This is a genomic window from Luteibacter anthropi (assembly GCF_023699965.1).
In the GTDB taxonomy this organism is placed as follows: domain Bacteria; phylum Pseudomonadota; class Gammaproteobacteria; order Xanthomonadales; family Rhodanobacteraceae; genus Luteibacter; species Luteibacter anthropi.
Genome location: NZ_CP077072.1, coordinates 572,566 through 803,251 on the forward strand (window position 1 = coordinate 572,566; position 230,686 = coordinate 803,251).

Genomic DNA, 230,686 nt, shown 5'->3' on the forward strand with positions numbered 1-230,686 from the left:
CGGCGACTACGCCGGCGCGCCTTCGCGTGCCTCCGGCAGTGGCGACGACGACGGTTTCGAACCGCAGAACGCCGCACCGGAAAGCCTTCAGCAACACCTGGCGTGGCAGCTCAATCTGTCGCAGTTCACACCGCGCGATCACGCGATCGCCACGGCAATCATCCACGCGCTCGACGAAGACGGCTACCTGCGCGACGGTGTGGATGCCGTGCATGCGGCGTTGCCTGCCGAGTTAGGTGCCACCGCACAGGAAATCGAAGCAGTACGCCAGCGCGTGCAGCGTTTCGATCCCACCGGCATCGCCAGCCTCGATCTTCGCGACTGCCTGTTCTGTCAGCTTTCGCAGTTCGCCGACGACACGCCGCATCGCGATCTCGCCATGCGCATCGTCAACGACGAACTGGAACTGCTCGCACGCAACGACATCCCGAAGATCGCGCGCAAGTTCAAGGCGCCAGAAGACGAAGTAGCCGCCGCAGCAGCACTTATCCGCACGCTCGATCCACGCCCCGGTGCGGCGCTGGATGCCACGCCCGTGGAATACGTGGCACCCGATGTCTACGCACGACGCGAGAACGGTCGCTGGCAGGTCAGCCTCAATCCCGACGCGCAACCGCGCCTGGGTCTCAACCAGCATTACTGCGGTCTCATCGCCCGTGCACGCGGCGACGATGCCACATGGATGAAGGGCCAGTTGCAGGAAGCGCGCTGGTTGCTGAAGAGCCTGCAATCACGCGCCGAAACGCTGACCAAGGTGGCCGAAGCCATCGTTCGCCGGCAGAGTGCCTTCCTCGATTACGGCCCGGAAGCCATGCACCCGCTGGTGCTGCGCGAAGTGGCCGAGGAAGTAGGCATGCACGAGTCCACCATCTCGCGCGTCACCACGCGCAAGTACATGCACACACCGCGTGGCACGTTCGAACTGAAACACTTCTTCTCCAGCGGCGTGGCCACGGAGGATGGCGGCAGCGCGTCCGCCACGGCCATCCAGGCGATGCTGCGCAAACTCATCGGTGGGGAGGACCCACGCAAACCGTTGTCCGACCAGGCGCTCGCCGAAGAGCTTCACGGTCGCGGTATCCAGGTGGCCCGGCGTACGGTCGCCAAATACCGTGAAGCACTTCGCATACCCAGTTCAAGCGAACGCGTGCGCGCGGGTTGAACCGGCACGGGGAACCCCAACAGAGGTAATACGGTCTACCGAAAAGATGCATTCCGGGAATGACACACCGTCATTCCGATCTCGCCGCCGGCGAGGCGGCAACCTCAGCAAGAAGGAGGCGTCATGCAAATCCAGATCAGCGGCCAGCACATCCAGGTCACCCCCGCCCTCCGCGAACGCGTGGAGCAGCAAATCGGCCGCTTCGAACGCCTTTTCGACAACATCACCGGGTTAGACGTGGTGCTCTCCGTGGACAAGGCCGAGCACAAGGCCGGGGGCACCCTGCACTGCTCGGGAACCCGCCTGCACGCCGAGGGCCATGCCCGCCTCCAGGACGGCACCATCAGCGACCGCATGTATGCCGCCATCGACGAGATGGTGACCAAGCTCGCCGATCAGCTGAAAAAGCACAAGGAAAAGCTCAAGGACCACCATAACGCCGAGGGTCGGGAGGCCCGCGCGGCGGTGGAATGAGCCCAGACAGGTCCCCCCGGGCACCCCGGGCGGACCCGCACCACGCTTGATGGCACAATAGGCAGGCCGGCGCCCATGCGCCGGCTTCGTCTTCCTGATGGAACCTCAGCGTGGAACGGCTCACCGCCAGACAACTCTTCGACGGAGTACACGAGCGCATGGCGCTGCGCTGGGCCGCCGGCATGCGCGGCGAATCGCGCGTCCTGGAGCCCAACGCCAAGCAGAGCCGGCGCCCGTCGCTGGTCGGCTACCTGAACGTGATCTACCCCAACAAGGTGCAGATCATCGGTACCGAGGAGCTCAACTTCCTCGACGGTCTGGATTCCCGCCAGCGCTGGGAAGCCATCCACAAGATCGCCGCCTACCAGCCCGCCGCGCTCATCGTCACCAAGGACCAGTCCGTCCCAGCCGACCTGCGCGAGGTAGCCGAGGAAACCGACACCCCGCTGTGGCAGAGTACCAAGCGCGGCCATGAGCTGCTGACTTACCTGCAATACCACCTGGCCCGCACGCTCGCCCCCCGCATCACGCTGCACGGCGTGTTCCTTGAGGTGTTCTCCATCGGCGTGCTGATTACCGGCGAACCAGGCTCGGGCAAGAGCGAACTGGCGCTGGAACTGATCAGCCGTGGCCATCGCCTGGTGGCCGACGATGCCACCGAATTCACCCTGATCGCCCCGGACGTCATCGACGGCGCCTGTCCCGAACTGCTCCAGGACCTCCTGGAAGTGCGCGGCCTGGGCGTGCTGAACATCCGCGAGATGTTCGGCCACACGGCGGTCAAACCGTCCAAGTACCTTCGCCTGGTCATCCACCTGAAGCCGCTGCGCGACGGCGAGGAAACCGATGCCATGACCCGTCTCACCGGCGACGTCAGCCGGCGCAACGTGCTGGACGTGGACGTACCCAAGATCACCATCCCCGTCGCCCCCGGCCGCAACCTCGCGGTGCTGGTGGAGGCCGCCGTGCGCAATCACGTGCTCAAGAGCAAGGGCATCGACCCGGCGCAGACCTTCATCGACCGTCAGGCGCACCAGATGCGCCGATTCTCCCCGTGGTGACCGACGTGAGCGAGTCCGTGATGCAGCCCATCGTCGAGCCCGACGCCATCCACCTGGTGGTGCTCACCGGCATGTCCGGCGGCGGCAAGACCGTGGCCCTGCGCGCGCTGGAAGACCTGGAGTTCTACTGCGTCGACAACATGCCGGCCGAGCTGATTCCCCAGCTCGTGGCCGCCGTGAGCCAGGGCGAGCATGGGCCGCGCCGTCGCATCGCCGTGGGCGTGGACGTGCGCAACCGCCGCAGCGACCTCCAGCGCATGCCTCACGTGCTGTCGGAGCTGTCATCCATCGGCGTGCACGTGCACCTGATCTTCCTCGACAGCCGCGACGATGTGCTCATCAAGCGCTACTCGGAAACCCGGCGCCGCCACCCGCTGGCCGCCGAACGGCTGTCCCTGGCCGATTCCATCGCCGAGGAACGCCGCCTGCTGCGCCCGCTGGTGTCCATTGCCGAGAAGGTGATCGACTCCAGCGACCTCAACGTGCACCAGCTGCGCCGCCTGTTCGCCACGGGCTATGCGGCCGCCAGCGACGGCACCACGATCCTGTTCGAATCCTTCGCCTACCGGCGCGGCCTGCCGCTGGACGCCGATTTCGTCTTCGACGCCCGCTGCCTGCCCAACCCGCACTGGGACCCGCGCCTGCGGCCGTTCTCGGGCAAGGACCTGCCCGTGCGTGAATTCCTCGACGCCAATCCGCTGGTGGACGAGTACTATGTCGATGTCGCCCGGTGGCTCGATACATGGCTGCCGCGCTTCGAAGGAGACGACCGCAGCTACGTCACCGTGTCCATCGGGTGTACGGGCGGTCGCCACCGGTCGGTCTACCTGGTAGAGCGGCTGGCCCGGCATTTCCGTTCCGAACGCGGCAACGTACTGACTTTCCATCGCGAGCTAGAGTGACACCATGACCCATCCCCAGTTACAGCGAGCATCCGGGCGATGAGCGTCGGCGTCCTCCTCATGACCCATGAAGCGGTCGGCAAGGCGCTGATCTCGGCCGCCCACCACGTCATGCCCAAACTGCCTCTCACGGTCGATGCCGTCGAGGTGCCGCCCAGTGCCGATCCCGACGTGATGCGTGGCCTTACGGCCAAGCACGCCCGCGATCTGGACACGGGCGAAGGTGTGCTGGTGCTGGCCGACCTCTATGGCGCCACGCCCTGCAACATCGGCCTTTCCCTTGGCGAACTGGGGGTTCGCCTGCGCTGCGTGTCCGGGCTCAACCTGCCCATGCTGCTGCGCGTACTCAACTATTCGGAAAAATCGCTACCCGAACTGGCCGAGATCGCGGCCACCGGTGGTCGCGGGGGGATCTTCATCGATCATGCTTGAACAGGACATCACCGTATCCAACCGCCTGGGGCTGCATGCCCGGGCGTCCGCCAAGCTTGTCCAGCTCGTCTCCAGCTTCAAATCGACGGTGCACCTCATCAGCAAGGGACGCGAAGTCAACGCGCAGAGCATCATGGGCGTCATGATGCTGGCGGCGGGCCTCGGCACGCCGCTGACCATCCGGGCGGAAGGCCCGGATGCCGAAGCCGCCCTCGCTGCCGTGGTAAAGCTGTTCAACGACAAGTTCGACGAAGGCCAGTAACCATGCGACACGACATTTTCGAGAGGCCTGCATGAGACATGTGCTGACCGGTACGCAAGCCGCACGAGGCATGGCCCTCGGACGGGCGCGTCTGGTCCAGCCGAGCATCTTCGCGGTAGACACCCGGATGCTCGACGAGGCCGAAGTCGGCCCCGAAATCGAAAGGCTGCACAAGGCCCTCGATACCGCCCGCACCGAGCTGCACGAACTGCGCGGCAAGCTGCACGGCGCCCTCGCCCGCGAAGTGGGCGACTTCATCGACGCGCACAGCCTGCTGCTCGATGACGAGGAACTGCTTCGCGGCCTCGACGAACTGGTTTCCGTTGGCCATTACACCGCCAGCGCGGCCCTGAAGATGCAGCGCGATCGCCTCGCCGCCGTCTTCGACGCCATGAACGACCCCTACCTGAAGAGCCGCGGCGAAGACATCGACCAGGTCATCGGACGGGTCATGACGGCCCTGCAACAGCAGTCCAGTCGCGAAGAGCGCAAGATCGCCTCGCGCGTGGGCGAAATCGTGGTGAGCGATACGGTGGCACCCGCCGATCTTGCCAGCATGGCCGGACAGGGGCTGCTGGGCGTCATCGGCAGTGCCGGCAGCGTGTATTCGCACAGTGCGATTCTTGCGCGCAGCTTCAACCTGCCCATGCTGGTAGGCACGAAGGATGCCCTGGCCACGATCAACGACGACGACCTCGTGCTGATCGACGCCGAGAACGGCGAAGTCATCGTGCACCCCACGGCGCAGGATCTCACCCGTTACCGCCAGTGGCAGCGCCAGGCGGCGGCCGAAGGGCGGCGTCTCGCTGCGCTCGCCTCCGCGCCGACGCTTACCCGCGACGGTGCCCATATCCGTCTTTATGCCAACGCGGAAATGAGTAGCGATATTACGCTCGCCCGTGCGCGTGGCGCTGATGGCGTGGGCCTGTACCGTTCCGAATTCCTGTTCCTTCGCCAGCGCGGCCTGCCTTCCGAGGAAGAACAGTTCGTCGCCTATCGCGATCTCGTACTCGGCATGGGCGGCCAGCCGGTCACCATCCGCACGCTCGACCTCGGCGCCGACAAGGCCGATGCCGCGGGCCTCGCCATTCGTGGCGAAGACAACCCGGCACTGGGCGTGCGAGGCATCCGCCTGTCGCTGCGTTACGCGGATATCTTCAGCGTGCAGCTGCGTGCCATCCTGCGTGCAGCCTGTTATGGACCGGTGCGCGTGCTGATTCCCATGGTCACGCACGTGGGCGAACTGATCTCGGTACGCACCCTCATCAAGAAGGCGCGCGCCGAACTCGCCGAGCAAGGCCAGGAACTGCCCGAGCGCCTGGACATCGGTGCCATGATCGAAGTGCCCGCCGCCGCCATCGGCATCGGCCCCATCCTCGAAAAGGCCGACTTCCTCGCCATCGGCACGAACGACCTCGCGCAGTACGTGCTCGCTGCTGATCGCAACAACGACGCGCTTGAAGGCATCTACGACCCATTGCAGCCCGCGTTCCTGCGCCTCATCGCGCATGTGATCGCGGCCGGCCGTCGCGCAAAGAAGCCCGTCAGCCTCTGCGGCGAAATCGCAGGCGACACGCAATTCACCGCCCTGCTCCTGGCCATGGGCCTGGAAGAATTCAGCATGCACCCGGGCCAGCTGCTCCAGGTACGCGACCGCCTCGCGTCCCTCGACTGCCAGTCCCTGCGCCGCGCGGCCCCTGCACTATTTCGCTCGCACACTCGCGACGACGTGGAAGCCCGCCTGCTGGAAGTCATCCAACGCCAGACCGAATGCCCCACCCAACAAGCCATCCCCCTGTAGGAGCGCGCCTCGCGCGCGACCGGTTGGAATGGTGTCGCTCCGTAGTAAAGCGGTCCTTGTGGTGCGTCGCTTCGTAGGGAGGGCTCGCCTTCCGGCCTCGCACTCGGCGCGTGAGCGTGGCGGCGAACGAGGCGACGGGTGCGGCCCTTGGCGCTCCGGCCTGCGGTGTCCCTCGGGAAAGGAGGAGCCGCTGCGCGGCTCAGTGTCTTATGGCTTCGCCCCTTCGGGCCCGGGGAGCGGGCGGGGTTTCCTGACTCGGCCTCCGTGCCTCGGCAGGAAAGGCCGGCCATCCTGGCCGGCCCCGCTACGCGGCCTTTTCCGCCCACTCCCCTCACCTCCATCAAGTCGCGCCAAGGGCCGCCCCCGCCGCCTCTACCGATCTCACGGTGATCTTGTAGGAGCGCGCCTGCGCGCGACCGGTTGTCGCGAAAATTTTCATCATTTGCGATACCTCGGTCGCGCGCAAGGCGCGCTCCTACAGGGATACGGTGTCGTCAGGCGCATCGCTACCGCGACATCCCCCAAAGCCAGACCGCCCCCAGTGACGCACCCACTAACCCCGCACTCGCCGCTTCAAACACCATCCCCGGCCATACCTCCCGCGGCAGCAAACACCCATGCGCCGCCATATCCCCCACGGCAAACGACCCGGCGATAAACGCCACAAACGACAACACCGAAAATATCCGCGCCCCCGTCGCCAGCGAACACCTCTGGCCATAACTGCTCATGTAGACAAGCAGGTTCACCACCAGCAACACCAGCGCCACACCCACTTCCCACAGCCCCACGATCATTTCGCCCCTCCTAAGGCACGCACCTCGTCCCACATACGCCGCACGTTCGCCTGCCTGGTGCATTGCAGGCCCATGCGATACAGCACGTTGACGCCGGACATCGCCCTGGCGACGCACCGCTGATTCGGCAACTCGGTTTCCGCCATGTATTCGGTCAGCACCGACTGCATCGCCTCGGCATACGCCTGCCACGCGGTCGCGTCATTCATCAACGTATCCATGCTGGCCTCGACATTCAGGCCAAAGCTCCCCTCGCCGAGGACGCCTTCGTCTTTCGGATCACTCATCTCGTTGGTTTTCCCTAAAGCGCCGCCTTCCGAGCGGGGCACGCCAAGGGCCGTGCCCCTCATCGACTCGGGCGACGAGATCTCACGAGTCCCGCGTTTTGTCCGGTTTTCTCACGAGCAGGGCGCTACGCGCCGGGTAGGACGGCAGCGCCAGAAACAGTGAGGAATCAGGACGAACGCGGGCGTTAGCCGCGTCCTGACGAGCGTTTAGGACGTCCCTGGACCGTCCGGGACAGACGGTGGGTGTGAGAATGCCTTAAGATTTGGCACAGCCATAATCAACTCCTAAGCGGTTGGTTTGGTCAGCGGGCGGAGGTGTTGACGCACCTCCGTTCCGCGTCTTTCTCGATACGTCGAGCGATGGTTGTCTGCCGAGCCATCAACGAACGAGCAGACAACGCGCACACCGTAGCAAATTGCGGATGCGTTTGGGTATGGAAATATTCTCAAAAATCACCCCCGTCGTTCCTGCGCACGCAGGAACCCAGCGCCTCGGTTTGCCAGTAAGCGCGATGACGTTGCATCGGCTTTGGCGCCGATCGTTTCGATATCCATCCAGCGCCACGCAATCCCTGTAGGAGCGCGCCTTGCGCGCGACCGGATGCATCGAAACGATGAAGATGTTCGCGACAACCGGTCGCGCGCAGGCGCGCTCCTACACGACAGTAGTTACGCCAGGTTAGCCGTGAGGAGGCGCCGGTCGCATCGGCGATCCATCGTGCGACACCGCATCCCTGTAGGAGCGTGCTTGCGCGCGACCGGTGGTATCGAAACGATGATGGTGTTCGCGATAACCGGTCGCGCGCAGGCGCGCTCCTACACGACAGTAGTTACGCCAGGTTAGTCGTGAGGTGGCACCGGTCGCATCGGCGATCCATCTTGCGACACCGCATCCCTGTAAGAGCGTGCTTGCGCGCGACCGGTGATATCGAAACGATGATGGTGTTCGCGACAACCGGTCGCGCGCAGGCGCGCTCCTGCACGGCAGTAGCTACATCAGGTTAGTCGTGAGGTGGTGCCGGTCGCATCGGCGATCCATCGTGCGACACCGCATCCCTGTAGGAGCGTGCTTGCGCGCGACCGGTGGAATCGAAACGATGATGGTGTTCGCGATAACCGGTCGCGCGCAGGCGCGCTCCTACAACAAGCTGCCGCGACGTGTGGAGAGGCGGCGGGGGCGGCCCTTGGCGCGACTTGATGGAGGTGAGGGGAGCGGGCGGAAAAGGCCCGAAGGGGGCCGGCCAGGAAGGCCGGCCTTTTTCGCCGAGGCAGGAGCCGAGTCGAAAAACCCCGCCCGCTCCCCGGGCCCGAAGGGGCGAAGCCATAAGACACTGAGCCGCGCAGCGGCTCCTCCTTTCCCGAGGGACACCGCAGGCCGAAGCGCCAAGGGCCGCACCCGTCGCCTCGTTCGCCGCCACGCTCACGCGCCGAGCGCGAGGCCGACAGGCGAGCCCTCCCTACGAAGCGAACCCCACACAACTGCGCAACAACAAACCCCAATCACATGCAACAAAACCATTCAATGAGAAAAACGACCAACACACGACAGTGTGTCGCACATCACAAACTTGCCGAATAGCCACTAGTTTTTAGGACAAGTCCTAATAGTCAGATAAATCCCCTACCCCTAATCTTTTCCTCAAGCCGGCCCAGTCCGGCGACGTGGCAAGCCTTCGCTTGCCCGGGGAGGATCACCGCCATCACTGCATCTACGTCGCGCATTCATCGATGCGCAACGCGATGGCGTGCAACACAGACCAATGGAACGACGAGTGCGCGACATGCCTGTGACAAACGGGGCAAGGGACTGCTGCGGCCAAAAACCGTTCAGGCCGGTCCATTACAACGCTCTTACCCTGGCCATCGCCGCTGCCCTGCTGTCGGCTGCCAACCCTGTATGCGCAGCAGACGCTTCGGCAGCGCCGGGTGGAAGCGCCATTACGTTCAACAGTGCTTTCCTCATGGATGGCGACGAAGTGGATCTCTCACGGTATGCCGCCGGCAATCCTGTAGAGGCCGGGCCGAAGCAGTTGGATCTTGTCGTCAACGGCGTTGTGCTGGATCGGCGGGAGATCGTTTTCGTATCCACCGATGTTCCCGATCATGCAGCGCCCTGCCTCACGATCAACCTGCTCACCGTCGCAGGTGTCCGTGCGGACGTACTGGCGAACGCGCCCTCTGGTGAGGCCGCTTGCATCGACCTCAAGGCGCTCGTTCCGGATGCAACTGCCACCTACGACAGTCATGCACTTCGCCTCAGCCTCAGCCTTCCCCAGGCTGTGATGGCCAATGATCCGCGGGGCTATGTCGATCCTGTGCTCTGGAACTACGGCGAGACAGCGTCGTTTCTCGATTACACGCTGAATGCCCAACGGACACGCGGGAATACCAATGCCTATGCGAGCCTCATGGGCGGACTGAATCTCGGTGCCTGGCGGCTTCGTCATCGCGGATCGCTCCAGTACAGCACGCGCACCGACACGCATTACCAGTCGTTCACCAATTCACTGGAGCGTGATATTCCGGGCTGGCGAAGCCAGCTTCTGGTGGGACAGAGCTATACCAGTGGCCTGTTGTTTGATGGCGTGGGGTTCGTCGGCGCCCAGGTGGTCAGCGATGACCGCATGCTTCCCGATGCGCTGCGCGGCTATGCGCCCGTGGTTCGTGGCATGGCAACGACCGAGGCGCGTGTCACCATCCGCCAGAATGGCTATGTCCTCTATGAGGTAACCGTCGCTCCTGGCCCCTTCGAGATCAACGACCTCTACCCGACCAGCTATGGCGGCGACCTTGAGGTCACCGTTCACGAGGCCGATGGGCGCGAGCAGCGCTTCACCGTGAACTTTGCTGCCGTTCCCCAGGCACTGCGCGAAGGCGTGTCCCGTTTCAGTGTCACTGCTGGTCGCTTGCGCATGACGCAGTCCCGTGATGGCGACAAGCCCTTGTTCACCGAAGGAATCTGGGCGCATGGCATGAACAATTACCTGACCCTTATCGGCGGCGCGCAGCTCAGCAACGACTACCGCGCGGTACTGGCCGGTAGCGCCATCAATACGCGATGGGGTGCGTTCGGCGCCGACATGACCGTGGCGCGCGCAACCTTGCAACGCCGCCGAAGCCATAACGGCAGCAGCTTCCGCCTTAATTACCAGCGCAACTTCGCCGATGCGGGCACCAACTTCGGACTGGCGGCGTATCGCTACAGTACGGAAGGTTTTTACACGCTGGCGGAAACCACGCAGTCACGTGGCGGGGAAGATGTGGGCTATACGCTATCGCGTGCGAAACGGCGGTTTCAGTTCAACCTTTCGCAACGTATTGGCGACAGGTCATCGCTTTATGTCAGTGGCGGTCATGTCCGCTACTGGTCGAGCCGTGGCACGCAGACCGATTATCAGATCGGCTTCCAGAGCGCCGTTCGCACAGCGAGCTACAGCATCTCGGCAATGCGGACGCGGGATATCGTCGGCCGTAACGACAACAGCATCCAGTTCACCCTGAGCATGCCGCTGGGCGGAAGCAGCCGCGCACCCAGCCTCAGCACATCGTTGCAGCGCAGCCGCCGCGATACGAGTGCGCAGGCTTCGATCAACGGCACCGCCGGGGATCGCGGCAACCTGGGCTACAACATCGGTGCCTCGCAGACACGCGGCGACTCCGCTTCGTACTACGCCAGTGCGTCGTACACCAGCGCGCTGGCCCAGTGGAGCGCCATGATGGCCCGCTCGCAGGACGCCACTACGACGGCGATCGGTGCGTCCGGTGCCATCGTTGCCCACGGCGGCGGCATCAATCTCAGCCCGACCATCAGCGATGGCTTCGTGCTCGTGGAAGCCCGTGGCGCACGGGGTGCCTACGTGGGCCAGGGCGAGACCCGCGTTGCCCGGAACGGCTTCGCGGTCGTGCCGCAGGTTACGCCTTATCGCTGGAACAGCGTCAGCATCGATCCCCAGGGACTCTCGCACGACGTGGAGCTGTTGCAGACGAGCCAGCGGGTGGTTCCCACGGCCGGCGCGATGGTGAAGCTCACCTTTGCCACGAAGATCGATACCACCGTCTATATCCATGCCAGGGCACCGGATGGTCCCCTCGACATTCCCTTCGGTAGCGATGTACGCAACGAAGCCGGCGAACGGGTGGGCACGGTGGGCCAGGGCGGCATGATTCGCGTGCAGGGCGATCACAAGACGTTGGTGGTCGGTCAGGCCGATACCGAGCAGTGTCGCCTCGACTATGCCGTGCCGGAAACGTCCGACACCAGCGGCCTGCGCATGACAGAGGCTATCTGTCATCCCGGTCGCATCGAAAGGCCACCGGTACAGGCGGAGGCTTCCCTGTGAAGATCAAGATCACATCAGGTATCGCCGTTGCGGTGCTTCTTCAGACACTGTTCGTGGGTACTACAAGGGCAGACAGCCAGGTCAGCATCAGCGGCAAGGTGAGCCCCGGCACCTGCGAAGTCACCCGCCCCATCGTGGCATGGGATCCGATGTCCGCGGCCGACATCCGCGCACACGGCCGCATATCCCGCAGTACGAAGTTCTTCGATCTGGGTTTCAGTGGATGTGCTGGCGTGTCGTCGGCATCCATCACCTTCGGCTCCGTCAGTGACCGTGACCCCATCGAGAAGGACACGTTCCGTAACACCGCCGGCACGCCGGCACCGCACCTGTCGATCTGGATACAACGCACGGACACGTCGGGCAACTGTCCCGCGCATTACTCGACCTTTGTGCCCGGATCACCCTTCACATGGGCCATCGGCAGCGCAGACCAGGTCATGAAGCTATGCGCCACCTACTGGAACACCGGAAGCAACAACGTTACCGCTGGCGATGTCAGCGCAACCATCGCCGTCAGTGTTGCTTATCACTGATCCCCTCCCCCTGAACGAGGCATCCACATGAGGCGTCCCACAACTCATTCTCCTGCCAATGTCCATCGACGACTCCGGCGTATCTCCGTGATCGCGATGGTGATGTTCTGCGCGCTATGTCTTCCTGTCCCGGGTCTTGCGGACAGCCAGATCAACCTCAACGGAAAGATCACGGCTGGCACCTGCGTGGTCAATCACCCCGCCGTGATCTGGGATGAAATTTCAGCCGGCGACATCAAGGCGCATGGACGAGTGGCCGAGAGTGCCAGACTGTTCGATATCGAACTGAGCGGCTGCGCCGGCGTAGCCTCGGCAAAATTCACGTTCGGTTCGGCGTCGGACAACGATCCGGGGCAGACGGACACATTCCGCAACACCGCTACCTCACCGGCACCTCACCTGACGATCTGGTTGCAGCGTGCCAATGCCGCGGGCGCCTGCCCTACCAGTGGCTCGGTGCAGGCACCTGGCTCTACCCACTCCATGCTCATCACCGGACCCGACCAGACCCTGCCGATGTGCGCTACGTACTGGAACAAGGGCAACGACGATGTCACTGCCGGTGACGTCAGCGCCACGATCACCGTCGGCGTCACCTACAACTGAAATCCTTCCACGACCGAGACCGTTTCATGACGAAACATGCCCTGCTCACGATGACCGCCCTCGGCATCACCTTGCTCACCGCTCTGCCCACACAGGCCCAGAATGCAGCCACCATCACGCTCACGGGACGCGTGAAGGCCGGCACCTGCACACCAAGCAACCCAACGATAACGCTGCCAGAGATGTCGGCGAAAGACATGCTCACCAACGGACGCATAGCCGCCAGCAATACACCGCTGACACTCCAGCTCACAGGCTGCGCGGGCGTCACGCGCGCCGACCTTACGTTTGGCACCACGGCGGATCGCGATACCGACACCACCACTGTCTTCAAGAACAAGGCCACGGCCGCCGCACCGCATACGGCCATCTGGCTGGGGCACACGTCGTGTACCGTCACCGGCAATGACATCACGCCGGGAGCGACACGCGCCGTCACCGTGTCAAGTGCCAGCCAGTCGGTTCCGCTGTGTGCGGCTTACTTCAAGAAAAGCACCGGGTCGATCACCGCTGGCGACATCAGCACGACGTTCAACGTCAGCATCACCTACTTCTGACGGGTCGCCGCCATGCCGCATTTCCCCTGCCCGCTCATCCTGACCATGGCCTTGCTGATGCCATGGCCAGCGCTGGCCGATGGCTCGCTGACGTTCCAGGGCAAGGTGCGGGCAGGTACCTGCGATGTCCATGTCGACGACGCCGCGAAATCCGTGACGATGCCGTCGCTTCGCGCCGACGAGCTCACCTCGTTGAACGATGCCCCCGTACCGTCGAGCGAAACACCGTTCGAACTTCGTCTGGTGAATTGCCGTGGCGTGCGCAATGCGTACCTGCAGTTCTCCGGTACGACGACGGGACCGGCAGCCGCGCAGTATGCAAACACCGGTGATGCAAAAGGCGTCGCCTTGCATCTCATCGACGCGACGCGGCGCGATGTCCTCTCCGCGTCGGGTTTTCGCGTCAGCCTTCCGATTGCCGGCAGTGCCGTGACGTACGCCGCACTGGCGTACTACTTCCGCCTCGGCGTGGAGCAGGTACGCCAGGGCAGTGTCTCCAGTGCCGCCACGGTCATCGTTTCCTACGACTGATCCTCCACGACCGACGGCTTTCCGCCCGGGCGAAAGCCGTCGGACCCACACCACCCGGGCCCAACGCACCTCATCAACGCAAGGAACGTCACCTCATGCAGACCAAGCTCCTCCTTCTCGCCGCCTCGCTGGCTTTTGCGCCCACGTTCGCTACGGCAGGCACCGTGCAGTTCACCGGCGAGATCGTCGCGTCCACCTGCGATACCTCCTCCGGCGCCGACAACCTCACCGTCAACCTCACCCCGGTCGATGCCGGCGCCCTTTCCGCCGAAGGCCAGACCGCCGGTCACCATGTGCTGCCCATCAAGCTCACCTGCACCTCGGCGTCTGGCCGCAAGGTGGCGGTGAAGTTCACCAGCGCCAACTTTGCCGATCCGGTCACGGGTCACCTGAAGCCGGACACCACCAGCACGGCCACCAACGTGCAGCTGGCCATCTACAACACCGAAGGTGAAGTGCAGCAGTTCAACGCCGCGCCCACCGCCAGCTCGTGGAAGGACACGACCAACGGCGATATCGCGCTGGACCACACCGTGGCCTATTACGCCACCGGCCCGGCCGGCGAAGGCACGATCCGTGCCAACGCTACCTTCGACGTCGTCTACCAGTAAGCCATTCGCTACCGGCGGCCGCCTACCCCGGCCGCCGGTACGCGCTCCATCCCTTTCCCCGAGGTCAACCATGTTTCCACGGAAGATCCGCCTGCTGGCATGCGCCGGCCTGATCGCCACGTCCACGCTCATACCCGCTCATGCGGGCGTCGTCGTGGGCGGCACGCGAGTCGTCTTCAACGAAGGCAGCAAGGAGCAGACGATCCAGATCACCAACCAGGGCAAGGTACCCGCCATGGTGCAGAGCTGGATCGACGATGGCGATGCCAATGCGCGCCCTCGTACGATCCGCGTGCCATTCGTGCTCACGCCACCGCTGACACGACTGGAGCCCGGCCAGGGGCAGACCCTGCGCCTTACCTATCTGCCCATGCCCGACAAACCGATGGCGACCGATCGCGCGACGGTCTATTACCTCAATGTTCTGGAGATCCCACCTGCCCCGGAGGAATCCCAGGGAAAGAATACGCTTCAGCTGGCGGTACGCACGCGCATCAAGCTCTTTTTCCGACCCAAGGCCTTGCAAGGCGCGCCCAGGGATGCCGCATCCAGGCTTACCTGGCGCCTCGGTGGCGATGCGGAGCATCTCCACATCGATGTCACCAATCCCACAAGCTATTACGTTTCCATCAACGAAGCCAGCCTCCATGACGGCAGCGCAACGAAAGAGCCCGCCATGATTCCTCCGCATGCCAGTGTGCGCATGGAGGTCGGCACGGGAAAACCGGGGACGCGCGCCGATAGCGGCAAGGTCAGCTTCCAGTGGATTGATGACTACGGCGCCATGGTCGATGCCTCTGCAGTGTTGCATACACCATGATGACGATCCTTCACACCCAGCCCCTGGATTCTTTACGATCGCCCGGGACACGGCTCACATTCATTGCGCTATCGCCCTTGTTGTTTCTTGGTTTCTCCGGAACAACGCTTGCATGCACGGGCAATGCCGGAGGTGGAACGTATGGAAATACCATAAACGTTCCCATCGAGAAGAGAGAAGCGCCGTTGGGAAGCGCCCTCTCCAGCAGCGACTGGATGGTTACTGGTCGCGGTGGAAACTACTTCTCGGGGTGTGCCGCCAACGAACGGGTTGCAATCGCGATACGTATTACAGGACCGTTGACGTATGTAACCGATATTTCTTATGGCGGACGAATCTATTCTGCTTATCAAATGACACCTACGTCACCCCTGTATATTTTCCAGCATGTCACGGAAATCGGAGCGGGGGTCGGATCATCGCTGACGGAGACCCCGGTCAGGAACATCGACGAAACCATCAACGCCGGCGCTCTTCCACCGACTGGCAATACAGATACGCGAAGAGCCACGTATATGCGCTACCGCATTCTTGGCCGGGGAAGCCTCATGACTTCAACGTCACAACGAATCACCTTCCACATGAGTCCGGTGAGCTACCCATCGCTCGTACTCAGTCCAAGCAATAATCAAACAGTCAATATTCCGCTACCCACCTGCGCGTTCACTGATCAGGCTATCCGACTCGACGACATCGCTGCCACGACGCTCTCAGCACCAGGGCCGTCTGCCTATTCAAAACGCTTCGATATCTCGATGGATTGCAACCTTGCGGGAAAATCACTCAGGTTAAGCATGAGGGATGCGACCACGCCGGGAAATTCAAGCACGGAACTCGCACCCACGGCGGATTCCACCGCCCAGGGAGTCAGACTCCAGATCCTGCGCGGAAGTACACCCCTGGCCATGAATACGTCATGGATCATACCTTCGGTCAAAGGCAACATCACACTTGAATTGGCGGCCCGCTATTACAGGCTGGCTGGCGCTTTTCTTTCGGGAAGCATCGGGGGCAAGGCAACGTTGACGGTGGAATATCTCTGATCCGCCTGGACCGGGTCACTTCGGTTCGATTCGCCATGAACCATCGTCCAGGCCATGTTGAAGCCGGACCTTTGAACTACTCCGTGACGCCGGGTTACCGCTCGTGCGGGACCGACAGGCAGGGGACATCGTGCCGGTAGCAGCACCGGCGCGATGAAATGGCCCCGGCGCGTTGGGGAGCGCGACGGGCCATGGGACGTCGCTCCCGTGCGAGCGGTAACCCGGCGTCATGGAGACAACTGCCCCTGTAGGAGCGCGCCTTGCGCGCGACCGGGTATCGCGAGGTGTATCCATCGATATCGTTTCACCCGGTCGCGCGCAAGGCGCGCTCCTACAGGGAATAAAAAAGGCCGCGATTGCTCGCGGCCTTTTTATTACGCGTTTTCCTCTAGGCTTACGCCGCCTTCGACGCCTGCATCTTCTCAGCCTTGCGCACTACGGCGGCGCGCAGTTCTTCGCCATCGAAGTCGTCCACCGAGATAAACTCGGCCACGGCGTCACGCACGCGCTGGAGCAGCTCGCGCTCTGCCGCGTTGATGGCGCCGAGCTTCTCGGCCTCCACCAGCTGCTCGTTGTAGGTGTGGGCACGCAGCTGACCGCTCTTGAGCGCCTTGACGAACTTGCGCTCCACCGGCTCGGCGGCGATCACGTCGGGCAGGATCGCGTTCATGCGACCGACCGTGTTGTTGGCCGTGGGCGTGATGTACGACCAGGTCATCAGACGGTCGCGGGCTTCGCTGGGCGCCGTGATGAGCGCGGCGACGCGACGACCCAGGCGATCGGACGGCGGCACTTCGCGACGGCCCCACGGGAACACCAGGGCGCGCAGCAACCACGCCACCGGACGCACCGGGAAGTTGCGGATCACGCCGTCGAGCGCGTTCTGGATGCGCCACATGCACTCGTGGAACGCCCAGGCGAGCAGCGGGCGATCGGATTCCGGACGGCCGGTGTCTTCGTAGCGCTTGAGCATCGCGCTGGCGATGTAGAGGTACGAGAGCACGTCACCGAGGCGGGCCGAGAGCTTTTCCTTGAACTTCAGCTTGCCGCCCAGCACGCCCATCGAGACGTCGGCGCACAGCGCCAGCGCCGCCGAGTAGCGGTTGAGCTTGCGGTAGTAGCGACGGGTGTAGGCATCGCCGGCGGTGTCGCCGATCTTCGCCGCCGTGAGGCCCAGCACGAAGCTGCGCACCGCGTTGGAGAAGCCGAAACCGATGTGGCCGAACAGCACCTTGTCGAAGGTCTTCAGGCGCTCGCGATAATCGGCGATGCCGAGCGTCTGCATTTCCTTCAGCACGTATGGGTGGCAGCGGATGGCACCCTGGCCGAAGATCATGAGGCTGCGCGTCATGATGTTCGCGCCTTCCACCGTGATGGCGATGGGCACGCCCTGCCAGCCACGACCCATGTAGTTCTTCGGGCCGAGGATCACGCCCTTGCCGCCGTGCACGTCCATCGCGTCGGCCGCGATCTGACGCGACCATTCGGTGGCGTGGTACTTGGCGATGGCCGAGGGCACGGCCGGCTTCTCGCCACGGTCCACGGCAGCGGCCGTGGCACGCGACAGCGCCTGGGTGGCGTAGGTGAGGCCGCCGATGCGGGCCAGGGCTTCTTCCACGCCTTCGAAACGACCGATGGCCAGGCCGAACTGCTTGCGCATACGGGCGTAGGCACCGGTGGCGGCCACGGCCATGCGCGAGGCGCCGGTGGCGTTGGACGGCAGCGAGATGGCACGACCCACTGACAGGCACTCGACCAGCATGCGCCAGCCCTGGCCGGCCATGTGCGGGCCACCGATCAGCACGGACAGCGGAACGAACATGTCCTTGGCGTGGATCGGGCCGTTCTGAAACGGCGTGTTGAGCGGGAAGTGACGGCGACCGATCTGCAGCCCCGGGGTTTCGCGGGGCAGCAGGGCGAGCGTGATGCCCAGGTCGTCCTTGTCGCCCAGCAGCTTGTCCGGATCGTACATGCGGAAGGCGAGGCCCACGATGGTGGCGATGGGCGCCAGCGTGATGTAGCGCTTGTCGAAGGTGAGGCGGATGCCGACGGTTTCCTCGCCGTTCCACGTGCCCTTGCAGACGATGCCGAAATCAGGAATGGACGTGGCATCGGAGCCTGCGTACGGGCCGGTAAGCGCGAAGCAGGGAATCTCGCGGCCATCGGCCAGGCGCGGCAGGAAGTGGTTCTTCTGCTCGTCGCTGCCGTAGTGCATCAGCAGCTCGCCCGGTCCGAGCGAGTTGGGCACGGCCACGGTGGACGACAGCGTGGCGGACATGCTGGACAGCTTCTGCAACACGGCCGAGTGGGCCAGCGCCGAGAAACCGAGACCGCCGTAGCTCTTCGGGATGATCATGCCGAAGAACTTGTGCTTCTTCACGAAGTCCCAGATTTCCGGCGGCAGGTCGGCCAGCTCGTGGCTGATCTGCCAGTCGTCGACCATGGCGCACAGTTCTTCGACCGGGCCGTCGAGGAAGGCCTGCTCTTCCACCGATAGTTCCGGCTTCGGCTGCTTCAGCAGTTCGGACCAGTTCGGCTTGCCGGAGAACAGCTCGCCTTCGAAACCGACGGTGCCGGCTTCCAGCGCCGTCTGCTCCGTTTCGGAGAGCTTCGGCGTGACCTTGGCGAACATCGACAGCAGCGGTGCCGAGATCTTCTTTCGGCGGAAGTCGACCATCAGCAGCGGCACGGCCACGATCGCCAGCAGGATCAGCAGGACGATGGTGGTGATCGGGGCGCCGGCAAGGATGCCGACGACGAGCGTCGTCACCGCCGTGGCGATGGCCCACGTCTTAAGGGACGTGCGGTGGTAGGCACATGCACCGGAGGCGATGAGCGCCGCCAGCACAACCAGGATCGCAGACATGGGTGTCACCTCATTACGTTCGGCTCGATGCCGGGTTTACTACGAAAAGCGTCTCAGGAAAGTGTTTCGACGAACCGTGCTATCTCGCGGGTGAAGGCGTCGTTCGCGTCGCCGGCCACCATATGGGTGGCATCGGCCAGCGAGACATGACGCGCATGCGGCACCACGCGGAGGAATTCGTCGACGGTGTGGCTGGACACCACGTCGCTGCGCGCGCCAGAGAGCAGCAGCACCGGCACCTGGATGTTCGCCGCGGCGGCGAACAGGCGGGGCTGGTAGCGCTCGCTCTCGTGGACCACGCCGTCGAGCATGGCCGGGTCCCAGTGCCAGCGCAGGCGACCATCGTCGCCCTGGCGCAGCAGGGGCTTGAGCTGTTCTTCCGTCTTGCGTTCGCGACGATGCGGCAGGTAAGCCTCGATGGCCGAGGCCGCCTCGTCGTAGCTGGCAAAGCCATCAGGGTGGGCGCGCATGAAGCCGAGGATGCGCTCGACACCCTTCGTCTCCCAGCGCGGCGTGATATCCACGAGCACCAGGGCCGAGAACGGCGCGGCGTATTCCGGCTCACCGGCGGCCACCATGGCCAGCAGGCCACCCATGGAGGCGCCGATCAGCACGGGCTTGCGGCCCGCAGCGGGCGTGGCGTGCTTCGTGACGGCCAGGAGGTCGCCGACGAATTGTTCCATATGGTATTCGCCGTCGGCTGCCCAGGCGCTCTCGCCATGACCGCGCGCGTCGAAGGTGGTGGCGTCGTAGCCCTGGCCCGCCAGGGCACGGGCGCTGCCGTTCCAGGCGTGCCGGGTCTGGCCGAAGCCGTGCGCGAACACCAGCGCGGGCTCGCGCTCGCCGCGCCAGTGCTGGGTTGCCAGGGCGAGGCCGTCGTACGAGGCCAGGCGCTGCCGGGTGGAGGGGACGGTGGTCGGTTGGGCTACCATACGGCCGAGTATGTGGTTTGGGGCAGAACCCGTCAATACGCTCGCGTATGGACATGCAAGCCCCGCAAAGTCAAGGTCTTATGCAGCATGCCGGGGGTACCCCGGATTGCAAATGGCCCTGTCTCCGTTACCATGCGCCGATGAACGAAGGTGCCAAGAACGAACGCGTCCGTCTGTCCGCCGAAGACTGGGAAGACGGCGCCCTAGCCCTGATCGCCGAACAGGGCGTCGGCGCCCTTGCCGTCGAAGCGCTTGCGAGGCGCCTCGGCGTCACCAAGGGTAGCTTTTACTGGCATTTCCGCACCCGCGAGGCGCTGCTTCAGGCAGCGCTGGAACGCTGGGAAGAATACGGCGAACGCGAAGTGCTTGCCGAAATCGAGCGCATCCCCGATCCGCTGAAGCGCTTTCCGGAACTGTTCCGCCGCGTGGCGCACGAGCTGCAGCCCCACCGTGTCTATGCCGCCCTGCTGAAGGCACTGGACCATCCGCAGGTGGTGCCGGTGATGGCGCGCGTTTCGCAGCGGCGCATGGACTTCCTCACCCGCCTCTACGGCGAAGCCGGTCTCGAACCGGTGGCGGCGCTGCATCGCGCGCGCCTTACCTACGCGGCCTATGTGGGTTTCCTGCAACTCAACTTCACTCTGGGCCTGCCGCGCATCAGTCACGAAGAATTCGACGCCTACGTCGAACACATGATCGCCACGCTCACGCCCGCCAGGCCGCACGGCTGAAGCTGAATGCCCGGCGCGCGTTTTGCTGCGCCGTGCCTTGCCAATACCAGGAAGCGCAAACTACTGTCGCGCCTTGCGTTTACCTGGAGACCACAACGGATGCGTTCGCAAGGCAGTTCCCTGGAAGCCCTCAATCGATGGGTCGACGATGTCGCCCGCCTGACCGGAGCGGCTTCGGTCCTCTGGTGTGACGGCTCGGACCAGGAATACGCACGACTGGTAGCAACCATGCTCGAAAGCGGCGATTTGCTCCCGCTCAACGAGACCACCAACCCGCGCAGCTACCTGCACCGCTCGCATCCCTCGGATGTCGCGCGCGTCGAGCACCTCACCTTCGTCTGCACGCCGGAGCAGGACGACGCGGGCCCGAACAACCACTGGATGGCGCCGGCCGACGCCCACGCGAAGATGGATGCCCTCTTCGACGGCGCGATGCGTGGCCGCACGATGTACGTGATCCCGTATTGCATGGGCCCCATCGACTCGCCGCTGTCGCGTTGCGGTGTTGAGATCACAGACAGCCCTTACGTGGTCGCCAACATGAAGATCATGACCCGCATGGGCGCCCCTGCCCTGGCGCGCATCGAGCGCGAGGGCAGCTTCGTGAAGGGCCTGCATTCCACGGGTGATCTCGACCCGGATCGCCGCTTCATCATGCATTTCCCCGAAGAGCTCACCATCAAGTCGATCGGCTCGGGCTACGGCGGCAACGCCCTGCTGGGCAAGAAGTGCCATGCGCTGCGCATCGCCAGCCACCAGGCACGCCGCGAAGGCTGGCTGGCCGAGCACATGCTTATCGTGGGCATCGAGAATCCGAAGGGCGAAAAGCACTACATCGCCGCTGCGTTCCCGTCGGCCTGCGGCAAGACGAACCTCGCCATGCTCATCCCCACCGAGGGCTACCGCAAGGCGGGCTGGAAGGTCTGGACGGTCGGCGACGACATCTGCTGGATGACGCCGGGCAAGGACGGCCGCCTGTGGGCGATCAATCCGGAGGCCGGCTACTTCGGCGTGGCCCCGGGCACGGGTGCCAACACCAATCCCAGCGCGCTGGCCACGCTCGGCCACGATGCCATCTTCACCAACGTGGCCGTCACCGCCGACAACCGTCCGTGGTGGGAAGGCCTCGACGACGGCAAGCCGGTCACCGACTGGCAGGGTCGTCCCTACGATCCGGCCAACGGTCCGGCCGCGCATCCCAACTCTCGCTTCACCGTCAGTGCGAAGCAGTGCCCCAGCTGGGCGCCGGAATCGGAAGACGCCGCGGGCGTGCCAATCTCGGCCATCGTCTTCGGTGGTCGTCGTCCGTCGCTGGTGCCGCTGGTGTTCGAGTCGAAGGACTGGGCGCACGGCGTGCTGGTGGGCGCGGCGATGGGGTCGGAAACCACGGCTGCCGCCACCGGTGCCGTGGGCGTGCTGCGTCGTGATTCCATGGCGATGAAGCCGTTCTGCGGCTACAACTTCGCCGATTATTTCGCCCACTGGCTGTCGTTCGACAAGCCGGGCGCAAAGCTGCCGCGCATCTTCCACGTGAACTGGTTCCGCAAGGATGCCGATGGTCGTTTCATGTGGCCGGGCTATGGCGAGAACCTTCGCGTGCTCGACTGGATGATCCAGCGCGTGCAGGGGCTGGCCAGCGGGCACGACACTCCGATCGGCACGGTGCCGGCGCGTGGCGAGCTCAATACCGAGGGGCTGGCGATTCCGGCGACCACGGTCGATGAGCTGCTGCACGTGGATGTCGAGGGGTGGATCGAGGAGCTCAATGCCATCGGTACGTACCTTGATGGGTTCGGTGAGCGCATGCCCGAGCGGTTGAAGGTCGAGCGGGAGAAGGTGAGCAAGGCCCTGGAAGCGGCGCAGGATCAGCGGGCGGAACGGGTGGCCTGAGGTTCCGGCACCGCCGGTCGCGCGCGAGGCGCGCTCCTACAGGGGCGCGTCGGGTGGACTTTTCGCATTGCCGGTCGCGCGCGAGGCGCGCTCCTACACAAAAGCCGTGCCTGCGCGGCCGGGCCGAAGCGGCGTTTGTAGGAGCGCGCCTTGCGCGCGACCGGACGAATCGAAACACCCACACCGGCCCCTACCCCTCCGTTAGCCCCACTTCAACCCTCCCAGGCCCTCGTCCCGACGAAACCGCCCTGCGGTCCGACGAAGCGGCCGAAACATCCCCTTAAACCGTTTCTCCCCTGCCGGCATCCAAGCTGGCAAGATGAACGCCCTATGCCTCGCCGCCACTTCATTCATGCAGCCTGAGCTGCCCGCCGCGTCGACCGACGACGACATCGTGCGGGCCGCCGTGGCCGGCGATCGCAAGGCTTTCGAAACCCTGTACCGCAAGCATTCCGACCGCGTCTACGGCGCCATCCTGCGCCTGGCCGCCTTCGACCATGCCCGGGCGGAAGACCTCACCCAGGAAGCCTTCGTCCGCGCCTGGCAGAAGCTCGACGGCTTCCGCTTCGAGAGCGCCTTCGGTACCTGGGTCTACCGCCTGGCGGTGAACGTGGCGCTGATGTCCATACGCGCCCGCAACGCCGATCCGGTCAGCATCGTCGACGACGAACACCTGCCCGACATCGCCGACACCGACAATCCCGTGCGCGCCATCGAGCGCGCCGAACTGGAAAAGGCCATCGCGGCACTACCGCCGCGGGCCCGCGCCGTCCTCGTGCTGCACGACGTGGAAGGCTGGAAACACGAGGAAATCTCCATCGAGCTCGGTATGGCGGTGGGTTCCTCCAAAGCTCAGTTGCACCGTGCCCGCGGCCTGCTACGCCGCGCGCTGGGAGATACGCCATGAACGAACTCGACTACCTGCGCCAGATGCGCTCGCTCAACCGCCCGGTCGCGCCCCAACGCGACCTGTGGGCCGGTATCGAAGCGCGCCTCGACGAAGGCCGCCCCGCCGCTGCCGTCACCCCGCGACAGCGCCGGACCCGCCCCTGGCTGATGGCCGCCGCCATCGCCGGTGTCGCAGTCCTCGGAGGCGGCATCGGCCTGCATCTGGTAGCACCCACCTCCCTCGACGACATGGCCGTCGGCCCGGCATGGAAACCTGCCGACCCGCGACTGGCCGGTGCCGCGATCCAGCTCGATGCCACCCGCATGGAGCTCAACCAGGCGATGCGCGAGGCCCCCGACTCCGCCGCCCTGCAACGCCTGATGCTGCGCACCGAACGCCAGCGTGAGCGCCTGCGTAACTTCGACAAGCAAGCCGGCTAACAGAACAGGCAGGATTCCCCCATGAAAACCTTCTACATCGCCCCCCTGCTGCTGGCCTTGTCGATCGGCCAGGCCCTGGCTTCCACTCCCATCAACCTGTCGAAGGATATTCGCCCCAACGCGAAGATCAGCATCGACAACGCCAAGGGTGACGTCACCGTCACCGCCTGGGATCGCAACCAGATCCAGGTCACTGGCATGCTCGGCAACGGCGCCCGCCCGCTGGAACTCGACGGCGATGCGAACAGCATCGACATCCGCATCGAAGGCGGCGGCAGTGGCGACGGCAAGAAGTGGTTCAGCTGGGGCAACGACGCAGCCATGCAATCCACCACCCTCAACGTGCGCGTGCCCAAGGGCGTCAGCGTCGAGGTGAAGGTGGTCAGCGCCCCGGTGAGTATCGACGGCCTCGACGGCGGTAAAGTCGAAGTCGAATCGGTCAGTGGCCGTGTGCGTGCCAACGTGCGCTCACCCGACGTGCAGATGCAGACGGTGAGCGGCACCATCGACCTCGCCGGCCGTGCCGACAAGGCCGACCTGCAAACCGTCTCCGGCGACATCACCGCGCCGTCCGTCATCAGCAAGGTCGATGCGCAGACCGTCTCCGGTCGCATGACCATCGGTGGCGGCCCATGGAGCAGCGCCAACTTCAGCACGGTGTCGGGTGACACGCTGATCAACGGCGGCCCGTCCGCAGCCGGCAAGATCACCGTCGATGCCATGAGCGGCGACGTGCAGTTGCAGTTGCCGAACAATGCGTCCACGAAGCTCGAAGCCAGCACCTTCAGTGGCGACATCCGCACCGACTGGGGCAACCCGTCGCGCAACGACGATGGTCCGGGCAAGGAGCTGAAGGTAACCATCGGTGACGGTCGCGGGCTGGTGCACCTGGAGTCGTTCAGCGGCGACGTAAAGGTGCGCAAGGCCGGCAACTGACGTAAAACCCGCCTCTTAAGTAGGAGCGCGCCTTGCGCGCGACCGAGGTATCGCAAACGATGAAAATTTTCGCGACAACCGGTCGCGCGCAGGCGCGCTCCTACAAGATCACCGTGAGATCGGTAGAGGCGGCGGGGGCGGCCCTTGGCGCGACTTGATGGAGGTGAGGGGAGCGGGCGGAAAAGGCCCGAAGGGGGCCGGCCAGGAAGGCCGGCCTTTTTCGCCGAGGCAGGAGCCGAGTCGAAAAACCCCGCCCGCTCCCCGGGCCCGAAGGGGCGAAGCCATAAGACACTGAGCCGCGCAGCGGCTCCTCCTTTCCCGAGGGACACCGCAGGCCGGAGCGCCAAGGGCCGCCCCCGTCGCCTCTAAGCGACCACGCCTCACGCGCCGAGAGCGAGGCCGACAGGCGAGCCTTTCTACGGAGTGACGCACCACATGGGCTGCTTTACTACGGAGCGCAACGTTCCAACCGGTCGCGCGCGAGGCGCGCTCCTACAGGAGCAGGTCACAGAAAAGGCCGCGGATTCGCGGCCTTTTTTTGGATCTTAAAGATCCTGGTGGTACTGAACGTACGGCGTGCGTGACTGGTCGGGCTCGGTGAGCGTGGGCCCGCTGTTGGCCGGGCCATTGCCCGACGACCAGACATTCTGCGCACCCACCGACAGCTCACCCCGCCACGGCAGGCGGAAGGTGACGCCCAGGTCGATGGAGTTCCAGCGACGCTCCGGATTCAGGCCCGCACCCGGCTCCGGCTGCATGCTGCGACCGGTGATGGTGCCGTAGAGCGGACCACGGTCGATGCCGAAGCTCAGTGCCTTCTGGTCGACGGCACCGACACCGAGCAGGTTGCCCGGCAGCAGGCGGATGCGGCCGAAGCTGGCACCCACGTCGATACCACTGCGGCCGCCAAGATCGACACGGCCATGCGCGTTGAGCTCCGTGCTGGACGAGAGCGAACCGAACGGCAGGCCCGAGAGCGTGGACATGCTGGGCAGCACGCGCGGCAGGGCCGGGCTGTTGCCCGACGGCCGTGTGGAGCCCACGCCGACACCCACGCTATAGCCCGAACCCCGCCAGGTGGCACCCACTTCGCTGCCGACGATGCGCGGCGGCGCACCCGGCGACGTGCAGCGGTCGCCATGGGAGCTGGCGGAAGCGCCGCAGGATTCCGCGGAATTGATCCAGCCCTGGCCACTGATCGTGGCATGCGCCTGCACATCGGGGCCGAGGTCGTACTGCACGCCATTGGAGACGTACTGACCGGCACCCAGCGGACGCGGCGCCAGCGGATTGGTGGGGTCGGGACGGTCGTCGGAGCGGACCGAAAGAGCCCGGCCATCCGGCGAGCGCCAGAGGGGAACCGAGGAATTCTGGGGATCGGAGCTGCCTTCTGCCACGTCCGCAGCCACCGGCTCGGCATACAGGCGCTCGCCCGTGCCTTCCGGTGCCATGCCCACGCCACGGCCTGCCGCGATAAGCGGCACGAGCAGAAGCAATGCGGGCAAGGTTCGGCGCATGGAAACCATTGATCGGAAGCGGCTTGATGTCCCCCCGGACCCCGGCGCAAGCCGACGCCCGTGGTTGGGTCAGTGTAGCTCGTTTTACTTTTTACTAACACCCCGGGGAGGGCACCTTCAGGAATCAGGATAGCTGCCGTTTATGACCGTCCAGAGGGGTTGCAACGCTCAGGCGCAGGGCCCGTGAGACGGGTGAGGCCGGCCCGTCGCGCGACCGCCGCAACGCATATAGACTGAACCGACCACGACCGGGACCTACGTCAGGCGATGACTATCGCTCCATCCCAAAGCCACGCTTTGCAGACGGCCGGTTCCGGCGAGGTCGAGCCGTTGCATGACGCCGTCGAGCGCCTGTTGCGGGCCGCCGACGCCGAAGTCGTGCGTGGCGAATGCGAGGCCTTTGCCCGTTGCCTGCTGCCGGATGCCCGGGTGGACTGGCACGAGAGCATGCCCCCGGCCGGTGCCGGCGAGTCGGTGTTCGAGCTGGGCAACGACCCGCAGACCGACCGGACCCTGTTCCTGTCCATCCCCGAGCATGACGGCGGCACCTGGGCCGACATGATCGGCTGGCTGGGCCGCCTGGCCGGTGCCCGCCTGCGCCAGCTGGCGGAAACGGCCAACCTGTACGAGGCGATTTCCCGCCTGGCCCTGGCCGAGCGGCTGCAACGCGCGCTCTACGCCATCGCCGAGCAGGCGGGCGCCGAGCACAACATGCGCGACATGATGACGGCGCTGCACAGCATTGTCGGCAGTCTCATGTACGCCGAGAATTTCTTCATCGTGCTGTACGACGCCCAGAGCCGCACGGTGCGCTTTCCCTATTTCGTCGACTCGGTGGACGACGATCCGCCTGATCCGGAAACGATCCGCCCCATCGAGGCCATCGAGAACAGCCTGACCTGGCACGTGCTTCAGGGCGGCCGCCCCTTGATGGGCTCAAGCACCGACTTGGAACAGGAGCTGCCCGGCCCCAGCGTGCCGATCGGTCCGCCCAGCGACGACTGGCTCGGCGTACCCATGAAGCGCGGCGACGAAGTGGTGGGCGCCCTCGTGGTGCAGAGCTACCGCGACGACACCCGCTATACGCCCAACGACCGCGAGCTGCTCACCTATGTGGCGCAGCACGTGCAGACGGCACTGGAACGCCGCCAGGCACACGAGGAGCTGGAACGCCGGGTCACCACGCGTACGGCGGCCTTGCGCGAAGCCAACCGCGTGCTGCGCCAGCAGGTGCTGCAGCGCCAGCGAGGCGAGCGGTTGCAGGCCGCCCTGTTCCGCATTGCCGAGCTGGCGAACACCTCCGACAGCATCGAGAATTTCTACGCTGCCGTGCATCGCGTCATCGGTGGCCTGCTCTACGCGCGCAACTTCTATATCGCGCTGCTCTCCGAAGACCAGAACAAGCTGACCTTTCCCTATTCCGTCGACGAACTCGACGGTTCGCGCGAGCCGCGCGAACTGGGGCGCGGGCTGACCGAATACGTCTTGCGCAATGGCAAGGCCCTGCTGGCCGACCGTGCCGAGATCGACCGCCTCAACCGCGATCAGGTGCTCTCCACCACGGGCGCGCGGTCGCTGCACTGGCTGGGCGTGCCGTTGATCTGGAACGAAAAATCGATGGGCGTGCTCGCCGTACAGAGCTATTCGCCCGAGCACACCTATAGCGCGCGCGACCAGGAACTGCTGACCTTCGTCAGTTACCACATCGCCAATGCGCTGCAACGCAAATACACCACCGAATCGCTCAAGCAGGCCTATGCCAGCCTGGAGCGAAGGGTCACCGAACGCACGCGCGCGCTGGCACTGGCCAACCGTGACCTGCGCGAGCAGATCGCCGAGCGCGAACGCGTGGAGCGTCGCCTCAAGTACGAAACCCTGCACGATTCGCTCACCGGCCTGCCCAACCGCACCCTGCTGCTGCAACGCCTGGAGCAGGCTCTGAACCACTACCGGGAGAACCCGGGCGAGCTGTTCGCGGTGCTGTTCATCGACCTGGATCGCTTCAAGGTCATCAACGATTCCGTGGGCCATCTGGTGGGCGACGACCTGCTGTTCCAGGTCGGCGGTCGTGTGCGCGCCTGCCTGAAGACGCGCGATGTCGTGGCGCGCCTGGGTGGCGACGAATTCGCCGTGCTGGTAGAAGGCATCACCGATCCGCAGGCCGCCACGCATATCGCCGAGCGCATCATCGCCCAGTTGCAGACCCCATTCCGGCTGGGTGCGAAGGAGATCTTCACCTCGGCCTCCATCGGCATTGCGCTACCCACGCCGGATTACACGCGTCCGGAAGAACTGCTGCGTGACGCGGACTCCGCGATGTATCGCGCGAAAGACGAAGGCCGTCACCGCGCCGCCGTGTTCGACGACCGGCTGCGTCGTGAAGCGCTTTCACTGCTGGAACTGGAAGGCGACCTGCGCCGTGCGCTCACGCGTAACGAGTTCGTGCCGTTCTTCCAGCCCATCGTCGACCTGGAAAACCAGCGCGTGGTGGGCTACGAAGCCCTGCTGCGCTGGCGTCATCCGGAACGCGGTCTGCTACCGCCGGGCGAGTTCCTCGCCGTGGCCGAGGACACCGGCTGCGCCGAAGCCATCGACTGGCAGATCTTCCAGCAGGTGGCGCGGCAGACGCGCGCGCTCACGCGCGACGAAGGCTTCATCAGCATCAACGTGTCGGGCAGCCATTTCCGCTCGCCCGATCTTGATCAGAAGCTGCTCGACCTGCTGGCCCAGCACAAGGTGCCGGCCCGCTGCATCCGCGTTGAAGTGACCGAGCGTGCACTGCTGGAGAACCCGGCGCAGGTCAAGCGCATCCTCGAAAACCTGCGTGCGCATGGCGTGGGTATCGCGCTGGACGATTTCGGCACGGGGTATTCGTCACTGAGCTATCTGCATCAGTACCCGATCGAGACCCTGAAGATCGATCGCTCGTTCGTGACCGAACTGCCGGCCGAGGACAACGAGGCGCACAGCACGGCCGTGGTCCGCGCGATCCAGGCGCTGGCCAATTCGCTGCATATGCATGTGATTGCCGAGGGCATCGAAACGGAAACGCAGGTGAAGGCGCTGCGGCGGATCGGTTGCCGGTTCGGGCAGGGGTTTCTCTTCGCCCAGCCGGCGCCGGCGAGCAAGTGGCTTGGGGCGCCGTTGTCGTTGGATGCGTGAAAAGCGGGTATCGCCCCGGATCGGTCGCGCGCAAGGCGCGCTCCTACAAGGCAAACATGTAGGAGCGCGCCTGCGCGCGACCGATCCAGGGCGCCGTTGTGGAAACGATTCCGCACGCCACCCATCCAAGGCTCCCTCGTAGGAGCGCGCCTCGCGCGCGACCAGTCCAGGGCGTAGCTGTAAGAGCGCGCGACAGCCCGGCTACTGAAGCGTATGCGACACCGGCGGCGTATCGCCTTCGGTGAGCAATTGCCCTGCATCCACGCGGTCGAACAGGTACTTCGTGGCGCAGAACTCGCAGACGACTTCGATCTCGCCGTTGCGCTCTTCCAGTGTCGCTTCCACTTCCTCGCGTCCCAGGTTGCGCAGCATGCCCTCTACGCGCTCGCGCGAGCAGGTGCAGCCGAACGCCAGCGACTTCGGCTCGTAAAGAAGCACCGTCTCCTCGTGATAGAGCCGGTAAAGCAGGTCTTCCGGAAGCGTCTCCAGCATCTCTGCCGTGCCCAGTGTGGAGGTAAGCATGCCGATGCGCTCCCAGGCATCGGCATCCTCTTCGGCGGCGCTATGACCACCCTCACCCGGCACGGGCTGCAGCATCAGCCCCACGGCACGCTCGCCATCCGCCGCCAGCAGGATACGCGTGGGCAACTGCTCCGACCGGCTGAAGTAGCCTTCCAGCGCCTCGCCGATGTTCGCGCTGTCCGCGAGATCGACGATGCCCTGATAGCGGCCACGCTCGGCGCTGCCTACCGTGATCGCCAGCATTTCGTCATCCATGCTGGCCAGGTTCACGGCTTCGCCGAGCGCATCGGCATCGAAGCGGGCCAGGCCACGCAGGCGACCACGGTCGGTGCATTCGCTGAACAGCAGGCGCACCGCGCCCTGGCTCTTGAACTCCAGCGAGAGCGAACCATCGAACTTGATGTTGCCCGTGAGCAGCGCACTGGCGGCCACCGTCTGGCCCAGCGTGTCGCGCAGGGCCTCGGGATACTCGGCGCGCGAGGCGATCTCCCGCCAGCTGGCGCCAAGCCGCACGAATACGCCGCGCACGCCCGCCTTTTCAAGCATGAAGCGGTGCAGGACATCGTCGGTCAGGGATGTGTGGGGGGTCGTATCGCTCACGGTGCTCTCCTCATGATCCGACGGAAGATGGGGCCTGCGGGGGCCGGCGACAAGCCCGCTACCGCCGCGCCCCTATACTGCGCCATCCTCCCTTATCGTGTGCCCATGAGACCGAAGCCCCGCCGCCTGCTCCGCCTCGTCCTCCTGCTGGTTGCCTCCTGGCTGGCCCTGTCCGTGCTGGTGGTGTTCGTCCTGCGCTTCGTGCCGCCGTGGACCAGCTCGGTGATGCTCCAGGATCGCCTGACGGCCATGCTGGACGGCGACCATAGCTTTCAGTTCCGCCATCGATGGGTGCCTCGTGAATCCATCTCGCCTTACGTCGGCATCGCCATGGTCGCCGGCGAAGACCAGAAATTCCCCTTCCACCATGGCTTCGACGTGGACGCCATCCAGGATGCCATCGACGCCGCCGACGAGGGCAAGCGCCTGCGCGGCGCCAGCACCATCAGCCAGCAGGTGGCCAAGAACCTGTTCCTGTGGAACGGCCGCAGCTTCGTGCGCAAGGGACTCGAAGCCTGGTACACCGTGCTCATCGAAGCCCTGTGGCCCAAGAAGCGCATCCTCGAGGTCTACATGAACAGTGTAGAGCTGGGCGACGGCATCTACGGCGTGGGCGCCGCGAGCGAGGTCTACTTCCATACGACGCCCGATCGCCTCAATGCGACGCAGGCCGCGCGGCTCGCTGCCGTGCTGCCCAACCCGGAACGCTTCCGCGTGGATGCGCCCAGCGCCTACGTGCAACGCCGCGTCGCATGGATTCTCCAGCAGATGGGACAGCTCGGCGGCCCGGCCTACCTGGACCGCCCCGCGCCCGTCCGCGGCCGCGTGCGCTGACGCCTTCACCTGTCGCTTACTCCGCCTGTCGCGCACCGCGCTAGACTGGAACTCAACGCGGCGCTACGCCGTGCACAGCCAGCGGAGTCGAGCATGCAGCAGGTCAAGCATCTCCTGGAGGCCAAGGGCAAGGGCGTATTCGCCGTGGCTCCCGACGCGCCGGTGATCGACGCGATACGCATCATGGCCGAGAAGAATGTCGGTGCCCTGGTGGTCATCAAGGGCAGCGAACTGGTCGGTATCGTTTCCGAACGCGATTACGCTCGAAAAGTGATCCTGAAGGACCGTTCCTCGCGCGAGACGCCCGTGGCCGACATCATGACGGCGAGCGTCATCACCGTCGCCACGGACACCACGGTGGACGAGTGCATGCGCCTGTGTACCGACAGCCGCTTCCGCCACCTTCCCGTGGTCGACAAGGGTCGCGTGGTCGGCATGGTGTCCATCGGCGATCTGGTGAAGGCGGTGATTTCCGAGCAGAAGGAAACCATCAACCAGCTCGAAAGTTACATCACGAGCTAGCGTCGTCGTTTTCCGGCAAGAGGTCGGGCGAGGTGGCCGCGCGCCTTGCGACGAACGCGGCCACGCCGGCCAGCCCCGCGCAGATCAGGCCCAGCGTCGCCACCGTGGCGCCCATGCCACGCAGCGCTGTAAGCCCCGTGGTGACCAGCAGGTCGCCGAGGCGCCATACGGTGGTCTCCACGAAGTTCTTGCCCTTGTAGCGATCGTCACGCGGGATGCGCGTGTACAGCGCATCGCTGGCCGGTTTGGTCATGCCATAGGTCATGCCGCGCGTGCCGATCTGCACGATCGTCACCAGCGACACGGCCCACCCGAACAACGCCACATCCACCGGTCCGTGGATGGCCAGCGCCACCAGAAGCAGGAAGTTCACCACCGACGGCAGCACCATGGCCCAGACCGCGCCCAGCCCACGCAACAGCATGGGCGTGATGGTGAGCTGGAGCAGCGCGCCGAACAGGTTGATCGCAAGATCCAGCCGCGCGTAGAACGCCGTACGTCCGGCGATATCGATGTAGTGCGTCTTCGTGTAATCGGCCATCAAGGCGTAAGCCACGGTGCCCACGCCATCGCTGAGCAGCATCAGCAGGGTCATGTTGCGCAGGAACGGGCGCGCGATCACGGCCTTCACTCCATCGAGGATCGAGCCCCCGATGGGCGCGCCGCCACTGCGGTCGTTGGCGGTGGCCTTCGATGAGACGGCCAGCAGCAGTCCCAGGGCGAGCAGCAGGGTGAACGCGGAGACCAGCAGCAGCGGAGGCACGCCGATCTTCGCGACGAGCAGGGACGTCGCCAGCGGGCCGACCAGGGCACCGGCCATGCCACCGAAGGCAATGAAGGGGAAGACGAGCCGGGCCTGCATGCTCCGGTAGACGTCGGCCATGACGCTCCAGAACAGCGACACCACGAACAGGTTGAACACGCTGACCCAGACGAAGAACACCCGTCCCAGGTTCACCGCGCCGATGCGATCCTGTGCCGAAAACGCGGGCATGAAGGCCACGAGGCACACCGCGAAGAACACATAGCTGCCACCGAGCACACGACGCCGGGGAAACCGCGAGACCAGCCAGCCGAATACCGGTGTCAGCGCCAGCATCACCACGAACAGGATCGCGTAGAACACCGGCAGCGACGACGATCCCGCCGCGCCGATGAGCTGGTCGCGCACGGGACGAATCACGTAGTAGGAGGTCATCACGAAGAAGAAGGCGATGACCGAGAGCGCGAGGGTTATCCCATCGCCCAGGGCGGCGTGTCGACGAGCGTTCACGGGGAGGGCCGGCATGTCCGGTGGAGGCCGGCAAAGCCTAACACGCGTTCACGGCCACGAATGCGTTGTCGCGAGGCCGGAACTGGCAGACAATCGAGGCATCCAGGTATTGATGGCGCGCTCCTGCGCCGGGCTTTCGCGAGATAAGCATGTCGTCGTTTCGTTCCGTTTCCCTGCTCGCCTGCGCGCTGACCGCCACGCTGGCCACCTCCTTCGCCTTCGCTGCACCGCCTCCGCCGAAGCCTGCCGTCGTCAGCAACGACCCGCAGTATGTGAAGCTGCCGCCGGAGCGGGTGAAGGAAACCATCGAAAACTACAAGCGCTGGCTCGACGAGGCCGAGGCGCGCGACGCGGCGCCGGCCCTGGTCACGGCCATCGTGGTGGATGACAAGGTCGTCTACGAGCGTGCCTTCGGCTACGCCAACGCGAAAACGAAAGAACCTGCCACCCCGGAAACCGTATTCCGCCTGGCTTCGCTGTCGAAGGCCTTCGCCACTGGCGTCACCGCCGTGCTGGTGCGCGCGGGTTTCCTCAGCTGGGATACCAGGCTGGTCGACGTGATTCCCTACTTCAAGCTCAAGGACATGCAGGCGGCCCAGCAGGCCACCGTGCGCGACATCCTGGGCCAGCGCCTGGGCCTGCCGCGCAACACCTACGACGCGATGCTCGAAGCCGATGCGCCGTATGAGGAACTGGTCCGCAAGCTCGACGAGGTGGATCTCTCGTGCAAGGTCGGCGCCTGCTACGGCTACCAGAACGTGGCCTTCAGCATGATCGGCGACGTCATCTACGCGCAGACGGGCGATTACTACTTCCGCCAGGTCGAGCGCCGCATTTTCACCCCATTGGGCATGACCACCGCCAGCTACGGCCGCGATGCGCTGGAATCGAGCAAGAGCTGGGCACGTCCGCACCGCGGCGGCCCGCATAACTGGATTCCCTACGAACCCAACGACGCCTACTACCGTGTCGCTCCGGCAGCCGGTGTGAATGCCAGCCTGCGCGACATGGAGCAATGGCTGATCGCGCAGATGGGCGGACGTCCGGACGTCCTGCCCGCGCAGCTGCTGGAGGTGCTACACGCACCGGAAGTATCCACGCCGGGTGAGGAACGCTCGCTGCCCTGGCGTCGCTCGCGCGTCACCGATGCGCATTACGCCCTGGGCTGGCGCGTGTTCCGCTACGGCAACGAAGACCTGATCTACCACGCCGGTGCCGTGTCGGGTTACCGCACCATGATCGGCTTCTTCCCTAAGTACCACGCCGGCGTGGTCAGCATGTGGAACGGTGCGGGCCCGATGCCCGCCGGCCTGATGCCCATGGTGTTCGACAGCCTGCTCGGGCTGCCGCACGTGGACTGGGCCGGCGTGGAAGGCCCCGCACACCCCGCCGCACCGGCACCGAAGGCCAAGGCCAAGGCGACGACGAAGTCCAAGGCCGCGCCGACCAAGAAAGCCGCCCCCAAGAAGAAAAAGAAACCCTGACCCATTGTAGGAGCGCGCCTCGCGCGCGACCCGACAGGGCGACAACGACCAACAAAGCCTTGCGACGATCAGGCAGGAGACCCAACGGCCCGCCTGATGGTCGCAAGGCTTCTCCGTTCTATACGACATCCTGAGGATGTCGCGGACAAGGTCCGCTCCTACAACAGCACCGGCCGCTCAATCCCTGTAGGAGCGCGCCTCGCGCGCGACCTGCCGTCTATCGTCCCAGGTTGAACTGCAACCGACGGCGCAGGGTCACCACCATCGGCTCGCCGTTGCGCGTGGCTGGCTTGAACTCCCAGCGGCTGACGGCGTCGGTGGCCGAGCGGTCGAAGACGTGGCGCGGCTGAGAGTCGAGCACGGTGACATTGCTTACCGTGCCATCGGTGCCCACGGTCATCTCGATATCCACCCAGCCTTCCTGGTTCGCGCGCATGGCGGCCGTCGGGTAGCGCGGTTTGACCTGGTTGACGAGCACGGCATCGACGATCGCATCGCCCTCCGCAACCTTCGCCACGGCGGGCGTCTGTGCCGTCGCACGCGGAGCCTGCGGTTGCTGCTGGGCCACACGTGCCGCCTGGTCACGCGCTGCCTGCTGCTGGCGTGCCTCGGCGGCCTGCTCCGCCGCCTGTTGCTTCGCTGCCGCCGCGGCATTCTGCTGCGCGAGCTGCTGGGCCTTCTGGGCGTCGAGCGCCTGCTGCTGCTCGCGGTCGAGCGTCTTGCGCTGGGCGTCCAGCTTCGAGCGCAGGATCGTGAGCGTGTAGTTTTCCGGGTCGGCTTTTGCCAGCAGGTCGATCTCGCGCTGCGCCTCGTTGAAGTCGCGCTGGTTGATCGTCTGCTCGGTTGCCGCCGCGCCGTAGGAGAACGTTTCGCGCAAGGCATCCACGGCCACGGGGTTACCCGGCTGCTTCTGCAACGCCTTCATGTAGAACTCGAAGGCATTATTTCCTGCGGGCGCCACCAGGCGCTGTTCGTTGATGGCCGTGCGGGCCTCATTGAGGAGCTGATCGACGCTGAGCGCATCGACGTTGGCCAGGGGCGCATCGCGGTTGGCGGCAGGATGGGCGGCGGCCACCACCGTCGCCTCGTTGCCGGTGGCGTCGCGATACGGCTTGATGATGAGGAACCACGCGGCCACCGCCAGCGCCACGACGATGGCAAGCACGGCAAGGGTGACAGGCTGGATCGCGCCACGATCGTGACGGTGCAACGGAAGACGGTGACGAGGAACCATGGCGGTACGAACCTTTTCCGCAGGGACGCGCTCCCCCTGTAGGCAAGGCGGCGACCCCCCGGTCACCGCAGCGCGATACCGCTGAAAGGTAATCGTAACGGAGGTGTGAATCCAGCCCGGCGACCTAGGAGGTTTTCGGGGTGCGGCCTGGTTCGCGCTTTTCAAAAACGAAGAACCCCGGCATGGCCGGGGTCAAGTTTCGAAATACCTCTCCGCGCTGGGCACCGCGGAGAGGGAATTCGTAACGAGCTTTCTTATTAAAAGGTGACGCTTAGACCTTGGCGGCCTTGGCAGCACGCGGAGCGCGCGGAGCCTTGGCGGCCTTCGGTGCCTTGGCAACCTTGGCGGTACGGGTGGCGCGAACGACCTTGGCGCCGGCGGCCTTCTTGGCAGCGCGGGGCTTACGGGCGGTCTTGGTGGCGGTCTTCTTCGCTACGCGCTTGGTAGCGGCCTTCTTGGCGGTTGCCTTCTTGGCAACGCGCTTGACGGCGGCCTTCTTGCCCGCTGCCTTCTTGGCAACGCGCTTGGTGGCGGCCTTCTTGGCTACGCGCTTGGTGGCGGCCTTCTTGGCGGTTGCCTTCTTGGCAACGCGCTTGACGGCGGCCTTCTTGGCTACGCGCTTGGTGGCGGCCTTCTTGACGCCGGTCTTCTTGGCGACGCGCTTGGTGGCCGCCTTCTTGGCGGTACGCTTCTTGGCAGTGGCTTTCTTGGCAGTGGCCATAATTCGTCTCAGCTCCTCATCAGTTGGCAGTGGTTGCCCAGTAAAAGCATGGAGGAACGCTTCAACCAGCAGGTCGCTGTTTGTCGCGTGCCTCAAATTGTTCACCTGTCGGCGCGTACGTTCATCGGAAAGCAGTCGGAGCACATGCAGCGGAATCGAGACTGTGATCTTGCGAACCGATCCTGCTTTTGCACCGTGATCGACATACGGCCTGATGAATGTCTGTGTTTCCATTTCCGGGTTCCCCGTCAATTGACGCAAAAGCTATTCCTGAACATATCCGGTGTCAATAAATTTTGGCTCTAAATTGAAGGTCTTGCAGGTGCATATCCCTGCTGAGGTTTCCTTCCACCATGGCCTTCGGCGTCATTTGGAATCACGCCACCGGGTAATCCGGCATTGCACCGGCATGTCCTGATGCAAGCAATGCGATTCAAGAAATGCCTTAAATAATGATGTTTCCCGTTAATCACTGGAATAACGCAATGCGCTCTCAGCGCATGCCCGCGCATCCCTCGGCCGCTGCCAGGCGCCCCCCCGGAGGACCACTTCCGGGGGATGAACGGAATACGACTGACCGGGAAAAAAATTTCCCGGCGGATGCCCTTCCGGACAAAAAAATGCCGGTCGAGGGACGACCGGCATGGGGGTCGAGCGCGTTTACGCGATCAGTGGTCTTCGTTCTCGACCAGTTCGGCGTACTCGTCCGGACCGAGCAGTTCGTCGAGCTCGGCCTTGTCGCTGATCTTCACCTTGAAGATCCAGCCCTCGCCGAAGGCGTCTTCGTTGATGGTTTCAGGCGAGTCGGACAGCACGTTGTTCACCGCGATCACTTCACCGGACACCGGCGAGTAGATATCGGAAGCGGCCTTGACCGACTCGACCACAGCCGTGCCGTTACCGGCTTGCACGGAACTGCCCACTTCCGGCAATTCCACATACACAAGATCGCCAAGCTGTGCCTGAGCGTGGTCAGAGATGCCGACGGTGACGGTGCCGTCCTGTTCGACGCGCGCCCACTCGTGGGACTTCGCAAATTTCAGATCGCCGGGAATTTCGCTCATGGGGTGCTCCTCGATGTCTCGGTACGGGGCTGCGGTGATTGTGGCGGCCAATTGTACCGGTCTGGGCGTGACGGGAAAGCTGGCGCCGGATGGAAAGAGAGGGAGCGGCCACGCCACTCCCTCCTGACTACATATATATACGTGTGCGGATCAGATGCCGGCCATCGGCTGGCCGTCGCGGACGAAGGGGAACTTCACCACGCGCACCGGCACCTCGCGGCCGCGGATGTCCACGCGGACATCGCCCGGCTCGCCGGCCGGGATGCGGGCGAAGGCAATGGACTTGTTGAGCGTGGGCGCGAAGCCGCCGGACAAAATCTCGCCGTCGCCGTTGGCGGTGAGCACCTTCTGGCCGTGGCGCAGCACGCCCTTGTCGTCCATGACCAGGCCCACCATGACGCGCTTCACGCCGTCGGCCTTGTGCTGCTCGAGCGCGGCGCGGCCGATGAAGTCGCGACCTTCGTCGAGCGAGATCGTCCAGGCCAGCGCGGCTTCCCACGGGGAGACGGTTTCGTCCATGTCCTGGCCGTAGAGATTCATGCCGGCTTCCAGGCGCAGGGTGTCGCGCGCGCCGAGGCCGGCCGGGGCGACACCGGCATCCTTGAGCAGGTTCCACAGTTCGACCACGCGGGTGTTCGGCACGACCACTTCGAAACCGTCTTCACCGGTGTAGCCGGTGCGGGCCAGGAACAGCGGCATGCCATTCGGGCCTTCGGTTTCGATGGCGGCGAACTTGCCGAGCTTGCCGGCCTTCTCCTGGACATCGGCCGGCAACAGGCCGATCAGCTTCTCGCGGGCGTTCGGACCCTGCACGGCGATCATGCCGAATTCCGGACGCTCGCGGACCGACACGCCGAACGCGGCGGCCTGCTTTTCGATCCATGCGAGGTCCTTCACGCGCGTGGCGGCATTCACCACCAGGCGGAAGAAATCTTCGCGGAGGAAATAGACGATGAGGTCGTCGATGACCCCGCCTTCCTCGTTGAGCATGCAGGTGTACAGCGCCTTGCCCGACCTGGTGAGCTTGTCGACGTTGTTGGCGACGAGCTTGCGGAGGAAGTCGCGGGTCTTCTCGCCGGTGAGGTCGACCACGGTCATGTGCGACACGTCGAACATGCCGGCATCCTTGCGCACGGCGTGGTGTTCCTCGATCTGGGAGCCGTAGGCGATCGGCATGTCCCAGCCGCCGAAGTCGACCATGCGGGCGCCGAGCTCGCGGTGGGAGGCATTCAGTTCGGTCTTGTCGGTCATCGTCTTACCTTGAAGGGGATGGCGGGCGAAGCGGTCGACCATTATCGGGCCCTTGGGGCACAAGGCCAAGCGCGACCGCAACATCCAGTCCTGCTAGCCTTCCCTCATGACGACCCCATCCCTGCCCGGTTCGGTCTCCCTCACCCGCGATGCGGGCGGCGCCCGGCTGAGCCTGCGCGGCGACTGGACCCTGCCTCACTATGTCGACCTGCAGGGTCGCGCCAACGAACTGGCGGGCAGCATCGGCAGCGATGTCCATGTGGATATCCACGACCTCGGCGCCATGGATACCTCCGGCGCCTTCGTCATTGCCGAACTGCTAGGCAGCGCGCGCACCCAGACTCTGGCCCAGGACACCAGCCTCCCGGCGGCGCGACGCGCCCTGCTGAAGACGGTCGCCGATGCCATCGACACCTACTGCAAGGGAAGCAAGCCCGCCCGCGATGCCGGCTTCGTCGTGCTGCTGGAGCGGATCGGCAACGCCGTGGCCTCGTTCTGGAAACAGACGGCCAAGCTGCTGGGCTTCATCGGCGTGACCCTGCAGGGATTCGCATCCACGTGCTGGCGTCCGTCGCGCTGGAGGGTCACCTCGCTGGTGTCGCATATCGAGCAGACCGGCCTCGACGCCGTGCCGATCCTGGCACTGCTGTCCTTCATGGTCGGCGCGGTGGTCGCCTTCCTCGGTGCCACCGCGCTGGCCAGTTACGGCGCCAGCGTCTTCACGGTAGACCTCATCGGCTTCGCCTTCCTGCGCGAGTTCGGCGTGCTGCTCACGGCGATCCTGCTCGCTGGCCGCACGGCCAGCGCGTTCACCGCGCAGATCGGCTCGATGAAGGCCCGCGAGGAAATCGACGCCATCCGCACGCTGGGCCTCGATCCGGTGGAACTGCTGGTGCTGCCGCGCACGCTGGCCCTGCTGATTGCCCTGCCCCTGCTCACCTTCGTGGCGATGCTGGCCGGCATCGCGGGCGGTGCCGTGGTCTGCATGGCCACCCTGAAGATGTCGCTATCGATGTTCCTCACGATGTTCCAGGACGATATGTCGATCGCCCAGTTCCTGGTCGGCATGGCGAAGGCGCCCGTGTTCGCCTTCATGATCGCGGTGATCGGCTGCATGGAAGGCTTCAAGGTCTCCGGCAGTGCCCAGTCGGTGGGCGAGCACACCACCTCGGCCGTGGTGCAGTCGATCTTCGTGGTGATCCTGCTCGATGCCGTGGCCGCACTCTTCTATATGGAGATGGGCTGGTGAATGCACTTCCCGCCCAGTCACCGGCACAGGATGCCGTGATCCAGGTCCGCGGCCTGGTCAACCGGTTCGGCACGCAGACGGTGCATGAGGATCTGGATCTCGACGTGCGCTGCGGGGAGATCATCGGCATCGTCGGCGGCTCGGGCACGGGCAAGTCGGTACTGTTGCGCACCATCGTAGGCCTGGTACGTCCGGTGGCCGGCGAAGTGCGTGTCTTCGGGGAAGACCTGCTGGCCCTGCCGGAAGACCGGCGCTCGCTCGTAGAGCGTCGCTTCGGCGTGCTGTTCCAGAGTGGTGCGCTGTTCTCGTCGCTGACCGTCGCGGAGAACGTCGCCCTGCCGCTGGTCGAGCACGCGCGATTGCCTCGTCCGGATGCCCAGCGCCTGGCCGGCGTGAAACTTGCCCTTGCCGGCCTCCCGGTGGACGCCGGGCGCAAGTATCCCTCGCAGCTGTCCGGCGGCATGATCAAGCGTGCCGCGCTGGCCCGCGCGCTCGCGCTCGATCCGGAGATCCTTTTCCTGGACGAACCCACGGCGGGTCTCGATCCCATCAGCGCCGCCGCGTTCGACAGCCTCATCGTCACCCTGCGCGATGCGCTGGGTCTTACCGTGTTCCTGGTCACCCACGACCTGGACACCTTGTATTCCACCTGCGACCGCGTGGCGGTGCTGTCCCAGCGCCGCGTGCTCGCCGTGGGCCCCATCGACGAGGTGGCCCGCACCGACGATGCCTGGGTACAGGCGTACTTCAACGGACCGCGCGGTCGCGCGGCCACCTTCGCCGCCACGCAAGGCAAGGACTGACTCCATGGAAACCCGTGCCCATCACATCCTGATCGGCCTGTTCACGGTGATCGTTGTGATCGCCGGCCTGATCTTCGGCGTCTGGCTGGCCAAGGCGCACTCCGACCAGGAGTGGAACTACTACGACGTCGTCTTCAACGAGGCCGTCACCGGGCTCTCGCGCGGTGGCGCCGTGCAGTACAACGGCATCCGGCTCGGCGACGTGATGCAGCTGAAGCTCGACCCGGAAGATCCGCGTCGCGTGCTGGCGCGCATCCGCGTCACCGGCGACACGCCGCTGCGCCGTGATACCCACGCGAAGCTTGCCCTCACCGGTGTCACCGGCGTGGCGATCATCCAGCTTTCCGGCGGGTCACCCGGCAGCGCCTTGCTCGTAGGCCACGACGGCGAGGTGCCGGTCATCGTCGCCGATCCGTCGCCGCTGGCGCGATTGCTGTCCAACGGCGAAGACCTCATCACCAATATCAACCAGGCCGCCGCGCGGGCGAACCAGCTGCTGTCGAAAGACAACGTCCACCGCATCGAGCACATCCTCGATCACCTGGACCGCACCACGGGCGTCATTTCAGACGAGCGCGAAGACATCCGCACGCTGATCAAGCAGCTCGCCGTCACCACGAAGCAGGCCAACGACACCCTGGCCGAAAGCCAGAAACTCGTACACAACGCCAACGGCCTCGTCGAAGGCCAGGGCAAGGCCACACTGGAGAGCGCGCAGCGGGCGATGGCCTCGCTGGAGCGCTCCATGGGCTCGATCGACCGCCTGCTCAACGACAACAGCGACGCCATCAACGGAGGCGCCGCCAGCCTGGGCGAACTGGCACCGGCATTGCGCGAACTGCGCGACACGCTGGGCTCGCTGCGCTCGATCACCCGCCGCCTCGACGAAAACCCCAGCGGTTACCTGTTCGGCCGCGAAAAGACCCAGGAGTTCACCCCATGACCCGCGCCCGCCTCGCCCTGCCGCTGTTCGCCCTGCTGTCCGCGTGCTCGATCCTGCCGAAGCAGGAGGTGTCGAAGGTGTACACGTTGCCTGCCGCACCTGGCGCACGGCCTCAGGCTCCCGCCCCGGTAAGCTGGGCGCTGCGCGTCGCCTCGCCGAATGCCCCGCGTGTGCTCGACACCCCGCGTATCGCGGTCGTGCCGCAGGCCAACACCATCACTGTCTATGCCGGCGCACGCTGGAGCGACACCGGCCCGCATCTGTTCCGCGACCGTCTCGCGAATGCCTTGCGCGACACGGGGCGTATTCCCGCGCTGAGCACAGACGACGGAAACCTCGCCGCCGATTACGAACTGGGTGGTGGCTTGGCCGCGTTCCAGTCCGATTACGTGGACGGCAAGCCCGTGGTGACGATCCGCTACGACGCCGTCATCGCCGATACGCGCAAGCATCGCATCGTGGGCAGCCGGCGCTTCGAGGTCAGCGAACCGGTGGCCGGGAAGGAGGTGCCGCAGGTGGTCGAGGCTTTTGGCAGGGCCATGGACACGCTTTCCGGCGAAGTGGTCGACTGGACGTTCGCAACGGTCCCGACTACGCCCTTGTAGGAGCGCGCCTCGTGCGCGACCGCCCCGGCGGATCGATGTCAGATGAAGAGGCGTGCATCAACATGCGGACGGTAGAACGCTCGCCTGATCGTCGCAAGGCTTCATTCGCGAGGATGGATATTGAGGACGGTCGCGCGCGAGGCGCGCTCCTACAGAGGCGGTAGCGGCGTTTCGGTGGCTGGCGTGGGTTCGATCCAGCGGAAGGTCAGGTTGAGGCGTGGCGTCGCTATGCGTTTACGCACCGGCATGTCGTGCTTGTAGAGACGTTGTGTGCCGGCTCCCATGCGTAGAAGACTGCCGTGGGTAAGCTCTACTGCGACAGGATCGCCGCCTGCCCTCGCACGAAAGCGGAACGTGCGCTGCGCGCCGAGGCTGACGGATGCGATGACCGGCTCCGGCCCCAGTTCCTTTTCATCGTCGGCATGCCAGCCCATGTATTCACCGCCATGGCGGTACAGATTCGCCAGCACACTGTTGAAGCGCACGCCACAGGCCGCTTCTGCCCGCTCGCGCAATGCAAGCAGCGTCGGCGTCCAGGGCGAAGGCTCGAAGGTGTTGCCGGCATACCGGTAGCTCGCCCCCGGATCACCCAGCCACGCATTCAGGCGCGGCGCATCGACCCAGCGACCGAACATACGCAGGCGATGCACCTCCCATGGAATCTCGTCATGAAGCACAGCAAACAGCGCGTCGGCCTCGACGCGCTCAAGCCAGTCCGGCGCGAACGTGACGTCCGCGCCGGGCAGGCCGATGGCTTGCCAGGTGGTCAGGCAGGCTCCACCGGATAGGCCGGCTCGGCGTCGAGCGAAGATGCGCATACGGCCGCCAGCTCCAGCAGGCGCAGGTCCGAACCACGCGCACCGACCAGCTGCATGCCGATGGGCAATCCATTGGGCAGGAAACCCATGGGGATGCTGACTGACGGACAACCGGCGAGACTCGCAAAGCTGCACAGGTCGGCCTGCGAGGCAGGGGCCGGGCCGTCGAGCGGGAAGGCACCCTGCGGTGTCGTCGGCAACACCAGTACGTCCACCTGCGCGAACAGGCGACGCATCTTGAGGGTGGCGGCGTCGAGCACGAGATCGGCAGCCACGTAATCAGCGGCGGACTTGTTCGCCGCGAATTCCACCATCTGCCGGAAGCCCGCCGATACCGGATAGGCCTCGTCGGCCAGTTCGGCAGCGAAGGTATGAAGCATCTCTGCTTCCATCAGCAACAGGCCCGCCCGGCGGGTGCGGGCGAAATCCCAGTCGGAGAAATCGACCTGGCGACGCTCGCCGAGCTCCCCCTTCAGCTGGCCCAGCGCCGCGTTGAAGACATCGCACACATCCGTATCGACACCGACGGCCGCAAGGTCGGGCAGGAAACCGGTGCGCAGGTTGCCCGGCTCCCAGTCGGGCGGCGAGAAGGCGACGCGGCGGCGACGGGAGCGGGCGTCGTCAGCGTCGTAGCCGGCCAGGGTCTGCAACAGCACGGTGAGGTCGTCCACGCCCCGTGCCAGCAGGCCCACGGCATCCAGGCGGCGCGCGGCGGGCACCAGACCACGGGCGGAAATCTCACCATGGGTCGGTTTCAGGGCATAGACGCCGCAGTAGCTCGCCGGCACGCGGATCGAGCCAAGGCTGTCCGAGCCGATGGCGGCCACCGCCATGCCGGAGGCGACTGCCGCCGCCGCACCGCCCGACGAGCCGCCAGCGGTGTATCCATGACGATGCGGATTGTGCGTCGCGCCATGGAAAGGATTGTTCGTGGCAAGCCCCAGCGCCCCTTCGTCCATGTTGGTCTTGCCAAGCAGGACGGCGCCGGAGGCGCGCAGGCGCGCTACGACGTGGGCGTCTTCTTCAGGCACGACGCTGCGGCGCCGCATGCCGGCGCGGGTGGTGACACCGGCGACGTCGAAGTTGTCCTTGATGGCAATCGGCAGGCCGTCCAGGCGCCCGATGACGCCATCGCGGCGGCGGCGGTCCGCCGCGGCAGACTGTTCCTGGATCAGCGACACGCTGAAGTCGACGTAGGCATTGAGGCGGGGGTTCAGGCGCTCGATGGCGTCCTGATAGACATCGGCCAGGGCCTGGGGCTGGATCCGGCCAATGGCAAGCCAGTGCAGCGTCTGCAGCAGCGTGGCGCGGCGCATGTCGGTCTCGGCGACCGGTGGCATCGTGTTCATGGGATCTCCGTGTGCGCGTGAGACGATTATGAACGCGGTATGTGAAGAGCATGCAAGCCCCCGCAGCGCAGCATGAACCGTTTGAAACAGCCATTTGCCCCTCCGCCGGTGAAACCGGACAATGAGCGGTCATGCGGGCGCCGGGGAGGTGCCCGCCCTTCCCCGCCAGCCGAGTTTGAGTAAGCCAGCCATGAGCGAACGCGAAACCATGGAATACGACATCGTCGTCGTCGGTGCCGGACCCTCCGGCCTGGCGTTTGCGATTCGTACGAAACAGCTCAACCCGGACGTATCCGTCTGCGTCATCGAAAAGGCCTCCACGATCGGCGCGCAGATCCTGTCCGGCGCCGTGATCGAAACGGCGCCGCTCGATCGCCTGCTGCCGGAGTGGCGCAGCAATCCGCCGCCGGTCTGCGTGCCGGTGTCGACGGACGAGTTCTGGATCCTGCGCGACCACGCGAGCGGCTCGAAGCTGCCCGTGACCCCTCCGCAGATGAACAACCACGGCAACGTCATCGTGAGCCTGGGCGCCATGTGCGCATGGCTCGCACCGCAGGCCGAAGCGCTGGGCGTCGATGTCTTTCCGGGTTACGCCGCTGCCGAGGCACTGTTCGACGAGGCTGGCGCGGTCAACGGCGTGCGCATCGGCGACATGGGCATCGCGCGCGACGGTACGCACAAGCCCGGTTACACCGAGGGTATCGACATCCGCGCGAAGGTGACCGTGCTGGCCGAAGGCTGCCGCGGCCACATCAGCAAGACCCTGATCAAGAAATTCGACCTGGACAAGGACAGCGATCCGCAAACCTACGGCATCGGCATCAAGGAGCTGTGGCAGCTTCCGCCGGGCCGCGTTGAACCGGGCAAGGTGGTGCACACCACGGGCTGGCCGCTGGCCAGCGACACCTACGGCGGTAGCTTCCTCTATCACCTCGATCACGACCGCGTGGCGGTGGGCTTCGTCGTGGGTCTGGATTATCCCGATCCGGAGTTCTCGCCCTTCGAAGCGTTCCAGCAGTTCAAGCACCATGCAAACGTGAAGGGCCTGCTCGAAGGCGGCAACATCGTGTCGGCCGGCGCGCGCGCCATCGTCGAAGGCGGCTTCCAGTCACTGCCGAAGGTAGAAATGCCTGGCGCGGTCCTCGTCGGCGATTCGGCCGGCCTGGTCAACGTGCCCAAGATCAAGGGCACCCACCAGGCCATCGCCTCGGGCATGCTGGCTGCCGAGCATCTGGTCGCCTCGTCGCTGGACAGCAAGGGCTGGGACGCGAAGCTGCGCGGCTCGGCCGTGGTCGACGAGCTGAAGAAGGTCCGCAATATCCGCCCCGGCTTCAACAAGGGGCTGTGGTGGGGTCTCATCAATGCGGCATGGGAAACGGTCACTGGCGGCAAGTCGCCCTGGACCCTAAAGAATCACGCCGACTGGTCGTCTTTGCACAAGCTCGGCAAGCACGAGGCTCCAAAAAAGGATTACGTGGAGCGCACACTGGCACCGCGTGACCGTCTCGCCAGTGTTTACTTCGCCGCCACCGAGCACGACGAAGACCAGCCGGTTCACCTGAAGGTGGCCGACACCTCGATCTGCGTCGACCGGTGCACCACCGAGTACGGCAACCCCTGCCAGCGCTTCTGCCCGGCTGGCGTGTACGAGATCGTGCAGGACGAAGCGGGCAAGCGTCTGCAGATCAACTCGGCCAATTGTGTGCATTGCAAGACCTGCGACATCAAGGATCCCTACCAGATCATCACCTGGGTGACGCCGGAAGGCGGCTCGGGTCCGAATTACCAGAACCTGTGATGGATATCGGTTGGAAACTGCGCAAATTCGCCCACATCGCCGGGCGTATCAAGGCCAGCATCGCCATTCGAGGATGGCGAGGAACCCTGCGTCGCGGGTTCCTCGCCTACGGACGTACCGAGAAGGGGGCCATCACGGCCAACCTCCCGGTCCGCGAACCCAGTTCCGGTCATCCGCTACGTAGGATATTGGTCATCGACTCCGTTCCGCCTGATCCGTCAAGGGACTCCGGCTCAGAGCGCCTTTGCAGGATATTCGCCATTCTGAACCAGGACGGCTGGCAGATCGATTTCGTCGCCAACGACCGGAAAGCCACGACTGCCGATATACAGCGCCTGGCCATTCTCGGCGTGCGCCTCCACCAGGAGGCCATTCCTGGCTGGCTCGAGCGCGAGGGAGGAAGCCTGGACGCGATCATGCTATGCCGGCTGCCCATTGCGGATCATTACTTCGATCTTGTGCGCCACGCCGCACCCAACGCCATAATTTTGTTCGATACGGTGGATCTTCACTTCGTGCGGGAATCGCGAGCAGCCCGCTTGACGGGTACTCCAGCTCTCCTGCGCCAGGCCCGTCGCTCGCAGGAACGCGAGATCGCCATGGTGCGACGCTGCGATGTGACCCTCGTCGTCAGTATGGACGAGCTCCGGACACTGAGCCAGGAAGTGCCCAATGCCACGATCGAACTGGTAAGCAATATTCATGACGTGCACGGTCGATCCCAGGGGTTCGACGGACGTCGTGGTGCGATCTTCGTGGGGGGATTCGGTCACCCACCCAATGAAGACGCCGTCCGTTGGTTCGCCAACGAGATTCTTCCACGCATACGCGCCGTCGACCCCGGGTTTCCCTTGCATATCGCAGGAGACATAGACGCTTCGTCGCAGAAAGAACTGGAGAGCAAGGGCATCATCGTACACGGACGGGTTGCCGATTTATCCCCCCTGCACGCAAAGGCCCTGGTATCAATCGCACCCCTCCGGTTCGGCGCAGGCGTAAAGGGAAAGGTAAACCTTGCCATGAGCCACGGTCTTCCCGTGGTTGTCACCCGCATCGCGGCCGAAGGCATGCATCTGCGGCATGGCGTCGACGCATTGATTGCCGATTCGCCGGAAGATTTCGCTTCGGCCATCGTAGGTCTGGGCCACGACGAGATGACCTGGACCGGCTTGTCGAACGCAGCCATGGAAAGCGTCAAGCAGCATTTCTCCGCGGAAAATGCGCGGAGTGCGCTGCGCCGGGCTCTTGGCACAAGCCCATGAGCGCAGTCGCACGCAAGGTCATCCGGACCATTCTGGCCAGATTGTCCAGTCACCCCAAATTCAAACGTCGCCTGGTCGACCTAATCTATCGCATCCCATGGATGGATTCTCGCCTCCGCAACCTGGCGCATCGGGCAGCGCATCCCGAGGCCGTCCTCGATGTCCATCCCGACCAGATGCCCGAGGAGTCTCAGCGCTGCATGGCACGTATACGGGCAAGAACGCCGAAATGAAGATCGTCCTCGACATGCAGGGCATGCAGACCGACAGCTGTCACCGCGGAATCGGGCGCTATACCCGGGCTGCGTCGCTCGAACTCGTCAAGCAGGCCGCGGGTAGTAGCGACTACGAGGTGCAGCTGTTCTTCAATGCCGCATTGGACGGCATAGATGAGGCCGTGGCGGATTTTGCGGCCGAAGGGTCCGATCCTCATCGACGCACCTATGGTCCGGTTCGCGGGACATCGTTCGACAATCCGTCCAACGATGCCAGGCGACACGCTGCGGAGCGCATGCTCTCCCACGCGCTCGATGCTAGCGGAGCGGACGTCGTCTGGCTGACAAGCGTTATCGAAGGCCTGGCCGACGACGCCGTCGCTCCGGCCACGATATCAGGGCCTTTTACCGTCGCCACGCTGTACGACCTCATCCCTCTTCACGACCCGGAATATCTCGGCAAGTCGCGTGCACGAGACTGGTACATGCATCGCCTTGAAGCCCTGCGGAAGTGCGATCTCCTGCTCGCCATATCGGCCTGGGTACGCGACGACGCCGTGCAGCGACTCGGCATCGATCCCGCGCGCATAGCCGTTATCGGTGCGGGCGTGTCCCCGTCGTTCCGTCCGGAGCGGGCGACCGCGTCGGGCAACGACACGCTTGCAGGACTGGGAATCCAACGTCCATTCGTGCTTTACAACGGCGGCATGGAAAAGCGCAAAAACGTCGCCGCGCTTTTCCCAGCGTTCGCCGCACTCCCCCCCAACCTGAGAGACCGCTATCAATTGGTGGTGGTGGGGCGGATCGACGAGACCACCAGGAACCGCTTCAACAAGGCGATCAATGCCGCGGGACTGGGCGATGACCACGTCGTTTTTACAGGGTATGTCTGTGACGATGACCTGATTCTTCTCTATCAATCCTGCGAGTTGTTCGTGTTTCCCTCCGAACGCGAGGGTTTCGGCCTTCCCCCACTGGAAGCCATGGCATGTGGTGCCCCGGTCATCGCCAACAACGCGACCAGCGTTCCCGAGGTCGTGGGTAATCCGGAGGCCTTGTTCGATGGCGCGGATACAGCTTCCATCACCTCGGCGATGCGCCGAGTGCTTGAAGATACTGCCTGGGCAGCAGAGCTCCGGGAGACCGGCCTTCGACAGGCCGCCCATTTCAGTTGGGGCAAGGTGGTCAGCCGCGCCCTGGACGCTATCCGGCAGGCCATGAGCCCCCATGGCATCACGCGACGCCGCGACATCGTATCCTGGGCCGACGTTTCGCAACCATCGGATGTTCAGGCCCTAACGGCAGGCCAGATGCCGATCTATCGAATGAATGAAGCGAACGTGTCCCGGATGCTGCACTGCCTCCGTGACTGGCCGGGTTTGGTGGAATGGTCCGGTCCCCTCCCCTCTGCCCATGAGCCCGGTCCACTGGCCCGGTACCGGGCCCGTGGCTGGGACGCGGTTGCCACGCCAACCCTCGCAGGTTGGAGCCAGGTGCTGCAGGCTGAAGCCATCGCGTGGCGACAGGCCTCCGACGAGCCTTCACGCATTCAATGGGCCGGTACCCATGACTGCCACCCCGTGGTCCGGCAGCGAAACGCGGAAGACGACATCGGCAGGACCGTCGCCGCACACCTCGCCACCGAAGACCTGGCCCACATCGCCGACGGGCTGGAGCGAGCCACTCCGGCCACGGACCATCGCTGGCTCGTGGACGTGACCCACATCGCGCTCAAGGACCTTGGCACGGGAATCCAGCGGGTTGTGCGATCCATATTATCCCGCTGGCTGCGGATGCCACCCGCAGGCGTCCGCATCGAACCCATCATGTTCCGCGACGGGCGCTATCACCATGCTCACGCCTATGCCGCGAGGCTGCTTGACCTTCCGCTCCCCGAGGGACTGAACGAGAGCGTCGTCCAGGTCAAAGGGGACGAAACATTCGTCGGACTGGACTGGGCACTGGAGAGCCTTCCCTCCAGTGCAGCCCTATTGCGCACCTGGCGCCGTGCCGGGGTTCGTATTCACATCGTCGTCAACGACCTCCTCCCCGTCACCCTGCCGGCCGCATTCCACCCCCATACCTGCGAGGCCTTCACTCGCTGGTTGGCTCTGGTTGCGGAACTGGCCGATGCAGCGCATTGCATCTCCCGGAGCACGGCGGACGACCTGGAACACTGGCTCCAGGAGACGGGCACGAGGCACAGGCCCAAGCTACGGGTTTTTCCGCTGGGAGTGGAGCGGGTCGTCGATACATCCCCGGGACAACTCGACACCTCGCTATCAGAGGCCCTGGAAGCACGCCCGTCGTTCCTCATGGTGGGCACGCTTGAACCTCGCAAGGGCCATAGACAGGCGCTGGACGCGTTCGAGTTGTTGTGGGAGACCCACTCCGACATGAATCTGGTCATTGTGGGCAAGCGAGGCTGGCTGGTGACGGAGCTCATTCAGAAACTCGAACATCACCCGGAACTGGGAAAGCGCCTTTTCTGGCTCGAGCACTGCAAGGACAAGGAACTCCATGCCCTGTACGCCGCCAGTACGGCCTTGCTGGCGCCATCCCTCGGCGAGGGCTTCGGCTTGCCGGTCATCGAGGCTGCACAACGGGGCAAGCCGGTTATCGCCCGTGCATTGAAGGTCTTCCGCGAGGTGGCCGGCGATTACCCGTCCTATTTTGAGGGCACGTCAGCGGAATCGCTAGCCACTCACCTGGCTCGGTGGACCGCGGATCGTGCCGGAACCTCGCCGAATACCGAATGGCCCACGTGGGATGACGCCGCGTCGACGCTGGCTGCCCAGATAGCCGAAATACGCCTGGATTAACGCTGAACGTGGCCATTTAGGCCACGTCAGTCGCAAATACCTTGCGATTCCGCCATCCGTTATACTCGAAGGTCGATATGCCTACCCTGTCGGCGGACCTTCCGGTCCATTGTCTGCGAAAAGGTCATTAAATGAAGATTCTCGTTGGCTACAAGCGCGTGGTGGACTACAACGTCCGCATTCAAGTCAAGGCGGACGGCACCGGTGTCGTCACCGACGGAGTCAAGCTGTCGGCAAATCCCTTTGACGACATCGCTCTCGAAGAAGCGCTTCGATTGCGCGAAAAGGGAATCGCCACCGAAGTCGTCGTCGTGGGGATCGGACCGACGGATCTCACGGCACACCTGCGCAATGGCCTGGCAATGGGGGCAAATCGCGCCATCCACGTGCAAACCAGTGACGCTGTGTCTCCCCTGACTGCTGCGCGGATTTTCCTGAAGCTCGTCGAGAAGGAAACCCCGGAAATCATCATCCTCGGCAAGCAGGCCATCGATGACGATGCAAACCAGACCGGTCAGATGCTCGCAGCGCTCTGGGAGCGCCCGCAGGCGACCTTTGCCGGCAAGGTCGACGTCGCAGACGGAAAGGTCACCGTCACGCGCGAAGTAGACGCAGGCCTGGAAATCATCGAAGCCGATCTTCCCGTCGTCATCACCACCGATCTCCGCCTCAACGAACCGCGTTTCATCAAGCTGCCTGACATCATGAAGGCCAAGTCCAAGCCCATCGACGTCATCGAGCTGAGCTCACTGGGCGTGGAAGTCGCCGATCACCTCAAGGCAACACATTACGCCGCGCCGGCAAAGCGCAGCAAGGGCGTAATGGTGACCGATGCCGCCGAACTCGTCGCGACCCTCAAGCAGAAGGGCCTGCTGTAAGGCAGCCGAACAGGAGCAAAGAAGATGAGCAAGATCCTCGTTATCGCCGAGCACCTGGACGGCAAGCTGAATGCCTCCACCGCGCGCGCCGTCAGTGCCGCCGCAGCGGTGAAGGCCGATACCATCGACGTCCTCGTACTATCGGATGCGCCTGACGCCATCGCGACCGAAGCGTCGAAAATCCAGGACGTCAGCAAGGTACTGACTGTCGCCCGTGCGGAGAATGCTCACGCACTGGCTGCCGTCCTGGCACCACAGGTTGCGAAGATTGCCGCCGGTTACAGCCACGTATTCCTGCCTTCCACCACGTTCGGAAAAGACGTGGCGCCCCGGATTGCCGCCCTGCTCGGTGTCTCGCAGGTCAGCGATGTCATGGCGGTCGAGAACTCCCACACGTTCAAGCGCCCCATCTATGCAGGTAACGCCATCGTTACGGTGACCGTGGATCCCGGCTCCATCGTAGTGGCCACGATCCGCACGGCATCCTGGCCAGCCGCAGCTTCAACGGGTACTGCCCCCCAGGAAGCGCTTTCGCTCGATGTTGCGTTGCCCACTCACACGCGCTTCGTCAACCTCCAGCAAGGCAAGAGCGATCGTCCCGACCTGCAGGGGGCATCCAAGGTCGTCTCTGGTGGACGCGGCGTGGGGTCGAAGGAAAATTTCGAGGTCATCTACAAGTTCGCCGACAAGATCGGCGCGGCCGTGGGTGCCTCGCGTGCCGCTGTGGATGCCGGCTATGTACCCAATGAGATGCAGGTGGGACAGACCGGCAAGATCATCGCTCCCGAACTCTACATCGCCGTCGGGATCTCGGGCGCGATCCAGCACCTCACCGGGATCAAGGACGCAGGTACCATCGTGGCTATCAACAAGGATGGCGAGGCACCTATCTTCGAAATAGCCGACATTGGCCTGGTCGGCGATCTATTCAAGATCCTGCCTGAACTCGAAGCAGCGATCGGCTGATTCGCAACAACGGAAGCCGAAATGGCTTCCGCATTTCTATATTTTGGCCCGGAGAAATCCGGGCTAACCTGTATAAGGGGGTACGACATGGCCGTGACCGCGACCGGAAACGCGACGAAGCCCGGGGTTCCCCTGTGCGTAGATTTAGATGGCACCCTGATTCGCTCGGATCTGCTGATCGAGTCGGCGTTGCTACTAATTGCAAAGCAACCGCTTTACATCTTCGCCATGCTGGCATGGTTACTTCGTGGCAAGGCCCACCTCAAGCAGCGGATCGCGCAGCGAGTAACGCTCGATCCGTCGGCACTTCCCTATAACAAAGAACTGATTGCCTGGCTTGAAAAGGAGCGCGAGACGCGCCTCGTCATCCTTTGTACCGCCTCAGACAAGCATTTGGCCGAGCCGGTAGCCGCGTTCGCGGGCGCCTTTGATGAAGTGCTGGCAAGCGATGGACACGACAACCTCGCTGGTCGAAACAAGGCCGCGGCGCTCATCGAGCGTTTCGGTGATCGGCAGTTCGACTACGTAGGCAACGCAGCCGTCGACCTGGCCGTCTGGAAACATTCCCGTGAGGCCGTGGTGGTCGAGAAAGGCCACGCCCTTTCAAAGGCCGCCGCCAAAGTGACCACCGTGCAGCGACGGTTCGATGTCCCGGGAGGAGGCGCACGTACCTGGGGCAAGGCCCTTCGCCTGCATCAGTGGGTAAAGAACGTACTGGTATTCCTTCCCGTTCTTGCAGCCCATCGCGTGCTGGATTTTCCCGCCGTGATGAATAGCCTGCTGGCGTTCGTGTGTTTCGGTCTTTGTGCTTCCAGTGTGTACATAACAAACGACCTGCTCGATCTTCCTTCGGATCGCCAGCACCACCGCAAACGTTCTCGACCTTTCGCTGCAGGCACCCTTCCCGTGTCCAGCGGGCTTTTCGCGTCGGTGTTGCTGCTGGTCCTGGGGTTCGGCCTTTCGTTGTTCGCATCGCCTCTCTTTACGGCGGTGCTCCTTGGATACTACGTACTCACTACTGCGTATTCGTTCAAGCTCAAGCGCTTGATGATGCTTGACGTGGTGGTGCTTGCCACGCTGTATACCACACGAATTCTCGCTGGCACGGCCGCTATCGAAGCACGTCCATCTTTCTGGCTGCTCGCCTTCTCGATGTTCTTCTTCCTCAGCCTGGCGATGATCAAGCGGTACGTGGAACTGCTGAGCTTGCAGTCAAGCGGCAAGGTGAAGGCCAGCGGGCGAGGTTACGACGTGGACGACATTCCGCTCGTTCAGTCGCTCGGTGGTTCCAGCGGATATCTGGCCGTACTGGTTCTGGCGCTTTACATCGACAGCACTGCGAGCATGAAGCTCTACGCCCATCCCCACGTGCTCTGGGCGCTGTGCCCTCTGCTGCTGTACTGGATCAGCCGCATCTGGGCTGTTGCGCATCGCGGTACGATGCATGACGATCCGGTCGTTTTCGCCGTGCTCGATCGCACCAGCCAGGTGACCGGCCTGATCGCCGCCGCCATTATCGCGGCCGCCATCTGATGCCTACCCAAGGTGAATCCTGGGGCCGCTATTTTCATCCCCGCCAGCAGATCATTTCCCTGAATGATCGCTCCGCCCGTCTTCCCACCGTCGCAGGGACAGCGCTTCCTTATGGAAACGGGAGGAGCTACGGTGACAGCTGCCTGAATGATGGCGGGACGCTACTGCATACCCGCGGCATCGACAGGTTCATCGCGTTTGATCCGGCCACCGGTATCTTGACCTGCGAGGCAGGGGTCCTTTTTTCGGAAATATTGGACCTGGTCGTGTCACAAGGCTGGTTCCTGCCGGTGACGCCGGGCACCCGCTTTGTCACCGTGGGCGGGGCCATAGCCAACGACGTACACGGCAAGAATCATCATGCGGCAGGCACCATAGGACATCACGTCATCGAGTTGGAGTTGCTGCGAACCGATGGCGAGCGCCTCCGGTGTTCTTTGTCCGAACATGCGGACATGTTCAAGGCATCGATCGGAGGACTTGGGCTCACGGGCGTTATCGTCACGGCCACCCTCCAGCTGAAGAGGATCGCCAGTGCCTGGATGACGGGCGAGTCTGTCAAGTTCGGAAATCTGGACGAGTTCTTCGCTATATCGGAAGAGTCCGAGCGAGACTATGAGTACACCGTGGCGTGGATCGATTGTGCAAGGCGTGGTGCCGGTGCCGGCCGCGGGCTATTCAGTCGCGCCAATCACAGTCCAGCACGCTCGGGGAAGGTAGCTCACAGTCAGCGCCCTTTGGCCATGCCGGTGGTTCCTCCCGTTTCACTGGTCAACCCTGTCACCCTGCGCTTGTTCAACCAGCTCTATTACCATCGGCAGCGTCCAATCATGGCGCATGCGGTAAGGCACTACGAACCGTTTTTCTATCCATTGGACGGTATTCGCGACTGGAACCGAATGTATGGCCCTCGTGGCTTTCTCCAGTATCAGTGCGTCGTACCAGCCGCTGACGCGCCAAAGGTAATGACCGCACTCATCGGAGAAATTTCGAGGTCGGGCGCCGGATCCTTTCTTGCCGTGCTGAAACAGTTCGGCGACATCCCTTCATTGGGAATGATGTCCTTCCCCCGGAAAGGCACGACCCTGGCACTCGACTTCCCAAATACCGGTGCTGAGACGTTAGCGCTGCTGAACAGACTAGACGATCTGGTTGATGAAGCAAGCGGAGCCGTCTATCCGGCGAAGGACGCCCGCATGTCATCCCAACGTTTTCGCCGCTATTTTCCTCGCTGGAATGAATTCGAACAATTCCGGGATCCGGGATTATCGTCTAGCTTCTGGCAACGTGTCATGGAGTAAAAAATGCAACGAGTATTTATTATTGGCGCAACGTCGGCCATAGCGGAAAGCGTCGCCCGCTTGTATGCGGCAGACGGAAGCCGACTGTTCATCACTGGCCGCCAGCAGCAGCGCCTGCAAGCCATAGCATCCGATCTGCAAGTCAGGGGTGCGAGTGATGTCCACACAGCTGTTTTGGACGTCAACGACTACGCAGCCCATCTTCACGTACTCGACGCAGCCTGGGAAGCTCTGGGCGGTGTCGATGTCGTGCTTATGGCCCAAGGAACGTTGCCTGATCAACCGGAGTGCCAAGCATCCGTCGATACAGCATTGGCAGAATTCAGCACCAATGCCACCGCCACCATCGCGTTGGCAACCGCCATAGCACCGAGGATGGAACAGGCGGCCCGCGGAACGCTAGCCGTCATTTCCTCAGTAGCCGGCGACAGGGGGCGCGCGAGCAATTATCTCTACGGAGCGGCAAAGGCCGCCGTGAGCACCTTCCTAAGCGGCCTTGGTCAGCGCCTACAGGGCAGCGGAGTGCATGTATTGATCATCAAACCAGGATTCGTAGATACACCCATGACCCGGAAATTCAAGAAGGGCGTATTGTGGGCAACGCCAGATAAGGTCGCGGCCGATATCTTGAAGTCCATCGAGCGCAGGCGATCGGTCGTATACACGCCGTTCTTCTGGCATCCAATCATGGCCATCATCCGACACATTCCTGAATTCATCTTCCGAAGGATAAAGCTATAACGTGTTATGCGCACTCCATCGCTAATCGTTCGATACGTCATTTTCGCTGCGTTATCCATCGCCGTGAACCTTGGCGCACAACTTCTTGCAAAGCAAGTTTATGACGGCCCTTACGCCCTGCTCGTCGCCCTCATCGTCGGCACCGGTACGGGGCTGGTGACGAAGTACATCCTCGACAAGCGATATATCTTTGAATATCAGCCAACAAGCAGAAAAGACGACGCAAGGGCCTTCGGTCTTTACAGCGCCATGGGTATCGCAACGACCTGTATTTTCTGGGGCTTTGAAGCCTTGGCTCACTTTATCAAAGACAGCACGTTGAGCACTCTTATGGGAGGAGCCATAGGGCTTATCATTGGTTATGTAGTCAAGTACTTTCTTGACAAGCACTTTGTCTTCAAATCCAAATCCTGATCTCCATTCCATCAAAAATCGGCATGTAGTCCAAACATCATGCCCAGCATCGCGCGAGAGAAAGAATGACCACAGAAGGAAAAATCATAGGCCCCGACATCGCCCGACGGTCAGCCTTACTTTCTCCCAGCACCATTGGCGTCGCCATCGCCTTCATCCTGGGCCTCATACATGCCCTTATCTATCGCGCCTTCCAGCCAGATGACACCTTCATCTATCTGACGTATGTCAAGAATTTCGTTCTTGGAAATGGATTCACTTACAACGGTGAATTGGTCGAGGGGTACTCCGGGGCGCTGTGGACGTTTCTTGTGGGGATACTTTCGCTCACCCACGCTGACCCATTGACGATTTCGAAATTGATCGGATGGGCAAGCTACCTTGGCATCGGCGCGCTGCTACTGCTCGGCTCTAAGTACGCGCCGGACACCCGGCAGCTTCGCCTTCCCATGCTCCTGATACTGTTTGCTTTCCCGCCTCTCGCGCTCTGGGCATCCGGGGCCATGGAGACCGTACTTTTCACGCTAACGATTACGGCGGCAACACTTGTCTACTACGGTGGGCGCGTAGCAAAACCATCCAACAAGCTATTACTAGCAGCGGGCTTATTGTTTGGCTTGACCTCTCTTAGCCGTCCCGAGGGCTTCGCCTTAATTGGAATCGTCCCGGCGTTCGAAGTCGTTCTCCTTCTTGCTAAGCGAAAGGGGGTGGTGAAATCGCTAACGCTGGTTCTCACCCCTTACCTTGTCATCACCGGCAGCATGTTCCTTGTCCGCCATCATGTTTATGGGCTCTACTTTCCCGTCACCGTAGGTGCAAAAACAGGAAATCTGGCCTGGCAGATCCTACTTGGCAAGCACTACATCAAAAGCCTTTTTAGGGATTATCCATTACTGCTCCCCGCTCTGGTTGTTTCAGTTGTCTGCATCGTTACCAAGCGTAAGGCCGACTTCCTTCTGGCCATCCTGCTAGCGGGCCTCATCACGGGATATGTTGCTTTTTGCCTGCTTGTCGGCGGTGACTGGATGCTTGGATATCGTTTCCTGGTGCCGGTCATCCCTGCGTCGATCTTACTCATCACCCTGGGCTTCAGGAGGCTTCCCGCGTCGGGAGTTCTTTTGCTGATCCTTGCAGGCACCTTCGTCGTACCAACGACTCAACTTCGTTCCCAGGCGCTAGCACAGGCCCAATCGGACGAGGGGGATATAAAAATGGGGAAGTACATCGCCTCGTTGAACCTCCCAAAAACCACCCAACTTGCCGTTATTGATGCAGGTGCAATCGCTTACTACAGCGGCCTACCGACTATCGACATGATCGGCCTGAACAACGCGCATATAGCGATGCTTGAAGGGGGCTTTCTCCAGAAGTATGACAATGAATATGTACTCAAGGCGAAACCGGACATTGTCCAGTTCCACACCTTCGAGGCGAAGAACGGTTTCCGCTTGCCCACAGAAGCCTTCCGTGGATCGCTTGTGCTTTTTTTCCACCCAGAGTTCCAGCGATGGTACGAACTAGATACGAACAGCCCGGTCGCGCATCTATATAGGCGTCTACCACAGCCGAAAACATCCACATTCCTGGAGACGTACTATGATGCAAAACTTAGTGCCGCCATCCTCAACCCGAGTCAGATTCAACTTAACCTCGTAAAGACCGGTGCTGGAACCTGGGCGGCGCAAGCCGGGCCGGGCCAGGAAGCAGGCAAGGTTTACATCGACATCAAGATAATCGAGGACAACAGCAAGGTTGTTTATCAAGTCCTCACGCCACTCAAGGGGGATATGGCCACCGAAGACCAGGCCTCTTTGACTGTAGATCTGCCGAAACCACTGCTCGCGAACAATCACGCGTGGCGGTTAGTGGCATGCCCCACCCTGCTTGGTGTCAGCGACTTCCCTGCATGCAGCGAAAGCTATCTACTGGACATGTCGAATCCTGATTTGCCGCCAAGCAAATCGGAAGTGATTGCTTTCAATTCACCCAGCCTTCGTCTGACGGGCTGGTCCCTTCCCGAGGCCAGCCAGATATGGTCCTTGGGCAATTCGCCAACAATCGAAGCCGCCGTTGACACCCAGTGCAAGCGAGCCGACATCACATTGAACCTCTCAGCACTTGGCGTCCAGAGAGTCGGCGTTCACGGGATGGGCTCAGGTACCGTCACTAATACGACCCTGAAAGGCGAACAGTCGATAACGCTCAAGGACGACCTGATAAGCGATCGGCGCATCTTTGTGCAACTTGATTTGCCTGATGCACTTTCACCCGGTGCTGACCCGAGAAAAATGGGCGTCGCCTTGAAATCATTAACGGTCAAACCTGGAGACTGCCCGGAGTAGCGGACCTACTCCTGTCCGAGAGTGGTATTTGCCAAAAGAATGCAAAACAATCACATTCATTCAGAAAGCGCCCGATCCACATGATCAGGCGCTTTGCTTGCGGACCACAAATGTCTTTTCGAGCATTTGGCATGTCGTGATGTCCTGATTATTCATCCCTCCGATTCGAGAGATGAGAGATCACAGGGCAACCGCATAAGTGCCTGTCCCGAATTATGCACAATGAGAAAAAGCCAGGGCGTTGCGTCCCTGGCTTTTTATCAAGATTCCAACAATCCAGTAATCTGCTCGACTTTTTGCATCACCAGCTCAATATCTCCCTTGGATTCCACATTCAACCGAAGGAGAGGCTCAGTATTGGACGATCGAATATTGTAACGCCAGCTTCCGAAGTCGGCGCTCACGCCATCCGTAAAATCCAACACAGGACCAAAGCCGGCAAACACCTTCTGCACTCTATTGATCGCGGAAAGTGTGTCGTCGACTTTAAAGTTGATTTCGCCACTGCAAGGAAAGGCCGCTACCTGAGCACGAACCAACTCACCGAGCGTTGCTCCTGAACGGGAAACCAATTCGGCGATAAGCAACCAGGGAATCATTCCCGAATCGCAATAGGCAAAATCACGGAAATAGTGATGTGCACTCATTTCCCCACCGTAAATGGCGTTCTCGACCCGCATTCTCTCCTTGATGAAGGCATGTCCGGTCTTGCTTTGAACAGGAATCCCGCCAGCTTTTTGCACTACATCAATGGTGTTCCAGGTCAGTCGCGGATCGTGGATCACCTTCTCGCCAGGATTCCCGGCCAAAAGCTGCGTTGCCAGCAGCCCGACCAAGTAGTAGCCCTCAATGAAATGCCCTTCTTCATCGAAGAAGAAGCAACGATCAAAGTCACCATCCCAAGCCAGTCCGAAATCAGCTTTATTCCGACGAACGGCTTCAGCGGTAGCCGCGCGATTTTCCGGCAACAGCGGGTTGGGAATTCCATGAGGGAAAGTTCCATCCGGCTCGAAATGCACAGGAATCAGTTCGAACGGAAGGTGATCGCGCAAGAGTTCAATCACAGGTCCCGCGCAGCCATTGCCAGGGTTGACCACGATTCGCAGGGGCCGCAACCCCTTCGTATCGATATACCCCATGAGGTGGTCGATGTAGGCCTTTTTGGAATGCTCAGCGAACGTGCTGCCACGAACCGAAGCAACATTCTGGAAACTATTGGCTTCCACCGCCGCTTCGATCTGCCGAAGGCCCGTGTCACCGCTGATGGGACGAGCGCCCTCGCGAACGAGCTTCATACCGTTCCAGTCGAGCGGATTGTGACTCGCCGTGACCATGATTCCGCCAATGACATCGCGGTGGAAGGAATGGAAGTAGACTTCCTCCGTGCCACATAAACCAATATCGATGACGTCGCAGCCGGCATCCATCAGGCCATTGCCTAGCGCCTCGGCAAGTTCCGTACTTGAGAGGCGCACGTCATAACCTACGACGACCGAACCTTTTCCGACGGCGTCGGCGAATGCTCTGCCGATGCGATAGGCAATGTCGGCATTGAGTTCTTCTCCAAGCCGGCCACGAATATCGTAGGCCTTGAAACATTTCATAGCCACGTTTTGTTCCTAGTTTCGAGGGACTTACGCCTCTAGGAGGCGTACATCCACTGAAGGGTTTCACGCAGGGGAATGACATCCAGCGAGCCAATCAGGCCCGCAAGACGCTCGTTCGAGCCGGTGAGGCGAGCGACTTCATTCGCTCTGACGAAGGCAGGGTTTACCCTGACCTCAATCTCGTATCCCGCGATCTCCTGCATCATCCGTATGACGTCCATCAAGGAGTAGGACTGTCCGGAGCATAGATTGACCGGACCGTCCACATCTCCGAGTTCAACGAGTCGTCGATAAGCATTTGCGACGAAACGAACATCCTGAAAATCCCGCGCAACATTGATGTTGCCCAGTTCGATTGTCCGCTCGCCTCGCTTGAAATGGCTTACGATCTTCGGAAGAAGGAAGTTGCCGCTCTGGCCAACGCCCGTGTAATTGAAAGGTCTGGCCACGATCAACGGCAACCGATCCCTCCACAGCTGCGCCATGTACTCCATGGCCAGCTTACTGACGGCATAGTCGTTGGCCGGCGCGGGAGATACCGACTCGGTAAGCACCTCGTTTTCACTGTTGCCGTAGACGTTGGCACTGCTGGCTAGCAATACCGATCGTGGTCGCCGAGCTGACGCTGCCAGCGCCTCCAACAAGTTCCGTGTACCGAGAACATTGCTTCTGTAGATGTCCTCAGCATCACCATGGGCCACGAAGGCTATCGCGGCAAGGTGAACCACTACCTCGGGAGTAATCGACGCAACAGCGTCGATTACTTCCTGTCTGGAGCGTATGTCGACTGCATCAGTCCCGGTGGCGGTCCCGCGTGAAAGACCGACCACCGTATACCCTGCGCGCTCGAGCTCCGAGGTGACGTAACGCCCCGTGAAGCCACGCTGGCCTGTCACCAGTGCGACAGGCTTGAGGGAATCAGAATGAATGTCCACGCTCATTCCGCTTCAGGTCGGCTTCGACCATCATCCGACACAGCTCTTCAAGGCTCGTCTTGGGCTCCCAGCCAAGTTTTTCCTTGGCTTTCGAGAAGTCGCCGATCAGCAGATCGACCTCGGCAGGGCGATGGAACTTGGGATTGATGACGACCAGGGCGCGCCCCGTCTCTTTGCAAACGCCACGCTCACCCTCACCCTCACCGCGCCATTCGATTTCGATATCGACGGCCTTGAACGCCATGGTCACGAAATCACGAACGGTCTCGGTGCGATTGGTGGAAAGAACGAAGGTATCGGGCTCATCGGCCTGCAGCATGCGCCACATGCCCTCGACGTATTCCTTTGCAAAACCCCAGTCACGTTTAGCGTCGAGGTTGCCGAGCTCCAGCACGTCGACCTTGCCCAGTTTGATCTTCGCGACGGTATCGGTGATCTTGCGGGTGACGAACTCGCGGCCACGCAGGGGCGACTCGTGATTGAACAGGATACCGCTGGAGCCGAAGATGCCATACGACTCGCGGTAGTTCACCGTGATCCAGTGGGCATAGAGCTTGGCAACGCCATAGGGGCTGCGCGGATAGAAAGGAGTATCTTCTTTCTGCGGAACGGCCTGGACCTTACCGAACATTTCCGACGTCGACGCCTGGTAGAAGCGAATCTTCGGATCCACGATGCGGATGGCTTCGAGAAGATTCAGCGCACCGATGCCGGTAATTTCGGCCGTGAGCTTGGGCTGATCGAACGACACGCCAACAAAGCTTTGGGCTGCGAGATTGTAGACCTCGGTCGCACCGGTTTCCTGTAGCAAACGCACCGCCGAACCTAGGTCCGTGAGGTCGAACTCCACGAGATTAAGATTGGGCAGTCGATCAATGCCCAATTCCTCGATACGCCAGAAGTTCACCGAACTGGTACGGCGGTAGGTGCCGTAGACCTTGTATCCTTTCTGGAGCAAAAGCTCCGCCAGATAAGCGCCGTCCTGCCCCGAAATACCGGTGATAATCGCTGTTTTCATTAAAGCTATCCTGAATCCTGACCCGTTTAATTCCCAATGTACTACAGCTTGCCTGAAGTAGACCCGAGGACCCTGTAGACAAACTTTCCTGTCGCCGCCTCTATCAGACGCGACGTGCTGAGGGACCACGGCAGGATCGACACGCCGGACAGATCGGGCGCCCCGGAGGTATTAACCATACCGAGTGCCATTTCTATTTCCTGGGCGAGAGAATCCCCGTCATCCCCCGAGAAGTAGATAATACCAGTGCCGCCCACTTCCCGGAAAACAGGAAGATCGCGCGCGAGCACCGTGACACCCCGCATGGCGGCCTCGACGATCGGCAGGCCAAAGCCCTCCCCTCGGGAAGCCACGAGAACCAATTTGGCAAGCTTGTAGAGACGCTCCAGGACCTGGTCACTAGCCGACGGAAACCATACGACATCGTCGGAAACCTGAACGTCCTGGCGAAGCCGGTCCACGACATCCTCGACGCACCATCCCTGCTTGCCCACGATCACCAGACGGACATCCGTATGACGCTCGCGCAAACGAGCAAAGGCTTCGAGTGCCTGATCGTGCCCCTTGCGGGGCTCGATGGTGCCGACCATTAGCACGATATTACTTTGATTTTCAAGGCGTTGAATAATCTCCGCCTCGATATCAGTGATGCCTGACGATGGACGGCTAGCCTCCACGTCCGCGCCAAGATGGAACCACGAGAGCTCCAACGGGATGCTGCGCCTGCGATCCTCCACGTAAGCAGCAAATTCGTCGGCGACGGAACGGGATATGCAGATCACCCGATCCGCAAGTCGGGCGACTGCCTCATACCAAGGGGCCAATACGGCTGGCGCATTGGGAGGGAACCATTCCGGATGGACAACGGGAAGCAGGTCGTAAACGACAAAAGCCAGCTTTACACCATTTGCTCGCAGGGAAGACAACGCCTTCGTGGCGGCGGGAATACCCGTTGGCACCAGATCGAGGCCAAGGAAGACATCGTTTGCGCCGGCTTCGATCACATCATCGGGCAATCCCGTTTCCGGAATATCCATGAAGCGGCAGGTAAACGAGCGGGCATAGGCATACGCACCGCCCCCGGTCGTATACACCGGCTCAACACGCCAACCCGGCACGCCGTTGGCCAACAGTTCCCGCAGGACACTCCTGACCACGCGCTGGATACCGCTTCGCGCATCGGACTGAACCAGTTCCGATACGTCGACCAGCAACTGCGGCCGGGGCATGGCGGGCCCAAACAGCGGAGACAGGCCAATCGACAGACCGTCCAAATCGGCATCGATCGGAACGAACGCGTTACCCGTGGCAGTAAGGCGGGAGACAGCACGCTGCAGCATGCGACGTGAACTCTTCGCGTCCAGCGTCTCGATGGTGTCACGATACATGCTGGCAACGAGGGCTGGATCGTGTTGCTGGATCAAATAGTCGCGACCAGCTCTCCCAAGGAGCTTTCGCACCTTATCCGACATGACCAGCATGTTCATTGCCGCGACCAGGGACTCGATCGTGAACAGGTCGTCGATAATGATCGCCGACTCGGGGGGCAACTCCGCCATCGAGCCGTGGGCATTCACGATCGTTGGAATGCTCCAGGCAAAGCAATCAAGAACGGCCGCTGAGGTCTCCCCACGTGATTGACGACGCAACTGGACCGCAACGTCGGTCGCGGCCAACCATTTGCGGTAGATTGTCGCATCGACAAAGCCCGTGATCGAGAAGTTCGACACACCCAACTTGTCGAGGCGCTGCCGAAGCGAGTGTTCCCAGGCAGGATCCGCGGCGTGGCCAACGAAGACCAAATGACAATCGTCGCGATCGGCAAAACCAGCGATCCATGCTTCGACCAGCGAATCATTGCACTTGGCGGCACTGAGCATGCCGTAAGTTGCGACAATGAGCTTGTCATCGCGAACTCCCAGGGCTCGGCGCGCGGCTGCACGGTCGGCGGGGGGGTGCGCCTTTCGTAGCAGCGGCATCTGGATAACCGACTCCGCTATTTCAGGCCCAAACCACTGCGCTGCGAGCTCCTTGCTATGGCTGGAGTGCACGATAATGCCATCGGACCTGGACAAGACCCTCCAGTTACAGGGAAAAGCAAAGGCGGTGACATTCCGATCTATATTAGTCTTCAGTACATCGAGTGCACCGTATCCATGCCCCTCATACAACGCTTGCTGCCAAATACCTGGCCTCTGGCCAGTGTCCTGCAGAAAGTGATGCAGGTTTCCAAGGAAGAAATCGTGAAGTACTACGACACCCGGTACACGCTCGAGGACGTCGAACATGTGGCTATGGAATTCGGAATTACCGAAATGATACAAAACCCGGTCGAAGCGATCAGCGTTCTGTAAAAACCAGGACGTGGTCCGAATGGGCAACGCAAGCCCATCCAACTCGGGCACAGGAGCCCCGTCATCAATGATGAGTTCGATGTCGTAATGCGCCGTTAGCTCCGGAAGCAATTCGGCGCTGAAATCCGCAATCCCGGATCGCTGGGGAGGCAGGGGAGAAAGATACGCAAGCTTGGGGCGGGTCCAGCGGGGTTCGGCCAGGACGGGTTCATTCCGCTTACGCATCGCCACCGCATGCATGAGACCGGTCCAACCCGCGGAAGCCGTCCTGTCCCACGAGAACTCGCGGCTCCGCTCAAGGCCATTCCTTGCCACGTGCTCCCGTAGGGAGGCATCCGACAGCAACCTCAGAAGAGCATCGGTAATCGACTTCTTCTTGTATGGATCGAAGAACTGTCCGTTCGGTCCGACAACCTCCGGCAGGCTCGAAGACATGGCTACTGCGACCGGCGCTCCGACCGACATAGCCTCGAGCACAGGCAGCCCGAAACCCTCGTGCCACGAAGGAAAAACGAAAAGTTCGGTCATCGCATAAAGCGTGAGCAAGTCGTCGTCGGAGACATACCCAGTCAACACCAGGGCGCCCTTCTGTAAACCTGCAGACCGCCCAAGCTCCATGAGCCGCGCGGCCTCTCCACTCTCCACCTTGCACACAATTGCAAGCTGGTGCGTCTTGGCATAGGTGCCAGTGTCGGCAAACGCCTCGATCAGAAGATCGATATTCTTCCGATGATCGATCCCCCCGGTGTACATCACGAAAGGCTTATCAAGCCCCAGGCGCTGGCGAACACTCTGCTCTTCGGCCGCACTGAGCGCCTGTGGAAGGAACCGCGGGTCGACCGCGGAAGAAATATTTATGACACGAGACGAATCGAGGCCCGTAACTTCCATGACTTCCCGACGGGCGCTTTCGGATATCGCCAGCACGACGTCCACCTTCGCCAATCGCTCGATCTTGCGCAGGTACCATGCCTTCAGGCCTGCATCGCGAAGATAGATGTCCTGGTAAAGAAACGGAATGAGATCGTAGACAACGACGGCCGTGGCAACACGCGCTTCGGAAGACGGAAGCGCGCTGACGCAATCGTCGACCCATCCTTCGAAAAAGCTGGTAAGCAACACGCAATCGGGCGCGATGGACTCAATGACCGCATCCCGAATGACGCGCGCAGCATCGCCCCTCCAACGATTTGCCTCATCTATGGCACGACGAGGCGCCGGTGCATGCCAGGTATGGATGGCGGAGGGATCCATGTCGGCGAGCAGGCCCGACCGCAACTCCGCGGCAGACTCCGGCATGTCACCATTAAGTAGGAAGGACAACCGCCGACCTCGGGCAAGGCGGAGAATCCCTTCAACCAATGAGGTGGCATATCGGCCGATGCCTCGCGATCCGTGAACAAGGCTCTGGCATGCCTGCAGGTCCACTAGAACATGAGCAGAAAAATCTACTTTCATGATGTAACCCGATTCGAACTCGACTCAGTGAGCATCGCCCGAACCAGCCGAGCTCGCGCAGGCAGATGCATGGCATCCGTCGAAGACGATTCCGCCGACGAAATGCGTTCTTTGTGAACCACGTTTCTTACTTCGTGGCTGAGCGCAACACCAACGATCCGCCGCTTGAGACCAGGGCTGAATCGCAACGTCACCGCACCAATCTTCCGTAACAGGGGATTCTTGATCGACTCCCTGACCATCCTCACAAAAATAGGCTTGCGACTTACCGATACATTGATTTGGCGAACAGGTGCACTGGATCGATCCCGGCAAATGAGCCTGCGAATTTCGCGCGCCAGAACGCGAGGCGCCCGGGTGATGCGCCATGACCTGCTATGCAGCACGAGATCCAGCGTTGCCTCGGCGGCTCGCGCTCTTTCCGCGCTCTGGAGATAGGCCTCCTGCACATTGGCCGCGAAATTGAAGCGCGCATGCGCCTCGACCAAGGTCTTCTCAACCGCATCCATGCGCGCCATCAACATTTCAGGCATGTGCCTGGTTTCACGCAACCGATCATCGAGACCGCCACCAAGCACCTCCAGGCGCGACTCCAGCGAACGAGACAGCGCACCAAGCTGTCCTTCGAGATGCTCGTTGAGACGCAGGGCATCAATTCGCTTGCGGAACGCACCCAGATGCGAGGAGAACATTTCGGACAGGTCGTCCTGCCGTGCGTCGATCTTGTCGCGCACAAGGTCCATCTGCGCAATGACATTGTCAGTAATCGCACTGCCACGATCATCAAGGTGCTCAGAGATCGCATTCGTACGAGCATCGAGACGATCGCGAAGCGCAGTCATTCTGGCATCCATACCCTCACCCAACGCCGTAAGACGGGCTCCAAGCTTTTCCGCCGTAGAGGCTACCCGGGCATCAAGCTTCTGCTGGGTGACGCCGAGTCGCTCGGCGAAGCCTTTCCCAAGCTCGGCAGTTCGCTGCTCGACCATGGACTCCACGCCGTCGAAACGCCCATCCAGTCTAGCCGCAAGCTCCGCAAGCCCGGCTTCAAGGCGATCCCCCCAGGCACCCACCGCAGTGGACACCTCATTGCGAATCGCTCCCGGGAGCGTGTCCATCCTCGATCCCTGCGCTTCGACAGTATCCGCAAGGCGCGAAATGTCCTTCAGACCCGAAAGTTCCGAATTGGCCGCATCAAGCTGCTGTCGTACCCACCATTCCGCGTAGGGAATGAAGTCGTCGAAGAAATTAGGCGGTCGCTGAAAATACACCGACAGATCGGCATGTTCTTCGGCAAGATAAAACCGGTTGAGCCCATCGTCGTAAACGAAGCAGTATCCCTGCTCCAGCACGATTGGCTCCCAATCCTCGAAGGATGGCTCGCTGGAATTGGGTTTGGTCGCCTCGACCAGCAGTATCCATGGTCGATAACGCCGAAGGTCGATGCTGCGCAGCACCGCGCCTTCCGCGCCTTCAACGTCAACCTTTAGGAAGTGGACATCGGGTGCGGCATAAGCACCAAACACCTCGTTCAGCGTCTTTGCTTCGAGCTGTCGCTTTTCGACGTGCCAACCATCCTTGGCATGATTGGCCGCGTAATCCGCTCGAACCGTGGATAACCCCGTATCTTCCACATCGAATATCTCGATGGTGCCGGGAACATCAGAAATGGGAACCTGCAAATTGACGTCAAGGGGCCGGTCTGCGCAAACAAGCCGGAACCACCTTTCGATAGGCTCGATGTTGATACCACGCCATCCCTTCAGATGGAACGCCTTGGTGACCGATCCGTTGATCGGGTGCTGCGCGCCGACATCCACGTAGAAACCCTCCTTCACGCCGGCCAGGGCGCGGGAAAGCATCACGTCTTCGTAGTTCTGCGCATAGGAAATCATGCTCATGAGCGATTCACCTCGATCACGGGAGGGATCCACGCAACGCCTACGAACGGGGGCTTGTCGACGTTTGTCACCGAGAACATCAGCGCCAGGTCCCTCCATTCGAAATTGTTGACCAGGTGCGTATCGGTACTGACCAGAGCCGTCGAGATCGAATAATGACCAGGACCGAGGTTTACGGGAAAATCCACGCAATAGGAAATGACGTCGCCCTGGCGGACATCGGCAACCAATTGGCGGGTATGGAACGTGTTGGTACCGTAGACTTGCTGTCCCATACGGTCCTTGATCATGTACCCGAAAACGAGTTGAGGTACATCGCTGTTGGCCAACACGTCCACCCGGAGCCTGACGGGTTCGCCCACCGACACAAACTCAACGGCTTCATCGCCTGCATTTCGCAGCGAAATCCTTGAAACCACCACCTCTCCCGTACCGGAAACGGTCTGCACCCTGCCGTCGGCCTGCACCTCCGTCCGTATGCGGCTATTTTCCTTGTCCGCGATCATGGCATTGTAATAATCCATGATCGCTTCCGGCTCGCCATCCCGAATGATCCGGCCATGCTCGAGCAAGATCGCGCGGGTGCAGAGCGACTGTACGGCAGCCTTGTCATGCGACACGATGAGCAACGTGGTGCCCTGTTTCTGGAACTCGCGAATACGAGCGAAACTTTTGTGCTGGAAGTAGGTATCGCCGACGGAGAGGGCCTCGTCGACGATCAACACCTCCGGACGGAATGCCGTCGCCACACTAAAGGCCACTCGCATGGCCATGCCGCTGGAATACGTCCTGACAGGCTCATCGAAGTATGAGCCCACTTCCGCGAACGCCTCGATCTCCTCGATGACCGCATCGACCTGATCCCGACGGAACCCCATCAGGCCGGCCGAGTGATAGACGTTCTGTCGCCCGGAGAGATCTGGGTTGAAGCCCATGCCGAGTTCCAGAATGGCAGAGATGCGCCCGAAATGACGAACTTCACCTTCGTTCGCACGGGACGTACCGGTGATCACCTTAAGAAGCGTGCTTTTGCCTGCGCCATTCTCTCCTACGATGCCGACAGCCTCGCCCTCCATCACCGAGAAAGTGATGTCGCGAAGTACCCATTTTTCGTTCTGGGTATGCGTTTTGATCCCGAACCAACGGCCAAAGCGCGACCACTCGGATGAGTACTCGCGATAGGCCTTGCCTACGCGGACCAAGGAAAGCACTTCGCGGGTCATAGGACATCCACAAGTTCGGGGGAAGCCTTACGAAACACGTAAAGCGAGAAGCCAAGCAGGACGAAGCTTGCCGCTAGCAGGACGAACAGCGGCGTGAAGGGTGGAGCTTGCTGAAACAGCAGTACGTTCTGGTATCCCTGGACGACAGGTGTTACGGGATTGAAAATTGCCAGATGCTTGAACTGGGCAGGTAGGATATCCACCACGTAGACGATGGGAGTCATCCAGAACCACAACTGGAGGATGACATTCATCACCTGTCCAACGTCGCGAACGAAGACGTTGACGACACCAAGGATGAGTCCCAGAGCGACGCCGAAAACGAGCAGGACGGCGGTCAGCAGCGGAATCCACAAGGCCAGCAAGGTGATGGGCTGATGCGACACCAAGATCACCACCAAGGTAGCCAGTAGCAACAGGGCATGGTTGATCAGGGCCCCACCCACCATCACCACGGGAATGCAGATACGCGGGAAGGCAATTTTCTTCATCAACCCAGCGTTGTCGACGAACATGGTCAGGCTGCGCGCCATCACTTCCGTGAACAATGACCACGGAACCATGCCTGCGATGAGGTAGATTGCATAGGAAAACTGCCCGCCATGGCCCGGCGGCAACTTGGCCGATAGCAGTGCGGACAACACGATAGAGTAGATGGCTACCTGCGCCAGTGGTTGCAGGATCATCCACGAAGCGCCTAGCTTGCTCCTGCTGAAACGCGTGCGGAGGTCCGCCCTTATGGCTGACGTTATGAAGTTCCGATAACGCCAGAGAGCGAGTAAAAGCTGTTTCATTCGACGAAATTCCAGACAGCAGTAGCAGGCGACCTTACGATCGCTCGCGCCTCGTGATCCGATGGCTTACGCGAGTGCGTAAGCAAGCTCGGCTTGGAGATCCTCGACGTCTTCGACGCCGACAGAGAGACGAACGAGACCATCCACGATGCCCAGGCGCGCACGCGCCTCCGCAGGGATGGATGCATGCGTCATGATGGCCGGGCTCTCGATGAGTGACTCCACTCCTCCGAGCGATTCCGCCAGTGCAAACAAATGGCATCGCTCGAGGAACCGGCGCGCTCCCGCCTCGCCCCCCTTCACGACCATGGTGATGATTCCACCAGGTCCAGCCATCTGCCTCGTGGCAAGGTCGTGCTGCGGGTGGGACCGCAAACCGGGATAAATGACCCTCTCCACCGCAGGATGGCGATCAAGCCAATCGGCGAGCTGCGTAGCGGATTCGCAATGCGCCTTCATCCTCAAATGGAGGGTTTTCAGCCCACGCATCGCAAGGAAGGCATCGAACGGGCCGGCCACGGCACCGATGGAATTCTGAAGGAACCGCATCTGCTCGGTGAGATCGTCCGAGCGGGTGACCACAATACCCCCGACGATATCCGAATGCCCGTTCAGGTACTTGGTCGCCGAATGCAATACGACGTCTGCGCCATGTTCTATGGGGCGCTGCAACATTGGTGAGGCAAACGTATTGTCGACGACCAAGATCAATCCATGCTTGCGGGCAAACTCGCCCATGCAAGTCAGGTCAACCACCTTGAGCATGGGGTTGCTGGGCGTTTCCACCCAAAGCATCTTGGTCTCGGGACGCAAGGCGGCCTGAAGAGCAACATGATCGTTCAGGTCCACGAAACTGAACGACAGGGCGGCGGTCCGTCGGCGCACTCGCTCGAACAAGCGATAAGAGCCGCCGTAGAGGTCATCCATCGCAATGACATGGCTTCCCGCGTCGAGCAATTCCAAGGTGGTGCTCGCTGCAGCGAGACCTGAAGCGAAGGCAAAGCCTGCAACGCCACCCTCGAGACTAGCCACGCAACGCTCGTAGGCCATACGCGTGGGGTTCTGGGACCTGGAATACTCAAACCCCTGATGGACGCCAGGGCTTTCCTGAACGTAGGTAGACGTCGCATAAATCGGCGTCATGATGGCGCCAGTAGACGGGTCTGGCTCCTGGCCAGCATGGATGGCCCGTGTCCCTACCCCGAGAGTCATTGGAGTGTACTTCATTGATAATTCACGCGATAGTTGAAATTGGGGCCAAGCCGGCCGGCTCTGGGCACGACTGATTATCATAGCAGGGGCTTTGCCGAGGGTTAATGCCGCGAACATGAACTGACGTGGCTACGGCGCGTCTCAATCGGCTCGAGATTGATATATCTATGAATATGTGGCTGATACGCACGCGGCCATGGCATCATTCTCAAGTCAACCGCGCAGGATCAACGGCCCCGGCAATCGCCTGCCATGGATATAAGGACGACCGGAGCAAGGTGAGCCCATTTCCGAAGCACTGCTTCAGAAGGCCATTGCATCCCTGAAGGTCTCTGGACACCTGCACGGCATCAAGTGACAAACATAAACGACGATTAAGGAAACAGATCGCAATGCTCATTCCCCTCATCCTCAGTGGCGGAAGCGGTACGCGGCTTTGGCCCGTCTCGCGCAAGAACCTCCCCAAGCAGTTCTTGCCGCTCACCGGCCACGAAACCTTGTTCCAGCAAACACTTGCCCGGTCAACGAGGCTGACGGACGTGGGTGCCCCCATTGTGGTGGCCAGTGAAGATCATCGCTTTCTCGTCGCCGAACAGCTCCTTGAGTCCGGCATGCAGGATGCATCGATCCTGCTGGAGCCCACCGCAAGAAACACCGCGCCGGCCATCGCCCTCGGTGCCATGCATGCGCTCGGCAAGGATCCGGAAGCCTTGCTTCTCGTACTTCCCGCAGATCACCTGATCGGAGATACCACCAGCTTCGAAGACGCGGTCGCCCGCGCACTTCCCGTCGCCCGCGACGGATGGCTGGTAACCTTCGGCATCAACCCTGAACGTGCGGAAACGGGTTTCGGTTATATCAAACGCGGTACAGCCATCGACGAGAATGCGTTTGTTGTTGCGAGCTTCGTGGAGAAGCCCGATGCCACCAAGGCTCAGGAGTACATCGCAACCGGAGATTACAGTTGGAACTCCGGCATGTTCCTGCTCCGTGCCGCCACCTACCTGGAGCAACTCCAGCAGCACGCGCCCGAGATGCACCGCGCCGTCCATGAAGCGTACAAAACATCCACGGTCGACCTCGATTTTGTACGCATCGACAAAACTGCCTTCTCGGCGGTACCGGATAACTCCATCGACTATGCAGTGATGGAACACACCGATCGCGCGGCCGTTGTGCCCATCAGCTGCGAATGGAGCGACATCGGGTCCTGGGAGGCACTATGGCTGGCCGAAGGCAAGGACGAGGACGGAAATAGCAAACAGGGCGACGTACTCAACATCAACACGAAGAACTCGCTGATCCGCTCTCACGATCGGCACTTGGTCGCAACCGTGGGTCTGGACGATGTCGTTGTCGTGACTACGCCCGACGCGACGCTCGTTGCCCGACGCGATGCCTCCCAGGACGTAAAGAAGGTTGTCGACCAACTGAAGATGCGAGCACGTAGCGAGCACGAATTGCATCGCGTTGTTCGCCGGCCCTGGGGTAGTTACGACTCGCTCGAGGCCGGCGGTCGGTTCCAGGTAAAGCGCATTGTCGTCAAGCCAGGCGCAGCCCTGAGCTTACAAATGCACCATCACCGAGCTGAGCACTGGATCGTCGTCTCCGGCGTCGCCGAAGTCACCTGCGACGACAAGACATTCCTGCTTGCTGAAAACCAAAGCACGTATATCCCGTTGGGCAGCACCCATCGCCTGCGAAATCCGGGACGAGTAAACCTCGAGCTCATCGAAGTGCAGTCCGGAAGCTACCTGGGCGAAGATGACATCGTTCGATTCGAGGACGTGTACGGACGCTCCTGAACCCACACTGCCAGTCCGCCAGCCCAGGCTGGCGGACCATGCTACGCCCAATCCGCCCCGGACGCCCCTCCGATAAACGACCTCTTCAGAAAAACATGCAGACCTTGCTCGTAACCGGCGGTGCAGGATTCATTGGCGGCAACTATGTCCTTCGTGCCATCAAAAAAGGACTGCGCGTCGTCAATCTGGATAAATTGACCTACGCAGGAAATCTCGCCACCCTCAGTGACATCAAGGGACATGACCGGCACCATTTCGTTCAAGGTGATATTGGCGACCGCGAGCTCGTGTCCTCGTTACTCGACACATTCAAGCCAGACGCCGTCGTGAACTTCGCCGCTGAATCGCACGTTGATCGATCCATCGACAGCCCCAGCGCCTTCGTCGATACCAACGTCGTGGGCACGCTCGCTCTGCTGGAAGCATCTCGCGACTATTGGCGTTCACTGCAAGACGTCATGGCAAGAACATTCCGCTTTCTTCACGTATCGACCGATGAAGTCTACGGATCGCTGGCTTCGGAAGGCAGGTTTACCGAAACCACTGCCTACGCTCCCAATTCACCCTATGCCGCGTCCAAGGCTGCTTCCGATCATCTCGCCAGAGCGTTTCATCATACCTACGGACTGCCCGTACTGACGACGAACTGTTCCAACAATTACGGGCCCTATCAGTTTCCTGAAAAGCTCATTCCCCTGGTGATAGCGAAGGCACTCTCTGGGGATCGTTTACCCATCTACGGCGATGGTGGTAACGTGAGGGATTGGTTGTTTGTCGATGACCACTGCGAAGCCATCGACCAGGTCCTTCGCAGGGGAACCCCTGGCTCGACTTACAACGTCGGCGGCAACTCCGAGAAAACCAATCTGGATGTCGTGCTGGACATCTGCGATCTTCTTGACGAACGCCGGCCTGCGTCCATGCCCCGCAGGAAACTCATAGAGTTCGTGGCCGACCGTCCTGGGCACGACCGTCGCTATGCCATCGATGCTGGAAAAATCACGCGTGAACTGGGCTGGCGCCCTAATCACGACTTCCATGCAGGCCTGGCGCGCACGGTCGACTGGTATCTAGCCAACCAGGACTGGACCACCGCCATCATCAATAAAACCTATCGATTGGAGCGACTCGGGCAATGACCACTCGAAAGGGAATCGTTCTCGCAGGTGGCACGGGATCCCGTCTTTATCCGATCACGCAAGGCGTAAGCAAGCAGCTCCTGCCCGTCTACGACAAGCCCATGATCTACTATCCGCTCGGCACCCTCATGCTGGCCGGTATCCGCGACATTTTAATTATCAATACACCTCACGAGCAGTTGGCATTCCAGCGCCTGCTGGGTGATGGCTCCCAATGGGGAGTCCATATCGAATATGCCGTGCAACCCTCGCCCGATGGCCTAGCCCAGGCATTCACCATCGGACGCGACTTTCTGGCCGACTCACCGAGCTGCCTGGTTCTTGGCGACAACATATTCCATGGCGAAGGTCTTACCGAACGACTGCGTCGAGCGGCGGCCCAGTCCCGCGGGGCGACCATTTTCGGCTATTGGGTTCGTGATCCGGAGCGATATGGCGTTGCTTCCTTCGATAGCGCAGGGCAAGTCGTCGCCATCGAGGAAAAGCCTGTCATACCTAAATCCAACTACGCCGTGACTGGCCTCTACTTTTACGATGAGCACGCGCCTGAGTACGCGGCCTCCCTCGTACCCTCTTCAAGAGGCGAACTTGAAATTACTGACCTGAACCAACTTTATCTCGATCGAGGCAATCTTCGACTAGAACAGCTTGGACGCGGGATCGCATGGCTCGACACAGGCACACATGAATCGTTGATGGAAGCCGGCAATTTCATACAAACGATAGAAAATCGCCAAGGTCTCAAAGTTTGCTGCCCCGAGGAAATAGCCTTCCGAAACGGCTGGATCGATGTTGACCAGCTCAAAGAGGTGGCCAGGCCTCTGGCCAAGGTGGAATACGGAAAATACCTCCTCCGTCTTGCGCTCGAAGAGGCGCACTCATGAAGGCCTTGAAAACGAGCCTCCCCGAAGTCCTCATTCTAGAACCCCGGGTCCATTCGGATGATAGAGGCTTTTTCTATGAAAGCTTCAATCAAGAAACCTTCGCCTCGGCAGGCATCGACGTATCGTTCGCCCAATGCAACGTATCGAAGTCCAGCCGCGGGGTTCTTCGCGGCCTTCACTATCAATGGCGAAACCCACAAGGAAAGCTCGTCAGCGTGCTCGATGGAGAGGTCTACGATGTCGCGGTAGATATTCGACCAGATTCACCGACGCGCGGCCATCATTTCGGCACATTACTTTCCAGCGAGAACAAGAGGCATTTGTGGATCCCGGCCGGCTTCGCCCATGGATTTTGCGTCGTATCCGAAACAGCGACATTCAGTTACCAATGCACCACTGTGTATGACAGGCACTCGGATGTGGCCATTCGCTGGAACGACGCGACATTTGCCATCGACTGGCCCGTAAGCGAGCCGCTTCTATCGGAAAAGGATCGATCTGCCCCGTTTTTTGCCGAAATTCCTCGCTCGCAGCTTCCCGAATATCCCTGATGAAGATCCTCCTTCTTGGAGCCGACGGGCAGCTCGGATGGCATCTCAGGCCTCACCTGCCCAAACTTGGGCGACTCATCTGCGCAAGTCGCCAGGGGCATGGTACGGATACTGCGTGCGACCTTGGCGACGAGTCCGCGGTGCGCCGCCTACTTCGCCAAACGGCACCTAACGTCATCGTCAACGCAGCCGCCTACACCGCTGTTGACCGTGCCGAAGACGACGTAGAAGCAGCTTATGTCTTGAATGCCCATCTACCCGCGTGGCTCGGAGAGGAAGCGCGCTGTATAGGAGCATCGGTGATTCATTTTTCCACCGACTACGTGTTCGACGGAAACTTCTCGCAGCCGATAACGGAAGACAACGAACCCTCGCCACTGAACGTCTATGGGCGGACAAAGCTTGCCGGTGAAAGTGCACTTTCCAATAGCGGTGCGCATCACCTCATCCTGCGCACCGCCTGGGTCTACAGCTTGCGAGGTCATAATTTCCTGACCACCATGCTCAGACTGTCCAAGGAAAGATCCGAACTTCGGATAGTCGACGATCAGAGAGGAAATCCAACCAGCGCGAAGCTGCTTGCATGGGCTAGCACGGAGGTCGCCGATCGCTGGCTTCATCAATCGCGCACGGAAATGGCGCCCTCGGGAACATGGCACCTTACCGCCACGGGCAACTGCACGTGGTTCGATTTCGCTGGCGCCATCTTCATGCGCGCGCGCGCAATGGGGTGGATGAGTCACGACGTAAAGGTGTTACCCATACCCTCGGTAGAATTCCCTACGCGAGCCAGCCGTCCACGGTACTCAGTGCTGGATACATCCCGAATCCAGACGGCCTTCGGCATTAGCATACCGGATTGGACAACCGGTCTTGATGAGACCATGGCCGACTTGTCGCGACCGGTCCACCGGGATTGACCTGGGTTGACTTACTCCACGGTGACGGACTTCGCCAGATTCCGGGGCTGATCGACATCGGTCCCGCGCTGCACGGCGACGTGGTAGGCGAGCAGTTGCATCGGCACCGTAAAAACCGCCGGGGCAATCAGATCGCTACCACCATCGACGCGGACCATCGCAATATGCTGCGTACCGTCGTCCATCTCCGCCCGCTCATCCGCGAAAACGACGAGTTCACCGCCGCGTGCGCGGACCTCCTGCAGGTTCGATTTCAGCTTGTCGAGCAACGGACCATTCGGGGCCACAGCCACGATCGGCATGTTTTCGTCCACTAGCGCCAGGGGGCCGTGCTTGAGCTCGCCCGCCGGATACGCCTCCGCATGGATATACGAGATCTCCTTGAGCTTGAGCGAGCCTTCCAGGGCCACCGGGTATTGCGCACCACGCCCCAGGAACAGGGCATGCGCCTTGGTGATGAAGTGGTCCGCGATCGCCAGTATCTGCGACTCGCTCTTCAGTGCATTCTCGATGTAGCGCGGCAGCGACTGAAGCTCTTGGCAATGCGCCAGGTACTTCGCATGGTCCAGGCCGCGACGACGACCGAGGTCCAGGGCCAGCAGGGCGAACGCCGCGAGCTGCGTGGTGAAGGCCTTGGTCGAGGCCACACCGATTTCCGGACCCGCCCGGGTCATCAGGCGCAGGTCGGATTCACGAACCACCGAGGATTCCGGTACGTTGCAGATCGCGAACGTGGCGAGGTAGCCGCGACGCCGCGACTCGCGCATGGCCGCTAGCGTATCGGCTGTCTCGCCCGACTGCGACACGGCCACGAACAGAGTGTTTTCCGGCACGACCACGTCGCGATAGCGGTACTCGCTGGCGACTTCGACCACGACGGGAATCTTCGCCAGGTCTTCGATCCAGTACTTCGCTACCATGCCTGCGTGATAGCTCGTGCCACAGGCCACGATATGGATACCGCGGGTCTTGTCGAGGATCGGGTCGGCGTCGATACCGAAGATGTTCGGCAGCACGCCATGGGGGCCGATGCGCCCCTCCAGCGTATCCGCGACGGCGCGAGGCTGCTCGAAGATTTCCTTCTGCATGTAGTGGCGGTATTCACCACGCTCGACGGAGTCGGCGCTGATCTCGCTTTCATGCGCGGCGCGATCGACCGGAGTCCCGTGGATATCGAACACCTCGACACCGTTACGGGTGATCTCGACGATGTCGTCTTCTTCCAGATACATCATCCGATTGGTCACCTTGATGAGCGCCTGGGCGTCCGAACCAAGGAAGTGCTCGCCGATTCCGATGCCCACCAAGAGGGGGCAGCCACGGCGCGCACCGACGATACGCTCGGGTTCGTCGAGGCTCATCACCGCGATGGCGTAGGCTCCTTCCAACTCGCGCACGGCGGCGGTAACCGCCTCGCGCAGCGACTTGCCGGCCTGGACATGCTCGTCGATGACGGCGCCCATCACCTCGGTATCGGTTTCCGAATGGAAGGTGCGTCCCTTGGCCTTCAGCGCGTCGCGCAACGAGGCGTGGTTTTCGATGATGCCGTTGTGCACGATGGCGATGCGGCCCTGCACATGCGGGTGCGCGTTCGCCTCGCTGGGCACGCCATGGGTCGCCCAGCGTGTGTGTGCGATGCCGGTGCCGCCCGGCACCGGATCGGCGTCGTAAAGCGCTTCCATCTCGCGAACCTTACCCTTGGCCCGCACGCGACGGATTTCGCCGCCATCGGCGATGGCCATGCCGGCCGAGTCGTAGCCCCGGTACTCCAAAGCCTTGAGACCTGCGATCAGGATGGGCGCGATGTCACGCTGCGCGACGGCGGCGACGATTCCACACATGGCGATAATCCTTCTTAGTTGACTTTGCGACGCAGGTAGTTGAGCAGATCGATACGTGTGATGAGGCCCAGGAACTGCTCACCGTCGACGACGATGGCGACATGTCCCTTCTCGAACACGGGCAGGAGCGATTCGATGGGCGACGTGACCTGGAGCATCTCCGGCGAGGCGATCATCGCCGTGGACACCGGATCGCGGAACTTCGTCTCGTCAGCGTGCACATGCAACAGCACGTCGGACTCGTCGAGGATGCCGACGATGCGATCGCCCTCCATGACAGGGAGCTGCGATACGTCATAAAGTTTCATGCGGTTGTAGGCAGTGACGAGCATGTCGTCGGGCTTGATCACGACGGTATCGCGCTGGGCATAGGGGCGCAGGATCAGGTCGCGAAGATCGCCGAAGCGCTCGCGCTCCAGGAAGCCGTTGTCCAGCATCCAGTAGTCGTTGTACATCTTCGACAGGTATTTGTTTCCCGTGTCGCAAACGAGCGTGACGACACGTTTGGGCGTAGTCTGCTCCTTGCAGTACTTCAGCGCGGCGGCCAGCAGGGTGCCCGTGGACGAACCGCCGAGCACACCTTCCTTACCGAGTAGCTCACGGGCGGCCATGAAGCTCTCCTTGTCGGAGATCGCATAGGCTTTCTTCACCAGCGAGAAGTCGCTGATCGACGGCAGGAAATCCTCGCCAATGCCCTCGACCATCCATGATCCCGACTTTTCAGAAAGGATACCCTCGTTGATGTACTGGGCGAGGATCGATCCCACGGGATCGGCGAGCACGATTTCCGTATTGGGCGAATGCGCCTTCAAGTACGCCGTGAGCCCGCTCATGGTGCCGGACGAACCGCAGCCCACCACGATCGCATCGACCTTCCCGTCGAGCTGCTCGAGGATCTCAGGGCCGGTCGTCTCGACATGCGCCTTCGGATTGTCGGGGTTGCCGAACTGGTTGATGAAATAAGCACCTGGCGTTTCGCGCGCGATACGCTCGGCCATGTCCTGGTAATACTCGGGGTGGCCCTTGGCTACGTCCGAACGCGTGAGCACCACCTCGGCACCCATGGCCTTGAGGTTGAAGATCTTCTCGCGGCTCATCTTGTCGGGCACGACGAGGATCAGGCGATAGCCCTTCTGCTGCGCGACCAGCGCCAGGCCCAGGCCCGTGTTGCCGGCGGTGCCTTCCACCAGCGTATCGCCCGGCTTGATCTTCCCGGCACGCTCGGCGCCCTCGATCATCGACATGCCGATGCGATCCTTCACCGAACCGCCCGGGTTGGCGCTTTCCAGTTTCAGGAACAGTTCGCAACAGCCGGCATCCAGGCGCTGCGCGCGCACCATGGGGGTGCGGCCGATCAGTTCGAGGATGCTGTCATGAACACTCATGGATACTCCATTGGATAAGTCGGCAAGGCCCCTTCGACCCTGCACTCAGGGCGCACATGATAAGGGGTCGCGCGCTCGCGCGATGCCCGTCATCCGGCCGAGGAAAAACGGTCTAGCACAGACCACGCGGAAGTGATCCGGTTCCTGCTGCACGCGCACAATAAAAAGGGCGCGTTTCCGCGCCCTTTCTTCGTATTGCTGTACTGCGGAATAAATTCAGTGTCGTGGTGCGTTCCAGGAATCCCACATTCTCTGGAGTTGGTTCTTCGCCTGCAGTTTCTCCAGCTTCATCCGCGTCAGTTCCTCGTCGCTGAGGGGTAGACACCCCCGGCCTGCGTTGTCGAGCTTGTCGTTGAGTTCCTGGTGACGGAAATAGAGACGACGGGTGTCCGGATCCTTGTGGATGAACTTTTCGACGTCGTCACGCTGCTGGTTTTCGAACATAGCCATGCTCCTCGCGTTGGGGCCGGGCCCGTTGGGCCGGTCGTGAGGGGAGCCATGCGGGCACGGCTTCGCATCGGAAGTGGGTTGGCTCGCGATGCGGTGTGCCTGGGTAACGTCACGCATGCTCCGAAGATCCCGTCACGCGTTTTTTCGGTGACGGGGGATCGAAGCTACTCCCCTCGATGAGGGGGTGCAAGAGCGAATTTTCGTAGAGGCACGAAAGAAAAATGGTTTCTTAAGCAAACACTTACATGGCGCCAAAACCAGCACACCCTGGCGCGGGCCGCCCTGCGGGGCGGTCGCGCGCAGGGCGCGCTCCTGCACAAGCAACGGTTAGTTGCCGGTGGATTTTTTCTTCTTGGGCGTGCTGGTGGCCGGGGTGCTGGCCGGGGCGCCGCTATCGGAGGAGTTCAGGTCTCGCATGGCGCGGGCGGCGGCTTCGGCCAGGGCGGCCTGTTTCTTGGCGGCGTTGGCCACCTTGGCCTGGGCTGCGGCGACCTGGCGGGCCTTCTCGCCCTCGGCCTTGGCCTGGTCCAGGGCCTGCGAGTACTCCACGCCCTGCTGCTGCAGGCGGGCGGCCTCTTCCTGGATCATCTGGTTCTGCATGCGCTGCTGCTCAAGCTGGCGACGGGCCATCTCGGCGTCGAGGCGGCTGGCCTCCAGCAGGATGGCGTCGTGCTCGCGATCGAGCTGGGCCGTCTTCGACTGGGCGTCCTGGAGCTGGGCGGCCGCCTTGGCGATGTCCACGCGGCGCTCTGCGATGTACAGGTAATGGGCGTGCTGCTTGTCCTTCGGCTTGAACTGGGCCATCTGGTTGATGGCTTCGCGCGCCCGGGCCTGCTCGGACTGGGCATAGCCACCGAGGGTGGGATCGCTGGAAAGCTGGTCGAGGCTCGAATTCAGCCGGCGGACGTCGAGGTCGTCAGTGGCGGCGAAGACCGGAGAGGCCACGGCCGCCAGGGCCAGGGCGGAGAACAGGATGGTCGTGCGCTTCATCTCAGCGGCCTCCCTGGTCGTTCAGGGGCTGGGTCTCGCCACCCGGGGGCGGCGGAGGGGTGTTGGTGGCTTCGGGCAGGACCGTCTCGGTTTCCTGCACGTTGTTCGGAATCGGCACGGTGTCATTCGCGTGGTTGTCGATCATCTCGACACGCATGCGCGAGTTTTCCTTGCTCTTGGACTGGTTCTGGGCGCGGGCAGCGCCCAGGCGGGCCTTGGCACGAGCCAGTTCGCTGTCCACGCTGGACTCGTCGGCCAGCAGGGCCGCCTCGTCGTACTTGCGGCTGGCCATGGCTTTCTGCGCCTGGGAGAATTTGCCCTGGGCATAGTCGAGGTCGACCGGGGCATAGTCGCCCGCCCCGGCATCGCGGGCAGCCTGGAGCTGGGCCAGGGCCTGGTTCATCACGCCATTGGGTGGCGGCGTGCTGGCGCAGCCGGCCAGCGTGGCAATCGCGAGGCCCAGCGCGGCCGTGGCAAGGAGCCGGCGGCCCCGGTACAGGGCGTTCGACGGCAAGTTGTGCACCATCACTCGTTCCTCTTACAGGTTTGCGAGATATTGTCGATATACAGGGTCGGAGAGACCTCTCGTCTCGATTGTAATGCGAACGCCCGGGGGTTTAGGTGGATATTGGTTATTTCCTCAAGCTAATGGTGGACAAGGGCGCGTCGGACATGTTCCTGACGACCGGTGCCCCGGTGAACATCAAGGTGGAGGGCAAGCTTTACCCGCTCGGCAATACGGGCCTGCCGGCGGGAATGGTCAAGAAGATCGCCTACTCCCTGATGGACGAAGGCCAGGTGCCCCAGTTCGAGCGCGACCTGGAACTGAACATGGCCCTGGCCGTGAAGGAAGCCGGACGCTTCCGCATCAACGTGTTCAAGCAGCGCGGCGAGATCGGCATGGTGATCCGTGCCATCAAGAGCGAGATCCCCTCGCTTGAGGAACTGCGCCTGCCGGCGATCTTCCGTGAGCTGGTGATGGAGCCGCGCGGGCTGATTCTGGTGGTGGGCGCCACGGGGTCGGGCAAGTCCACCACCCTGGCCGCGATGATCGACCACCGCAACCAGAACACCCCGGGACACATCCTCACCATCGAGGACCCCATCGAATACCTGCACCGGCACAAGCGTTCCATCGTGAACCAGCGCGAGGTGGGGCTGGATACCCACAGCTATCACGAGGCCCTCAAGAACGCGATGCGTGAGGCGCCGGACGTGATCATGATCGGCGAGATCCGCGACACGGAGACCATGGAGGCGGCCATTGCCTTCTCCGAGACGGGCCACCTGTGCCTGGCCACCCTGCACTCGAACAATGCCGACCAGACCCTGGAACGCATCCTCAACTTCTTCCCCGAGTCCGCGCACAAGAACGTGCTGATGAACCTGGCGCTGAACCTGCGCGCGGTCATCAGCCAGCGCCTGGTGATCGGCAAGGACGGCCGCCGCGTGCCGGCCGTGGAAGTACTGCTGAACACCCCGCTGATCCGCGACATGATCCGCCGCGGCCAGATCCACGAGGTGAAGGACGCCATGGATCGCAGCCTGCAGGAGGGCATGCAGACCTTCGACCAGTCGCTCTACCGGCTCTACAAGGACGGGCAGATCACGCTGGACGAGTGCCTGGCCAAGGCCGATTCGCGTGACGGGCTGGCGTTGAAGATCCGCCTGTCGGAGGGTGCGCCGGGGAATGAGTTTGCGTCGAGTGATCCTTATGGGATCGGGGTGTGATGGTTGCTGGCTGAATGATCGTCGGGGGTGACCTGGCGCGCGCCGGGGGCATGGATGTTTATCGTTTCTATGGTCGCGCGCAGGCGCGCTCCTACAAGATCACCGCACACTTGTAGGAGCGCGCCTGCGCGCGACCGGCATCCCAACAACGCCCCGCCCCCCTCATCCGATACGGTCGGCGATGCTCTTCAGGGCGCGTCCGGCTGCGCCTCAGGCGCGGCCTTCTGAAACGCCTCCAGCGCCTGGCACGCCTCCACCACGCGCCGGATATTCGGGTACGGCGCCAGATCCAGCTCCCAGCGCACGGCGTTGTAGTACTGCGGCACAAGGCAACAGTCGGCCATGGTCGGGCTGTCGCCGTAACAGAAATGTCCCTGCGGCCCTCGCTCGAGCAATGCCTCGATGCCATTGAAGCCATTGCCGATCCAACGTCGGCACCACGCCGCTTTGGCAGCCGCATCGGCACCGTAGGAGGCCTCAAGCTCCTTCAGCACGCGCAGGTTGCCCAGCGGGTGGATATCCGTGCCCACGGCCAGCGCCAGCTCACGCACGCGCGCCCTGCCCTGCACATCGGCGGGCAGCAGGGCCGGCGTGGGCCGGGTCTCCTCCAGGTACTCCAGGATCGCCATCGACTGGCGGACCACGACATCGCCATCGACCAGCGTCGGCAGCTGGGCCTGGGGCGAAATATCACGGTAAGCGGGCTTCAGGTGCTCGCCACCGTCGTTGACCAGGTGGATCGGGCGCGGCTCGTAGGCCAGCCCCTTGAGGTTGAGGGCGATGCGGACGCGGTAGGCGGCGCTGGAGCGCCAGTAGGTGTAGAGGGCGAGCATGGGCGTTCCTGCCTGGGTGAAACCCGATTCTATGTAGGAGCGCGCCTTGCGCGCGACCGGTAGGGCGATCACGGTGGTGCACTACTGCCCTCCCGGTCGCGCGCAAGGCGCGCTCCTACAATGGAATGATTTGCGCCTGTCGGCACCGCCCGGGGACAATGGGCGTCTCTCCTACACCCTGAGCTGGAGTTCCTCGTGTCCGTCACCCGCATGCAAGACCTCGACCTGCGCGGCAAGCGCGTCCTGATCCGCGAAGACCTGAACGTGCCGGTCGAGAACGGCAGGATCACCTCGACCCAGCGCCTCGATGCCGCCCTGCCCACCATCGTCGCCGCCCGCGATGCCGGCGCGAAGGTGATGGTGATCTCGCACCTGGGTCGTCCGAAGGAAGGCGAATTCGACGAGGCATCCTCGCTCAAGCCCGTCGCCGAATGGCTGGGACAGAAGCTGGGCAAGGACGTGCGCCTGATCCGCGACTACCTCGATGGCGTCGATGTCGCCGATGGCGAGGTCGTCGTGCTCGAGAACTGCCGCATGAACGTCGGCGAAGGCAAGGACGACGAGGCCCTGTCGAAGAAGTACGCCGCCCTGTGCGACGTGTTCGTCATGGATGCCTTCGGCACCGCCCATCGCGCCCAGGCCTCCACGCACGGTGCGATCCGCTTCGCGCCCGTGGCCGCCGCCGGTCCGTTGCTGGCGAAGGAACTGGACGCCCTCGGCAAAGCGCTCGAGCATCCCGCCAAGCCGCTGCTGGCCATCGTCGCCGGCTCGAAGGTCTCCACCAAGCTCGACCTGCTGCAGAACCTCGTCGGCAAGGTCGACCAGTTGATCGTGGGCGGCGGCATCGCCAACACCTTCATCCTTGCCACCGGCCATAAGGTAGGCAAGTCGCTGGTAGAGGCCGACCTGCTCGACACCGCGAAGAAGATCATGGCCGATGCGAAGGCCCGCGGCGCCGACGTGCCAGTGCCGACCGACGTCGTCGTCGCCACCGAATTCTCAGCCACTGCCCAGGCCACGGTGAAGGCCGTCGATCAGGTTGGCGACGATGAGATGATCCTCGACATCGGTCCCGAGACCGCGAGGCGCTACGCGGAGCTGATCGCCAAGGCCGGTACCGTGGTGTGGAACGGCCCCGTGGGCGTGTTCGAGTTCGAAGCCTTCGGCAAGGGCACCGAGACGTTGGCGCGCGCCATCGCCGCCTCGAAGGCCTTCTCGATCGCCGGTGGTGGCGACACCCTCGCTGCTGTCGACAAGTACGACATCGAAAGCGGCGTGTCCTACATCTCCACCGGTGGTGGCGCCTTCCTCGAATTCCTTGAAGGCAAGGAACTGCCGGCCGTGACGGCGCTCAAGGCGCGCGGGGAGACGAAGTAATGCTTTTCCTCTTCGACCTCGATGGCACGCTCATCGACTCGGAAATCGGCATCCTCTCTGGCGTGCGTCATTCGCTCGCCAGCGTGGGCGCCGAAGCGCCGCATGATTCCGTGCTGCGCTCCTGGATCGGACCGCCCCTGCGCGTGAGTTTCGCGCAGGTGCTGGGCGACGACCGCGACCGCATCGAAGCTGCCGTGGCCGCCTACAGCGAGCGATTCCAGGACGTGGGCTGGTCGGAGCACACCGTCTATGACGGCATCCCCGAAGCCATCGCCGCGCTGGCCGAGGCGGGCCACCAGCTTGCCGTGGTGACTAGCAAGACGCGGACCCATGCGGCGCGCATCATTCCGCACCTGCCGTTCGGCGCCGCGTTCGAACGCGTCTACGCCCCGGGACCGGACACGGCGCACAGCGAGAAGGCGGAGATGATCGCCGCCGCCCTCGCCGACTTCGGCCATCCGAAGGACCAGGTGTTCATGATCGGCGATCGCCGCTTCGACATCGAAGGCGCGGTAGCCAACGACGTGCGTGGTGTGGGTGTGCTCTGGGGCTTCGGCGACCAGGATGAACTGGAAAAAGCCGGGGCATGGAAGACACTTGGAACACCATCCGAGCTTCGCTCACTTACCTGACGGAAACATCGAACCGCGTACTTCATCGATCTCCTACGGAAGTACGCGGTTTCCGCAGCGCCATATTGATTGCCCGGCCTATAGTCATAACGGCCACGCCAGGTAGCCTCGTAGCCCTCATTCACGAGACCTGCGAAGCGACCCTATGCACCCAACCGCATTGGCTTTTCTTATGACGACCTGCTTGGTGGCGGCACAATCATCGGCAGCTGCTGAAATTTGGCAGGCCAGCGCCCCACCGTCGTGGCACCCACCCTTCGAAGATTCGAAGCGTAAGGGGCCAAAATCCAGCAACCGTATCCACCTGCGCATATACCAGACACCACGAACTGATTCCGCGACGCTCTGGCTCACCTATGCGACGTCGATGGCACTTCAGACCAAAGGATACTTTCAAACCAGGTCGCTCAGATCGACAGCGAACAGCCCTTTGCTCAATCAACGACCACCTGACATCCGCCCTCTTTTAACAACACAGAGGTGACGACAACTCGCTGGATGAGCGGTAAGTCATATCAAGTCTTCCACACGAAGGCGGCCCCTGATCGTCACCTTTCTTCAAGCCGACTTCAGGTCCTCGAAACCGTACGAGGACTGTCAGGAACTGGACAGTGCAGAGGCGTGACGGCCCGATGGAGCATACGCAAGGATAGTTCCAGGCTTCGGGAGCCACATTTTTGGCTTCTGATACGGAACACTGATGAACAAATATCCACTACGGGTGGTCGCTATCGCGATGATGGCTGCGTTTTCAACACCATCTCAAGCGGCGGCACTCAAGGCAGGAGAAACGCTCTGGCAAGGGAGCTTTCTGTACTCCGACGACCTTCATTACTTTGCGGCCATGCAATCTGATGGAAATCTCGTCGTCTACCGAAACAACGGTACAAACTCGGCAGTCTGGTCGACAAATACTGCTGGTCTCGGAGCAAACCGCGCCGTCATGCAATCTGATGGAAACTTGGTCCTGTATACGCCCGATCATAGGGCCGTATGGCAGACAGGAAGCCATGGTCAAGGGCATTTCTTTACCGTTACCGAACATGGGCAGGCCATGGTCCTCGCCATCGTTCCAACGTGGAACAGCGACTCCGGCATGTCGGGCGTGAGCAACGATATGCCGATGATCTTTGGTAACGGAACCGCATTAAACAAAGGACAGAACTACACACATGCCAATGGGCACACACTGATTTTCCAGACGGACGGAAACCTTGTGCTGTATCGTCATGGGGTGGCTATCTGGGCATCCCACACTTGGCGAGCCTCATCGGCTCACATCGATAATGGCCTACACGTAACAGGTGGAAAGAAAAGAAATTTCCACGCAGGTAGCTTGCCCGCGCCGAAGTACGGCCCAAGCACCTCCTTGATTCGCTCCCTTGGCTTTCTCGCACTGGCATCAAATGGCAACTTGACCACGTATGGGGTCAGAGAGATCTGGACTGCATCAGAGTATGACCGTCGCCCAGCAAAACATCCCGGCCACCCCCCGTGCGCCGCACCGACATGGTGTATTCCTTCCTCCTTCGATATTTGGCGACTTAGGTTCTGAGCTTTTGTCCGAGGAAAAAACGGTCGCGATCTGATCGATCGACGCCGCGAATTCTGAAATAGCTACGGCTGTAGACCGTTCCGACATGACCATTTCCCGTGTCGACCGTGATATCCGACCGGATTCGTTCCTCGATACGAGACCTAGCCAGGCCACCGTGGGCGGTCAGACTCCAGCGATCGAGAAAAGTCCTTCTTGCGCCCGGCGCATCCTGTCGGCACGTGAGAATTTGCACAATATGCCCGACGCAGGCAGCTCGGCCGCCTACCCTGGGCCGTGAAGGGTTCCCTTGGCCGCGTCGCGCATCGCGGCTTCGAACGCCGATGCGAGCACTTTGTTGCCATAGCCGCTCACATGGTCGCCGTCGAAGAACAAAGGGCGGCCGCCCCTGAATCCCGTGCACTCCGCTCCTTCCGGGCACAGTGTGGGCAGGGGGTCGAACACCGTCGTTCCCGGGACGGCACGTGCCACATTCATCTCGACCTCCAGCATCGGTTGCCGAAGGTGCAAGAACCAGGACCGGTCAACGGCCATGCCTGGCAGGCACATGGGATTGCTGCGCGTCCAGGGGTCGGCGCAGCGATAAGCCGGCGCGTTGAGCAATACATTGGGCGCTTCGAGCACGACACGTGCTCCCTTCGCGCTGAAACGCGAAACGACATCGATCGCCGCCTGTTCGGCACCGCTCTCTTTCGCCAATCGGCCCGCATCCAGCGCCTGGGCGATCGCAGCGCCGCGCGGGTATCGGATCCATTGGTCGACGAAGCGCGGCATGCGCAACGAAGGCAGAAACACCACGTCCCCCGGTTTCACCCGGGCAAGGATATCGCGCTCGGAAATGGCCGATGCCGTCTTGCACCGATCGCCTGCATCGCTTTCCGGGCGAAGGCCGAGGAAGGCGCAACCTGAATTGTTGTACAGCGTGACATGCGCACCAGTGCGCGCCACGTAGGCCTCGAACAACGTGCCGAACGCCATCGCATGCGAGTCACCCACGACAAAGACATCCGGACCGTCCACCGGACGGTCACAGGCCGTCCTCGCATAACGGATCCGCTTGCCATGCTCCAGGTCGTCCACGGCTGGCTCCGGCACGCCGCAAGCGGGCGCCGTTTTCAGCGTGGCCGTGGTCGGGTACCAGTCGTCAGCATGCCTGGCGACCGTACTCAACGACCAGCGCGGTTGCCGGTGGTCGATGAAGCGGTGCAGCGATGCCCCCATGACCAGGATCACCAGTCCACATCCGACGACAGCCCAGCGTGGTAGCCGCCGGATACGCTGCGACCGTCGGAACGGCTGCTCGATCCAGCGCCATGAACACCATGCCAGCACAAACGTCAGGGCAAGTGCGGCAAGCAGCCACGGCCAGTCGCCCAGGCCAACCGTCCATCGGAACAGCACGAACACCGGCCAGTGCCAGAGGTAGAGTGAATAGGACATGCCTCCAAGCAGGCGCATCGGCGATGCCGTGAGCAGGCGAACGGGCCAGACTGCATCCGGCTGGCCATGAAGCGCGCCCAACACCAGCACCGAACCTGCAACGGCCCACAGTGCACCTGGCACGGGAAACTGATCGGGCTGCGAGAACCACAATCCGATACCCATAAAAATGAACCCGATGGTGGCAACCGCCACCTTCCAGGGCATCACCGTATCCATTGTGGACGTGTCAAAACGCCGCCCCATGCAGGCCATGGCCTGATACAGCATCACGCCGGCTGCCAGCTCCCAGAAGCGTGGCGCCAGCAGATAGAAGGCGGCGAGACTGTCCGTAGTCCGGATCGCCCAGGCATAACCGAAGGACACGACGCCTAACAGCGCAAAAAGCCCCAGCGTCAGGCGACGCCAGCGACCGCCGAAACTCCAGGCCCAGAACAGTACCGGGAACAGCAGATAGAACTGCTCCTCCACCCCCAGGGACCAGGTGTGCGTGTAGGGGTTGAATTCGGTGATCGGCGAGAAGTAACTGTTGTCGTTGTTCGCCAGCACGAGGTTGCTGAAACCGAAAAACGCGAAGCGTCCCGTCTTCTGGTTGTGCCCGCTGAGCCAGGCCTCCGGGATGAATAGCGTCGCGGCAACCGTAGTCGCCAGCAGACAGACAAGCAGCGCGGGAGCAATGCGCTGGAACCGGCGTGCCAGGAAATAGCCCCAGAATGACGCAAGCGACGACCGCTCACGCAATCCCACCGAGGCGCTTACCACGAAACCCGAGATCACGAAGAACACATCCACGCCAGCGAAGCCGCCTGGCAGCCAGCTTCCATGCAGGTGGTAGAGCACGACAGACAGCACCGCGATGGCACGCAAGCCGTCGATATAGGGGAAATAAGCGTGGGGCGAACGGGAGGATGTCATCGTGACGAACGGCTTATCCGAAAAACCATGGGCGTATAACGAACGAAGGCCCCCATGCGGGAGCCTTCGTTCCTGAAGCAGCGTCGCTTACTTGATGACGCTCTTCACGGCATCAATCACCTTCGGGGTGGTGATGCCGAAGTGCTCGTACAGCTTGTCGATGGGGGCCGAGGCGCCGAAGGTGCTCATGCCGATAGCCTTGCCGTCCAGGCCGATGTACTTGGCCCAGAAATCGACGCTGGCGGCTTCCACCGCCACGCGGGCGCGGCACCACGACGGCAGCACGCCTTCACGGTATTCCACCGGCTGGGCGTCGAATTCCTCGGTGCAGGGCATCGAGACGACACGGACCGGCACGCCCTGGTCGCCCAGTGCCTGCGCGGCCTCGACGGCGATGCCGACTTCGGAGCCCGTGGCGATGATGATCGCCTTGAACTTCTCCGACGGCTCGAACAGGACGTAGCCGCCCTTCTCGATATCCGCCACCTGGGCTTCCGTACGCGGGTTGTGCTTGAGGTTCTGGCGCGAGAAGACCAGGCACGACGGGTTGCCGGCGCGCTCGATCGCTTTCTTCCAGGACACCGCCGATTCCACCGCATCGGCCGGACGCCACACGCGGTTGTTCGGGATCAGGCGCAGCGAACCCAGGTGCTCCACCGGCTGGTGGGTGGGGCCGTCTTCGCCCAGGCCGATCGAGTCGTGGGTGTAGACGTGGATGGCGTGCGCCGGAATCAGCGCCGACATGCGCACCGCGTTACGGGCGTAGTCGGAGAACACCAGGAAGGTGGCGTCGTACGGAATGAAACCACCGTGCAGTGCAATGCCGTTGGCGATGGCCGACATGCCGAACTCTCGCACGCCGTAGTGGATGTAGTTGCCATCCGCACCACCCGTGGTGATGTTCTTCGAACCCTTCCAGATGGTGAGGTTCGACGGGGCGAGATCGGCGGAACCACCGATCAGCTCAGGCAGCAGCGGGCCGAACGCATCGAGGGCCATCTGCGACGCCTTGCGCGACGCCACGACCGGACCTTCGGCCTGCATCTTCGCAACATAAGCGGCGGCGCCTTCGTGCCAGCTCTTCGGCAGCTCGCCGGCAGTACGGCGCTTGAATTCGGCAGCCAGCTCCGGATGAGCCTTGGCGTAGGCGTCGAACTGGTCGTTCCAGGCCTTTTCGGCCTTGGCACCCGCGTCCTTCGCATTCCACGAAGCGTAGATGTCGTCCGGAATCTCGAACGGGCCGTATTTCCAGCCCAACTGCTCGCGGGCCAGCTTCACTTCGTCCGGACCCAGCGGGGCACCGTGCGAGGATTCCTTGCCTTCCTTGTTCGGCGAACCGAAGCCGATGATGGTCTTGCAGATCACCAGGCTCGGCTTCTCGCTCTGCGAGGTGGCGGAGGCGATGGCCTTCTTGATGGAGTCGGCGTCGTGGCCGTCCACCGGCTTGCCGTCATCGCCCACCACGACGTTCCAGCCGTAGGCCCTGAAGCGCTCGGCGGTGTTGTCGGTGAACCAGTCGTGCACCTCGCCGTCGATGGAGATGCCGTTGTCGTCGTAGATGGCGATGAGCTTGCCGAGCTTGAGCGTGCCGGCAAGCGAGGACACTTCGTGCGAGATGCCTTCCATGAGGCAGCCATCGCCCAGGAACACGAAGGTGTGGTGATCGACGATGTCGTGACCCGGCTTGTTGAAGCGCTCGGCCAGCACCTTCTCGGCAATGGCAAAGCCCACGGCATTGGCCAGGCCCTGGCCGAGCGGACCGGTGGTGGTCTCGACGCCCGGCGTGTGACCGTATTCCGGATGACCCGCGGTGTGATGGTTGAGCTGGCGGAAATTCTTCAGGTCTTCGATCGGCAGGTTGTAGCCGGTCAGGTGCAGCAGTGCGTACTGCAGCATCGAGCCGTGGCCGTTCGAGAGGACGAAGCGATCGCGGTTGGGCCAGTGCGGGTTCGACGGGTTGTGGTGGAGGAAATCGCCCCAGACCACTTCGGCGATGTCGGCCATGCCCATGGGCATGCCGGGGTGACCCGACTTTGCAGCTTCCACACCATCCATGGCCAGGGCGCGGATCGCATTGGCGCGTTCGCGGCGTGTCGTCATCGGCGTTCTCCAGTTAGCAGGCGGCGGAAAAAACGCCATTGTCGCGCATTGGGTATCACGTTGTCGTGGAGATTCAGGGGACAGTGGGCAAGTTAACCAAGCCTTAATAATTTCATCCGCATTTTTGAATCTCTTCAGGTTCGGGGGGGTCTAATCGGTATCGGCCACCAAAGCTCCCCCACCCCAAGCCTGGTGGCCGCCCCGACAATAAGAGGAACATTCCCATGAAGAAGGCAGCTCTTGCCCTTGCGGTTTCTTGCATCTCGTTCGCGGCCATCCCGGCCTTCGCCCAGGACAGCAACTCGGCTGTCTCCGGCAACTACCAGCCGGAACAGGCCGTCGGTAGCGGCAACTGGTTTATCGGCGCCAACGTCGGCCGTACCAACGGCAGCGACACCGGCGGTTTCGGCAGCAATGCCAGCGGTTTCAATTTCCTGCACGGTGAACAGGGCCGTCGCACCGGTTATGGCGTCCTCGGCGGTTACCGCTGGAAGGTCGGCCAGGATCTGGGCCTCGGCGTCGAAGGCGGCTACACCGACCTCGGCAACTACCGTGTGAAGAACATCTTCAACGATAACGACGTCAACCAGCGCAAGAGCCGCAACGCCCTGCGCGGCTGGATGGTCGGTGTCAACGGCAAGCTGAACCTCGTGCCGCAGTGGTACATCAGCGCGCACGGCGGTTACTTCCGCGCCAATGACAACAGCAACAACTACAACAACAGCGTGGGCCAGGACATCGGCTTCTCCAACGGCGGCCGTCCGGGTCGTGGCAGCTGGTATGCCGGTATCGGCACGGGCTGGGACATCAACCAGCACTTCAGCGTGGGCGTGAACTACGACTACTTCCACGCCAATGCCGGCAAGGTCAAGAACAACGCCACCGGCGACGTCTCGACCGGCCTGAAGCGCTCCACCGGCATCGTCTCGCTGGCTGGCGAATACCGCTTCTAAGTCGTACAGATACCGGTTTTCACGGTATTTCACAGGCCGCGACGGGCAACCGTCGCGGCCTGTTTCGTCTGCGCGCTTAACACGCTTTGAAGACTTAACCGATTTTAAATATTAAACCTCGCGGTATTGAATCGTCACAGGACTGCCACATCTAAGGTTGGACGCACGAATACCCCACTCGTGCGCGGGTAGCGAAAGACGACATTCCCCCTAAGGTCGCCGCCGCTCACAAGAACAAAAAGCAGGAGAGATCACCATGAAGAAGACCCTTATTGCCCTCGCCCTCGTCGCTGCGGGCGCCGTCGCCGCCCCCGCTTTCGCCCAGGATGCCAATGGCGCAGCCGGCTGGTTCGTCAACGGCAGCGTTGGTCGCACCTCGGTCGACAAGAACGCCTACAACGGTCATGACACCGGTTATGCCCTGAACGGCGGCTACCGCTGGGCCGTGGCGCCGTGGGCCGCCCTCGGCGTCGAAGTCGGCTACAACGATCTCGGCAACATCCACGCCAAGAACTTCTTCAACGGCAACCGGGTTATCGATCGCCGCAAGTCGGAGCTGCATGGCTGGACCGCCGGCGTGAACGGTCACTTCAACATCACCCCGCAGTGGTACATCAGCGCTCGTGGCGGCATCTACGGCTGGCAGGGCCATGGCCTCAGCAACGACGACATCGACCTGAGCAGCCGTCGCAGCATCGACAAGACCAGCTGGTACGCCGGTGCAGGCGTGGGCTACGACTTCAACAGCAACTGGAGCCTTGGCATCAACTACGACCACTACGATGCCGACAAGCACGGTGTGGACCTGTCGACGAACATGGCTTCGATCAGCGCTGAATACCGCTTCTGATCCACGTTTCAAGCGTTGAAATGAAAAAGCCGGTGCCCCAGGGCACCGGCTTTTTTGTAGGAGCGCGCCTTGCGCGCGACCGGATTGTCGCCAAGAGCGGTCGCGCGCAAGGCGCGCTCCTACACTCCATTCAATGCGTCTTGCTGGTCCTGAACTTCGCCGCAATCGGCATCGTCAGGCGCAGTGTGCGCGCCACATCCGCGTAATCGGCAACGCCACACGGCAGGCCCTTGCACTGCACCTGCGGATTGGAGAACGTCCAGAAGCGCTGGGTGGCATCGGGGCCGTAGGCCATCACGTCGTAGAACTTCGCAGAGAAGTTGCGATAGCCATACGAGTACGGAAACAGTCCACCTGTCGCATCCTGCTCGTGGTTGTGCTGGGCGCCGAGGTTATGACCCAGTTCGTGCGCCAGCGTGGTCGCTTCGCAGTAGTAGCCCGTGGGCAGGCTGCCGTCGCTCACCACCGAATACATCAGGTCCCCTGCCGCGGCGTAGTTGCCTGGCGGAATGTAGGCCACGCCACAGCTGTTGTTCGCCTGGTTGTACTGGCGCACGAAGGTGACCAGATCGGCGCCCACCTGGTCGCGCATGGACTGCACCCAGGGCGTGCTGGTGCGGATCGCGTCCAGCATCTGCGTGTTGTCGGTGTCGTCAGGAGCCTGCGCTTCCTGTGCGCGGACCATGCGGAAGGATGCATCGATCTGCGAGTTGCGCAGTACCTGGTTGGCCACGTCGAAACGATTGGTCAGCTCGGTGATGGCGGCCGACGTCGAGCCCTTCGCCTGGCGGAAGCCACTGGAATAGATTGCCAGCACGTCCACCGTGGTCTGACCCGCGGCAGACGAGATGGATTTGCCCGCCGCCGCATCGGCAGCGGAAACAATCGGCGTTCCCAGCGCTTCATCCAGGGCACCGGTTCCCGCAAGGCCCGCTCCCGGCACGCCCACCGGCTTGATGGCGTCGCCCAGCGGATTCACACCGACGTGGAGGCTGGAGAGCGGCGCGCTCACCAGATAGGTCTGGCCGCCTTCCACCGTGAGCTTGCGCTGCTGGCCGTCGCTGTCGGGCAAGGTGGCGACGGTGGAATCCGGGCCGAAGGTGATCACGGCGCGCTGGGTATCGTCCGGGCCGTCGAGATGACCGACCCAGCTCCAGTTGCCGTTCTCGTGTTCCACGGCATGCTCGAAGGCGAGGTCGAGATGGAGGCCGTCGGGCGTGGGGATGGACAGGTGGCCGCCCTTCATCGCCGCGCGAGCCTGCTTTTCGTCGATCCGCACCGGGTAATAGGTGAATACCCCCTCGTGCCGGGGAGGCTCCGAGCCGGTGATCACCAGCAGGGGCAGCGTGGGGCCGTTATCGGCACCACCCGAGGCCCTGCGTCTGGCCGGGGCATTCACGGCCATCCGCGGTGCGACGGTGGCCGTGGAAACGGCCGGCGCGGGCGCATCGGCGTCCCCGCCGTCGGCAAGCGCCCAGCGCACCGGTGAACCACCACCTTGCAGCACCGCCGATCCGGCAGCCGCACAGGCCAGAGAGGCCGCCAGGGCGACCCATGCACGCTGTTTCATCCCTAACCCTCAAGCCCGTGGGCGTGGCACACGCCCCCTTGTGCGATTGGAACGCCGGGCCGGGCGTGCCGCAACCGAAAACCACGGGAAAGCGCGATCCGGTCACAAGAAAAAGGCGCCGACAGAGCGGCGCCTTTTTCGGTCTAGACGGCAGGAACCGTCAGGCCCGCTTCTTCCAGTTGCCCTTGGCGGCGTCGCTGTTTTCCTTGGCGCGCTCCACCACGGTCTCCTGGCCGGCTTTCCAGTTGGCCTTCTGATCCTTCGACCAGACGTCCAGGGCCTTGGAGACCAGGGCGCGGCCGTAGGAGAAACTGATCGGCCACGGGTGCGGACCGAGCTTGTTGATGGCGTCCAGGTGCGCCGTGGCCTGCTCGTCGGACTGGCCGCCCGAGAGGAACACGATGCCTGCCACGGAAGCCGGCACGGCGTTCTGGAAGACATCCACGGTGGCCTGGGCCACGTCTTCGACGTCTACCTGCTCCTCGGCCGGGGCGTACTTGCCCGGGATGACCATGCTGACCTTGAGGATCAGGCCGCGCAGATTGACGTTGAACAGGGCCAGCTGGCCGAACAGGGCGCGGAGGACTTCCTCGTGCACCGTGTAGCTGGTGTCGATATCGTGGACGCTTTCCTTGTCGTCCATGAGGATCTCGGGCTCGACCATCGGCACGATGCCGGCTTCCTGGCACAGCGATGCGTAACGGGCCAGGGCGTGCACGTTGGCTTCCACGGCCGCCGAGGTCGGCGTGCCGTCGGTGATCTTGATCACGGCGCGCCACTTGGCGAACTTGGCACCGAGCTTGGCGTATTCCTGCAGGCGCTCGCGCAGGCCATCGAGGCCTTCGGTGACCACTTCATCGGGGAAGCCGGCGAGCGGGTGCGTGCCCTTGTCCACCTTGATGCCCGGGATGATGCCGGCGGCTTCCATGGCCTCGACCATGCTGCGGCCGTCGCCGGTCTTCTGGCGGATGGTCTCGTCGAACAGGATGGCACCCGAGATGTACTGGCCGAGGCCCGGGGCGGTGAGCAGCAGCTCACGGTACGCGCGACGGTTTTCCTCGTTGTTCTCCAGGCCGACGGCCTCGAGACGCTTCTTGATGGTCGAGGTGGATTCGTCGACGGCGATGATGCCCTTGCCGGGTGCAACCATCGCCTGCGCGATCTGTTCGAGGTTATCGATGCTCATGAGAACTCCGTGGACGTAGTGGTATGCCCCCAGTAACGAGGCGGGGCTAGTGCGAAAACCGGCGGAGTATAGGGGAATACCCCGCGAAAGCCGTTGTGCGGCGCGATCAAGTGGTCTTATAACCGGGCAGTTCGCACTGCTTCATGATCGCGGCCTTGCGAGCCGGGTCCTCGGGGAGGTTGAAGCCGACCACGTAGTAAGTGCTGACGGGTTCGGCGGCACGATTCACGCCGGAAGGCCCGTAACGGAAATCCTTGACGGCGCTGACGCCGACCTTGTCGAGGTCGCCCTGGGGCACCGTCTTGGCGGCCACGACGTTCTGGGGCAGGCCATTGGACCCGATCATGTAGGTCACGGCGACGCAGCCTGGCTGGTCGAGGTTCTTGCCGGTGTTGGGCACGTCCGCGTTGACCGAACTGTTGGTCAGGGTCCAGTAGTTCGGAAGACGGTCCGGTGCGACCTTGCGCACGTTCTGCGCGGCCACGGGGCCTGCGACGAGGAGTACGGCGGCGAGCACGGCGCCGGTACGAACGGGATTGCGGATCATGACGCCCTCGTTGGTTTGCCTTGGGCTACGAGTTTACTCCGCGAGCGCGTGCATGGTGTGTCTGGCTGGAGTTGGCAGCGCGGAGTGCTTTCCAGAACAGCCGCTTCGGGCTGGTCGCGCGCGAGGCGCGCTCCTACAGGGCCAGTCCTGTAGGAGCGCGCCTCGCGCGCGACCGTCGAAGCCTTATTGCCCCAAACACACAACGGGGCCTGCCGCGGCTTACAGATCGCGCAAGCTGTCCGCAATGCCATCGTCGCCGATGACCAGCAGCTTCAGCGTGTTGGTGCCGCCATGGCTGCCGATGTGGTCACCATGGGTGAGCACCACGCGATCGCCCTTCACCAGCTTGCCCAGCGAGAACAGGTGCTGGAGCGCGGCGCGGGCGGTGTGTGCGGGGTCGAGCTTGCCCGTCTCGAAGGCCACCGGCTGCACGTCGCGCAGCATGAGCATGCGGCGGCGGGCCACGTCGGACGGCGACATGGCGTAGATGGGCACGGCGAAACGGTAACGTGACAGCCACTGTGCCGTGGCACCGGACTCCGTCAGCGAGACGATGGCGCGCACGCCCACCTTCGAGGCGAGCTGCATGGCGGCAAAGGCGATGGCCTGGTCGGAGCGGTCGAGCGAATGCGTGGCCGGACCCAGGTCGTCGCGCGGCTCGAACTGACGCTCGGCACCGAGGCAGATGCGGCGCATGGCCGCCACGGCCTTGTCCGGATGGGCGCCCGCGGCGCTCTCTTCGGAAAGCATCACGGCGTCGGTACCGTCGATGACGGCGTTGGCTACGTCGAGCACTTCGGCGCGGGTCGGGATGGGTGCACGCACCATCGACTGAAGCATCTGCGTGGCGGTGATCACCGAGCGGTTGCGCAGCACCGACTCGCGGATGATCTTCTTCTGCAGGCCCGGCAGCTCGGCATCGCCGATTTCCACGCCCAGGTCGCCACGGGCCACCATCACCACGTCGGAGGCGTCGATGATCTCGCCCAGCACGGGGATGGCATCGGCGCGTTCGATCTTGGAAACGATGCCCGCATCGCCACCGGCTTCGCGGAGCAGGCGGCGGGCTTCGTGGAGGTCTGCCGCCGAACGCACGAACGAGACGGCGAGGAAATCCGCACCCATTTCAGCTGCGAGCTTGATGTCGTTTCTGTCCTTGTCCGACAGGGCCGAAACGCTGAGGCCGCCGCCCTGGCGGTTGAGGCCCTTGCGGTTCGACAGGCGGCCACCGATGGCGACCGTACAACGCACTTCGGCACCGGCCACTTCGTTGACGGCCAGGGCGATCAGGCCATCGTCGAGCAGCAGGATGTCACCGGCCTTCACGTCGTTTGGCAGGTCGTAGTAGCTGACACCCACGCGGGTCTGGTCGCCATCCGGAGCATCCGGACGGCAGTCGAGCGTGAAGCTGTCGCCCGCCATGAGGTCGACCGGGCCGGCCGCGAACTTCTCGACGCGGATCTTCGGACCCTGCAGGTCGGCCAGGATGCCGACTTCACGACCTACCGTCTCGGCAGCGGCGCGCACCGCGGCGGCGCGGGCGCGATGGTCGTCCGGCGTGCCGTGCGAGAGATTGAGGCGAACGATATCCACGCCTTCTTCCAGGATTTTCTCGAGCATGCCCGGCGCGTCCGTGGCGGGGCCGAGGGTGGCGACAATCTTGGTGCGGCGTACCTGGATATCGGTCATCTTTGCTTACCTTGGGTTTCGAATTCGGTCGGGACGCTTGCGGCTTAGTCGAGCGTCTTGTTCAGAAGGTCGGCGAGGCGCTTGCCGGCATCACGCAGGCGGGTCTCGGCCACGGGGAGGTACTTCGTGACATAGGCGTCGTCGAGCGTATGCCCGTCAGGATAGAAGCCCGGTGCCGCCACGATCTGGCACGATTCCTCCGCCCACTGGGCGTAGGGGTTGTCGAGCGGCGGGATCGGCTTCGGCAGCGTCACCGGGCCTTCGGCGGCGAGCTTGTCCGCATAGGCCTGCCACTTCAGGTTGGTGGTGTAGAGCATCTGGGAGTCCCAGACGCGGTGCAGGTTGGTGCCCTTGCCCTGGAACTGCACCTGGTAGTCGTTGCCACCCTTGTCGTCGCGGTTACCCGCGTGCAGCGGCTGGTGCACGTCGCCCACGAAATGGACCACGAACTTCAGGGCCTCGGCGCGCTCGGCATTCGACTTGCTGCGGTCCTTCAGGATGGCCACGTATTTCTGCAGGCCACCGACGACGTTGCGCTCGGTGCCGGCATCGCCCTGGGGCTGGTAGCGGCAACCGGTGGCGAAGTTGATGTAGTGCAGCGGGCCGGTGGCCTTGCCCAGGTCTTCCTTGCCCGGCATGTCGCGGAGCTTGTCCGGCCAGCTGGCCACGTCGGCAAGGGAGTCGGAGCCATCGGCCTTGAGCAGGCGCTCCACCTCGGCCTTCGCGGAGGGGTCGAGCTGGCGCCAGGCCAGTTCGGCGACGATGCGGTGACCGATGTCGCCCCAGGCCTGGGCGGTGCCGGCGGCAGCGGTGACGGCCAGGGCCAGCAGGGTGGCGATGGTGCGGCGCTTATGGAGGGTTTTCATGGGTCTGTAAACGTTTCCGTCGCGGGCGAACGGCCAAGTGTGCCACAGCCCGACTGAGGCACGAATGACAAATCGCGGCATTGCAGCAAGCCGGCCCCTGCGACCTTCCGTTACCATGGAGGTTTACGGCACTGCCCTTACCTACGCTCGCAAGTCCACTCCCGGAGGCTGCACATGACCATCAAGGTCGCCATCAACGGTTACGGTCGCATCGGTCGCAACATCCTGCGCTCGCTCTATGAGTCGAAGAAGAATGGCCAGGACATCCAGATCGTCGCGATCAACGATCTCGGCAATGCCGAGACCAACGCGCACCTGACCCAGTACGACACGGCCCATGGCCGCTTCCCCGGCGACGTCTCGGTCGACAGCGGCGACCTCATCGTCAATGGCGATCGCATCAAGGTGTTCGCCGAGCGCGATCCGTCGAAGCTGCCCTGGGGCGAGCACGGCGTCGACGTGGTGCTAGAATCCACCGGCTTCTTCACCTCCAAGGCCAAGGCCAGCGCGCATATCGCGGGCGGCGCCAAGAAGGTGATCATCTCGGCCCCTGGCGACAAGGACGTGGACGGCACGTTCGTCATGGGCGTCAACGACCACAAGCTGACCTCGAAGCTCGAAGTCATCTCCAACGCCTCCTGCACCACCAACTGCCTCGCTCCGCTGGCAAAGGTGCTGCACGAGAAGGTCGGCATCGTGCACGGCCTGATGACCACCATCCACGCCTACACGAACGACCAGGTGCTGACGGACGTCTATCACTCCGACCTGCGCCGCGCTCGTAGCGCCACGCACAGCCAGATCCCGACCAAGACCGGCGCCGCCGCCGCGGTGGGCCTGGTGCTGCCGGAACTCAACGGCAAGCTCGACGGCTTCGCCATGCGCGTGCCCACGATCAACGTCTCGGTGGTCGACCTCACCTTCACGGCCGCCCGCGCGACCACCAAGGAAGAAATCGACGCCGCCATCAACGAAGCCGCCAACGGCGCGCTGAAGGGCATCCTGGCCGTCAACACGCAGCCGCTGGTGTCGATCGACTTCAACCACAACCCGCACTCGTCGATCTACGACTCGACGCAGACGCGCGTGATGGAAGGCACCCTGGTGAAGGTTCTCTCGTGGTACGACAACGAGTGGGGCTTCTCCAACCGCATGCTCGACATGACCAAGGCGCTGATGTCCGCCAAGTAAGACCCCGTGCCGCCCTGCCCCGCAGGGCGGCACCTCCACGCCCCACCCCCTGTAGGAGCGCGCCTCGCGCGCGACCGTTTAACACGTAACGCTCCGTAGTAAACCAAAGCCGTCCCTACCGCAGGTGTGAAAGCCGATCGCATCGGCGATGCTGCGCTCCGTAGGGACGCAGCCCATGCGGTGTTTCGCTCCGTAGGAAGGGCTCGCCTATCGGCCTCGCACTCGGCGCTGGAACGTGGCGTTGCAGAGGCGACGGGGGCGGCCCTTGGCGCTCCGGCCTGCGGTGTCCCTAGGGAAAGGAGGAGCCGCTGCGCGGCTCAGTGTCTTATGGCTTACGCCCCTTCGGGCCCGGGGAGCGTGCGGGGTTTTTCGACTCGGCTCCTGCCTCGGCGAAAAAGGCCGGCCTTCCTGGCCGGCCCCCTTCGGGCCTTTTCCGCCCACTCCCCTCACCTCCATCAGTCGCGCCAAGGGCCGCCCCCCCGCCTCTGCCAAACGTGATCGCAGGCTGTTGTAGGAGCGCGCCTGCGCGCGACCGGTTGTCGCGGAAACCTTCATCGTTTCGATCCAACCGGTCGCGCGCAGGCGCGCTCCTACACAAGCAGGTTGTCGCAATGTGGGGATCCTCGACGCGGTCGGCTTTTGAACCTTTGGTGGTCAGGTCATCGCGAAAGGCTATCGCGCGCATAGCGCGCTTCTGCAACGCCACTCTTTCGCCATAATCGGGGGGCAGAATCGCATCGTTTGCGCATGTTGCGTGGACGCTTCTTTCAGGGGATGAAACGAATGACACGACGTCTTGCCGCCCTCGCCTGCCTGGTACTCGTCACCAAAGTGGCTTTTGGTGCGGATTGCCCGACCAACCTGCCACCTACCGGCGCGCTGATCGGGCAGGGCCTGCTGGATAAAGACACGCCTGACGCAAAGCGCCAGGAGCTGGCCCACCTGCTGCTCTGCTCGGCCGTTGCCGGTAATGCCAACAGCATGGACGTGGCCGGCTCGCTCTATCGCTGGGGGCCCCGGCACCCGGCCCATGTATTCGAGGAAGATCACGACAAGGCACGCGACCTGCTGAACGGTGCTGCGGCACAGGGACGGCTGGGCGCCATGTTGAAACTGGCTGAGCTGGAACTGGCCGACGGCCATGCCCGCGAAGCCATGATCTGGGTGCAGATCGAACACGCCTATTACCAGACGCACGACTACGCGAACAAGGAAGGCGGCGATACGATCGCCGGTGCCGGTTACTTCACCATGCTGCTCAAGCGCGTGAATGATGCACTGGGACCGGTAGACGACCAGAAACTCATCGCCGACGTGAATACACGCATGGCGGGGCTGGAAAAGCTCGGTGCAGCGCACCCCTGGCACAAGCCTGACGGTCCGGGCCTTGGCAATCTGCATCGCCCTGCGAGGTTCCGCCTGGCGCCCATCACCAACACCGAGCGCGACGAGGGTTCGTACGCCCAGTACTTTATCGAGGTGGCCCCCAACGGGGATATCACCCGCCGCTGGTTGATCGACGCTTATCCGGAGCCGAGCAGCGGCATGCGCCTGGCACGAGCCGTCGAACAGATGCACTGGGATCCGCTGAAGCCCGGCGAGAAAGACATGCGCTATGCCCTCATGCCCGTCTCGATGAGCAGCATCCGCCACGGGTACAAGGTGGAAGGCTCCTGACGAACATGGCCGCGCTCCTTGCGAGGGGCGCGGCCATCACGCTCAGAGTTTGCGAATCACCTGTTCGATCGCACCAAAAATAGACACGCCGGCCTTGTCGGTTACGTCGATCTTCACGGTGTCGCCAAACTTCAGGAACGGCGTGACGGGCTTGCCGTCGCGCAGGGTTTCCACCGTGCGCTGTTCGGCCAGGCACGATGCGCCCTTGGACGTATCTTCGTTGGCAATGGTGCCCGAGCCTACGATGGTGCCAGCGGTGAGCGGGCGCGTCTTCGCCGCATGGGCCACCAGCTGCGAGAAGTCGAACTGCATGTCGACACCGCATTCGGCTTCGCCGAACCACTGGTTGTTGATCCACGTGCGCATGGGCAGGTGCAGCTTGTCGCCCTGCCAGGCATCGCCCAGTTCGTCCGGCGTAACGAACACGGGCGACAGCGCAGAGCGTGGCTTGGACTGGAGAAAGCCGAAACCCTTGGCCAGTTCGTTGGGAATGAGGCCGCGCAGCGAGACGTCGTTGACCAGGCCCACGAGCTGGATGTGTCCCGATGCCTGATCCGGCGTGGCGGCCATTGGCACGTCGTCGGTGATCACCACGACCTCGGCTTCGAGGTCGATGCCGTAATCCTCGCTGGGCACCACCACCGGATCGCGCGGGCCGAGGAAGCCGGCGCTGGTGGCCTGGTACATGAGCGGATCGGTGTAGAACGACTCCGGCACTTCGGCGCCACGGGCGCGGCGAACGCGCTCCACGTGCGGCAGGTAGGCGCTGCCATCGACGAATTCGAAGGCGCGCGGCAGGGGTGCGGCCAGTGCCGTCATGTCGAGGACGAAGGCGCCTTCGGCGTTGCCTTCGTTGAGGTCCTCCGACAGCGCGTTGAGACGCGGCGCCACGGTATGCCAGTCATCCAGTGCCGCCTGCAACGTGGCGGCAATGCCCTTCGCCTTGACGGCGCGGGACAGGTCGCGGCTGACGATGACGAGGGTGCCGTCGCGGCCGCCTTCCTTCAGTGAAGCGAGTTTCATGCGTGTCCTTCGATCAGGCGGCGTTCGGGTCGAAGTGTTTCTTCAGCCCACGCCAGCATTCGTAGTAGTCACCCTGCAACGCCGGCGACGCGAGCGCCTGGCGGCTGGGGCGGATGACTTTGCGCGTTTCGAACATGAAGGCCATGGTGCCGGTGATGTGGTCGGGCTTCGAGGTGTCGGCATGGGATGCCTTCTCGAAACTCGCCGCGTCCGGACCGTGGCCGCTCATGCAATTGTGCAGGCTGGAGCCACCGGGAACGAAGCCCCCTGCCTTGGCATCGTACGCACCGTCGATAAGGCCCATGAACTCGCTGGCCACATTGCGGTGGAAGTACGGCGGACGGAAGGTGTGTTCGGCGACCAGCCAGCGCGGCGGGAAAATCACGAAATCCATGTTCGCCGTGCCCGGCGTGTCGCTGGCCGAGGTGAGCACGGTGAAGATCGACGGATCCGGATGGTCCACCGCGATGGAGCCGATGGTATTGAAGCGACGCAGGTCGTATTTGTAGGGCGCATAGTTGCCCTGCCAGGCCACCACGTCGAGCGGCGAATGGCCGATGGCGGCCTGCCACAGGTGGCCCTGGAACTTGGCGACCAGCGCGAAATCGCCATCGAGGTCTTCGTAGGCAGCCACGGGCGTGAGGAAGTCACGCGGGTGTGCCAGTCCGTTCGCACCGATGGGGCCGAGATCCGGCAGGTGCAGCGCTGCGCCGAAATTCTCGGCAATGTAGCCACGGGCCTGGCCGTCGGGCAGCTCCACGAGGAAACGCACGCCACGCGGCACTACGGCTATCTCCAGCGGTGCCACGTCGAGCACGCCCAGTTCGGTGCGGATGCGCAGGCGACCCTGCTGCGGAACGATCAGCAGCTCGCCGTCGGCGTCGTAGAAATAACGCCCTTCCATGGAACGATTGGCGAGGTACTGGTGGATGCCGACACCCGCCTGCTCGGCCGGGCCGCCATTGCCGCCCATGGTGTAGAGGCCGTCCAGGAAATCGGTCGGCGCCTCGGGCATCGGCAGCGGGTCCCAGCGTAGCTGGTTCGGCGTGGCCGGTGCTTCGTCGAAGCGGTTATGAAAGCTCGCATGCGCCAGCTCCGTGAATGGCGAATGCTGTGCGGCCGGACGGATACGGTAGAGCCAGCTGCGCAGGTTGCGGTGGCGCGGCGCGGTGAAGGCGCTGCCGGTGAGCTGTTCGGCATACAGGCCCTTCGCCACGCGCTGCGGCGAATTCTGGCCCGTAGGCAGCACGCCCGCTACCGCCTCGGTGGCGAATTCGTTGGCGAAGCCGGTCTGGTAGCCGCGGGTATCGTCGGTGTGGGTCATCGTGGTGTCCTGGTGCGATGGCTACCTGGATTCTGGTGTCTGTAGGAGCGCGCCTTGCGCGCGACCGGTTGTCGCGTTGCGTAGTCTCTCGCAAAAACCGGTCGCGCGCAGGCGCGCTCCTGCAGGTGTCGATCAGATCACGCCGCGGCGCATCTGGTCGCGTTCGATCGATTCGAACAGGGCCTGGAAGTTGCCGTTGCCGAAGCCTTCGTTGCCCTTGCGCTGGATGATCTCGAAGAAGATCGGGCCGATGTTGTTCTGCGTGAAGATCTGCAGCAGCAGCTTCTTGTGCGTCTCCGGATCGGCGTCGATCAGCAGTTTGTTCTTCTGCAGGCGCGGCACGTCTTCGCTATGGCCGGGGATGCGGACGTCGATGACTTCGAAGTACGTGTCCGGCGTATCGAGGAAGGCCACGTCCTTCTCGCGCATGGCTTCCACGGTTTCGTAGATGTTGTCCGTGAACAGGGCGATGTGCTGGATGCCTTCGCCGTTGTATTCGCGGATGTATTCGTTGATCTGCGAGCCGTGGTCCGAGCTTTCGTTCAACGGGATGCGCACCATGCCATCCGGCGCGGTCATCGCCTTGGACACCAGGCCGGTCTTCGCACCCTTGATATCGAAGTAGCGGATCTCGCGGAAGTTGAACAGGCGCTCGTAGTAATCCGACCACTTCTGCATGTTGCCAAAGTGCAGGTTGTGGGTCAGGTGGTCGATAAAAGTGAGGCCGAAACCCTTCGGATGACGATCCACGCCCGCGAAGAAGTCGTACTCGGCGTCGAAGCAGTCACCCTTCTCACCGTAGGTGTCGATCAGGTACAGGCAGGCGTCGCCGATGCCCTTGATGGTGGGCACGTCGAGGGCAAGCGTGTCGGTGAAGGCGGTGAGCTTCTCCGCACCGTTGGACAGGGCCGTGGCCTGCACATCGGTGGCCGGGCGGTTGAAGCGGATGGCGAAGCCACAGGCGCAGGGGCCGTGCTTGGCGACGAAATCGGTCGCGAAGGAGTCGGGCTCCTCGTTCACGAGGAAGTTGCACTCGCCCTGGCGATACAGGGTGATGTTCTTCGACTTGTGCTTCGCTACGGCGACGAAACCGAGCTTGGGGAACAGGTCATGAAGCAGCTTGGCGTCGGGAGCCGCGAATTCGACGAACTCGAAGCCATCGACCCCCTGGGGGTTTTCGAAGGTGGTGACTTCCATACCGATGTTGGGCTGGGCGCTCATGGGCGATACTCCTGGCAGGCGCGGGCGCGGCTTGCGCCCTATGAATCGAACTTATAGTTTCACTTGTAACCAATTGCAAGGACTGGCGCAGCAATGTCCACAGAGATCGTCCCCGCCCACGCCCCTCTCGAGCTAGAACGTTTCCTCCCCTATCGGCTGTCGATCCTGTCCAATACGGTCAGCCAGGCCATCGCCTCGGAATACCAGGACAAATTCGACCTGAGCATGACGGAATGGCGCGTGATGACGATCCTTGCCCGTTTTCCGGAGGTTTCCGCGCGGGAGGTGGTCGACCGCTCCCGGATGGACAAGGTGGCCGTGAGCCGCGCCGTGGCTCGCCTGGTGGAGGCCGGACGCGTGGACAAGGGCATCCACGACGATGACAAGCGGCGCTCGGTGCTGAAGCTGTCCGAGGCCGGCTGGGCGATCCACGACGAGGTGGCGCCCCGGGCGAGAGCGCACGAGCGCGCCCTGCTGGCGAAGCTGGACGCCGACGAAACCGCCTGGCTGGGCCGCATCCTCGACAAGCTGATGACCATCTAACCCTGTAGGAGCGCGCCTGCGCGCGACCGGGGAATTCCGTTGCGCCGGGTTTCATCCCTGCCCACGATCGGAATACCGTTGCGGTGGTTTGCGCCTACGCGCGACGGTTCTTCCGGTCGCGCGCAGGCGCGCTCCTACAAGGGGGTTACTTGGCGCTGCTACACGGGTTTACTTGATGCCGTGCATCAGGCGGTTGATCAGCGGAGCGATCAGGAACAGCACGATGCCCGCGCCCAGCAGCAGCTCGAAGCTGAAGGTGAAGCCCGAGAGCGCCGAGCCCACCGTCATGCCGCTCTCGCCGCTGATGTGACCGGCCAGCAGGCCGGACAGGTTGTTGCCGATGGCGGTGGAGAGGAACCAGCCGCCCATGGCCAGGCCAACGACGCGCAGCGGCGCAAGCTTGGTCACCATCGACAGGCCGATGGGCGATAGGCAGAGCTCGCCGATGGTCTGTGCCACGTAGCAGGCGGCCAGCGGCCAGAACGGAATCAGGCCACGACCGTCCACGAGGTCCTTCAGCGCATACATCAGGATCAGGAAGGCCACGGCGTTGAACAGCAGGCCCAGGCCGAACTTGCGCGGGATCGAGGGCTCTTTGCGCGCACGCGCCAGCACGGCCCAGGCCAGTGCCACCAGCGGTGCAAACACCAGGATCGCCGCCGAGTTCACCGACTGGAACCAGCCGGTGGGGAATTCCCAGCCGAACATCTGGCGGTCGACGATGTTCTGCGCGAGGAAGTTGAACGAGCTGCCGGCCTGTTCGAAGAACATCCAGAACAGCACGTTGAAGGCGAACAGCACCAGCATCGCGATGACGCGATGAATCTGGATGCGGTCGTGACGCACCGCTTCGGCCACCAGCATCACCGCCACGCCGATGAACAGCGCACCCAGCAGCCAGGCCACGAAGATCGCGCCGGCCTGTGCCATCAGCAGGTACACCAGCGGCACTGCCACGAGGATGCCGATCACCACGGCGGCGAGGCTCTTGGTGGGATGACGTTCCGGCGGCGGCGCACCCACGCCCTTGAGCTGGCGCTTGCCGACCAGGAACCAGATGAAGCAGATGACCATGCCGATGCCCGTGGAAAGGAACACGGCGCGGTAGTTCTGCTGCAGGGGCGTATCGGTGAGCACCGAGGCGATCCAGCCGGTGACCAGGGGGGCGAGGAAGCCCCCCATGTTGATGCCCATGTAGAAGATGGTGAAGCCCCGATCGCGGCGATCATCGCCCACCGGATAGATCTGCCCCACCAGGGACGAGATATTCGGCTTGAACAGGCCATTGCCGACGATCACCGTGGAAAGGCCCACGAGGAAGACGTCTCTATCCGGCACCATCACCATGAACAGGCCCGCGCCCATCACGATGGCGCCCACCAGGATGGAACGCTGGTAACCGAGCACGCGATCCGCCACATAGCCACCGAAGATGGCCGATGCGTAGACCAGGGCGAGGTAGGCACCGTAGGTGCGGCTGGCATAGCCCTGCCCCGACGGATCGCCGGAGAAGAACTCCGCCACGATGTACAGGGTGAGCGCCCAGCGCATGCCGTAGAAGGCAAAGCGCTCCCAGAACTCGGTCATGAAGAGCATCCACAAAGGTCGTGGATGCCCCATGGTCTGCGGGTAGTCGGGCACGGGCCGGGCGTCGGCTGGGGCGGTCGGTGTCATGGATTCCCTTGGGTACGGCGGCGGATTCGTGGCCCGCGCGTGAAAATACGATCTGCGTGTGTACCCGTCCGGACCGCCGTCCGTCAAATTCAGGTGCCCAGGATGGTGCGTACTTCGATCAGCTCAGGGAAGAAACTCTGCTCCAGCGCCTTGCGCAGGAAGGCCACGCCGGACGAACCACCCGTGCCGGGACGGAAACCGATGATCCGCTCCACGGTTTTCATGTGGCGGAACCGCCACAGCTGGAAGGATTCCTCGATGTCCACCAGCTGTTCGCTCAGGTGATATTCGGGCCAGTGGCGCCCCGTATCTTCGTAGATGCGCCGCAGCACGGGCAGCAGCGAAGGCTGGGATGTCCATGGCTGGATCACGTCACGCGAGACGATGTCGGCCGGCACGAGATGGCCACGACGGGCCAGGAAACGCAGGTATTCGTCGTAGAGACCCGGCGCATCGAGCACGGCGCGCAGCCGACCATACGCCGCCGCATCGTGCTCGAACACGCGCAGCATGTCGGCGTGCTTGTTACCCAGCATGAACTCCACGATGCGGTACTGCACCGACTGGAAACCCGACGACGGCCCCAGGACATCGCGGAATTTCAGGTAATCGGCGGGGGTGAGCGTCTCCAGCACGGCCCACTGTTCGTAGAGCTGCTGCTGCACCTGCTTGACGCGGGCAAGGATCTTCTGGGTGCCATCGAGGTCGTCGTTGCGCAGGCACGCCAGCGCGGCATCCAGCTCATGAATCAGCAGTTTCAGCCATAGTTCCGAGGTCTGGTGCTGGATGATGAACAGCATCTCGTCGTGCTGCACGGGCTCGCTGCGCGGCTGCTGCGCTGAGAGCAGCTGGTCGAGCTTCAGGTACTGCCCGTAGGTAAGGCGCCCGTCGAGATCGGTGCGTATGCCGGCTTCGAGGTCGCGCTGCGGATTGGCCATGGACGTTTTCACATAGAGGGGGTTGACAGCCGCCACGACCGCGCTGCGGCGCCATTCGTGGGCCGTTAACGGGCGTTTGATGCTGCGCCGTGCCTTGCCGGGTGATAATACCCCTGATATCTAGTCCGGCTCGCAAGAACCCAAAAGCTGTGTCGCACCCCGCTGGATGGGTTCGACCGCTTCCCCCACTGCGTGTCGTTTCTAACCATCCCCTGGGAGCGAGTCGTGTCCATCGCCGCCAAGTTCGAAATCGAATACCTGCAATACCTTGACCAGGACGGCAAGGAAACCGGCAAGGAGCTGCCCGCCTTCGCCAAGGATCTCGACCACATGGTCGAGCTCTACAAGCTCATGGTGTCCACCCGCGTGTTCGACACCAAGTCCATTGCCCTGCAGCGCACGGGCAAGCTGGGCACGTATGCCTCGTGCCTGGGTCATGAAGCGGCTCACGTGGGCATCGGCAGTGCCATGCGTCGCGAAGACTCCCTGGCCGTCTCCTACCGCGAATACGGCGCGCAGCTGTACCGCGGCGTGAAGCCCCGCGAGGTCTACACCTACTGGGGCGGCGACGAGCGCGGCAACGACTTCTCCGAAGCCCCCGCGCACGACTTCGCCTGGTGCGTGCCCATCGGTACGCAGTGCCTGCACGCCGCCGGTTCAGCGATGGCCTTCAAGATCCGCAAGGAACCGCGCGTGGCCGTGTGCACCATCGGTGACGGTGGTTCGTCCAAGGGCGACTTCTACGGTGCCATCAACGTCACCGGTGCGCAGAACCTGCCCCTGGTTGCCGTCATCGTGAACAACCAGTGGGCCATCTCGGTACCCCGCCGCATCCAGAGCGGTTCCGGCACGCTGGCCCAGAAGGGCATCGCCGCCGGCCTGCACTGCATCCAGGTGGACGGCAACGACATCATCGCCGTGCGCAAGGCCATGGAAGACGCGCTCGAGCGCGCCCGTTCCGGCCAGGGCGGTTCGGTCATCGAAGCGGTCACCTACCGCCTCGGCGACCACACCACCGCCGACGATGCCCGTCGCTACCGCGGCGAGCAGGAAGTGAAAGACGCCTGGGAACGCGATCCCGTGCCGCGCCTGCGCAAGTGGCTCGAAGCCAAGGGCAAGTGGGACGACGCAAAGGAAGAAGCCTGGAAGGCCGAGTGCGACGACTGGATGGACAACGAAGTCAACGCGTACCTCGAATCGAAGGTGCAGCCGGCAACGGCCATGTTCGACTACCTGTACGCCGAACTCCCGGCCGACCTCGAATCGCAGCGCGACCTCGTCGCCTCGCTCGATCGCAAGTAAGGATTCCTTCCCATGGCACAGATCACTCTTATCGAAGCGGTGACCCAGGCGCTCGCCTATGAAATGCGCAACGACGACAGCGTCGTGGTGCTCGGCGAAGACGTCGGCGTGAATGGCGGCGTGTTCCGCGCCACGCAGGGCCTGCAGGAACAGTTCGGCGAAGACCGCGTCATCGACACGCCGCTGGACGAAGCCACCATCGCCGGCCTCACCGTGGGCCTCGCCGCCCAGGGCATGAAGCCGGTTGCCGAAGCGCAGTTCGAAGGCTTCATCTACCCGATGATGGAGCACATCGCCTGCCACGCTGCGCGCATGCGCAACCGCACCCGCGGTCGCATGACCGTGCCGGCCGTGTGGCGCGCCCCGTGGGGCGGCGGCATCCGTGCACCGGAGCACCACTCCGAAGCCAACGAGCACCTGTTCACCAACATCCCCGGTTTGCGCGTGGTGATGCCGTCGTCGCCGGCCCGTGCCTACGGCCTGCTGCTGGCCGCCATCCGTGATCCGGATCCGGTCATCTTCTTCGAGCCCAAGCGCATCTACCGCCAGTACAAGGAAGAAGTGCCCGACGACGGCGAGGCCCTGCCGCTCGACGTGTGCTTCGTGCTGCGCGACGGCACCGACGTCACCCTGGTCACCTGGGGCGCCCAGGTGAAGGAATGCCTCGAAGCTGCCGACGAACTGGCCGCCAAGGGCATCAGCGCCGAGGTGATCGACGTCGCCACGCTTACCCCGCTCGACTTCGACACCATCGCCGAGTCGGTCACCAAGACCGGCCGCTGCGTCATCGTGCACGAAGCCCCGAAGACGGCCGGCTTCGGCGCCGAGATCGCCGCGCGCCTGTCGGAGGAATGCCTCTACAGCCTGCTCGCACCGGTCGAACGCGTCACTGGTTTCGATACCCACATCCCGCTGTTCCGCCTGGAAATGAAGTACCTCCCCAGCGTCGAACGCATCGTCGAGGCCGCCGAGCGCACGCTCGCGGCATCCTGAGGAATCCAGCACATGGCCGACATCAAGACCTTCTACCTGCCGGACCTCGGCGAAGGCCTCCCCGACGCGACCGTCGTGGAATGGCACGTCAAGGAAGGCGACACGATCAAGCTCGACGCCCCGCTGGTGTCGATGGAAACCGCGAAGGCCGTCGTCGACGTGCCCTCGCCCTACTCCGGCACCGTGAAGAAGCTGCACGGCGCCGCCGGCGACATCATCGAGACGGGTTCGGCCCTGGCCGACTTCGAGATCGATCCGAACGCCCGCCAGCGTGCCGAAGCCGAGTCCACAGGTCACCACCATGGCCCGAAGAAGGGCGTGGGCAGCCCGGCACCGGATGACGCCTCCAAGGTCGTCGCCTCCGATGATGGCGGCGAGATCGATCCGCCCAAGGCCAAGGCCGACCGCGAAGACGAAGGCACCGTCGTGGGCGCCATGGTCAGCGGCAACGCCGTGCACACCGAGCAGGTCTCCAGCGCCGGCGGCGTGAAGGCCGTGCCGGCCGTGCGTGCCGCTGCCAAGAAGCTCAAGGTCGACCTTGCCCGTGTGCAGGCGACCGGCGCCGGTGGCGTGATCACCATGCAGGACGTCAAGAACGCCGCCGCCAACGGCAGCGCGCAGCTTGGCGCCGCCCCGGCCCGTCCGGCCTCGGCCCAGCACCTTGCGCCCAGCCTGCCCGAACCGGGTCCGGCGCCGCAGCAGCGCACCTCGGTATCGCTGGCCGGCAAGCCGGTGCGCACGGCGCCTCCGGGTGCCGAGGCCATGGGCCAGCCGGAACAGCTCAAGGGTGTTCGTCGCAACATGGCCCGCGTCATGGCCGATGCCCACGCCAACGTTGTGCCGACCAGCATCGTCGACGATGCCGACCTGCACGCATGGATCGGCAAGCAGGACATCACTGCCCGCCTCGTGCGCGCGATCGTGGTGGCCTGCAAGACGGTGCCGGCGCTCAACGCCTGGTTCGACGGCAAGAACCTCACCCGCACGCTGCATCCGCACGTGGACATCGGCATCGCCGTGGACACCGAGGACGGCCTGTTCGTGCCGGCGCTGCGCAATGCCGACGTCCTCGACGGTGCGGGCGTGCGTGCCGCGATCAAGCGCCTGCGCACCTCGGTGGAAGACCGCAGCATCCCGCCGTCGGAGCTGTCGGGCTACACGATCAGCCTGTCGAACTTCGGCATGTTCGCCGGCCGCTACGCCACCCCGGTCGTGGTACCGCCCACCGTCGCCATCATCGGCGCCGGCAAGCTCAGCCACGACGTGGTCGCCGTGATGGGCGGCATCGAAGTGCACCGCCGCATGCCGCTGTCGCTCACCTTCGATCACCGCGCCGCCACCGGCGGTGAGGCAGCCCGCTTCCTGAAGGCCATGATCGACGACCTGGGGCTGCCGAACTAAGCCGCGACCTGCTGCACCGGTCGCGCGCAAGGCGCGCTCCTACAGACGCCGCCCCTCACCGGGCGGCGTTCGCTTTTGTAGGAGCGCGCCTGCGCGCGACCGGGATTTAAGGGCAGGCCCGGCATTGCCTCAGTCCCCCGGTCGCGCGCAAGGCGCGCTCCTACAGGTATCCTTGCCGCCATGCAGAACAACGATACCCTCCGCAGCATCCGCTACATGCTCGACCTCGGCGACGTCCACGTCGTGGATATCCTCGCCCTGGGCGGCTACAAAGCCACCCGCGAAGACGTCGAGTCGTGGCTGAAGAAAGAAGAAGAGCCCGGCTTCGTCGCCATGCCCGACCTGGTCATGGCCCATTTCCTCGACGGCCTCATCGTGCATCGCCGCGGCCGCGACGAAAGCCAGCCCGCCCGGCCCGTGGAGCCGCGGGTCAACAACAACGTGGTACTGAAGAAGTTGCGCGTCGCCTTTGAACTGAAGGAAGACGACATCCTGGCCATCATGGCCGCTGCGGGCTTCCGCGCCTCCAAGGGCGAAGTGAACGCCCTCTTCCGCCAGCCCAAGCACAGCAATTTCCGCCTGTGCGGCGACCAGTTCCTGCGCAATTTCCTGAAAGGCATGACGCTGAAACTTCGCGGCCCGTAAGGCCCCTGTAGGAGCGCGCCTCGCGCGCGACAGGTGTCCGAAGTTCCTGGGCAACCAGGAACCTCACGGTATCTGGAATCCCTGAGGCAATCCTGTAGCTGTCGCGCGCAAGGCGCGCTCCTACAGGGGGTTTCGGCGTTTCCAGACGAGCTGGCGGATGATCAATGCCGCCACCAGCACCGCCACGAAGGCACCGTAGCCATACAGTGCCGGCACCACCTGCTGCCAGATCGCGCCGCTTTTCGGCCCGAACTCATCCGCGGCCGGAAGCTCCACCGCGTCATACGCCACCAACGCGGCCTGCACCGACGCCACGACTGCGGCGAGCAGCGCCAGGATATCGAACCCCCGTCGCGTCGCATTCTTCAGCAACGACTTCGGATAGGCCCAATACGCCCAGCCCAGCACGATCAGCCAGGGTGCCAGCAGCAGGAGCGCGAGGTAGCGCATGGTCTGCTTAGTCCTGTGCCGCAGCCAGCGCGTCGAGCGCGGTGCGCAGGCGCAGCACGAAGGCGGCGCGGGCCACCTCGTCCGGGTACGAAGCACCGTTGGCTACGACATCCCCATCGACCAGCAACGCCACGTGGTCACCCTGCGACTCGATCACCGCAGCGGCACCGCCGACCGTGGACAGCGTCTGGCGCAGCTTGCCGGCGGCCTTCGGATCGGCAAATGCGGCGGAAAGCAGCAGCTCCTCGCCGTCTGCACCGAGCAGGCGGAAGCGGAAGCTGCCGTCGTCTTCGCGGAAGCTCGCAAATCGCGGCGGCCTGGCCTTGCTTGCGGATACAGCTGCCGCAGGTTCGACAGCCACCTTCGCACTGTTGCGGAAGCTGCGCAGGCCCACGGCCTCACGCAGCGTTTCCAGCAGAGGTACGGCGATGGCACGCGCCTTGGCGGCGCCGGCCAGGAGGATGTCCTCCATGTCGTCCGGGCGGCCCATCAGCGCGTCGTAACGCTCGCGCATCGGCGCCACTTCGGCCTCGATACGCTCGAACAGCACCTGCTTGGCTTCACCCCAGCCCAGGCCGCCGTGCAGGGCGTCGGCGAACGCGGCACTCTCGGCAGGCGAGGCAAACGCCTGGAAGATCGTGAACAGGGCGGAGTCGTTGGTGTCCTTCGGCTCGCCGGGTGCGCGCGAGTCGGTGACGATCTTCATGATCTGCTCGCGCAGGGCCTTCGGGCCACCTTCGAAGAGCGGGATCGTGTTGTCGTAGCTCTTGGACATCTTGCGTCCATCGAGACCCGGCAGCGTGGCAACCTGCTCTTCGATCTGCACTTCGGGCAGCACGAAATACTCGCCGCCGTAGACGTGGTTGAAGCGCTGCGCGATATCGCGCGCCATTTCGATGTGCTGGATCTGGTCACGCCCCACCGGCACCTTGTTCGCGTTGAACGCGAGGATGTCGGCGGCCATGAGCACGGGGTACATGTAGAGGCCGGCGGTGACGCCGGCATCCGGGTCTTCCTGTTGCTCTACGTTGCGATCCACGGCGGCCTTGTAGGCGTGCGCGCGGTTCAGCAGGCCCTTGGCCGTGACGCAGGTGAGCAGCCACATCAGCTCGGGCACCTCGGGGATGTCCGACTGGCGGTAGATGGTGGCGGTGTTCGGGTCCAGGCCGCCGGCCAGCCAGGTGCCGGTGATCATCATGCGCGAGGCGGCGACGCGGGCAGCGTCATCGGCCTTGATCAGCGCGTGGTAGTCGGCCATGAAATAGAAGGCATCGACGTTGGGATCCTTGCTGGCCTGGATGGCAGGACGGATCGCGCCGGCAAAGTTGCCGAGATGCGGCGTGCCGGTGGTGGTGATGCCGGTGAGGACGCGGGTACGCATGGGGACCTTGGCTTGCGAAACGGACGATAACCGGCCGAGTGTAGCCCGCGTGGCGGCCTTGTAGCGACCCGGGCATGCGGCAGGGTGCCGCGCCTGGGGAATCGCTCCGGACCGGTCGCGCGCAAGGCGCGCTCCTACAGGGCGACTTTTGTAGGAGCGCGCCTTGCGCGCGACCGGCACGAAGCGGTGTTTGCAGGAGCGAGCGAATCGAAGACATGGCGACGAAGCCGCAACCGAGGAGCGCGCCTTGCGCGCGACCGGTCACACGTCGTCACAACGACGTGCCTCAACGCATCAACGTCGACTTCCCGAACAGCGACTCCACCAGGTCCACAGCCAGCTTCGCCGTCTGGTTGCGCTTGTCGAACGCGGGATTCAACTCGACGATATCCAGCGACCCCACCCGCCCCGTATCGGCGATCATCTCCATCACCAGCTGGGCCTCACGGTAATTCGGACCGCCACGCACCGTGGTACCCACGCCCGGTGCGATCGACGGATCGAGGAAATCCACGTCGAAGCTCACATGCAGGTGGGTATCCTGGTCCACGCCCGCCAGCGCTTCTTCCATGGCGGCCTTTATGCCGATTTCGTCGATATAGCGCATGTCGTAGATATCGACGCCCACCTCGTGCACGAGGCGCTTTTCGCCCTCGTCCACCGAGCGGATACCGATCTGGCGGAACACTTCCGGCGAAGTCGCCGGCACATGGCCGCCGATGTGGGTGAGTGCCTCTGGCCCGAAACCGCACAGGCAGGCCACCGGCATGCCGTGGATATTGCCCGAGGGCGTGATCTCGCTGGTGTTGAAGTCCGCATGGGCATCGAGCCAGAGCACGCGCAGCTTCTTGTCCGTCTCGCGGCAATAGCGTGCCACGGCGGAAATGGAGCCGATGGCGAGGCAATGATCGCCACCGAGCATGATCGGCAGACGGCCATCGCTCAGTTCGGCATAGATGGCATCGTGCACCGCCGTATTCCAGGCGACCACGGCATCGAGATGACGATAGCCTTCCTTCGGCGGGAGCCAGGGATTCAGCGGACCGGAAAGGTTTCCGCGATCGACGACATGCATGCCGCGCCGGGTCAGCCGGTCGGCCAGGTGGGCGACGCGGAGGGCTTCAGGGCCCATGGAGCTGCCGCGGTGGCCGGCGCCGATATCGGTGGGGGCGCCCACGAGGGCGACCGAACGGGTGGTAGGGCTCATCGGGATGGACTCACAGACTAAGGATGTTCAGTACGAGCGCGCAGCAGTCGGCACGCGATGCCGTGGCGATGGGCGAGGCCGGTGCCTCGCGGGAAACGTCCTGTGCCCACGCGAGGGTGGGCAGGAATAACGACAGGGCGAGCAACATCGACACGCGGAAGCTGGTCATCTCGCAAGTTTACACCGGGGGATGGAACAGCCACGTTGCAGCGCGTCAGCCGCTCTTCCGTCGCGTTTTCTTCCATCAGGGAGAAAATCGGGCACCATGGCGCCGTCACTTTCACCCAAGATCCGAAAATGATCCGACTGGATGATCTCCAGGTCTTCGTGCAGACCGTCGATGCCGGCAGCTTCTCCGCCGCCGCCCGCCTGCTCGACTGCACCCCGGCCGTGGCCAGCAGCGCCGTGATGCGGCTGGAGAAAGAACTCGGTACCCGCCTGTTCGTCCGTTCCACGCGCAGCATGCGTCTGTCGGAAGACGGCCAGCGCTACCTGCCCCACGCCCGGGCCATGCTGGATGCCCTCGCCGATGGCGGCCGCTCCCTGGCCGAGGCGCGTGGCGAAATCGCCGGACCATTACGGCTCTCGGTACCGTCCGACCTGGGTCGAAGCGTGCTGCTCGGCTGGCTCGACACGTTCCAGCACACCCATCCCGGCATCACGCTTCAACTGCATGTGAGCGACCGCGCCGCCGACCTGCTGCGCCATCCCATCGATGCCGCCGTGCGCTACGGACCCCAGGAAGATTCCAGGCTCGTCGCGCAGCCGCTCGCTCCGCTGAACCGTCGCGTGGCCTGCGCTTCACCCGACTACCTGAGCCGGCATCCACGCCCCATGCATCCGGACGACCTGCGCCAGCACAACTGCCTGTGCTTCGTCTGGGGCGACCTCGTGCTCGACCGCTGGGCCTTCGACCTGCCAAAGGGCCCGCACACCGTAAAAGTCAAAGGCAACCGGATCAGCGACGACGGCGACGTGGTGCGCCGCTGGGCCGTGGCCGGCAACGGCATCGCCTTCAAGTCAGCGCTGGATATCGCCGCGGACCTCAAGGCCGGCCGGCTGGTGGACCTGTTTCCCGGCCAGGGCGAGCTGGCACCGGTGCATCTGGTGAGCGCCCATCGATCGCAGCTCACCCCGGCACTGCAACGCCTGCGGGATTTCCTGCGCGAACGGATGGACGCCCTCGCCGCCTAACGGACCTTGCGCGCCTTCATGGGACCGGAGGTCAGGCCGTCCTTGTCGTCGAACACGATGGGATAGCCGGTATCCGGCGCCACGAAAGACTGCGCACCCGTCGGTACGAGGGCAGTATGTCCGAGGCCTGCCGTATCGAGATACCAGCGATCACCCTCGCGCACGAGACTCATCGAACGCTCGCCCTCCCAGTCCGGATCGTCGACGACATACTGCCCTACCCGCTTCGCCATCGCCGCCTCGTCGATCCTGGCGCGCGTGACGATGCGCGGGTCGAGATCCGTCCAGCCATAGGCAACGGCCACGGCCTTGGCGAATTCATTCATCAGGAAAACACCGTTGTCGCCATCGGTAAGGATGACCACGCCGTTTCCCTGCTCAGCGAACATCACGTACTTGCTCTTGAAACCGGCATTGCCGCCTTCGTGCATGAATCGACGATGCGCACCTTCGCCGGACACAAAGATGCCCATGCCGTAGTTGCCGAGGCCGGGCGTCAACAGATCCTTTGCCGCCTTGCGTGAAAGAAAGGACGACTTGCCCATATCGGCGTTGCGCAAGGCGATTAACCAACGGGCGAGGTCTTCCGCCGTCGTCCACAGACCGGCAGCGGCGAGCTCGGGATACGTATGCGCATCCCCCGGCACCGGATCACCGTTCGACGTGTGGCCCGTGGCATGCCCGAGACCCGCTGGCAGAGGCTGCGCAAACGTACTGTCGCGCATTCCCGCCGGGCCGAGCACATAGCGTTGCATGAGGCTGGCGAACGGTGCTTTCGCACAATGCACCATGGCGATCTGCGCGAAGGTGTATCCACCGCCCGAATAATCGAATGTTGCCCCCGGAACCGTGGCGATCTTCACTGCCGGCGTGTTCGACGGGGGCTGCCCAAGCACGACCTGCTCCGCCGTGGGCACGGGCGTGCCGACGACGTAACCAGGAAATCCGTGCACCGTTGCACCAGCGGTGTGGTGCAGCAGATTTCGCAAGGTGACCGGATGCGCCGCATCCTGCTTGCCGGCAGGCAAGGCCAGCTGCGCAAGACAGCCATCCACGGGTTCATCCAGCTTGACGACACCCTTGTCTGCAAGAATGGCCGCCAGGTTTCCCGCGAAGCCCTTGCTCAACGATGCCGCCTGGTAGCGCTCGTCACCGGCCGGCATATGCATGGTGCCGTCGCTTCGGTAACGCGCCGACCAGATGATCCGACCATGCTCGATCACGGCCACGGACATCGTCGGCACGCGATAGCGACGCATACGCTCGTACACATTCCAGCGCATGGGGGCGTCACCTTCGATCTCCACACGAGGACGAAGACTGTTCTCGGCCGTCTGACGCCGTGCATCGTCCGCCGTCGCGCCATGGGCACTGATGGCGGCAATCCCGAAAACCAGGCAAGCCGACACCCACGCTCCGGCACGACGTGCCGCCGTCATTTTCTCGTTCGTCATGTTCCGTCCTGATGGCGAAGGCAACTGGGCTTGGATGGGAGGTCGCTCGAAAAGGTTTAAGCGCCTGATCGCGATTCGCCGACGTGAGTCCAAGCGACAACGCAGCTGACTGGCGGCCGCCCCCTACAGCAAGTTGCCTATAATTTTTATAGCCTGTACCATCCTCAGCCGAACGAGTCGGGCCAGATGCCCAAGCCCTCCGTGGCGCCGTTCCGGATGTCCGATGCCACCGCATTGAAGCATCTGCGAGCGATTGCCGACGAACCATCCCGTGTGCGGTACACGATGCATGCAAGGGACAGAATGACCGAGCGCAGCATTCTTCCCGAACACGCCTACAGGTGCCTGCAGCGCGGCAGCATCACCGAATCTCCCACACTGGATTTCCACGGAAACTGGCAACTGCGCGTCGAGCACTACATGGCCGGTCATACCCTGGCCTGTGCCGTGGCCATCGATATCCGCCGTCCGCAGGCCATTGTCATCACTGCCTTCTGGGTCAACTAGCCATGTATCACTTCATCGAATCCGGCCTGCCCAACATCTGGCTTCGCAACGGCTATACGGAGGAAAACTCCCCGTATGGCCCGACCGTGGCGTTCGAAGACATCTTCGGCCTGCACCGGGCCATTGCCCATGCGCTCATCGAGCGCAACGGTGTCCTGGCTGGCGAGGAAATCCGCTTTCTCCGCCAGCATATGGAGCTTTCACAGGAGTCGCTCGGCAACCTGATCGGCATCGGCGTCCAGTCGGTGGCGCTGTGGGAAAAGAACCGCAGCAGGATCACAGCCACGGCGGAAAAGCTGCTGCGCCTCATCGTGCGCGGACACCTCAGCGGCAATGCCACCATCAGGCGCGCCATCGACGCCCTGAACCATCTGGATGCGACGACACACGCCGGCAAGCTGGTGTTCGAGACCCAGGGCGGAGGCTGGCACGTTGCCTGAAACGGTCCGGGCGACGGCGTTTTTCAGCCGTCGACGCGGTACTGCTTCACCTCTTGCAGCTGCGAGCCAGACAGCACGTTGATCCGGCCCTTCACCTGCATGCGCACGCCGTTATGGCGACCCACGTCGCAGGCCAGCCTGACGAAACCCTCGTCGAAGTCCTGCGCTTTTTCGCGGTCGCGCAAGGCATCCTGCACGTCCCACATGAGTTCGTTGATCGCCTTCAGTTCGGCGCGCAGCGGTTCCAGCTCCACATTCGCTTCGAGCACCTGCAACCACAGCGGCATCAGGCGATCCAGCTCGATACGAACGTTCGCCAGCTTCGCCGGGTCGGCGATGCGCTCGGACTTGATCTGCAGGATGGTCAACTTGTCGACCAGCTCACCCACGGAAACGGGCGTGAGGATGTGACCGCTGGGGATGCTGGAAGACGATGCCATCGGAAGGGTGTGCTCGCTGCATGAAAAAGCCCGCGACGAGGCGGGCTGATATGCCATGGTGCTCGCCATGACGGGGGATCTGGTGCCGGCACCCGGATTCGAACTGGGGACCTACCGCTTACAAGGCGGTTGCTCTACCAACTGAGCTATGCCGGCGAAGGCGGGGATTCTATCAGAAGCAGCCGGTGGTTCGCGCCGTCACACCCGGGGTGCGGATGCTACGGCGGATGTCGGGGTTGCCCTCCTCGGGCACCACCACGTCGAGCCACCAGACCGGCGTGGTTTCCGTGCGCTCGCTCATGCGGGCCGGGAAGCCGGCAGCAACCACTTCGTCGCGGCGCTTGCGGGCATTCGCCGGATCATGAAACAGGCCCAGCGCCACGGAATTCTGCATCTCGCCCTGGGCGCTCACCACGAAGTAGTCCTTGATCCCTTTCGCCTCCAGGCGTCGGGCCTGGGCAATGGCCTGCTCGCGATTCGCCTGGGCGGGAAGGTAGACGCGCCAGCCGTGGGATTCGGTGGTCTGCTCCTGGCGCTGGCGGGTACGCACCGTGCGCGAGGCCAGCGCGGCGCGGGCGGCACGCAGGTCGACCTGGCTGTTGAAGGGCCCTACCGCGAGGCACCGATAGCTCCGGCGCGTCGGCGCGGTGGCTACGGACGACTCCGTTGCGGGCGGCGCCGGCGCGGGTTCCGGTTTGACGAGGGGCGGCGCCGGAACTACCGGGGCCTTGGTTTCCGGAGCCTTGGTAACCGCGACCGGCGCGACGGTAGCCGGTTTCGCGGGAGCCGACGTCGATGCAGCAGGCGTCGGCGCAGTGGCCGCTGCGGCCGGCGCTTCGGCTAGCAGCTTGAGCTTCGGCACGCCGCTGTCCGCCGCATCCACCGCATGCGTTCCCGTATCGCCCAGCAGCAACCAGGCCGCGACGGCGATGTTGAGTGCGATCAGCAGGACAAAAAGCAAACGCAGCAGCATGGGGGCCTTCGGTCTCTCGGTTGGGCCTGCTCGCGTTCCCCTGTAAGAACCGGCAGCAGCCGGATTCTAGGGGATATCGCCACCCGTGGAGTGCACATCCGCCCACACGGCAAGACCGCGCAGGACGGCATCCGGCACGATGCTCACGTCGTGCTCCAGCAGCGGCGCCAGCACGTCGGCGTCGCCTCCGCCCAGCGTTACCGTCGGGGCACCGCCGAGCAGCGGCGCGGAACGATCGACAAAGCGGTCGATGAGTGCGGCCGAGGCCTGCCAGCAACCGGAGGCCAGGCCGTCGGCGGTGTTGTCCGCAAGGTCGCGCACGGCGCCGGGGCGTTCGGGGCGCACCTGTGCGGTGGCCCCCAGGATCGACTGCTGCATCAGCACGGGACCCGGCGCAATCCAGCCCCCCAGATGACGCCCGTCGGCATCGAGCGCATCGAGGGTGAGCGCCGTGCCTGCGCTGGCAAGCACGCAGGGCGCGCGACCGGCGGCGTAGGCATCCACCATGGCAAGGAAACGATCGACACCGAGGCGATGCGGCTCGGCATAGGCATTGGTGACGCCACAGGCCTGCGCCGGGGTGCGTACCCAGTGCGGCGCTTTGCCGAAGGCCTGTTCGACCGCCGCAGCGACGACGGCCTCGCGCGCTTCCGCGACCACGGGGGCGCCCACGATACGTTCCGGTGAGGGCCAGTCGGACCACAGCGTCGCCAGTTCATGGGCGATATCCGCTTCCCAGCCGAACGCACCACGATGAGTAAATTCTCCATCCTGGAGCAGGGCAAACTTGAGCCGGGTATTGCCAAGGTCGAGCAGCAGGATCATGTGGCACTCCGGCGCACGGACACTTCGGCGCTGTCGACGGTGACCCTGCTGCCATCCGCACGACGCACGCGCAGGCCACCCCGCTCATCCACGCCTTCGCCGATCGCTTCGTATTCACCACGCGGATCGAGGATACGCAGCGTCTGTTCGCGCAGCAGGTCGCGCTCGGCGTAATCGTTGGCAAAAGCCTTGAAGCCCTGACGCTCGAACAACAACAGACCTTCACTGAGCGAGGCGATGACGGCCGCTGCCACGGCATTGCGATCCGGCGGCTGGCCGCCGGCCATATCGGCGAGATCGGTCACCGGCTGACCGGCGCGTTCGTGCACGCTGTCCGGCAGGCGGATATTGATGCCCACGCCGATGATCGCGGCGCACGGTCCGGAATACTCGCCCGACAACTCCACGAGGATGCCTGCCAGCTTGGCGTTACCCGCCAGCACGTCGTTGGGCCACTTCAGGCCCGCGGTACGGATACCGAGTTCTTCCAGTGCACGCACGACCATCACGCCCACCGCCAGCGACAGGCCCGACAAGGCGGCGAAGCCACTATCGAAGCGCTTGAGCACCGAGAGGTAGAGATTCATGCCAGGCGGCGACAGCCAGGGGCGGCCGCGACGGCCACGCCCGGCCGACTGGGTCTCGGCCAGCACGAAGGACAGGTCATCCAGCACCGGGTTGCGTCGCGCCAGTTCACTGGAGGTGGAGTCGATGTCCCAATGCACTTCCAGCATGCCCAGGCTGGCGCGCGCCGCCGGAGGAAGTGCCTCGCGAATGCTGCGGTCGTCCAGCAACTGGGTAGGCCACGGAAGGCGGTAGCCACCGCCCACCTTGGCCTCGATGGGCACGCCCTTCAGGCGCAGCGCCTCGATCTGTTTCCACACCGCCGCGCGGGTGACCCCGGCCTGCCGGGCCAGGGAGGCGCCGGACACGGCATCGCCGCCGGCAAGGGCTTCTAGGAGGTCGCGTGCAAGCATGCTGGGGCGCCGTGGGGACCGTCAGGCGGCCGTTGTCAGGGGTGTGGGGAACCGGGACATCCGCCGATTCTAGGGCAGTGACGCGAAATCGCCCACCCGCGTCATCACGGCGTCATCCTACTCACCTACGGCACTAGCACCTACGTGAAAATTCTGCGAGGATCGGTCGTCCCCCCTTGCGTCCCCGGGGGAATGCAGGGTTTACCGATGAACGCCAGACCTTACATCTTCGGATGTCTGTGCCTCGTCGGTGCCACCGGCACCGCCGCCGCTTCCGACATCGACCTGACCAATCTGCTCTCGCTGGGCGGTGTCGTAGCGTCGTCGTCTTCGTTCGAAGGCTCGGCACCCAGCGCACCGCAGGCCCCCGGTCGCGACCCTTCGGGCGCGGTGGACAGCGTTCCCGTGCGTCGTTCGTCGGCTACGTCGTCCAGCCGGCCAACCGCCCCTACGGCGCCCCCGACGTCCACCGATATCGAGGACGGCCCGCACGACGGCCCCTCGCCGGTGCGCTCCGCGTCACCCAGCTGGCAGTCACTGCTGCCGGGTTCGATGCTCTGACCGGATACGGCGGTCGTTCGTGGGCCTGATCGATTCCCTGCTGGCGCGTTTCCGTGCGCCTGCGCCCCCCATCGACGATGCCCTCTGGAAGCAGGCCCTGGCCCGCGTGCCACTGGCCCGTGCGCTGGACGAACCCCGCGCGCATTACCTGCGCCGGCTGGCCGGGGAGTTTCTTCACACCAAGCGCTTCCATGCCATGGCCGGAGCCACGCTGGACGACTTCTGGCGGCTGGCCATCGCCATGCAGGCCAGCCTGCCCGCGTTGCCGCGTGGTCCGAAAGCGTTCCACGGCTGGACCAACGTCCTGGTGTACCCGGGCGAATTCAATGTGCGGCGCAGTCACTACGACGCCCGTAGCGGCGTGGTGACCGACAGCGACGACACGCTGATCGGGGAAGCCTGGGATCGCGGCCCGATGGTGCTGTCGCTGGCCGACGTGGCGCTCGACCTCGAAGCCCCGTGGGATGGCTACAACGTGGTCGTGCATGAAATGGCACACAAGCTCGACATGCTGGCAGCACCGGCCAACGGCGTGCCGCCGCTGCCCTCGTCGATCAACCGGCGCGAGTGGATCACGACGATGCAGGCGGCCTACGACACGCTGTCCAAGGCGGTGGACCGCGGCCGACAGACCATCATCGATCCCTATGCCGCCGAAGCACCCGAGGAATTCTTCGCCGTGACCAGCGAGATGCATTTCTCGCAGCCGTCCGAGTTGCGCCGGGCCGAACCGAAGGTGGCAAAGCTGCTGACCGATTTCTACGGCCCACCCCCAACCGCCTTGTAGGAGCGCGCCTCGCGCGCGACCGGCACAGCGCGAAAACCGCCACGGAGGCGACACCTGCGGTCGCGCGCAGGCGCGCTCCTACAGGGCCTGACGCAAACCGAATGCCCCACCTTGTAGGAGCGCGCCTCGCGCGCGACCGGCACAGCGCGAAAACCGTCACGGAGGCGATACCTACGGTCGCGCGCAGGCGCGCTCCTACAGGGCTTGGCGCGAGCTGTGTCAGCCCGGCGGAATGGTGACGCGGAAACGCCCGCCGCCGAGTTCTTCGGAGCGGTCCACGTGCAGTTCGCCCTGGTAGGCCTTGATGATGTCCTGCACGATGGACAGGCCGATACCATGACCCTGCACGCGCTCGTCGCCACGCACGCCACGCTGCAGGATCTTCTCGATCTTCTCGTCGGGAATGCCAGGGCCGTCGTCCTCGACGATCAGCTCAAGCCCGCTGCGTCCCTTGCCCTTGCCGGTGGAACGGGCCGTCAGCAGCACGCGGTGCGAGGCCCATTTGAAGGCGTTTTCCACGAGGTTGCCCATCAGCTCCAGCAGGTCGCCCTGCTCGCCCGGGAAGGCCACCCCATCCTCCAGCTCGAATTCGCATAGTACGTTCTTCGCCGCATAGACCTTCTCCAGGCTCTGCACGAGATCCTCGGCGTGCCCGGCAATGGGTTCTTCGGCCGCGATGATGCGCCGCCCCGATGTCGCTGCCCGCGAAAGCTGGTAAGCGACGATCTCGTCCATCTTGCGCACCTGGTCGAGGATGTCGCCGCGAAGCTGGCGCGCGTCGGCATTGGTTTCCAGCTGCGAGCGGATCACCGCCAGCGGCGTCTTCAGGCTGTGCGCCAGGTCGGCCAGCGTGTCGCGATAACGCGTGCGCTGTTCGCGCTCGCTATCGATGAAGGCATTGAGGCGACGGGTGAGCACCGTCAGCTCCACGGGATACGGGCCGTCCAGATGATCGTGCGAACCGCGCTCGATATGGGCCAGATCGCTGGACACGCGGCGCAGCGGCAACAGACTCCAGCGCAACAGGAACAGCTGGAGCAGCATCAGCATCATGCCGAGCATCGCCAGCCACAGGAACTGGGTACGCCGGTAGGTCGCCACCTGGCGTTCGAACTGGTCTTCCGTCTGCGCCACCGCAAAGGTGAGCGGCACGCTGCGTCGCTCCGTGCTGTCCAGCGACACGCCATAGCTGAAGACATAAAGCTTGCCGCTACGCGTCTCCACCGGCTCGAAGGCCGTCTCGCCCGGTGCCAGCATGCGCACGAAATCGAAGTCGCGCCCCAATGCCGACGACGACTCCCAGCGGAAGCCATCGTTGCCCACGATGATCGCGTAAAGCCCCGAGCCCGGGCGGGAGAAGTCGGGATTGGGCTGGCTGTCGGGCACGGTGACCTTGCCCGCGCGCGTGATGTCCGTACCGGTGATGTATGCGATGGCGTAGTTGTGCAGGCGATCGTGCATCGCCGACAGCTCGGACGCGTAGTTGGCCTTGTTCTGCGCCAGGCCGGTCAGGCCGAGGAACGCCGCCAGGGCAAAACCCGTGGCGAGTGCGGCTCGGGCAGCCAGTGACAGCGGCCGGCGTTTGGTCGGTGAAGCGGTATCCATGCCTGCAGGTTCACCTCGCCGGCGGCACGGCGCAAGGCCGCGCCGCCGGGGACAGGTCAGTCTTCGTCCGCTTCGTTACGCGGGATGGCAAAGCGGTAGCCACGGCCACGCACGGTTTCGATGGGCTTGAGCGCGCTTTCCGGATCGAGCTTGCGACGCAGGCGGCCGATGAAAACCTCCAGCACGTTCGAGTCGCGGTCGAAATCCTGCTGGTAGATGTGCTCGGTGAGGTCGGCCTTGGAGACCAGTTCGCCGGCATGCAGCATCAGGTATTCGAGCACCTTGTACTCGTAGCTGGTGAGGTCCACCTGGCGGCCTTCGACGGTGACCGTCTGTGCCGTGGTGTCGAGCTTGATCGGGCCGCAGGCCAGCACCGGCTTGGACCAGCCACTGGCGCGACGCACCAGCGCGTTGATGCGAGCCAGTAGTTCCTCGACGTGGAACGGCTTCACCAGGTAGTCGTCGGCGCCGTGCTTCAGGCCTTCCACCTTGTCCTGCCAGCTGCCACGGGCAGTGAGGATCAGGATCGGGTAGCGCTGGCCGTGCTCGCGCAGGGCCTTTACCAGGTCCATGCCCGACAGCTTGGGCAGGCCCAGGTCGATGATCGCCAGGTCGAACGGGACCTCGCGGCCGAGATACAGGCCTTCTTCGCCATCCTGGGCGGCATCGACGGCGAAACCGTCGCGCTTGAGACGCGCGGCGAGGGTCTCGCGCAGCGGGGCCTCGTCCTCAACGAGCAGGATACGCATCAATGTCTCTCCTTGTTGTCCCCGGTACCGATGTCCAGGGGCTTGGCGGTTTCAGTGCGGACCGGCACCACTTTCACATGTCCGTCGAGGGTGAGCACTTTCACGCGATATTCGGTGATCCGGCCACGCTCGACGAGCCGCGTATCCGCCGACAGCACCTTTCCCCCGGTCTCTTTCTGCACCTTGCTCACCGCCTGCTCCAGGGTCAGCGAAGACTCCTGGGCCAGGGCGGCCAGCGGCGAGGCAAGGCAAAGCGCTGCGAAAAGTAGCGGATGAAACGTGATTTTCATGTCGGTCGTGGACACGGCGTGCATTCGGCAAGTGGGCCGATCATGCCGAGCGCCTACCCGCCCGAAGCTGAACGAAATCAGGCCGCGTGCCGGAAGGGTGCCAGGGCCGACTCGATCAGGGACCAGTCGGCCCCCGGCAGGTGTGCACCCTCGGACAGCAACCGGCGGAAACCGCGGGCTCCCGGCTCGCCCTGGTAAAGGCCCAGGATGTGCCGGGTGATGTGCTTGAGCTGGGTGCCACGGGCCAGTTCGGCATCGATATAGATACGCATGCGTTCCAGGACGTCGGCCCGCTCGGGCAGCGGCGTGCCCCAGAGGTCTGCCTCTAGCCGGGCCAGCACGAAGGGATCGTGGTAGGCAGCGCGGCCCAGCATCACTCCGTCCACCCGGGCCAGGTGCTCGCGGACGGCTTCCACGGTGGTGATGCCGCCGTTGATCACGATGGTGAGCTGGGGGAACTCGCGCTTGAGCCGGTAGACCCGCTCGTAGTCGAGCGGCGGGATCTCCCGGTTTTCCTTGGGGCTCAGCCCTTCCAGCCAGGCCTTGCGGGCGTGCACGACGAGGATCGTCACCCCGGCGGCCACCATGGTCTCGGTGAAACGCTGGAGATCGGCGTACTCGTCCTGGTCGTCTACGCCGATGCGGCACTTCACCGTGACCGGCACGTCCACCACGTCGGCCATGGCCCTCACGCAGTCGCCGACCAGGGCCGGCTCGCGCATCAGGCAGGCGCCGAACTTGCCGGATTGCACCCGGTCGGACGGGCAGCCCACGTTGAGATTGATTTCGTCGTAGCCGGCCCGTGCACCCAGAACCGCCGCCTGCGCCAGCTCCACCGGGTCACTGCCGCCCAGTTGCAAAGCCACCGGATGCTCCTCGTGGCTGTGTTCGAGCAGACGCAGCTGGCCGCCGCGTATGAGCGCGGCACTGGTGACCATCTCCGTATAAAGACGGGCATGGGGCGACAACAGCCGGTGGAAATACCGGCAGTGTCGATCGGTCCAATCCATCATGGGGGCGACGGTCAGACGAAATGCTGAGGGATCAAGAGGCTGCATCCCCCCATTTTAGCAACCCCCGTACGAGCGCGCCTGCGCGCGACCGGCCCCAGAGGGCCGCTCCTCCCTCTCACCCCTTCGGCGAGCCACTCATATGAAGCACCCCCCACCCATGCCCGTCGAGATCGATAAAGCTATGCGAATACATGAAGCCAAGGTCTTCCGGCTCGTCATAGGTGGTCCCACCAGCGGCCAGCGCCTTCGCAACCAGGCTATCCACTTCCTCGCGACTGTCGCATCCGATAGAGAACAGCACCTCAACAGCCTTGCTCGTGTCGCAGATGGCCTTGGGCGTGAAGTCCTTGAACCGTTCGTGCGGGAGCAACATCACCGTGATCGTGTCGCTGATGACGACGGCCACCGCCGTGTCCCCACTGAATCGCGGATCGATCGCGAAACCCAGTGCAGTGAAAAACGTCCGGGACTTCGCCACATCGACGACCGGTAGATTGATGAACAACTGTCTGCTCACGCCCTTCCCCTCAATATGCGCATGACGGTGCGGATACGACCTGAAGCGGGGGCATGCACCGGTTAGCCTCCGAGGCCGGAGTCTATCGTCGTTCGCCCGGGCAGATGTGATACTGCCCTTGAAAATACGCTACGGTGAAAAAGACGACTCGCCATCTTCCATCCCGTGAGTGCGCGGACCTCACACTACTGCTCGTCCTCCGGTCGCAGTTCCGAGAAACTCCAGTCGAAAGCCTCGATGACACTCTTGGCCATGCTGTCCAGATCCCGGCGGTAGCAATGTTGATGAGGTGAGGGAACGACCGGGACGTCGATGGAGAATCCCAGGTCGATCAATCGGGCCTGATACAACTCAACCGGACCATAGCCGTAAAGCAGATTATGCCTGTCCCAGACCACGGTCGCGTTGTCGTGCGGCGAATGACCCCAGAGGTCGTATCGCGCATCCGCACGAAGGAATGTACCGAATTGATCAAGAAATGAGGTCGTCTGCTCCAGCGAAAGCGCTGGACTCTGGTATCGCCCGGGCTGCGCTTCACCACGAGGTGTATGCAGGACATAGAGCAGGAAGTAAGGCGGTGACAAGCAACCAAGCAGGCCTGCGAACAAGGAAGGATCGCCATCCGGCACCCCCGCCACCAGGCGCTTGTTCGTTGCACCGCGATCAGGCACGTGAAAGACCGGCGCAAACGAATGCGCAAGCCATTCACCACCGACAAGACATTCAAGCTTCGTATCTGCTGACACCACTCCCCCATACCGATTGGATTGACAGCCTCCCCCCGCCAGGACTTGCCTGTCGGAAGTCATATGGACGGTTCTCCACTCACGCCATACTGTAACTGCACGATGACGGTAGCATCGACCTGTCCCTCGGCATGTATCCGAGGCGGGCTTGTCGCCCAGGGGAATGGCGTTAAAGACATACACGACCTACAGGGAAACGTTCATGGCGCCAGGTATGGATTCATCAAAGGATGCAACGCAGAGCCGTCGCAACGACTCCTATGTGATCCTGGCCATCGCCCTGTTCTTCGGACTGGGGCACATGCTCACCAATGGCCAGTATGGATTCCACCGGGATGAATGGCAGTTCCTGAGCGATGCGAAGCATCTGGACTGGGGTTTCGTACCCTACCCGCCCCTGACCGCTGCACTGGAATATCTGGGCCTGAACGCGTTCGGGATTTCACTGGTCGGCCTCAGATCATTTTCGGTCATTGCCCAGACCCTGGTGATTTTCGTCAGCGGCGTGATGGCGCGCGACCTTGGCGGCGGACGACGGGCGCAGGTCTTTACCGCGCTCGCCGTCGCGCTGTCACCCATGCCGATCTTCCAGGCCACCGAGTTTCAGTATTCGTCGTTCGACCTGCTGTGGTGGGTGCTGATCGCCTGGGCCACTATCCGCCTGCTGCGTGACGACGAGCCACGCTGGTGGCTGGCCATCGGTGTCTTTGCGGGCCTTGGGCTGCAAACGAAGTACTCGATCGCCTTCGAACTGGCAGGTGTTCTCGCTGGCGTCCTCTTCACCGACGCGCGACGCTATGTAACGAGCCGGTGGTTCTGGACAGGTGGCGCCATCGCGCTACTGATTTTCACACCTAACCTCGTCTGGCTGATCCGCCACGATTTTATTTCCTACCATTTTCTGCAAGGCATCCATGAGCGCGATGTCCGGATAGGTCGTGCGGAAGGATTCCTCCGCGACCAGTTCCTGATAAACGTCAACCTGTTCGCCGCCCCAGTCTGGCTCGCGGGATGGATTGCATACGCCAGAAGCCGCCGCTACCGCATGCTTGCCTGGATGTACGTGGTGCCGCTGGCGTTGTTCCTGCTGGCACAGGGGCGCTACTACTATATGGCCGGCGCTTATCCCGTGCTGCTTGCCATGGGCGCCGTCGTGGGCGATCGCTGGATTCGTTCGCTACGCCCCGGATGGCATGTCGGCATCAGTACACTGGCATTCGTGGGCGTCGCCGTGATCGGGGCTTACGCCATCGTACGTATTGTTCCGCTGGCATCGAGCGGCCCTTTGCGCGACTACGTATTGAACAACAACGATGACTTGCGCGAGGAGATCGGCTGGGAGGAGATCGTCGCGCAGGTCGTTGCCATTCGCGACGCCCTGCCAGCCGAACAGCGGGCGCATCTTGGCATCGTGGTGGGAAACTATGGCGAGTACGGGGCCATCACCCTGCTGGGAGAGAAACACGGCCTCCCACGCCCGATCACTGCGGTCAACTCGGGTTGGCTGCGCGGTTATCCTGATCCTCTGCCTTCCACCTATATCGTGGTCGGGAGTTCATCCGAGCGCGTCGATGAACTTTTCTTCGACTGTCGACTGGCAGGCCACACGTTCAACTCGTGGGGCGTGCGGAACACGGAAAGCATAGACAACCCGGATATTTTCGTGTGTGGGCCAACGCGTGCACCCCTGAGTGAACTGTGGAAACACGGCCCGGAGTTTGGATGATTGCGCCACCGCTTACCTGCCACTGGCAGGTAAGGCGTTGATCGGCTGCGCAGGGCGTCGTCGGATCGACATGAAATGTGATGGCACACCATTCGCCGCGGGTGTTCTCGCCAGGAACGCTCCCGCCTCTGCATCGGCTTTCAACCGGGCATCGAGAAAAGCGGCAACGTAACGGGTCACCCACGCGTAGCCTTGATTGGCCTCGTCGCGACCGTAATCGGCGATCTGGTCCTCGGCAAAGCGCTCGGCACTCTTGCGCCGCTGGAACATCGAACTGAATTCGCCATGCGACATGCCGATCATGTTCACCGTGGTGAGATCGCCATGCTTCCACGCGTTAAGTACGTTAGGCCCGGCCAGGTCTTCGGCCGGACCATCGTAGAACGCCTCGAAATCCTCCAGGTAATTGGGGTATTCGGAGGTAAAGAAGATCAAGGGGAGCGTCATCTTTTCCGGGTGAACGTCCCCGGCTTTTTTAACCAGTCCCGGGAAGTAGCGCATACTCCCATCCATCGATACCAGCGCACGAATACGTGAGTCGTTCGCGGCAGCGAATACGCTGGATATGCCTCCCCAGCTCCAGCTCAGGACAGCCAGCTTCGATACATCCGCATCAGGAAGCGTCCTGGCATAAGACACCAGAAACGAGATATCACGGGCCTGCGCACGAATGCCGGGCAGATCGTCCGTCATGTCGCGCGTCGCCTCCCCCATCGATGGGCTGGCGATCACGACATAGCCCTGACTGGCCAGGTACTCGCACAGGTCGGCGTTCTCCCATGATACTGACGAGTCGCTGGGCGCATAGATCACGACGGGATAGCGACCCTCCGCCGGCACGGCATCACGAACCGCCCATAAGGCAACGGAAGACATACCTTTAAGCTGTTCACGCCACTTGTTGCCTTTGCGTCGGGTGCATCGAATCGAAGTTCACTATCCGCCAACGCGGCGTAGTCGCCAACCGTCATGGGTACTCCCGAATGGAGGCGTGCGGGATACCAGATCAAGGTCTGCAACGGACGATAGCTGCCCTTTGACGGCTTGCCAGCGTTGCTGATCGCAGAAGGAAAGGTACGTGAGCGATCATACTGATCGATGACACGCAGCCCGACAGGTAACGTGCCGGGTTTCTGTAGAAAAACAAAAGTGTCTGCCTGGGCAAATACAGGCATCGCCAGACAAGCCGCCGCTACCGGCAGGCACCAACGAACGAAAAGGTTCATAGATAGTCCACGGGGCGAGGCGACAGCTCAGCCTAGGCTCCCGCCGGGACCGGGACATCTGCTGGAAGTCACCGGGGGCGCAGAGGCCTTCAACGACGTGCACTCTCCCGGACACCGCCGTCCCTGCGCTAGCATGGAGGATCACACGCGCTGGAGCTTCCCCTTGTCCTTCTCCGACCCCAAGGCCGTCGCCCGTTACGCCGAAGGCCCTGTCAGGCAGGTGCCTGGTTTCCTCGGCCTGCAACGGATGACCACGTTGCTGCTGGCCGAAGTGGTACCGCAGGCGGGCCATGTGCTGGTGCTCGGTGCAGGCGGCGGCCTGGAGCTCAAGGCATTTGCCGAGGCGCACGAAGGCTGGCGCTTTACGGGCGTCGATCCCTCCGCGGAGATGCTGAAGCTGGCCAGCGATACGCTGGGCCCTTTCGCATCGCGCGTCGAGCTCCAGGAGGGCTATATCGATACCGCTCCTGCTGGGCCTTTCGATGGCGCCACCTGCCTGCTTACCCTGCACTTCCTCAACGCCGAAGAGCGCCTGCATACGCTGGGCGAAGTGCGTCGCCGCTTGAAGCCGGGGGCCCCCTTCGTGGTTGCGCACCATAGCGTGCCGGGTGACGAGTCGGGCAAACGTCGCTGGCTGGAACGGTATGCGGCGTTTGCATCGGCCTCCGGTGTACCGGAGGCCGATGCGAAGAATGCAGCCACCGCCATCCAGGCCCGTCTGCCGTTGCTGTCCCCCGAAGAGGATACAGCGCTACTGGAAAAAGCCGGGTTTGAGAACGTCGAACTGTTCTATGCCGGCTTCACCTTCCGTGGCTGGGTCGCCTACGCTCCGGCCACTTTGTAGGAGCACGTCTCGCGCGCGACCGGCGTGGCCGATGAATCCTGGTCGCGTGCGAGGCGCGCTCCTACAAGGGCATGCTAGGGCGTAGTCAGTTTCTTCAGCCACGCCCGGGCGTTATCGCTGCCGGGGTTGAGCTCCAGCGCCTTCTGGTAGTTCTTTATGGCAAGCGCCTTGTTGCCTGTGGAGGCATAGGCCTCGGCGAGGCTGTCATAGGCATTGGCCGACTGCGGATACCAGGTCGTGTTGAGCGAGAAAAGCTTGATCGCCTTGTCAGGCTGTTTCATGTCGTGCAGCGCCATGTAACCCATGACGTTCACTTCCTGCTCCGACGGGAGAAAGCGGAAGCCCAGCGTTTCGGAAACCTTGTCGAAATGCCTGCCGATGCTGTCCGGATCATTCAGCCCCTTGGCGAAGGTGAGCTTGTAATCGATAAAGACGAACTTGAGCCCGTTGTACAGCGCCAGCATCGGCACGGAGCCATGCTCTTCGTCGGGGAAGTAATCCAGCTTGAAGCGATCCTTCATGCTGGACGTATCCGACATGAATTGAGCATAGGCATGGATGGCACCCATATGGGCTGCCGCAATACCTTCAAACGGTCCCTTGATGGCTGCCGTATTGGCAAGCGCGATGTAAAGCCGCTGATGTCCCTCGGCCGGAGGTGCTCCCTTCGCCTTGCTGAGCATGACTTCGCCATCCCACCACAACGACGGATCGATGGCGATATAGCCCTGGAAAGCCGATGGCCGGCTCTGGAAGGCATTCACCGTGGCCAGGCCTGCGAACGAATGCCCTGCGAGGACGCGATAGGGCTGCGTCCGGTAGTCGCGGTCGATGGTCGTCGCAAGCTCCGTTTCCAGGAATGACAGAAAGGCAGTACCACCTCCACTTTCACTCAGGTCGCCGATGCCCCCCGTATGGCTAAGGCTATGCGTGGGGCTCATGTCGCGCGTGCGCTTGGTGTTGACGACACCCACGACGATCATTTCAGGTATGGCGTAATTGCCGTTGGCCCCGCCTCCCATGAATTCCGTGGTGGTGGCAGCCATGGCAAAAAAGGTCTCGCCATCCAGCACGTAGAGCACCGGATAATGCTTCTGCTGGTTTCCCGCGTATCCGTAGGATGCCGGCAGATGCACACAGTAACTCCTGGTCTCGTGCAGCACCTGCGATTCGATCGGCTTGCATTGGCCTACGTTGACCGGAACCGGATCGGGCGATGCCCACGCCCCTGTGCACGCAACAGCGGCGACCACCGTTGCGAGCGCATGAACCCACGAACCTTTACGCCTGCTCCCCTTGATCCCTTTGCCAGACATCTCATTCCCCATAAGAAGGCAAGCGCGGACTATACAAGTCCGGGGTCACCGGCAAACATGCCGGAAGGGCTATCACGGTTCGTCAGGTATGCAGCGCACTGCGCGCCGCCTTCCTCAGGGCATCGCCCAGCAGTTGCAGGGTGCCGGAGCGCACCGCGACGTAATGCCAGTAAAGCGGCACGTCGAACCAGCGATCCGGGTCTACCATCACTACGCGCTTGTCCCGCAGCGCGGACTCCACGAGCACATCGGCGGCAAGACACCAGCCCAGCCCCAGGGCGGCTGCATCGACAAAACCCGTGGACGTGGGCAGGTAATGGATGGGCGGTTCCAGCCGGGCGCGCGTGATCCTGCGGACGAAGCGCCATTGCAGTTCGTCCTTGCGACTGAAGACCAGCATGGGCGCCCGGCCGAACGCCGTGGCGCTCAGGCCGTCGGGGAAATAGCGCTCCACGAACGACGGGGACGCGATGGCGTGGTAACGCATGCTGCCCAACGGCATCACGTTACAGCCCTGTAACGGCGTGCGCTCGGCCGAGATGGCCCCCAGCACGGTGCCCCGGCGCAGGTGTTCCAGCGTGTAGTCCTGGTCATCCACCCGCACGTCAAAAAGAAAGCCGTGGCTATCGTGCAGCTCCGCCAGGGCGGGAAGAAACCAGGTATGCAGCGAATCGTCGTTGACCGCCAGCGTGAGCGGGCGCACATGGGCAGCCTTCGCCTCCTCGGGAAGAAAGTCGGCGATGGCCTCGGCTTCCAGGGTCTGCATCGGTCTTACGCGGCGCAGCAGGCGCTCGCCTGCGGAGGTGGGCCGGCAGGGAGACTGGCGCACCACGAGTACCTGACCCAATCGGTCTTCCAGTGCCTTCAGGCGCTGGGAGATGGCCGAGGGGGTAACGGAAAGGCTGCGGGCAGCGGCGTCGAAGCTGCCCTCTTCAAGCACGGCGGCAAAGGCGGCTAGCTGGGGATGCAGGAGATCCATGGGAGCCTCTCTGACGTTAATTAGATTTTCTTAATATGCATCAGGATATTTAGTTTGGCTAATTATCTGCAAACCCGCACCATGGGCCGTCCGCAGTAAAGGTTTCCCGTCATGTATTTCGCCGCTGCCGCCGCTGGCTTTGCCGCCAGCGCGGGCCTCATCATTGCCATCGGCGCCCAGAACGCCTTCATCCTCCGCCAGGGCATCAAGCGCCAGCACATCGGGCTGGTGGTGGTGCTGTGCGCCCTGAGCGACATCGCCCTCATCATCCTTGGCATTGCCGGCATCGGCGCGCTGGTCCAGCAGTATCCGGTTGCCTTGCAGGTCTTCCGTTTCGGCGGCGCCGCCTTTCTTGCCGTCTACGGACTCATGGCCGCCAGGCGCGCCTTGCAGGGCACGAGTGCGCTCACCGCCACCACGGGTGGCCAGCAAAGCTGGAAGCGGGTAGCCCTCACCTGCCTGGCCTTCACCTTCCTCAACCCCCACGTGTACCTGGACACCATGGTTTTGCTGGGCAGCATCTCGACCCGCTACCAGCACGAACTGCGCTGGGTGTTCGCGGCTGGCGCCTGCTCGGCCAGCGTCGTCTGGTTCATCACGCTGGGCTACGGCGCACGCATGATGCAGCCGGTGTTCCGTAATCCACGGGCGTGGCGCGTGCTGGACGGATCCATCGCCGTATTCATGCTGACGTTGTGCACGATGCTGCTCTTGAACCCTCTCGGCTAAGCCATAAGGGCAGGTGTCAGCCGATGTTCTGGCCGATGCGCCAGAGAACGCCAGACGGGTCCGTGATCACGAAATCGCGGATCCGCCAGGGCCTGGTTCAGTCTTTTTTGCCCGGGGGCGTGTGGACGACTTCTTCGGCTTGTCGGCGTTGAACGCTGCTGCCTCGCGAATCAGCGTCTTGAACGCGCTGGCGTCGATCACTTCACCCTCGACGATATCGATGGCACGTCGCACATTTCCATCGAGACTCGAATTGAAGAGATGCAATGGGTCTTTCAGCGATGCCCCTTTGGCAAAGGTCAGTTTCACCTTGCCCTTATAGGTTTCACCGGTGCAGAGAATGCCGCGCTGGGACCAGACCGGGGTACCCATCCACTTCCATTCCTCCAGCACGCCCGGGAGTGCCTCGTGGATGAGACGACGCACTTCCGACAGCGTCTGTCCCCGCCAGTCGCCGAGAACGGCAATGCGCTGATCGATCAGCGCGGAAGCGTCGACCTGGGCAGCTTCTTTACCTGATTCACTCATGAAACAGCTCCGTCAAGGCGATACTTCCTCGTGCGAAGGGCGTGTCTGAAGATCGTAATCGGCCGCTTCGTAGCCTGATGGCTGATCGATCAATGCTTCAGAATTGACGATCAGCCACTTGCCTTCTTCACGGCGCAGATAAACGCGTTGCTTACCAGCGACAGCAAGATGGCGTTTGCCGAAAGGCAGGTCACAGCTGCTGAAAACCATCTCATCGACATCGAGCTGCTTCAAGGGCTTGCCTTTCTCAACGAAATCTATCGCCAATCGATAGCGTGTCGCGCTGGCCGCTCGCCAGTGGCCGTCGCCCTCTGTAACCTCCGACAATGGTGTCGGCGTTCCCACAACGACCAGATGGGCTGCATTGCGATCGCGAGCAAGGACTTCTGCACGAGAGGGGATGATGGCGTCTTCACCCACTTTGCATGCGTGCGCCGGCGTCGCGCCAGCCATCGCGAAGAACATCACGAACACCCATCCCCATCGAGCTCCGTAGCGCATGTGCATCTCCTTGTTGCCCTGCGACGAACCTTAACCCGTATGGTGGCGTATGGCATACGTCCAGATCTGCGTCCCACCGCCCGGCTCAGGGCTCCCAGTGAAACACCTCTTCCAGCGCCTTGCCGAAGACTTCCGCAATGCGAAACGCGCACTCCAGCGTGGGCGAGTACTTGCCGGCTTCGATGGCGGCGATGGTCTGCCGGGTGACGCCCACCCGTTGCCCCAGGTCGGCCTGGGTCATTTCCCCCGCGAGGAAACGCAGGGTGCGGATGTCGTTGGTGAGCCGACGATCAGACACGCCAGCCCCTGCGGTAGCCGAGGATGATCAATCCGTGGTGGACGATCTCGGCGAGGGCAATCGCACACAGGGCTGCATGCACGATCTTCCAGCCGCCAGCACCGAACGGCATCACGCAGCCGACCAGGATCATGCCGGCCATCAACACGTTGTAGGCCATCGCGGCCGAGCGTCCCTCGATGATCAGATCGCGTTCATCGAGCGGATCGGCGCGACGACGGCCGGCCAGCCAGGTGCCTAGCGCGACCAGGCCCAGGATCGACAGGGCCACCGCCAGCGTGCCGATACGCACGCCCGGTGAGGGCTCGCCGCCCTGCGTCTGGATGGCAACGACGCCGGCGTAAGCACCAAGTACCGCCACGAGCGCGCCCACCCAGACCCAGGCAAATCGTTCTTTCGTCAGCATGACCCCATCCCCCACGGTTGGTGATGGAGTCATGTTAATCAAACATCACATGATGTCAAATATTTTTTACATCATGTCTTGGGGAGGTAATCGTTGGCCTCCACCAGGCGGAATCCCGGCGTCTCGGTGACGCATTGCCTCAGCAGGAACGCGTGCCCTGCCCCGTAAATCACCACGATGCGGTCGCCCGGCTTCGCCAGCTGGATCAGGTTGGCGCAGATGGTGAGGTTGCGACGATACCAACCGGTAAGCACGTCCACGCCGGGCTGGCCGTCCTTGCCACCGATGCGCAAGTAGTCGCGGTAATGCCCCTGATCCGCGGCGATCCTCGCCGGATCGTTGAGCAGGCGGAGTATTCCCGCTACGCCATGTTCCTTAAGCGCCGCCTGCTCCTCGTCGAGCGTGCGCATGATCTTTTTGCCCGCCTCCGTCAGCAACCCGGCCTGGCCGTGCGCTTCTGCATAGGCCTTCAGTTCGGGATACGGGAAATCGCCATCGACATCGACGCCGTACACGCCCTTCGCCCCGACCAGCCGGCCCAGTCGAAAGCCCAGCTGCACGCGCTCGCTGGCCGTCGGCGCCAGTGTGCCGTCGAGGTAGCGCGGATACTGCCGTTCGACATCGTCCGCCGACCACTCCACTGCCACCCGGTTGGGCCTGAAGCGCGCCAGCGTCTTCGTCACGGCTTCGATCTCGGCCTGCCGCTTCGGCGCCAGCATGTCGTCCACCTTGAGGTTGTAGATATCCCGCCCGGGATTGGCCATGTGGAACGTGCCCACGATCATCACATCCACCGGCGCAGGCGGGGTCTCCGCCATGACGCTTACCGAAGCCACCGCAAGCGCGCACCCTGCTGCCCAGCGCACGCACGCCGTCCATTCACGCAACTTCACCATCCGTCTGTCCCCTGGTCGTTGGAAGTCGAGAAGGGATGCCCCTGGAGGCCAGGAGGTTTAGGACATGGCCCCGCCATGTGCCAGAAGGCATGGGTGTCTGCGACCGCGCGATGAACACGATTTCGCGATCACCCTTGCGCGCGCAAGCAATCTGCACGAAGCTCGCGCCACCTCGAATTCCCCGTCCGGCGATACGCACATGAACAAGCGACCCTGGCTCATCCATGTGCTCTGGTTCCTCGGCGTGCTCGTCAGTGGCGGGCTGGGCTATTACCTCGGCGGACAGACCGTCGGCTCCGTGCTCGGCCGGCTCTATATGCAGAACCGGCGCAGCTTCCAGTTCGCGGATATCGCCATGACGGTGACGGCGCTGGAGAAAGCCGACCCGGCGTTCTCACGCCGCCGCGATATCGACCGGCTGCGTTTTTCCCTGCTGAACCTTGCCTACCAGGACGGCGAATGGAAATGCACCGAGAACGACCGGCGCATCCTGGTCCGGGCGAAGACCTGGCTGGAGGCCAACCCCGACCAGCAGCTGTCGCCGGACAGCCCCGTGCTGGACGGTCTGAGGATCTGCGACGCGCATTGAGTATTCCTGCACGAACCGGCCGCAGCCACTAGAATGCGGCCCCCGCAGGTCACAGGTCGCACCGCCCCATGCACATCGTCGTCAACGAAGAACTCAAGGCCTACATCGACCCGCTGACCCCGGACGAATACGAATCCCTGGAGCGCAGCCTGCTCACGGAAGGCTGCCGCGACGCGCTGGTGCTGTGGGGCGACACCCTGGTGGACGGGCACAATCGCTATGGCATCTGCCGCAAGCACGACATCCCGTTCCGCACCGTGCAGAACGAGCGCTTCCAGTCCATCGACGACGTGCACCTGTGGATGATCGAACAGCACCTTGGCCGGCGCAGCGTCTCCGATTTCCAGCGCGGCGTACTCGCCTTGCGCAAGCGCGAGATCCTGGCCGAGCGACGTGCCGCCACGGCCGAAGCGGAAGGCCACAAGGACGAACACGACCTGCCGTTCGACCCCACAGGCTCGGAGCCGGCGAAACCGAAGCCCCCGCGCGTCAACCCTGCGGACAGCCGCAAGGAAATCGCCCGCGAGGCACGCATCAGCGCCAACCAGGTCGGCATGATCGAAAAGATCCGCAAGGAGGCCGCGCCGGAAGTGGTGGCCGCCGTAAAGTCGGGCAACCTCTCGATCAGCGCCGCAGCCGCCGTGGCCACCCTCCCCGAGGACGAACAGCGTGCTGCCGCCACGGCGGGCGACAGCGAGCTGAAACAGGCGGCGAAGCGTGTACGCGAATCCAGGCGCAAGCCGCGTGAGAAGCCCAGCGACGACGTCCTGGCCCTGCGCGAGCAGATCGAAGAGCTGGAAGCCGAAAACCGCAACCTGAAGCGCGAGATCGAAACACTGAAGGCCCGCCTGGGCGAAAGCGTGCCGGAAGACGACGTGGAGATGCTGGCGGAGTAAGGTGTACCGGCGGCCGGGAACTTGGGCCGCCCTCCGGCGATCCAAGGCCGGTACACCGGACGCGCCCTCGAGCGTTCGAAGGCCTATCCGCGGAGCATGTCCATGAAACCGATCCTCGTCCTCGCCCTGTTCGTCGCCACCTCTGCCAGCGCCTGGGCCCAGGACGCCGCCAAACCCCTGAACCTCAAGCTTCCTCCGGACTACGTGCCGGCCTCATCCTCGTCCGCTTCCGCGCCGGCACAGACGGGCCAGTCCGGAACGGCCGCCGCCAATGGCGCGAAACCGGGCGAGAACGTGGCCGTCACGCCGTCGCGTCCCAAGGACCCGCCGGGCACCTATTACGGCGATACCACGGGTCGGCTGGCCAACGTTGCGGAAGCCGACGAAGGCCCGCGCTGCGACGATGCCACCTACAACCAGCCGCAGATGCATGGCAGCGTCAGCACCGGCGTGGTCAGTGGCAGCCGTGGCATGAGCGGCAACTACCAGAGCGGTGCCGTGAACGTCACCCAGGCCTTCGGAAGCTGCGACCACCCCACCGGCAGCGTCAGCATCTCGGTTGGCGCGGGCACCGGGCACTTCAACGGCGGGCGTATCCGCTGAGGTCAATCCGCACGGTTGCGGAACACCACGATACGGTCCGGCGCGGTTTCCCCGTCGGGCTGTAACCATGCAAGCCGGGCAAACGTGCGCGTGCAGGGCCCCAGGGTGACGATGCGCAACGGTCGCACTGCTGCCGCCCGTTCCAGCGAAGCCACCACCTCTGCCAGCACGCGACCGATGAACGGCGTGAACAGGTAGACGACATCCACGCCATCGAAACCTATCTCGCGCGCATCGGCGGCCAGGAAGCGCACATCGCCCAGTTCCAGCGCGCTTGCCGCCCGGATAGCGGATGCGACATAGGCCGGCTCGCGCTCCACGCCCAGCGTGCGCGCACCGCTCAGGATGTTCACCAGCATGGCGACGTGGCCCAGTCCCGATCCCAGGTCGAGCACCGTATCCGCCGCGCCGATGCCCGCGCGCTGGACACAATCGACAATGTGCCGGGCCGGCGTCGGCTGGTAGAACACCATGTCCGGCGGCGGGACCGGATCGTCCGAAACGGGTTCGTCGAGCGCCAGCACACCACCCAGGAGGCTATCCAGCGCGTCATAGTGCTGGCCGCGCGGTGACTGCCCATCCAGCCATGGGGCAAGCGCGGCACGCCCTTCGCCTCGTCGTATCGCTTGGCGCAACGATGCGAACAGCCGCTCGTCACAGGCCGCCATGTCATCCAGAAGCCGTTGTCCGCGCGCCTTCTCGTCCGGCGCGGCGTCGCCTGCAAGATACAGATCGAGCCGATCCGCCAGTTCAGCGCGATGCGCGAAGGCCTCCGGCTGTCGCCATTGCGCCGCTGCGTCGATCTGGTCCATCCGTGCGCGGAGGGAATCGATCATACGAGCGAACGCGCGTAGACCGATGGCGCGATGCCCATATGCCGACGGAAAGCGGCAGCGAAAGCGCTCAGGCTGTCATAGCCCGCATCCACTGCCACGGCGGATACGGGCGCACCAGCGGCGAGACGTTCCTGCGCCCAGCGTAACCGCGCCCGCTGGCGCCAGCTGGAAAAATCCATGCCGGTTTCCGCCAGGAAGTGGCGTACGAACGTGCGCGCAGACATGGTGGCCAGAGCGGCCCAGGCATCCTGCCCCCGTCGATCGGCGGGCGTCGCGATGAGGGCGTCGCACACACGACGCAGGCGTGCATCGGCGGGCATGGGCAGCGCCAGCGACGAACGCGGTAGTTCCGTCCATTCGTCCCAGCAGGTAGCCGCGAGACGTTCACGTTGCGGGGTCCATGCACCGTCACCCCGCCACTGGGCCACACGCTCCAGCAGAGCGAGGAACAGGGGCGATACGCCTGCCAGGAAAACCTCCGCGGGAAGATCGCGCCCGGCTCCCGGCAACACGTACATGCTGAATCCCGTCAACGCCCCGTGCGAGCTTGCGGCATGGGGAACGCCAGGCGGCAGCCAGATGGCCTGCCCGGGCCCGATAAACCAGCGGGCGGTGTGCGTCACGACACTGAGCAACCCACGTGTGGTGCCGAACACCTGCCCATGCGGATGATCGTGCATCACCGTATCGCGAATCTCCGGCGCGACGCTCCACCACCCGCTCAACCAGTGCGCGCTGGCGACCGGAGGCAGGGACATGAGGGGCGGCGGGGGCGGATTGGCGTGCACGCGGCGAAGTCTGGCGCGAACGCGGGCGCGCGCCAAGCCCGGCCGCCTCACGCTATGCACACACCCCAAGGAGACCTGTTCATGAAACCCCACGATATCCTCCCCGACGACACGAACAGCGTGGTGCTCGATGGCGTCACGGTCCGCAAGGGCACGGTGGGCGCCTTCATCGTGAATGCCCGTGTGCTTGCCGACGAGGGCAGCGACACCGCAGCACGTGCCGCCGCCCTGGAAGACGCCCTCGCCCTCGTGCCTGCCATGGAACGACTGGGCGTGTTCGATGTGTTCCGTATTTCGGACGAGAGCCTCGCCGCCGCAGTGGCGGCGGTGCGCGATCGTTGATGCATCAATCGTTGCGCCGCCGGAACCGGCGGCGCAACCAGTGACCACGGCCGGGGAATGCCCGCTCGACGGGAATGCGCACCGTCACCACCGTGCCGCCGGCAAGACGAGAGGTAATCGAAGCCATGCCGCCGATGGCCACGGCGCGCTCACGAATGCCACGCAGGCCCCAGTGACCCTCGCGCCCTTCGCGCAACATGGCTTCGTCCATGCCTCGTCCGTCGTCGCATACATGCAGCACGAGGTCACGGCCCTCGACATCCAGCACGATGTCGATACGACTTGCATCCGCGTGAGCCACGGCATTGTGCAAGGCCTCGCGGGTCACGCCGTACAGTTCGTCGCGCACCGCGCGATCCATGCCGGACGCATCGATGCGCGCATCGACGCCGATGGGCACGGTGTGTTCCTGTGCATATTCCGCAGCCAGTTCCTGTAGTGCGACGGCGAGACCGCGCGAGTCCACCGTGTGTTCGCGCAAGCCTCTGACCCGGTCACGTGCCTCCACCAGCACGTCTTCCGCGCGATCCAGTGCGCGCTCCATCGAATCGCGCAGCGCATCGCCTTCGGGTACGCGGTTTGCAATCGCCTGGAAGCGCATCGACAACCCCTGGATGCTTTGCAGCAAAGTGTCGTGCAGCTCGCGCGCGATGCGTTCGCGCTCGGCATGCCGCTCCTGAAGGCGCTCGCGCAGGCTGGCCTTGATCCGCTGCACGCGCGAAAGATAAGCCGCGGCGAGGATCGCCACCGCCGCGATCACGCACAACACGGCAAACCACCATGCCTCGTAGAACGCAGGGGCAATGTCGATAGGCAACTCGGCGCCCTGTTCGTTCCACACGCCGTCTTCGTTCGCGGCAGTCACCTGGAAAACGTAATGCCCCGGCGGTGGATCGGTATAGATAGCCTCGCGCTCGGTACCTGCATCGCGCCAGCGCGTATCGAGCCCTTCGAGCCGGTAACGGAACCGCACGCGCTCGGGCATGCTCAGGCTGGTGGCCGTGTAGGCGATGCGCAGCCGCTCGATGCGTGCCGGCAGGTGCACCGGCGTCATGGTGGGCCAGCTGCCCATGTCGGTGGATACCGACTGGATATGCACCGGTGGCGGCAAGGTGTTGTGTGGCACATCGAGCGGATCGATCGACACGATGGCACTGGTGGTCGCGAACCAGAGCCGGCCATCGTCCGCCACGGCCGCACTCGGCAGGGGACGGAACTGCGATGGCGTTCCCGGCAGGCCGTCCAGCCAGTCGAACAGCTCCACCGCAGGCCGGTACGTCGTATCGCTTGCTGCACGGCGAAGGTCGGCACCCGCGATGCGGCCCACGCCTGCGGCACTGTTCACCCAGACGTCGCCACGACTGTCGCGGACCAGACCGGTAATGCCGGCAAGCGGTTCGCCCAGGGTGGGAATGCTGCGCACCTCCTGTCCCTGCACCAGGGCCAGGCCCAGTTCGCCACCGAGCCAGGTCATGCTCCCGTCGTCCATGATCGCGGTGACGTTGCCTATCGTGAGGCCGTTCGCCGGGCCGAGCAGGCGGCCGTGCTCCTTGTCGCGCACCAGCACCGTGTTGCGGGCGAATCCCATCCACAGGCGATCCGATGCATCCCGGTGCAGGATCAGAGGCGACGGATCATTCGCCATGATGGGCAGGGTGTCGAACGTCCAGCGACCATTGCTGTAGTGATAGAGCCCCGGGCGGTTGATGGACAGCCACACGCCACCATGCCCATCGCTCTCGATGGCCTGCACGCCCGTGTACTGCGGCGACGGCAGGTCGGCCACGGGCATGGGATCACCGTCGCGCATCCGCCAGATGCCTTCGGGCCCTCCCAGCCAGATGCCGTCGGCATCGCGCGACACCGCCGTGATGGCGCTGGTGAAGTTGGTCGCCTGCACGCCGGAGGGCTCCACCCTGGCCAGGGGGCGGTTCTTCGTGCCCGCCCAGACCCCGTGGCCTTTCGCGGCGACGATGGCGAAGTCCGTCGCGCCGGGCAGCGTGGGGGCTGGCTCAAGCCGGCTGACCCGGAAGCGATCCAGTCCACCCGTGCCGCCCACCCAGATATTGCCTTCCCTGTCCTGGATGACGGCATCCGCGGAGTCCGACGACAAGCCATCATGCTCGACGAAGCGTTGTGCGACCGTGCCGCTGGCATCGATCACCTGGCGGGGAAGCTCGCGCACGTAGGGCACGCGACGGATGCCGTCGCCCAGCGTAGGCATCCACAGGGCACCGTCGCGATCAAACAACAGCCCGGCCGACGCCAGTCGCAGCACCGGCCCCATGTCGTCCGGGTTGCGCTCTCCGGCCCATGCGGGACGCACGCCACCATCGGCTTCCGCCACCCAGATCGTGCCGTCCGGTGCTTCGGCAATACGATTGATGCGGCCCACGTCGGTGGTCGCCACCACGAAATGCTGGCCACCGTTGGGCAGCCATTCGAGCGCCTTCTCCGTGGCGACCCACAGGCGTCCCTCACGGTCTACCGTGAGGTTGCGTGCGCGCGAGCCGATCAGGCCCATGACCGGGCTGACCGCATGCCAGCGCCCGTGGTCGAGCTGGACCAGGCCGCTGAAGGTCGCGGCCCAGATGCGTCCGTCCGGCGTGCCGGCGATGCCGTAGACGGTGGCCGTGGGCAGCCCCGAGCCGGCCGCATAGTGCGTGGCACGGCCGTCCTGCGCGATGTAGCTGATCACGCCATAGCGAAAACCGACCCACAGCCCCCCCGAAGGCGGCGCATAGAGCGTGGATACCGCGGAGGCCAGGAAGTCGCTGCCATGCGGGCGATAACGCTCGAAGCGCACGCCGTCGAAGCGATACAGGCCGCTCAGCGAGCCCAGCCAGAGATAGCCATCGGCCGTCTGCGCCAGCGCCGTGACCTGCCCGGGCGCCCCCTGGCGCACCGTCCATGAGGAATGGAAAAACTGGCTGATATCCCGGTCGCGGCTGTCGCCCGCCCACGCGCTCGCCAGCCAGCCCAACAGCGCCAGCCCGACGATTCCCGACCTGGCCATCGCGCGTAGCAGGCGACGCATGTCCTGTCCTATCCGGTGAGGCGCAACGATAACGCGGCCGGAGGCTTCGCGTCGCGGCAAAAACTGCTCAGCAGGCGGCAGGCGTGCAAGCGCCTCAGGCGCCCGCACCTTCCATGGAGCGCGAGCGCATGCCCTGGATCTCGGCAAAGCGCCATACGGATCGCGCAAGCGTGTCCAGTTCCGCATGGGCCTGGTGGAAATCGCCTCCGGCATCCAGCAGCACGGCAAGGTCGTCACAGACGCGCGAGCCACCCGGCAGTCCCAGGTTGCCCAGCACGTTGCGCAGGGCATGGATGGCTTCCGATGCCGCCGCGATGTCATGGCACGACATCGACGCCCTGAGCGCTTCGATGTGCGCTCCCGCGGTACGCACGCACAGATCGACGAACCCAGCGAACTCTTCGTCGGTGGCGAGCATTCGCATCTCGTCCAACGGGGAAGGATCCTGCGTTTCCACGGCCGTCACTTCAGGGACCGTCTGCCATGCACGAGCCGTATCTTCCAGCCAGCGCTCCTCGGCGATGGATTCGATCACATCCAGCAACCGCTGCGCGGCGATGGGTTTGGTGAGGTAGGCGCGGGCACCGGCCTTGAAAGCAATGCGCACGGCATCGTGGCTGGAATCGGCACTGAGCATCACGATGGGCGGAATCGGGCGGGTACGCCGCGCCACGTCGATACGGCCCAGTACGTCCCAGCCCGAGCTTCCTGGCATGTGCAGGTCCATGAAGATGAGATCGAACTCGGCCTCCGCAAGGCGGCCCAGCGCTTCGTCACCGCTGGCGCTGAACGTGGCGGCATGGCCGGCACGCTCCAGAATCCGGCCCACGATTTCCCGGTTGGCCGCGTTGTCATCGACGACGAGGCAACGCTGGGAGGCAACCCGGCGGCGATGATCGTCGAGCAGTTCCACCAGCGGCATCTCCGCCACGCTGCGGACACCTTCCGCCGCACGCGCCAGCGAGAAGCGCCAGCTGAACACCGTGCCGCCGAGCGGATTGTCGGCGACATGCAGGTGACCGTGCATCTGCTCGGAAACATTGCGCACGATGTACAAACCAAGGCCAACGCCCTCCTGGCGGCGGCTTTCGCCCGCACTTACCTGGTGGAACGGGTCGAAGATCCGTGCCTTGTCCGCATCGGCGATGCCGATGCCGGTATCGGTCACCGTGCACAGGATGGTGGGATCACGCCCTCCCACGCCTTCATGCAGTTCCACGCGGACCTCTACCGAGCCACCCGGTGGCGTGAACTTGACGGCATTGGAGGCCAGGTTGGAGAGTACCTGTTCGATCCGGCCCGGGTCACCCGTGAACACGCCTCCCACCGAAGCGTCGCGGGACAGCGTGAAGGCAAGGCGTTTTTCCGCCGCGTGCGGGCGGCACACGGCGCCGACGGTTTCGAGTACTTCGTCAAAACTGAATGGCTGATGGCGCAGGTTGAAACGGCCGCCCGCGAACGATGCGACGTCGAGCACGGCATTGACCCGATGCAGGAGCGCATTGGCGTTGGACGCGAGCAAGGCCACCAGCCGCCGCTGGTCGTCGTTCATCACCGAGGTATCGATCAACGACGCGGAGTGGATGACCGTGCTCAGCGGCGTGCGCATCTCGTGGCTCATCATCGAGATGAAGCGATGCTGCGCCTCGCGCGAGGCGATCGCCTCGGACGATACTTCGCGCAGTGCGTCCATCAGCCGGTAAAGCGTCATGGGCAATACGACCACCAGGGCCAGCGCGTACAAGGCATAGGCCGGACGGGCAATCCAGTAACCCTCCGGGCCGCTTACGATCAGCACCGCCACCGAGGCGACGACGCTGGCCGCAAACGCCTTGCGGCTATAACGGACGCCGACCGCCACCGACAGGAAAGGCAATACCGCTGTCAGTGTGATGACCAGCATGAAGGCGGTCTTCAACAGCACGCACACGATGACGTAGTTGGCGATGGTGCCGATGGCATCCACGAACTGGCTTCGCCGCAGGCGGGGGGCCGCGTGCATGCACAGCATCCAGAACGTGGCACCCAGGAAAAGCCCGCCCGCCACGGGGAACACCCGGTGGGCCTCGAGGGCCATCGGCTCCGGCCCCTGAAGCCACGCCGCCGTCCACACCACGATAAACCCAAGGATGACCGCTCGCATGAGCGAGACGCGGTACTCGCGGAAGCTGGCGACGATGCGGTCGATCCGCGGATTGCGCAGACGTTCGGCAGCCTCGCTGAGCATCACCGGTTCGGCGCGCTTACCGCTACCGCCATCGATATTCATGCCCGCCTGATCCGCCCCCTACGCGATAATCGCCTAGTCTATGGTCTTGCGGTTCGCTGGCAAGTCCGAATTTGGCCCTTATAGCGGTAATTTCGGCTAAGACGCGGTTTCCCAATGGGAATCACCGTCCTGTTCAGGATTGCGGCGTGTCGTCGCAGCGCGATATACGGCCCTTTATCCCGTCAAAACATGTCGAAGCCTTCTTTGCGCGAACAAGGAAGCATGGATATGGCACGAGACTTGCCTCGATCCAAACCACGTCACAAAAACAGCATCCCGATACACTTCGGCGGCATCGGTGAAAAGCCTGCCATCGTGCCCCTGATTTCCCTGGATGCGCCAGGCGACCGGTGGTCATCAACATACGGAAATACCTCTACTTACGCGGTTTTCTGCTGCATCGCGCCATCGGCAACTTTCAATTGGACGTCCATATCGTCGCCGCTCCTGAGGTCTGGACATCGTCGGAGCGCTCATGTAAATCGTTCGCAGGGTCTATTTGGATCGAGGCAAATAGGCCGGTGACGAACGACGAGGGACGGGGGCTTCGCCGGGGATGGGCGAGGGCTTCGTCGCGTGTCACCGCTTTGAGTCACTTGGCGGCACCGACATTCCTGGGGAGCACATGAACAAACCGAACTTTTCGCGGAAGAGCGCGCTCGCGCTCGCCATCTGTACCTGCCTGGCCGGCGTGAGCGCCGTCCAGGCCCAGTCCACCACCGGCGGCATCAACGGCAGCGTCCCGGCCGGCGGCAACCAAAGCATCGTCATCGAGAGTGGAAGCGGCTTCCGCCGCGAGATTGCCGTCGATGCACGTGGTCGTTATGCGGTTTCGCAGCTTCCCCTGGGCACCTACACCGTGAGCCTGGTCCGTGACGGCACGACGGTGGATACGCGCAAGGATGTTGCCTTGCGCGTCGGCGCGAGCACCGATGTCTCCTTCGCCGCACCCGCCCCAACGGCTACGGCAGGCGATGCCACCAGCCTCACCGGCGTCACGGTGACGGGCACCACCTTGCCCAGTATCGACGTCACGTCCGTCGATTCGCGCACCGTCATCACCTCCCAGCAGCTCGCCAGGCTGCCGCTCGGGCGCAACGCCGAAGCGATCGCCCGGCTGGCCCCGGGCGTGGTGAACAATGGCGCGAACTTCCAGAGCGACACGGGTCACTCGGTGGCGAGCTTCGGCGGTGCGGCCGCCAACGAGAACGCCTACTACGTCAACGGCTTCAACACGACCGATCCGCTCAACGCACTCGGCGGCCTGCAGCTGCCTTACGGCGCCATCGACCAGCAGGAGGTCTACACCGGCGGCTACAGCGCGCAATACGGCCGCTCCGACGGCGGCGTGATCAACCAGGTCGGCAAGCGCGGCAGTAATGAATGGCATTTCGGCGCCCAGGTGCTATGGGAGCCGGCCTTCGCCCGCTCGCATTATTCCGACCTGCATTACTACGCCACGCCAGCCTCTGCGCCTGCGGGCAATCTTTACCAGCCCAAGAGCGAAAACCGCGCCTGGACCACGACGGTGAGCGCCTATGCCGGTGGCCCGCTGATCAAGGACAAGCTGTTCTTCTTCGCTGCCGGTGAATTCGAAAAACAGGGACGTCGCAACGTCAACGACGTGGGCAACAACACGCCGGCATCGACCAACGATTATCGATCGCCGCGCTGGTACGCCAAGCTCGACTGGAACATCAACGAAAGCAACATCCTCGAACTGACCGGCGCCGGCGACAAGCGCGAAGGCTCCGGCACCCGCTACCGCTATGACTTCGTCAACCGCGAGCGCACCTCGCGCATCGGCGATGTCAACGACACCAAGACCGGCGGCGATCTCTACGTCGCCAAGTACACCGGTTACATCACCGACAACCTCACCATCAGCGCCATGTACGGCAAGATGGACACGAAGAACTACGACCAGGCGGCCGACTACGACCCCAACCTGGTCCGCGTCGACGACGCGCCCAAGCAGAATCCGCTGTTGAACGGCGGTCATGCCATCCAGAACAGCCAGGTACCCGACATCAGCGCGCCAGGTCGTGGCAACAAGTCGACCAACTTCCGTTTCGATGTCGCCTACGTGCTCGGCGACCACACTCTCTCGGCAGGCATAGACAACGTAGGCTCGCGCGTCCTCGACTTCGGCACGTCCAGCCCCGGCCCGGGCTATGTCTGGGACTACGGTCACACCGATAACCCCAACCAGCCGATCTCCGATGCCGCAGGAAGCAACTTCGTGCCGGCGCCCGGCCTGTTCCCCAATGGCCAGACCGGCTACTTCGTCAGCCGAAACATCGTGAACAACCGCGTAAACGTGCGCTCCAGGCAACGCGCGCAGTACATCGAGGATAAATGGCAGCTCACCGACCAGTGGCTCCTGTCGATCGGCCTGCGCAACGACCAGTTCACTGACTACAACCAGTTCGGCCAGGCTTTCATCAAGCAGACCAAACCGCAGTGGGCACCTCGCCTGGGTGCCTCGTGGGACGTGAATGGCGATGGTTCGTTCAAGGTGTTCGCCAATGCGGGCCGTTATTACCTTGGCCTTCCGCTCAACCCGGCAACCGGCGCAGCGGCGGGATACACCTCGACGCAGCAGTACTACACCTATTCCGGCATCGATCCCACGACAGGCGCACCGACCGGCCTCACCCAGATCAGCGACGTCGTCTCGGGCAACAACTCCTATGGCATCCCGCCCGACCCTCGCACCGTCGCCGGCAGGAACCTGAAGGCGGAACACCAGGACGAATTCATCCTGGGCTTCGACAAGTCGTTTGGTGAGCATTGGGTCTACGGCGTCAAGGCGACCCAGCGCATCCTGCGCAGCGTGATCGACGACTTCTGCGACGTGGGTCTGGTGACCGACAAGGCCAAGGCACTGGGCCATACCATCGGCAGCAGCAACAGCTGCTACCTGATCAACGGCGGTTCGGCCAACACGTTCACCCTGATCGACGCCAACGGCCAGGCCTACGGCGTACCGCTCAGTCGCGACGAGATGGGCTTTCCGTCCGCCAAGCGCCGCTACTACAGCCTCGAAGGATTCCTCGAGCACACATTCGATGGCGTCTGGTACGGCAAGGTCGATTACCTGTTCTCGCGTTCCTATGGCGACTCGGAAGGCCAGGCACGCACGGATACGCGTCAGTCCGGCGCTGCGGGCAGCGTGGACTGGGACAACAGCTACGTCATGCAGTATTCCAACGGTGTGCTCGGCAACGATCACACTCATCAGCTCAAGGCGTACGGTTACTGGCAGTTCGCCCCGGAATGGCAGCTCTCCGGCAGCTTCCAGGCGATCTCCGGCGCCCCCGAGGTATGCCTGGGCTATTACGGTGCCACGCACAGCGACCCGAAGACCTACGGCAGCACCTATCACTACTGCAACGGGCTGCCGTCGCCGCCGGGATCGCAAGGCCGGCTGCCCTGGACGTTCCAGCTCGACCTCGGCCTGACCTACCGGCCGAACTGGGCCGACCAGAAACTGGCCTTCTCGGCCAATGTCTTCAACGTGCTGAACCAGCAGCGCGCCACCTACCGTTACCCGTCGAGCGAGGATCGCCCCTTCACCCCGAACCCGATCTACCGCGTGCCGCTCTACGTGCAGGACCCGCGTTACGCACGCCTGGCCGTGACGTACGACTTCTGATCGCCAGCGAACCACGAATCCCTGTGTGACTTGCGCCCCCTTCGATCGTCCGGTCCCTCCCCGACCGGACGATCTGGAGCCGGGCGCTCTTTTTTTGTTTCGCTTCGTAGGGTGGGCTCGCCTTTCGGCCTCGCGCCTGCCGTTGATGCGTGAGATCGGATGGGAAAACCTTTGGGGTTACCGCTCCCCTGTAGGAGCGCGCCTGCGCGCGACCGGCTGTCGCGAAAACCTTCATCTTTTCGATTCATCCGGTCGCGCGCAAGCACGCTCCTACAACGCAACGGTGCTGGCAGCGGGAATGGGAGCCGATCGCATCGGCGATCAAACTCGCCACATGGTCTGTGGTGCGCGATCGCTGGGGAGATGCACTTCACCGATCCGAGGACACCAGTGGCGCGCCATCCTTCAACTCGAAATGAAAGGCGTAGTCCAGGCTGAAAGGCGCCGTGTGCCGTATCTGCGATATCCTGCCACCCGATTCTTCATGGATATCCACGATGGTCATGGGCGTATAGCTCCAGTGCAAAGTTGCCTGACGGCATGCCGCGAAGAAGGCTGCGTGATGTTCGTCCGCCGGCGCATCCAGGTCGCGTACGTCGGTAACCTTGCCTTCCCCATCGACGATGACCTTCACGCGAATGGTGACAGGCGGCAGATTGCTGGCGACAAGTTCCGCCGGGTAAGCCGGTGGATCGCGTGCAATGGACTGGGCACCAAACGAGGTCTGGCTGGCTTCGAGTTTGTAGCTGCCATCGGCAACGACGGGCAGGGCTTCGTAACTGACCTTCCCGTCACGTAACGGTTGAGGTACCTGCGTGACCTGGGGCGCATGCGCACAGGCGACAAGCGCAAAGGGCAGCATCACGCTAAGGACACGGCGCATCAGCGGGCCTCGCCAGATGCGGCAACCACCTTTTCGATGTAGCCGAGAATCTGGTCGGCAGGGATGTCGAACACGCCTGCGTCCCCGTTGTCGTAGGCCTGGCGCCAGACGGCATAGCCATCCATCCAGGCTTCATCGGAATCGGCCTCCCCCACCATGGCCACTACGCTCCGATCAAGCGCCGCGCGGTTCATCACCGCATGATGCATCGCAGGCTGGAAACCGCCGGGCACCCGGTGGTTGCGAAGCTTCACTCCCTTCAGGGAGACATGGAACACCTCGCCGTCTTCCGGCTCGATATTGATCTTGCGGATCATCAGGCGGGAGGCTTCCTCGTCGCCTCGGGTCCGGTAGGTCCAGGCCTGCCCGGGGGCGTATTCGGGTCGGGTCATGCGGCACCGTCCTTGAAGTGGGTGGCTGGTGATCTTAGACCAGCGCGAGACGGGATGCCGGCCCCGGGTAACGCCCTGGTGTATCCTTATGGCGCTGAGCCCGCACCTACGAAGGCGCGGCGCGACGTGCGAGGCAGCGCGGCCTTCAGGCCGCTTCCCCAGCCGAATCCAGGGCCAACGCGTCGCGCGGTGGCCCACGTCCCTTTTGTATCTGAGGTTCAAGCAAACCATGGTGGCACTGGCGACCGAGCACGTCATCGACGTGCACCACTGGAACGACACGCTCTTCAGCTTCCGCACCACCCGCGATCCCGGTTTCCGGTTTGAAAGCGGCCACTTCGTGATGATCGGCCTGGAAGTCGAGGGGCGCCCGCTCATGCGCGCCTACTCCATCGCCAGCGCGCATTACGAGGAACACTTGGAGTTCTTCAGCATCAAGGTGCAGGACGGCCCGCTCACGTCGCGGCTGCAGCACCTGAAGCCCGGCGACCCGGTCATCGTGAGCCGCAAGCCCACGGGCACGCTGGTGCTCAACGACCTGAAGCCGGGCAAGCGCCTCTACCTGCTCGGCACCGGCACGGGCCTGGCGCCGTTCCTGTCGATCATCCGCGACCCGGAAACCTACGAGCGCTTCGACAAGATCGTGCTCGCCCACGGCGTGCGCCACGTCAACGACCTGGCCTATTCCGAATACATCGAGAACGAACTGCCGAACCACGAGTATCTCGGCGACCTGGTGCGCGAGAAGCTCGTTTACTACCCGACGGTGACCCGCGAAGACTTCCGCAACCGCGGCCGCATCACCGACGCCATCGCCGACGGCGAGATGGCCCGCACCACGGGCCTGCCGCAACTGAACCCCGCGGAAGACCGCGTGATGCTGTGCGGCAGCCCGTCGATGCTCGAAGACATCTGCGTACTGCTTGATGGCGGGGGTTTCCAGGCCTCGCCGCGCACGCGCGAGCCGGGCGATTACGTGATCGAGCGGGCATTCGTCGAGAAGTAACGCATCGTGTAGGAGCGCGCCTTGCGCGCGACCGGTGATGCGAATGCGTTGATGGTTTTCGCGACAACCGGTCGCGCGCAAGGCGCGCTCCTACAAAAAAGGGCATGTCAGCGGCGGATGCGGCCCTGGCCTTCGTTGTCCCAGTACCCGAACACCTTGCGCGCGATCAGCTTGTAGAGCCGCTTGCCCGTTGCCCGCCATAGCCGTGAATGCGGCGCGGGCTGCGCAAGGATCGCCCGCTGGCGGGTGGAAAGGCGCTCGGCCACATAGGTGCGCTTGTGCTTGAGCAGGTGGCGGAGGTCTTCGCGCGCCAGCAGGCGGAACAAGGCCCCACGCCTGCCACGTGTCCAGGCGATCTGGAAATCCACCAGCCCCGGCGAGCCATCCTCGCGCACGAGCCAGTTGGGTTCCTTGGCCAGGTCGTTGTGCACGATGCCGCGACGGTGAAGCACGGCGAGCAGGCGCAAGGCATCGCGGTAATACGCCGCATCGCGCGGCTGGCCCTGCTGCATCGGCAGGCCGGCCATATAGCTGCGCTCAAGCACGCAGCCATTCCAGGCCAGCAGGCGCGGCACGCCGTCGATGCCCTCGAGCCGCTTCAGTGCACGGGCTTCACGCGCAGCCGCGCGGCGCGCGAACCAGCGGGCCCACCAGCGCGCGGCGGCGATATCGCGACGGATGAGCAGCTGTCCGCCGCGCTCCACGCGTTCGATACGGCCCAGTTCATCGGCCTTGAGCAGGGTGACGGTTTCCGTCATCGCGTCGTACACGCTATTCCTTCGATTCGTTGACGCTCTCTCCGCTGTGCAGCCGCTACGCTAAGATGCGGGCCTTGCAGGGAGATAAGCCGAAATGCTGGTGCGACACATCCTGTCGCTGGTCTTCGCCACCGCCGGGCTTGCCGCCTGCCGCGAAGGCGCTGACCGGACGAACGGCGGGGAAACGCCACCGTCCACCCAGACGCGTGCCGACAAGGATACCCAATCGAGCCGGGAAGGCCTCTATACCGTGGAAGTGAAGCTTCCTGACCTGCCTGCCCGGGCCGCGGGCCTGCGCACGACGCTCGACCATTACGTGGAACGCCAGAAAAAGGCCTTCATGGCCAGCCTGGATGCGCCGGGCGCGCAGGAGCGTGCCCGTGAGCTGCCCTGGGACCTCAACCTCGATATCGCCGTGGCGTCGCGCACCGACCGCTTCCTCAACGTGCAGGTGGATGGCTCGGCCTTCACCGGTGGCGCTCATCCCGCCCCGATCGTAGACAGCTTCACCTACGATCTCGACGAGCAGCGCGTGGTGGGGATCCGCGACCTGTTCGCCGATCCGGACGCCGCCGAAGGCGCGTTCGCCACGGAAGCACGGCGCCAGCTCATCAGCGCCCTGGATGACGATGACGAGCCCCTGGCCTCGGACAGCCGGCAGATCGACGAAGGCACTGCGCCGGGCAAGAACCATTTCCGTGTGTTCAACCTGCTCACCGGCCCGGATGACAAGGCCCACGGTGTCACGCTGATCTTCCCTCCCTACCAGGTGGCGGCGTATTCGGCGGGCCCGCAGGCCGTGGATGTGCCCAGCGACGCGTTTTCCGCATGGCTCAAGCCCGAATACCGCGAGGCCTTTCGCTGATGGAGATCGCCCTCTACCTGCTCTCGGCGGCACTGGTCGTGGGCGGCGTGGCGGGCGCCATCCTGCCTGTTCTGCCCGGCATCCCGATGATCTTCGGCGGCATCTGGCTTGCCGCTGCCGTGGATGAGTATCGCCACCTGGGCTGGGGCTGGCTCGTGGCGATCGCCATCGTGGCCGCCGTGGGCATTGCCCTGGATTTCGTCTCGGCCTCACTGGGCGCGAAGAAGATCGGCGCCAGTCCGCGAGCGTTGTGGGGTGCCGGCGCAGGCACCGTGGTGGGCATGTTCTTTGGCATTCCCGGCCTGCTGCTGGGGCCGTTCGTCGGCGCCATGGTGGGCGAGCTGTGGTCCGGGCAGAGCATCCTGCGCTCGGCTCACGTGGGGGTGAGCACCTGGATCGGCATGCTGCTGGGCATCGTCGCCAAAGTGGTGATCTCCTTTCTCATGATCGGCATGGCGGGGCTCGCGTTGCTTTTTTCCTGAACCGGGCCATCCCACTTCGGATGCCCGATAGAGAATCCGGCACTAGACGACCGGTCTAATTCTGGATAAGGTACGTCCCATGAGCCCATCGACTGCCGCCGATACCCCTGACGTCCGCGACCGGATACTGACCGTAGGCCAGCAGATCATGGGCGCCCGTGGGTTTTCCGCCGTGGGTCTCAACGAGATCCTGACCAGCGCCGGCGTGCCGAAGGGATCGTTCTATTACTACTTCGCCTCGAAGGAAGCCTTCGGCGAGGCCCTGCTCGAAGACTATTTCGAGGATTACCTCGCTGACATGGATGCAACGCTCCGCCAGCCGGGGCTCACCATGGCCGGGCGGCTGGCGAACTACTGGCGCGGCTGGCAGGAGAACCAGTCCTTCCTGGATTGCCAGGGCAAATGCCTTGCCGTGAAACTCGGCGCCGAAGTCTCGGACCTTTCCGAGCCCATGCGTGCCTCGCTGAAACGCGGTACCTCGAAGATCATCGAACACCTGGCCGGCGCCATCGAAGCCGGCATGGCCGAGGGTTCCCTGACGTGCGAGGGAGCACCGGAAGACATGGCGCAGAGTCTCTACCAGCTGTGGCTGGGAACCAGCCTGATGGCGAAAATCGCCCGCAGCCCGGAGCCCTTCGCGCAGGCCATGAAAACCACGAAACAGATGCTTCACCTGCCCTCCTGACCGGGGGGCAGCCAGGCGAAACACGCACTTCCGCGGAAGTGCTTTTTTAGGGCCAATCCACTAGCCGACTGGTCTACTAATCTCTATCAGCTGATACCGGGAGAACGACATGAAAGTCCTGATGGTTCTGACCTCGCACGACGAACTGGGCACGACCGGCCGCAAGACCGGCTTCTGGCTCGAAGAACTGGCCGCGCCTTACTACACGTTCAAGGACGCCGGGGTGGCGGTGGTGCTCGCCTCGCCCAAGGGCGGCCGCCCTCCGCTGGATCCCAAGAGCAACGAGCCTGACTTCCAGACGGACGCGACACGCCGTTTTGAAGCGGACCCGGATGCGAACGCCCAGTTGAATGCCACGGTTCGCCTGGACAGCGTTTCGTCCACGGACTTCGACGCCGTGTTCTATCCGGGCGGCCACGGTCCGCTGTGGGATCTGGCGGAAGACAGGCATTCGATCGCGCTGATCGAATCGTTCGTCGAGGCTGGCAAGCCGACGGCGCTGGTGTGCCACGCTCCTGGTATGTTGAAACACGTGAAGGCCTCCAACGGTCATCCGCTGGTCGAGGGACGCAAGGTCACCGGCTTCACCAACACCGAGGAAGCGGGTGTAGGCCTCACCGACGTGGTGCCCTTCCTGGTGGAAGACATGCTCAAGGCCAACGGTGGGCACTATTCGAAAGGTCCCGACTGGGGCTCTTACGTGGTGGCGGATGGTGTGCTCATCACGGGCCAGAACCCGGCGTCTTCCTCCGCTGCCGCCTCACGACTGATCGACGCACTGCGCGGATAAGGCATCCCAAAAGCGAGCCATGGAAACCAACAGGTGCATGGATGCAGAGTCTGTCGCTGGAGCCCGGAAGGGCTTCGGCGACGACACCCGGCTGGCAATCGGTATGTACACCCCACTTCCGGGCATTGGCGACGCGCCACGGCTGCCGCTAGTCTCGCCGGACTTCACCGGGAGACACCCATGTTCCGACGACTCACCCTTGCCGCTGCCGTGACCTTCACGGTCGGCAGCCTGCACGCCGCCGAGCCCGCGCAGCCCGCCTGGATCGCCCGCAGCAATACCGACGCACAGGTGCTGCTCGATATCACGGCACGCTTCAGCCCGGAATCGGCCACCGATATCGGCATCAAGGGCTATGACGAGAAGATTGCCGACCTCAGTGCCGACGCCGAGAAACAGCAGCGTGCCGCGCTGGTGGATGCGAAGCAGAAGCTGTCCGCGCGACTGGCCGAGGAAAAGGACCCCAACGTCAAGCAAGACCTGCAGATCCTCGTCAAGCAGATCGACGGCAACATCAAGGGCATCGACCTCAACGACAAGTACCTGCTGCCCTGGTTCGATGTCGGCCAGATCGTGTTCAGCGGTGAGTTTTCGTTGCTCAACGCACAGAGCACGCCGGAGCAGAACAAGGCTGCGCTGGGCCGCCTGAACTGCTACACGGGCATCACGCCCGGTTGCACGGCCATCGTGGACCAGGCGCGCACGCGCACCACGGCAGCCCTTGGCGACAAGGCGCTGCTGGGTCCGGTGAAGGCCGATGTGGAGCAGAAGCTGGGCAACACCCAGCGCTATGTCGACGGCATCCGCAAGCTCTTCGTCGAAAAGAAGATCGCTGGCAGCGACGCGGCGATGGCGAAGCTCGACAAGCAGCTGAAGGATTACAACGCCTGGGTGAAGCAGACGGTGCTGCCGCGCTCGCGTACCGACTTCCGCCTGCCCGAGCCGCTGTACGCCTATAACCTGGAGCAGGTCGGCCTGGACATCGCGCCGCGCGACCTGATCGGCCGTGCGCAGCTGGAATTCATGGAAACCACCTATGCCTTGCAGGCGCTCGCTCCCGTGGTGGCGAAGGCCGAAGGCCTGCCCGACGGTGACTATCGCGACGTGCTGAAGGCGCTGAAGAAAAAGCAGCTGCCCAAGGACCAGGTCGAACCGATGTACCACGAGGTGATCGGCAAGATCGAAGACGTGATCCGCAAGCAGCGCATCGTCGAACTACCCAAGCGCCAGCTGGCCATGCGCATGGCGTCGGAAGCCGAAGCGGCGCGCACGCCTGCACCGCACATGGATCCGCCGCCCTTCATCAACAACACCGGACAACGCGGCACCTTTGTGCTGACGGCAGGCAATCCGCCGGCCAACGGCGACGCCTCGCAGATGTACGACGACTTCACTTTTGCGGCCGCCGCGTGGACGCTCACCGCCCATGAAGGTCGCCCGGGCCACGAACTGCAGTTCGCCGCGATGGTGGAACAGGGTGTCTCGCTCACGCGCAGCCTGTTCGCCTTCAACAGCGTCAACGTCGAGGGCTGGGCGCTGTATTCCGAAGCGGAAATGATGCCGTACGAGCCGCCGGCAGGTCAGTTCATCGCGTTGCAGTTCCGCCTGCTGCGTGCTGCACGTGCCTTCCTCGATCCGATGCTCAACCTGGGCCTGGTCACCCGCGACCGCGCGCACGACATCCTGGTGCATGACGTCGGCCTGTCGGAAGCAATGGCCCGCCAGGAGCTGGATCGCTACACGCTCAACTCGCCCGGCCAGGCCACGTCGTATTTCTACGGCTATACGCGCATCCTGCAGCTGCGCGGGGAAACGCAGACGGCGCTTGGCGACAAGTTCGACCGCAAGGCCTTCAACGATTTCCTGGTCGCTCAGGGATTGCTGCCACCTGATCTGCTGGCCGAAGCGGTGCGCACGCGCTTCATTCCCGAACAGCTGAAGAAGAAATAAGCCTCACCGCTGATTCGTACAAACCCCCTGTAGGAGCGCACCTTGCGCGCGACCGGTTATCGCGACAACCCGGTCGCGCGCAAGGCGCGCTCCTACAACGCCACCTGATTCAATGTGGCGCGTCAGGAATGACGTAAAGCAGAATCGCCAGGTAGTGCAGCACGCTCCCCGCCAGCACGAAGAAATGCCAGATCGCATGCCCGAACGGCAGCTTCTTCGCGACATAGAACGGCACGCCCGCCGTGTAGGCGACACCACCGGCAAACAGCAGCACCAGTCCGCCCGTTTCCACGTTCTGCCGTAACGGCTGGATCGCCACCACGGCCACCCATCCCATCAGCACATACATCACCACGGCCGCCTTGCGATAGCGCTTGAGCATGCCCAGCTCGGCCGCACTGCCCACCAGGGCCAGCGTCCAGATCGTGGCGAACAAGCCCCAGCCCCAGGCCCCCGGAAGCGCCAGCAGGGTGAACGGCGTATAAGTGCCTGCGATAAGCAGGAAAATGGCGATATGGTCGAGCGTGCGCAGCACGCGCTTGGGGATCTCGCCCGGAATCGAGTGATACAGCGTCGATGCCGTGTAGAGCAGGATCAATGTCGTACCGAACACGGAACTGGCGACCACCGCACGGGTGCCGCCGTACATCGCCGCGAAGGCCACCAGCACCGCCAGGCCCGCGATGCTCAGGACCAGGCCGATGCCGTGGATCACGCTGCTGGCGACTTCTTCGGCGAAGGGGTAGCGCGGGCGCGCGCTGTCGAGGGTCATGGGCTGTCGGTTCGATGGGCGGGGACCCCGAGCGTACTCCAGCCGCCCCCTTGACGAGAACCGCTCGCAATTGGCCTTCCGCGGCATTCATCACGGAACGGCCATTGACCTGCCCCGCCGGGCGGTGTTCCATGCGGGCATGACCCTCGAACTGCTGCTGCACATCGCCCGTCTTCCGCCCCAGGGTTCCGGCCTGCGGGCCGCGCTGGCCATGGCCTCACGCATCGACGCCCGGCTGGACGCCATGCACGTGGTGGACCTGCCGGCTACCGCCTTCACTGTGCCCGAGGCCGTCCCCATGCAACTGGACGCCGTGCGTCAGCGCACCAGCGACGCCAAGGCCATCGGGGACGACTGGGCCGCTCTGCTGGCTTCGAAGGGTCTGAAAGGCAACTGGCGGGTCGGCACGGGAGATACCGTCACCCTGCTGGCCCATGCCTCGGCCGGCTACGACCTGGTGGTGATGGAACGGTCGTCCACCATGCGTGGCGATGCACCCATCGGTTTCGGGGTGGTATCGCGTACGGTCTTCGCCTCCAGCCGTGGCGTGCTCGTGGTGCCGGACAATGCACCGGTGGAAACGCTGGGCGAGCACGTCCTGGTGGCCTGGAGCGGCAGCCGCGAATCCGCGCTGGCCGTGCGTTCGTCCCTGCCCTTGCTGCGCAAGGCGGCGCGGGTGACCGTGATCGACGGCAGTCGCGACGAGGACACCGGCACCTGCGCCCTGCCCGATACCGATATCTGCGGCTGGCTGGACACCCATGGTGTGAAGGCCGAGGTCCGCCGGCTCGACGAGTCCGCGCTTTCGTCACCCGGCCCCGCCCTGCTCGACATCGCCCACCGCGACGGTGCCGACCTGATCGTGATGGGCGCCTGGGGGCGTTCGCGCCTTTCGGAAATGGTGCTGGGCGGCACCACGCGCTATCTCTTCATGCAATCCGACGTGCCGATGCTCGTGGCGCACTAGAAAGCTCCCTGTAGGAGCGCGCCTTGCGTGCGACCGCTTTTCGCGATGATCCGGTCGCGCGCAAGGCGCGCTCCTACAACGTAACCGGATGAACCAATCGCCACGCACACCCCTATTGCAAGAACCTTCGACCCGGGCCTAATCTGAAACCGGACCTGAACACGATCCCCGCCGGCCCCCACCCGGCCGTGTTCCCGACCGCGTATCACCTTCTCCCACATTGCATGGAGGTGGCTCATGTCGTTCGCTCGTCCGCAGTCCCTGGCCGGGGTTCACCCGGATACCGTCCGCATCGTTGCCATGAGCGCAGCGATCGCCCTCAACGCCGCCGCCCTCATCGCCGTCATGCGCCCCATGGTGGCGCAGATCGTCACCGCGCCGCTGCCCACGCCCTCGATCCGGCTGATCGATCACCCCGTGGAGCCGAAGGTTGTTCCACCCCCGCCGATCGACATGAAACCGCTACCCGTCGTGAAGCACGACACACCGACCCACATCGTGAAACCGCAGACCGTGGCACCGCCCGCCGTGGTGCCGACAGCCAGCGACGAAGGCAGCACACCGATGGTGGCACCGACTGAGGTCATGCAGTCCCCGCCGGCCGTGGAAGCGGCCCCGGTGGAAGCCCACCTGGCCTACGTCTCGGCCCCCGCTCCGGCCTATCCGAGGGCGGCGATCAGCCGGCGCATGGAAGGCACGGTGACCCTGCGCGTGCTGGTGGACGAGGCCGGCAAGCCGCTACAGGTGGAGATCGAGCAGAGCAGCGGTCACGAGATCCTGGACAAGACAGCCCGCGACCAGGTGCTGGCCGCATGGCGTTTCCAGCCTGCCACGGCCAACGGCAGGGCCGTGCGCGCCTGGGCGCGCATCCCCGTCACGTTTGACCTGAGAAAACTCTGACCCAAGGAACGCCGGCGTCAGTGCGACGTCGGCGTCACCACCACGACCGGCTTGCGGGTGGCCCGGGCGATGGCCCACACCAGCAGCACCAGGAAGGCCACCGGCAACAGGACCGGCAGCAGGGCCAGGACCACCACGGGGGCGACCAGCAGCATCGCCACGCCACCGATGACGGCGCCCAGGAGGCTGCCGACCAGGCTGAACACGCCACCGACAATGCCGAAGAACAGCTTCAGGACGGCGCCGATGAGGGCGAAGACCAGCCAGAAACCGGCGGCGAGGACGACGAGCGAAGTGAGGATGATCATGGCGGGGCTCTCCGTTGAGCGGGGCCGCTTGCGGGCGGTTCGTCCCTTCGATGCGGCCTGCCAGGGAAAAGTTTAAAGCGATTTTCATGACGGGGGGTTACGAGTGTTTAACGGCGCCCATGCTCCACTTCCGCTCAGTCGATTTACGGGGCGGACCCTTCCATGGGTAAACGTTCTTCCATCATCACCACCTTGCGGGACATCGCGTTCGACCTGTCGGACGCCGAGCACCCGGACCTTGCCAGCATGGGCCGCGAGATCGGCCGCGTGCTGCACGCGCGCAACGGCGAGGCCATGGCCTCGCTCGGTGCGCTGCGCGAGCGCCGCCGGGGCTTCGAACGCTGGATGATCGCCGAGCGGTCGCGGCCGCCCGTGAGCGTGCTCGTCATGGCCTGGCCGCCGGGATACACCACGCCGGTGCACGACCATGGCGGCCTGTGGGGCCTTGAGGTGACCATCGCCGGCGCGCTCGAAGTAGAGTCCTTCGACCGCGGCGACGACGAGCACGCGCTGCGCAGCAGCGGCCGCACCTGGCTGGGGCCGGGGGACGCAACATGGTTCGATGCCACGGAAGTTCATGCGCATCGCTGCCGCAATCTGTCGCGGCACGACACCGCGCTCACGCTTCACGTGTATGGTGGCGATCTGGCACAGTACCTCGCGTATGAGCAGCCCGGTCCTTCGGGACACTGGATCGCACGACCGAGGCAGTCGATCATCGCGGGACGCCTGACGGCCTGACGGTCTCACGGCCCTCCACCCCACCCTACGGGCGAAGGACCAACACATGTTTCAGAAAGTCGCCATCATCGGCGGTGGCGCAGCAGCGGCGACGCTGGTGAGCGAATTGCTGGAGCGGCGCACGGCAAAGCCGCTTCACCTTGATTGGTACGCCGGCGGCCCGGAAGCGGGTCGCGGTGTCGCGTACGGCACGCCCTCCGAGCGCCACCTGCTCAACGTGCGTGCGGCCTCCATGGGCATGTTCGTGAGCAAGCCCGGTGGCTTCCTCGAATACGCCCAGTCGCACGACACCAGCGTCAAGGGTTCCGATTTCCTGCCGCGCAAGCTGTACGGCAATTTCCTGCGCGAGCGTGTCGAGCAGGCGATCAAGAATGCACCGGGCCTCAAGCATCACGTCAACGTGGTGCCCTTCACGGCCGATTCGCTGGTGCCCTCGAAGGACGGCGTCACCATCGGCTACGGCGATGAAGAGGCCCATGCCGACGCGGCGGTGCTGGCCATCGGCTCGCTGCCTCCGCGTCCCCTGCCGGGCGTGCACGAGGCCGCCCTGGCCAGCGGTCGGTATGTCACCGATCCGTGGCCTTACCTCGCCTCCGCACCGGAAGACGAGCGCCCCTTGCGCGTGCTGGTGATCGGTCTTGGCCTCACGGCCGTGGACGTCCTGCTGGAGCTGTCGGCGAAGTGGCCGAACGCGCGCTTCACCGCCCTGTCGCGACACGGCAAGCTGCCCGAACCGCACCTGGATTCCCCTTCGGTTCCCGGTGACGACGGCAGTGACCTGATCGAGACCCTGCGTGACGACCCCAATGTACGCAACTGGTCGAAGCGCATACGCAAGGCCATGGGGCTCGGTCGCTATGCACACGGCACGAACAGCGATGAAGAGCGCACGGTGGACTGGCGCACCGTCATCGATGGCATGCGTCCGCATACGCAGTCCTTGTGGGCCGAACTGCCGGACACCGAACGCGCCCGTTTCCTGCGCCATGCACGCTGGGCCTGGGAGCGCGCACGCCATCGCATGCCACCGCAGGTCACCGACGCCATCGTCAAGCTTGAAAAAACCGACCGCCTGAAGCGCCTGCGTGGCCGCATGCGTTCGGTCACGCTGTCGCCGGACGGCGAGCTCAACGTCGTGCGATCACTGCCCGGCGGCAACGAACTCACCGAGTCTTACGACATCGTCGTGCAGACGGTCGGCCTCAACACCGACACATTGCGTACCGAGCATCACCTCATGAAGCAGCTGGTGGTCGGCAAGTTTGTGCTGCCCGATCCGCTGGGGCTGGGGCTGAAGGCGAAACCGGATGGCCATCTGCTCGATGCGGATGGCAAGGCACGCGGCAATCTCTTCGCCATCGGCAGCCTGCTGCGCGGGGCCCTGTGGGAGTCGACGGCCATTCCCGAGATCCGCAGGCAGGCGCAGGCGGTGGCGAACATGCTGGTGGCGGATAAACCCGCGAAGTGATGCGGATCGCTTCGTGGGGTGGGGCCGCCTTCGGCCCTACGCTCGGCGCAGCGACGGGCGGCCCAACCCCCATGTGATCGCAAGCTATTGTAGGAGCGCGCCTGCGCGCGACCGGTTATCACGAACATCATCCATGCATCGCATCGACCGGTCGCGCGCAAGGCGCGCTCCTACAAGGTGACGATGTCTTGGGGGTTCAGGCACAACCCGCTGTCACCATGCCAGCCGCGCTGCGCCGCTCCATCACCACACTGACCATCGTCACCAGCAAGCCCACCACCGTGACGGCCGCACCGGCAAGGCTTACCACCGGCAGCGCATACCCTGCGCCGATCACCGCGCCACCCAGCCATGCACCGCCCGCGTTACCCAGGTTGAACGCGGCGATATTCAGCGTCGACGCAAGATTGGGCGCGTCGCCTGCCACATGCACCACCCGCGATTGCAGCGGTGCCACGGTCGCAAAGGCGGCCACGCCCCAGACGAACACGGTCACGATGGATGCGATGGTGGAATGCATCGTCCAGGCGAAAGCGGCCATCAACACGGCCAGCACCACGAGGATGCCCATCAGCGACGGCATCAGCTTCCAGTCGGCAAGGCGACCGCCCAGCATGTTGCCGATGGTGGTGCCCACGCCGAACAGCACCAGCACGGCGCCCGTCCACTGCGGGCTGATATGCGATTGTTCCTGCAGGATGGGCGCGATGTAGGTGAACACCGTGAACACGCCGCCGAAGCCCAGCACGGTCATCGCCAGGGCGATCAGCGCCTGCGGTTCGCGCAACACCCGCAGTTCGCGCGCCATGTCGGGAGCTTTCAGGTTCGGCAACGCCGGCACGAAACGGACCACGGCGATCGCGGCGAGGATACCCAGCCCCGTCACCGCCCAGAACGTGGAGCGCCATCCCGCCCACTGCCCCAGGAAGGTACCGAACGGCACGCCCAGCACGTTGGCCAGGGTGAGGCCGGCGAACATCATCGCAATGGCCCGGGCCCGCTGGTTTGCCGGCACCAGATGCGCCGCAACGACGGCTCCGATGCCGAAGAACGAGCCATGACAGAAGGCCGCGATGACGCGGGCCACCATCAGCACGTCGTAGCCCGGCGCCACGGCGCACAACAGGTTGCCTAGGATGAACAAGCCGAGCAGCAGCAACAGGGCACGCTTGCGCTCCAGCTTCGCGGTCAGGGAGGCCAGCACCGGCGCGCCGACGGCAACGCCGAGGGCATAGCCGGACACCAGCATGCCGGCCGAGGGAATGCTGACCTTCAGGTCGGCAGCCACTTCGGGCAGCAGCCCCATGATGACGAACTCGGTGGTGCCGATAGCAAAGGCAGCCACCGACAATGCCAACAAGGGCAGACGGGACGACGGGGTGTGCATAGGATAGGCTCGGAAGAAAGCGATGGTGTCCATTCTCCGGCCAGGCCAGGCATGCAAAAACTCCTGTACGCGACAAAGATTGTTGCCGAAAACTTGAATATCGAAGGAAGTCGGCCATGATCGCCACCCTGATTGCCGTGGCGGCCCTGTGCCTTCATGTGGGCGGCGTCTTTGCCGCCATGCACGCCGTGATGCATACGCGCACCGCCCAGGGCGCCTTTGCCTGGGTGCTGGGCCTGGTCCTGCTGCCTTACGTGACGCTCATTCCCTACCTGTTCCTGGGTGCCAGTCACTTCGGCGGCTACGTGGACCTGCACCGCCAGCGCCAGGCGCGGTTCTTCATGCTCCACGAGGAGGCGCACAAGACCCAGGCCGCCCTGCTGCCTCATCCCCAGCCCGAACATGACGAGCGCTACGTTGCCATCGGCCGGATGCTAAAAACCGCCATGCATGGGGGCAATGCGCTCACCCTGCTGGTGGATGGCGAAGAGGCCTTTGCTGCGATGTTCGCGGCCATCGCCAAAGCCGAGCGCTATGTGCTCGTGCAGTTCTTCATCATCCACGATGATCGTCTCGGCGGCCGGCTTCGCGATGCGCTGCTGGAGCGAGCTGCGGCCGGCGTCGATATTTGCGTGCTCTATGACGGCATCGGCAGCCATGCCCTGCCGGACAGCTACGTCGCCACGCTTCGCAACGGCGGGATCCAGGTGCATCCCTTCGCCACGCGGCGCTGGCGCAACCGCTTCCAGCTGAACTTCCGCAACCATCGCAAGGTGCTGGTGGTGGATGGCACGCACGGTTTCGTCGGCGGCCTGAATGCCGGCGATGAATACCTTGGCGAGAAACCGCCCCTCGCGCCGTGGCGCGATACGCACCTGCGAATCGAAGGCCCCGCCGTGGCCGACCTGCAACGTGCCTTTGCGGAGGACTGGTACTGGGTAACCGGCGAGCGACCACCGTCGCAGCCGCCACCGGAGCGTTGCGGCCGTGCGAATACCATGATCGTGGCGACCGGCCCGGCCGACCGGCAGGAAAGCTGCTCGCTGTTCTTTACCCAGGCCATTCATGCCGCGACGAAGCGTGTGTGGATCACCACGCCCTACTTCGTGCCTGACCAGGCGGTGTTCGGTGCCTTGCGCCTCGCCGTGTTCCGCGGTGTGGACGTGCGGGTGCTCATTCCCATCCGGCCGGATCACAAGACGGTGTTCATGGCTTCGACGCTGTATGCCCATGAGGCCACGCTGGCTGGCATTCGCATGTTTCGCTATCGACCGGGCTTCATTCACCAGAAGGTGATGCTGATCGACGACGATACAGCCGTGGTGGGCAGCATGAATCTCGACAACCGCAGCTTCCGGCTGAATTTCGAGATCACCTCGTTGAATGTGGATGAAGCGTTTGCGAGCGATGTCGAGGCGATGCTGCAACGGGATTTCGCCGAAAGCGACGAGGTCAACCCGAACGACTACCGCCGCCTGTCGTATTTCCGGCGCGTAGCACTACATGTCGCAAGACTATTCGACCCCGTTCTCTGACCCCGTCGTTCCTGCGAAAGCAGGAACCCAGCGCTCCGGTTCACCAGCAAACACCGCTACGCTGCATCGGCTCGTGTGCAGGTAACCCTCTCGCGAAAACCCACCGCACCGCACCGCACTGGGTCCCTGTTTTCACAGGGACGACGTGAGGGGGTACAAAGGGTACCGCACTCTCACAACCCGTCGTTCCTGCGAAAGCAGGAACCCAGCGCCCCGGTTCACCAGTAAACACCGCAACGTTTCATCGGCTTGTGTGTAGGTAACCCTCTCGCGAAAACCCACCGCACCGCACTGGGTCCCTGTTTTCACAGGGACGACGTGAGGGGTAGGAAGGAAATCGCAATCTCGCAACCCGTCGTTCCTGCGAAAGCAGGAACCCAGCGCCCCGGTTCACCAGCAAACACCGCCACGCTGCATCGGCTTGTGTGCAGGCAACCCTCTCGCGAAAACCCACCGCACCGCACTGGGCCCCTGTTTTCACAGGGACGACGTAAGGATATGTCTTGCGCAAACGCTGTTACTGAACTCAACTGTTCACACGCCACGGAGATGATGCATGCTGCGTACCCTGCTTTTCCTGGGCACTACCGCCATGGTTACACCCGCGTTTGCCGCCAGCGAACACTTCGTCGAGCGTAGCGTCGACGTCAATGGCAGGACGTATCGTTACCAGGTCTTCGTTCCCACCTCGCCACCGGAACACCCTGCCGTCGTGCTGTTCCTGCACGGCAGTGGCGAGCGTGGTGACGACAACACGAAGCAGCTGGCCCAGGGCCTGCCGCCGTGGCTCGACAAGCATCCGGATTTTCCGGCCATCGTCGTCATACCGCAGACCCCGGACGGCCAGGAGTGGACCGATCAGGCCAATACCTCCATGGCGATGGCCGCCCTGGAGCAAAGCGTCACGGAATTCCACGGCGACCGGCATCGCCTGTACCTGACGGGCCTGTCCATGGGCGGCTATGGCTCGTGGCAGATTGCAGCGCAGTATCCGGGCACCTTCGCGGCGGCGGCGATCATCTGCGGTGGTGTCACGGCGTTCGACGACGAACGCGCCCTTGTCGTCCACGGCATGCCGTCCGATGTCGATCCTTTCGAATGGACGGCCCGGAAGATCGGCCATCTGCCGGTGTGGATCTTCCATGGCGCCGAAGACCGGGTCGTGCCTACCTGGCAGTCCCGCCGGATGTATGCCGCCTTGACCGACCGGCAGGCGACGGTCAGGTATACCGAGTTTCCCGGGGTGAACCACGGGTCGTGGGACAAGGCATACGGCACGCCGGATCTTTGGACATGGATGTTTGCGCAGAGGCGGCCTTAGCCGGCCTTTGCGACATCCGTCACCGAGAAGGTCGGCTCCTGCGTGAGCCCCCGGATCAGGGCCCTTTGACGTGGCCGACCAGGCGCTTGAAGCCACCGGAGAACACGGCCCAGCCGATGCACACGCCGATCAGGCCGCCCACCAGTTCGAAGAACACGCGCAGGCCGATGGCGTCCGGATCGTGCACCGCCGCCAGCTTCAGGCGCAGCAGCGTGGTGGACTGGATGGGCACCACGTTGAAGTAGAAGAGGTTCCACATGTCCTCGCCGCCCGCAACAAGCAGGGTGAGCACGAAGGCCACCGACACTTCCCTGCCCGCGCTCCAGCCGCCGCCCTTGCCGAACATGAGGCGCACGAGCAGATACACCACGATACCGACGAGCAAGGCGATGCCACCTGCTTCCAGGGCACCGGTCATGCCAAAGCCCATCCAGCTGCGATCGTAGGGCATGCAACGCTCTCGTAAGGGATCAGACGGGCATTATGCCCGTGCGTCGGCCCGGTTTTCTTGCGTCGGCTCATCGCGGCCGAAACGCAGGTAGAGCGACAGCGAGAGTCCTGCCGCCACCACCGATGCGATACCGGCCAGGAGGAAGATCGCCGGGTAATCGAAGCGACCGGCAACCCAGCCACCCACGGGGCCGGTCAGCCCCAGCGCCACATCCAGGAACACCGAATACGCGCCCAGCGCGGCACCACGGTTGTGCATGCTGACCCGACCCACGGCCTCCACGCCCAGCGCGGGGAAGATCAGGGCAAAGCCCGAACCGGTGAGCGCGGCACCGGCCAGCGCCAGGTGTGGCGTGTCACCGAGCCAAAGCAAGGCAAGGCCCGCCCCTTCGATCAGCAACGAGACAATGGCAACGCGGTAGCCGCCAAAGCGGCCGATCATGTTGCTGAAAATCAGGCGCATGCCGATAAAACAGCCACCGAACACGGACAGCGACAGCGCGGCGTCGGCCCAGCCACGGTTGGCGTAGTAGAGCGCCACAAAGGTAGAGAGCGAGCCGAACCCGATGGAACCCAGTGCAAGGCCGATGCCGTAGGGCATCACGCGCGACAGCACGCTCTTGAACGGCAGGCGCTCGCCGTGGCTTGGGGGCACGCGGGCTTTCCACAAGGCCAGCGGCAAGGCTACGAGCCCGAGGGCAAAGGTGAGGATGCCCAGGGAAATGAGGCCGTAATCGCCCGCCAGCTTCACGCCCAGCGGCGCGCCGAGCGCGATGCCGCCGTAGGTGGCGATGCCGTTCCAGGAGATCACCCGCGCCGTGTGCTCGCCGCCGATGCCACCGATGCCCCAGGTGATCGAGCCGGTGCTGACCCAGCTCTCTGCGAAGCCGAGGCCGAGGCGGCTCATCAGCACCAGGGCCAGCGACAGGGCCGGCATCTTCGGTACGAGGGCGGCAAGGGCCAGAAACAGGCCCGAAAGCGCGAGCACGATGAGGCCGGCGATGACGGTGCGTTTGGGCCCCATGGCGTCGGCCATGCGGCCGGCGTGCGGCCGGCTCAGCAGGGTCGCAAGATACTGCGCACTGACCGCCAGCCCCGCGAGGACAGTGGCGTAGCCGAGGTTCGAATGTACGAAGCCTGGCAGTACAGCGAGCGGGATGCCGATGCTGAAGTAGCAGACGAACGTGAAGACCACCGCGGAAAGAATCCGCGCGGTAACGGCGAAGCGCCGTCCACGATGGGGAACGAGAGAGGGGAGGGACATGGCGGCCTATTATAGGCTTCGTTGCTGCACTGCGTCATCGTGTCGCATGAAGGTTTTTTCATGGGGGCGATGAGGGGGCCGGTTATTTTGACGGATACCGGTCGCGCGCAAGGCGCGCTCCTACACCGGCCTCGGTCCGGTCGTGCCCAAGGCTCCCCTGTAGGAGCGCGCCTTGCGCGCGACCGGATCGAAGCGGTACCTGCATCAATCCAGCAAAACAGGCTGCCCACTCTGCAACGACTCACGCATCGCGATGGCAATGCGCGTCGCCTCGACGGCATCCTCCATGGTCAGGTCGAACGGCGTCTCGTCGAGGATGGCATCCACGAAATGCTTCGCCTGCGTCACGAAAGCCGGTGCGAAGCGCTCGTAGAACGACGGCAGCACCGTATTGCGGACGCCCGCCGCATCGGAAATCTCCACCCGGTCCGCCCTCGGATTGCGGCCCACGCTCACCTTGCCGGCCGTACCCGTGACATCGGTATGCGTATCGTGCCCGTGCGCCTGCGTGCGCGAGGCATGGAACATCGCCATGCGGCCGCCTTCGAATTCCACGATGGCAATACCGTTGTCGATGTCGCCGATCTCCTTCAGCGCCGGATACATCGCCACCGTACCCGTCGCATAGGCCTTCACCGCTTTCGGGCGCCCCAGCAACCAGCGCGCCAGGTCCACGTCGTGCACGCTGCAATCCAGGAAAATGCCGCCGCTGGTCGGTGCGAACTTGATGAAGGCCCCCGACGGATCGGCCAGGTCAGCCGTCTGCGAATACACCAGGAATGGATGCCCGATGCCGCCCGCGGCGATATGCCGGTAGGCGTTGCGATAGCTTTCATCGAAACGGCGCACGAAACCCACCATGGCGCGCTTCGTGGACTTATCCGCGTGTTCGGCGGCACGGCGGCACTCGTCGAGATCGAGCGACAAGGGCTTTTCGCAGAACACATGCTTGCCGGCATCCAGCGCCTGCTCGATCTGCGCCGGATGCAGCGAGGTCGGCGTGACCAGGAACACCGCATCGATGGATGGATCGGCGAGCATGCGCTCGTAGCTGTCATGAATGACCGGGATGCCCAGTGTCTCGCGTGCCCATTCACGCTCGCTTTCCACGGGACTGCAAACAGCCACCAGTTCCGCCCGGGGCACGGCCCGGGCGAGGTTTTCCGCATAGCGCTGGCCAAGCCGGCCGAGGCCGGCAAGGCCGATACGAAGGGTAGTCATGAACGTGGCCTCAGATGTTCACCTGCACGGCCTGGCCTTCACGCCAGGAGCGCGCGGCGGCTTCGGCCAGTTCCAGTGCCTTGATGCCGTCGGCGATGGTGGTGCGTACCGGCGTGCCGGCCGCCAGGGCATCGAAGAAGTGCGCGATCTCGGCGGCATAGGCCTCGCGGTAGCGCTCCAGGAAGAAGTGCTCCGGCAGGTCATGCGCGATGTTCGTGGCCGTGTGCGAAACGACCTGGGTCGGCGTGACATTACCCGCCTGGAGCATGCCCTTGCTGCCGAGCACTTCGAAGCGCTGGTCGTAACCGTAGGCGGCGCGACGCGAGGTATTGATCTGGCACAGCTTGCCGCTCTTCGTGCGGATGGTGACGGCCGTGGTATCGATATCGCCCGCACCTTCGATGGCCGGGTCGGTCAGGCAGCTGCCCGCCGCATGCACGCTGACCGCCACGTCGCCCAGCACCCAGCGGAAGATATCGAAGTCGTGGATCAGCATGTCCTTGAACACGCCACCGGAGCTCTTGATGTAATTCACCGGCGGCGCGCCCGGATCGCGGCTGGTCACCACCAGCACTTCCGGCGTGCCGATCTCGCCATCGTCCAGGCGCTTCTTCAGCGACGAGAACGTGGGATCGAAGCGGCGCTGGAAGGCAATCATGCAGACCACGCCCGCCTTTTCCACCGCGGTCTGGCAGGCACGCGCACGTTCCACGTCGAGATCCACCGGCTTCTCGCAGAAGATCGCCTTGCCGGCAGCCGCCGCGCGCTGGATGAGGTCGGCATGGGTATCGGTGCTGGAGCCGATCACCACCGCGCCCACGGCCGGATCGTTCAGCGCCTCGTCGACGCTGGCGACGGTGGCGCCATGTTTTCCGGCCAGTTCCTTCGCCGAGGGTTCGTGCACGTCCACCACGTAGCGCAGCTTCGCTTCCGGGTGACGGGCGACGTTGCCCGCGTGGATCTTGCCGATGCGACCGGCACCGAAAACGGCAACTTCAATCATCGTATTCTCCTCGGGGAATCGTTTCTTCGACAGTGAGTTCGAGCTTGTAGGCCAGCGCGACGAACAGCGCCTGGCACAGGCACATCGTGCTGGTGAGGCCACGGAAGGCAAACGCACTGCCCTCCTTCACCTTCAGCAACACATCCGAATGACGCGCCAGCGGACCGAGATCGCTCTCGGTGATCGCCAGCACGTTCGCGCGATGCTGCTGCGCCACGCGCATCGCATAGAGGGTTTCCTTGCCGAACGGCGGGAAGCTGATGGCGATCAGCGCATCGCCCTTGCGGATGCTGCGAAGCTGTTCGCGATACATGCCACCCAGGCCGTTGACCAGGTGCACGCGCTTCTGCGTGTGCTGCAACGCGTAGGCAATGTAGGTGGCAATGGCGAACGAGCGACGCACGCCCACCACGTAGATATTCTCGGCCTCGGCGAGGATATCCACCGCTTTCTGGAAGCGGCGTTCGTCGAGTTCGGAGGCCAGTTCGTCGAGGCCTGCACGGCTGGCGTCGATGAAGCGGGATGCGATCTCACCGGCCGGGATACCGCCTTCGCGGTCTTCGATCACCCGACGGATGCGTTGCTGGTAGCTGCGCGAGGGAGCGGACTGCGCCGCCCAGGCCTCGCGGAACACCGCCTGCATCTCGGTGAAGCCGGAATAGCCGAAGCGCTGGGCGAAGCGCACCACGGCCGAGGCGTGGACACCGCAACCTTCTGCGATCTCACCCACCCGCTGGACCATGATGGAACTACGGTGTTCCTCAAGGTACCGCGCCACGCCTTGCAACTGGCGCGGCAAGGCCTCGAATTCCTCCGCAATGCGCTGCATGAGCGCGTCGGCTTCGCTGCGTTTTGCCATGGGTGGCTCCGTGTCGGGGACGGACGGCATTGAAGCACGCGATGGAATATATTTTCCATTTATTTTTTTGCTGCAATGCAAATTGCAACCCGCATTCCACGGGTCCATGCTCAGCCCGCTTTCGGCAAAACAGCGGCCGTCAGGCCGTATCGCGTTCGACACCATCCCGGCCGGGTTTCCGGCCCCCTGCGGAGGCACTATGCGATCCAAACTGTTCCACGCCTCATTGGCGGCCGCCCTGGCCCTCGGCCTCGGTCTTTCCACCCCCTCGGCCCACGCCGCCCCCGGCGACCGCTACGTGCTGGTCTCCCATGCGGCCGACTCGGACTCCTGGTGGAACACCATCAAGAATGCGATCAAGCAGGCCGGCGAAGACTTCGGCGTGGCCGTGGACTACCGGGGCTCCGGCAACGGCGACCTGAGCGAAATGGCCCGCCAGCTGGAATCCGCCGCCGCCCGCAACTACCAGGGCGTGTCGTTCGATATCGCCAGCTACGCCGTGCTGAAGGCCCCTGCCGCCAAGATCACCGCCAAGGGCATTCCCATCGTCACCATCAACTCCGGCACGCCCGACGAAAGCAAGAAACTCGGCGCGATCATGCACGTGGGCCAGGGTGAGTACGACGCAGGCAAGGCCGCCGGTGAACGCGCCAAGGCCGCCGGCATCACCAGTTTCGTCTGCGTGAACCACTACGCCACCAACAACGCCTCGTTCGAACGCTGCCAGGGCTTTGCCGATGCCATCGGCCTGAAGGACTGGCGCAAGACCTCCATGATCGACACGGGCATGGACCCGACGGTGGTCGCCAGCAAGCTCAGCGCCTACCTGCGCGCCAACCCGAAGACCCAGGCGATCCTGGCGCTCGGCCCGAACGCCGCCGAACCGGCCATCAAGGTGGTGCAGGACATGCACCTGGTGGGCAAGATCAACTTCGGCACCTTCGACCTCTCGCCCGCCATCATCGACGGCATCAAGTCCGGCACCATCCAGTACGCCATCGACCAGCAGCCTTATCTGCAGGGCTATATGGGCATCGCCGCCCTCGTGATCGCCCACGACGAAAAGACCAACGACCCGGCAAAGATCATCGCCGCGCTCAAGGCCAATCCGAAGTTCCAGGCCCGCCTGAAGCAGTACGACCTGAAGCCCATCTATACCGCCACCGGCGTCAGTTCGGGTCCGGCCTTCGTGACCAAGGACAACGTTGCCACCGTAGAGAAATACGCCGGTCAGTACCGCTGATCGTCGGGAGTCGAACATGAGTGCCATCAACGAGAGCGTCACCCACATGATCCAGCGCCAGCGCGACACGTCGCCGCAAGCCGCGAAACCCTCGGACGAACGCGTCAGGAAGGTCTCTCCCTGGCGCATCCTCCTCGAAAGGCCCGAACTGGGCTCGATCGCGGGCACCGTGCTCGTCTTCGTGTTCTTCGGCTTCACCGCCGGCGGCTCGGGCATGTTCGCCCTCGATGGCGTCATCAACTGGGCCCAGGTGGCGGGCTATCTCGGCATCCTCGCCGTGGGTGCCTGCCTGCTGATGATCGCCGGGGAATTCGATCTGTCGATGGGTTCGATGATCGGTTTCTCCGGCGTGCTGGTTGCCATTCCCCCCATGTACCTGGGCTGGCCACTATGGGCCGCCGTGATCTTCGCCTTCGCCGCGTCCATGGCGCTGGGCTGGCTCAACGGTTACCTCGTGGTGCGCACGAAGCTGCCGTCGTTCATCGTCACCCTTGCCTTCATGTTCATCCTGCGCGGCCTCACGCTGGTGCTGTCCACGGGCTTTGCCAACAGCACCATCGTGAGCGGCGTGGGCGACAAGTTCACGGCCGACCCGGTCAGCAGCGCGCTGTTCAACGGCACCACGATGCACTGGCTGTTCAGCGCACTGGCCGGCATGAACCTCATCGACAAGCTGCCCAATGGCGATCCCGTGGTCGGCGGCATTCCCAAGGTGCTGCTGTGGTGGGCGCTCATGGCCATCGTGGCCGGCTTCGTGCTCGCCCGTACCCGCTTCGGCAACTGGATCTACATGGTGGGCGGCGATGCCAACGCGGCGAAGAACGTCGGCGTGCCCGTGCGCCGCGTGAAGATCTCGCTGTTCGTGCTCACCGCCTTCTGCGCCTGTCTGTTCGGCGTGCTGCAGGTGGCCGACGTGGGTTCGGCGGCGGCGGATCGCGGCCTGCAGAAGGAGTTCGAAGCCATCATCGCCGTGGTCATCGGCGGCACCCTGCTCACGGGCGGTTTCGGTTCCGTCATCGGCGCCTGCTTCGGTGCGCTGATCTTCGGTGTCGTGCAGATCGGCATCTCGTACACCAACATCGATTCCGACTGGTACCGCGTATTCCTCGGCGGCATGTTGCTGCTGGCGGTGCTGTTCAACCATTACATCCGCAGCCGCGCTGCGAGCACCAAGTGAGGACCGCCACCATGGCCGACGACTACATCCTCGAACTGGACAACGTCAGCAAGTTCTTCGGCACCGTGATCGCCCTGCAAGGCGTCACCCTGCGCCTGAAGCGCGGCGAGGTGCACTGCCTGCTGGGCGACAACGGCGCGGGCAAGTCCACCCTCATCAAGACACTGGCCGGCGTGCACCAGCCCAGCAGCGGCGAATACCGTGTGGACGGCAAGGCGGTGCGTTTTGCCTCGCCGCGCGAAGCGCTCGACCAGGGCATCGCCACCGTCTACCAGGATCTGGCCCTCGTGCCGCTGATGAGCGTGGCGCGCAATTTCTTCGCCGGTCGCGAACCCCGCCGCAAGCTGTTCGGCGTGATACCCGTGATCGACATGACCTACGCCAACGAGACGGCGCGCGAGAAACTGGCCGAGATGGGCATCTTCGTGCGCGACGCCGGCCAGGCCGTGGGCACCATGTCGGGCGGCGAGCGGCAGTGCCTTGCCATCGCCCGCGCGATTCATTTCGGCGCCAAGGTGCTCATCCTCGACGAGCCCACCGCCGCGCTCGGCGTCAAGCAGTCATGCAACGTGCTCAAGCTTATCCACAAGGCCCGGGAGCGAGGCATCTCGGTGATCTTCATCACCCATAACGTCCATCACGCCTATCCCATCGCCGACAGCTTCACCCTGCTCAACCGTGGCCAGTCCATGGGCACCTTCGCCAAGAGCGACATCTCGAAGGAAGAAGTGCTCGACATGATGGCCGGCGGTACCGAGATCCAGAGCCTTGTCGACGAACTGGAAGGCCGCGCGGCCTGAACACGGAAAAACCACCCATGCGTAGTCCCCTGCCTCGTTCACCCTCCCGTCCCGTCGACATCGCCTGCCTGGGCCGTCTCGCGGTCGACCTCTATGCCCAGCAGATCGGCGCGCGCCTGGAGGATGTCACCAGTTTCGCGAAATACCTCGGCGGCTCGTCGGCCAACGTGGCCTTCGGCACCGCGCGGCTCGGCCTGCGCTCGGCCATGCTGGCCCGCGTCGGCGACGACCACATGGGGCGCTTCCTCACCGAAACGCTCGCCGCCGAAGGCAGCGACACCAGCCAGATCCGCATCGATCCCGAGCACCTGACTGCATTGGCCATTCTTGGCATCAAGGATCGCGAAACCTTTCCCCTGTTGTTCTATCGCGAGAACTGCGCCGACATGGCGCTCGTGCCGGGCGACATCGACGAGGGTTTCCTCGCCGGCTGTCGTGCGCTCGCCATCACCGGCACGCATTTCTCCCAGCCCGGCGTGCATGCCGCGGCCAGCCGTGCGCTGGCCCTGGCACACAAGCACGACGTGCGCACCGTCCTCGACATCGATTACCGTCCCGTCCTGTGGGGGCTTACCGGTCGTGCCGATGGCGAGCAGCGTTTCATCGCCGCCGACCATGTCACCCGCCATCTGCAGGCGATTCTTCCCCAGTTCGACGTCATTGTCGGCACGGAAGAAGAGTTCCATATCGCCGGTGGCAGCGAGAACCTCATCGAAGCCTTGCGTGCCGTTCGCACGGTGAGCGAAGCCACCCTCGTGGTGAAGCGCGGGCCGATGGGTTGCAGCGTGGTCGACGGACCGGTCCCCGCCGATATCGACGATGCGCCCACCTATCGCGGCAGCCGCGTCGACGTGCTCAACGTGCTGGGCGCCGGCGATGCCTTCCTGTCCGGCTTCCTCGCCGGCTGGCTGGGCGGCGAATCGCTTGAACGGGCGTGTGCGTTTGCCAACGCCTGCGGTGCCATCGTCGTCTCCCGCCACGGCTGCGCACCGGCCATGCCGTGCCGCGACGAACTGGACGCCTTCCTCGCTCGTGACGGCGCCATTCGTCGTCCGGATCTCGATGCCGAGTTGTCGCACCTGCATCGTGCCGCCATCGCCCGCAAGCGCTGGGACGAGCTGTACGTGTTCGCCTTCGACCACCGCACGCCCTTCTTCGAACTGGCCCGCGAGGTGGGCGGCGACGAAGCACGGATCCCGCGACTGAAGGAACTGCTGGTCGAAGCGGTGGCCGCCACCGAACAGGCCGGCAGGCTCCAGGGCCATGTCGGCCTGCTGGCCGACGACCGCTACGGCCAGGATGCATTGAATGCCGCCACCGGCCGGGGCTGGTGGATCGGCCGACCGGTCGAGGTTCCCGGTTCCAATCCGCTGGAATTCGAACGTGGCCGCTCCATTGGCAGCCAGCTGGTGAGCTGGCCGAAGGAACACGTCATCAAATGCCTCGTGGCTTTCGATCCCGATGCGCCGGCCATGCATCGCCTTGAGCAGGAAACCCAGCTGCATGCGCTCTACGACGCGGCAAAGCTCAGCGGGCACGAGCTGCTGCTCGAAGTGATTCCGCCGAACTGCAACGACCAGGCGCATCGCGACGAACTCACCCTGCGTGCGCTCAAGCGCATCTACAACATCGGCATCAAGCCCGACTGGTGGAAGCTCTGCCCGCTGGGACGCGACACCTGGCAGGCCGTGGATTCACTGATCGAAGAGCGTGATCCGTACTGCCGTGGCGTGCTGCTGCTGGGCCTCAGCGCCTCCGTGGAAACCCTGGCCGAAGGGTTCGTCGCTGCTGCGGGCAGCCGCACCTGCCGTGGCTTCGCCGTGGGCCGCACGCTGTTCAAGGCACCGTCCGCCGACTGGCTCGCCGGCCGTATCGATGACGCCACCTTCGTGGCCCGCGCGCGGGCCGCCTTCGAAGAAATGATCGGCCTGTGGCAGCAGGGCCGCCGGGCTACCCACCCAGCACTGAAGGAAGGCGCCGCCGCATGAGTGCCACCGTCCGCCTCACCTGTGCCCAGGCGCTGGTGCGCTACCTCGCCGCGTTGCGTTGTCGCGACGTGGACGAAGAAACCAGTGCGCCGCTGTTCGGCGGTGTCTTCGCCATTTTCGGCCACGGCAACGTGGCCGGACTGGGCGAGGCCCTGCACGCCGCCCGCGACGAACTGCCCACCTTCCGAGCGCACAACGAACAGGCGATGGCACACGCTGCCATCGCCTATGCCAAGACGAACATGCGCCGTCGCATGATGGCGGTTACCACCTCCATCGGCCCCGGTGCCACCAACCTCGTCACCGCCGCCGCGCTCGCCCACGTCAACCGCCTGCCGGTGTTGCTGCTGCCGGGCGATATCTTCGTCTCGCGCGCACCCGACCCCGTGCTGCAACAGCTGGAGGATTTTTCCGACGGCACGGTATCCGTCAACGACTGCCTGCGCCCCGTCTCGCGCTATTTCGATCGCATCGTTCGCCCTGAACAACTGCTCACCGCGCTGCCCCGCGCCATCCGCGCACTGACCGATCCGGCCGCCTGCGGTCCGGTCACACTGGCCTTGCCGCAAGACGTGCAGACCGAAGCCTACGATTTCCCCGTGTCGTTCTTCGAGCCACGCGAAATCGTCTTCCGTGCGCCGATTCCCACCGACGACGAGCTGATGGCGGCCCTCGACGCCATCGAAGTATCGCAGCGCCCCGTCATCATCGCCGGTGGCGGCAGCCTGTATGCCAAGGCCACACCCGAACTGATGGCCTTCGCGGACAAGCACGGCGTGCCTGTCTGCGAAACGCAGGCCGGCAAGGGCGCCATGCCGTGGAATCATCCCTTGCAGCTGGGGCCGGCCGGCGTCACCGGTTCCACCGCCGCCAACACCTTGCTGCGCGATGCCGACCTCGTGATTGCCGTGGGCACGCGCCTGCAGGACTTCACTACCGGCTCAAACGCGCTCTTCCGCCATGTGCCCATCCTCTCGATCAACGTCAATGCCTTCGACTCGCTCAAGGGCGATGGAGTGGAAGTGATCGGCGATGCCGCCATTGCGCTCGACGACCTCAGCTTCGGCCTCGACGACTGGGCCGCCCCGGAAACCTGGACCACCCGCGCACGTGACGCAGCACGCGAATGGGTGGACACCGTTACCCGTATCACCGGCGAGCGCAAGGCACCTTCGGGACGCCTGCCCTACGACGGCGAAGTGATCGGCGCCGTGCAGCGTTCGTCCGCGCTCTCCGCACAGAGCGACATCGTGGTCTGCGCCGCAGGCACCCTGCCCGCCGAGCTGGAAAAACTCTGGCGCACCGAAACGGCCGGCGGTTACCACATGGAATACGGCTACTCGTGCATGGGCTACGAGATTGCCGGCGGCCTCGGCGTGAAGATGGCGGCGCCCGATCGCGAAGTGATCGTGATGGTGGGCGACGGTAGCTACCTCATGATGAACTCGGAGATTGCCACCTCGGTCATGCTCGACGCCAAGCTGATCATCGTGGTGCTCGACAACCGCGGCTACGGCTGCATCAACCGCCTGCAGCAGGCCACCGGCAGCGCGCCGTTCAACAACATGTTCGACGACTGCGTACAGGGTCGTCACGGCGCGCCGCGCATCGACTTCGCCGCGCATGCCCGTGCCATGGGCGCCATCGCCGAACACGTGGCCGACATCGCGGGCCTTGAATCGGCCATGGAACGCGCACGCGCGGCCGACCGCACCTATCTCATCAGCATCGACACCGATCACACCCGCACCACCGCCGATGGCGGCGCCTGGTGGGAAGTGGCCGTGCCGGAAGTCTCCACGCGGGACGCCGTACGCGACGCGCGCAACGGCTACGAATCCGCCACCGTGGGCCGCAAGGCCAGGAACACGTCAGCATGAAGAACGATCCCATCCGCATCGGCATCAACCCCATCTCGTGGAGCAACGACGACCTGCCGTCGCTCGGCGGCGAAACCCCGCTGTCCACGGCACTCAGCGAAGGCAAGGCCATCGGCTACGAAGGCTTCGAGCTGGGCAACAAATTCCCGAAAGATCCCATCGAACTGCGCGAGCTGATGGCCGGTTATGGCCTCGACGTGGTGTCCGGCTGGTATTCCGGCCGTGTCGCCGCGCGCAGCGCGAAAGAGGAATGCGAAGCGGTCGGCGGCCATTTGCGCCTGCTCGCGGAAAACGGCTGCAAGGTGATGGTCTACGGCGAAGTGGCCAACGCTATCCAGGGCGAGGCGGTACCGCTGTACAAGCGCCCGCGCTTCCGCACGGCCGACGAGTGGAAGAGCTACGGCGAACGCCTCACCGAGTTCGCGAAGTTCACCCTGTCGCATGGTGTACGCCTGGCGTATCACCATCACATGGGTGCGTATGTGGAATCCCCGGACGATGTCGAACAGCTCATGGCGAACACCGGCGAGGAAGTGGGCCTGCTGTTCGACAGCGGTCATACCTATTTCGGCGGGGGCGATCCGCTGACCGTGCTCGATCGCCATATCCAGCGCATCTGCCACGTGCATTGCAAGGATGTGCGCCCCGGCGTCGTCCGCCTGGCGCGCAACCGTCACTGGACCTTCCTGGAATCCGTGCTCAATGGTGCCTTCACCGTGCCCGGCGACGGCATCATCGATTTTGCGGGCATCATCGACCGGCTGAAGTCGCATGGTTACCAGGGCTGGCTGGTGGTGGAGGCCGAACAGGACCCTGCCGTGGCACCCAGCTACGAATTCGCCGAGAAGGGTTACCGCACCCTGCGTTCGCTGCTCGACCGCGAGGCGGTCCGGGAGGTCGCATGAGCCTGCTCGTCAAAGCCTCGCCGCGCGGCGAGAGCATCGTCACCGTCACGCCTGAGTCCGCGCACTGGAAACATGTCGGCTTCGAGGCACGTCGCGTCCAGGCCGGCGGTTTCACCACCGTGAACCTGCCGACGGATCGCGAAGGCTGCCTCGTGGTGCTCACCGGCACCGTGGACATCTCCGTCGACGGCCGTGACTTCAAGAGCCTCGGCGGCCGCGCCAGCGTATTCGATGACCAGTCACCGACGGCCATCTACGCACCGCCCGGCTCCGTGTACTTCATCCGCGCCTCCACCGATGCGGAACTGGCCATCGCCAGCGCGCCGGCCACGGGCAAGCTGCACGCCCGCCTGATCGAGCCGGCTTCCATGAAGCGCTCGGTGCGCGGCACCGGCGCGAACACCCGTTATGTCTGCGACATCCTCCCCGAGACGGAGCCCGCCGAATCCCTGCTGGTGGTGGAAGTGCTCACCCCTGCCGGCCATTCGTCCAGCTATCCGCCGCACAAGCACGATACCGACGCGCTACCGGAAGAAAGCGTGCTGGAGGAAACCTACTACCACCGCATCGATCCGCCGCAGGGCTTCGCCTTCCAGCGCGTCTATACCGACTCGCGCGACATCGACGAGTCCATGGCCGTGGGCGACCACGACGTCGTGATGGTGCCGCGCGGCTATCACCCCGTGGTGATGCCGCATGGCTATCGCGGCTACTACCTCAACGTGATGGCCGGTCCCCGTCGCGAATGGCATTTCCGCAATGACCCCGCCCACGAATGGATGATCGCGCGCTGAGCACGCGATCGGAGCAACCGAACATGTCCGCACAGCCCTCCTCCCCCTCCCTGCCGCGCGTCAGCCATTTCGTGGCCGGCAAGCCCTTCGCCGGCTCGCCCATCGGCACCTCTCCCGTCTACAACCCGGCCCATGGTCATGTGGCTGCCGAAGTGGATCTTGCCTCGGTCGCGGATATCGATGCGGCCGTACGCGCCGCGCACGCGGCTTTCCCTGCCTGGTCGCAGACCCCGGCGCTTCGCCGTGCCCGCGTCATGTTCCGCTTCAAGGAACTGATCGAACGCGACATGGATCGCCTGGCCCGGATCATCGTCGCCGAGCACGGCAAGGTGCTTTCCGATGCCAAGGGCGAACTGGTGCGCGGCCTGGAAGTGGTCGAGTACGCCTGCGGCATCCCCGAACTGCTCAAGGGCGAATACACCGAGCAGATCTCCAACGGCATCGACGCCTGGACGATGCGCCAGGCGCTTGGCGTGTGCGCCGGCATCACCCCGTTCAACTTCCCCGCCATGGTGCCCATGTGGATGTTCCCCATGGCCATCGCCTGCGGCAACAGCTTCGTGCTGAAGCCATCCGAGCGCGATCCCTCGCTGGCCATCGAGCTGGCCCTGCTGCTCAAGGAAGCCGGCCTGCCCGATGGCGTGTTCAACGTGGTCAACGGCGACAAGACGGCCGTGGATGCGCTGCTCGACCATGAGCTGGTGCGCGCCGTGAGCTTCGTGGGCTCCACGCCCATCGCCGAGTACATCTATGCGCGCGGCACCGCGAAGGGCAAGCGCGTGCAGGCACTGGGCGGCGCCAAGAACCACATGGTGATCATGCCGGACGCCGACCTCGACAAGGTGGCCGACGCGCTGATGGGCGCCGGCTACGGCGCGGCCGGTGAACGCTGCATGGCGATCTCGGTGGCGGTGGCGGTAGGCCAGGCCACCGCCGACGCCCTCGTGGCGAAGCTGAAACCCCGCGTCGAAGCCCTGCGCATCGGCCAGGGCCTGGACGAAAGCATCGAGATGGGCCCGGTCGTCACCGGCGTGCATCGCGACCGCATCACCGGCTACATCGACGATGGCGTGGCCTCGGGCGCCGAACTGGTGGTGGATGGCCGCGGCTACCAGGTGGCGGGCTGCGAGCAGGGCTTCTTCGTGGGCGGCACCCTGTTCGACCGGGTGACACCGGAAATGCGCATATACAAAGAGGAGATATTTGGCCCTGTATTGTGCGTAGTCCGCGTGCCGGATTTCGCCGCCGCGCTAGCTCTGGTCAATGAACATGAATATGGTAATGGCACTGCGATCTTCACGCGCGATGGACAAATCGCACGCGAATTCGGACATCGTGTCCAGGTGGGCATGATCGGCATCAATGTGCCCATTCCCGTGCCGATGGCATTTCACAGTTTCGGTGGATGGAAAAAGAGCCTCATGGGCGATCATCACGCCCATGGCCCTGAATCTGTGCGCTTTTACACAAAACAGAAAGCCATTACACAGCGTTGGCTGAACCACGATGAAAGCGCTGGCGCTGAATTCGCGATGCCCACACATTAGTACGACAAAACCCTTAGAATGCGCCGGTTGAACGCACGGGGAGCATTGTGCGTTGCAACTTAAATAATCAAAACCCAATCACGAAAAAGCGTAATTTTTCATTTCAGGGAGAAGGGTACATGCGCATTAATCTCAAAATACGGCCACTTGCCGGAATCGTGGTCGCCTGCCTGGGGTTCGCCGCAACTGCGGCCCATGCAGACGACCTTGCCAACAGCAAGTACCTGTTCGGCGACTGGGGTGGCGAGCGCACCCGGCTCGCCGAGAAGGGCATCACCTTCGACTTTGGCTACGGCTTCGAGGCGGCGCATAACTTCTCCGGTGGCGACAAGCACATCACCCGCTACACCGACCAGTGGAAGTTCGGCGGCACCTTCGACCTCGACAAGCTCTGGGGCTGGCGGGGCGGCACCTTCAAGCTGATCATCACCGACCGTAACGGCCGCAACATCGGCGCGGACGCCAACATCGGCAACAACCAGCTCATCCAGGAAGTCTATGGCCGCGGCCAGACCTGGCACCTGACGATGTTCTCGCTGGAACAGAAGTTCTTCAACGACCGCCTGACCTGGACCTTCGGCCGCCTGCCGGTCGGCGAGAACATCGGCTCGTTCTCGTGCGACTTCCAGAACCTGACCTTCTGCGGCGCCCAGCCCGGCAACATCGTGGGCGACTACTGGGTCAACTGGCCCACCAGCCAGTGGGCCACCATCCTGAAGCTGGATACCACGAAGGAAACCTGGGTGCAGATCGCCGCCTACCAGGTCAATCCGAACTACGTGAACGACCAGTGGGCCCGCCGCAACGGCTGGAAGCTCAACAACCCCGGTGGCACCACCGGCGCGCTGATCCCGCTGGAGTTCGGCTGGAAGCCCATGGTCAACGGCCTGCCGGGTTCCTACCGCGTCGGCGTCTGGTACAACACGTCCAAGGGCAACGACCTGTTCTACGACGTGAACCACCAGCCCATCGCCCTCACCGATGGCAAGCCGCTGCAGCATGACTCGCGCCAGGGCGCGTGGATCACCTTCCAGCAGCAGGTCACGGGCGAAGCCGGCGGCAAGGGCGCCACGGTGTTCCTGAACATCACCTCGGCCGACCACGCGACCTCGCAGACCAACAACCAGATCGCGCTGGGCATGGAGTACAAGGGCATCTTCGATCGCCCGAACGACTTCGTGGGCGTGGCCTTCGGCGGATCGCACGCCAACGGCGAATACGCCAAGCGCCAGCGCCTGTTCAACGCCGCCAACCCCGGCCAGGCGCAGATCGTGCAGAGCGGCTACGAGAAGGTCACGGAAGTCTTCTACAGCTGGTCGCCGATCCCGTCGATCGCGCTGCGCCCCAACCTGCAGTACATCCAGGACCCGGGCGGCAGCAACAAGCGCGACAACGCGTTCGTGCTGGGCCTGAAGACCAGCGTAGCGTTCTGACCCAAAGGCCCGGGAAACCCCCGGGCCTTCTTTTGTAGGAGCGCGCCTCGCGCGCGACCGGTGAAACCGATCCACTCAATCCACACCGGCACCCGGCAAACCGCCGCTCCGACCCGCCGCAAGGCGTCCCCGTTCCACACCCGAACCGGGGCTTGTCGCGCGCGAGGCGCGCTCCTACACGTCGTTTTCAGCCGAGGCGGAGAGGTCGAAGCTTTCGTCCCCTTCATCGACCACCAGCCGCATCACGATGGGGCGGCAGCACACCTGGCAGTCCTCGATATAGGTCTGGCTGCCGGCCGAGGTGTCCACGGCCACCTCGATGGTCTCGCCACAGTAGGGGCAGGCAATATCAGTGAATTCGTACATGGCGCTATGCTACGCCGTTGCGGCAACACGGATACCTACCCATGATCGAACTCATCGGCTTCGACGGCGACGATACCCTCTGGCACAGTCAGGAATACTACGACCGTGCCCAGGACGAGTTCGAAGCGATCCTCGGCAAGTACATCGATCTGGGCAGCCACGGCCTGCACGACAGCCTGCTGGCCACGGAGCGCCGCAACATCGCCCTGTTCGGTTACGGCGCCAAGGGCATGACGCTGTCGATGATCGAATCGGCCATCGAACTCACCGATGGCCGCATCGAGGCCCGCGACATCCATCGCATCGTGCGCCTGGGCAAGGACGTGCTGGCCCACCCCGTCGAACTGCTGCCGGGCATCCGCGCGGCGGTGGAAGCCGTGGCCGCCACCCACCGCGTGGTGCTGATCACCAAGGGCGACCTCTTCCACCAGGAAAACAAGGTCGCCCGCTGCGGCCTCGCTGACGTGTTCCATCGCATCGAGATCGTCTCGGAAAAGGACCCGGCCGCTTATGCGCGCCTGTTCCGCGAATTCGACGTACCGGCCGAACGCTTCGCCATGGTGGGCAATTCGCTCAAGTCCGACATCGCGCCCGTGGTGGAGCTGGGCGGTTGGGGCGTCTACATGCCCTACCACAGCACCTGGGCCCACGAAGTGGTCACCGGCTTCACCATGACCGAGCGCGTGGTCGAAGTCCGCGGCGCCGACGGCATCCCCGCCGCCATCCAAAGCATGCAAACCCTGTAGGAGCGCGCCTCGCGCGCGACCGTTAAAACCGAAACGCAGGGGCCCTCAGAACCGCGCCCAACCGCCGCTCCGCCTCATTTCATGGCATCCCCGTTTCACAGCACGTCCTGAGGCTGTCGCGCGCGAGGCGCGCTCCTGCACACACATTTCTTTCGCACCCTTGCCACCACCCTGTCCCCGTACCAACGGAGGACACGCGTGGATCGAAGGATCAAACTTGGCCTGCAGGTGGTCCGGACCACCGCGAAGGGCTTCAGCGACGACGAACTGATGACCCGCGCGGCCGCGCTGGCCTTCTACTCGGCCCTCTCCTTCGCGCCGCTGCTGGTGCTCCTGCTCTGGGTGGTGGCCTCGCTGCGCCCCGAATGGCAGGCCCAGCTCATCGACAGCCTCAACGGCCTCGTCGGCCCCCGCGCCTCGGACGCGGTACGCCTGGTGATCGCCAACGCGAAAGAAAAACCCAGCGTCGGCAGCATGGCCGGCCTGATCGGCCTGGGCGTGACCCTGGTCGGCGCGTCCGCCGTGTTCGCGCAGCTCCAGGGCGCCCTCAACCGCGTCTGGAACCTCCAGCCCCGGCCCGGCAACACCAGCCGCGCCATCCTCGGCTGGCTGCGCGCCCGCCTGCACGCGCTGGGCCTGCTGCTCTCCCTCGCCTTCCTGCTGGTGATCTCCTTCTCTGCCAGCACCCTTATCGCCGTCTTCGTGCGCGGCGGCACCACCGGCTGGCACCTGCTGGAAATGGTGGTCTCGCTGGCCGTGTTCATCGTGATCTTCGGCGCGATCTACAAGGTGCTGCCCGATGCCATCATCGAATGGCGCGACGCCATCATCGGCGCCAGCCTCACCGCCCTGCTCTTCGTCATCGGCAAGTTCGCCATCGGCATCTACCTGGAGCGCAGCAACGTCGGCGGCCCTTACGGCCCGGCCGGCGGCGTGGTGGTGCTGCTGGTCTGGGTCTACTACTCCGCGCTCATCCTGCTGCTGGGCGCGGAGCTGACCGAAGCCGTCGCCGAGGCCCGTGGCACGCCCATACGGCCCCGTCCCTACGCCATGTCCACGAGGACACCACCCGCTACTCACGAAGCTGCGGGTATCTATGACAGTCACAGAAAGGAGGACTCGCCATGAAGACGCATCTCATCGCAGCCGCCGTGCTCACGCTTGCCGCCGGAACCATCGCCTCGGCACCCGTCGAAGCGCAGGCGCGGCGCAGCCAGCACCAGGTGTGCCGGAACGTGCAGGTCAAGCAGATCAACTCCAAGGACGACAACCGCCTGATCGGTACAGGTGTCGGCGCCGTGGCGGGCGGCCTGCTCGGCAATCAGGTCGGCGGCGGCAAGGGCAAGACCCTGGCCACCGTGGCCGGCGCCGTAGGCGGCGGTTACGCCGGTAACCAGATCCAGAAGAACCACCAGGACAAGAACGCCACCTACACGACCAAGCGCGAATGCCATTGGGTCGACGACTGATGTAAGGCGCCGGCGGGAACCCCGGTCTCTCATGGGGAGGGCGCAAAGGCGCCCCCCTGCTCCCCCGGAGGCTGTATGAGCACCGATCCCGAACGCCGGCGATTCCTCGGCGTACTGGCCGCCACCGCGGCCTTTTCCGCGTCCCTGCCGTTCATCGTGCGCGGCACCCGCCCCGCCGTGGCCGCGGAAGCCCCGCCACTGGCCACGGGCGATGTGACATTGGATTGTTTCGCACCCGACAAGAAGCCCCTGGGCCCATGCACCGAGCCCCGCGTGGTGATGACCGACGACCAGTGGCGCGCGAAGCTCGACAAGCGCTCCTACTACGTCACCCGCCACGAAGGCACCGAGCCGCCGTACTCCGGCCCCGGCTGGAACCGCCACGACAACGGCATCTACCGCTGCATCGGCTGCGATACGGCGCTATTCGACTCGGCAACGAAATTCGACTCGGGCACCGGCTGGCCCAGCTTCTGGCAGCCCATATCCAAGCGCAACGTCGTGCAGACCGACGACCGCAGCCTCGCCATCGAAGACCGCACGGCCGTGAGCTGCGCCCGCTGCGGCTCACACCTGGGCCACGTATTCGACGACGGCCCCGATCCAACGGGGTTGCGCTATTGCATGAACGCGGTAGCAATGCACTTCGTACCCGTCCCGGGCGTACACATCACGCTGTCCTGAAACACCCCACCCCCACTGTAGGAGCGCGCCTTGCGCGCGACCGGTTGAAACGATACCGCTTCGTAGTAAAGCAGTCCGTGTGGTGTTTCGCTCCGTAGGGTGGGCTCGCCTGTCGCCCTCGCATCGGCGCTCGTACGTGGCGTTGCAGAGGCGACGAGGGCGGCCCTTGGCGCTCCGGCCTGCGGTGTCCCTCGGGAACGGAGGAGCCGCTGCGCGGCTCAGTGTCTTATGGCTTGCGCCCCTTCGGGCCCGGGGAGCGGGCGGGGTTTTTCGACTCGGCCTCCGTGCCTCGGCGAGAAAGACGGGTCATCCTGACCCGTCCCCTTCGGGCCTTTTCCGCCCGCTCCCCTCACCTCCATCAAGTCGCGCCAAGGGCCGCCCCCGCCGCCTCTGTCGAACGTGATCGCAGGCTGTTGTAGGAGCGCGCCTGCGCGCGACCGGTTGCCGCGAAAACCATCATCGTTCCGATTCCACCGGTCGCGCGCAAGCACGCTCCTACAGGGATGCGGTGTCGCACGATGGATCGCCGATGCGACCTGCGCCAGCTCACAACTAAGCTGACGTAGCTACTGCCATGTAGGAACGCACCTCGCGCGCGACAGCATCCTCGCGAAAGCGCTGCCGCCAACGGAGTCGGAGCCGATCGCATTGGCGATGGCGGTGTAACGGGTTTGCGCGAATACGCTGCTCACACAAAAGCCGATGCAACGTCATCGTGTTTGCTGGCGAACCGAGGCGCTGGGTTCCTGCGTGCGCAGGAACGACGTGTATCGAATGGGCCAGCAATTCATCAAGTAGGCGACCGTGCGGCGCGTGTGGGACGAGGTGCGTGCGCTGGGAGGGGCGAAATGATCGTGGGGCTGTGGGAAGTGGGTGTCGCGCTGGTGTTGCTGGTGGTGAACCTGCTTGTCTACATGAGCAGCTATGGCCGGAGGTGTTCGCTGGCGACGGGGGCGCGGATGTTTTCGGTGTTGGCGTTTGTGGCGTTTAGTGCAGGGTCGTTCGCAGTAGGCCATATGGCGACGCACGGATGTTTGCTGCCGCGGGAGGTATGGCCGGGGATGGTGTTTGATGTGGCGAGTGCGGGGTTAGTGGGCGCGTCGCTGGGGGCGGTCTGGCTTTGGGGGTGTTGCGGTAGCGATGCGCCTGACGACACCGTATCCCTGTAGGAGCGCGCCTTGCGCGCGACCGGTGATATCGAAACGATGAAAATGTTTCGCGACAACCGGTCGCGCGCAGGCGCGCTCCTACAAGATCACCGTGAGATCGGTGGAGGCGGCGGGGGCGGCCCTTGGCGCGACTTGATGGAGGTGAGGGGAGCGGGCGGAAAAGGCCGCGTAGCGGGGCCGGCCAGGAAGGCCGGCCTTTTTCGCCGAGGCAGGAGCCGAGTCGAAAAACCCCGCCCGCTCACCGTGCCCGAAGGGGCGCAAGCCATAAGACACTGAGCCGCGCAGCGGCTCCTCCTTTCCCGAGGGACACCGCAGGCCGGAGCGACAAGGGCCGCCCCCGTCGCCTCGCTCGCCGCCACGCTCACGCGCCGAGTGCGAGGCCGATAGGCGAGCCCTTCCTACGGAGCGACGCACCACACGGCCTGCTTTACTACGGAGCGACACCGTTCCCACCGGTCGCGCGCAAGGCGCGCTCCTACATGGGGGTGAGTTTGAATTCCTTGGGCGGGGTTTCGCCTTTGAGGTAGCGTACGAAGTAGTCCCAGCGGCGGCGTGTCATGTATTGCGTGGCGGCGCCGTAGCCGTGGTGCGCGTTCGGGATCATCACCAGATCGAAGTCCTTGTTGGCCTTGATCAGTGCATCCACCACCAGCAGGCTTTCATACGGCGGCACGTTGTCGTCCGACGTACCGTGAGCCAGCATGAGGTGACCCTTCAGGCCGTCCACCCACTTCTGGTTTGCCTGGTCGTCGTAGTTCGACTTGCCATCCTTGTCGGTGACCAGCAGGCCCTGCCACTTCTCGGCCCAGTCGTCCTCGTAGTTGCGGTTGTCGTGGTTGCCCGACTCCGAGATGCCCACCTTGAACACGTCGGCGTAGCGGAACATCGCCGTAGCCGTGGCATTGCCGCCGCCGGAATGACCCCAGATACCCACGCGATCGCCATCGATCCACGCATTCTTCTGCACCAGCTGCTTCACCGCCGCCACCTGGTCGGGCAGCGTGTTGTCGCCGATGTTCTTGAAGTACGCATCGTGGAACGCCTTCGAACGCCACGGCGTACCCATGCCATCCACGGCCACCACAACAAAGCCCAGTTCGGCCAGCGCCTGGTTATCACCGTGCGACGGGGCAAAGCTGCGCGTGCGCACCGAACCGACCTGCGGGCCCGGATAGATGTAGACCACCAGCGGATATTTCTTCGATGCATCGAAATGCGACGGCTTGAACATCTGGCCGTAGAGATCCGTCTTGCCGTCGCGCGCCTTCACCGTGAACGCAGTCGGCGGCACCCAGCCCGCAGCCTTCAGGCGCGAGATATCGGCCTTGGCCACCTCCTTCACCGTGGCACCTGTGTCGCTGCGACGGACGAGCGCAACCGGCGGTGTATCGATGGTGGAATACGAGTCGAAGAAATACGTGCCGTCCGTGGACAGCGACACCGTGTGGTCTGCGTTCTCCGGTGTGAGCAGGGTCAGACCCTTGCCATCGAAGCCCACCTTGTAGAACTGCTGGTAATACGGATCGACACCCTTCTCACGGCCCACGCCGCGGAACCAGATTGTTTTCGTCTTCGCATCGATGCGCAGCACCTGGGTGACGTTCCAGTCGCCACTGGTGATCTGGTGCTCCAGCTTGCCGGTCTTCAGGCTGTACATGTACAGATGACCCCAGTTGCTCCGCTCGGAGAACCAGATCACCTGGTCGGTCTCGGGTACGTACTGCCAGTTGGCCGTGCCGTTGCCGCTTTCGAAATAGGTTTTGGCCTTTTCGTCGAACACCGTGCGCACGTCACCCGTTTCCGGGTTGGCGATGCGGAACCATTCCTGCGTGTGGTCACGCGAGGTGGAAACGAAGGCGATGCTCTTGCCATCGCTGGCCCAGCGCACGTCGTCCCACACGCCAGGGCTGCACGAAACGTCGTCGCACAGCGTCGAGCGATGCTGGTCGGCCGGCATCTTGAAACGCACCAGCTTCTTCGTCGGCACGTCGATCACGACGCGCTCGATCATGGTCACGTCCTTGTCGCCCGGCAGTGGATACTTCCACGTATCGACCTTCGGATGACCCACGTTCACGCTCACCAGCGTCATCTCGCCGGTCTTGCGCTGATCCTGCTGGAAGGTCGCGATTTTCTTCGAATCCGGCGACCACACGAGGATCGCCTCGTCGGTGTGCTTCCAGCCGGCGTTGTCGGTGGCGTAGCCGTAATCCTTGATGCCGTCGGTGGTCAGCTGTGTTTCCGCGCCGGTGGCGATATCGCGCACCCACAGGTTCCAGTTGCGGATGAATGCCTCGGACTTGCCGTCCGGCGACTTCAGGCCCGGCTCGTCGCCATAGGGCTTGCCGTTCGCATCCTTCTTCACCGCCGCAAGCTCGCACTTGTCGAAGAGCTTGTCGCAGACGTACTGCTTGCCACCCGAGGTGACGTCGAGGCCATCATCCGGACGCACTACGAAATCGCTCACCGGCAGCTTGGCGACGTCGACCTTCTTGCCCGTCGCGGTGGAAAGCGCAGCGGCAAGCTTGTCGCGGTCGAATGCACGGGTGGCCTGCCCTGTGGCGAGGTCCAGGCGCAGGAACTGGTCGCCGTCCTTGTCGTGATCGCGATACCACAGGTGGCCGTCGTCGATCCACTTCACGCGCTGGACCGAGTGATCGACCAGCGGCATCGTGTTGTTGGCGAGCATGGCGTCGGCGCGACGGTAGTCCTCGACGCTCACCGTCTGGGCAGATGCCGCCCCGATCAGGCCGAAAAGAACGACGCCAGACAGCGCCGGGTGAAGTTTGTGCATAGGATTCCCCGTGGAGGCACGGCAGCAGGAACAGCCACTAAATGGGCGAGGCTATCCCCCGGGGCGCAGGCCGGCGTATGCCATTGGTCATGGATGGCCGCCATCCCTGCCCACGCGGAAGCGATGGGACTGCCGCTCGACCATCTTCAGGGCCAGGGCATCGGGAAGCAGCTTGAACAGGATCTTGATCGCCGTATTCACCTTTCCGTTGACGTAAATGGCCTTTCCAGCCTCTACGGCATCCATGCCCTGCTTCGCCACCGTCACGGCGTCCATCCACAGATGGCTGGGCATCTTCGAGACCATGGCCCGCGAGCCGGTGACGTCGTGGAATTCGGAATAGGTGAAGCCCGGGCACAATCCCGTGACGTGAACGCCGGTGCCCCGGGTTTCCAGTGCCAGCGACTGCGAGAATTTCACCAGATAGGCCTTGGACGCGCCGTACAGCGTATGCCCTGCCGAGCCGGGGATATGCGCTGCCAGCGAGGCCACGTTGACGATGCGGCCGTAACCGCGGGCTTTCATGCCCGGCAGCAGGCGATAGGCCAGTTCGGTGGGTGCCGTCATCAGCACCTGGATAAAGGCCGCCTGCGCTTCCCAGGAGGCTTCGTCGAAGAAACCGGGCACCGCGTAGCCGGCATTGTTGATCAGTACGTCGATGTGCAGGTGTTGCGCATCGAGCGCAGCGACCAGTGCTTCGGGTCCGTCCACGCGGGACAGGTCCAGTGGCGCCACGATGGCGTCCACCCCGTGACGGTCGCGCAACTCGGCGGCCAGGGTTTCAAGGCGGTCGGCACGACGCGCCGTGAGCACGAGATCGTGGCCACGACGGGCCAGCTCGCGGGCGAAGGCCTCGCCGATGCCCGAGGAAGCGCCGGTGACCAGTGCGCGTCGATTGGATGCCATGGAATGCTTCTGCCTGCAATGGTGTCGATCGCAAGTATGCACCGCGCCAGCATGAACGAATGCACGTCCGTGGTGGTGGTGGCGACGGCGATTTCACGGCCCCGTGCCGGTTCCGGCAGCGATGCTGGACCTTCCTTACACCCCACACGGAGATACGCCATGTCCAGTACCGACCACGACATCAAGGTCCTCAACAATCTCATCGAGACCACGATCGACAGCGCCGAGGGCTATGGTGAAGCGGCCAAGGACGCGCACAACACGCGTTACGCCGCCTCCTTCCAGCAGCGCGCCGCCGAGCGTCGCCAGGTGGCTACGCGCCTTCAGCAGCAGGTGAGCTCGCTGGGCGGCAAGCCGGAAGATGACGGCACCGTGCTTGCGAAGGCTCATCGCATGTTCGTGGAGCTTCGCGCGAAGATCGGATCGAAGGACGACGTGGCCATCGTCGATGAAGTCGAGCGTGGCGAGGATCACATCAAGGCGAAGTATGAGGATGCCTTGAAGGATAACGATGTCACCGCGGGTACGCGTTCGTTGATCAACGAAGCGTATGTGTCGGTGAAGAGCGGGCATGACCAGATGCGTGACCTGAAGCATGCGTTGCATGGCGCCAAGTAAGCATCTGGCGAAATGCAGAGGGGCCCTTTGAGGGCCCCTTTTTTTGCTTCGTAGGTTGGTGTCGCGCGCGAGGCGCGCTCCTACAGCGGCTCGCAGCCTTGTAGGAGCGCGCCTCGCGCGCGACCGCTCTGTTACTTGCCCTGGCCCTGATCCTCGGCCATCAGCGCGTTGATCTTGTCCTTGTGCGACTCATAGAAGGCCACGTTCTTCTGGTTCACCTTCGACTGGTCGACATAACCGGCCAGCTGCGGATTGCTCTTGGCCTCCGAGGCGATAGCCGCATTGGTGACGGCCAGGTTGGCCAGCAGGAATTCACGCGGGGTGAAGCCGTTGGCCTTGATCAGCGGACCGATACGCGGATCGGAATCGGTGATCTGCTTGGCCAGGTCGTCGAGTGAGTGGATCTTGCTGAAATCGGTCTGTGCGTTCTTCGGCTGGATGCCCTGCTTCTTGGCCTCCTGCGACACCTTCACGATACGGTTGAACACGTCGTCGTTGAGGTTGTAATCCTGGATGGCCTGCTTGTCGGAGGCCGGGATCTGCGCGGCCGGGTTCGGAGCGGCATTGCCCTGGGCCTGCGGAGCCGGGGCGGCCTGCTGCGCGAAAGCGGCAGGTGCGAGAGAGGCGGTGGCCAGCAGCGCGGCGAGAATATAGCGATGTTTCACGGGCGTCTCCTTGAAATCGGTCGTGGCTGGACGATGGGCCAGCATAAAAGGCCGAATGTTACGTATGTGTGGGTGCGGTCAGATTTTCTTCAGGAATCTTCGGCACATTCCAACCCATGGCGTTATAGAGGTGATAACGGATGATCCCGGTGTACTCATGGATCGCGAAGTCCGCGTAGAAGATGTTCTCCGACGAGGGCAGCCAGTCATATCGCGCGTTGACGTAATCGCCCCTGACCGGCTCGGCACGAATGCCGAAATGCGCGAAGTACAGCACGGAACGCTTCAGGTGAACGCCCGAGGACACCAGCACCACCTTGTCGGCCCCGAAGGTCTTCAGTAGCGGCTGGGTGAACTGCGCGTTCTGGAAGGTGTTCATGCTGTTGCCTTCGAGCACCAGGTCAGCACGCGGCACGCCCAGTCGGTCGAGCGTGATGGCGTAGGTCTCGGCTTCCGAACGGCCGAGCTTCATGGCATCGCCGCCGCTCACTTCCAGCTTGCATTCGGCCCCGGTGGCCTTGCACGAGCGATACAGTTCGGTGGCCCGGAGAATGCGACCGTTGGCATAGAAACTGGGCTCCACCACGCCTGCGCCACTGCGTACCGTGCCGGCCCCCAGCAGGATGATGTAGTTGCGCTGCCCCCAACTCGTCACGTCCGGCGGAAAACCCGATTGCAGGTTGCCCAGCAGCGTGCCGGTAAGCGGCCCGCAACCGGCATAGAACAACCAGGCCAGGGCCAGCACGATAAAGACCGGACCCGAGCGACGGCGACGACGCCACAGCAGAAGGAGTCCGATGACGAGAAGCAGCAGGAAGAAGGGTACGATCATGGGGGCGGAGCGTAGCAAACCCCGACGTCATCCGTGCAACCGTCGACGGTGTACATTGCAGGCACCATCAGGGATGCAGGGATACACGTGGCGATCGACGAGGCGATCAACCCCGGACGCGACGAACGGCTCACGGCCGAACGTGCCTACGAGCTGTACTGGGCCGACCTGCTGGGTGCCGATGCCACCTTCCTGTGCATCGGCGAAGGCTGCCAGGCACACCTGATCTGCGCCTGTCTGGAGAAGCCCGAACAGAACCTGCGCATCCGCCCTTACTTTCGCTCGCGGCGCCTGGAAGACCACGCCGACACCTGCGAGGTCGTGCGCGGCAAGGACGGCGACCGCAAGGAGAAACTGCCCGACGTGTTCGAGGCCCAGCGGCCGCTCGATCACTTCCGTGCGGTGCCGCCCGTCACGGCGCCGGCCACCGCTACGACCACCCCGCCACCGCCCCGGCGCACCGCCAGCGGCGGAGGCAACCTACCCCGGGCCAGCCACTACTACCGGCTCTCGTCGCTGGTGCAGAAGTTCCTGGAACACCGTCGCGACAACGACCTCGACAAGGCCAGCGTGGAGATCGGTGGCGAGAGCACCACCTATGCCGAGCTGTTCCGCAACGTCTACCGGCAGAAGGTCGCCGATCTCACCGCCACGCGTGCCGTGTGGTGGGGCAAGGCCACCCTGCGCGCGACGAAGGAGGGCGGCTATTTCCTCACGTTTACCCGGCCCTTCCGGCACGACGACAGCGAGCTGCGGCCCACCATCACCCTGACGGCCAGGGACATCGACGCCTATGCCGTCCGCCGGCTCCTGCGCGCGCGGCTGGACAAGCTGATCGACGAAGGCGGTCGTTGCGTGGTCTTCGTATGGGCAAAGCCCTGGATGCCGAAAAACACCGAAGAGCCCTTCGTGCGTTTCTACGTCAACAACCTCGACCACATCGACGTGCGCGGCACCGATATCCTCGAAGAGCTGAAAAACACCTCGCGCATCGCCCGCTGAGCGACGGTCCCTTGACGTGCGACGGTGGAACATCACCCCATGACACGCCGCAAACGCCTGCGCCTGCCCTTCGTGCGACATCCCCGGGATGCCTCGCAGGAATTCGACGATGCGAGCTATGACGGCGGTATTTCCGGGGGTTCCTACCTCCGGCACGTGGTGCTCGCGGTGGTGATCCTGACCATCCTGGCGGGTGTCGTGCGCTGCGTCACATAACCATTTCCGGCCGTCCCCCATTCGGGGGTAGGGCTCAACCTTTGCGTGCGCAATGCTTTGATCCTCCCCCCGAGCGCCGAGAGGATCGGCACCGATGTACCGCATCGACACTAGCCTTCCCCCAGTCCCCCCCCGCCCCGCCACCGTCATCGTCGACCTTGCCCAGCGCTCAGCCGCACTGGACCGGGGCGACCGTCCCGGTGCGGAAAACCTGCTGGAAAACCTGCGCGGACGTGCCGCCCTGACCGAGATCGTTCTCGACGGGACGGCCGACGACCTGTTGCTGGTCTACCGGGCTGCCCGCGCCACGGATGGAGACGGCGCCGGCGCCATCTTCTTCCGTCGCCAGGCCGACGGGCTGACCTGCACGCAGGGTCATCCGCCTGCCGTACGGACGCTGGCCAGCATCCTCTTCGACAGCTTGCGCACGGATATGCCAAATACACCGCTGGTCGCCCACGTTGCCCTCGCCCTGCGCGCGATCCTGCCGTGCAGCCCCTCGACTGCCGAACCCAGCGGCATCACCCGCGGCGGCCTGGCCGGATGGCAGGAGCGTCGCGCCGTGGCCTTCATGGAAGAGCGGCTCGACCAGTCCTTCCCCGTGGCCGCGGTGGCCGAGGCCTGCGGATTGTCGGTGAACCATTTCTCCCGCGCCTTCCGCCGGAGCATGGGCAAGCCGCCACACCGCTGGTTGCTCGACCGTCGTATCGAACGTGCCCAGGCCCTGCTTCGCACCAGCGACATGTCGCTGGCCGATGTAGCCCTGGCCTGCGGTTTCGCCGAACAAAGCCATTTCACCCGGGTATTCACCCGCACCGTCGGCATCCCGCCGGGGGCATGGCGGAGGTCGGCAAACTGATGAGCGGCGTGGACATGACAGCTACGGCAGCCACCCACGCCGAACGTCCGGCTTTCGAGCACGGCGCCATCGTGGTCGAGCGCGACGCGAGTCCTTCCGCCGCGCTCGCCCTGGGACGTGATCTCATGCTGGCCGGCTCCCGCCTGCGCGATGCGGTGGGGCGCCGGGCCCAGCGCGAATTCGGGATCACCGCCCTGCAGGCGGAAATGCTCCTGCTGCTGGCCGGTCGCCGCAGCATGATCTCCACCGAGCTGGCGATGGCCTGCGGCGTGAATGCCAGCACCGTCACCCATGCGGTGGATGCCGGTATCGAACGTGGCCTGATGGGCCGCGAGCGCAACACCGCCGACCGCCGCCTCGTGGACATCGCACTGACCCCGCTGGGCAAGCGCATGGCCGACCGGGTGCGCACCCTGGTGGCCGAAGTGGCCGGCGATGCCCTGAAGGGCATGCTCCCACCCGACCTGGCCCGCTTCGCGGCGAGCCTGTCGCATGTGGGACGAAACCTCGAAAAAAGCTGAACCGACAAGGGCGGTCGTCAGACCGCCCGGCGACCCAGGATGAGGTGCAGGCCAAACAGGGTGAAGATCACCCCTGCACCACCGTCGATCCAGCGCGCCGCCCGTACATAGCCGCGACGCATTGCCGGCAGGGCGAACACCGCCGCCACCACGCCGAACCACAGCATGGTTTCCCCGGTGACCAGCGCCCACAGGCCCCAGCGCGCGGCCGGGTTCACGCCTTCACCCAGGAAGGCCGAGAAAATCGAGGCGAAGAAGATCGCGGCCTTGGGATTGGCAAGGTTCGTGGCCAGCCCGCGCAGCAGGGCCCGGCCCGGGCTGGAATCGCGCACGTCCACCACCGGCACGGCCGCGTCCGGGTTGGCCTTCCACGAAGCGCGCAGCATTTTCACGCCCATCCAGCACAGGTAGGCGCCGCCGGCGATGGCAATGCCGCGCTCCAGCCACACCAGCTTGTGCAACAGCAGTTGCAGGCCGAGCAGGGCCAGCGCCGCCCATACGGCCACGCCCATGGCGATGCCGATGACGCCCGCAATGGCTTCGCGGCGCGAGCGGCTGGCCGCCAGCTGGGAAACGAAGAAGAAGTCCGGCCCGGGCGTGATCAGGGCCACGAGCTGCACCAGGGCGATAGTGAGGAAGAGGTTCATGGAACGACCTGTCGCATCGAGCGTTGGGGAATCACGAGATTAAGCGCCGTCGCCCCCGTCGATGCAAGACACCCCGCGGTTGCCTCCACCGCACCCGCTGCGATCCCTGGCCTTCCCACCAGCCCACCCGCTAACCACCCGTCGCTCCTGCGAAAGAAGGAGCCCGGCGCCCCGGTCTCCGGACTGGCGAGACGGTTTTTTCGCAGTGCGCCTTGCCCCACACCGCCACCTCCCGTAACCTCCCGTTTTTTAAAGCGGTCACGGGGCTACCCCCGGCCTTTGCAAGGGGTAAGTCACGATGCTGGGTCTCTTGGGCCACGTTCTGTTTGGCCTGTTCGGTTTGGCGACCCTGATCGCCATCGCCTTCTGTTTCTCCAACAACAAGCGCGTGGTCGACTGGAAGCTCGTCGCCACCGGTGTTGGCCTGCAGATCGTCTTCGCCGCCATCGTGCTCAAGGTGCCGCTGGGCCGTGATGTCTTCGACACCATCGCCACCGGCTTCGTGCGCCTGCTCGACTACGTGGACGTGGGCTCGCGCTTCATCTTCGGCAGCCTGCTCGACAGCGAGAAGTTCGGCGTGATCTTCGCCGTGAAGGTGCTGCCCACCATCGTCTTCTTCGCTGCCCTTACCGGCGTGCTCTATCACCTCGGCGTGATGCAGCAGATCGTCAAGGGCATGGCCTGGGTCATCACCAAGGTGATGCGCGTGTCCGGTGCCGAGACCACCAGCGTCTGCGCCAGCGTGTTCATCGGCCAGACCGAGGCCCCCCTGACCATCAAGCCGTACATCGAGCGGATGACCCAGGCGGAGCTGATGACCGTGATGATCGGCGGCATGGCCCATATCGCCGGTTCGGTGATGGCCGCCTACGTCGCCATGCTCGGCGGCGACGACCCGGCGCAGCGCATGTTCTTCGCCAAGCACCTGCTCACCGCAAGCGTCATGGCCGCCCCCGCCACCATGGTGCTGGCCAAGATCCTGGTGCCCGAGACCGGCGAGCCGCTCACCCGCGGCACCGTGCGCATCGAAGTGGAGAAGACCACCGCCAACGTCATCGACGCCGCTGCCGGTGGCGCGGGCGACGGCCTGAAGCTGGCCATGAACGTCGGTGCCATGCTGCTGGCCTTCATCGCACTCATCGCGCTGGTCAATGCGCCGGTGCAGTGGGTGGGTACGCTCGGCGGCGACCACAGCCTCAATGCATGGCTGTCGGTGCAGGCCGGTCATCCGGTGAGCCTCAGCCTCGAAACCATCTTCGGCTGGGTGCTGGCCCCGGTGGCGTGGCTCATCGGCGTGCCCTGGCAGGACGCCACCCTGGTCGGCAGCTTCATCGGCCAGAAGGTGGTCATCAACGAGTTCGTGGCCTATGCCGACCTCGCCCGCCACCTGCCCCAGATGCTGCCGGAAAGCCGCCTGATCGCCACCTATGCGCTGTGCGGTTTCGCCAACTTCTCGTCCATCGCGATCCAGCTCGGCGGCATCGGCGGCCTCGCCCCGAACCGTCGCGCCGACCTCGCCCGCCTCGGTCTGCGCGCCGTGCTGGGCGGCACCATCGCCACCTTCATGACGGCGACCATCGCCGGCGTGCTCGAACGCTTCTGATCGAATGACCGCCGCGCGTCTCCTGGTCGTCGGCGGTTACCACGAGGAAGAGCGCTGGCATGTGCCGCGCCTTCCTCGTCCGGGCGAGCCGGTCGCTGCCACCTCGTTCGAACGCGCACCCGGCGGCAAGGCCTGGCACCAGGCCCTCGCCGCGTCACGCAGCGGTGTGCCCACCGCGCTGATCGCCGCCATCGGCGACGACATCATCGATCCATCCGGATTGCCGGCACGCGGTACTGCGCGCTGGCAGGTCGTAGCCGGCGTGCGCACTGGCCGGGCCACCGAGATCGGCGACGGCAAGAGCCCGACGCTTTCGGTCGTGGCCGATGGGGCCAACGAACATCTCGACGGCGACTTCATCGCCCGGCAGACCGACCTGCTCGCTGATGCCCGCGTCCTGCTGATTTCGGCGCAGGCCAATATCGATGCCGTGGCCGCCACGCTGGAACTGGCCGGCGAGCGGCGCATGCTGCGCCTGTTCGATCCGGGTCCGTTGCCGCCGCGTCTTTCCGTGCGTGAATTCGCCAGCACCGACGTGCTGCTGTTTGACGTGTACGAGTTTGCCCACGCCTGCGGGCGCTTTCTCAATATCGATGTCACCGCGCAAGCGGTCACCGGCATGGGCGATACGACGATCAACGCCCTCGCACGACGTCTGTGCGCGGGCACGGTGGTGGTGTCGCTGGATCGCAGCTGCCTGGTCTCGCACGGCGTGGACCGGCGCGGTGACGACGCGGAGCTTTACCGCCTGCCGACCTGCGGCAAGGGTGATCGTTTCAAGGGTCTGCTGGCAGCAGCCCTGGTCGATTCCCTCCGCTTCCGCGACGCCCTCACCGCCGCCTGCGAGTAACCTCACCCTTGTAGGAGCGCGCCTCGCGCGCGACCGGTTATCGCGATATGTACCCGTTCGCGACAACCGGTCGCGCGCGAGGCGCGCTCCTACAAAAAACGCCCGCCGGTCGTGTGACCGGCGGGCGTTTTCAAACCACCATCAACCGTTCTTCTGCAACCACGCATCCACGGCAGGCAGACGCTCCTTGCGCACCTGCAGGCGATAACGGATGTTGGCCACCGCGCTTTCGGCCTCGCGACGCGATGTTGCCGCGAGATACTTCTGCGCAAACGCTTCCACCTTCGGAATCATCGCCTCGTCCAGCGAACCGTAGGCCAGCCGCGGGTAGTAACGCGACGCCGAGGAACCATCGACGAAGGTGTCCACCTTGTCCTTGTGGCTCACGGCGAAATCGAAGGCCAGCTCCGGATGACTGCCAGACACGCGCGTCAGCATGCTCGCGCTGTTGGTCGCGCCCGGCTCGTCCGTGATGGCCAGTTCGAGCGCACGCTTCGCCAGCGCTTCGTCGCGCGTCGAGGCCAGCAGGGCATACAGGCGATCCTTCACCAGCGGCGTCTTCTCGGCCTTCGCCTGTGCATGCAGCTTGTCCCACGTCGCGGCATCCGCGTTGTACGCCACCACGCCGAGGATCACCTTGCGCAGGTCGGGCGCCATCTTGTCGCTCTGGTAACGGTTGCGGGCTTCGGCAATCACCTTGGCATCGCCAAGGCGACCCAGCGTACCGATCAGGCGCGAACGCAGGAGAGTCACCGGCGAGGCTTCGCCCGCCTTCGGCTCCCAGCCCAGTTCGTCGAGCTTCGGGCTCAGGCGCGCGATGGCGAACTTGCGGAACACCGCCTGCTGCTTCGCTTCGCCGTCGTAATACGTATCCAGCCCGGCCAGGTCGCCAGCGATGTCGTTCCACAACACCGGAGATGCATCGCGCGGCGTGACCTTCACCAGGTCAAGAACGTCGGATGCCGGCTGCAGACCCGTCATGCCCAGGGCCCAGGTATCGGCCACCAGGCCCAGCTGGTCGATCGGCTGCAGCTTCGCGAACGACTGCTGCAAGGCCTTGAACTGCTCCGGCTTGTACGCCGTGCGGTAGTAGGCGGTCTGTCCGGCATTCACCAGCACCGGGCCGCAGCCTGCCACGGTGAGCGTGCCTTCGCCGTCGAGCAGGGTCGAGGCCGGCGCACCGCCCAGCGTCTTCGCAATCACCGGCACGTGCCAGCGCAGCGGCGTCTTGTCCGGGCGATCCCGGGTGAATTCACCCTGCGAAAGCTTCAGCGTGGTGCTGCCATTGGCGCAGGTGACCTCATCCACGCGCACGAGCGGAATGCCCGGCTGCAAGGTGAAGTCGTGGGCGATCGTGCTCACCGGCTTGCCGGCCGCCGCATCGATGGCCTTCCACAGATCGTCCGACACCGTGTTCGAATACGCGTGCGCCTTGATGTAATCCTGCACGCCCTTGCGCCATGCATCCGGGCCCACATAGGCCTCCAGCATGTGGATGACGGATTCACCCTTGGCATAGGTGATGTTGTCGAAAGCCTGGCTGGCCTGCTCCACCGTATCGATGTGCTGCACGACCGGATGCGTGGTCGCCACCGAATCCTGGCTCATCGCCGCCTCGCGCGTACCCACGGCGTCGAGCTCGGTATGCCATTCCGGGTGCAGGCGCTCCGTGGTGCGCGAGGCGAGCCACGAGGCGAACCCTTCGTTAAGCCAGAGGTCGTCCCACCAGCGCATGGTCACCAGGTCGCCGAACCACTGGTGCGCCATTTCGTGCGCGGCGGTGTTGAACACTTCCTGCTTGTCGCCCTGGGTGGAGAACGACGGATCGAGCAGCAGCGAATACTCGAAGGTGTAGATCGCGCCCCAGTTTTCCATCGCCGAGAAGAACTGGCTCTGCCCCGGTGAGGCGATGTTGTCGAGCTTGGGCAGCGGATACGGCACGCCGAAGTACGCGTTGTATTCCTTCAACACGGCCTTGCCCGTATCGAGGGTGAACTGCGCCTGCGAGATCTTGCCCTTCTGCGTGATGACACCGATTTCCACGCCATCGGACGTGGTGGTGGCGCGCTCGAAATCGCCCGTGCCGAAGAACAGCAGGTAGGTGGACATCTTCGGCGTCTGCGCGAAGCTCACCTTCGAAAGGCCGTTGCCGAGATCCTTCGTCGAGGCGGCCGGCATGTTGCTCACGGCCATCTGGCCGCTGGGCACCGTGGCGTCGAGGGTGAAGGTGGCCTTGTAGGCCGGTTCGTCCCACGACGGGATGAAACGGCGTGCATCGGAGTTCTCGAACTGCGTGTAGAGCGCGCGCTTCTTGCCGTCGTGCTCGGTGTCGTAATCGATGGCGAACAGGCCGTTGGCCTGCGTGCCGATCTTGCCCGAGTAATCCATCGTCAGGCGGTAGTCGCCGGCGGGGATCGCATGGTCGAAGGTGAATGTGGCGGTCTGCGCCTCTTCATCCACCTTGACCTTCGGTGCAGCAAAGCTGGCCTTGCCCTTCACCGGCGCAAGGGACACCTTCGCAAAGCTCATGTCGATCGCGTTGAGCGTGATCGAGCTCGTGGGTGTGGCCACCGTAAGGTCGATGGACACCTTGCCGTCGAAGCTGAGCTTGTCGGCGTGCGTGGCGATGGACACGTCGTAGTGCGTGGGCGTGATGCCACGCGGCAGCTGGGTGGTGGTCTGGGCGGCCGGATCGGCAGCCGGCGCGGCGAACGCGACCGACGAGACACCGGCGAGCGCGATGGCGAGCGCACGGACGAGAGGTTTGCGCATGGAAAGGTTGCCCCTGGGGAAGTTGACCCGGCGATAGTCGCGCCGGGCGAGCAAGGGCGTGAAGCGCCGGAAGTCATGGTCCCCCCCTGTAGGAGCGCGCCTTGCGCGCGACCGGTTGTCGCGAAATGGAAGCAGATCGCAAGAACCGGTCGCGCGCAAGGCGCGCTCCTACGGGGTTACCAGAGCTTCCACCAGGGGCGGGGTTCGAGGCGGCGGATGGCTTTCAGGTGGCCGCGGGCCGCGGCCTTGCGATACCACGCGCGCGCCACCGAAAGATTTCGCGGCACGCCATCGCCGGTTTCATGAAAACGTCCCAGCTCGTACTGGGCTTCCGGATAGCCCTGCGACGCGGCAAGCCGGTACAGCCGCAGCACTTCCTCGACGTTGCGCGGCACGCCGCGCCCTCCGTCGATCATCTGCGCCAGCAGGCACTGCGCGGCCACATGGTCACGCTCGGCCGCCAGCGCCAGCCAGCGGATCGCCTCCGGATCATTGCGCGCCACGCCATCGCCCAGCGCGAGGCGCCTGCCCAGGTCGAACTGCCCCTCGGCATCCTGCGGCCCCAGCCGGGCAATCCTTTCCGGTACTGCTTCAGCCTCCGGCTCGGCATCGAGCATCGCCAGGCGTTGCTTCGCTTCGTTGTCGCCCTGCTCCGCCGCCAGCCCCAGCCAGTGCTTCGCCTGCGGATGGTCGACAGGCAGGCCATCGCTGCCATCCATGAACATGCGCCCCAGCGCGAACTGCGCACTGGCATTGCCCATTTCCGCCGCGCGGCGGTAATGCAGCGCACCGAGACGGGTACTACGTGCCACGCCGATGCCATCACAGTACATATGCGCGATGCTGCACAACGCATCGCCATAGCCCCGGGCCTCCGGGCTGCCGCGTTCCACCGCCTTGCTGTAGAAAGCAAACGCCAGCTCGGCATCACGCGGCACGCCACGACCGAAATAATGCGACACGCCCAGGTTCAGGCAGGCCTGGACATGCCCCTGGTCAGCGGCCAGGCCCCACCAGTGCAAGGCCTGCTCACGACTGGCCTCCACGCCCTGGCCGCGCGCATGCATCGTGCCCAGCGCGCATTGCGCCTCGGCATAACCGGTGTCCGCCGCACGCTGGTACCAGATCACCGCCTCGATGGGATCGAGCGGCACGCCCTGCCCCTCGGCGTAGTGCTCCGCGAGCCGGCACTGCCCTTCCAGGTGCCCCTGTTCCGCCGCGCGGCGGAACCAATGAGCCGAGCGCTGGCGGTCACGCGCCACTTCACGGCCATCGAAATAGGCTTCACCAACGAGGAACTGGGCTTCCACATTGCCCAGCTGCGCATCGCGCTCCATCCTGCCGAATGCCTGTAAGGCATCCATCGTCTCGGCCAGTTGCCGATCGACCGGGGGCCCTGCTGTTTTCCCTTCCGACATCCCTATGCCCCTGTCACGGCGTAACGCCGTGCGCGCATCATAGGCGCGGCCGGCGAGGCTGGATATCTGCTTTTTAGGCAGCCGGGCATTTTCAACCGAATAACGAAAGTGATGCCTCCGGATACGGGTTTTTCTCGTTGAAAGCGAGGGCCAACATAGGCCTCATACCCTCAACGGACCTTCCGCCATGAAAGCCATCGCCTATACCCAGCACGGCCTGCCCATCGACGATCCTGCCAGCCTCGTCGAGGTGGACCTGCCCCGCCCCGTTCCCGGTCCCCGCGACCTGCTGGTTGCCGTGCGCGCCGTCTCGGTGAATCCGGTCGATACCAAGGTGCGCAACGGCATGGCCACCGGAGAACCCCGCGTGCTGGGTTTCGACGCGGTGGGACGTGTGGAGGCTGTCGGCAACGAGGTAAGTCTGTTCAAGGTCGGCGACGAGGTGTTTTATGCCGGCTCGCTGATCCGCCCGGGCAGCAACGCGGAATTCCAGCTGGTGGACGAGCGCATCGTCGGCCACAAGCCCCGCAGCCTCGACGACGCCCACGCCGCCGCCCTGCCGCTCACCGCCATCACCGCCTGGGAACTGCTGTTCGACCGCTTCGATATTGCCGAAAAGAGCGGCAAGGGCCAGACCCTGCTGCTGATCGGTGCCGGCGGAGGCGTCGGTTCGATCCTCGTGCAGCTTGCGCGCCAGCTCACCGGCATCACGGTGATCGGCACCGCGTCGCGCGACGAGACAAAGCAGTGGGTGCGGGAACTGGGTGCGCACCATGTCATCGATCACGGCAAACCGCTCGGCCCGCAACTCGAAGCTCTCGGTATCCAGGGGGTGGACTATGCCATCAGCCTGACCCACACCGACCAGTACTACGACCAGCTCGTGGAGATCATCAAACCGCAGGGCAAGCTGGCCTTCATCGACGACCCGAAGACGCTGGACGGCATGAAGCTCAAGCGCAAGAGCATCTCGCTGCACACCGAGTCGATGTTCACCCGCTCGACCTACCAGACACCCGACATTATCAAGCAGCACGAACTGCTTGAACGTGTCGCTTCGCTGGTGGATGCAGGCACGCTTCGCACGACCCTGGGCGAACACTTCGGTCGTATCACCGCCGAAAACCTGCGCCGCGCGCACAAACTCATCGAAAGCCACACCGCCAAAGGCAAGATCGTCCTCGAAGGCTTCTGATCTCCCTGTAGGAGCGCGCCTGCGCGCGACCGGTTTCAGCGATTCCGATCCATATCGCTGAAACCGGTCGCGCGCAGGCGCGCTCCTACGGGGGTTAGTCGAGTATGTGGCGGATGCGGGCTAGCAGGTCGTCGATTTCGAAGGGCTTGGTGATCATGTCCATGCCCTGGCCGAGGAAGCTGGCCCGGTCCATCGCATTTTCCGCGTAGCCGGTCATGAACAGCACCGGCAGCGCCGGCCGCCACGCGCGCGCCACTTCCGCCAGCTCGCGACCGTTCATGCCGGGCATGCCGACATCGGTCAGCAACAGATCGATGGCGTCATCACCACGCAGCACGCGCAATGCGTGCTCCGTGTCATCGGTAACGATGCAATCGTAGCCCGCATCGCGAAGCACCTCGGCGGCCATCATGCGCAACGATGCGGTGTCCTCTACAAGCAGCACCCGCTCGCCGCGCCCGCGTTCGACGGTGCTGCGCAATGCAGGCACCGCTTCCACCGCCTGCTGGCTGGCCGGCAGCAACAGGCTTACCTGCGTGCCCTTGCCGACCTCGCTTTGAATACGTGCCTGCCCACCGGACTGTCGCGCAAAGCCGTAGATCATCGACAGGCCCAGCCCCGTACCCTGGCCAAGCGGCTTGGTGGTGAAGAACGGCTCGAACACCTGCGCAAGCACCTGCGCCGGAATGCCCTGGCCGTTATCGCTCACGGTAAGCGCCACGTAGTCGCCGTCGGCGAGTTCCGCATCGCCACGAATACACAGGCCTGCCGTGCTCACGCGCACCACACCACCATGGGGCATCGCATCGCGTGCATTGATGACCAGGTTGATGATGGCGTTATCGAGCTGGTTCGGGTCCACATTGGCGATGGTGCATCCTTCCGCCAGTTCCAGCACCAGCTCCACGTGTTCGCCGATCGTACGGTGCAGCATGTCTTCCAGCGAACGCACGCGCTCGTTGAGATCGGTAGGCCGCGTATCCAGCGCCTGCTGGCGGGCAAACGCAAGCAGGCGATGCGTCAGCGCCGCCGCCCGGCGTGCCGAACCCAGTGCTGCATCGGCGAAACGATGCAGGCGCTCCGGATTCGCATCGCCGATCTGCCGGTTGATGAGGTCGATACCCGTGATGATGCTGGTGAGCAGGTTGTTGAAATCGTGCGCGATGCCGCCGGTAAGCTTGCCCAGCGCGTCCATCTTCTGCGCCTGTAGCAGTTGCAGTTCGGTACGCTCGCGCTCGGCAATTTCCAGCGCCAGCTGGAGATTGGCCGTGTCGATGCGCTCCAGCTGGTCGCGCTCGCGCCGGCGCTGTTCGGTGACGTCGTCCACGAAGACGAGCCCGGCATCATGCCGGTGCGGCGTGATGCGCCATTCGGTCTCCCTTTCGCCGGCTGCCGCATGCATCGCCAGCACGCCCCGCCATCGCTGCTTGGATTGCAGCGCCTCACGCATGCCTTGCAGGCTTTCCGACTGGCCCTGGGCAAAGCAGGTCACCAGTGCGTCGTCGCAGCCTGCATCGCCGACGAGACGGCGGAACGCATCGTTGGCCTCGATCACACGCAGGCCCTCGTCGATGACAGCAATGGGTGCGGCGATGCTCGTGAATATTTCCCGGAACCGCGCTTCGGCATCGCGCAGTTCGTCTTCCGCCTTGCGCACGCGCAACAGCGTACGAATGGTGGCCAGCAGCACGTCTGGATCGACGGGATGAATGAGGTAAGCATCCGCACCGTTATCCAGGCCCGTGATGAGGTCACCGGTATCGATCGAGGCGGCGGATACATGCACGACGGGCAACAGTGCCGTCGCCGGTGTGTCGCGCAGCTTGCGCACCACGTCGAAACCGCTCATGTCGGGCAGGTTCACGTCGAGGATCACGGCCGACACCTCGGTCGTTTCGAGCAGCATCAGCCCCTCGGTGCCCGTGCCGGCCTCGACGGCCACGTAACCATGGCGTTCCACGGTGCGCCGCATCGCATAACGCGTGGCAGCGTTGTCATCGACGATCAGCAGGCGATCAACAGGCGCCATCGGTCACCTCGGGAGCAAGTTGCCTGGGCAGCACGACATGGAAGACGGAGCCTTTGCCCGGCGTGCTCTCAAGCCCCACCTCGCCTCCAAGAAGATGCGCGAACTGACGGCACAGGGACAATCCCAGGCCCGTGCCGCGCACCCGCCGCTGCAAGGGTGAATCGACCTGGGTGAAGTCTTCGAAAAGAATGCCCTGGAGGTCGGGCGGAATGCCGATCCCCGTATCGCGAACCGAAAAACGCACCCGGCCATCGGCTTCCAGCTCGGCCGAGACACGGATCTCGCCACGTGGAGTGAACTTCAGCGCATTGGAAATGAAGTTGCGCAGGATCTGCGCAAGCTTCTTGTCATCCGTGTAGAGCTTCGGCATGCCCTGCGGCTCTTCGAAGATCAGGTCGGCTTCCGTCGTGTCCACGATGGGGCGGAACATGCCGCGCAGGGCGGCAAACAGGTCCACCAGTTCGAACCACGCCGGGGAGATGGTGATGCGGCCGGCCTCGATCTTCGCCAGGTCGAGCAGGTCGTCCACCATGTCGCTCAGTTCCCGTGCCGCACCGGCGACAAAGCCGACCTGCTTGTGCTGCTCTTCGTTGAGCGGCCCGTCGAGCTCATCGACCAGCAGGCGAGTCATGCTGAGGATGGAACCCAGCGGGGTGCGGAACTCGTGGCTCATGTACGACAGGAAGCGGCTTTTCAGCTCGGAGGCCTGGCGCAACTGCTCCGCCTGGATGTCCAGCTCGGCGTACAGCGCCAGCACGCCCTGGTTGGTTTCATCCAGCTCCGCGCGAAGCGCGTCGTTCTCTGCGCGAAGGCGCGCGGTATCGTCACTGCCGCTCATGCGCGATCCTCCAGGGTCATGGCAAAGACCGTGACATCGTCACGGCCGCGGTTGTAATCACGATACAGAAGCGCCGTGACGACGGCGGGATGGCGGGTTACCAGCCCCGGATAGTCACGCAGGTTCCAGCGTGACTGCAGGCCGTCGCTATGCATGAGCAGAAGCTTGCCTCGTGCCGCTGGAAAATCGAAGCCCTGCGTACGCCGGGTGGGGCCGCCCACGATGCCGGGATAGGAGGCCAGTCCGCGCGAGCCGCCGAGGTCCTGCAGGCTGGCCGACACGTTGCCGATGCCAGCGAAACGCAGTGCACCCGTGGTGGCGTCGTAACGCGCCAGCGCCACCGCACCACCGCGCGTGGACGACATGGCGGCGCCCAGCGTGCCCATCAAGGCAACCGGTTCATCGCCAGGGCCCTCAAGATAGGCCTCCACGCAGGCCAGGGCCGCATCGTGGGCCAGCGCTCCATGCCCCAGCCCGTCCACCAGGATGGCGGCCCGTCCCTTGTCGTGCACGGCGAAGGCCCAGCCATCGCCGCATACCAGTTCGTCGGCCAGCAATTGCTGGGTAGCGCCGAAGCGGATGTCGGAACCGGGAAAAGCCCGGGGATACATACGTGCCAGGACCACGGCACCACGCTCGTCGGCATACATATCCATGACCTGGGCCTGTCGCTGTATCGCACCCAGCCCTTCGCCACGCGAACCCGCCGTGGAGTAACCGTCCGGCAGGCACTGGGCCAGTACGAAACCCGGACCACGATCGACCGCAATCACCTCGACCCCGCGAACGCGGGTGCCGGGCACGACCGCGATATGGACTTCTCCGCCCCGGGCATGACGCAGCACGTTGCTGGCCAGTTCGGTGCACACCAGGGCCACGCGGCCGGTATCCACTTCGTCGAAGCCGGCTTCGAGGGCCAGCTGCTGGGCCACGCGTCGCGCATGGCCAATCTGCGTGCTGTCCTCGATGGGAACCCTATGCGTCAGGCCGCCGGCAAATCTCAGCTCCATTTACAGATTGTCACGCGCGTGCCGACGCCTGGCGCGCTTTCGAGCGAGAACTCGTCGACCAGGCGACGTGCGCCGGTAAGGCCCAGGCCCAGCCCGTTGCCCGAGGTCCAGCCGTCGGTCATGGCGAGCTTTACATCGGGGATACCAGGCCCTTCGTCACGAAAGACGAGGCGTAGCCCCTTGCGTACACCGTCTTCCGCGATTTCCCAGTCCATGTCGCCACCACCACCGTAGGTAACGGCGTTACGAGCCAGTTCGCTGGCCGCGGTCACCAGCTTGGTCTGATCGACCAGACGCAGCCCGCATTCGACAGCGAGCTTGCGTGCCATCTGGCGCGCCAGCACGATGTCCTGCTCGGTGCGGATCGGTTGCGAACCACTGCGAGCGGAGGTCATTGGTCGTGCACGCGCTTGCGGAGCAGCTTCATGCCGCGCTCCACATCAAGTGCCGTGCTCACTCCCGGTAGATCCAGCCCCAGTTCCACGAGCGTGATGGCCACGGCAGGTTGCATGCCCACAACCACGGTCTCCGCATCCATGACCTTCGAGAGCCCGGAAATCATGCCGATCATGCGACCGATGAAGGAGTCGACCATGTCCAGCGCCGAAATATCGATCAGAACACCCTTGGCCGAGGTGCGGCTGATGCGCTCTGAAAGATCGTCCTGCAGGGTGAGTGCCAGCTGGTCGTGCATATCGACCTGGATGGTGACGAGCAGGAACTCGCCCATGCGCAGGATAGGGATGCGTTCCATGGCGTCAGCCCGCCTTGCTGACCTGGACACCGGAGCGCTTGAGCGCCAGGGCCAGCGCATCGGCGAGATTGGCCTTGGTCACGATGCCCTGGAGATCGAGACCCAGGTGGACGATGGTCTGGGCGATCTGCGGACGCACGCCGCTGATGATGGCATCGGCACCCATGAGACGGATGGCGGTGACCGTCTTCAGCAGGTGCTGCGCCACCAGGGTATCCACGGTGGGTACGCCCGTGATGTCGATGATGGCGATTTCCGAACCGGTATCCACGATCCGCTGCAGCAGCGACTCCATCACCACCTGGGTACGCTGGGAGTCGAGCGTACCGATCATCGGCAACGCCAGCACGCCGTCCCACAGCTTCACCACGGGCGTGGACATCTCCAGCATTTCCTCCTGCTGGCGGGCGATGACTTCCTCGCGCGACTTCTGGAACGTGCGGATGGTGTGCATGCCGAGCGAATCGAGCAGTTCGGAAATGGCCCACAGCTGCCCCGCCTGGTCGGCCGGATCGCTTGCGTATTCTTTTTGCAGCAGTTCGAACAGCGGCTGCTTCAGCGAGAAGATGAACTGCGCCGTGTGCGCCGAATCAAAGCCCTGCGTCGCGCGGCTGCGCGAGAGCTTTTCGAGAAAGGCGCGCGTTTCGCTCCACTCGTTGCTGGCGACGCTGCTTGCATCGCCCGTGGACGAGCCGTTGATCAGCAGGCGGAGGAATTCCCGCGTCTGCGCCTCAAATTCGGAGTGGGCGATACGGATGTCCCGCGACGCACCACTGGCCTCCAGGTTGGCGGACCAGCTCGCCAGCAGGGTGGACTCGTTGCTGCGAATGGCATCGATGGTGCGCTGGCTGAGTGCGGACATGGGTACCCCCTTTAAAAACGCTATGATGCGGGGAGCCGGGCGGCAATGGAATAGCGCGAATGCAAGGCGTTCGCGTTGACATTGGCTTCACGTCCAAGGCGATATCTGCACGCGATCAACCGCTCCACCAGGCTCCCGGATACCCATGACCCACCCATCCCCCCTCGTCGTGCTGCTCGTCGAAGACGACGACACCATCCGCGAACTGACCGCGATGCTGCTCGAGGGCGATGGACATACCGTGCATACCGCACCCAATGCGGATGTGGCCGAGGCATGGCTCCAGACCGGCAAGGCCGACGTGCTGTTCACCGACGTGCGCATGCCCGGCACGATGACCGGGCAGGAACTGGCCCTGCGCCATAGCGACATGCCGGTGCTGGTCACCTCCGGCGAGCACAAGGACCAGCACCCCTGGCTTACCGGAGGCATGCGTTATCTCGCCAAGCCCTACGACCGGAAAACCCTGGTAGCCGCCCTACGCGAAGTCACCCTGTAGGAGCGCGCCTTGCGCGCGACCGATCAGGCACAGGCATCCGGTCGCGCGCAAGGCGCGCTCCTACAGGGTGTGTCATGCCGCGTCGCAGCATACGACTCGCCGCTCCGGCCAGCCCGTGCGCCTCGCCTCATTTAACAGGACACGATACTTTTATCCCTTGTGGCCGATCCGCGGCCCCCGTATGTTGCGGGGCTTCGTACGATTGCGAGCCGCCGCCCATGTCCCTTCCGCAGGACGCTTCGCCCGAGCATCTCCGGCGCAGCCTTTCCAACCGCCACCTCCAGCTCATCGCCATCGGCGGCGCCATCGGCACGGGCCTGTTCATGGGCTCGGGCAAGACGATCAGCCTCGCCGGCCCGTCCATCCTCTTCGTCTACCTCATCATCGGCATCATGCTGTTCTTCGTGATGCGGGCCATGGGCGAGCTGCTGCTGTCCAACCTGGAGTACAAGTCGTTCATCGACTTCTCCACCGACCTGCTCGGGCCGTGGGCCGGATTCTTCTGCGGGTGGACCTACTGGTTCTGCTGGATCATCACCGCCATCGCGGATGTGATCGCCATCGCCTCCTACGCGCAGTTCTGGTTCCCCGGACTGGCGCCGTGGATTCCCGCGGTGTTGTGCGTGCTCCTGCTGCTGACGCTGAACCTCACCACCGTGAAGCTCTTCGGCGAGCTGGAATTCTGGTTCGCCCTGATCAAGATCGTGGCCATCTGCGCGCTCATCGTCACCGGTTTCGGCATGATCGCCTGGCACTTCCACTCTCCGGACGGCCACCAGGCCTCGCTGACCAACCTGTGGAGCGACGGCGGATTCTTCCCCAAGGGCGTCGGCGGCTTCTTCGCCGGCTTCCAGATTGCCGTATTCGCCTTCGTGGGTATCGAGCTGGTGGGCACCACGGCAGCGGAAACCGCGAACCCGGAACGCAACCTGCCCAAGGCGATCAACTCGATCCCCGTGCGCATCATCCTGTTCTACGTACTGTCGCTCATCGTCATCATGTCGGTGACGCCGTGGCGTGAAGTGCTGCCCGGCAAGAGCCCCTTCGTGGAACTGTTCGTGCTTGCCGGCATCCCCGCCGCCGCCAGCCTGATCAACTTCGTGGTGCTGACCTCGGCCACCTCGTCGGCCAACAGCGGCATTTTCTCCACCAGCCGCATGATGTATGGCCTGGCGGAAGAGGACCACGCGCCGAAGCCCTTCAAGAAGCTCTCGCGCGCCGCCGTGCCCTCCAATGGCCTGCTGTTCTCGTGCATCTGCCTGTTCGGCGGCGCGATGCTGGTGTACATGATCCCGAACCTGGTCACCGCATTCACCCTGGTGACCACGCTCTCGGCGATCCTTTTCATGTTCGTGTGGTCGCTGATCCTGTGCGCCTATATCGCGTATCGCAGGAAGCGCCCCGAGCTGCACGCCGTATCGACCTACAAGATGCCCGGCGGGGTGTTCATGTGCTACGCCTGCCTCGCATTCTTCGCCTTCGTGCTGGTGCTTCTCACCCTGGAAAGCGACACCCGGCAGGCCCTGATCGCCAGCCCCGTCTGGTTCGCGATCCTGGGCGCCGGCTACTTCCTGCGCCGCAAAAAAGCCTGACCCACCCCTGTAGGAGCGCGCCTTGCGCGCGACCGGTTATTGCGAAAGAAAAAGGTTCTCGCGATAACCGGTCGCGCGCAAGGCGCGCTCCTACAGGGTCAGGACTGGGCTTTTATCGCTGCTGCGAAGGCCGCCGGGTTGTCCGGCGACAGCACCCATTTCTTGCCCGTCGCCAGCGTGAGCACCACGCCGTGATCACGGTTGCGGGCGAACACCCGTACCGAGCCCAGTCGCCGCGACCAGTACATGCCATGCACGGCAAAGAACCCGCCGTTGCCAAAGGTACGAATCAACCCCTGGAAGGCCTCCGGATCGATCTCGACCTTCGCCCCGCGCAGGTTCGCCGTGGCACGCCCCACCTGACGGCGCACGACCAGTTGCCCGTCAGCCACTTCATAGCGAAAGGGCGACAAGGCATAAGTGATCGACAGGATCACCAGCAACAGCCCGGACAGCGGCACGCTGAAGGTGGCATTCGGCCGTGAGGCCATCAGCCCCACGACGAGAAACAGGATCACGAGGGTGAGCATGCCCGTCCAGCGGACCGACCTGCTCATGGTGGTGGCGAAAACGTTCACAAAGAGGGCCTTGGCGTGGGTGGCACCGACGACGAGAACAGGATACGCCCCGGGTTGGCCTCGATATATGCAGAAGCGACGGGCTCCAGCTTGCCGCCCTTGAGCCGCCATGCGGACACCAGCCAGTCGTCGTTCTGACGCCAGCCCACATGCCCGTGCCCGATCAGGCCCAGCAGGGTTTCGTTGCGGAAACGGATCGGAAAGGTGGTGGCCTCGCTGGCATAGCCGCTCATGTTGTAGCCCGTGATCTTGCTGCCGAAGGTGGGCAGCTCGGCGGCACCGGTGTCCTTGCCCTTCGGCGCAATACCGTCGGGTGCGGTGGCCACAGCGACGGCTGCCGCATAAGCCGCCTTGTCCATCCCCTTGTCCAGCCGGTCGATGGTGCCCGGCTGCGGACGCAACGCATAACGCGTGGCGTACTGCATGGCCAGCTTGCCGAACTCATCGCAGGGCGATTCCTTCGGTGCGCAGGCGGCGCCTTTCAGGGCAAGGGTGACGTCGAAGCGTGCAAGCAGTTCCACGGCGGGGCCGAATGCCTTGCCCTGCCAGCGGCTGGCGGCAAAGGTGGTTTCCGCAGTGCCGCCGTCCACCCTCAACGCGACGACATCGCTGCCGATGCGGGCGATTTCATGTCGCGTCATGCAGTCGGTGCCCCAGATCGGAGGCATATCCACGCCCACTGCTTTGTTTCCATCCCGTCGATAAGGCGCCTCGGAATAGCAATTGGCCGTGCCACCGAGCGCATAAAGCGACCCGAGGGGAGAGCCATCCAGCACACGGTTCGTCAGGCGACCGTCGTCCATATCGATCTGCTTGCGCAGCGATTCGTCGGCCTGGAATGGCAGCGACTTCGGGTCCGGTACCTCAACCTCTTTGGCAAGCGTCAGCACACCTGCCGAAGCCAGCGCCTTGACCACATCGGTGGTTCCCGCGGGAATCCCTGGCAATGCCGACTGCACGGCATCCAGGGGACCACCCGGCCTGTTGCCCACGCCTTTCAGCACGGCAATACGTCGCTGATACAGGCCGGTGAGCGATTCCTGGATCGAATTGTCCAGCGCACTGGCCTTGAATCCCCACGTCACATCGTCGCGACCGGCCAGCCAGTGCCGCTGATCGAGGCGGATCGCATCGGCCAGCTCGGGATGCGCCTGCACGGCGGCCTGGAATGCCTTGCCCAGGTCGCTGTCCAGGGCGGAAAGCTTCGGCGAGGCGCATACCTGTTTCTCTGCCTCGCTGGACGCCTTCGCGCAATCGAAACCCGCCGCACTTGCTGCGCCCGGCGCCAACAGCACCAGCGCCAGCCCGATCAGACCCTTCATCGACGACACTCCTTTCCCGACGGCGGACCCCGATGGCCCGTCTTCGTCCCGGCGCAATTAGACCGTGCCGGGTACCGGGACACCATGGCTGGACCTGCTGCGTCTATCGTGACCCTAAGCAGACGTTCATCGGGTGAGGCTTGATCACCACCCGCAGCCCTGTAACGCAACCGACACAGGCGATACCCAAATTCGGCCACAACCCTTTGGCGCCGGCCGCGCCCCTCCGATAAGCCGCTATAGTCGGGCGATCCATCCGGCCGGCCGAGGGGGCGGGCGTCAGGATGGCACAGGGGAATGCCATGGAAGTCTGCACGGACGCTCTTCGGCGTCACAGGGTCCAGTCGTTGCGGAACGTCGTCCGATGAGCGGCTTCCGTCCCGTTCGCTATCGCCATGACGACGCGCTGACCCGCGTGTCGTGGCAGGCTTTCGAACGGATGATCGCCGAACACTTCCGCCTCAACGGCTATGAAGTGGAACACACCGGCAGCGGCCAGAAGACCCGGCACACCGATGGCGGCATCGACCTCAAGCTGCATCGTGCACCGGAAACCATTCTCGTGCAGTGCAAGCACTGGCCTGCCTTCCAGGTGCCGCACGACGCCGTGCATGAATTGATCGGCATGCTGCATACGGCCGGGGCGACCGGCGCCATCGTCATCACCTCCGGCGAATTCACCAAGGCGGCCATCGATGCCGCGGCGAAGTTCCGGCATATCCGTTTGATTGACGGTCGCGCCGTGCGCGCGATGCTTGGCCCCATCCATGAGCCGGTGGCCATCGCACCGCCGCCACCCCTGCCGCCACCGTCGTGGAAAACCAGCATACGGGGACACACGATCATTTCGGTACCTTCCGCACGTACACCCATGCGACATATGCACCTGATGGCTGCCGCCGCTGCCGTACTCGTGATGGCAGTGGCACTGATGACGCTTTATCGCTTCTACATCCATGAAATCCAGCAGGCGCAGATGGCCGCGTTGCGCGACGCGCCGCCCAGCCAGCCGGTGATGGGGCTTGCACCGATTCCGCTACCGTCGATATCCACGCCGCATGGTGCAAGCGAGCTCAATACCATCCATGGTCGTCCGGCGGTGGCACGCGAGGCTCCCGTATCCAAACGCGATGTCGTGGAATGGACCCGACGCAACGCCGAGTCGATGAAGATTCTTGACGGATCGACAAGCGAACTTCGCTAGGCATCACACGATCACCATCCCCTTGTAGGAGCGCGCCTTGCGTGCGACAGGCCACATGCAAGGTGTCGGTGATTATGGAGATAACGCTTCGTGTCGGTCGCGCGCAAGCACGCTCCTACAACAGCCCGCCGCCGTGTTTTCGAGCGGCAGGCCGGGGCTTCTGCGGGGTACACGGTCAAGCCATACGCGGGATTCGTCCAATCGCGCTTAATCAGGAGCGCGGTATCCTGCAGCCGACGCCGGAATCAGGCCTGCGTACCACCGGATTTCCGGTTGGCACGCTGCTGCGCGTCCTGCCCCACCACGCCTGTTCGACCGCCGCCCAGTTCGACGGCACCCACGTGATTTCCGATGCCCCCGGGGCCGCTCCCTACTGGCCGCGATTCCGGGGCTGGTAACGACCTCATGCACATCATCGACGAAGCCACCTCCGCCGCGCTCATCACCCGGCACATGGCCTATGACGCCATCCGCGCTTCCCTTGCCGCCGCCGTCCTGCCGGATTGCCAGAGCTTTCCCGTGGTGATCGGCAACGGACCGGGCGAAGGGCAGCGGTTCGGTATCAAGTCCGCCACCACGCCCACGCTCACCGGCTTCAAGGTGGGCAGCTACTGGCCGGGCAACGAAGCGCGTGGCGAGACCAACCATCATTCCAGCATCGTCCTGCTCCATCCGGAAAGCGGCCGCATCGCGGCGGTGATCGAAGGCGGCAAGGTCAACACATTCCGCACCGCCGCCGCCAACGCCGTGGCCGCTGACGTGCTGGCCCACCCGGATGCCGCCACGCTCACGGTCTTCGGCAACGGCCATCAGGCCCACCACGAGGTGCTGGCCCTGGCGCTGGTGCGCCCCATTCGTCAGGTGCTGGTGGTGGGCCGCGATCCGGCCCGCGTGGCTGCCTTCTGCGACGGCCTTCAGGCGCAAGGCATCAATGCCCGGCCTGAGGCGGCCGAAGCGGCCTGCCGGCAGGCCGACATCATCACCACCGTGACCACCTCACGCGCACCGCTGTTCGACGCCGCCTGGGTGCGCCCCGGCACGCACGTTTCGTCGATGGGCTCGGACACCGTGGGCAAGCAGGAACTGCCCGTGGCCCTGCTGCGCGAAGGCACGCTGTTCTGTGACCTCGAACGCCAGTCGCGCGTGGTGGGCGAATTCCAGCACGCGCCGGCCGACGTCCCCGCCACGTCCATCGGCCATGTGCTCGACGGCAGCCACCCGGGCCGGACCCGCGACGACGAGATCACCGTGTTCGACAGCTCGGGCATCTCCGTGCAGGACCTCTACATCGGCGAGGCCATCCTCCAGGCGTGGCTGCGATCCCAGGAAAATCAGGGACATTGACGGGTGAGGGGAGTCGTTCATGCGATCATAGGCGCATGAACGACTTCAGCCAGCTCGCCCTCTCCCCCTCCCTGCTGTCCGCCGTGGAATCCCTCGGCTACCCCGGCATGACACCCGTGCAGGCCGAAAGCCTGCCGCACATCCTCGCCGGCAGGGACGTGATGGCCGAAGCCCGCACGGGCAGCGGCAAGACCGCCGCCTTCGGCCTGGGCCTGCTGCAACGCATCGACCCGGAGGAAATCCGCCTCCAGGCCCTCGTGCTCTGCCCCACCCGTGAGCTGGCCGATCAGGTAGCCAAGGCCATCCGCCGCCTCGCGGTGAACATCCCCAACATCAAGCTGCTCACCCTGTGCGGCGGCATGCCGCTGGGCCCGCAGCTGGCCTCGCTGGAACATGACCCGCACATCGTGGTGGGCACGCCCGGCCGCGTGCAGGAACACCTGAAGCGCGGCAGCCTGCACGGCGGCGGCATCAAGGCCTTCGTGCTCGACGAGGCCGACCGCATGCTCGACATGGGCTTCGAAGAAGCCATCGACGACATCGTCAAGCGCATCGCCAAGCATCACCAGACGCTGCTGTTCTCCGCGACTTACCCGGACGAGATCCGCGCCGTCAGCGGCCGCGTGCAGAACGATCCTGTGATCGTGCGCATCGATGAACCGCACAACGAAACCACCATCGAACAGCGCGTGGTGGAAGTGGAGCCCCCGGTGAAGACCGCCGTGCTCTCGCGCATCCTGGCCCACGAGAAGCCGGAATCCACGCTCGTCTTCTGCAACATGCGCAAGGACACCGACGACCTCGCCGCCGAGCTCGACCGCCTGGGCTTCTCCGCCCTCGCCCTGCACGGCGACCTCGAACAACGCGACCGCGACGAAGCGCTAGTACGCTTCGCCAACCGTAGCTGCAACGTGCTGGTGGCCACCGACGTCGCGGCACGCGGCCTCGACATCGAAGGCCTGCCGCTGGTGGTGAGCTATGACGTGGCACATGATGCCGATACGCATACGCATCGCATCGGTCGTACGGGTCGCGCGGGGGCTACCGGGCTTGCGATTACGCTTGTGGGCTCGCGTGAGCTCAACAAGCTGCGTTCCATTGAGGAGCGTGCGGGTGGAGCAATTGCGCGTTATCCCGCGAAGCCGGGCGATGGAAAGAAAGTGCTCAACCTCGCGCCGAACAAGACGATCGTCATCGATGCCGGTCGCAAGGACAAGCTGCGTCCGGGCGATATTCTTGGCGCGCTTACGGGCGATGCCGGGTTGAAGGCGGCGGATATCGGCAAGATCGATGTGTATGCCACGCGTGCGTATGTGGCGATCAAGCGCGATCTGGCGGGGAAGGCCCTCGCGCGGTTGCGCGAAGGGAAGATCAAGGGGCGGTCGTTCCGGGTTCGGCCGTTGGGCTGATTGCCCGAAGTTACATACCGCACGAAGCCACCAGTTCCCACGCTTGCGAATTAAACGGGCGGATAGTTAAGTCCGCCCGCTCCTATCAGTGACTGAGTGTCGGGCCGCCGGGAGCAGGACCTGGCGGGGCATCAGTCTGCGTAGCCGCATGTGCTTGCTGCTGGTCCTGATTCTGCTCAGCAGCTTTCTGCTGAAATTGCTGAAAGGCCGTCGGCCAAGAAGCCGCGCTCTCTTCCATCGTCATATTTGCTGATGCCGTTGAAACGCAAGTCCGTTTATCGAACAGATGGTCTGTTCGCCCCGCGGGCATTTCTACCGCCCACAGCTTGCTCCCATCAGGGGATAACGCAATCTGGTCTATGCGTTGTAAACCGTCGTACCTTGCCTGCACAGTCAAAGCAGAAGCTATGTTGTCCGAATGCTGATCTGGCGACCGACCGAGAGACTGATCAAGCGCCCACACGCGGCTCTGTGTCGTCTTGAAGAAATCATGATCAGGATGAGTGGAGTCATCAAGCCGGCAGACCTGAGACGCCATTCGCTCAGCAGGGACATCAGTGTTCTGCTGGACAGAAAACTGCTCGTCAAGGTAATGCATGGTCAAGCCGCCGACAACGCCCGTAGGTGGCAACCCAACAGAACGCTGAAAAGCCTTCACCGCTTCTTTAGTTGCTGGACCAAAGTTTCCGTCAGGCTCAATAGCAGGCGAGCCATCGCCATTTATTCCTAACGACCGCAACTTCTCCTGTACATCCAGAATCCGATCTCTGGAGGCGCCTTTGCGAATCGGAGATGCTTCCTGCCAATCATTCACCGTATCGGCAGAAGTGCCAATGGAGCCGACGTCCCCCCAGATTTGAGTAGTGCCCCGGTTTCGAGTCCAATTCCCCACGAGAAGGAGATTGGACGTGAAGAAGCGCTTTTCCGAAGAACAGATCATCGGCTTCCTGCGTGAGGTCGAAGCCGGCATGCCGGTCAAAGACTTATGCCGCAAACACGGCTTCAGCGAGGCCTCGTATTACCTGTGGCGGAGCAAGTTCGGCGGCATGAGCGTGCCCGAGGCCAAACGGTTGAAGGACCTGGAGGCGGAGAACAGCCGCCTGAAGAAGTTGCTCGCCGAGCAGCTTCTGGAAAACGAGGTCATCAAGGACGCTCTGCGAAAAAAATGGTGAGCGCACCGGATCGGCGTGAGCTGGTGCGCTACTTGGTCGGCCGGGAACTAAGCGAGCGCCGTTCGCTGGCGATTGCCGACATGAGCGCAAGCGCCTATCGCTACGAGCCGCGCCCCGACCGCAACGTCGAACTGCGCGAGATGATCTGCGCGCTGGCGAATCGCCATAAACGCTATGGCGTAGGCATGATCTATCTGAAGCTTCGCCAAGCCGGACACACGGTCAATTACAAGCGGGTCGAGCGCCTGTATCAGGAAGCTAACCTCCAGGTGCGGAAGCGCAGGCGAAAGAAAATCCCGCCGACCCAAAGGCAGCCGCTGCTGCGCCCGGCGGCTGCGAACGAGGTCTGGTCGATGGATTTCGTGTTCGATCGTACTGCCGAGGGCCGCGTCATCAAATGCCTGACGATCGTCGATGATGCGACGCATGAGGCCGTCGCCATCGAAATCGAGCGGGCCATCTCGGGCATCGGCGTGACGCGTGTCATGGATCGCCTGGCGATCACGCGCGGCCTACCGAAGGTGATTCGCAGCGATAACGGAAAGGAGTTCTGCGGCAAGGCCATGGTCAGCTGGGCTCATGACCGTGGCGTGCAGCTGAGGCTTATCGAGCCCGGCAAGCCGAACCAGAACGCTTACATCGAATCATTCAATGGACGACTGCGCGATGAATGCCTCAACGAGCACTGGTTTCCCAGTCTTCTACACGCCCGCACAGAAATCGAAAACTGGCGCCGTGAATACAACGAGGAGCGACCGAAGATAGCACTGGGCGGACTGACGCCCGCTGCCTACGCAAAACAGTTACAGTAACTCGGGACTCAAACCGGACCGCTACTGAAGGCGGGGGGACGTCGGAGCCCGTTGAAGCCAGCCTGACAAGTGCAGCCTCTTCCGCAAGAATGCGAGTCTCCACACCGAGACGAACTGCTTCTGCGGACGAGGAAAAATCCTTATTCACATGAAGTAATTTAGAGGACTGGACAGCCCGGACCATTGCTTCGTCGGTGATATCTCCAACATCGAAGTGTTCACCGTACGATTCTCGAAGCCCTCGCTCTATCAAGGCAGGTGTTCGATTACGGTACTGGACAGACATACTCCAGACCATGTCCTGGATGGCGGGCCCTCTTTCACCTACATCAATGCCGCGCTTAGATAAGACGGAAATAATCGGATCGACATGGGTCTCCTTGATGAATTGGTGCTGCTCGCTCCCGAAGTCAGGATGTTCGGCCGCCACTTCCCGCCATCGACTGCTAAATTCCTCGGTACCTGGCGTCAATCCCTTGAAACGTTCCGAGTACTGAGACTGAGCAACAAACTCCCTGGCAGTGCCGGCCTTACTCGAGAATTGATAGATCCCATATGAAACACCACCGCTATCTCCTGAACCTGGAGATACCGCCCCAGCTCCTCCTTGGCTCTCAAACAAGGACGCTGTGTCACCCAGCTTCCACTTGTCTCTGTCCATACCCTCTCCCTCCAGCGGATCTTACTTAAGCAAACGCTTCTCAAGCTCGGCAGCCCGGCGGGCTGTCTCTCTTACAAAACAATCTGATGCGCCGACCTGATCTGTCGTACCTGCATCGGCTTTCAGAGCGCATCGTGATTCTTTATAGGAAATCCATTTCCGCTCCTCATTTCGAAGCCTATCCCTTTCGTCACTGGACAATCCGGTCATCAGCTTCTTATAAACAACGTTTAGGCGCCTGTCCTGGAACGCGAACTCATCATGAGTGCAATGAAGCAGCGCTTCCGTGGTCGACCCGCCGCCCTCCAGGCAATCTATGTAGGCAGCATGCAGACCTAGCGCCTCATCTTCGTCTGCAGAAGCCACTGCAGGCGCTACGACGCGAAGCCCTGTGGAAGACGCAACAATGGGAAATAGCAGAAGAAGAAAACTCAAGGCCATACGAGAAGCATCGAGATTTTCCTGCTGACGAAAGCGTGATGCGCGCAAAATTGATCTTCTACTTAGATCCGATCTTCTTAGCATTGAAATACCAACGTGCATAAATACTCCTGAAGCAAACCAGTCCTAGCGACATCTAATCCGCCAGGTCTATAAATCATGCCATCAAACTGACAATGAGGCAGATACCCACATACCATGAGATCAATCCCACGCGCATTGGAAAACTGAAATAGGCGCAGAAATGGCAGTATCGATGTGTCATGACCCACAGAATCATGAAACATGATGAACCGTCCATCCAAATCGACTGAGCCATATCTGGCGCTCCCTGCGCCCATTAACGGATTACTTGCATTCGGGATACCAGAACGCTATCTGGCTTACCATCACAGGTATATCTCAATGTGACCGTACCGCCTATCTTGTTTGTGTATTTTTCCAGAGCAAAGCGAATGCTGTCCGACAAATCTGCGACCTCGCCGCCATCGGAATGAGGGCCAAGCCGTTCGTCAAGATCGATGTAAGCAGAATTACCTGATGGATCGAGCCTGATCTTCACATGACAGGCAGCTTATCGTCTTAGAAATGACCTCCTTTCTGGCCTACTTTGTTAGCAAGCGTATCCATCTTTGCAGTCGGAATCAGTCTTTCTGCGTCCGTCATCTGAACCATCGTTTTCGCTTTGAAAATTTCGCCTTCTTCGCTCATGGAAGTACAAGGAAGAAAGATCAAGGCGGCAAGGGCACCAGCCGAGAAACGAAAGATGGATGTCATCCAGGCACTCTCATGCGCCCGCCCATTGCGGCAAAGTATGTTCGTCGCCACGGTGGTACTTGATCAGGCGGCGCCGCCCACGCTCTATGCAGCCATTCGGATAATCAAGGCGCCGTCGCTTTCATGTCTCATGTAGGTTCCATCTCGCTCGCGCGCCCAAGGCCTTAGCAGCCGTTCGAAGACGCGGACATGTACTTGATGGATATCTCACCAAGCAAGAAGTGAGCGCTGTGCTACGTGGATTGCATCAACTTCCCGGAGGCATGGATAGGTACGCGAATAGATTCTATCCAAAAATAGTCATATATATTAATACTTTACATTCATTGACGAATATACCTTGAATACTTTCGCCGGCATCATCCCTCCACCGCATACCGCGAAGGCGCCACCCCCACATACCGCGTAAACGCCACACTAAACGTACTCGCAGACCCATACCCCACCCGCTGCGCCACCTCACTCACGCTGGCCTCCTTCCCCCCCAGCATGTGCTTGGCCAGCGCCATGCGCCAGGCGAGCAGGTATTCCATCGGTGCCATGCCCACCGCACGGTTGAATCGCTCGAAGAACGTCGAGCGCGATAGCGCCGCCTCCTTCGCCAGCTGAGCCACTGTCCACGCCTGCGTGGGGCGCTCATGCATCCGACGAATGGCCGCCGCGAGCCGCACATCGGCAAGCCCTCGCAACAGACCCGGGGATGCCGTGACATCCATGGTCGATCGCAGCACCTCGATCAGTAACACCTCCAGCAAACGAGTCAGCACCACATCGCGCGCGGGACGTTCCGCCCGGAACTCATCCCTGACCAACCCGACCAGCGCCGCAAGGCGACCGCCATCGCGGACAAGCACCACCTCGGGCATCAGGGATACCAGCAAGGAGGCATCCGCCGACTCGAACGAACAGTGGCCAATGAGGGAACGCACATCGGGCGGCACGCCGGGCGTGCCCAGCCAGATCTCACCCGGCGCAAGGACGAGGGGCGGTACTTCCGCTTCCTCCGCAGTAGGCGGATCGAAGCTGGTCATGGTGAAATCCTGCGCCGCAGGGATCAGGACAAAGTCACCTTCGCGCAGCACGGTGGGTTCCTTGCCTTCGCGGAACAGCCAGCTGGTGCCTTCGAGGATCACCGCATAGAACGGCTGCCCCACCTCCGTACGCCGGACACGCCAGCGCCCAGCCCCACATACCCGCTTCGTTATGCCGGCACGCGGCTGGAGCAGCGCGACGACTTCGGCCAAGGGATCGGTCACGGCCGGACTCCTGCCAAAGAAACTCGGACTTGGAATGGTAGCAAGTCCGAAGGCCGGGACCTATCGTCTTTCAGGTTCCGATCACTTGATGGAGTGGCTCATGAAAACCGTCCTTATTACTGGCTGTTCGTCCGGCTTTGGCCGCGACATCGCGCGGCACTTTCTCGAACGCGACTGGAAGGTCATCGCCACGATGCGTACGCCTAGCGAGGATGCCCTCCCCCACACGACCAATCTTCGTATCCTGCCGCTTGATGTCACCGATGCCGAAAGCATTCGCCGGGCCATCGAGGCCGCAGGACCCATCGACGCCCTCGTCAACAATGCCGGCATCGGCTGGCTGGGCGCGCTGGAAGGGATGCCGATGCAAACGGTGCGGGAGGTCTTTGAGACCAATACCCTCGGCACCATCGCCATGACGCAGGCCGTGCTTCCCCAGTTCCGGGAACGTAAGGCAGGCGTCATCGTGAATGTCACGTCATCCGTCACGCTGCGGCCGTTGCTTCTGCTGCCGGTTTATACGGCGAGCAAGGCGGCGGTGAATGCTTTTACGGAGTCGCTGGCCCTGGAAGTGGAACCGTTTGGTATTCACGTTCGTGTCGTGATGCCTGGCCGGGCACCGGACACGCGGTTTGGTGACAACGCGCAGACGCGGATGGATGGTGCGATTCCGGAGGCTTATGCGGGACTTGCGCAGCAGGTGTTCGCGAGGTTCCAGGAGCCGGGGCCGATTACATATCTGGAGGATGTGTCGGAAGCGGTGTGGCGGGCGGTGAATGAGCCGGAGAGTGCGATGCTAATCCCGGCCGGGGAAGATGCTGTGCAGTGGGCTCGGGCAAGCTGACCCAAAAGCAGGGAAGCTTCGGCATTAATGGCATCCACTGAGAGCCCTTACCAGTAGCTGATGCATTTAAGCCTTTACGGCAAATCCGGCCATCTCGTAATCCCAAACTACTATCCCGTCCATTATTCTTAACAGGCGGCTCAACACGAGCCGCCTTAGAAGGCGGACAGGGGCGAACATGGATAGAGCATTCAACCAGACGGCGACATGGCGCGACGAAGTCATGCTATGAGCCGACGCGGAAAACCGGTAGGTGAGCGCTGGACCGATACGCTGACGGGCATATCTTGGGATGCGTTCGAGCGCCTGATCGCAAACCACTACGTTGGGCAGGGATATCGGGTCGACCATAGCGGCACCGGCCAAGGTGGCCGGCAAACCGATGGCGGCATTGACCTGAAGCTCTACCGCGACAATCAGTACATTGTCGTCCAGTGCAAGCATTGGAATGCACTACAAGTTCCCCACAACGCAGTGCATGAACTCATCGGCGTAATGCACACCCAAGGCGCAACGGGCGCTATCCTGATCACTTCCGGGGAATTCACCAAGGCAGCTCGTGAAGCATCTATGCGCACGTCGTCGATTGAACTTATCGACGGACTCCAGCTAAGAAAGCTGCTCGGTTTACCTCTGGAGGACGCTACGTTCAACACTGGAAGCGACATACCTTCATGGGCAAGGCAAGCCGGACGCCAACACAAACGACAGCCCAGGAAATCGCAGCCTGAATCGTGGATCGCCAAGCTTGTTCTGAAGACGGTCATTCCACTTGCCACTCTGCTCGGCGGCTATTTTTACTACCAGTACACCATGCAAAAGTTCGGTCAGGACACACAGGAAATGCTCCGTAAGCAGCAAGCGTCGGCCATGGAGCATTTGCGACAGCCAAGCACCACGGCTTCCCCGGCACTTCATGCCATCAATTCGACGCCATCCCAATTAAATGTCGTCTATGCGGTACGGCAGATCCCGGAAATTTCTTCTGGGCAGAATGCCCCATCGATCCATGCCGTAACATCAGAGCAAGTCGATGACATGAAGGAGTGGGAGCGGAAGAACGCGGAGTCGATGAAGATTCTTGAGAAGACGACTCCGGTTTTGGAAGGAGAGTGAGGTTCGGCTGCTTCTCGAATTGGAATGCAAGCGATCTTGATGCCGGAATATCGCGAGTCCATCCTCAAGGCTATGGCGCCGGAACCGCATCTACTTAGTTTGGAAATGCCAGATATCCAACCAAGCTGTCATGGCTGAGTTTTATCCATTACTTCCCAATCCGGTGTTCCAGTTCCTGCGCACGCCGGGCTGTTTCAATGACAACACAATCATATGCCGTGACCTCGTCCGTTTGACCTGGTTCGTCGCCCGCGCTACAGGCAGCATCTTTATGCCTTATCCAACTCCGCTCCTCATTTCGAAGCAATTGCTTCTCTTCCGCGACCAACGTTCCCATGAGTTTCTTGTATACGGCGTTCAGGCGCTCGTCCTGAAATGCGAATTCGACACTCATGCAATCTCGCATAGCGGGATTTACTCCGCCAGAAGCGTTGATGCACTCCTGATAAGAAAGGCGTAGGCCAATCTCGGCTGGGCGATCGGCAGAAGATTGTTTAGCCAAAGCCACCGAGGAATTGAGGATAGTGGTAAATAGCAACACGGCAGAAATAGATTTACACCACATCCAAGCCTTGCTCCCGAAGATTTCGAGCCCCTCCCAGACCCATGTCAGTCTAGGCAAAGTATGCCCACCTGAACAGACATCGCATTGATTCTCCGCAAAACCTGGCATTGATGTCATCCCATGAACCCATTGCATGCGGAATGCCACATCTCAAAGCGTGGCTCTAACCGTATAGCAAGGCCTCAATCGCCGGAGCCAGCCATTAGTGATGAGAGTATTCTCACTTCTATATTAGAATGCGTCTTGTCTTCCGAAGGGGGAAGCCATGACGACATTCTCATTTGTAAACAGCCATAGGTATTCTAGGAACGATGTTTTAGCCCTTCTGGGCATGAATCCCGTACCTAGGTGGGGACCGTACGTAAACGGCTATTTCGAGTATCAAGGTGCCTACTTCATCTTCTGCAATGTCGGAGTCGCCGGCAGGACCGGGCACGACTATGCGAATAGATTTGAAGGAGATGATCTATTTTGGACGGGAAAAACGGGAGCTAAGGCTACTCATGAATCTATAAGACGCATGGTTACCGCCGGCGCGGAAGTTCACGTTTTTTTTCGAGAAAACAATTCAGAACCATTTACTTACATCGGCCTAGCACACGCTGTGAGCGTTGATGATGCCGTGCCTGTTGGGGTTTGGTGGTCATTCTCGTTGCAGAACAGCGCAGGAGATCCATACGTCCGCGCCATAAGCACACACAAAGAAGGAGCCTCAGTCGAGGCGATCGCGAAGCACTACGAAAGAAGCCCCGCGGCAAGAGCCCAGTGCATCAAGCATTACGGTGCAACTTGCCAGGTGTGCGATATGGATTTTGCTAAAAAATACGGTACCTGGGGCGAAGGTTTTATTCACGTCCATCATCACAAACCGATATCTTCAGCGAGCGGGCCTTATCTAGTTGATCCTATCAAGGACCTCATTCCGGTCTGCCCCAATTGCCATGCCATGCTTCATAGAAAGAAGGATGTCATCACGGTTCAGGAGTTGCGTGACCGGCTTCATGACGCCTCACTAACCCACCCGAAGAAGAACTCATTTAATCAATAAGTTACCCACACTTCGAATACCCACAATTCAAGCAAGTCTGACACCCATCCATCATCACCAACGCCTGCGCATTGCACTTGCTGCACAACGTAGCCCCCGCAGGGAACCCTGCCGCGTTGGTGTGCGGTTCGGTGTCTGGTTGTGATTCGGGCGATGGGTCGCGCGCAAGGCGCGCTCCTACAGGGGTGGGGGTGGTGGCGGATTCGTAGGCGGCGCGTTTTTCCGCGATGAGTTGGCGGGTGGCTTCGTCGAGTTCGGGGGCCTGGATCAGGCCGATCGACTTCATATGCTGTTCGATGACGGCGCCGATCTCGGCGACGATGCTGGGCATGTAGATGCCGCCGGCCTTGAAGTAGCCGCCGCGGGGGTCGAAGACGGCCTTGAGCTCTTCGACGATGAAGGTCACGTCGCCTCCCTTGCGGAAGACGGCGGAGAGGATGCGGGTGAGGGCCACGATCCACTGGAAGTGGTCCATGTTCTTCGAGTTGATGAAGATCTCGAAGGGGCGTCGTTGTTCGTGCCGGGTGCCGGCGTTGAGCACGATGTCGTTGATGGTTACGTACAGCGCGTGCTCGAAGAGCGGCGACTTGATCTTGTACGTGTTGCCCAGGAGGGTGTCCGGGCGCTCCAGGCTTTCGTGCATCTGGATGACTTCGGCGGCCGGTTCCTCGGCCGGCGTGGCGGTCGGGGCGGGTTTGTCATCGGGTTTGATGACCTGGTAGCCCGTGATCTTCTTCTCGATCCTGATCGCCATGACTCGGTTTCCTGCTGCGAGCGATGTGCCCGACGGGGTATCCGACCCGGCGCAGGCGCCGGGTCGGATGGGTGCTACTTACTTGCGACGGCCACGGCCGGCGGTCTTGCGCGCCGACGTACGGCCGGTCTTGCTGGCAGTGGACCTCTTGACCGCCGCCTTGGCGACAGTCTTCTTGCCGGTTGCCTTGCGGGCAACCGTCTTGCCTGCGGCCTTGCGGACCGTCTTCTTGGCAGCAGCGCGGCCCGTCACCTTGCGGGCGACCTTGCCGACTGCCTTCTTCACCGCCTTCTTGGCGGCCGTCGCCTTGCGGACGACGCGGTTGGCTGCCTTCTTGA

The 230,686-nt window shown here is 63.5% G+C and carries 213 protein-coding genes, 1 tRNA gene and 1 pseudogene (2 of these 215 running past the window's edge); 113 read left to right on the forward strand and 102 right to left on the reverse strand.

The features are described from left to right. From KR767_RS02625 to ptsP, 7 genes are all read left to right on the forward strand, one after another. Positions 1–1,162, forward strand: partial view of an RNA polymerase factor sigma-54 gene (locus tag KR767_RS02625; RefSeq protein ID WP_166953006.1) — the 3' portion only. The gene continues 323 nt to the left of window position 1, outside the view; the window shows 1,162 of its 1,485 coding nt (coding positions 324–1,485); the start codon falls outside the window, past its left edge; its stop codon occupies positions 1,160–1,162. A 123-nt stretch (positions 1,163–1,285) separates the two neighbouring features. Then, a complete protein-coding gene (hpf, locus tag KR767_RS02630) occupies positions 1,286–1,636 on the forward strand; it encodes a ribosome hibernation-promoting factor, HPF/YfiA family (RefSeq protein WP_166953009.1) in 351 nt (116 codons plus the stop codon). Between the two features lie 158 nt (positions 1,637–1,794). Then, positions 1,795–2,697 (forward strand): HPr(Ser) kinase/phosphatase, encoded by a 903-nt coding sequence (hprK, locus tag KR767_RS02635; protein WP_208392727.1) that lies wholly within the window; start codon positions 1,795–1,797, stop codon positions 2,695–2,697. Positions 2,698–2,717: 20 nt separating this feature from the next. Then, positions 2,718–3,599, forward strand: coding sequence for an RNase adapter RapZ (gene rapZ, locus KR767_RS02640; protein WP_166953029.1), 882 nt, complete (start codon positions 2,718–2,720; stop codon positions 3,597–3,599). Positions 3,600–3,638: 39 nt separating this feature from the next. Further along, the gene (locus KR767_RS02645; RefSeq protein WP_166953015.1) at positions 3,639–4,031 is read left to right on the forward strand and encodes a PTS sugar transporter subunit IIA; all 393 of its coding nucleotides are present in this window, start codon (positions 3,639–3,641) and stop codon (positions 4,029–4,031) included. Beyond that, a complete protein-coding gene (locus tag KR767_RS02650) occupies positions 4,024–4,293 on the forward strand; it encodes an HPr family phosphocarrier protein (protein ID WP_166953018.1) in 270 nt (89 codons plus the stop codon). The genes KR767_RS02645 and KR767_RS02650 overlap by 8 nt, the downstream gene beginning before the upstream one ends. Positions 4,294–4,324: 31 nt before the next feature. Further along, complete coding sequence (gene ptsP, locus KR767_RS02655; protein WP_250877997.1) at positions 4,325–6,094, forward strand: phosphoenolpyruvate--protein phosphotransferase; 1,770 nt, start codon at positions 4,325–4,327, stop codon at positions 6,092–6,094. A gap of 506 nt (positions 6,095–6,600) precedes the next feature. Here the strand turns inward: ptsP and KR767_RS02660 are convergent. Further along, positions 6,601–6,891 carry a hypothetical protein gene (locus tag KR767_RS02660; RefSeq protein ID WP_250877998.1) on the reverse strand — a complete coding sequence of 97 codons (291 nt, stop codon included), beginning with the start codon at positions 6,889–6,891 and terminating at the stop codon, positions 6,601–6,603. Then, positions 6,888–7,220: a hypothetical protein gene (locus KR767_RS02665; RefSeq protein WP_250877999.1), complete on the reverse strand. Its 333-nt coding sequence runs from the start codon at positions 7,218–7,220 to the stop codon at positions 6,888–6,890. Before KR767_RS02665 ends, KR767_RS02660 begins: the two co-directional genes overlap by 4 nt. A gap of 1,739 nt (positions 7,221–8,959) precedes the next feature. On the opposite strand from KR767_RS02665, the gene KR767_RS02670 reads away from it, so the two are divergent. The 8 genes from KR767_RS02670 to KR767_RS02705 all read left to right on the forward strand — a co-directional run bounded on the left by KR767_RS02670 (position 8,960) and on the right by KR767_RS02705 (position 16,222). Beyond that, entirely contained in the window at positions 8,960–11,518 is a 2,559-nt protein-coding gene (locus tag KR767_RS02670) for a fimbria/pilus outer membrane usher protein (RefSeq protein WP_250878000.1), read from the forward strand. Then, positions 11,515–12,054, forward strand: coding sequence for a fimbrial protein (locus tag KR767_RS02675; protein WP_250878001.1), 540 nt, complete (start codon positions 11,515–11,517; stop codon positions 12,052–12,054). The genes KR767_RS02670 and KR767_RS02675 overlap by 4 nt, the downstream gene beginning before the upstream one ends. 27 nt (positions 12,055–12,081) lie before the next feature. Continuing rightward, positions 12,082–12,660 carry a fimbrial protein gene (locus KR767_RS02680; protein WP_250878002.1) on the forward strand — a complete coding sequence of 193 codons (579 nt, stop codon included), beginning with the start codon at positions 12,082–12,084 and terminating at the stop codon, positions 12,658–12,660. A 26-nt stretch (positions 12,661–12,686) separates the two neighbouring features. Next, complete coding sequence (locus KR767_RS02685; RefSeq protein ID WP_250878003.1) at positions 12,687–13,217, forward strand: fimbrial protein; 531 nt, start codon at positions 12,687–12,689, stop codon at positions 13,215–13,217. Positions 13,218–13,229: 12 nt separating this feature from the next. Then, on the forward strand, positions 13,230–13,748 hold the full coding sequence (locus tag KR767_RS02690; RefSeq protein ID WP_250878004.1) for a fimbrial protein: 519 nt from the start codon (positions 13,230–13,232) through the stop codon (positions 13,746–13,748). A 95-nt stretch (positions 13,749–13,843) separates the two neighbouring features. Next, a complete protein-coding gene (locus tag KR767_RS02695) occupies positions 13,844–14,359 on the forward strand; it encodes a fimbrial protein (protein ID WP_166951749.1) in 516 nt (171 codons plus the stop codon). A 70-nt stretch (positions 14,360–14,429) separates the two neighbouring features. After that, entirely contained in the window at positions 14,430–15,179 is a 750-nt protein-coding gene (locus KR767_RS02700) for a fimbrial biogenesis chaperone (protein WP_250878005.1), read from the forward strand. Beyond that, positions 15,176–16,222 carry a fimbrial protein gene (locus KR767_RS02705; protein ID WP_250878006.1) on the forward strand — a complete coding sequence of 349 codons (1,047 nt, stop codon included), beginning with the start codon at positions 15,176–15,178 and terminating at the stop codon, positions 16,220–16,222. The genes KR767_RS02700 and KR767_RS02705 overlap by 4 nt, the downstream gene beginning before the upstream one ends. A gap of 394 nt (positions 16,223–16,616) precedes the next feature. On the opposite strand, the gene KR767_RS02710 is transcribed toward KR767_RS02705, so the two are convergent. Together KR767_RS02710 and KR767_RS02715 are read right to left on the reverse strand one after the other, a co-directional pair. Next, positions 16,617–19,088, reverse strand: a complete 2,472-nt coding sequence (locus tag KR767_RS02710) for an acyl-CoA dehydrogenase (protein ID WP_250878007.1) — start codon at positions 19,086–19,088, stop codon at positions 16,617–16,619. 53 nt (positions 19,089–19,141) lie between these two features. Continuing rightward, positions 19,142–20,020, reverse strand: coding sequence for an alpha/beta hydrolase (locus tag KR767_RS02715; protein ID WP_166951735.1), 879 nt, complete (start codon positions 20,018–20,020; stop codon positions 19,142–19,144). A gap of 140 nt (positions 20,021–20,160) precedes the next feature. Between KR767_RS02715 and KR767_RS02720 the strand changes: the two genes are divergently transcribed. The 5 genes from KR767_RS02720 (at position 20,161) to KR767_RS02740 (ending at position 24,906) form a co-directional block, all read left to right on the forward strand. After that, positions 20,161–20,751, forward strand: a complete 591-nt coding sequence (locus tag KR767_RS02720) for a TetR/AcrR family transcriptional regulator (RefSeq protein WP_166951732.1) — start codon at positions 20,161–20,163, stop codon at positions 20,749–20,751. Positions 20,752–20,850: 99 nt separating this feature from the next. Further along, positions 20,851–22,641 carry a phosphoenolpyruvate carboxykinase (GTP) gene (locus KR767_RS02725; RefSeq protein ID WP_250878008.1) on the forward strand — a complete coding sequence of 597 codons (1,791 nt, stop codon included), beginning with the start codon at positions 20,851–20,853 and terminating at the stop codon, positions 22,639–22,641. A gap of 352 nt (positions 22,642–22,993) precedes the next feature. After that, complete coding sequence (locus KR767_RS02730; RefSeq protein WP_166951789.1) at positions 22,994–23,548, forward strand: RNA polymerase sigma factor; 555 nt, start codon at positions 22,994–22,996, stop codon at positions 23,546–23,548. After that, positions 23,545–23,970: a hypothetical protein gene (locus tag KR767_RS02735; RefSeq protein WP_166951726.1), complete on the forward strand. Its 426-nt coding sequence runs from the start codon at positions 23,545–23,547 to the stop codon at positions 23,968–23,970. The genes KR767_RS02730 and KR767_RS02735 overlap by 4 nt, the downstream gene beginning before the upstream one ends. Before the next feature lie 21 nt (positions 23,971–23,991). Then, positions 23,992–24,906, forward strand: a complete 915-nt coding sequence (locus tag KR767_RS02740; RefSeq protein ID WP_250878009.1) for a DUF4097 family beta strand repeat-containing protein — start codon at positions 23,992–23,994, stop codon at positions 24,904–24,906. 545 nt (positions 24,907–25,451) lie between these two features. Here KR767_RS02740 and KR767_RS02745 read toward each other — a convergent pair. Then, positions 25,452–26,423 carry a hypothetical protein gene (locus KR767_RS02745; protein ID WP_250878010.1) on the reverse strand — a complete coding sequence of 324 codons (972 nt, stop codon included), beginning with the start codon at positions 26,421–26,423 and terminating at the stop codon, positions 25,452–25,454. 267 nt (positions 26,424–26,690) lie between these two features. Between KR767_RS02745 and KR767_RS02750 the strand changes: the two genes are divergently transcribed. Next, positions 26,691–29,585, forward strand: coding sequence for a bifunctional diguanylate cyclase/phosphodiesterase (locus KR767_RS02750; protein WP_166951717.1), 2,895 nt, complete (start codon positions 26,691–26,693; stop codon positions 29,583–29,585). 201 nt (positions 29,586–29,786) lie between these two features. Here KR767_RS02750 and hslO read toward each other — a convergent pair whose 3' ends face one another. Continuing rightward, positions 29,787–30,653, reverse strand: a complete 867-nt coding sequence (gene hslO, locus KR767_RS02755) for an Hsp33 family molecular chaperone HslO (protein ID WP_166951786.1) — start codon at positions 30,651–30,653, stop codon at positions 29,787–29,789. A gap of 81 nt (positions 30,654–30,734) precedes the next feature. On the opposite strand from hslO, the gene mtgA reads away from it, so the two are divergent. Then, positions 30,735–31,541: a monofunctional biosynthetic peptidoglycan transglycosylase gene (gene mtgA, locus KR767_RS02760; RefSeq protein WP_425602765.1), complete on the forward strand. Its 807-nt coding sequence runs from the start codon at positions 30,735–30,737 to the stop codon at positions 31,539–31,541. A 93-nt stretch (positions 31,542–31,634) separates the two neighbouring features. Further along, positions 31,635–32,063 (forward strand): CBS domain-containing protein, encoded by a 429-nt coding sequence (locus KR767_RS02765; RefSeq protein ID WP_166951712.1) that lies wholly within the window; start codon positions 31,635–31,637, stop codon positions 32,061–32,063. Here KR767_RS02765 and KR767_RS02770 read toward each other — a convergent pair. Further along, positions 32,053–33,336, reverse strand: coding sequence for an NTP/NDP exchange transporter (locus tag KR767_RS02770; RefSeq protein WP_345779890.1), 1,284 nt, complete (start codon positions 33,334–33,336; stop codon positions 32,053–32,055). The genes KR767_RS02765 and KR767_RS02770 overlap by 11 nt on opposite strands. Before the next feature lie 149 nt (positions 33,337–33,485). Between KR767_RS02770 and KR767_RS02775 the strand changes: the two genes are divergently transcribed. Then, positions 33,486–34,820, forward strand: a complete 1,335-nt coding sequence (locus KR767_RS02775; RefSeq protein WP_166951707.1) for a serine hydrolase domain-containing protein — start codon at positions 33,486–33,488, stop codon at positions 34,818–34,820. Positions 34,821–35,037: 217 nt separating this feature from the next. Here KR767_RS02775 and KR767_RS02780 read toward each other — a convergent pair whose 3' ends face one another. The 4 genes from KR767_RS02780 to gcvT form a co-directional block, all read right to left on the reverse strand. After that, entirely contained in the window at positions 35,038–36,054 is a 1,017-nt protein-coding gene (locus KR767_RS02780; RefSeq protein ID WP_250878011.1) for an energy transducer TonB, read from the reverse strand. 271 nt (positions 36,055–36,325) lie between these two features. Next, positions 36,326–37,009 (reverse strand): met regulon transcriptional regulator MetJ, encoded by a 684-nt coding sequence (gene metJ, locus KR767_RS21385; RefSeq protein ID WP_166951701.1) that lies wholly within the window; start codon positions 37,007–37,009, stop codon positions 36,326–36,328. A gap of 434 nt (positions 37,010–37,443) precedes the next feature. Next, positions 37,444–37,839 (reverse strand): glycine cleavage system protein GcvH, encoded by a 396-nt coding sequence (gene gcvH, locus KR767_RS02790; protein ID WP_166951698.1) that lies wholly within the window; start codon positions 37,837–37,839, stop codon positions 37,444–37,446. Positions 37,840–37,989: 150 nt separating this feature from the next. Beyond that, complete coding sequence (gene gcvT, locus KR767_RS02795; protein ID WP_166951695.1) at positions 37,990–39,090, reverse strand: glycine cleavage system aminomethyltransferase GcvT; 1,101 nt, start codon at positions 39,088–39,090, stop codon at positions 37,990–37,992. 106 nt (positions 39,091–39,196) lie between these two features. Between gcvT and KR767_RS02800 the strand changes: the two genes are divergently transcribed. The 4 genes from KR767_RS02800 to KR767_RS02815 are packed head-to-tail and all read left to right on the forward strand — an operon-like array spanning position 39,197 to position 42,690. Next, positions 39,197–40,339 carry an MlaE family ABC transporter permease gene (locus tag KR767_RS02800; RefSeq protein ID WP_250878012.1) on the forward strand — a complete coding sequence of 381 codons (1,143 nt, stop codon included), beginning with the start codon at positions 39,197–39,199 and terminating at the stop codon, positions 40,337–40,339. After that, on the forward strand, positions 40,336–41,142 hold the full coding sequence (locus KR767_RS02805; RefSeq protein ID WP_250878013.1) for an ABC transporter ATP-binding protein: 807 nt from the start codon (positions 40,336–40,338) through the stop codon (positions 41,140–41,142). The genes KR767_RS02800 and KR767_RS02805 overlap by 4 nt, the downstream gene beginning before the upstream one ends. A gap of 4 nt (positions 41,143–41,146) precedes the next feature. Further along, a complete protein-coding gene (locus tag KR767_RS02810; protein WP_250878014.1) occupies positions 41,147–42,085 on the forward strand; it encodes an MlaD family protein in 939 nt (312 codons plus the stop codon). Then, positions 42,082–42,690 (forward strand): ABC-type transport auxiliary lipoprotein family protein, encoded by a 609-nt coding sequence (locus tag KR767_RS02815; RefSeq protein WP_166951684.1) that lies wholly within the window; start codon positions 42,082–42,084, stop codon positions 42,688–42,690. Before KR767_RS02810 ends, KR767_RS02815 begins: the two co-directional genes overlap by 4 nt. 149 nt (positions 42,691–42,839) lie before the next feature. On the opposite strand, the gene KR767_RS02820 is transcribed toward KR767_RS02815, so the two are convergent. Both KR767_RS02820 and KR767_RS02825 read right to left on the reverse strand, forming a co-directional pair. Next, entirely contained in the window at positions 42,840–43,508 is a 669-nt protein-coding gene (locus KR767_RS02820) for an alpha-ketoglutarate-dependent dioxygenase AlkB family protein (protein WP_250878015.1), read from the reverse strand. Then, positions 43,457–44,857, reverse strand: a complete 1,401-nt coding sequence (locus KR767_RS02825) for an amidase (protein WP_250878016.1) — start codon at positions 44,855–44,857, stop codon at positions 43,457–43,459. Before KR767_RS02825 ends, KR767_RS02820 begins: the two co-directional genes overlap by 52 nt. Before the next feature lie 190 nt (positions 44,858–45,047). Here KR767_RS02825 and KR767_RS02830 point away from each other — a divergent pair, with 190 nt between their 5' ends. From KR767_RS02830 to KR767_RS02875, 10 genes are all read left to right on the forward strand, one after another. Then, positions 45,048–46,655: an electron transfer flavoprotein-ubiquinone oxidoreductase gene (locus tag KR767_RS02830; protein WP_250878017.1), complete on the forward strand. Its 1,608-nt coding sequence runs from the start codon at positions 45,048–45,050 to the stop codon at positions 46,653–46,655. Continuing rightward, positions 46,655–47,917, forward strand: a complete 1,263-nt coding sequence (locus KR767_RS02835; RefSeq protein ID WP_250878018.1) for a glycosyltransferase — start codon at positions 46,655–46,657, stop codon at positions 47,915–47,917. Before KR767_RS02830 ends, KR767_RS02835 begins: the two co-directional genes overlap by 1 nt. A gap of 229 nt (positions 47,918–48,146) precedes the next feature. After that, positions 48,147–50,954, forward strand: a complete 2,808-nt coding sequence (locus KR767_RS02840; RefSeq protein ID WP_250878019.1) for a glycosyltransferase family 4 protein — start codon at positions 48,147–48,149, stop codon at positions 50,952–50,954. Between the two features lie 131 nt (positions 50,955–51,085). Then, positions 51,086–51,832 (forward strand): electron transfer flavoprotein subunit beta/FixA family protein, encoded by a 747-nt coding sequence (locus KR767_RS02845; protein WP_250878020.1) that lies wholly within the window; start codon positions 51,086–51,088, stop codon positions 51,830–51,832. Positions 51,833–51,856: 24 nt separating this feature from the next. Next, entirely contained in the window at positions 51,857–52,798 is a 942-nt protein-coding gene (locus KR767_RS02850) for an electron transfer flavoprotein subunit alpha/FixB family protein (protein ID WP_250878021.1), read from the forward strand. A gap of 132 nt (positions 52,799–52,930) precedes the next feature. After that, positions 52,931–54,331, forward strand: a complete 1,401-nt coding sequence (locus KR767_RS02855) for a UbiA family prenyltransferase (RefSeq protein ID WP_250879213.1) — start codon at positions 52,931–52,933, stop codon at positions 54,329–54,331. Beyond that, positions 54,331–55,632, forward strand: a complete 1,302-nt coding sequence (locus KR767_RS02860) for an FAD-binding oxidoreductase (RefSeq protein ID WP_250878022.1) — start codon at positions 54,331–54,333, stop codon at positions 55,630–55,632. Before KR767_RS02855 ends, KR767_RS02860 begins: the two co-directional genes overlap by 1 nt. A 3-nt stretch (positions 55,633–55,635) precedes the next feature. Continuing rightward, complete coding sequence (locus KR767_RS02865; RefSeq protein WP_250878023.1) at positions 55,636–56,373, forward strand: SDR family oxidoreductase; 738 nt, start codon at positions 55,636–55,638, stop codon at positions 56,371–56,373. 6 nt (positions 56,374–56,379) lie between these two features. Continuing rightward, positions 56,380–56,787, forward strand: a complete 408-nt coding sequence (locus tag KR767_RS02870) for a GtrA family protein (protein ID WP_250878024.1) — start codon at positions 56,380–56,382, stop codon at positions 56,785–56,787. Positions 56,788–56,852: 65 nt separating this feature from the next. Beyond that, entirely contained in the window at positions 56,853–59,129 is a 2,277-nt protein-coding gene (locus KR767_RS02875) for a hypothetical protein (RefSeq protein ID WP_250878025.1), read from the forward strand. A 260-nt stretch (positions 59,130–59,389) separates the two neighbouring features. Here the strand turns inward: KR767_RS02875 and KR767_RS02880 are convergent, their stop codons facing one another. From KR767_RS02880 to KR767_RS02915, 8 genes are all read right to left on the reverse strand, one after another. Further along, complete coding sequence (locus KR767_RS02880) at positions 59,390–60,739, reverse strand: phosphohexomutase domain-containing protein (RefSeq protein ID WP_284732867.1); 1,350 nt, start codon at positions 60,737–60,739, stop codon at positions 59,390–59,392. A gap of 32 nt (positions 60,740–60,771) precedes the next feature. After that, a complete protein-coding gene (locus KR767_RS02885; protein WP_250878027.1) occupies positions 60,772–61,677 on the reverse strand; it encodes an NAD-dependent epimerase/dehydratase family protein in 906 nt (301 codons plus the stop codon). After that, positions 61,655–62,689: a GDP-mannose 4,6-dehydratase gene (gmd, locus tag KR767_RS02890; protein WP_250878028.1), complete on the reverse strand. Its 1,035-nt coding sequence runs from the start codon at positions 62,687–62,689 to the stop codon at positions 61,655–61,657. The genes KR767_RS02885 and gmd overlap by 23 nt, the downstream gene beginning before the upstream one ends. A gap of 41 nt (positions 62,690–62,730) precedes the next feature. After that, a complete protein-coding gene (locus KR767_RS02895; protein WP_250878029.1) occupies positions 62,731–66,501 on the reverse strand; it encodes a glycosyltransferase in 3,771 nt (1,256 codons plus the stop codon). Further along, complete coding sequence (locus KR767_RS02900; RefSeq protein ID WP_250878030.1) at positions 66,498–68,402, reverse strand: FkbM family methyltransferase; 1,905 nt, start codon at positions 68,400–68,402, stop codon at positions 66,498–66,500. Before KR767_RS02900 ends, KR767_RS02895 begins: the two co-directional genes overlap by 4 nt. Further along, on the reverse strand, positions 68,399–69,625 hold the full coding sequence (locus tag KR767_RS02905) for an ABC transporter ATP-binding protein (RefSeq protein ID WP_250878031.1): 1,227 nt from the start codon (positions 69,623–69,625) through the stop codon (positions 68,399–68,401). The genes KR767_RS02900 and KR767_RS02905 overlap by 4 nt, the downstream gene beginning before the upstream one ends. Then, positions 69,622–70,311 (reverse strand): ABC transporter permease, encoded by a 690-nt coding sequence (locus tag KR767_RS02910; RefSeq protein WP_250878032.1) that lies wholly within the window; start codon positions 70,309–70,311, stop codon positions 69,622–69,624. The genes KR767_RS02905 and KR767_RS02910 overlap by 4 nt, the downstream gene beginning before the upstream one ends. A 174-nt stretch (positions 70,312–70,485) precedes the next feature. Then, a complete protein-coding gene (locus KR767_RS02915; RefSeq protein ID WP_250878033.1) occupies positions 70,486–71,646 on the reverse strand; it encodes a trans-sulfuration enzyme family protein in 1,161 nt (386 codons plus the stop codon). Positions 71,647–72,017: 371 nt separating this feature from the next. Here KR767_RS02915 and KR767_RS02920 point away from each other — a divergent pair, with 371 nt between their 5' ends. The 5 genes from KR767_RS02920 (at position 72,018) to rfbD (ending at position 76,930) form a co-directional block, all read left to right on the forward strand. Beyond that, the gene (locus KR767_RS02920; protein ID WP_284732886.1) at positions 72,018–73,436 is read left to right on the forward strand and encodes a mannose-1-phosphate guanylyltransferase/mannose-6-phosphate isomerase; all 1,419 of its coding nucleotides are present in this window, start codon (positions 72,018–72,020) and stop codon (positions 73,434–73,436) included. 95 nt (positions 73,437–73,531) lie between these two features. Then, positions 73,532–74,575 carry a dTDP-glucose 4,6-dehydratase gene (rfbB, locus tag KR767_RS02925; RefSeq protein ID WP_250878035.1) on the forward strand — a complete coding sequence of 348 codons (1,044 nt, stop codon included), beginning with the start codon at positions 73,532–73,534 and terminating at the stop codon, positions 74,573–74,575. Further along, positions 74,572–75,459: a glucose-1-phosphate thymidylyltransferase RfbA gene (rfbA, locus tag KR767_RS02930; RefSeq protein ID WP_250878036.1), complete on the forward strand. Its 888-nt coding sequence runs from the start codon at positions 74,572–74,574 to the stop codon at positions 75,457–75,459. Before rfbB ends, rfbA begins: the two co-directional genes overlap by 4 nt. After that, positions 75,456–76,010, forward strand: coding sequence for a dTDP-4-dehydrorhamnose 3,5-epimerase (rfbC, locus tag KR767_RS02935; RefSeq protein ID WP_250878037.1), 555 nt, complete (start codon positions 75,456–75,458; stop codon positions 76,008–76,010). Before rfbA ends, rfbC begins: the two co-directional genes overlap by 4 nt. After that, the gene (rfbD, locus tag KR767_RS02940) at positions 76,010–76,930 is read left to right on the forward strand and encodes a dTDP-4-dehydrorhamnose reductase (protein WP_250878038.1); all 921 of its coding nucleotides are present in this window, start codon (positions 76,010–76,012) and stop codon (positions 76,928–76,930) included. Before rfbC ends, rfbD begins: the two co-directional genes overlap by 1 nt. Before the next feature lie 11 nt (positions 76,931–76,941). On the opposite strand, the gene glmS is transcribed toward rfbD, so the two are convergent. The 5 genes from glmS to KR767_RS02965 all read right to left on the reverse strand — a co-directional run bounded on the left by glmS (position 76,942) and on the right by KR767_RS02965 (position 82,122). Continuing rightward, positions 76,942–78,771 carry a glutamine--fructose-6-phosphate transaminase (isomerizing) gene (gene glmS / locus KR767_RS02945; RefSeq protein WP_250878039.1) on the reverse strand — a complete coding sequence of 610 codons (1,830 nt, stop codon included), beginning with the start codon at positions 78,769–78,771 and terminating at the stop codon, positions 76,942–76,944. Positions 78,772–78,785: 14 nt separating this feature from the next. Beyond that, positions 78,786–80,156, reverse strand: a complete 1,371-nt coding sequence (locus KR767_RS02950) for a pyridoxal-phosphate dependent enzyme (RefSeq protein ID WP_250878040.1) — start codon at positions 80,154–80,156, stop codon at positions 78,786–78,788. Positions 80,157–80,372: 216 nt separating this feature from the next. Then, the gene (locus tag KR767_RS02955) at positions 80,373–80,606 is read right to left on the reverse strand and encodes an HP1242/YdcH family protein (protein ID WP_345779891.1); all 234 of its coding nucleotides are present in this window, start codon (positions 80,604–80,606) and stop codon (positions 80,373–80,375) included. Between the two features lie 327 nt (positions 80,607–80,933). Next, positions 80,934–81,596, reverse strand: coding sequence for a DUF4398 domain-containing protein (locus KR767_RS02960; RefSeq protein WP_166951623.1), 663 nt, complete (start codon positions 81,594–81,596; stop codon positions 80,934–80,936). Position 81,597: 1 nt separating this feature from the next. Next, a complete protein-coding gene (locus KR767_RS02965; RefSeq protein ID WP_166951620.1) occupies positions 81,598–82,122 on the reverse strand; it encodes a DUF4398 domain-containing protein in 525 nt (174 codons plus the stop codon). A 122-nt stretch (positions 82,123–82,244) separates the two neighbouring features. On the opposite strand from KR767_RS02965, the gene KR767_RS02970 reads away from it, so the two are divergent. Further along, entirely contained in the window at positions 82,245–83,327 is a 1,083-nt protein-coding gene (locus KR767_RS02970; protein ID WP_250879215.1) for a PilT/PilU family type 4a pilus ATPase, read from the forward strand. 188 nt (positions 83,328–83,515) lie between these two features. Here KR767_RS02970 and maiA read toward each other — a convergent pair whose 3' ends face one another. Next, positions 83,516–84,160: a maleylacetoacetate isomerase gene (gene maiA / locus KR767_RS02975; protein ID WP_166951615.1), complete on the reverse strand. Its 645-nt coding sequence runs from the start codon at positions 84,158–84,160 to the stop codon at positions 83,516–83,518. A gap of 195 nt (positions 84,161–84,355) precedes the next feature. Between maiA and KR767_RS02980 the strand changes: the two genes are divergently transcribed. From KR767_RS02980 to KR767_RS02990, 3 genes are all read left to right on the forward strand, one after another. Further along, positions 84,356–85,537 carry a phosphoglycerate kinase gene (locus tag KR767_RS02980; protein ID WP_250878041.1) on the forward strand — a complete coding sequence of 394 codons (1,182 nt, stop codon included), beginning with the start codon at positions 84,356–84,358 and terminating at the stop codon, positions 85,535–85,537. Next, a complete protein-coding gene (locus KR767_RS02985; protein ID WP_250878042.1) occupies positions 85,537–86,169 on the forward strand; it encodes an HAD hydrolase-like protein in 633 nt (210 codons plus the stop codon). The genes KR767_RS02980 and KR767_RS02985 overlap by 1 nt, the downstream gene beginning before the upstream one ends. Positions 86,170–86,869: 700 nt before the next feature. Continuing rightward, a complete protein-coding gene (locus KR767_RS02990) occupies positions 86,870–87,724 on the forward strand; it encodes a hypothetical protein (RefSeq protein WP_250878043.1) in 855 nt (284 codons plus the stop codon). A 264-nt stretch (positions 87,725–87,988) separates the two neighbouring features. On the opposite strand, the gene KR767_RS02995 is transcribed toward KR767_RS02990, so the two are convergent. After that, positions 87,989–90,079, reverse strand: coding sequence for an acyltransferase family protein (locus KR767_RS02995; protein ID WP_250878044.1), 2,091 nt, complete (start codon positions 90,077–90,079; stop codon positions 87,989–87,991). 87 nt (positions 90,080–90,166) lie between these two features. Beyond that, the gene (tkt, locus tag KR767_RS03000; protein WP_250878045.1) at positions 90,167–92,179 is read right to left on the reverse strand and encodes a transketolase; all 2,013 of its coding nucleotides are present in this window, start codon (positions 92,177–92,179) and stop codon (positions 90,167–90,169) included. Between the two features lie 224 nt (positions 92,180–92,403). On the opposite strand from tkt, the gene KR767_RS03005 reads away from it, so the two are divergent. Together KR767_RS03005 and KR767_RS03010 are read left to right on the forward strand one after the other, a co-directional pair. Then, positions 92,404–93,132, forward strand: coding sequence for an outer membrane protein (locus tag KR767_RS03005; RefSeq protein ID WP_166951597.1), 729 nt, complete (start codon positions 92,404–92,406; stop codon positions 93,130–93,132). Positions 93,133–93,388: 256 nt separating this feature from the next. Then, positions 93,389–93,982 carry an outer membrane protein gene (locus tag KR767_RS03010; RefSeq protein ID WP_250878046.1) on the forward strand — a complete coding sequence of 198 codons (594 nt, stop codon included), beginning with the start codon at positions 93,389–93,391 and terminating at the stop codon, positions 93,980–93,982. A 130-nt stretch (positions 93,983–94,112) separates the two neighbouring features. Here KR767_RS03010 and KR767_RS03015 read toward each other — a convergent pair whose 3' ends face one another. The 5 genes from KR767_RS03015 to KR767_RS03035 all read right to left on the reverse strand — a co-directional run bounded on the left by KR767_RS03015 (position 94,113) and on the right by KR767_RS03035 (position 99,840). Next, positions 94,113–95,552 carry a reprolysin-like metallopeptidase gene (locus KR767_RS03015; RefSeq protein WP_250878047.1) on the reverse strand — a complete coding sequence of 480 codons (1,440 nt, stop codon included), beginning with the start codon at positions 95,550–95,552 and terminating at the stop codon, positions 94,113–94,115. Positions 95,553–95,712: 160 nt separating this feature from the next. Next, complete coding sequence (locus tag KR767_RS03020) at positions 95,713–96,738, reverse strand: class I fructose-bisphosphate aldolase (protein WP_166951591.1); 1,026 nt, start codon at positions 96,736–96,738, stop codon at positions 95,713–95,715. 106 nt (positions 96,739–96,844) lie between these two features. After that, entirely contained in the window at positions 96,845–97,285 is a 441-nt protein-coding gene (locus tag KR767_RS03025) for an energy transducer TonB (protein WP_250878048.1), read from the reverse strand. 219 nt (positions 97,286–97,504) lie between these two features. Then, positions 97,505–98,974 (reverse strand): pyruvate kinase, encoded by a 1,470-nt coding sequence (gene pyk / locus KR767_RS03030; protein ID WP_166951585.1) that lies wholly within the window; start codon positions 98,972–98,974, stop codon positions 97,505–97,507. A gap of 44 nt (positions 98,975–99,018) precedes the next feature. Further along, positions 99,019–99,840 (reverse strand): S1/P1 nuclease, encoded by an 822-nt coding sequence (locus tag KR767_RS03035; RefSeq protein ID WP_166951582.1) that lies wholly within the window; start codon positions 99,838–99,840, stop codon positions 99,019–99,021. A 174-nt stretch (positions 99,841–100,014) separates the two neighbouring features. On the opposite strand from KR767_RS03035, the gene gap reads away from it, so the two are divergent. Then, on the forward strand, positions 100,015–101,031 hold the full coding sequence (gene gap / locus KR767_RS03040) for a type I glyceraldehyde-3-phosphate dehydrogenase (RefSeq protein WP_250878049.1): 1,017 nt from the start codon (positions 100,015–100,017) through the stop codon (positions 101,029–101,031). Between the two features lie 783 nt (positions 101,032–101,814). Then, positions 101,815–102,708, forward strand: a complete 894-nt coding sequence (locus KR767_RS03045) for a hypothetical protein (RefSeq protein WP_250878050.1) — start codon at positions 101,815–101,817, stop codon at positions 102,706–102,708. Positions 102,709–102,750: 42 nt separating this feature from the next. Here KR767_RS03045 and KR767_RS03050 read toward each other — a convergent pair whose 3' ends face one another. The 3 genes from KR767_RS03050 to hppD all read right to left on the reverse strand — a co-directional run bounded on the left by KR767_RS03050 (position 102,751) and on the right by hppD (position 106,276). Continuing rightward, on the reverse strand, positions 102,751–103,731 hold the full coding sequence (locus KR767_RS03050) for a fumarylacetoacetate hydrolase family protein (RefSeq protein WP_250878051.1): 981 nt from the start codon (positions 103,729–103,731) through the stop codon (positions 102,751–102,753). A gap of 13 nt (positions 103,732–103,744) precedes the next feature. Beyond that, positions 103,745–105,055: a homogentisate 1,2-dioxygenase gene (hmgA, locus tag KR767_RS03055; RefSeq protein WP_250878052.1), complete on the reverse strand. Its 1,311-nt coding sequence runs from the start codon at positions 105,053–105,055 to the stop codon at positions 103,745–103,747. A 132-nt stretch (positions 105,056–105,187) separates the two neighbouring features. Beyond that, complete coding sequence (gene hppD / locus KR767_RS03060; RefSeq protein ID WP_166951568.1) at positions 105,188–106,276, reverse strand: 4-hydroxyphenylpyruvate dioxygenase; 1,089 nt, start codon at positions 106,274–106,276, stop codon at positions 105,188–105,190. A 93-nt stretch (positions 106,277–106,369) separates the two neighbouring features. Here hppD and KR767_RS03065 point away from each other — a divergent pair, with 93 nt between their 5' ends. Further along, on the forward strand, positions 106,370–106,819 hold the full coding sequence (locus KR767_RS03065) for a MarR family winged helix-turn-helix transcriptional regulator (RefSeq protein ID WP_250878053.1): 450 nt from the start codon (positions 106,370–106,372) through the stop codon (positions 106,817–106,819). Positions 106,820–106,987: 168 nt separating this feature from the next. Here the strand turns inward: KR767_RS03065 and KR767_RS03070 are convergent, their stop codons facing one another. Beyond that, positions 106,988–108,493: a peptide MFS transporter gene (locus KR767_RS03070; RefSeq protein ID WP_166951562.1), complete on the reverse strand. Its 1,506-nt coding sequence runs from the start codon at positions 108,491–108,493 to the stop codon at positions 106,988–106,990. Between the two features lie 89 nt (positions 108,494–108,582). After that, positions 108,583–109,431 carry a tryptophan 2,3-dioxygenase gene (locus KR767_RS03075; protein ID WP_250878054.1) on the reverse strand — a complete coding sequence of 283 codons (849 nt, stop codon included), beginning with the start codon at positions 109,429–109,431 and terminating at the stop codon, positions 108,583–108,585. 225 nt (positions 109,432–109,656) lie between these two features. Between KR767_RS03075 and pdhA the strand changes: the two genes are divergently transcribed. The 4 genes from pdhA (at position 109,657) to KR767_RS03095 (ending at position 113,772) form a co-directional block, all read left to right on the forward strand. Further along, positions 109,657–110,733 (forward strand): pyruvate dehydrogenase (acetyl-transferring) E1 component subunit alpha, encoded by a 1,077-nt coding sequence (gene pdhA / locus KR767_RS03080; RefSeq protein ID WP_166951556.1) that lies wholly within the window; start codon positions 109,657–109,659, stop codon positions 110,731–110,733. Positions 110,734–110,745: 12 nt separating this feature from the next. Next, complete coding sequence (locus KR767_RS03085; protein ID WP_250878055.1) at positions 110,746–111,726, forward strand: alpha-ketoacid dehydrogenase subunit beta; 981 nt, start codon at positions 110,746–110,748, stop codon at positions 111,724–111,726. Between the two features lie 12 nt (positions 111,727–111,738). Then, positions 111,739–113,127: a dihydrolipoamide acetyltransferase family protein gene (locus KR767_RS03090; protein ID WP_250878056.1), complete on the forward strand. Its 1,389-nt coding sequence runs from the start codon at positions 111,739–111,741 to the stop codon at positions 113,125–113,127. Between the two features lie 180 nt (positions 113,128–113,307). Continuing rightward, positions 113,308–113,772, forward strand: coding sequence for a YehS family protein (locus KR767_RS03095; protein ID WP_166951548.1), 465 nt, complete (start codon positions 113,308–113,310; stop codon positions 113,770–113,772). Between the two features lie 120 nt (positions 113,773–113,892). On the opposite strand, the gene KR767_RS03100 is transcribed toward KR767_RS03095, so the two are convergent. From KR767_RS03100 to KR767_RS03115, 4 genes are all read right to left on the reverse strand, one after another. Continuing rightward, positions 113,893–114,222 carry a hypothetical protein gene (locus KR767_RS03100; protein ID WP_250878057.1) on the reverse strand — a complete coding sequence of 110 codons (330 nt, stop codon included), beginning with the start codon at positions 114,220–114,222 and terminating at the stop codon, positions 113,893–113,895. A 7-nt stretch (positions 114,223–114,229) separates the two neighbouring features. Then, on the reverse strand, positions 114,230–115,603 hold the full coding sequence (locus KR767_RS03105) for a tryptophan--tRNA ligase (RefSeq protein WP_250878058.1): 1,374 nt from the start codon (positions 115,601–115,603) through the stop codon (positions 114,230–114,232). Between the two features lie 286 nt (positions 115,604–115,889). Continuing rightward, positions 115,890–116,810: an arginase gene (rocF, locus tag KR767_RS03110; RefSeq protein ID WP_166951540.1), complete on the reverse strand. Its 921-nt coding sequence runs from the start codon at positions 116,808–116,810 to the stop codon at positions 115,890–115,892. Positions 116,811–116,820: 10 nt separating this feature from the next. Further along, positions 116,821–116,979 (reverse strand): hypothetical protein, encoded by a 159-nt coding sequence (locus KR767_RS03115; RefSeq protein ID WP_250878059.1) that lies wholly within the window; start codon positions 116,977–116,979, stop codon positions 116,821–116,823. A gap of 128 nt (positions 116,980–117,107) precedes the next feature. Between KR767_RS03115 and KR767_RS03120 the strand changes: the two genes are divergently transcribed. Beyond that, a complete protein-coding gene (locus KR767_RS03120) occupies positions 117,108–118,004 on the forward strand; it encodes a LysR family transcriptional regulator (RefSeq protein WP_166951535.1) in 897 nt (298 codons plus the stop codon). Here the strand turns inward: KR767_RS03120 and KR767_RS03125 are convergent. After that, positions 118,001–119,458, reverse strand: a complete 1,458-nt coding sequence (locus KR767_RS03125; RefSeq protein WP_250878060.1) for a serine hydrolase domain-containing protein — start codon at positions 119,456–119,458, stop codon at positions 118,001–118,003. The two genes, KR767_RS03120 and KR767_RS03125, sit on opposite strands and share 4 nt — an antisense overlap. Positions 119,459–119,644: 186 nt before the next feature. Here KR767_RS03125 and KR767_RS03130 point away from each other — a divergent pair, with 186 nt between their 5' ends. Together KR767_RS03130 and KR767_RS03135 are read left to right on the forward strand one after the other, a co-directional pair. After that, a complete protein-coding gene (locus tag KR767_RS03130) occupies positions 119,645–119,965 on the forward strand; it encodes a DUF4258 domain-containing protein (RefSeq protein WP_166951530.1) in 321 nt (106 codons plus the stop codon). Positions 119,966–119,967: 2 nt separating this feature from the next. Beyond that, positions 119,968–120,405, forward strand: a complete 438-nt coding sequence (locus tag KR767_RS03135) for a transcriptional regulator (protein ID WP_250878061.1) — start codon at positions 119,968–119,970, stop codon at positions 120,403–120,405. A 23-nt stretch (positions 120,406–120,428) separates the two neighbouring features. On the opposite strand, the gene KR767_RS03140 is transcribed toward KR767_RS03135, so the two are convergent. From KR767_RS03140 to KR767_RS03160, 5 genes are all read right to left on the reverse strand, one after another. After that, positions 120,429–120,845 (reverse strand): hypothetical protein, encoded by a 417-nt coding sequence (locus KR767_RS03140; RefSeq protein WP_250879216.1) that lies wholly within the window; start codon positions 120,843–120,845, stop codon positions 120,429–120,431. Between the two features lie 80 nt (positions 120,846–120,925). Then, positions 120,926–121,001, reverse strand: a tRNA-Thr gene (locus KR767_RS03145). Positions 121,002–121,017: 16 nt separating this feature from the next. Further along, positions 121,018–121,818: an SPOR domain-containing protein gene (locus KR767_RS03150; RefSeq protein ID WP_250878062.1), complete on the reverse strand. Its 801-nt coding sequence runs from the start codon at positions 121,816–121,818 to the stop codon at positions 121,018–121,020. Between the two features lie 66 nt (positions 121,819–121,884). Then, positions 121,885–122,643, reverse strand: a complete 759-nt coding sequence (locus KR767_RS03155) for a type III pantothenate kinase (protein ID WP_250878063.1) — start codon at positions 122,641–122,643, stop codon at positions 121,885–121,887. Further along, entirely contained in the window at positions 122,640–123,620 is a 981-nt protein-coding gene (locus tag KR767_RS03160; protein WP_250878064.1) for a biotin--[acetyl-CoA-carboxylase] ligase, read from the reverse strand. Before KR767_RS03160 ends, KR767_RS03155 begins: the two co-directional genes overlap by 4 nt. 207 nt (positions 123,621–123,827) lie before the next feature. Here KR767_RS03160 and KR767_RS03165 point away from each other — a divergent pair, with 207 nt between their 5' ends. After that, positions 123,828–124,181: a hypothetical protein gene (locus KR767_RS03165; protein ID WP_166951516.1), complete on the forward strand. Its 354-nt coding sequence runs from the start codon at positions 123,828–123,830 to the stop codon at positions 124,179–124,181. Between the two features lie 19 nt (positions 124,182–124,200). Then, positions 124,201–124,968 (forward strand): M90 family metallopeptidase, encoded by a 768-nt coding sequence (locus KR767_RS03170; protein WP_250878065.1) that lies wholly within the window; start codon positions 124,201–124,203, stop codon positions 124,966–124,968. 219 nt (positions 124,969–125,187) lie between these two features. Here KR767_RS03170 and KR767_RS03175 read toward each other — a convergent pair whose 3' ends face one another. The 6 genes from KR767_RS03175 to KR767_RS03200 form a co-directional block, all read right to left on the reverse strand. Next, the gene (locus KR767_RS03175) at positions 125,188–126,573 is read right to left on the reverse strand and encodes an ATP-binding protein (RefSeq protein WP_166951513.1); all 1,386 of its coding nucleotides are present in this window, start codon (positions 126,571–126,573) and stop codon (positions 125,188–125,190) included. A 56-nt stretch (positions 126,574–126,629) separates the two neighbouring features. Next, positions 126,630–127,322 (reverse strand): response regulator transcription factor, encoded by a 693-nt coding sequence (locus KR767_RS03180; protein WP_036115892.1) that lies wholly within the window; start codon positions 127,320–127,322, stop codon positions 126,630–126,632. Then, positions 127,322–127,627, reverse strand: coding sequence for a PepSY domain-containing protein (locus KR767_RS03185; protein ID WP_250878066.1), 306 nt, complete (start codon positions 127,625–127,627; stop codon positions 127,322–127,324). Before KR767_RS03185 ends, KR767_RS03180 begins: the two co-directional genes overlap by 1 nt. Positions 127,628–127,689: 62 nt before the next feature. Beyond that, positions 127,690–128,625: a tRNA dihydrouridine(20/20a) synthase DusA gene (gene dusA / locus KR767_RS03190; protein ID WP_250878067.1), complete on the reverse strand. Its 936-nt coding sequence runs from the start codon at positions 128,623–128,625 to the stop codon at positions 127,690–127,692. A 115-nt stretch (positions 128,626–128,740) separates the two neighbouring features. Beyond that, positions 128,741–129,142, reverse strand: coding sequence for a VOC family protein (locus tag KR767_RS03195; RefSeq protein ID WP_250878068.1), 402 nt, complete (start codon positions 129,140–129,142; stop codon positions 128,741–128,743). Between the two features lie 185 nt (positions 129,143–129,327). Next, positions 129,328–129,888, reverse strand: coding sequence for a hypothetical protein (locus tag KR767_RS03200; RefSeq protein ID WP_250878069.1), 561 nt, complete (start codon positions 129,886–129,888; stop codon positions 129,328–129,330). Positions 129,889–130,090: 202 nt separating this feature from the next. Here KR767_RS03200 and KR767_RS03205 point away from each other — a divergent pair, with 202 nt between their 5' ends. Beyond that, positions 130,091–131,614: a glycosyltransferase family 39 protein gene (locus tag KR767_RS03205; protein ID WP_250878070.1), complete on the forward strand. Its 1,524-nt coding sequence runs from the start codon at positions 130,091–130,093 to the stop codon at positions 131,612–131,614. Positions 131,615–131,626: 12 nt separating this feature from the next. On the opposite strand, the gene KR767_RS03210 is transcribed toward KR767_RS03205, so the two are convergent. Further along, the gene (locus KR767_RS03210) at positions 131,627–132,490 is read right to left on the reverse strand and encodes a dienelactone hydrolase family protein (RefSeq protein ID WP_250878071.1); all 864 of its coding nucleotides are present in this window, start codon (positions 132,488–132,490) and stop codon (positions 131,627–131,629) included. Positions 132,491–133,003: 513 nt separating this feature from the next. Here KR767_RS03210 and KR767_RS03215 point away from each other — a divergent pair. After that, complete coding sequence (locus tag KR767_RS03215; protein WP_250878072.1) at positions 133,004–133,684, forward strand: class I SAM-dependent methyltransferase; 681 nt, start codon at positions 133,004–133,006, stop codon at positions 133,682–133,684. Positions 133,685–133,758: 74 nt separating this feature from the next. Here KR767_RS03215 and KR767_RS03220 read toward each other — a convergent pair whose 3' ends face one another. Both KR767_RS03220 and KR767_RS03225 read right to left on the reverse strand, forming a co-directional pair. Next, the gene (locus tag KR767_RS03220) at positions 133,759–134,820 is read right to left on the reverse strand and encodes an alpha/beta hydrolase-fold protein (RefSeq protein WP_250878073.1); all 1,062 of its coding nucleotides are present in this window, start codon (positions 134,818–134,820) and stop codon (positions 133,759–133,761) included. A gap of 262 nt (positions 134,821–135,082) precedes the next feature. Further along, the gene (locus tag KR767_RS03225; protein WP_250878074.1) at positions 135,083–135,979 is read right to left on the reverse strand and encodes a LysR family transcriptional regulator ArgP; all 897 of its coding nucleotides are present in this window, start codon (positions 135,977–135,979) and stop codon (positions 135,083–135,085) included. 111 nt (positions 135,980–136,090) lie between these two features. On the opposite strand from KR767_RS03225, the gene lysE reads away from it, so the two are divergent. Continuing rightward, positions 136,091–136,708, forward strand: a complete 618-nt coding sequence (gene lysE, locus KR767_RS03230; protein ID WP_166951490.1) for an L-lysine exporter — start codon at positions 136,091–136,093, stop codon at positions 136,706–136,708. Positions 136,709–136,774: 66 nt separating this feature from the next. Here lysE and KR767_RS03235 read toward each other — a convergent pair whose 3' ends face one another. From KR767_RS03235 to KR767_RS03255, 5 genes are all read right to left on the reverse strand, one after another. Next, positions 136,775–137,236, reverse strand: a complete 462-nt coding sequence (locus KR767_RS03235; RefSeq protein WP_250878075.1) for a DUF1801 domain-containing protein — start codon at positions 137,234–137,236, stop codon at positions 136,775–136,777. Between the two features lie 12 nt (positions 137,237–137,248). Next, on the reverse strand, positions 137,249–137,737 hold the full coding sequence (locus KR767_RS03240) for a hypothetical protein (RefSeq protein ID WP_250878076.1): 489 nt from the start codon (positions 137,735–137,737) through the stop codon (positions 137,249–137,251). Positions 137,738–137,822: 85 nt separating this feature from the next. Then, the gene (locus KR767_RS03245) at positions 137,823–137,978 is read right to left on the reverse strand and encodes a helix-turn-helix transcriptional regulator (RefSeq protein ID WP_250879217.1); all 156 of its coding nucleotides are present in this window, start codon (positions 137,976–137,978) and stop codon (positions 137,823–137,825) included. Between the two features lie 49 nt (positions 137,979–138,027). After that, positions 138,028–138,441: a DUF2178 domain-containing protein gene (locus KR767_RS03250; RefSeq protein ID WP_250878077.1), complete on the reverse strand. Its 414-nt coding sequence runs from the start codon at positions 138,439–138,441 to the stop codon at positions 138,028–138,030. A gap of 71 nt (positions 138,442–138,512) precedes the next feature. Beyond that, on the reverse strand, positions 138,513–139,259 hold the full coding sequence (locus KR767_RS03255) for a DUF5694 domain-containing protein (protein ID WP_250878078.1): 747 nt from the start codon (positions 139,257–139,259) through the stop codon (positions 138,513–138,515). A gap of 277 nt (positions 139,260–139,536) precedes the next feature. Here KR767_RS03255 and KR767_RS03260 point away from each other — a divergent pair, with 277 nt between their 5' ends. The 3 genes from KR767_RS03260 to KR767_RS03270 all read left to right on the forward strand — a co-directional run bounded on the left by KR767_RS03260 (position 139,537) and on the right by KR767_RS03270 (position 141,425). Continuing rightward, complete coding sequence (locus KR767_RS03260) at positions 139,537–139,926, forward strand: hypothetical protein (protein ID WP_166951474.1); 390 nt, start codon at positions 139,537–139,539, stop codon at positions 139,924–139,926. 68 nt (positions 139,927–139,994) lie between these two features. After that, positions 139,995–140,822 carry a plasmid replication/partition related protein gene (locus KR767_RS03265; RefSeq protein WP_250878079.1) on the forward strand — a complete coding sequence of 276 codons (828 nt, stop codon included), beginning with the start codon at positions 139,995–139,997 and terminating at the stop codon, positions 140,820–140,822. 102 nt (positions 140,823–140,924) lie between these two features. Further along, positions 140,925–141,425 (forward strand): hypothetical protein, encoded by a 501-nt coding sequence (locus tag KR767_RS03270; RefSeq protein ID WP_345779892.1) that lies wholly within the window; start codon positions 140,925–140,927, stop codon positions 141,423–141,425. A gap of 2 nt (positions 141,426–141,427) precedes the next feature. Here KR767_RS03270 and KR767_RS03275 read toward each other — a convergent pair whose 3' ends face one another. Beyond that, on the reverse strand, positions 141,428–142,261 hold the full coding sequence (locus KR767_RS03275) for a methyltransferase domain-containing protein (protein ID WP_250878081.1): 834 nt from the start codon (positions 142,259–142,261) through the stop codon (positions 141,428–141,430). Continuing rightward, positions 142,258–143,019, reverse strand: a complete 762-nt coding sequence (locus KR767_RS03280) for an AraC family transcriptional regulator (protein WP_250878082.1) — start codon at positions 143,017–143,019, stop codon at positions 142,258–142,260. Before KR767_RS03280 ends, KR767_RS03275 begins: the two co-directional genes overlap by 4 nt. Positions 143,020–143,130: 111 nt before the next feature. Between KR767_RS03280 and KR767_RS03285 the strand changes: the two genes are divergently transcribed. Further along, on the forward strand, positions 143,131–143,391 hold the full coding sequence (locus KR767_RS03285; RefSeq protein WP_250878083.1) for a hypothetical protein: 261 nt from the start codon (positions 143,131–143,133) through the stop codon (positions 143,389–143,391). Between the two features lie 4 nt (positions 143,392–143,395). Here KR767_RS03285 and KR767_RS03290 read toward each other — a convergent pair whose 3' ends face one another. Both KR767_RS03290 and KR767_RS03295 read right to left on the reverse strand, forming a co-directional pair. Next, positions 143,396–146,428 (reverse strand): sensor histidine kinase, encoded by a 3,033-nt coding sequence (locus tag KR767_RS03290; protein WP_250878084.1) that lies wholly within the window; start codon positions 146,426–146,428, stop codon positions 143,396–143,398. Positions 146,429–146,522: 94 nt separating this feature from the next. Then, complete coding sequence (locus tag KR767_RS03295) at positions 146,523–148,697, reverse strand: hybrid sensor histidine kinase/response regulator (RefSeq protein ID WP_250878085.1); 2,175 nt, start codon at positions 148,695–148,697, stop codon at positions 146,523–146,525. Positions 148,698–149,322: 625 nt separating this feature from the next. Here KR767_RS03295 and KR767_RS03300 point away from each other — a divergent pair. Next, positions 149,323–152,355: a TonB-dependent receptor plug domain-containing protein gene (locus KR767_RS03300; RefSeq protein WP_250878086.1), complete on the forward strand. Its 3,033-nt coding sequence runs from the start codon at positions 149,323–149,325 to the stop codon at positions 152,353–152,355. Positions 152,356–152,725: 370 nt separating this feature from the next. Here the strand turns inward: KR767_RS03300 and KR767_RS03305 are convergent, their stop codons facing one another. Both KR767_RS03305 and KR767_RS03310 read right to left on the reverse strand, forming a co-directional pair. Further along, the gene (locus KR767_RS03305; protein WP_166951454.1) at positions 152,726–153,238 is read right to left on the reverse strand and encodes a hypothetical protein; all 513 of its coding nucleotides are present in this window, start codon (positions 153,236–153,238) and stop codon (positions 152,726–152,728) included. Next, positions 153,238–153,630: a hypothetical protein gene (locus tag KR767_RS03310; RefSeq protein ID WP_250878087.1), complete on the reverse strand. Its 393-nt coding sequence runs from the start codon at positions 153,628–153,630 to the stop codon at positions 153,238–153,240. The genes KR767_RS03305 and KR767_RS03310 overlap by 1 nt, the downstream gene beginning before the upstream one ends. Positions 153,631–153,859: 229 nt before the next feature. Between KR767_RS03310 and KR767_RS03315 the strand changes: the two genes are divergently transcribed. Beyond that, complete coding sequence (locus KR767_RS03315) at positions 153,860–154,636, forward strand: ferredoxin--NADP reductase (RefSeq protein ID WP_250878088.1); 777 nt, start codon at positions 153,860–153,862, stop codon at positions 154,634–154,636. 107 nt (positions 154,637–154,743) lie between these two features. On the opposite strand, the gene KR767_RS03320 is transcribed toward KR767_RS03315, so the two are convergent. Beyond that, positions 154,744–155,394 carry an RIO1 family regulatory kinase/ATPase domain-containing protein gene (locus tag KR767_RS03320; protein ID WP_250879218.1) on the reverse strand — a complete coding sequence of 217 codons (651 nt, stop codon included), beginning with the start codon at positions 155,392–155,394 and terminating at the stop codon, positions 154,744–154,746. A 94-nt stretch (positions 155,395–155,488) separates the two neighbouring features. Between KR767_RS03320 and KR767_RS03325 the strand changes: the two genes are divergently transcribed. From KR767_RS03325 to KR767_RS03345, 5 genes are all read left to right on the forward strand, one after another. Next, positions 155,489–156,259 carry a DUF3298 and DUF4163 domain-containing protein gene (locus KR767_RS03325; RefSeq protein ID WP_166951447.1) on the forward strand — a complete coding sequence of 257 codons (771 nt, stop codon included), beginning with the start codon at positions 155,489–155,491 and terminating at the stop codon, positions 156,257–156,259. Then, positions 156,259–156,741 carry a DUF456 domain-containing protein gene (locus KR767_RS03330; protein WP_250878089.1) on the forward strand — a complete coding sequence of 161 codons (483 nt, stop codon included), beginning with the start codon at positions 156,259–156,261 and terminating at the stop codon, positions 156,739–156,741. The genes KR767_RS03325 and KR767_RS03330 overlap by 1 nt, the downstream gene beginning before the upstream one ends. Before the next feature lie 79 nt (positions 156,742–156,820). Then, positions 156,821–157,426 carry a TetR/AcrR family transcriptional regulator gene (locus tag KR767_RS03335; RefSeq protein ID WP_250878090.1) on the forward strand — a complete coding sequence of 202 codons (606 nt, stop codon included), beginning with the start codon at positions 156,821–156,823 and terminating at the stop codon, positions 157,424–157,426. A gap of 109 nt (positions 157,427–157,535) precedes the next feature. Beyond that, a complete protein-coding gene (locus KR767_RS03340) occupies positions 157,536–158,216 on the forward strand; it encodes a type 1 glutamine amidotransferase domain-containing protein (RefSeq protein ID WP_250878091.1) in 681 nt (226 codons plus the stop codon). Positions 158,217–158,396: 180 nt separating this feature from the next. Beyond that, complete coding sequence (locus tag KR767_RS03345; RefSeq protein WP_250878092.1) at positions 158,397–160,166, forward strand: DUF885 domain-containing protein; 1,770 nt, start codon at positions 158,397–158,399, stop codon at positions 160,164–160,166. Positions 160,167–160,275: 109 nt separating this feature from the next. On the opposite strand, the gene trhA is transcribed toward KR767_RS03345, so the two are convergent. Next, complete coding sequence (trhA, locus tag KR767_RS03350; protein ID WP_250878093.1) at positions 160,276–160,938, reverse strand: PAQR family membrane homeostasis protein TrhA; 663 nt, start codon at positions 160,936–160,938, stop codon at positions 160,276–160,278. Positions 160,939–161,077: 139 nt separating this feature from the next. Here trhA and KR767_RS03355 point away from each other — a divergent pair, with 139 nt between their 5' ends. After that, a complete protein-coding gene (locus KR767_RS03355; RefSeq protein ID WP_166951433.1) occupies positions 161,078–161,905 on the forward strand; it encodes a universal stress protein in 828 nt (275 codons plus the stop codon). A 237-nt stretch (positions 161,906–162,142) separates the two neighbouring features. Beyond that, positions 162,143–162,805, forward strand: coding sequence for an energy transducer TonB (locus KR767_RS03360; protein WP_250878094.1), 663 nt, complete (start codon positions 162,143–162,145; stop codon positions 162,803–162,805). 17 nt (positions 162,806–162,822) lie between these two features. Here the strand turns inward: KR767_RS03360 and KR767_RS03365 are convergent, their stop codons facing one another. Then, positions 162,823–163,113 carry a hypothetical protein gene (locus tag KR767_RS03365; protein WP_250878095.1) on the reverse strand — a complete coding sequence of 97 codons (291 nt, stop codon included), beginning with the start codon at positions 163,111–163,113 and terminating at the stop codon, positions 162,823–162,825. 162 nt (positions 163,114–163,275) lie between these two features. On the opposite strand from KR767_RS03365, the gene KR767_RS03370 reads away from it, so the two are divergent. Together KR767_RS03370 and KR767_RS03375 are read left to right on the forward strand one after the other, a co-directional pair. Then, entirely contained in the window at positions 163,276–163,854 is a 579-nt protein-coding gene (locus KR767_RS03370) for a cysteine dioxygenase (protein WP_166951424.1), read from the forward strand. A gap of 46 nt (positions 163,855–163,900) precedes the next feature. Next, the gene (locus KR767_RS03375; RefSeq protein WP_250878096.1) at positions 163,901–165,322 is read left to right on the forward strand and encodes an FAD/NAD(P)-binding protein; all 1,422 of its coding nucleotides are present in this window, start codon (positions 163,901–163,903) and stop codon (positions 165,320–165,322) included. A gap of 196 nt (positions 165,323–165,518) precedes the next feature. On the opposite strand, the gene KR767_RS03380 is transcribed toward KR767_RS03375, so the two are convergent. Further along, a complete protein-coding gene (locus KR767_RS03380) occupies positions 165,519–166,709 on the reverse strand; it encodes an MFS transporter (protein ID WP_250878097.1) in 1,191 nt (396 codons plus the stop codon). Positions 166,710–166,825: 116 nt separating this feature from the next. Between KR767_RS03380 and cls the strand changes: the two genes are divergently transcribed. Further along, positions 166,826–168,244 (forward strand): cardiolipin synthase, encoded by a 1,419-nt coding sequence (cls, locus tag KR767_RS03385; RefSeq protein WP_250878098.1) that lies wholly within the window; start codon positions 166,826–166,828, stop codon positions 168,242–168,244. Positions 168,245–168,800: 556 nt separating this feature from the next. After that, entirely contained in the window at positions 168,801–169,565 is a 765-nt protein-coding gene (locus tag KR767_RS03390; RefSeq protein ID WP_250878099.1) for a carboxylesterase family protein, read from the forward strand. Between the two features lie 55 nt (positions 169,566–169,620). Here KR767_RS03390 and KR767_RS03395 read toward each other — a convergent pair whose 3' ends face one another. The 5 genes from KR767_RS03395 to KR767_RS03415 all read right to left on the reverse strand — a co-directional run bounded on the left by KR767_RS03395 (position 169,621) and on the right by KR767_RS03415 (position 174,362). After that, positions 169,621–170,016 (reverse strand): hypothetical protein, encoded by a 396-nt coding sequence (locus KR767_RS03395; protein ID WP_250878100.1) that lies wholly within the window; start codon positions 170,014–170,016, stop codon positions 169,621–169,623. A 30-nt stretch (positions 170,017–170,046) separates the two neighbouring features. Continuing rightward, positions 170,047–171,279 carry an MFS transporter gene (locus KR767_RS03400; protein ID WP_166952439.1) on the reverse strand — a complete coding sequence of 411 codons (1,233 nt, stop codon included), beginning with the start codon at positions 171,277–171,279 and terminating at the stop codon, positions 170,047–170,049. Positions 171,280–171,483: 204 nt separating this feature from the next. Next, the gene (locus KR767_RS03405; RefSeq protein WP_250878101.1) at positions 171,484–172,500 is read right to left on the reverse strand and encodes a Gfo/Idh/MocA family oxidoreductase; all 1,017 of its coding nucleotides are present in this window, start codon (positions 172,498–172,500) and stop codon (positions 171,484–171,486) included. Between the two features lie 10 nt (positions 172,501–172,510). Further along, a complete protein-coding gene (iolG, locus tag KR767_RS03410) occupies positions 172,511–173,503 on the reverse strand; it encodes an inositol 2-dehydrogenase (RefSeq protein ID WP_250878102.1) in 993 nt (330 codons plus the stop codon). Further along, positions 173,496–174,362 (reverse strand): MurR/RpiR family transcriptional regulator, encoded by an 867-nt coding sequence (locus KR767_RS03415; RefSeq protein ID WP_243853350.1) that lies wholly within the window; start codon positions 174,360–174,362, stop codon positions 173,496–173,498. The genes iolG and KR767_RS03415 overlap by 8 nt, the downstream gene beginning before the upstream one ends. Positions 174,363–174,561: 199 nt before the next feature. Here KR767_RS03415 and KR767_RS03420 point away from each other — a divergent pair, with 199 nt between their 5' ends. The 9 genes from KR767_RS03420 to KR767_RS03460 all read left to right on the forward strand — a co-directional run bounded on the left by KR767_RS03420 (position 174,562) and on the right by KR767_RS03460 (position 186,129). After that, positions 174,562–175,605 carry a sugar ABC transporter substrate-binding protein gene (locus KR767_RS03420; protein ID WP_166952429.1) on the forward strand — a complete coding sequence of 348 codons (1,044 nt, stop codon included), beginning with the start codon at positions 174,562–174,564 and terminating at the stop codon, positions 175,603–175,605. A gap of 16 nt (positions 175,606–175,621) precedes the next feature. Beyond that, positions 175,622–176,782, forward strand: a complete 1,161-nt coding sequence (locus tag KR767_RS03425; RefSeq protein ID WP_250878103.1) for an ABC transporter permease — start codon at positions 175,622–175,624, stop codon at positions 176,780–176,782. A gap of 11 nt (positions 176,783–176,793) precedes the next feature. After that, positions 176,794–177,582, forward strand: coding sequence for an ATP-binding cassette domain-containing protein (locus KR767_RS03430; protein WP_250878104.1), 789 nt, complete (start codon positions 176,794–176,796; stop codon positions 177,580–177,582). A gap of 17 nt (positions 177,583–177,599) precedes the next feature. Then, the gene (locus tag KR767_RS03435) at positions 177,600–179,570 is read left to right on the forward strand and encodes a bifunctional 5-dehydro-2-deoxygluconokinase/5-dehydro-2-deoxyphosphogluconate aldolase (RefSeq protein WP_250878105.1); all 1,971 of its coding nucleotides are present in this window, start codon (positions 177,600–177,602) and stop codon (positions 179,568–179,570) included. After that, positions 179,567–181,450 (forward strand): 3D-(3,5/4)-trihydroxycyclohexane-1,2-dione acylhydrolase (decyclizing), encoded by a 1,884-nt coding sequence (gene iolD / locus KR767_RS03440; protein ID WP_250878106.1) that lies wholly within the window; start codon positions 179,567–179,569, stop codon positions 181,448–181,450. Before KR767_RS03435 ends, iolD begins: the two co-directional genes overlap by 4 nt. Then, positions 181,447–182,355, forward strand: coding sequence for a myo-inosose-2 dehydratase (iolE, locus tag KR767_RS03445; RefSeq protein WP_250878107.1), 909 nt, complete (start codon positions 181,447–181,449; stop codon positions 182,353–182,355). The genes iolD and iolE overlap by 4 nt, the downstream gene beginning before the upstream one ends. Beyond that, on the forward strand, positions 182,352–183,149 hold the full coding sequence (iolB, locus tag KR767_RS03450; protein ID WP_250878108.1) for a 5-deoxy-glucuronate isomerase: 798 nt from the start codon (positions 182,352–182,354) through the stop codon (positions 183,147–183,149). Before iolE ends, iolB begins: the two co-directional genes overlap by 4 nt. A gap of 23 nt (positions 183,150–183,172) precedes the next feature. Then, positions 183,173–184,696 (forward strand): CoA-acylating methylmalonate-semialdehyde dehydrogenase, encoded by a 1,524-nt coding sequence (locus tag KR767_RS03455; protein ID WP_250878109.1) that lies wholly within the window; start codon positions 183,173–183,175, stop codon positions 184,694–184,696. A gap of 119 nt (positions 184,697–184,815) precedes the next feature. Further along, positions 184,816–186,129 carry a carbohydrate porin gene (locus KR767_RS03460; protein ID WP_166952408.1) on the forward strand — a complete coding sequence of 438 codons (1,314 nt, stop codon included), beginning with the start codon at positions 184,816–184,818 and terminating at the stop codon, positions 186,127–186,129. Between the two features lie 174 nt (positions 186,130–186,303). On the opposite strand, the gene KR767_RS03465 is transcribed toward KR767_RS03460, so the two are convergent. Further along, on the reverse strand, positions 186,304–186,495 hold the full coding sequence (locus KR767_RS03465) for a CPXCG motif-containing cysteine-rich protein (protein ID WP_250878110.1): 192 nt from the start codon (positions 186,493–186,495) through the stop codon (positions 186,304–186,306). 41 nt (positions 186,496–186,536) lie between these two features. On the opposite strand from KR767_RS03465, the gene KR767_RS03470 reads away from it, so the two are divergent. The 5 genes from KR767_RS03470 (at position 186,537) to KR767_RS03490 (ending at position 190,563) form a co-directional block, all read left to right on the forward strand. Then, positions 186,537–187,241 carry an HAD family hydrolase gene (locus tag KR767_RS03470; protein ID WP_250878111.1) on the forward strand — a complete coding sequence of 235 codons (705 nt, stop codon included), beginning with the start codon at positions 186,537–186,539 and terminating at the stop codon, positions 187,239–187,241. A gap of 198 nt (positions 187,242–187,439) precedes the next feature. Next, positions 187,440–188,369, forward strand: a complete 930-nt coding sequence (locus KR767_RS03475) for a YihY/virulence factor BrkB family protein (RefSeq protein WP_250878112.1) — start codon at positions 187,440–187,442, stop codon at positions 188,367–188,369. Then, entirely contained in the window at positions 188,366–188,710 is a 345-nt protein-coding gene (locus tag KR767_RS03480; RefSeq protein ID WP_166952399.1) for a glycine zipper 2TM domain-containing protein, read from the forward strand. The genes KR767_RS03475 and KR767_RS03480 overlap by 4 nt, the downstream gene beginning before the upstream one ends. A gap of 75 nt (positions 188,711–188,785) precedes the next feature. Further along, positions 188,786–189,394, forward strand: coding sequence for a peptide-methionine (R)-S-oxide reductase MsrB (gene msrB / locus KR767_RS03485; protein ID WP_250878113.1), 609 nt, complete (start codon positions 188,786–188,788; stop codon positions 189,392–189,394). An 848-nt stretch (positions 189,395–190,242) separates the two neighbouring features. Further along, positions 190,243–190,563, forward strand: a complete 321-nt coding sequence (locus tag KR767_RS03490; protein WP_250878114.1) for a hypothetical protein — start codon at positions 190,243–190,245, stop codon at positions 190,561–190,563. Between the two features lie 475 nt (positions 190,564–191,038). Here the strand turns inward: KR767_RS03490 and KR767_RS03495 are convergent, their stop codons facing one another. Next, positions 191,039–193,357 carry a S9 family peptidase gene (locus KR767_RS03495; protein ID WP_250878115.1) on the reverse strand — a complete coding sequence of 773 codons (2,319 nt, stop codon included), beginning with the start codon at positions 193,355–193,357 and terminating at the stop codon, positions 191,039–191,041. 87 nt (positions 193,358–193,444) lie between these two features. Beyond that, positions 193,445–194,263 (reverse strand): SDR family NAD(P)-dependent oxidoreductase, encoded by an 819-nt coding sequence (locus KR767_RS03500; protein WP_250878116.1) that lies wholly within the window; start codon positions 194,261–194,263, stop codon positions 193,445–193,447. 159 nt (positions 194,264–194,422) lie between these two features. Between KR767_RS03500 and KR767_RS03505 the strand changes: the two genes are divergently transcribed. Further along, on the forward strand, positions 194,423–194,881 hold the full coding sequence (locus KR767_RS03505; protein WP_166952388.1) for a PA2169 family four-helix-bundle protein: 459 nt from the start codon (positions 194,423–194,425) through the stop codon (positions 194,879–194,881). 131 nt (positions 194,882–195,012) lie between these two features. On the opposite strand, the gene KR767_RS03510 is transcribed toward KR767_RS03505, so the two are convergent. Both KR767_RS03510 and KR767_RS03515 read right to left on the reverse strand, forming a co-directional pair. Then, positions 195,013–195,546: a hypothetical protein gene (locus KR767_RS03510; protein WP_250878117.1), complete on the reverse strand. Its 534-nt coding sequence runs from the start codon at positions 195,544–195,546 to the stop codon at positions 195,013–195,015. 58 nt (positions 195,547–195,604) lie between these two features. Continuing rightward, on the reverse strand, positions 195,605–196,378 hold the full coding sequence (locus tag KR767_RS03515) for a YdcF family protein (RefSeq protein WP_250878118.1): 774 nt from the start codon (positions 196,376–196,378) through the stop codon (positions 195,605–195,607). 87 nt (positions 196,379–196,465) lie between these two features. Here KR767_RS03515 and KR767_RS03520 point away from each other — a divergent pair, with 87 nt between their 5' ends. From KR767_RS03520 to KR767_RS03535, 4 genes are all read left to right on the forward strand, one after another. Continuing rightward, positions 196,466–197,380: a hypothetical protein gene (locus tag KR767_RS03520; protein WP_250878119.1), complete on the forward strand. Its 915-nt coding sequence runs from the start codon at positions 196,466–196,468 to the stop codon at positions 197,378–197,380. A gap of 39 nt (positions 197,381–197,419) precedes the next feature. Then, the gene (locus KR767_RS03525) at positions 197,420–197,596 is read left to right on the forward strand and encodes a hypothetical protein (RefSeq protein WP_166952376.1); all 177 of its coding nucleotides are present in this window, start codon (positions 197,420–197,422) and stop codon (positions 197,594–197,596) included. A 94-nt stretch (positions 197,597–197,690) separates the two neighbouring features. Then, positions 197,691–198,455, forward strand: coding sequence for a helix-turn-helix domain-containing protein (locus tag KR767_RS03530; RefSeq protein ID WP_166952373.1), 765 nt, complete (start codon positions 197,691–197,693; stop codon positions 198,453–198,455). After that, positions 198,455–198,976: a MarR family winged helix-turn-helix transcriptional regulator gene (locus KR767_RS03535; protein ID WP_250878120.1), complete on the forward strand. Its 522-nt coding sequence runs from the start codon at positions 198,455–198,457 to the stop codon at positions 198,974–198,976. The genes KR767_RS03530 and KR767_RS03535 overlap by 1 nt, the downstream gene beginning before the upstream one ends. Before the next feature lie 17 nt (positions 198,977–198,993). On the opposite strand, the gene KR767_RS03540 is transcribed toward KR767_RS03535, so the two are convergent. After that, a complete protein-coding gene (locus tag KR767_RS03540) occupies positions 198,994–199,623 on the reverse strand; it encodes a LysE family transporter (protein WP_166952366.1) in 630 nt (209 codons plus the stop codon). 298 nt (positions 199,624–199,921) lie between these two features. On the opposite strand from KR767_RS03540, the gene KR767_RS03545 reads away from it, so the two are divergent. Both KR767_RS03545 and KR767_RS03550 read left to right on the forward strand, forming a co-directional pair. Then, entirely contained in the window at positions 199,922–201,226 is a 1,305-nt protein-coding gene (locus tag KR767_RS03545) for a NupC/NupG family nucleoside CNT transporter (protein WP_166952363.1), read from the forward strand. Between the two features lie 4 nt (positions 201,227–201,230). Beyond that, positions 201,231–202,076, forward strand: a complete 846-nt coding sequence (locus tag KR767_RS03550; protein WP_250878121.1) for a PfkB family carbohydrate kinase — start codon at positions 201,231–201,233, stop codon at positions 202,074–202,076. Positions 202,077–202,217: 141 nt separating this feature from the next. Here the strand turns inward: KR767_RS03550 and KR767_RS03555 are convergent, their stop codons facing one another. Next, entirely contained in the window at positions 202,218–204,848 is a 2,631-nt protein-coding gene (locus KR767_RS03555; RefSeq protein ID WP_166952358.1) for a M1 family metallopeptidase, read from the reverse strand. Between the two features lie 176 nt (positions 204,849–205,024). Then, positions 205,025–206,266, reverse strand: coding sequence for a tetratricopeptide repeat protein (locus KR767_RS03560; protein ID WP_250878122.1), 1,242 nt, complete (start codon positions 206,264–206,266; stop codon positions 205,025–205,027). A gap of 187 nt (positions 206,267–206,453) precedes the next feature. Between KR767_RS03560 and KR767_RS03565 the strand changes: the two genes are divergently transcribed. Next, positions 206,454–207,461 (forward strand): zinc-binding alcohol dehydrogenase family protein, encoded by a 1,008-nt coding sequence (locus KR767_RS03565; RefSeq protein ID WP_250878123.1) that lies wholly within the window; start codon positions 206,454–206,456, stop codon positions 207,459–207,461. A 94-nt stretch (positions 207,462–207,555) separates the two neighbouring features. Here the strand turns inward: KR767_RS03565 and KR767_RS03570 are convergent, their stop codons facing one another. Genes KR767_RS03570 through KR767_RS03595 form a run of 6 tightly spaced genes read right to left on the reverse strand, consistent with a single transcriptional unit; the run spans position 207,556 to position 212,954 of the window. Further along, entirely contained in the window at positions 207,556–209,490 is a 1,935-nt protein-coding gene (locus KR767_RS03570; RefSeq protein WP_250878124.1) for a response regulator, read from the reverse strand. Next, the gene (locus tag KR767_RS03575; protein ID WP_250878125.1) at positions 209,477–210,328 is read right to left on the reverse strand and encodes a sensor histidine kinase; all 852 of its coding nucleotides are present in this window, start codon (positions 210,326–210,328) and stop codon (positions 209,477–209,479) included. Before KR767_RS03575 ends, KR767_RS03570 begins: the two co-directional genes overlap by 14 nt. After that, positions 210,325–211,338 carry an ATP-binding protein gene (locus KR767_RS03580; RefSeq protein WP_250878126.1) on the reverse strand — a complete coding sequence of 338 codons (1,014 nt, stop codon included), beginning with the start codon at positions 211,336–211,338 and terminating at the stop codon, positions 210,325–210,327. Before KR767_RS03580 ends, KR767_RS03575 begins: the two co-directional genes overlap by 4 nt. Next, complete coding sequence (locus KR767_RS03585) at positions 211,329–211,733, reverse strand: anti-sigma regulatory factor (RefSeq protein ID WP_166952343.1); 405 nt, start codon at positions 211,731–211,733, stop codon at positions 211,329–211,331. The genes KR767_RS03580 and KR767_RS03585 overlap by 10 nt, the downstream gene beginning before the upstream one ends. Next, positions 211,730–212,092: an STAS domain-containing protein gene (locus KR767_RS03590; RefSeq protein ID WP_166952340.1), complete on the reverse strand. Its 363-nt coding sequence runs from the start codon at positions 212,090–212,092 to the stop codon at positions 211,730–211,732. The genes KR767_RS03585 and KR767_RS03590 overlap by 4 nt, the downstream gene beginning before the upstream one ends. A gap of 4 nt (positions 212,093–212,096) precedes the next feature. After that, positions 212,097–212,954, reverse strand: coding sequence for an STAS domain-containing protein (locus tag KR767_RS03595; protein ID WP_250878127.1), 858 nt, complete (start codon positions 212,952–212,954; stop codon positions 212,097–212,099). A gap of 145 nt (positions 212,955–213,099) precedes the next feature. Between KR767_RS03595 and KR767_RS03600 the strand changes: the two genes are divergently transcribed. Together KR767_RS03600 and cycA are read left to right on the forward strand one after the other, a co-directional pair. After that, entirely contained in the window at positions 213,100–213,453 is a 354-nt protein-coding gene (locus tag KR767_RS03600) for a response regulator (RefSeq protein WP_250878128.1), read from the forward strand. A 218-nt stretch (positions 213,454–213,671) separates the two neighbouring features. Then, entirely contained in the window at positions 213,672–215,045 is a 1,374-nt protein-coding gene (cycA, locus tag KR767_RS03605) for a D-serine/D-alanine/glycine transporter (protein WP_166952331.1), read from the forward strand. A 98-nt stretch (positions 215,046–215,143) separates the two neighbouring features. On the opposite strand, the gene KR767_RS03610 is transcribed toward cycA, so the two are convergent. Further along, positions 215,144–215,602 (reverse strand): PH domain-containing protein, encoded by a 459-nt coding sequence (locus KR767_RS03610; protein ID WP_166952328.1) that lies wholly within the window; start codon positions 215,600–215,602, stop codon positions 215,144–215,146. A 17-nt stretch (positions 215,603–215,619) separates the two neighbouring features. Further along, a complete protein-coding gene (locus tag KR767_RS03615) occupies positions 215,620–216,945 on the reverse strand; it encodes a lysozyme inhibitor LprI family protein (protein ID WP_250878129.1) in 1,326 nt (441 codons plus the stop codon). Positions 216,946–217,309: 364 nt separating this feature from the next. On the opposite strand from KR767_RS03615, the gene KR767_RS03620 reads away from it, so the two are divergent. From KR767_RS03620 to dbpA, 4 genes are all read left to right on the forward strand, one after another. After that, entirely contained in the window at positions 217,310–218,149 is an 840-nt protein-coding gene (locus tag KR767_RS03620) for a restriction endonuclease (RefSeq protein ID WP_250878130.1), read from the forward strand. A gap of 74 nt (positions 218,150–218,223) precedes the next feature. Next, positions 218,224–218,547 (forward strand): type III PLP-dependent enzyme domain-containing protein, encoded by a 324-nt coding sequence (locus KR767_RS21415; RefSeq protein WP_425602718.1) that lies wholly within the window; start codon positions 218,224–218,226, stop codon positions 218,545–218,547. A 7-nt stretch (positions 218,548–218,554) separates the two neighbouring features. Next, positions 218,555–219,493, forward strand: a complete 939-nt coding sequence (locus tag KR767_RS03625) for an ornithine cyclodeaminase family protein (RefSeq protein ID WP_250878131.1) — start codon at positions 218,555–218,557, stop codon at positions 219,491–219,493. 35 nt (positions 219,494–219,528) lie between these two features. Continuing rightward, complete coding sequence (dbpA, locus tag KR767_RS03630) at positions 219,529–220,902, forward strand: ATP-dependent RNA helicase DbpA (RefSeq protein ID WP_166952313.1); 1,374 nt, start codon at positions 219,529–219,531, stop codon at positions 220,900–220,902. An 85-nt stretch (positions 220,903–220,987) separates the two neighbouring features. On the opposite strand, the gene KR767_RS03635 is transcribed toward dbpA, so the two are convergent. Next, positions 220,988–221,716, reverse strand: a complete 729-nt coding sequence (locus tag KR767_RS03635) for a peptidoglycan-binding domain-containing protein (protein ID WP_250879219.1) — start codon at positions 221,714–221,716, stop codon at positions 220,988–220,990. A 94-nt stretch (positions 221,717–221,810) separates the two neighbouring features. Between KR767_RS03635 and KR767_RS03640 the strand changes: the two genes are divergently transcribed. Beyond that, a protein-coding gene (locus KR767_RS03640; protein WP_425602707.1) for an IS3 family transposase occupies positions 221,811–222,886 on the forward strand; the annotation gives its coding sequence in 2 pieces (ribosomal slippage) (positions 221,811–222,069 and positions 222,069–222,886; 1,077 coding nt in all). Between the two features lie 139 nt (positions 222,887–223,025). On the opposite strand, the pseudogene KR767_RS21420 reads toward KR767_RS03640, so the two are convergent. The 4 genes and pseudogenes from KR767_RS21420 to KR767_RS03655 form a co-directional block, all read right to left on the reverse strand. Then, a pseudogene (locus tag KR767_RS21420) lies at positions 223,026–223,547 on the reverse strand (VgrG-related protein); the annotation flags it as partial. Between the two features lie 21 nt (positions 223,548–223,568). Then, positions 223,569–224,090: a lysozyme inhibitor LprI family protein gene (locus tag KR767_RS03645; protein ID WP_250878132.1), complete on the reverse strand. Its 522-nt coding sequence runs from the start codon at positions 224,088–224,090 to the stop codon at positions 223,569–223,571. 480 nt (positions 224,091–224,570) lie between these two features. Then, complete coding sequence (locus tag KR767_RS03650; RefSeq protein ID WP_250878133.1) at positions 224,571–224,765, reverse strand: hypothetical protein; 195 nt, start codon at positions 224,763–224,765, stop codon at positions 224,571–224,573. Positions 224,766–225,124: 359 nt separating this feature from the next. Then, on the reverse strand, positions 225,125–226,021 hold the full coding sequence (locus KR767_RS03655) for an AraC family transcriptional regulator (protein ID WP_250878134.1): 897 nt from the start codon (positions 226,019–226,021) through the stop codon (positions 225,125–225,127). A 100-nt stretch (positions 226,022–226,121) separates the two neighbouring features. Here KR767_RS03655 and KR767_RS03660 point away from each other — a divergent pair, with 100 nt between their 5' ends. Together KR767_RS03660 and KR767_RS03665 are read left to right on the forward strand one after the other, a co-directional pair. Next, positions 226,122–226,865, forward strand: a complete 744-nt coding sequence (locus KR767_RS03660; protein WP_250878135.1) for an SDR family oxidoreductase — start codon at positions 226,122–226,124, stop codon at positions 226,863–226,865. 228 nt (positions 226,866–227,093) lie between these two features. Beyond that, positions 227,094–227,981: a restriction endonuclease gene (locus KR767_RS03665; RefSeq protein ID WP_250878136.1), complete on the forward strand. Its 888-nt coding sequence runs from the start codon at positions 227,094–227,096 to the stop codon at positions 227,979–227,981. Positions 227,982–228,129: 148 nt separating this feature from the next. Here the strand turns inward: KR767_RS03665 and KR767_RS03670 are convergent, their stop codons facing one another. Further along, positions 228,130–228,681, reverse strand: a complete 552-nt coding sequence (locus KR767_RS03670) for a lysozyme inhibitor LprI family protein (protein ID WP_250878137.1) — start codon at positions 228,679–228,681, stop codon at positions 228,130–228,132. Positions 228,682–228,811: 130 nt separating this feature from the next. Between KR767_RS03670 and KR767_RS03675 the strand changes: the two genes are divergently transcribed. Further along, positions 228,812–229,594: an HNH endonuclease gene (locus KR767_RS03675; protein WP_250878138.1), complete on the forward strand. Its 783-nt coding sequence runs from the start codon at positions 228,812–228,814 to the stop codon at positions 229,592–229,594. 1 nt (position 229,595) lies between these two features. On the opposite strand, the gene KR767_RS03680 is transcribed toward KR767_RS03675, so the two are convergent. Further along, positions 229,596–230,348, reverse strand: coding sequence for a TSCPD domain-containing protein (locus tag KR767_RS03680; protein ID WP_250878139.1), 753 nt, complete (start codon positions 230,346–230,348; stop codon positions 229,596–229,598). A gap of 78 nt (positions 230,349–230,426) precedes the next feature. After that, positions 230,427–230,686, reverse strand: the 3' portion of a protein-coding gene (locus tag KR767_RS21425) for a hypothetical protein (RefSeq protein ID WP_425602719.1). It continues 946 nt past the right edge of the window; the window shows 260 of its 1,206 coding nt (coding positions 947–1,206); the start codon falls outside the window, past its right edge; the stop codon is at positions 230,427–230,429.

Coding starts and splice junctions, on each gene's coding strand:
- hpf (WP_166953009.1), top strand. CDS start 1,286: ATGCAAATCCAGATCAGCGGCCAGCACATCCAGGTCACCCCCGCCCTC.
- hprK (WP_208392727.1), top strand. CDS start 1,795: ATGGCGCTGCGCTGGGCCGCCGGCATGCGCGGCGAATCGCGCGTCCTG.
- rapZ (WP_166953029.1), top strand. CDS start 2,718: ATGCAGCCCATCGTCGAGCCCGACGCCATCCACCTGGTGGTGCTCACC.
- KR767_RS02645 (WP_166953015.1), top strand. CDS start 3,639: ATGAGCGTCGGCGTCCTCCTCATGACCCATGAAGCGGTCGGCAAGGCG.
- KR767_RS02650 (WP_166953018.1), top strand. CDS start 4,024: ATGCTTGAACAGGACATCACCGTATCCAACCGCCTGGGGCTGCATGCC.
- ptsP (WP_250877997.1), top strand. CDS start 4,325: ATGAGACATGTGCTGACCGGTACGCAAGCCGCACGAGGCATGGCCCTC.
- KR767_RS02660 (WP_250877998.1), bottom strand. CDS start 6,891: ATGATCGTGGGGCTGTGGGAAGTGGGTGTGGCGCTGGTGTTGCTGGTG.
- KR767_RS02670 (WP_250878000.1), top strand. CDS start 8,960: ATGCCTGTGACAAACGGGGCAAGGGACTGCTGCGGCCAAAAACCGTTC.
- KR767_RS02680 (WP_250878002.1), top strand. CDS start 12,082: ATGAGGCGTCCCACAACTCATTCTCCTGCCAATGTCCATCGACGACTC.
- KR767_RS02685 (WP_250878003.1), top strand. CDS start 12,687: ATGACGAAACATGCCCTGCTCACGATGACCGCCCTCGGCATCACCTTG.
- KR767_RS02690 (WP_250878004.1), top strand. CDS start 13,230: ATGCCGCATTTCCCCTGCCCGCTCATCCTGACCATGGCCTTGCTGATG.
- KR767_RS02695 (WP_166951749.1), top strand. CDS start 13,844: ATGCAGACCAAGCTCCTCCTTCTCGCCGCCTCGCTGGCTTTTGCGCCC.
- KR767_RS02700 (WP_250878005.1), top strand. CDS start 14,430: ATGTTTCCACGGAAGATCCGCCTGCTGGCATGCGCCGGCCTGATCGCC.
- KR767_RS02705 (WP_250878006.1), top strand. CDS start 15,176: ATGATGACGATCCTTCACACCCAGCCCCTGGATTCTTTACGATCGCCC.
- KR767_RS02710 (WP_250878007.1), bottom strand. CDS start 19,088: ATGTCTGCGATCCTGGTTGTGCTGGCGGCGCTCATCGCCTCCGGTGCA.
- KR767_RS02715 (WP_166951735.1), bottom strand. CDS start 20,020: ATGGTAGCCCAACCGACCACCGTCCCCTCCACCCGGCAGCGCCTGGCC.
- KR767_RS02720 (WP_166951732.1), top strand. CDS start 20,161: ATGAACGAAGGTGCCAAGAACGAACGCGTCCGTCTGTCCGCCGAAGAC.
- KR767_RS02725 (WP_250878008.1), top strand. CDS start 20,851: ATGCGTTCGCAAGGCAGTTCCCTGGAAGCCCTCAATCGATGGGTCGAC.
- KR767_RS02730 (WP_166951789.1), top strand. CDS start 22,994: ATGCAGCCTGAGCTGCCCGCCGCGTCGACCGACGACGACATCGTGCGG.
- KR767_RS02735 (WP_166951726.1), top strand. CDS start 23,545: ATGAACGAACTCGACTACCTGCGCCAGATGCGCTCGCTCAACCGCCCG.
- KR767_RS02740 (WP_250878009.1), top strand. CDS start 23,992: ATGAAAACCTTCTACATCGCCCCCCTGCTGCTGGCCTTGTCGATCGGC.
- KR767_RS02745 (WP_250878010.1), bottom strand. CDS start 26,423: ATGCGCCGAACCTTGCCCGCATTGCTTCTGCTCGTGCCGCTTATCGCG.
- KR767_RS02750 (WP_166951717.1), top strand. CDS start 26,691: ATGACTATCGCTCCATCCCAAAGCCACGCTTTGCAGACGGCCGGTTCC.
- hslO (WP_166951786.1), bottom strand. CDS start 30,653: ATGCTTGAAAAGGCGGGCGTGCGCGGCGTATTCGTGCGGCTTGGCGCC.
- mtgA (WP_425602765.1), top strand. CDS start 30,735: ATGGGGCCTGCGGGGGCCGGCGACAAGCCCGCTACCGCCGCGCCCCTA.
- KR767_RS02765 (WP_166951712.1), top strand. CDS start 31,635: ATGCAGCAGGTCAAGCATCTCCTGGAGGCCAAGGGCAAGGGCGTATTC.
- KR767_RS02775 (WP_166951707.1), top strand. CDS start 33,486: ATGTCGTCGTTTCGTTCCGTTTCCCTGCTCGCCTGCGCGCTGACCGCC.
- KR767_RS02780 (WP_250878011.1), bottom strand. CDS start 36,054: ATGGTTCCTCGTCACCGTCTTCCGTTGCACCGTCACGATCGTGGCGCG.
- metJ (WP_166951701.1), bottom strand. CDS start 37,009: ATGGAAACACAGACATTCATCAGGCCGTATGTCGATCACGGTGCAAAA.
- gcvH (WP_166951698.1), bottom strand. CDS start 37,839: ATGAGCGAAATTCCCGGCGATCTGAAATTTGCGAAGTCCCACGAGTGG.
- gcvT (WP_166951695.1), bottom strand. CDS start 39,090: ATGACCGACAAGACCGAACTGAATGCCTCCCACCGCGAGCTCGGCGCC.
- KR767_RS02800 (WP_250878012.1), top strand. CDS start 39,197: ATGACGACCCCATCCCTGCCCGGTTCGGTCTCCCTCACCCGCGATGCG.
- KR767_RS02810 (WP_250878014.1), top strand. CDS start 41,147: ATGGAAACCCGTGCCCATCACATCCTGATCGGCCTGTTCACGGTGATC.
- KR767_RS02815 (WP_166951684.1), top strand. CDS start 42,082: ATGACCCGCGCCCGCCTCGCCCTGCCGCTGTTCGCCCTGCTGTCCGCG.
- KR767_RS02820 (WP_250878015.1), bottom strand. CDS start 43,508: ATGCGCATCTTCGCTCGACGCCGAGCCGGCCTATCCGGTGGAGCCTGC.
- KR767_RS02825 (WP_250878016.1), bottom strand. CDS start 44,857: ATGAACACGATGCCACCGGTCGCCGAGACCGACATGCGCCGCGCCACG.
- KR767_RS02830 (WP_250878017.1), top strand. CDS start 45,048: ATGAGCGAACGCGAAACCATGGAATACGACATCGTCGTCGTCGGTGCC.
- KR767_RS02835 (WP_250878018.1), top strand. CDS start 46,655: ATGGATATCGGTTGGAAACTGCGCAAATTCGCCCACATCGCCGGGCGT.
- KR767_RS02840 (WP_250878019.1), top strand. CDS start 48,147: ATGAAGATCGTCCTCGACATGCAGGGCATGCAGACCGACAGCTGTCAC.
- KR767_RS02845 (WP_250878020.1), top strand. CDS start 51,086: ATGAAGATTCTCGTTGGCTACAAGCGCGTGGTGGACTACAACGTCCGC.
- KR767_RS02850 (WP_250878021.1), top strand. CDS start 51,857: ATGAGCAAGATCCTCGTTATCGCCGAGCACCTGGACGGCAAGCTGAAT.
- KR767_RS02860 (WP_250878022.1), top strand. CDS start 54,331: ATGCCTACCCAAGGTGAATCCTGGGGCCGCTATTTTCATCCCCGCCAG.
- KR767_RS02865 (WP_250878023.1), top strand. CDS start 55,636: ATGCAACGAGTATTTATTATTGGCGCAACGTCGGCCATAGCGGAAAGC.
- KR767_RS02870 (WP_250878024.1), top strand. CDS start 56,380: ATGCGCACTCCATCGCTAATCGTTCGATACGTCATTTTCGCTGCGTTA.
- KR767_RS02875 (WP_250878025.1), top strand. CDS start 56,853: ATGACCACAGAAGGAAAAATCATAGGCCCCGACATCGCCCGACGGTCA.
- KR767_RS02885 (WP_250878027.1), bottom strand. CDS start 61,677: ATGAGCGTGGACATTCATTCTGATTCCCTCAAGCCTGTCGCACTGGTG.
- gmd (WP_250878028.1), bottom strand. CDS start 62,689: ATGAAAACAGCGATTATCACCGGTATTTCGGGGCAGGACGGCGCTTAT.
- KR767_RS02895 (WP_250878029.1), bottom strand. CDS start 66,501: ATGAAAGTAGATTTTTCTGCTCATGTTCTAGTGGACCTGCAGGCATGC.
- KR767_RS02900 (WP_250878030.1), bottom strand. CDS start 68,402: ATGAGCATGATTTCCTATGCGCAGAACTACGAAGACGTGATGCTTTCC.
- KR767_RS02905 (WP_250878031.1), bottom strand. CDS start 69,625: ATGACCCGCGAAGTGCTTTCCTTGGTCCGCGTAGGCAAGGCCTATCGC.
- KR767_RS02910 (WP_250878032.1), bottom strand. CDS start 70,311: ATGATCCTGCAACCACTGGCGCAGGTAGCCATCTACTCTATCGTGTTG.
- KR767_RS02915 (WP_250878033.1), bottom strand. CDS start 71,646: ATGAAGTACACTCCAATGACTCTCGGGGTAGGGACACGGGCCATCCAT.
- rfbB (WP_250878035.1), top strand. CDS start 73,532: ATGCAGACCTTGCTCGTAACCGGCGGTGCAGGATTCATTGGCGGCAAC.
- rfbA (WP_250878036.1), top strand. CDS start 74,572: ATGACCACTCGAAAGGGAATCGTTCTCGCAGGTGGCACGGGATCCCGT.
- rfbC (WP_250878037.1), top strand. CDS start 75,456: ATGAAGGCCTTGAAAACGAGCCTCCCCGAAGTCCTCATTCTAGAACCC.
- rfbD (WP_250878038.1), top strand. CDS start 76,010: ATGAAGATCCTCCTTCTTGGAGCCGACGGGCAGCTCGGATGGCATCTC.
- glmS (WP_250878039.1), bottom strand. CDS start 78,771: ATGTGTGGAATCGTCGCCGCCGTCGCGCAGCGTGACATCGCGCCCATC.
- KR767_RS02950 (WP_250878040.1), bottom strand. CDS start 80,156: ATGAGTGTTCATGACAGCATCCTCGAACTGATCGGCCGCACCCCCATG.
- KR767_RS02955 (WP_345779891.1), bottom strand. CDS start 80,606: ATGGCTATGTTCGAAAACCAGCAGCGTGACGACGTCGAAAAGTTCATC.
- KR767_RS02960 (WP_166951623.1), bottom strand. CDS start 81,596: ATGAAGCGCACGACCATCCTGTTCTCCGCCCTGGCCCTGGCGGCCGTG.
- KR767_RS02965 (WP_166951620.1), bottom strand. CDS start 82,122: ATGGTGCACAACTTGCCGTCGAACGCCCTGTACCGGGGCCGCCGGCTC.
- KR767_RS02970 (WP_250879215.1), top strand. CDS start 82,245: ATGGTGGACAAGGGCGCGTCGGACATGTTCCTGACGACCGGTGCCCCG.
- maiA (WP_166951615.1), bottom strand. CDS start 84,160: ATGCTCGCCCTCTACACCTACTGGCGCTCCAGCGCCGCCTACCGCGTC.
- KR767_RS02985 (WP_250878042.1), top strand. CDS start 85,537: ATGCTTTTCCTCTTCGACCTCGATGGCACGCTCATCGACTCGGAAATC.
- KR767_RS02990 (WP_250878043.1), top strand. CDS start 86,870: ATGAACAAATATCCACTACGGGTGGTCGCTATCGCGATGATGGCTGCG.
- KR767_RS02995 (WP_250878044.1), bottom strand. CDS start 90,079: ATGACATCCTCCCGTTCGCCCCACGCTTATTTCCCCTATATCGACGGC.
- tkt (WP_250878045.1), bottom strand. CDS start 92,179: ATGACGACACGCCGCGAACGCGCCAATGCGATCCGCGCCCTGGCCATG.
- KR767_RS03005 (WP_166951597.1), top strand. CDS start 92,404: ATGAAGAAGGCAGCTCTTGCCCTTGCGGTTTCTTGCATCTCGTTCGCG.
- KR767_RS03010 (WP_250878046.1), top strand. CDS start 93,389: ATGAAGAAGACCCTTATTGCCCTCGCCCTCGTCGCTGCGGGCGCCGTC.
- KR767_RS03015 (WP_250878047.1), bottom strand. CDS start 95,552: ATGAAACAGCGTGCATGGGTCGCCCTGGCGGCCTCTCTGGCCTGTGCG.
- KR767_RS03020 (WP_166951591.1), bottom strand. CDS start 96,738: ATGAGCATCGATAACCTCGAACAGATCGCGCAGGCGATGGTTGCACCC.
- KR767_RS03025 (WP_250878048.1), bottom strand. CDS start 97,285: ATGATCCGCAATCCCGTTCGTACCGGCGCCGTGCTCGCCGCCGTACTC.
- pyk (WP_166951585.1), bottom strand. CDS start 98,974: ATGACCGATATCCAGGTACGCCGCACCAAGATTGTCGCCACCCTCGGC.
- KR767_RS03035 (WP_166951582.1), bottom strand. CDS start 99,840: ATGAAAACCCTCCATAAGCGCCGCACCATCGCCACCCTGCTGGCCCTG.
- gap (WP_250878049.1), top strand. CDS start 100,015: ATGACCATCAAGGTCGCCATCAACGGTTACGGTCGCATCGGTCGCAAC.
- KR767_RS03045 (WP_250878050.1), top strand. CDS start 101,815: ATGACACGACGTCTTGCCGCCCTCGCCTGCCTGGTACTCGTCACCAAA.
- KR767_RS03050 (WP_250878051.1), bottom strand. CDS start 103,731: ATGAAACTCGCTTCACTGAAGGAAGGCGGCCGCGACGGCACCCTCGTC.
- hmgA (WP_250878052.1), bottom strand. CDS start 105,055: ATGACCCACACCGACGATACCCGCGGCTACCAGACCGGCTTCGCCAAC.
- hppD (WP_166951568.1), bottom strand. CDS start 106,276: ATGAGCGCCCAGCCCAACATCGGTATGGAAGTCACCACCTTCGAAAAC.
- KR767_RS03065 (WP_250878053.1), top strand. CDS start 106,370: ATGTCCACAGAGATCGTCCCCGCCCACGCCCCTCTCGAGCTAGAACGT.
- KR767_RS03070 (WP_166951562.1), bottom strand. CDS start 108,493: ATGACACCGACCGCCCCAGCCGACGCCCGGCCCGTGCCCGACTACCCG.
- KR767_RS03075 (WP_250878054.1), bottom strand. CDS start 109,431: ATGGCCAATCCGCAGCGCGACCTCGAAGCCGGCATACGCACCGATCTC.
- KR767_RS03085 (WP_250878055.1), top strand. CDS start 110,746: ATGGCACAGATCACTCTTATCGAAGCGGTGACCCAGGCGCTCGCCTAT.
- KR767_RS03090 (WP_250878056.1), top strand. CDS start 111,739: ATGGCCGACATCAAGACCTTCTACCTGCCGGACCTCGGCGAAGGCCTC.
- KR767_RS03095 (WP_166951548.1), top strand. CDS start 113,308: ATGCAGAACAACGATACCCTCCGCAGCATCCGCTACATGCTCGACCTC.
- KR767_RS03100 (WP_250878057.1), bottom strand. CDS start 114,222: ATGCGCTACCTCGCGCTCCTGCTGCTGGCACCCTGGCTGATCGTGCTG.
- KR767_RS03105 (WP_250878058.1), bottom strand. CDS start 115,603: ATGCGTACCCGCGTCCTCACCGGCATCACCACCACCGGCACGCCGCAT.
- rocF (WP_166951540.1), bottom strand. CDS start 116,810: ATGAGCCCTACCACCCGTTCGGTCGCCCTCGTGGGCGCCCCCACCGAT.
- KR767_RS03115 (WP_250878059.1), bottom strand. CDS start 116,979: ATGACCAGCTTCCGCGTGTCGATGTTGCTCGCCCTGTCGTTATTCCTG.
- KR767_RS03120 (WP_166951535.1), top strand. CDS start 117,108: ATGATCCGACTGGATGATCTCCAGGTCTTCGTGCAGACCGTCGATGCC.
- KR767_RS03125 (WP_250878060.1), bottom strand. CDS start 119,458: ATGACGAACGAGAAAATGACGGCGGCACGTCGTGCCGGAGCGTGGGTG.
- KR767_RS03130 (WP_166951530.1), top strand. CDS start 119,645: ATGCCCAAGCCCTCCGTGGCGCCGTTCCGGATGTCCGATGCCACCGCA.
- KR767_RS03135 (WP_250878061.1), top strand. CDS start 119,968: ATGTATCACTTCATCGAATCCGGCCTGCCCAACATCTGGCTTCGCAAC.
- KR767_RS03140 (WP_250879216.1), bottom strand. CDS start 120,845: ATGGCATCGTCTTCCAGCATCCCCAGCGGTCACATCCTCACGCCCGTT.
- KR767_RS03150 (WP_250878062.1), bottom strand. CDS start 121,818: ATGCTGCTGCGTTTGCTTTTTGTCCTGCTGATCGCACTCAACATCGCC.
- KR767_RS03155 (WP_250878063.1), bottom strand. CDS start 122,643: ATGATCCTGCTGCTCGACCTTGGCAATACCCGGCTCAAGTTTGCCCTG.
- KR767_RS03160 (WP_250878064.1), bottom strand. CDS start 123,620: ATGCTTGCACGCGACCTCCTAGAAGCCCTTGCCGGCGGCGATGCCGTG.
- KR767_RS03165 (WP_166951516.1), top strand. CDS start 123,828: ATGAACGCCAGACCTTACATCTTCGGATGTCTGTGCCTCGTCGGTGCC.
- KR767_RS03175 (WP_166951513.1), bottom strand. CDS start 126,573: ATGGATACCGCTTCACCGACCAAACGCCGGCCGCTGTCACTGGCTGCC.
- KR767_RS03180 (WP_036115892.1), bottom strand. CDS start 127,322: ATGCGTATCCTGCTCGTTGAGGACGAGGCCCCGCTGCGCGAGACCCTC.
- dusA (WP_250878067.1), bottom strand. CDS start 128,625: ATGATGGATTGGACCGATCGACACTGCCGGTATTTCCACCGGCTGTTG.
- KR767_RS03205 (WP_250878070.1), top strand. CDS start 130,091: ATGGCGCCAGGTATGGATTCATCAAAGGATGCAACGCAGAGCCGTCGC.
- KR767_RS03210 (WP_250878071.1), bottom strand. CDS start 132,490: ATGTCTTCCGTTGCCTTATGGGCGGTTCGTGATGCCGTGCCGGCGGAG.
- KR767_RS03225 (WP_250878074.1), bottom strand. CDS start 135,979: ATGGATCTCCTGCATCCCCAGCTAGCCGCCTTTGCCGCCGTGCTTGAA.
- lysE (WP_166951490.1), top strand. CDS start 136,091: ATGTATTTCGCCGCTGCCGCCGCTGGCTTTGCCGCCAGCGCGGGCCTC.
- KR767_RS03235 (WP_250878075.1), bottom strand. CDS start 137,236: ATGAGTGAATCAGGTAAAGAAGCTGCCCAGGTCGACGCTTCCGCGCTG.
- KR767_RS03240 (WP_250878076.1), bottom strand. CDS start 137,737: ATGCGCTACGGAGCTCGATGGGGATGGGTGTTCGTGATGTTCTTCGCG.
- KR767_RS03245 (WP_250879217.1), bottom strand. CDS start 137,978: ATGACCCAGGCCGACCTGGGGCAACGGGTGGGCGTCACCCGGCAGACC.
- KR767_RS03250 (WP_250878077.1), bottom strand. CDS start 138,441: ATGCTGACGAAAGAACGATTTGCCTGGGTCTGGGTGGGCGCGCTCGTG.
- KR767_RS03255 (WP_250878078.1), bottom strand. CDS start 139,259: ATGGCGGAGACCCCGCCTGCGCCGGTGGATGTGATGATCGTGGGCACG.
- KR767_RS03260 (WP_166951474.1), top strand. CDS start 139,537: ATGAACAAGCGACCCTGGCTCATCCATGTGCTCTGGTTCCTCGGCGTG.
- KR767_RS03265 (WP_250878079.1), top strand. CDS start 139,995: ATGCACATCGTCGTCAACGAAGAACTCAAGGCCTACATCGACCCGCTG.
- KR767_RS03270 (WP_345779892.1), top strand. CDS start 140,925: ATGAAACCGATCCTCGTCCTCGCCCTGTTCGTCGCCACCTCTGCCAGC.
- KR767_RS03275 (WP_250878081.1), bottom strand. CDS start 142,261: ATGATCGATTCCCTCCGCGCACGGATGGACCAGATCGACGCAGCGGCG.
- KR767_RS03280 (WP_250878082.1), bottom strand. CDS start 143,019: ATGTCCCTGCCTCCGGTCGCCAGCGCGCACTGGTTGAGCGGGTGGTGG.
- KR767_RS03285 (WP_250878083.1), top strand. CDS start 143,131: ATGAAACCCCACGATATCCTCCCCGACGACACGAACAGCGTGGTGCTC.
- KR767_RS03290 (WP_250878084.1), bottom strand. CDS start 146,428: ATGCGTCGCCTGCTACGCGCGATGGCCAGGTCGGGAATCGTCGGGCTG.
- KR767_RS03295 (WP_250878085.1), bottom strand. CDS start 148,697: ATGAATATCGATGGCGGTAGCGGTAAGCGCGCCGAACCGGTGATGCTC.
- KR767_RS03300 (WP_250878086.1), top strand. CDS start 149,323: ATGAACAAACCGAACTTTTCGCGGAAGAGCGCGCTCGCGCTCGCCATC.
- KR767_RS03305 (WP_166951454.1), bottom strand. CDS start 153,238: ATGCGCCGTGTCCTTAGCGTGATGCTGCCCTTTGCGCTTGTCGCCTGT.
- KR767_RS03310 (WP_250878087.1), bottom strand. CDS start 153,630: ATGACCCGACCCGAATACGCCCCCGGGCAGGCCTGGACCTACCGGACC.
- KR767_RS03315 (WP_250878088.1), top strand. CDS start 153,860: ATGGTGGCACTGGCGACCGAGCACGTCATCGACGTGCACCACTGGAAC.
- KR767_RS03320 (WP_250879218.1), bottom strand. CDS start 155,394: ATGACGGAAACCGTCACCCTGCTCAAGGCCGATGAACTGGGCCGTATC.
- KR767_RS03325 (WP_166951447.1), top strand. CDS start 155,489: ATGCTGGTGCGACACATCCTGTCGCTGGTCTTCGCCACCGCCGGGCTT.
- KR767_RS03330 (WP_250878089.1), top strand. CDS start 156,259: ATGGAGATCGCCCTCTACCTGCTCTCGGCGGCACTGGTCGTGGGCGGC.
- KR767_RS03335 (WP_250878090.1), top strand. CDS start 156,821: ATGAGCCCATCGACTGCCGCCGATACCCCTGACGTCCGCGACCGGATA.
- KR767_RS03340 (WP_250878091.1), top strand. CDS start 157,536: ATGAAAGTCCTGATGGTTCTGACCTCGCACGACGAACTGGGCACGACC.
- KR767_RS03345 (WP_250878092.1), top strand. CDS start 158,397: ATGTTCCGACGACTCACCCTTGCCGCTGCCGTGACCTTCACGGTCGGC.
- trhA (WP_250878093.1), bottom strand. CDS start 160,938: ATGACCCTCGACAGCGCGCGCCCGCGCTACCCCTTCGCCGAAGAAGTC.
- KR767_RS03355 (WP_166951433.1), top strand. CDS start 161,078: ATGACCCTCGAACTGCTGCTGCACATCGCCCGTCTTCCGCCCCAGGGT.
- KR767_RS03360 (WP_250878094.1), top strand. CDS start 162,143: ATGTCGTTCGCTCGTCCGCAGTCCCTGGCCGGGGTTCACCCGGATACC.
- KR767_RS03365 (WP_250878095.1), bottom strand. CDS start 163,113: ATGATCATCCTCACTTCGCTCGTCGTCCTCGCCGCCGGTTTCTGGCTG.
- KR767_RS03370 (WP_166951424.1), top strand. CDS start 163,276: ATGGGTAAACGTTCTTCCATCATCACCACCTTGCGGGACATCGCGTTC.
- KR767_RS03375 (WP_250878096.1), top strand. CDS start 163,901: ATGTTTCAGAAAGTCGCCATCATCGGCGGTGGCGCAGCAGCGGCGACG.
- KR767_RS03380 (WP_250878097.1), bottom strand. CDS start 166,709: ATGCACACCCCGTCGTCCCGTCTGCCCTTGTTGGCATTGTCGGTGGCT.
- cls (WP_250878098.1), top strand. CDS start 166,826: ATGATCGCCACCCTGATTGCCGTGGCGGCCCTGTGCCTTCATGTGGGC.
- KR767_RS03390 (WP_250878099.1), top strand. CDS start 168,801: ATGCTGCGTACCCTGCTTTTCCTGGGCACTACCGCCATGGTTACACCC.
- KR767_RS03395 (WP_250878100.1), bottom strand. CDS start 170,016: ATGCCCTACGATCGCAGCTGGATGGGCTTTGGCATGACCGGTGCCCTG.
- KR767_RS03400 (WP_166952439.1), bottom strand. CDS start 171,279: ATGTCCCTCCCCTCTCTCGTTCCCCATCGTGGACGGCGCTTCGCCGTT.
- KR767_RS03405 (WP_250878101.1), bottom strand. CDS start 172,500: ATGACTACCCTTCGTATCGGCCTTGCCGGCCTCGGCCGGCTTGGCCAG.
- iolG (WP_250878102.1), bottom strand. CDS start 173,503: ATGATTGAAGTTGCCGTTTTCGGTGCCGGTCGCATCGGCAAGATCCAC.
- KR767_RS03415 (WP_243853350.1), bottom strand. CDS start 174,362: ATGGCAAAACGCAGCGAAGCCGACGCGCTCATGCAGCGCATTGCGGAG.
- KR767_RS03420 (WP_166952429.1), top strand. CDS start 174,562: ATGCGATCCAAACTGTTCCACGCCTCATTGGCGGCCGCCCTGGCCCTC.
- KR767_RS03425 (WP_250878103.1), top strand. CDS start 175,622: ATGAGTGCCATCAACGAGAGCGTCACCCACATGATCCAGCGCCAGCGC.
- KR767_RS03430 (WP_250878104.1), top strand. CDS start 176,794: ATGGCCGACGACTACATCCTCGAACTGGACAACGTCAGCAAGTTCTTC.
- KR767_RS03435 (WP_250878105.1), top strand. CDS start 177,600: ATGCGTAGTCCCCTGCCTCGTTCACCCTCCCGTCCCGTCGACATCGCC.
- iolD (WP_250878106.1), top strand. CDS start 179,567: ATGAGTGCCACCGTCCGCCTCACCTGTGCCCAGGCGCTGGTGCGCTAC.
- iolE (WP_250878107.1), top strand. CDS start 181,447: ATGAAGAACGATCCCATCCGCATCGGCATCAACCCCATCTCGTGGAGC.
- iolB (WP_250878108.1), top strand. CDS start 182,352: ATGAGCCTGCTCGTCAAAGCCTCGCCGCGCGGCGAGAGCATCGTCACC.
- KR767_RS03455 (WP_250878109.1), top strand. CDS start 183,173: ATGTCCGCACAGCCCTCCTCCCCCTCCCTGCCGCGCGTCAGCCATTTC.
- KR767_RS03460 (WP_166952408.1), top strand. CDS start 184,816: ATGCGCATTAATCTCAAAATACGGCCACTTGCCGGAATCGTGGTCGCC.
- KR767_RS03465 (WP_250878110.1), bottom strand. CDS start 186,495: ATGTACGAATTCACTGATATTGCCTGCCCCTACTGTGGCGAGACCATC.
- KR767_RS03470 (WP_250878111.1), top strand. CDS start 186,537: ATGATCGAACTCATCGGCTTCGACGGCGACGATACCCTCTGGCACAGT.
- KR767_RS03480 (WP_166952399.1), top strand. CDS start 188,366: ATGAAGACGCATCTCATCGCAGCCGCCGTGCTCACGCTTGCCGCCGGA.
- msrB (WP_250878113.1), top strand. CDS start 188,786: ATGAGCACCGATCCCGAACGCCGGCGATTCCTCGGCGTACTGGCCGCC.
- KR767_RS03490 (WP_250878114.1), top strand. CDS start 190,243: ATGATCGTGGGGCTGTGGGAAGTGGGTGTCGCGCTGGTGTTGCTGGTG.
- KR767_RS03495 (WP_250878115.1), bottom strand. CDS start 193,357: ATGCACAAACTTCACCCGGCGCTGTCTGGCGTCGTTCTTTTCGGCCTG.
- KR767_RS03500 (WP_250878116.1), bottom strand. CDS start 194,263: ATGGCATCCAATCGACGCGCACTGGTCACCGGCGCTTCCTCGGGCATC.
- KR767_RS03505 (WP_166952388.1), top strand. CDS start 194,423: ATGTCCAGTACCGACCACGACATCAAGGTCCTCAACAATCTCATCGAG.
- KR767_RS03515 (WP_250878118.1), bottom strand. CDS start 196,378: ATGATCGTACCCTTCTTCCTGCTGCTTCTCGTCATCGGACTCCTTCTG.
- KR767_RS03525 (WP_166952376.1), top strand. CDS start 197,420: ATGACACGCCGCAAACGCCTGCGCCTGCCCTTCGTGCGACATCCCCGG.
- KR767_RS03530 (WP_166952373.1), top strand. CDS start 197,691: ATGTACCGCATCGACACTAGCCTTCCCCCAGTCCCCCCCCGCCCCGCC.
- KR767_RS03535 (WP_250878120.1), top strand. CDS start 198,455: ATGAGCGGCGTGGACATGACAGCTACGGCAGCCACCCACGCCGAACGT.
- KR767_RS03540 (WP_166952366.1), bottom strand. CDS start 199,623: ATGAACCTCTTCCTCACTATCGCCCTGGTGCAGCTCGTGGCCCTGATC.
- KR767_RS03545 (WP_166952363.1), top strand. CDS start 199,922: ATGCTGGGTCTCTTGGGCCACGTTCTGTTTGGCCTGTTCGGTTTGGCG.
- KR767_RS03550 (WP_250878121.1), top strand. CDS start 201,231: ATGACCGCCGCGCGTCTCCTGGTCGTCGGCGGTTACCACGAGGAAGAG.
- KR767_RS03555 (WP_166952358.1), bottom strand. CDS start 204,848: ATGCGCAAACCTCTCGTCCGTGCGCTCGCCATCGCGCTCGCCGGTGTC.
- KR767_RS03560 (WP_250878122.1), bottom strand. CDS start 206,266: ATGTCGGAAGGGAAAACAGCAGGGCCCCCGGTCGATCGGCAACTGGCC.
- KR767_RS03565 (WP_250878123.1), top strand. CDS start 206,454: ATGAAAGCCATCGCCTATACCCAGCACGGCCTGCCCATCGACGATCCT.
- KR767_RS03570 (WP_250878124.1), bottom strand. CDS start 209,490: ATGGCGCCTGTTGATCGCCTGCTGATCGTCGATGACAACGCTGCCACG.
- KR767_RS03575 (WP_250878125.1), bottom strand. CDS start 210,328: ATGAGCGGCAGTGACGATACCGCGCGCCTTCGCGCAGAGAACGACGCG.
- KR767_RS03580 (WP_250878126.1), bottom strand. CDS start 211,338: ATGGAGCTGAGATTTGCCGGCGGCCTGACGCATAGGGTTCCCATCGAG.
- KR767_RS03585 (WP_166952343.1), bottom strand. CDS start 211,733: ATGACCTCCGCTCGCAGTGGTTCGCAACCGATCCGCACCGAGCAGGAC.
- KR767_RS03590 (WP_166952340.1), bottom strand. CDS start 212,092: ATGGAACGCATCCCTATCCTGCGCATGGGCGAGTTCCTGCTCGTCACC.
- KR767_RS03595 (WP_250878127.1), bottom strand. CDS start 212,954: ATGTCCGCACTCAGCCAGCGCACCATCGATGCCATTCGCAGCAACGAG.
- KR767_RS03600 (WP_250878128.1), top strand. CDS start 213,100: ATGACCCACCCATCCCCCCTCGTCGTGCTGCTCGTCGAAGACGACGAC.
- cycA (WP_166952331.1), top strand. CDS start 213,672: ATGTCCCTTCCGCAGGACGCTTCGCCCGAGCATCTCCGGCGCAGCCTT.
- KR767_RS03610 (WP_166952328.1), bottom strand. CDS start 215,602: ATGAGCAGGTCGGTCCGCTGGACGGGCATGCTCACCCTCGTGATCCTG.
- KR767_RS03615 (WP_250878129.1), bottom strand. CDS start 216,945: ATGAAGGGTCTGATCGGGCTGGCGCTGGTGCTGTTGGCGCCGGGCGCA.
- KR767_RS03620 (WP_250878130.1), top strand. CDS start 217,310: ATGAGCGGCTTCCGTCCCGTTCGCTATCGCCATGACGACGCGCTGACC.
- KR767_RS21415 (WP_425602718.1), top strand. CDS start 218,224: ATGGAGATAACGCTTCGTGTCGGTCGCGCGCAAGCACGCTCCTACAAC.
- KR767_RS03625 (WP_250878131.1), top strand. CDS start 218,555: ATGCACATCATCGACGAAGCCACCTCCGCCGCGCTCATCACCCGGCAC.
- dbpA (WP_166952313.1), top strand. CDS start 219,529: ATGAACGACTTCAGCCAGCTCGCCCTCTCCCCCTCCCTGCTGTCCGCC.
- KR767_RS03645 (WP_250878132.1), bottom strand. CDS start 224,090: ATGCACGTTGGTATTTCAATGCTAAGAAGATCGGATCTAAGTAGAAGA.
- KR767_RS03650 (WP_250878133.1), bottom strand. CDS start 224,765: ATGACATCCATCTTTCGTTTCTCGGCTGGTGCCCTTGCCGCCTTGATC.
- KR767_RS03660 (WP_250878135.1), top strand. CDS start 226,122: ATGAAAACCGTCCTTATTACTGGCTGTTCGTCCGGCTTTGGCCGCGAC.
- KR767_RS03665 (WP_250878136.1), top strand. CDS start 227,094: ATGAGCCGACGCGGAAAACCGGTAGGTGAGCGCTGGACCGATACGCTG.
- KR767_RS03670 (WP_250878137.1), bottom strand. CDS start 228,681: ATGCAATGGGTTCATGGGATGACATCAATGCCAGGTTTTGCGGAGAAT.
- KR767_RS03675 (WP_250878138.1), top strand. CDS start 228,812: ATGACGACATTCTCATTTGTAAACAGCCATAGGTATTCTAGGAACGAT.
- KR767_RS03680 (WP_250878139.1), bottom strand. CDS start 230,348: ATGGCGATCAGGATCGAGAAGAAGATCACGGGCTACCAGGTCATCAAA.